Genomic DNA, 230,686 nt, shown 5'->3' with positions numbered 1-230,686 from the left:
ATGGGCAACGTCGCCGAGCGCACGCGCCGGCGCGTTGAGCTGGCGATGGAGGAGCTCGGCTACCGTCCGAATAACGCTGCTAGGGCGCTCCGAAGGGGCGAGTTCCGGTCGATCGCCGTGGTCGCGTTCGGGCTCGAGACCCTCGGCAACGTTCGAACGGTGAGCGCTATCGCCAACGAAGCCGCGCGGAGGAGTTACGCGGTCGAGCTGATCTCGGTGCAACACACCCCCGACGAACTCGGCACCGCAGACTTCTCCTGGGCCATGCGAAGACTCGGCCAAGACGCCGTCGACGGCATCATCCTCATCCTGGAGACAAGCAAGTCCGCTACGGCCGCCCTCCAGATACCCCCAGGGGTGCCGGCGGTCATCGTCGATGCGGGAGCCGCCTTCGAGCACCCCTCGGTCGACGCGAATCAAGAGCAGGGTGCCCGGCTCGCCGTGGATCATCTCCTGGCCCTCGGGCATCCGACCGTATGGCACATTGGCGGGCCGGCTGTGTCGAACGCCGCTGCTGCACGGGCGAAGGCATGGCGTTCTCGCCTCGAGGAGGCTGGTCGCATGATCCCCGACGTTGTGATCGGCGATTGGACACCGGAGTCTGGCTATAGCGCCGGCCTGGAGCTCGCTGCTCGCGGCGGTGTGACTGCGGTCTTCGCCGCCAATGATCAGATGGCACTTGGGGCGCTCCGCGCGTTTCACGAGAGCGGAGTCGCGGTGCCCGCCGCCGTCAGCGTGGTCGGGTTCGACGACATGGAGGAGTCCGCCCACTTCTGGCCCCCACTCACGACGGTGCGGCAGTATTTCGAGACTGCAGGTGCGACCGCTGTGTCGTTGCTCGTGGACCAGATCGAGCACCGTGAAGTTCCGGCTGGACGGCGTTTGATCGACACGAGCCTCGTGGTACGAGCCTCGACCGGCCCCTTCGGTGAGCACTCAGACTCCTGACGTGCGGCCGCCGAACCACTGATTTGTCGTTGACTTCCTCAGATCGACGCGTGTACTTTTCTTAGAGGTGTTTACGTAAACACTGCGGCGTATTGAGCTTCGGTCGAGCCGAACCATGACCTCACGGGCCGCTGACCGGAAACCGGTCGGTCGGAAGCCGGCGCCTCCTCCACCGCATTCACCGAGCGAAAGGCCGCTGAACGTGCCACGCATCCAGACCGATCACACCACGTTCTCGGCGGGTACGCTCCCCGCCGGTCGCGGACGGCAATCCTTCACCAGCACGAGCACTGCCAAGCAGTGGTTCGACGGCGTCGTCACAGGCAGCGGCCGCGTCGGAGCGATCGTCTGGGGCACCCCGGCGGAGCACGTCGTGTCGCTGGCGCACGAGCGCTTCTTCGTCCCGGCGAATGCCACCACGCCGCCTCCGGACATCGCGATGGGCATCGACGACATCCGGCGCGAACTCCTTTCCGCGAACGCCGCAGGAGCAGCTGCGGTGGTCGCGCAGATCGTCTCAGCGGCGGGCATGGACGATCTCATCTGGACCGATCCGCTCGGGCCGACCTCTGAGCTGCGCATCGATTGCGGGGCGATCGATCCGCGGACCTATCGGAGGTCGGTCGACTTCGTGACGGGAGAGGTCACCCTCGGTTGGGCGGACCACAATGGCGAGAACGAGCTTCGAGTATCTGCTCCCCGCGGCACCCAGCACGTCATCGTCCGACACCGGTCCGAAGGCCCCGGATCATTGACCGCGCGGCTCGTCATGCCGAGCAACCGCGCTGCGGTCCGAGGGGAATCGCCCGACTACGCCGATCGCGTCGTACCCCGAGTTTCGAGGAAAGACGAAAAGACGGCCGGTCTCGAACTCCGCGCGACCCACCCCGAGAGCGGGCGAGTGGTCTCAGCCACGACGAGCATCCAGGCACCCGGCGGCGCGGTCGTCAGCACCACAGATGACGAGATCTGCGTCCGCGTCGACACCCGCTCGGGCGGCTGGACTCGGATCGACATCACGGTCGTGGTCGACGACGGCATCGAGCATCCCGTGGCCGATCTGCATCGACACGATGCCTTGCAAGCGGCTTCGGCGCTTCGTCTGGGCTCCCACGTTCCGGATGACGTGACGACGGAGACGCTGCTGGGGCGCGCAGCAGGTGACGTCGACCATGATCTGGCTCTCATCGAGCTGGCCTACGCGGCGGGTCGGTACAACATCATCTCGTCCACGGGGCACCTCCCCGCTACCTTGCAGGGTGTCTGGCAGGGCACCTGGTCACCGGCGTGGTCGGCCGACTACACCCTGAACGGCAACATGCAGAACGGTGCGATCGCATCGCTCGTGTCGACGGGGACTCCCGAGCTCATGCGGTCGGTCTCCCGCTTGCTCGTCCCACATCTCGATGATTTCCGCACCAACGCGAAACGTATCTTCGGAGTCGAGGGAGCCTTGCTCCCGAGTCGTATGAGCAGTCACGGCCTGGCCAACCACTTCTCCCCGGCGTTTCCTCTTCAGTTCTGGATGGGGTCCGGCGGCTGGGTCCTCCGAATGCTCGCGGACGCCGTTCTGGCAACAGGAGACCGCAGCCTCGTCGACGACCACTCTTGGCACCTTGTTGAAGAGGTGTTGCGGTTCTACCAGGCGGTCGCTTCGCAGGAGCGACTCGCGCCTGCCTATTCACCCGAGAACACTCCGCTCGGATCCTCCACGGCGATCTCGGTGGACCCCGCGATGGATGTCGCGATTCTCCGCGACGTTGCACGATCAGCGCGCGTACTCGCCGAAGCCCGGGGAGTGCCGCCGGTGGAGATCCCCGCGGTCGGACCGCGGTATCGAGTCGAAGGCGGGCGCCTGGCCGAGTGGTCGTTCCCCGGGCAGGCCGATCAAGTCGCCCACCGACACACCAGCCAGCTCTACGCGCTCTGGTATGAAGCTGACGAGGCTTTCACGGATCCCGAGCTGCGCGCCGCGGCAGCGAAGTTGATCCACGACAAGATCGCCTGGCGAGCGGAGAACCCGGGCCCCCCGCCCGGGAACATGGAGATGGCGTTCGGGCTCACGCAGCTCGGTCTGGCGGCTGCCACTCTGGGTGATCATGTCGCGCTGGAGCAATGCGTCCAATGGCTCGCACGCCTGCATTTCACGCCGGCGATGACCACAACTCACGACGCAGGGCGGCTGTTCAACGTCGACGCCAGCGGTGGGTTGCCTGCTCTCATCGCTGCTGCACTCGTACAATCGACGCGCGACACGATCCGCTTGCTGCCGGCGCGCCCGAGTTCCTGGACGCGCGGCTCCGTCAGCGGGCTCACCACTCGGACAGGTCTCCGAGTCGTCACGCTGAACTGGGCTGACGATGGAGTTCGTCTTGTCCTCGCCGCCGATGCCGTATCCCGATGGGTCCGTCGAGAGGGAGTCACTGTGCTTCTCCCCCGCCCGGCGACCGTCAACGATGGGACCGAGCCTGTCGACAGTTTTCGCCTCGACGACTCCGACTCGCATACGCTGGAGCTCAGGTGGGCAGGCTAGAAGCCGTTCTCAGCGCCGAAGGGCCGATCATCCTTCGAAATACAGTCCCTTCTGCTTCACAGCTCCACGACGACTCTCAACGATGCCGGCGCACTCGATTGCGAGTCCCGGCGCTCGTCCTGCGCGACGGACTCGGTCGACTCCCAGATCAGCACGATCGTCGCGGTCGAAGCTCGCGGACAAGGTTCAGTAGCCGATCGTGACGACGACGGGCGCTTTTTCATCGACGACCCGAGCCCTCAACGCAGAAAGCCGACGTCAATGACCCGATCGCTCGCACCACTCGACCCGAAGACGCTGCCGGAACCCGTTGACGTGTCCAACAATGCGGCGGCGCTCTCAGCAGTCCGCGCTGTCATCGATGCGGGGCCGTACTCCGCGACGTGGGAGTCCCTTCGTGAAGACGAGCCGCCACGCCGGTAGATCGATGCCAAACTCGGCATCTTCATCCACTGGGGCGTCTACTCCGTTCCCGCTTTCCATAACGAGTGGTACTCGCGGAAAATGTACCTCGAAGCGTCCCCGGACCTCACACACCACCGTGAGACGTACGGCGAGCATCGTGACTTCGGATACAAGGACTTCATCCCTCATTTCACGATGCGCGACTTCGATCCGCGCGAATGGGCTGCCCTCTTCAAGCGCGCAGGTGCGCAGTTCGTCGTTCCCGTGGCCGAGCATCACGACGGCTTCGCGATGTATGAGACGCAGCGGTCGCGCTGGAACGCTGCCGTGATGGGTCCCTGCCGAGACGTCTTCGGCGAGCTGACCGCATCGGTCGACCAGGCGTGGATGGTGCCCGGTGCGTCCTCCCACAGAGCGGAGCACTGGTTCTTCATGGACGGAGGCTCACGATTCGACTCCGACGTACGCGATCCGGCGTATGCAGACTTCTACGGCCCCGCCCAGCGTGAAGAGTTGACGCCGCACGAACGATTCCTCGAGGACTGGGTGCTGCGTACCGTGGAGCTCATCGACAACTATCGACCGCAGGTGCTCTGGTTCGACTGGTGGATCGAGCAGCCCGCCTTCGAGCCGTACGTGCGCATGCTGGGTGCCTACTACTACAACAACCGCGCCGTCGAATGGGGTCGCGAAGTCGTGATCAACTACAAGTGGGAGGCGTTCGCCGACGGCAGCGCCGTGTACGACATCGAGCGCGGAACCATGGGCGGGATCCGCTCGTCCCTGTGGCAGAACGACACGGCCATTTCGAAGACGTCGTGGAGCTGGGTCGATGGCCACGAGTACAAGTCAGTGGACACGCTCGTCGCCGAGCTCGCGGACACCGTGTCGAAGAACGGCCTGCTCCTGCTCAACGTCCGCCCCAAGCCCGATGGGACGATCCCGGATGCCGAGCAGCGGATCCTCGACGGCCTCGGAGACTGGCTCACCCGCAACGGCGAGGCGATCTATGGCACGCGGCCATGGCGCATTGCACAGGAGGGGCCGACACAACCGGTTGTCGGCTCCTTCGTGGATTCTGACGCCCCGGCGTACGGCGCTGCAGACGTCCGCTTCACCAGTCGACACGACGTGACCGGTGACTATGTATACGCGATCCTGCTCGCCGAGCCGGAGGACGGAATCGCACGCGTCAGCGCCCTCGGCGCGGGTTCCGGCCTACTCGATCGCGGCATACGCGAGGTCAGCGTGCTCGGCGGCACCGCGCCCGTGACGTGGGAGCAGACAACTTCCGGCTTGCACGTGATGCTGCCGCCGCGCCTTCCTCTTGCCGGAGGGCCGGTCGTGAAGCTGTTCCTCAAGGACGTCGTCGTGCCCGCGCGGCAGGACTTCCTTCACAGCTGAGCCACTCCCACGGGCTTGCCAATGCAAGCAGCGTGAATCGGCCGCGGTTGGGGCGGATGAGCAGCGCGGTAGTCGGCTCCTCACCCGAACGCGGCGGCACCCGGGTAGCGGAACGGGACCGCCACCCGGGTTCAGATGCGCTATCTCACGCTGATCGTTGCGAACTCCGCCCGGCCGCGTGGAAGGCTCCAGCGCGGGTGAGCGAGATCGCGGTCCACGACACGGCAGGCAAACTCACCGTCAGCACGCCATCCTTCACGGATGCGCTGTCATTCACGTGCATCGCCACTCGGTCGGGGTCTTCGCGGGTGTTGGAGGCATCCTGATCCTCATCGGCAAGCGTGAGGCACTCGCTCACGACGACATCGCCGAGAGCGCCAAGATCAATGGTCACATCTGTCACGTCCGTCAGATGGCGGTTCGTGACGAACAGCGCCACACTGCCGTCGTCAGCTAGCGTCGCGACGCCGTCGATGACGGGGACGGCGCCGTATACCGACGTGGCAACGGTCCCGCACTCGATCTCGAGGCGGAGGACCGTACCCTGTGCCAGGCGTGCTGTGAGCGCGAAGGGGAAGAACGTGGTCTGGCGCCACGCGGCACCGTCCGGCTCGGTCATGATCGGCGCGATGACGTTCACCAGCTGGGCGAGGCTCGCCGCCTTCACGCGATCGGCGTGCTTGAGAAGAGAGATCAGCAGGCCGCCGAAGACGACGGCATCCGTCACCGTGTACACGTCTTCGAGCAGTCGCGGCGCGATCGGCCACGTCTCGATATCTGTGATGCGCTCGTCGTTCTCGAAACGCGCTGCGTACCAGATGTTCCACTCGTCGAACGAGATGTCGATCGTCTTCTCGCTGCGCAGCACTGACTTCACGTGGTCCGCGGTGGCCACGACCGTTTCGATGAAGCCGTCCATGTCGACGGCGGAGGCGAGGAAGCTCGCCCGATCCCCGTCTGTCTCGCGGTAGTACGCGTGACATGAGATGAAGTCGACGTCGTCATAAGTCTGCTCCAGCACCTCGCGCTCCCACGCCCCGAAGGTCGGCATGCCCGAATTCGAACTGCCGCACACCACAAGCTGAACCGAAGGATCGAGCTGACGCATCGCTTTGGCCGTCATGCCCGCGAGCTTGCCGTAGTCGGCGGCGCTGCGGTGCCCAAGCTGCCACGGACCGTCCATCTCGTTGCCGAGACACCACATTCGGACTGCGAACGGCTCGTCGGCGCCGTTCATGCGGCGCTGCTCGGACAGAGCGGACCCGCCACGAACGTTGCTGTACTCCAAGAGATCCAGCGCCTCCGCGACCCCGCGAGTGCCCAGGTTGACGGCGAGCATCAACTCGACTTCTGCCTTTCTGGCCCAGTCCGCGAACTCGTGCAATCCCACATCGTTCGTCTCTAGCGAATGCCACGCCAGGTCGAGTCGGTGCGGCCGAGCCTCCCGGGGACCGACACCGTCCTCCCATTTGTAGCCGGAGACGAAGTTCCCACCCGGGTATCGAACGATTGTCACCCCCAGCTCCTTCACGAGCGCGACCACATCGCGACGGAAGCCCTCCGCATCCGCCTCCGGATGCCCCGGCTCGTAGATCCCGTCGTAGACGCACCGCCCCAGATGCTCGACGAATGAGCCGAATATCCTCCGATCAATGGGCCCCACGGTGAAGCGGGGGTCAAGGGCGATTCGTGCGGCGGTCATTTATCCCTCTCGTTTGTGACGTCCTTCCCTGAGGGGACGTCACGAATAGATGTTTCTGGAAGTTGCGTCATCCGTATCGCGGCCGATCCCGCCCCGACTGAAAGGGCCAATGCGCTCTGAGCGACGCCAGTCGGGCAGAGCTGCATTCGACATCTCCGAGCGCGCCACACTGAATGGTGCACATCCGAAGGTGGGATGGTTCGCGTCCTCGGCAGAGATGCGGCGGCGGGGTGGATGCGGTGATCGCCAGATCCACCCCGCCGCTGCCTCCTCAGCCGCCGCAGGAAAGCGCGGGCTGGGAGGCGGTGAGGGTGCGGGTCGCGCCGCTGGTCTTGCCCGTGATGTCGATCTCGACGGTGCCCGCCGCGACGGTGGACGACCTCGTGGCGAAGGTGACAGAGGTCCCCTTACCCGCAGCGAGGGTCGAGATCGATTTGGAACCCCACGTCGAGGTCACTGTCGACGAGATGGATTCGTCCGAGTTGTTCCGGACGGTGACGGCGACGTAGACTGCGCCGGCCACGCAGCGGCTGGCCGCGGTGGCGGTCGCCGCCGGCTGGGTAGCGAACGTCAGCACGAGGTGAGGCTCCATGCCAGCGGCGTTCGCGTTGCGCGCAGCTCCTTCGCGCGAGACGAAGGTCAGGTCCTGCTTCTTCGTCTCGTTGACCGCGAGGGACAGCACTGAGGTGTCCGCCGGGATGTCGTTCAGCAGGGGAAGGATGTCCACGACGGCCTTCACCCCGATCGGGGTCTGGCTGTTGCTGTAAGACCCGTCAGTACCGACCTTGTTGGCGGCGGTCACGTCGAAGGGCGCCGAGGTGGCGGTGACCGACGTATCGATGGTCGGCTTGGTGAGCCAGGTCACGGCGTCGGGGATCGTGTTGACGCGCGTCGGGAGAGTCGTCTTGCCGTCTCCTTCGATCCATCCCGGCGTCGCTCGCGCCGCGACCAGCGCGTTCGCGCCAGAGAGGCCACTCTTAGCCGGCCCCGAATAGGTCATGACGAGTTCTGCCGAGAGCAGCTCATCGCTTCGGATGCGCTCCGCGAGCTCGCCCACGTCGAAGGAGAGCAACCCGAGCTTGGAGTCCCGGTTCGACTGGTTTCCCGCATACTTCTCGCCCATCACCCCGCCGACCACGGCATCGTTGAGGTTCATCAGGCGCAGATGCTCGTTGTCGCCGTAGTTCTGGCTCTGCTCGGTGTTCCAGGCCTGGACGTTGGCGTCGGCGGCGACCGGGATCTCGATCGTCTCGGCATTCGGGTCGATGACCTTGACTCGGACAGAGCCCACGGCCGTCGCGCCGCGCGAGTCGGTGGCCAGAAGGGGGATGACCACGTTGCCCGCCTGTGCACTCGTCGGCGTCCACCGCAGCACGTTGTCGGTAAGTGTGCTGCCGGCGGGGAGGGCATCCGATGTAACCACCACGGTATCGCCGTCTCCGTCGCTGACCGGGATCGGCAGGACGAGTTCGGTCTCCACCTGGACCTCTGCATCCGGGAGGGCGCCGAACACGGGTGCCACGTCCCGCACGAAGTCGAAGTCGACGTTGGTGACGTTGTTCAGCGAGAGCGTGATCTGTGTTGCCCGCGTGACGGGTGTTCCTGCAACTGTCAGATCGTTGACGTGCAGATCCGTCGTGTTCGACACGCTCGAGGGAAGGTTCTTCGAGAACCACACGTTATCGAGGATGAGCGACCCGAGGCGATCGGAGGTGGCGCTTCCCCGGCCAGAGAGGGCGAAGTTCGTCCCGACCTTTGAGGTGTCGAAGGAGCTGTTCTTGAACGTCAGGCTCGTGACCTCCGTGGAGTTCCCATGGGTGATCCCGAGGTTTGCGAAGCCGACGTAGTTGACGTTGTCGAAAGTGAAGTCGCGCTGCAGGTACCCGCCGCCGCCACCGATTCGGACGCCGTTGCCCGCGCCCACCGTCCAGCCGAGGTGGTCCTTCACCGAGATGCCGAACGTGTCTGCCGTGTCCCACGTCAGGCGGTCCGGGTCGGGCGTGAACTTGTCGTTCGGGTTGTAGTGGCCGCTGGCGAACGTGTCGTCGTTGCCGAGGGTCATCGCTCCGTTGACCGTGATGTTCTGACCGCTCGCGAGGTTGACGCCATCGACCCAGGGGTTGGCGTACGGCGAGAGCCCCTTGATGTTGTTGAACGTCACGTTCTTCGCGGTGTGGGTCTCCCAGTTCCATTGCTTAGCATCGCGTGCCAGCGTGTCGTTGAAGACGATGTTCTCCGAGCGCACGAGCATGACGCCCCCCTGGTGCTGCGACGTCGCTGCATCGTGGCGCCATCCGCCCATACCGGTGTCGTAGTTCGCGAACCCGTTCCCGTCGAACACTCCGCGACCCGAGAAGGTGATGTTCGAGGAGTCCCAGATGCCGATCGTCGGCTCCATCGCTTCCATGGTGGGCTGCATCCGGTTCTTCAGGAGAGCCCCTTCTTCGGTGTAGATCGTTACGGGCTTGGTGCGGTCGCGCAGATCGAGGCCGCGGTGGGTGTACCACCCATCCGGAAAGTACAGCGTGTCCTTGGCGCTGTTGGAGTAGAGTTCGTCGACCGCAGCAGCGATCTGGCTCGACTGATCCGTGGCACCGGTCGCGTCCGTGACGAAGTCCGCGACGTTGACGACGTTTGCTGCCGCCGGATCGGGGATGCTGACCGGATCCTCGTTCGGATCGTTGACGATGGCGAGGCCAGGCTGGGTGCCGTTGATCTCCACGATCGCGTAGCGCAGCGCATCCGACATCTCGAAGGTCAGGGTATTGCCTGAGACGGTGACAACCGAGCTGGGATAGTTGCGTTCCGGATGGATCTTCCACGAGGTGATCGGCTCATTCGCCGTCACGGTGAGCACCGGTGTCGTGTCATCGGAAGCGAACCTGGCGACGGCCATTCGGTTGTTGTACCGGTTTGCGTACTTCGTGACGAACACGTCGGTGCCGTTCGCCGAGAGCGTGAACCGATCGGAGCGGACATCCCCGGGGGTGTCCCGATAGGTGTGTATGGGCCCGTCGTCGGCGGCCACCGCCGACGGCGCCGCAGAGATCAACGGTGCGAGCAGAAGGGCAGCGGCCATCGCCGCGGCAAAGGCCCAGGGTGACTTCTTCGTCATAGCTTCCTCACTAGCGAGATTGTTGACGTCAACAGGACGATGTTAGGCCCCACGACTGTTCACGTCAACAACACGGTCGGACGACCCCATGCGTCACGACGAGGTCGGCGCGGGACGTGATCGACTCGCGACCGATGGTGTCCCGCGCGGTCAGCGCGAGGCGTTGCCCCAGCGCTGGGTGGACTCCCGAACAACGAGCTCGGTGTCTATTCTTCTGATTCCCGCTGCGACCTCGCGGCCCTCGATCTCATCAACGAGAAGCTCGACGGCGGTGGCGCCGGCAAGCGCGAACTGCTGGCGCACGGTCGTGAGCGGTGGCCAGAACTGGGCTGACTCGGCCATGTCATCGAAGCCCACGATGCTCACTCCGCCAGGGACCGCAAGGCCCTTCTCATGGAACGCACGCAGCACGCCCAGTGCCATCTGGTCGTTGGCGACGAAGACGGCGCTCGCCTCCGGATGGTCCGCCAGCGTCAGGCCGGCTCGGTATCCCGACTCCGGCGTCCAATCGCCGGGAAGGGCCGTGGGCACTTCTCGCCCTAGGACCTCGAGTCGCGACTGCCACGCGTGGCGTCGCGTTGCCGCCGCATTCGAGATTGGAGGACCAGCCACGTGCCACACCGTGGGGTGCCCGAGTTCAAGGAGGTGATCGACGGCGAGGATCGCGCCCTGCTCCTGGTGGGTGTCGACTGTAGGGTAACGGTGGTCGGGGCCTGCGTCGACGATGACGACAGGGACGTTGTCAGGCATCCTCAGGGCCGCTGCGGTGGCGTCAGTCGTCTCCAGGATGAGGATGATGCCATCCACGGCCTCTTGCCCGAGGCGCCGCATGGCCCAGGAGAAATCGGCGGCGCCGAATGCACCACCCGCTGACTGGATCTGAATCAGTTCGATGGCGTAATTGCGCCGAGCCGCCTCGTTCCCGATTGCGCTGATCGTGCGCACGTTCCCCAGGGAGTCAGCGTCGAAAGCGACGACCGCGATCGAGCGGAACTCGCCCGATCGCAAGGCTCGGGCGGCGATGTTCGGGCGGTAGCCGAGTTCTGCCATTGCCTGTTCGACGCGCTCCTGGGTCTTCTTCGCGACGTTTCCCATCCTGTTCGCCACCCGGGACACAGTCTGACCAGAGACGCCGGCCAGTTCCGCGACGTCGCGCATCGAGACCGATCGGACGCGTTCCGTCTGCGAAGACATCACACCTCACTTTCCCTGGGAACTTGACAAATGGTGACGTAAACAACCTAGTATGAGTGCGCGGATGATCACGTAAACATCCACGTCACTGCAAGATTGGACATCGATGTCGACCATGGCCCGGCCCGCGGCTGTCACCGCACGCCGACTGACACCAGGGCAATCACGCCGCCGACCACGTCACGGATGGGCCGGACTGGCCTTCCTGGCGCCCTTCCTCTGCGTGTTCGCGGTGACGGTCCTCGCGCCGGTCATCTACGCGATTGTCCTCAGCGTGTTCCGTCAGCGACTGGTCGGGGGCAACTCCTTCGTCGGGTTTGACAACTACATCGCTGCATTCACCGATCCCAAGTTCCTCGAGGGCCTCCTCCGCGTGTGTGTCTTCCTGGCGATTCAGGTGCCGATCATGCTGGCGCTGGCACTCCTCGCCGCGATGGCGATCGACTCCCGTCGCCTCGCGGGAGCAGGCTTCTATCGCGTCACACTTTTCCTGCCCTACGCGGTTCCAGGAGTGGTCGCCGTCCTCATGTGGGGGTTCCTCTACTCCGAGCGCTTGGGTCTGGCTGGAAACATCAACTCCTTCCTCGGCTTCGACCTGATCACGCCATTCACAGGCCAATGGATCCTGTTCGCCATCGGGAACATCGTGACGTGGGAGTTCGTCGGCTACAACATGCTCATCTTCTACGCAGCGTTGCGAACCATCCCTGAGGAACTGTACGAGGCGGCGGCAATCGACGGCGCGGGGCAGTGGCGCATCGTGGCGAGTGTCAAGATCCCAGCCCTTCGCGGCGCTATCGTCATCGCGACGATCTTCTCGATCATCGGAAGCTTCCAACTCTTCAACGAACCGAACATCCTCCGGTCGAGCGCGCCCGGGCTGATTCCGACCTACTTCACCCCCAACATGTACGCCTACAACCTGAGTTTCATTGGGCAGCAGGCCAATTACGCGGCGACGCTGGCCATCATCATGGGCGTTGTCACAGCCGTGATCGCCTACACCGTGCAGGTCCGCGGCAGCCGTCAGGAGAACCGATGAGTCAAACGCTGACGGTGCGCGGTCGCCGCTCCGCCGCCCCGCGCCGATCGATCATCCTGACCCTGGTGATGTTCGCCTTCGTGCTCTACTCGCTTGTCCCATTGGTCTGGCTCCTCATCAGCTCCACGAAGACTCAGGAGTCACTGCTCAATTCCTTCGGCTTGTGGTTCTCCGGCCCATTCGCGTTCTTCGACAACGTCTGGCAGACCCTCACCTATGACGATGGCATCTTTCTGCACTGGTTCGGCAACACCCTCTTGTACGTCGTTGTGGGAGCGGGCGGCGCGACGCTGCTAGCGACCCTCGGCGGCTACGGCTTGGCGAGGTTCACATTTCCCGGCAAGCGGTTCATCTTCACCCTCATCCTGGCTGCGATCGCCATCCCTGGTACAGCACTCGCCGTGCCGACGTTTCTCCTATTCAGCCAGATGGGCCTGACGAACACGGTGTGGTCCGTGATCATCCCCTCGCTCGTGTCGCCGTTCGGGCTCTATCTGGTCTGGGTCTACGCGAGTGAGGCGATTCCGACGGAGTTGCTCGAGGCGGCGCGTGTGGACGGGTCCGGAGAGCTCCGCACGTTCTTCACCATCTCCCTGCGATTGCTCGCGCCCGGCGTGGCGACCGTGGCGCTGTTCGCCATCGTCGCCTCGTGGAACAACTACTTCCTCCCGCTGATCATGCTCAGCAACCCAGACCTCTACCCCCTCCCGATCGGTCTCCAGCTCTGGAACTCACAGGGCGCGGGCATCGGAGCCGATCCGATCTTCAATCTCGTCATCACCGGAGCATTGCTCACGATCATCCCGATCGTCGGTGCATTCCTGCTCATGCAGCGCTACTGGCAGTCCGGCCTTGCCGCCGGAAGTGTCAAGCAGTGACCGCCTCAACTGATGACCACGATCCCCTGCCCGGGGCAAACATCACCACCACCGAAAGGAACAGCATGAACCGTCGTCTGATCGTGCGCAGCGTCGCCGCGAGCGTCGCCGCCGCCCTGGTCGGCCTGACCCTCGCAGCGTGCGCCAGCTCCAGCACACCCGACCCAGCAGGAGAGCAGGGTGCCGACGCCGTCGAAAACGCACTGAAAGAAGGGGGCGAGATCACATTCTGGAGCTGGAGTCCATCGGCCGAGGACCAGGTTGAAGCGTTCGAAAAGGCCTATCCGAAGGTCAACGTCAAGTTCGTCAACTCCGGAGGTTCGAACGACAGCAACCTGAAGCTGCAGAACGCGCTCGCCGCCGGCAACGGGGCACCCGACGTCGTTCAGCTGGAGTACATGTCCGTACCCCAGTTCGTTCTCGCCGACGGTCTCGTCGATCTCACCGACTACGGGTTCGACGATCTCGAGGACCTGTACACCGCCTCGGCCTGGGCGAACGTCAGCCAGGGCGGCATCTGGGGCCTCCCTCAGGACTCCGGTCCGATGGCTCTGTTCTACAACAAGGCCACCTTCGACAAGTTCGGTCTCACGGTCCCCACGACATGGGACGAGTACATCGATGCGGCCCGCAAGCTCCACGCCGCCGACCCTGAGTACTTCATCACCAATGACTCCGGATTGGACGGCGGCTTCGGTTCCGCGATGCTCTGGCAGGCCGGCTCCAAGTCGTTCCAGGTCGATGGCGACAAGGTAACCATCGACCTGCAGGACGAGGGTGCCCAGCGCTACGCCGAGACATGGGGGACCCTTGTGGATGAGGGGCTGCTGGGCGGCATCGGCGGCTGGAGCGAGGAGTGGTTCGCGAACCTCTCCAACGGTAAGATCGCGACGCTGCCGATCGGCGCCTGGATGCCCGGCGTCCTGGAGTCCGGGGCTGCCGACGGCGCCGGCAACTGGCGCGTCGCGCCGATGCCGACCTACGACGGCGGCGCGGCCGCCACGGCGGAGAATGGCGGCAGCACGGAAGCCGTCACGAAGCAGTCCAAGAACCCCGCGCTCGCTGCGGGCTTCTTGAAGTGGCTGAACGCCTCCGACGAGTCGATCGACATCTTCGTGGGCTCCGGGGGCTTCCCGGCCACGATCGCTCAGCTCGAGTCGCCCGACTTCCTGAACGCCGAGCCGGAGTACTTCGGCGGCCAGCAGATCAACAAAGTTCTGGTGGAGGCGGCAAAGTCGGTTGTTCCCGGTTGGCAGTACCTGCCGTGGCAGGCCTATGCGAACAGCATCTACGGTGACGCGATGGGTCCGATCTATGCAAGTGGAGGTGACCTCGCGGACGGTCTGACTGCGTGGCAGGACGCCAACATCACCTACGGCCAGGAGCAGGGCTTCAACGTCGGAGAGTAAGACCCCGATGGGGGTGCGGGTCGTTCACCCGAGGACGACCCGCACCCCCCATCGGCATAAAGGAGTACGCACATGACCGCCTCCCGTTTCGCCTATGACGACGAGACGTTCCTCCTCGATGGTGAGCCCCTGCGCATCCTCTCCGGGGCACTCCACTACTTCCGGATCCATCCGGATCAGTGGGCCGATCGGATCGCAAAGGGTCGTCTGATGGGATTGAATACCATCGAGACCTACATCCCGTGGAACGCGCACAGCCAGACGCGCGGGACCTTCGATACGCAGGGCGGCCTTGATCTTGGCCGATTCCTCGATCTCGTGGGCGAGGCCGGAATGCACGCGATCGTCCGGCCCGGGCCTTACATCTGCGCCGAGTGGGACGGAGGCGGCCTTCCGGCGTGGCTGTTGTCGACACCAGAGATCCGTCTGCGCTCGTCAGAGCCTCGCTATCTCGCAGCCGTCACCGAGTACCTGGAGGCGGCGCTCGCTGTAGTGGCCCCGCGGCAGATCGACAGCGGCGGCCCCGTGGTCCTGCTGCAGGTGGAGAACGAGTACGGCGCTTACGGCAACGACGCTGATTACCTCCGCTCCCTGACGGAGATCTATCGACGCAACGGCATCACCGTTCCCCTCACGACGGTGGACCAGCCCCGGGACGGCATGCTCGAGAGGGGCAGCCTTCCCGACCTGCTGGCGACCGGATCCTTCGGCTCCCGCGTGGGCGAACGCCTGGCCGCACTGCGGGCGCACCAGCCGCGCGGTCCGCTGATGTGCTCCGAGTTCTGGTGCGGGTGGTTCGATCACTGGGGCGGGTTTCACCACGTGACGGACGCAGAAGAATCCGCACGGAGTCTAGACGGACTCCTCGGTGCGGGGGCATCAGTGAACATCTACATGCTGCACGGCGGCACGAATTTCGGGCTCACCAACGGGGCGAACGACAAAGGCGTCTATCAGCCGACGGTGACATCGTACGACTACGACGCCCCGCTCGATGAAGCCGGCCGACCCACGGAGAAATTCTGGAGATTCCGCGACGTGATCGCCCGGCACGCGGCCGTTCCACCCCTTCCCGCGGATGCGCTCGTCGTCCGTGAGTTCGTGGTTCCCGAACCCGTACCGCTGCTCGGCGCGGGTCTTCTCGACGATGTCGTGCCCGGAGAGTGGACGGCGCACGAGAATGTCCCAACTTTGGATGACCTCGGCTTGGCGAACGGGTTCCTCCGCTACCGCGCCTCCCTCCCCGGCGGTGAGGAGCCGGCCGTGCTGGCGTTCACAGAGGTGCGCGATCGTGCCTGGGTGTTTCTCGACGGGGTCGCTGTGGGAGTGCTCTCCCGGGCCGCCGGCGACCATACGATCGCCCTCCCCCGTGGACGTGGTCGACTTGACGTGCTGGTCGAGGACGAGGGCCGGGTCAACTATGGTCCACGGATCGGCGAGCCGAAGGGCCTTATCGGACCGGCTACCCTCGACGGGGTGGAGGTCGTCGGATGGCAGGCGGCCCCGGTTCCGGTTCAGGAACTGTCTGCGATCGCGGAGTGCTCACCCTCTTCGGCGTTTCCGCTTCGCGCAGGCCTCATCCGCGCCGATTTCGAGTTGGACGAACCGACCGATCTGGCACTCGCGGCGAGCGACCTCGGATGGGGGATGGCCTGGGTCAACGGATTCAGCCTCGGCCGATTCCGGCCGCGGGGTCCGCAGCGCACGCTTTACGTGCCCCGACCCGCCACTCGCGCAGGCCGCAATACGGTCGTCCTGTTCACACAGGAGCCGCCGCGGTCGCGCCAACTGACCTTCCGCCCGGCTCTCGACCTTGGACCTGTCGATGAGTAGGACCACGCGTCGCATCAGGTATGGAGGCGACTACAACCCCGAGCAATGGCCGGTCCTCGTCTGGGACGAGGACGTCCGGCTCATGCAGCAGGCCCACGTCACGACGGTGACCGTCGCCGTTTTCGCGTGGGCACAGCTCGAGCCGGTGCCGGGACGATACGAGTTCGGTTGGCTCGACGACGTCCTCGACCGCATGAACCGCGGCGGTATCCGGGTGATCCTGGCGACCGCCACCGCCTCGCCACCGGCATGGCTTGCCCACCGGCATCCCGAATCGCTGCCCGTGTCGATCGACGGTGTCCGGCTCGCGTTCGGATCCCGTCAGCAGTTCAGCCCGAGTTCGACGGCGTACCGCCATCACGCGATGCGGCTAGTAAGTGAACTGGCTGCCCGGTATGCCGAGCACCCCGCCATCGAGGCCTGGCATGTGGGCAACGAGTACGGCAATCACGTGACACGCAGCTACGACCCGGAGTCGGAGGCAGCGTTTCGAATCTGGCTCCAGAACCGCTATGGCGACATTGACGCGCTGAACGCGGCATGGGGCACCGCCTTCTGGTCGCAGACGTACCAGACTTTCGCCGAGGTGGGGGTCCCCTCCGCCGCGCCGATGATCCGCAACCCGACGCAGGTGCTCGACTTCGATCGATTCAGTTCCGACGCTCTGCTCGAGCTGTATCGCGCAGAGGCGGACATCATCCGCTCCCACACCCCGGACATCCCGATCACGACCAACTTCATGAGCTTCTTCAAGGACGTCGACTACTGGTCGTGGGCACCTCACGTCGACGTCGTCTCCGATGATCTCTACCCTGACCCTGCCGACCCGCGCAGCCACGTAGTATCCGCAGCGACACGGGACCTGATGAGGTCGCTGGGTGCCGGCAAGTCCTGGCTGCTGATGGAGCAAGCGACTTCCGCTGTCAATTGGCGGCCACCCAATGTGCCGCTCACCGACGGTCGCCACCGTCTGAACTCGCTCCAAGCCGTCGCACGCGGCGCTGACGGCATCCTTCATTTCCAATGGCGTCAGTCCGCCGCGGGCGCCGAGAAGTTCCACTCCGCGATGCTCCCGCACGCGGGAGAGGACACCCGCATACATCGGGGTGTGCGTGCCCTCGGCGCAGAGCTGAGCCGACTCGGCGATTTGGTCGGCGCGGACGTCCCCGCGAGGGTCGCGCTCTGCTTCGACTGGGACTCGTGGCGGGCGGTCGAGCAGGACGGAACGCCGGCCGTCGTGGACTACCTGGACACCGTCCTGCGCTTCTACGAGGGGTTCCTGCGCCGCGGTGTGACCGTGGACTTCCTTCATCCGGAGGCGGACTCGACGGCATACTCGCTCGTCGTCGCTCCCGCGGCACACGTCCTCTCGGACGACGCGGTGTGCGCTCTCGCCTCTGTTCCCGCTCGCGGTGCCACGCTCGTGGTTACCTATCTCAGCGGAGTTGTGGACAAGCATCTCCGCATCCGACTCGGAGGATACCTCGGGGGCGAAGGCGCTCTACGTAGCGCTCTCGGCGTCAAAGTGGAGGAGTTCGCACCGGTTGCGGACAGCGCGCCTTTCGACGTCACGGGCGACTATGCGGGCGAGTCGGACTTCTGGCAGGAACTGATCCGAGTTGACGACGCGCAGGTCGTTTCATCGTTTGCGAGCGGTTTCGCAGCCAACTCCCCGGCTATCACCGTCAAGCGTGATCCCGGCGCCGGCGCAGCTTGGTATGTCGGCACCAGACCCTCGACAGCGCTGATGGACCAGCTCATCGGCGCTTGGCTCGCTGACAGCGGTGTCCCCGCAGCCTTCGATCATGCCGTCGCCCAGGTCGAGACGGTGGTCCGCGGTGGGCAGCGCCTCATTGCCAACCACTCGACCACCGCTGTAGATCTCGAAATCGGCGGTCGCCGGTTCGATCTGCCCGCCTACGGAGCAATCTGGACGGAGGCATAGCGCTCCCAGGCCGGTGCCATCAGGTAACTCGGCCGCATCTCCGATGGCGGTGGGTAGCGGGCTCACGGTCGCGGTCAGTACGGCTAGCTCTCCGTGAGGCGTCGTGCGGCGAGCTCGACCGGCGCGACCTCGTAGTCGAAGCGTGCCCTGTCCCGCGGACGGTCCGAGCTGAATAGCCCTGAGTTGTAGATCGCAGCAGCAACGACAGCCACGCCACGATCGGCTGCCACCGGAAGCAGATCTCGGGCGGCCGACTGGTCCAGGAGCGTGTATCGCCCCGCGACCATCACTATGTCCAGGTCACAGCGCCGGACGAGCTCCGCGAGCATCGCCGACTGGTTCATACCGTCGCCGATGGCAGACACGACCCTGATCGCGCAACTCGATGAGCGCGCCGATGCCGGTCGTTGATGCGGCATGCCAGTGCTCGTCAGGATCGTGCAGATAAGGGATGTCGACGCGGTCGGTCCGCAGCCGGCGGAGGCTGCTCTCGACGGAACGGAGGATGACGTCGCGTCTGAAGTCCCATCGACGGCGCAGGGTGGTCGTCACAGCGAGCCCGTCGTCGTCTTGCAGCTCCCGCCCGCTCGGGTCCTCGACGAGAAGCCGTCCCACCTTCGTCGAAACTCATCGACCTCTCGATAGAAGTTTCCCCGCTGCGCGGCGCCGAGACCGATCTCGGTCATGGCCCGGAGCCCGTCCCGATTGACGACGTTCCAGTCAGCGCCACCCTCCTCATCCAGAGAACGAGTCCAACCGGTGGCGTGATGTATGTTGTTCGACGCCGCGGAAGCAACAAGCGTGCCGTAGATCGGCTCGAAAATGGCTACTCGGTAAGCGATGCGTCGATCTAACATGTGATGTATGCTGTTTTGGAGCAGCCCTCCACGGATCAAGGACCACATGAAGATCACCGGCTACCGATGCGTACGCACGTTCCGAGACTGGGGCCGACCCATCGGCGACGTGAATGGCTATCTCAAGAACGGCGTGACCGACGTTCCCGTGGTCATCCTCGAGACCGACGAGGGCATCGAGGGTATCGGGACGGGGTCCGACCAGTACATCGAGCAGCTCTTCCCTGCGCTCGACGGCGAGGATCCCCGTGCCGTGACGGGGCTATACGACCGGATGCTCGCGCGCGTTTTCAAGGCCGGGCATAACGGCTCGATGTTCGGCGCGATCGGCACGCTGGATATGGCCATGTGGGACCTCAAGGCCAAGATCGCCGGCGAACCGCTCTGGCGCCTGCTCGGCGCCCGCGACCGCTTCATCGAGGGATACGCCTCCGGCCTCGACATCGCTCTCGACGACGAGAAGCTCGCCGACTTCTACACCACAATGGCCGAGCGCGGCTTCACCAGCGGAAAGCTCAAGGGCGGTCGCGATAGGGAGGCGGATCTGCGCCGGCTGCGCATCATCGAGGACGCCCTCGCGCGGAACACCCGCAGGCCCGCGCTCATGCTCGACGCCAACGAATCGTGGAACCTCAAACAGGCCGTGCGCTACGTCTCGGCCATCGAGCGTGAGGTCGACCTCACCTGGATCGAGGAACCGTTGCGCCGCTGGGATGCATCCGGCCACGCCCGGCTCTCGAACGCGGTTAGCGCGGCGGTCGCGACAGGCGAGAATCTCTCAGGACTGGAACAGTTCCGTCCACTTCTCGACGCTGGTGGCGTGGACGTCGTTCAAGTGGGGTGCACGTGGGGAGTCACTCACTTTCTTCGCGTGGCGACCGTCGCCCAGTCCCGCGATCTGCCCATAAGCCCCGTCGGACTGACGACGAACCAGGCCGTCGCCCATGCCGCGGCCTCCGTTCCGAACCACCTTTCGGCCGAGGTTCAAGATCTCGGGGCCCCATTCGGGCTGACGATCGATCAGCAGATTGTCGATGGTGGGATCGTTCTGGGTGACACCCCCGGTCACGGCGTGGCGGTCGACGAGTCGGCCATCCACCTCAATCAGACCTCAGCTAGCTGGCTGCTCGCAGAGGGCCCCCACGTCAGGCCGGCACGCGCGGGGCTGCGGCTGGTTCCGGGAGACGATCACTACGATGAAGCGTCGTGAGCGTCAATCCCTCAGACGGATGTTACGCGGCTAGGCTGATCGAATGAGCTCCTCCCCGACTCCCAGCGACCGGCCGGTGGTCTTCGCCAGCGAGGCGCGCCGAACCCCGTCCGCGCGCCTCGGCGTAGCGGTCGTTCACGACCTCGTCACGGCGATCGTCAACGGCGAGGTCTCTCCCGGCCAAACCCTCCCGCCCGAAGAGAGGCTCGCTCACCATTTCGGAGTGAGCCGTACAGTCGTTCGCGAGTCGGTGAAGCGGGTCGAGGAGAAGGGTCTGATTACCGTCGCGCCCGGTCGCGGTACAACCGTGGAGCCGACGACGTCGTGGAACATCCTGGACCCCGTAGTGCTTTCAGTCATGCTTGAGAACGACGACGCTCTGGGAGTGTTGGACGACCTTGCGATCATCCGAGGATCGCTCGAGGGCGAGATGTCTGCGCAGACCGCGCGCCGCCGATCCGAGGAGGAGCTCGCACTCATCCACGAGGCGCTGGCCACGATGGTGCAGAATGTGAGCGACCCCGATGTGTTCCCGCAGGCCGACGTCGACTTTCATTTCCTGGTGATGACTCTTTCCGGCAATCGGCTGGCGAGCAACATCACCAAGATCCTCTTCCAGCGCGCCCGGAGCAGCAGTCGCTTCATCGGCCACCAGTCGGATGATGCCTACGCCCTGACCATTGAAGAGCATCGACGAGTTTACGAGGCCATCGCCGCCGGCGATCCCGAGGCAGCACAGGCGGCGATGCGCGCGCACATCATCGACTCGTGGCAGCGCCGCCGTCTCCCGACGCACCGCAAGCCCTGACACCCGCCATCTCGTCGCTGTCAGAGGGGAACTCGCGCGCCGGGCAATGACACCCGCGGTGCTGGCATCCACGACCGCGGCGGCGTGGTGAGGCGGTGGCCGGACACCCATGAGGAGTCAGTCGAGGTGCCAGGCCTCGTCGAGAATCTGCCAGTTCGGGACGTCGGCGTCGTCTGTGAAAGGGGTCTGACACGGCGCCGTGCGCGACCACCACTCCTGCGTCACCGGATCCGCCGCCATCTTGCGCTGGTCGGCGTCGTAGTCGTCGCCCACGTACTCGTAGTAGCCGAACAGCACGTCGTCGATGACAAAGATGGTGAAGTTGCGGATACCGCACTGCGTGATCGTCTTCTCCACTCCTGGCCACACCGCACCGTGGAGAGCGAGGTACTCGGTTCGCTTCTCGGGCCTCATGCGGCAGACCATGCCGAAGCGGCGCGAGATCATCCCTTCGTCCCTCCGGCCGTCATCCCTTCGACGAGGAAACGCTGGGAGAAGAGGAAGATGATGAGGACCGGGGCAACCGAAATTATCGTGGCGAGCGCGAGTGTCGGAAGCTCGATCGTCACCGATCCCGCCGACGTCGGGTTGAACAGCGGCACGTTGGAGAGCAGCTCCGCAAGCCCCACCTGGATCGGCGAACGTCGCCCAGGCACCGTGACGAACGGCAGGAAGTAGTTGTTCCAGTTGCCGACGAAGTTGAAGAACCCGACGAGAGCGATGACAGGCGCCGCCAGGGGCATCGCGACACCCAAGAACACCCGGAACTCGCCTGCGCCGTCGATGCGCGCGGCATCCAGCAGGTCTCGGGACACACTCGTGGAGAAGTAGATGTACGCGAGATACACCCCGAACGGGAAGAACGAGAACGGCAGGATGACAGCCAGCGGGTTCCCGATAAGCCGCACGGCGCTCAACTCGAGGAAGATCGGGAGCACGAGGGCGGTGTTCGGGATCAACATCACGACGAGCGTGACGATGAGCAGCGCCCGACGCAGTTTGAAATCCACGAGGGCGAGTGCGTATCCGGCAGGGATGCTGACGACAAGGGTGAGAACGAGTGCCGCACCGGTGTAGAACGCCGCATTGCCGAGCCAGGTCCAGACGATGCCGTTCTGGAACTCGGAGAGGTACCGGAAGTTCTCCGCCAGCGTTGCCAACGATCCGAACGAGAAGGGGTTCTCTGTCAGGAGCGCGAGGGGGGACTTCGTCGGCGCAAGCAGCAGCCACGCGAGAGGCAATGCGAAAAACACGACGAAGAAGGCCAGTACGACGAAGGCGAGCACACGGCCGAGCCAGTTCCGTGGAGTCATGGCGGACGAGCGTCGTCGCGACAACACGACAAGACTATTCGCGTTCAAAGAGACCTCCACGGAAGACAAAGAATGCGGCCAGCCCGAGAGCGACGGCGAGCAGTACGAGCGATATGGCGGCGGAGCCGCTGAAGTCGTTCTGCCGGAACGCGTAGAGGTACGCAAGCTGGTTGAGCGAGTAGTCGGCGGGCACGACTCCCTTGCTAGCCTGCGACAGCACGCGCGGCTCGACGAAGAGCTGGGTGCCGGCGGCAAGCGTCATGATTCCCATATACGAGATCCACTTGCGCATGAGCGGCAGCTGTATGTGCCAGGCCGTTCGGACGGCATTGGCGCCGTCGACGCGCGCGGCCTCGATGACCTCGGGACTGATGTTGTTGAGCGCGCCGTACATGATGACGATCCACCCTCCCGCGCCAGTCCAGAACGCGATGACCGTGAAGATCACCGGCAGGTTCTCGATTGACATCGTCTGCACGAACGACTCGAACCCGAGCGCCCGCAGCAGGAACGAAACGGGGCTCACCGACGGGTCGAGCAGAAACAACCACAGCATGACGCTGGAGGCTCCTGCGAGAGCTCCAGGGATGTAGTAGACGAAGCGCGTGGACGACGACAGCCACCGCTGGCCAAGAGAATGGACAAAGAGCGCGAGTAGGACGACGAAGATCGTCTGCACCGTCAGCCAGATGACAAGGTAGATCCCGACGTGCTGTACGGCCGGCCAGAATCGATAGTCGTTGAAGACCTTGACGAAGTTGTCGATGCCTGCGAAGGCGCCGTTGCTGGTGAACGCGAGGAAGATCGCGTAGAGGGTCGGGATCAGTCCGAACGTGACGAGCAGCACGGCGTAACCGCTGCTGAACACGTACCCCATGGCGGCTTGTCCGCGGCGGGGATTGCGGGCGGGGGCGGCCCCCCGCCGCCGACCCGGAGCAGGGCCGGCGACGGAAGGCGCCATCGTGGGAGTAGCGATGAGAGGTTCCTTCTCTGAGCGGGGGGCCGATCAGCCGATCGTGTATCCCTGGACCTGTGCCTCGTTCTCCATCTCCTTCTGCCATTCCGGGACGACGGACGCCACGGTCTGGCCAGCGGCCAGCGCCGGCAGAACGAACTTGGAGTACGCCGTCTCGGCACTGAAGCTGGGGTATCCCCAACCACTCCACACCTGGCCTGCGGCGTCGACGATGGTCTGCGCGAAGTCGCCGACGAAGTAGCCGCCGCTCGCCTGGTTGGCGACCCACTTCTCCGCGGCCGCCTGGTAGGCGGGATACCCGGGTGCGAGTTCCACCTGATAGTCATCGGCGCTCGTGACGAACTCCATGAAGGTCTTCGTCGCATCGAGGTTCCGGGTGTGACTGGACGCGAGCCACGTCCCACCGCCCACGTTGCCCGTGCCGATCTCCTGGCCATCCCAGTGCAGGGGCGTGCCGGCGCCGAGCTGGCCTGCGGGGATGTTGAGACTATCGGGGTTCTGGAAGATCGCGCCGGTGAACCACACCGGGCCGGGCATACCGAGCACCTTGCCGCTGTACTTCTGGACGAAGTCGGCTCCGAAGACGCTGTCGGTCGCGAGAGTGCCGTTTGCGACCATGTGGTCGATGAGATCGGTCATCTGCTGGGAGTTCTCTGCATCGAAGTCGCTGCTGAAGGTGTCACCGTCTAGCTGGAACACCGGAGCCTGCGCACCCCAGTAGTAGACCATCATGCCGAGAAACGCGTCGCCGACAGAACCGAGGATGTATCCCGGGTGCTCAGCTGCGAGCTGATCGCTGAGATCCTGGTACTCCTCCCACGTCGTCGGGATCTCGTAGCCGAACTCGTTGAACAATGTCTGGTCGTACCAGAACACCGACTGCGCGAGATCGTTGCGGAGCCCGTACACGGTGCCGTCGATGGTCAACGGGTCGAGCGAACCGGGAGTGAAGCCGCCCAGGAAGTCGTCGTCGAACCATCCCTCGTTGACCGGGGCTGCGAACGGCTGTGCGCCCGCGTTCTCCTTCGCTGCCCATGACGCGTCGTTGTTCTGCGTCGAGAAGACGACGTCTGGCCAGCCCTCGCCGGCCTGGTCGAACAGGGCGATCCGGGTCTGCAGGCTTCCCGAACCGCTCGCGTTACCGTCGTAGGTCTCGACGTTGACCTCGACCTCGGGGTGAGCTGTGCGGAAGGCGTCGACGGCGGCCTCGCGAGAGGCGTCCACCCAGACGGTGATCGCACTGTCTGGATCCTGCTCTGCAGGAGTGAAACCGAGCGCGGAGTTATCGGTGCCGCCACCGGAACCGCCCGAGCACGCGGTGAGGGCGACCACGGCCGCCACTGACGTGGTGAGCGCGACTGATCGGGCGAGACGGGAGAGGCGGCGATGCTGTGATGCCATTTCGGGTCCTAACTTGTCGACATCCTTGGCGACTCGTCGCCGGCCGGCGACTGCCGAAGTCATTAGATCATACATGTGACCTATCCGCAATGACTCGCATGCCAGAAATGCGTGAGGATCTTTCCTTCGTATGACGTCATACCCATTGAAGACCCATGCGTACATTGCAGTACACCGCCCCGCGCAATCTGGTCGTTGCGGACACGGAACGGACCCCACCCGCAGCGGGTGAAGTTCAGATCGGCGTGGCCTTCGCAGGACTATGCGGTACTGACCTTCACATCTTCCACGGTGACATGGACTCGCGCGTCACGACGCCCCTTGTCTTCGGCCACGAAATGAGCGGAGTCGTCACTGCTATCGGGCCGCATGCGCGGGAGTGGGCCGTCGGCGATCGGGTCACCGTCATGCCGCTGCCTTGGGACGGCGTGTGCCCGGCCTGCCGAGCGGGACACGAACACATCTGCCAGAACCTCGACTTCATCGGCATCGACTCCCCGGACGCCCTGCAGGAGCGGTGGAACATGCCGGCGTCGACCGTGGTGCGACTTCCCGAGTCCATGCCTCTCGACGTCGCTGCGCTCGTGGAGCCGGTCGCGGTGACCGTTCATGACGTCCGCAGGTCTGAACTCACGATCGGCGACCGGGTCGTCGTCATCGGGGGCGGTCCGATCGGCGTCCTCATCGCGAGCGTTGCGCGCCATAAAGGCGCCGAGGTCGTCGTCATCGAAATGGACGAGCGTCGCAGGTCGCAGATCTCCGACCTCGGCTTCGCGACCATCGATCCCCGCGTGACCGATCAAGCCGGGTGGGTCGAGGAGTGGGCCCAAGGCGCGGGCGCGGACGTCGTGTTCGAGGTTCCAAGCCAGTTCGCGCTCACCCAAGCCGTCGGTACGACGATGGTGGAGAGAGGGCGAGGGAAAATCATCTTCACCGCCTCGCTTCTGAGCTTCCAGGGCGGCATCAACGTGCCCGGCTACACCGCAGCGAAGTCCGGTGTCGCGGGATTGACGAGGGCGCTCTCGAACGAGTGGGCGGCGCACGGCGTGAATGTCAACGCGATCGCACCGGGATACACCGCGACCGACAACACCGCGGCACTGCAGGCCGACGCGGACACGATCTTGGCATCACCGTATTGCCCGGCGTCGCGACTGCGACCGAGGTCCAGCAAGCCAGACGATTGGGAATTCGCACGGTGAAGTTCGTCCCGCCGATCGGCTCGGTGGGATCGCAGCGATCGCCGCACTCGCGGCGCCGTTCTCCGATATGTCGTTCGTGCCGTCGGGCGGCGTGTCGGCGGGAAACATGTCGGAGTACCTCGCGCACGGATCGGTTCCGGCCGTGAGCGGAAGTTGGATGGTGGCGCGCAAGCTCGTCGTCGACCGCAAGTTCGATAGGATCGAGGCCCTGTCCCGCGAGGCTATGAGCTTGTCCGGGGCCGACAGGAACGACGGATGAGCAGAGATCACGGCGGTCTGATCACCCTGGGCGAGACGATGGGCCTCTTCCGCCCTTTCGGAATCGGCCCCGGCGAACTCGTCGAGAGCTACCATCTGCCTTCGCGTGTCTCGCACCCGGAGACTGGGAAGGCTACCCGCGGCTCGAAGAATTGGCACTCCTCGACTCCTCCGAGCCTGTCAGCCGATAGCCTTCACGGCACCCGCAGAAAGGACGGAGCCGCGCGGTGTCCACCACGTCCCCACGGTCGGCCTACCCTTCCCGGCGGCGCGTCACCTCTCCGGCGCGGCGTTCATGCGCGACGCTGATCACGACGCCGGCCGCCCAGAGCGGGTCGACCATCTCACGCCGATCCGCTGGCGCGTATCTTGAATCCGAACGTACCTGCATGCGCGCTGTTGCCGGCCACGTCCTCCGCTCGGTACTTCAGGATGTATTGACCGTCAGGCAACGCGATATCCGCTTGATGCGTAGCACTTGTCTCCCCGTTGGCCGGCGTCTCGGTGCTGCTCACCAGCTTGCCGTCCTTGTAGATCTCTGCGATCACGCGCGCAAGTCCCCTGTCGTCTGTGGCGTCGATGTGGATCTGCGCGGTCGCGGACGGGCCGTGCGTCGCGGGTGACACCAGGGAGACGACGGGCCGCACCTTGTCGGAGGGCGCGTCCTGAAAGACGAGAGTGTCAATGAGACGGCTCCCGGATCGGAACTTCTCGTGGAGCACCCGTTCAACGGTGGTGAGATCATGCGAAGCCGGATGACCCGTGTAGTAGTTCGCAAGGATCTCGAAGAGGGGGGTGGACACCGTGCCGCGACCGCGGTCGGACACGAACGTTTCGGAGGCGACCGGCAGACCCGTGTTGCTGAGGTTGTACGTCCCGAAGTAGTTCGCGCCGTTCAGCAGGCGAGAGTCGTACGCACCGAAGATGTCAAGTCCCTGGTTCAGCGAGATCTCCGCCGAGTAACCGAGCCCTTCGAGACCCATGCCCCAGTGACCGACGTCTCGGCTGGACTCCTGGCTCTCGCCGGTCGGGTAGATGTAGTTCGCGAGCGACCCCATCGAAGCGGAACCGGGGACGACGTCACCCCGGTAGAACTGGCGCAGCGCTTCGTTGAAGATCTCGTGGTCGTCCAGGTATACGCCGAATGCCATGTTGGCACCGGTGATGAGAGCGTCCCAGTTTCCATTGGCCTGCGGATAGTAACCCGCGACGGTGCCCTCGTAGAAGACATTCCTCACGAGAGAGTCGAACCGTTCGATGTCGGCGGCCTGCCATCGGTCGGCGGCGGGGACCGTCGGATCGACGTTGTACACGTGCTTGAGAATCTCCGCACCCGAGACGAAATGCCGACCGCTCATGGCAACGAGTAGCTTGGCATCGTTGTTGACAACGGACTTGAGCGCGGCCGACCACCCGTTAAGCAACTCAATCGCCTTGCGCGCGTGCCTTGCGTCGCCGGTCAGATACCACTGCAGCGCGTTGTAGTGGACCGCTGTCGCATCGTTCGTGAACTGGCTCGCGCCGCGGTTCGGGTTGTTGTACGGTCCGCGCTCGACCACCTCGTAGTAGCCGTCCGGGCGCGAATAATTGAACGATGCGAGGTTCGATGAGGCCAACTGAGCATATCCGCCGGCCCACACCGACGCTTGCCAGCCGATAGCCGTCTTGAGAGCCGTCAGGTTGTCAGCCGTCTGGTAGATCCCCGGATGGGTGAACGCATCCTTCTTCACAGGCACGTCTTCCGAAACGGGATATCGATCATCGATCCACTCGACCTCGATGTAGTCCAGGTTGGGCCCGTCGTACACGCCCTGTCCGGGAGGGGCCTCGATCGACATCCGCAAGTCATTCTTGCCCTGCTGCAGCGGAGCGTTCATGTAATTGGTGTTCCATACAGTGTTCTGACCGATCGTGGCCGGTGTCTGCGTAGCCCCCGGCTCCGCGCTGGAGTTGTATCCCGAGACGGAGAAGATCATCCAACCGACCCAGCCTTCCGCACCCAGGTAGTCGGGGCCGTTGACGTTGATCCGCATGTTGCGTTCATCCCGCACGTTACGGCTGCCGGCCCACTTCGTACCGGGGTTGTTATAGACGAACTTCAAGCGGTAGTTGCCGGCTCGCGGGACGTCGATGACGTATTTGGCGCCCACCGTTCCGGCGGGAATCGATCCTTGCCATGCCGCCGAGGGCACGGGGTCGGCGAAGTCCAGGAATCCGCGGCCGGAATACCCGGTGAGCGGACTGGTCATCTCGGCGGGCTGATCGGCGATGCCATCGCTGCGGTGCACCTCACCTCGAAGTTCGATGGCGTCTTCCGCTTCGTATTTCGTGCTCCAGGCGAACTTCTCTTGTGAGGCGACCGCCGGGGTAGCAAAGGCGGGCGCCCCGATGAGGCTTGCGGCGAGGCCGACGCCGAGGATTCGTATGAGCTTCTGCATATCCCGCATCTCCTTTGAGGCAATCGCACCGCCACCACGGAACGCCGCGGCCAGTGACACCGGCCGAGCCTATCTACACGCCGGAACGGTCGGCAAGCGTTTACCAACAATCTCGATGACATAGTCAACGCGCGTAGGAAGGTTTTCTGTGTGTTTACCAGGCATTTTAATGCAGCCAGCAGCAGCGGATCGCCCGGATCAAGCTGGTGCCACTGTCGCTTTGGAACGCGCATTCCCCGGGTAGCCCGCGCGGCCGCAGGCCCCCGACACCGACGACGCTTGTCCGCTTCGGCACCCAGGGACGAGGCACCATTCCGTCTTGTGACGCCGCGGCGTTCCGCGAACCCTGTCGTTTCCGTTCGTCGCGCCATACCTCTCGAGTCAACAGATCCTGGCAAGAACGGAAAATCCGGAAAACGGTTGCCGTTGCGTGCGGATCTTCATATTGTTTTTTCGCAACCCTCGTGACAACGGCAGCGCTACTCGCTGCTAGGCCCCGAGGTCGGCCTCGTGCCGAGGGCAAACGCAAAGGAGCGCTCGTGTCCCCCATCGTCAGGCCTCATCTGTCGCATAACCCCGTGGCGACCGCCCCGGGCGCCGCCGCTCACGCCGCCCGGCGACTCATCGCAGTGGCAGCGACACTACTTCTGCTCGCCAGCGGGGTCGTCGTCGGGTCGGCCGAAACCAGCAATGCCGCGACGGTGACGAGTGTCGTCATCGACGAGGCTCTGGTGCGACAGTCGAACCCGACGACGACGTACGGCGACACCGAGACGTTGATCGTCCGCAACGACGTCGAGAGCTACATCCGACTCGACCTGACGAAGATCCAGGCGGAAGACCTCGCGTCCGTGCAACTGAACCTGCACAAGACGAACAGTGCCAACAAGATCGTCATCTCGCAGGCTAGCGAGTATGTCACCGAGGCCGGCGTGGAGACCTCGACGACGTGGAACGAGAGCAACCTCACGTGGGCTGGGAAGCCGCTGGATCTCGCGGGCACCCGATCCGTTACAGTCGACGCGCCCGCCGGAGTCGTTGGTCTCACGGTCACCGCCACCTCCCTGATCACCGAAGCGAAGGCTCGCGGCGCCGAAGCGCTCACGCTGCACTTGACGACCACGGGAACCGTCGGCACCGACGTCTACTCGACCCGTGCCGCTGATGCGACGCTGCGCCCCGTCGTCGACGTGGTCTACGGCATCGCTGAACAGATGATCAAAGACAACGCGTGGGTACGGATTACCGCGCCCGACACCAACTACGGCACTGCGCAGAACCTTGTCGTCGGCAAGGGCGGGCACACCTATATTCGGCTGGACATCTCCCAGCTCGACCCAGCGACTCTGAACTCGGTGGTCCTCAACTTCACCAAGTACAACAACGGGGCCAACATCATCGCCACCCGGGCGAGCGAGTTCACCAGCAGTGTCGGCATTGCCTCCACCACCCCGTGGGCGGAGACGAGCGTGACGTACAACGCGCGTCCGTTGGACGTGCCCAACTCGCCCGTCATCATCACGGCCGTGCCCAACGGCACCTCCGGCGTCGCGCTCGATATCGCGCCGCTGGTCCAGGCGGCCAAGGCTGAAGACGCCGACGCGGTCACCGTGCACCTGACTACGGACAGGGTGGAGGACCAGCTGATCTCCGGCACCGACATCTACTCCACGCGCGCAACCAACCCGATGTACACCCCCTGGGTCAAGGTGACCCGCACGACCGACGAGGCCCCGGTCGACTACCCCGTCGCACAACGCTTCGGCGACTACCCCGCCAATGGCCGTGCCGCCCAGGACGTGGTGCGCATCTCCAACGCAAACGGTCTCTACCTGCAGGCCGACGACCAAACCGGACGGGTGACACTCACCGCCGACAAGGCTGTGGCCACGTCGTTCGCGATCTACGGATACGACTACACAGCCTCGGAGTACCAGGGCACGGGCGGTGGCCAGCAGACCACCTACGCGCTCAGGAGCCTGTCCAACGGCAAGTTCCTGACCATCCAGAATTACAGCGGCGGCAAGGGCCGTCCGTACTACGCGAAGTCCGACTCGAACTACGTCGTCGCCGCGACCGCTGACGCCGTGAGGTGGAATGAGCGCTTCTCCATCAAGTCCTACCCGGAGTCCGGCAGGTACACGATCAGCAGCCACTTGAACGCATTGCGCGACGGCGCCGAGGCGTCGACCTTCCCGCTGCGAGTAACCGATGCCGGCGCGCACGTGAGGCCAGGAGACTTCGCCACCCACTACCTCGCCTTCGAATCCGTCGACGCCGCGAACCTCCTCGAGGTGCAGCAGCGCGTGACCGGAACGAGCGCTCAGCTCAGTTGGGTTCCCGTCAACGACGACCCCGATGCATCGCACTACATCGTGGAGGGCGCGACCGTGTCGCACGTCGACGGTTTGATGACGGCGACCGTCGGGAACCTGACGGCCGGGTCGCACGAGCTCACCGTCATCTACTCGGGCGGTGAGGAGCCGGTCGAGGACGTCATCGAGGTGCGGGTATTCAATCACCCGGGCGTCTCGCTCACCACGAAGCAGCTGGACTCGATGCGTGAGCATGTGGCTGCGAAGGAGGAGCCCTGGTACTCGGACTACCTGCGAATGAAGAACACCGTGCCGAACTCCATCGCGTCGCTGGACTTCAACGTCGTCGCACACGCAGGCGTCGGCCGGGGATCACCGGAGGGCTCCGGCAACATCCGCGACTACGAGTGGGCGAGTGCGGCCGCGTACTTCCATGCTCTGCAGTGGGTGATCACCGGTGACGTCCGTCACGCGGACAAGGTCGTCGAGATCCTCAACGCATGGTCGGGAACACTCACCCAGATCGATGGGCGCGATCAGATCCTCGGGGCGGGTCTGGGAACCCTGAAGCTGATCAACGCCGCCGAGATCGTGCGCTACTACGACGGCGGATACCCCGGCTACAGCGACGCCGACTTCGCGGCGTTCCAGTCACTGATGCTCGACGTGGTCTACCCGGTCATCCAGGACGCCGGCGCGCCGATGAACGCCAACGGCAATTGGGACGGAGCAGCGATGGTCACCGTTGAGGCGATCGGCGTGGTGACCGACAACGCGACCATCTACGACGAGGCCGTCGCGATGTACGAGAGCCCATTCATCAATGGCTCGATCGAGAACTACGTGACCGACTGGGGTCAGACCGCGGAGTCGGCGCGCGACCAGGCGCATGCCATGCTCGGGCTGGGTCTGCTGGGAGACTTCAGCGCGATCGCATACAACCAGGGGCTGAATCTCTGGGAACGGGACGACAACAAACTGGCTCGCGCGTTCAACTGGGTCGCCGAGTACAACCTGTTCCGTGGAGAAGGAACCCTCCGGGCGGAACCGGTCCCCAATGTGTTCGGCCGCACCGACGCCAACGCGTACTGGGACGAGATGGAAGAGCAGGCCATTCTGCGCGGGCAGTCGCGCCCGATCTTCGAAACCGCTCTGGCGTACTATTCCACCGTCGACGGCGTTGACGTGACCTGGATGAAGCGCGCGGCGGAGGCGATGCGTCCCGAAGGCTTCATCCACTTCGACAACCTCAACTTCAGCACGCTGACCTCGTACAACGGTGCACCGACCGAGGCCGCGGCGCCCTATTTCCAGCTGCGCACCATGCTCACTCCCTGGTACCAGCGCACCTGGAGCGAGGTGACGAGGTGGGGCTCCGTTCCACAGAGCTCCCGCGCACTCACGGACGGCGGTGTGCTGCCGGCGGAGTACACCACCGAGACTCTCGCGTCGTACTTCGCCGTGGGAGCGGATGGAACCGTCGCCGTTGGCAGCCGGCATGCCGAGGCGCCGTTCTTCCGGCTGGTGACCAACGATGACGGCACCAGCTCCATCCAGGAGGTCGCAACTGGACGCTTCCTCGGTGTGACGCCCACCGTCGTGAACGGCGAGAATGTGATCACCGCATCGGCTCTCGTCGTGGGCGACGCTGAGAAGTTCGTGCTACGCAGCACCGGGGTCGGACGGTCCTACCTGGTGCATGGCGGGAGGCTGGTGAAGATCGCCATCGACGGGTCGGTGGACGCCCCGCGAGACGCCACTCTCTCGCTGCGGCTGAGTACCAAGCCGGAGACGGTCAGCACCGCCACGACGCCCGAGAACGCGCTGCTGTTCTCGTACGACGTCCGCAACGAGGTCGATCGGGCCGGCGTGCAAGCCCACGACTCGATCCTGGTCGCGGGCGACTCCTGGAACCCCGTCGCCAACGTCGACAGCGCCACGAACTATCAAGGCACCCCGGTCGAGGACCTATCGACGGTCCAGACCACCGGCACCGTCGACCCCTCCACGGCCGGGCAGTACGCGGTGACCTACCACTCGGGCACCGCCACGAAGGCCGTCACCGTGACGGTTGTCGCTGCCACGACCCCCTCGGTTTCCATGATCTCTCGCGGCGGCACTGTCAGCCGCGCGGTGCCGGTGAAGGTCGCCGGCACCGCGGACGCGGGCAACAGCGGATGGAGCGCGGCAGGCGCCATCGTCCATGTCGAGCTGCGAGACGGCGCCGGCGCAGTCGTGGCGTCGCAGAATGCGGCCGTGACGGATGGCACATGGGCGACGGCCTTCTCTCTCGCCTCCACGCCGGGCGGGGCGTACGTGATCGCTGCAGTCGCCTCGTCGCGCAGCGGCGGGGATGCGACAGCGACCTCGGGTCTGAAGCTGAAGGTGCCAGGTCCGACCACTGCCCCCTGGCGCCACGCCGCTGTCCAGTGAGAACTGAATGGCGACGGCGCGTACGGCGTCACCCGGAACCTGTGGTGGGTCAGAACGCGTGCAGCAGCATCGACGGGTACGAGAGCGGTTGTCCCGGGCACATGGAGTGATCCTTAGGCGGTCGTCACGGCGCAGGCGGGAGTGCTCTCACGCACCACGACATGGCCGCGAACCATCACCGAGCGCGGGTCCTTCTGACGGGGCAGCATCGCCATTCCCAGCGCGTGCTCGGCGACTTCGTCCCACGGCAGATGCACGGTGGTCAGAGACGGGGTGACGTCGCGAAGCGCGACCATGTCGTCGAAACCAGCGACCGCGATCTTCCCCTGCTGATTCGCGTCCCGAAGAAACGTCATGGCTCCCAGCGCCATCGAGTCATTCCCAGCGAAGATCGCATCAACGGCAATTCCCCGCCGCAGCAATTCCCCTGTCATCGCGTATGCGCCATCGCGGGTGAAACCGCCGGTGAGCAGACGGTCGGGGCTGAGCTCGACACCGGATTCCTGAAGGCCGGCGATGAACCCCTGCACCCTGTCGCGTTGGGTCATGGCATGCATCTGCCCTGAGATCACCGCGAACCGGTCATATCCCAGCCCCCGCAACGCCACGGCCATGTCGTGACCGCCGCCGAAGTTGTCGTAGCTGACCGTGTCGAACGGGAGCCCAGGCTGCGACATCACCACGGCACGACCGCCTTCGGATTCGAAGCGCTTCAGCGCGTCAATGAGCGCCGGATTGGCGCGGTCGCTGGCGTGTCGCCCGCCGGCGAGGAGAAGGATCTCGGACCGCATCCCGCGCACCTGCTGGATCTGTGCCACCATCGAGTCGACGTCGTCGCCCGCGGGCGTGATCGTCACTGGGAGATTGCGCCGGCTGGTCGCGGCCATCACACCTGCCACGATCGGGTTGGCGTAGTCGTCGGGCACTGCTCCCACGATGAGGGACACCCCCCGCGTCCTGCCCTGCGCGAACGCACGAGCGGCGATGTTGGGGGCATAACCGAGCGACTGCGCCGCAGCGAGCACCTTCTGGCGGTTCTCTTCCCGCACATCCCGGTCCGTTCCGTGTAGAGCCCGGCTCGCCGTCGCCGGGGACACACCCGCCAATCGGGCGACGTCGGTAAGTCGGGGAGCGCGTTCCGCAGCGCGTGCCATCCGGGCCTCCTTCGTTGCGAGTTGCATTCGCCATTGGAAACTCTAACGGAAAGCGTTTCCAAGCGTCCATTGGATCTACCGTAGCGGTGAAGATTCGGTCCGTCGTCCCCATGCGCGGAAGGCGATCTCCGTGAGAGCCGCGCCGAGAAGGGCTAAGCCGACGGCGGGGAGTTGCGCGCTGAGGACCACCGCTGCTGCCGCCGCCGCGAGGGCGACGATGCTTCGCCAGGGCCTCAACGCCACGATCTGTGCCGCCTGGCGCGCCACCTCGCCCGCCCGCCCCACCCGAAGCCCCGCGGTCGGCGTCGCCAATCCGAGCAGCGAGACGACGACGGCCACCACCAACGTGACCGTCACCATGATGAGCCCGGCAGGGGCCGGAACTGTTAGCCAGAACGCCAGGGCGATCCATGCGCCGGCGCCGAGGGCCGCCAGCAGGGGCCCAAAGACCCAAAGCCGTCCGAAGTTGCGTCCCGTATCGGCGAAGAGGCCGCGCACCGACACGGGCGGGCCATCCACCGTCAGCCGCTCGCGTGCGGCCAGTGCCGCCGCGGAGCCCGGCGCGGCGGTGACCAGGCCCAGCCAGAGAATGGCCAGGCAGATCGAGAGAGTCAGGAGGTTCCCGGCGAAGGAGACCACCCCGAACAGGGTGTGCTTCGGCCGCGGTGCCTGCCCAGGCAGATTGGAACTCATCGACCCAGTCTGACAGCACCGTGCGAAGGTATCGGTTGACTTCGGGATGCGCTTTCCCTAATCTGGCAATCGCATTCCATCTTTTCCACGCAGTCACAAGGAGGTTCTCGTGGAGAATCGTAAGCACAGCAGGCTTCTCGGCTTCGCCATGGCTGGCGTTGCCGCACTCACTCTCACCGCCTGCTCGGGCGGCAGCGGTACGACACTCTCAGCCACCGAGAATCCTGAAGACGTCTCGGGAACGCTCCGCGTCCTCGTGCCTAGCTTTCCGGCAAGCAATGAAGGCACGGCCGCGTTCGACGCGATCGTGGAAGTCTTCCAGGAGACCTATCCGAACGTGGAGGTCGAACCCGACTTCGCCACGTTCGGCAACTTGAACGAGAAGATCTCGACCTCGATCGCCGGTGGCCAACCGTACGACGTCCTCGTCACCGGTGTCGGCTGGATCCCTCCGTTCGCGTCGCAGAAGGCGTTCCTCGACCTCGGTCAGTTCGGCGTCACACCCGACACACTCGCAGAGGAGGCGAACCCTGCTGTCGTGCCCGCCGTCGAGTACAACAACTCCGTCTACGCCTACCCGCTGGTGATGGGCCCCAAGCCTCTCGCCCTCAGCCGGTCGGCGTTCGAGGAGGCGGGCCTCGACCCCGACTCGCCGCCCACCAACCTTAATGAGCTGGCTGACGCTGCGGAGCGGCTGACCGTCCGCGAGGCCAGCGGCAAGATCACGCGCGCTGGATTCGATTTCTGGGCCGGGCCCGGCGAGTACCGGCAAGACTTCGTCGCGCTCCTCGGTGCGCTCGGCCACGACCTGTACGACGGCGGCCAGCCCAACTTCGACAACGCGCAGGGCGAAGAGGCGCTGGACTGGATCGGCGAGATGATCAATGACCGCAAGGTCGTCGACTTCGGCCAGAAGTCCGCGTCTGGTGCACCGCTGCTGTATACCAAGGAAGCGGCGATGGGCTTCGTCGGCGGGTACATCGACTGTGCGGCCGTCACCCAGGAGGTCTGCGACGATCTCGTCTTCTTCAACCTGGACGACGAGCGCGAAGCGATGTTCTCAGGTGGCCAGCTCGCGTCGATCGGCTCAACCACGAGGCTTCCCGAAGCCGCATGGGGCTTCATCGAGGCGATGTCGACGCCAGAGGCCGAGGCCAGCATCGCGAAGCTGAACTTCGCCGTGCCCGCCGCGGCGGATGCCGGCGACAGCGAGATCGTGCAGGGCAACCCCGCGAGCACGTTTGCGTACGAGAACCTCGACAACGTCGTGTTCGAGGGTGGCGCCGAAAACTGGCTGGACCTGCGGAACGTGTTCGCCACTGAACTGGACAAGGCGATCCTCGGCCAGGAGTCGTCCGCGGACGTGCTGGCCGGTCTGTCCGAGCAGTCCAAGTAACGACCGGTTGTAGTTCGGGGCGAGGAACCCGAACTCGCCCCGAACTCCAACCGCGCACTGAAAGGCTCCCACGATGGCGTCGAGCATCGAACAGAACGAGGCGATCGCGCTGAGCGCGGCGACGCTCGTCGAGCAGCAGCCGCAGCGCCGTCGCCCCCGGGCGAGCGGGCTGATCCGCTCGCAGCGGCGCGCAGGGTGGATCATGTTGGCCCCCGCCTTCCTCAATATCACCATCTTCCTCGGCGTCCCTCTGGTCGCGGCCGCCGTGCTGAGCTTCACCGACTACGGCCTCTTCTCGCCGCCCATCTTCATCGGGTTCCAGAACTACATCGATCTGATCCAGGACCCCGACTTCCTGGTCTCCGTCGTCAACACCATCGTCTACACGCTGCTGGTGGTGCCCCTCGGTATGGCGCTCGCGCTGGTGGGCGCGCTGGCCCTCAATATGGGCATCCGGGCGCGGTCGCTGTATCGCGTGCTGTTCTATATCCCGGTCGTGACCGCGACGGTCTCCGTCGCGACTGTCTGGCTGTGGATCCTCAACCCGAACGTCGGTCTCGCCAACGAGATCCTGGGCCTGTTCGGTCTGCCGCCGTCCAGGTGGCTCACCTCCCCCGACACCGCGCTGGCGTCGCTAGCCATGATCGGCATCTGGCAGGGCCTCGGAACGAAGATGGTGATCTACCTCGCCGCACTCCAAGGCGTCGACCCCGCCCTCCTGGAGGCGGCCCGCCTGGATGGTGCCAACAACTGGCAGACGTTCTGGAACGTGACCTGGCCGGCACTCGGCCCGTCGCACTTCTTCGTGCTCGTCACTTCGATCATCGCCTCGTTCCAGGTGTTCGACCTGGTCTACGTCACCACCAAGGGTGGTCCCGCGAACTCGACTCGCGTCCTGGTCTACGACATCTACGAGAACGCGTTCTCCGGTCTCCACTTCGGGCTGGCGTCGGCGGAGTCGGTGTTCATGTTTATCCTGATCGGCATCTTCATCCTCGCCGGCCTGCGTCTTCAGAAGGGCAGCTCCAGTGGTCACTGAAGTCATCCGCTACGCAAGCAGCCGCCGAAACGTCGGCTCTTACATTGGTCGCGCGCTGCTTTACATCACTCTCACACTCGGTGCCGTCGCGATGGTCGTGCCCTTCGTCTGGATGATCCTCACATCGCTGAAGTCCCCCGCCGAGGTGACCACATTCAGTTGGTTTCCCGCGGAGCTGCATTGGGACAACTATGCCGAGGCGATGAGCGCCGCACCGTTCATCGACTACTTCCGCAACAGCCTCATCCTCACCATCGGGCAGACGCTGCTGACCCTGGTCTTCGCCACGGCCGCCGGCTACGCGCTCGCCCAGCTGCCGATCCGCGGGCGCGGCATGCTGCTCGGCTACGTCATCGTACTGCTCATGGTGCCGTTCCAGGTGGTCATCGTGCCTCTCTTTCTCGTCGTCAAGCAGATCCCGCTGTTCGGGGGCAACGACATCTTCGGGCAGGGTGGCAACGGGTGGCTCGACAGCTGGTGGGGTCTCATCGTCCCGCTTGCTATGGGACCGCTCTACATCTTTCTCGCCCGGCAGTTCTTCGTCACGCTGCCACCCGAGCTCGGCGAGGCAGCCCGCATCGACGGCGTCAACGAGTTCGGCATCTTCGCACGCATCATGGTGCCGCTGGTTCGCCCTGCTCTGGTGACGATCGCCGTCTTTCAGATCGAGGCGGCCTGGAACAGCTTCATCTGGCCGCTGGTGTCCACCCGCTCGCAGGACCTCCGCCCGCTCCAGCTCGGCTTGGCGATCTTCGCCCAGGACCCGCTCAATATCCAATGGACCTACCTCATGGCCGGCGCCACCCTGGCCACTCTGCCGATGATCCTCCTGTTCATCCTCGCCCAGCGCTACTTCGTGCAGGGACTGGCCAACGCCGGGCTCAAAGGATGACCTGTCCACTCCGTCGCACCGCGGGCCGCTCGACCCGGCCGAACCTGCAGGACGGAGGAGACGCATCATGACCACGCCTCATGAGCTGCGCACGCCGGTCATTCCCGACGACGCCGGGCGCCCACGCGTCACCAACGAGGGGAAGCGGACACCGGTTTTGTCCGAACGTCGGCGCGTCAGGGCCGCGTTCGGAATGTCCCCGGAGCTCGCCCCCTTCGTGTTCGGGCCCGACGAGCGGACGCGATTGTCGGCTCTGCTTGACATCGACATCGACGACCCGCGAGGTGTCCAGGCTGCCGATGCTGCAGCCAGCGACGTGGAGCTGCTCATCACCGGGTGGGGAGCACCGATTCTCGACGAGCGGGCGCTGAACCGGTTCCCGAGCTTGCGGGCGATCGTGCACTGGGGCGGAGGCATTGACTTCCTCAACACCGCGGCCGCCGCCCGCCGCGAGCTCCAGGTGTCCTCGGGCCGCTGGGCCAACGCCATCCCCGTCGCCGAGTACACCGTCGCCATGATCACGCTGGCGGCGAAGGGCGCGTTCGGTGCTTCCGAGCTGTACCGACGCGAGCAGCGGTTCATCGACCGGGAGGCGGAGTTCCCGCACACGGGCCTCGCCGGAACCAATGTCGGCATCATCGGCGCATCGACCATCGGTGCCCTGGTCATCAAGAAGCTGCAGGATTATGACGTCCAGGTGCTGGTGTACGACCCCTTCCTCCCTGCGCCGCAGGCAGAGGAACTCGGAGTCGAGCTCATCGACGACCTCCGAGAACTCGCGCGGCGCAGCCGTATCCTGTCGATCCACGCCCCCGACATCCCGCAGACACGCCGCATGGTATCTCGCAGCGTTCTGGCATCGCTGCCCGACGACGCCACGCTCATCAACACGGCGCGAGGCGCGCTGGTTGACCAAGGGGCACTCGTGGATGAACTGTCCACCGGCCGGATCTCCGCGGTGCTGGATGTCACCGAGCCTGATGTACTTCCTGTCGGACACCCGCTGTACGCCTTGCCGAACGTGTTCCTTACGCCGCATCTGGCCGGCTCGATGGGCAACGAGCTGCGACGGCTCGGCGCGTCAGCCGTCCGCGAGGTCGAACGATTCGTGGCGGGGACACCCTTCGCACATGCCATCCCGACGCATGCCTTCCTTCCGCTGGCGTCTCACCCATCCAGCGAACCGTCCAGCGCCCGAGCGGAGTGAGCTGTTGCACGCCGTGCTCGCTGCGAACCTTGGAGGTACCAAGATCGTGGCCGCTCTCCTGTGAGGAAGCCCGGGTGCTGCTCAACACCTATCGACTTCGCCTCGGCCCGAATCATGCCGGTGAACATGCCCTATCCCACCGACGGGTTCCCGCTGCGGGGCGTGGGCTGTCCGCGCGGGACTATGGGGCACTGTTCGCGACGCCTGCCGAGTGCGCGCACTTCCGGCACGTGACGGCATCGGGACCGAGCTGTCCGCCCTCTCGGTGGGTATCCCCGCCATCCAGCTGCACACGTTGGTGCACGACGCCGGCATAGCGACGGCGACTCCCACGGGACGCACCGAGAGAAGGTTTGGGAAGGGCGGATCCGGCGACAGCCGGACCCACCCTTCCGAAGCCATGTCAGCTACCGCAGGAAAGCGCGGGATAGGTGGCTTTGATCGTGCGCGTCAGACCGTACGTGCTGCCCGTGACCTCGACGTCGACAGTGCCGGTCTCCACCGTGGACGACCTCGTGGCGAAGGTGGCCGAGGTCGCCTTGCCCGCGGCCAACGTCGACCCCGGCTTGGAACCCCATGCGGAGGTGGCCTTCCACGTGATGGCTTCGTCCGAATCGTTCCGCACGGTGACGGCGACATAGACGGCGCCTGCCACGCAGCGGCTGACGGCAGTGGCAACGCCCGGGGTCCACACGGTGTCGGGCGACGGCGGGAAGCTCCACTTCTGGGCGGGCGCCGTCGACGAACAGGTGGCGAGTTCCACGCGCGTCCCGTTGCCCGTGCCGGAGTTCACGGTCGCCAGGCACAGACTCGACGACGTTGCTTTGATCGTGCCGTCAGCGTTCACGAGCCACTTCTGCGTCGCGGCGCCGTTGCAGTCCCAGATGACGACGGCGGTTCCCGGAGTCGTTCCGCTGCTCGCGGCATCCAGGCACTTGTTGCCGTAGACGCTGATCTCCGATTGCGCGGTGAGGGTGAACAACTGATTCGGCGCGCCGCTGCATGTATACAGCGCGGGCCGGGCTCCGTTCAGAGTGGTGGCGCCGGGCAGGTCGAGGCACTTGCTCGCGGAGACCTGGGTGAGCGTCTGATTGACCGCGCGCGGTCCCGTGCGTACGACCGTCGCGTTCGAGGGGCCGGCGACGGTCCCGTCTGCGTCGACGACGTAGAGCTTGTAGCTGCCGTTCGTCGACGGCATCGGGATCTGTGTGGCGTCTCCGGCAGCCGAGGTCATCGTGGCCGATGTCGCGAACGATGTCGTCCCCGCGGGCGCCAGCCACATCGTCCGGGTCGCGTCGCCGACGCCGCGCACCGCCACCGACGGCATCCCCTCCGGTGCCAGGACGCTAGCCGGCAGAGCGAAGTCCGCGGTCGTCGCGACGGAGGAGAGGATGTCGCGGTACGGCGACTGTATACCTGCCCCGGCGGCGACGGCGTAGGCCTGGAGTGGCCACACCAAGTCGGGCACGACCCGGATGGCGTCGATGGTGCTGTTCGGGACGTTCCGGTCGAAGATCGAGTTAGTCGGCCCCCACGTGTTGTGGATCTGCAGATCGTGCTGGTAGCCCCAGGTGCCGGAGTTGATGACGTACCTGATGCCACGATCGGCTTCGATGACGTTGTCGTTGTATGTGATAAACGCCGATCCTTCGTCGGGGTGCAGGCCGTACGTGTGTCCTGGGCGGATGCCGCGGGCGTAGTTGTCGTCGATCACGCTGCCTGGCTGGCTGCCGAGGGTGTATATGGGACCGGAGTCACTCAGGAACTGCATCGTGTCGATGATCTCGTTGCGCTGGATGCTGTTGTTGCGCGCCACAGTCGTCGGGTTACCCGGGTTGACCGACTGGGTGCCTCCGTCGAAGTTGTGCCATCCCCAGCCCATCGAAATGCCCGCCCAGGAGGTCTTCTCAATACGGTTGTTCTCGAAGGCGACGGTGTCCAGGAAGTATCCCGAGATCGCAGCCGAGCCCCAGAACAGCACCGCACTGTCGTAGAAATAGTTGTTGCGCACCGAGATGTTCGTCGGGGCGCCCTCAACGTTCGGCGCGTAATGTTCGCCATTGCTCGACGTGCCGTCGCCGATGTACACGTGCTGTGGGTCGCCGACATTGAGTGCAGTGCCCCCGATGTCGTTCGTGACGTTGCCCTCGATGCGCGAGTCGACGACGTCGTTCACGAACTGGATGCCGTCGGCTCCCGTGTGCTCGACACGGTTGCGGATGAAGTCGATGTTCGACGCGCTGTTGACCTCGACCGCTCCGGGTTCCACCTGGATGTTGCGGTACGTGTAGACGTGGAAGTTCTTCCGAGTGAAGGCCAGGTTGACGGTGTTGCCCTGCTGGGTCTGCTTGAACGACGATCCGTCGATCTGGGTGAGGTTCCAGTCGGAGTGGCGCATCGTGATGCCGGTGAAGGTGACGTCATGGATGCGGTTAGCCCGGTCGGTCCCGGATATGTCGAGGACCGTCTCGACGTTGTTCGGTGCGTAGATCGAGGCCGTCGACGGGTCGGTACCCGCAGCGGCGTACAGGTACACCTTCTGGGCCTCGCGATCGAAGAAGAACTCGCCCGGCTGGTCAAGGAACTCGTAGGCGTTCGAGAGGACGTGCGTGCCGGTGGCCTGCAGCGGCGCGTAGGCGGCGGCCTGTGCGATCGCGGCCCCCGGCTGCTGGAACAGGGCGACTCGCTTCGTCCCGTCGGACGACGTCGTCACGCCGCGGATGCCGGTGATCGCCGTTGACCATGTCGTCGCGGTGGTCAGCTCCATATCCTGGGCATTCCGAGGGATTTCGGGGACGTCACCGAGGGCGTACGCCGCGCCGTCGCATTTCGAGCCGGACTCCCACGCCCACGGCGCCTGCCCCGCGGTCACCGTGTAGGTGCCGTAGCATCCGGCCGACTGTACCGTCTTGCTCGCCATGAACGCGCGGGATCCGTCGACGTACAGGGCACGCAGCTTGTCGGCACGCTCCAGCGGCGCCTCCCAGATGTTGCCGTCGTGCTGAGTCCAGCTCGTCACCGGCACCCCGGCCTCGAGCACGGGTACCTCGTCCGCGTACGCCGAATAGATCACGCGGTGGCCGTTCTGGCCCGAGTCCTGCGCTCCGAACTGCACGGTCTCGCGTACTGGATACGTCCCGCCACGCAGGTAGACCGTGATGTCGCCTGTCATGCCACTGTTCAGCGTGCGCACGATGTCGCGTGCGTGCTCGATCGTGCGAAACGGCGCGTCGATGGAACCGTCAGCCGAGTCATCGCCGTTCGGTGCGACGTATAGGGCGGTGTCCGCTGCGGAGGCAGCCTGTGCGGTGATGGGAGTGACCGCGACGCCGGAGCCGACAACCAACGCCGCCACCACGGCCCTCAGCCGCCACGCACGCCAGCCGGATTGGGAACGCTCGACATTGAGCATGAGGTGACCTTTCGGAGTTCGCGTCTCGTCTTGTCACTGAGACGGCAGTTGGCAATTTGTTAGACATCATATGTTTAGCGTCTTGGCTGAGACAAGACAGGAGCGCTGATTCTCAGTGGCGCGATGCCGACGGACACCGAGAAGCCCGGAACTTCGGGGAATTTCGCGTCGCGGATCGGCTTCCTTCATTCTCGTTGCGCACCCCAACACACCATCAGGAACTGCATGCATCGGATGAATGGGTCGCTTGTGTCGGCGATGCTTCACTGACTGATCCCGGCGCCTCGCGGATGCGGTCGGTTCCGTCAATGCGGCGAGCGCCACTCCGAATAGTGCGTGAGGTCGTCTTTCGCCCTGGGCATCATCTACTTCCACCCTCGGACGCCTCACGGCGCCCGGCCGCCCGGGCCTCCTCGATCAGCGAACTCACCCGGCGTCGCGAACGGACCCGACCCCACAGCAGCGCGCCGACGACGAGTCCCGCTCCCGACAGCAGCACAAGCTGGGGCCAGGGCACCGCCCAGACCACCACCTGAGCCGTCACCGGCTGAAACTCCGGCGTTGCCCCGTCGACGGTCAGCACCTCGGCATCCAGGGTGACAGTCGTCGGAATGAGGAATGTCGGCCACACATTGTCAACAGCGGCGGTGAGAGTGCGCTCGTCGCCGGGCAGGAGTTGTTGCTGAATCTCGCCGGCGGCTGGGTAGTCGGCGCTCTGCCCACCGGCCTCGACGGTGCCGCTGGCCACAAGGCGCGTGTTGCCGTCATTGACGACGTCGAACTCCACGGTCATCTGTCCTGGACGGAACGGATTCCACGAAGGGATGTACTCGGCGACGAACTCCTGCACCTCCGCCGCCGAGATGATCTGACCGGTCACGCGTGTGAGGACCTTGAGACCCACACGGCTCTCGACGCCGACCGCCGTGCCGTCGTCGGCTGATTGCACCGACAGGACGGATGCCGTGATGCCGGCGGCATGGTCGCCGGGTTCCGCCTGCTCGGGCACCTGCATGGTGAACGGCACCACGACCGTCTGCCCCGCAGGCACGGCCACCGAATCGGCGATCGTGATCCAGGTCCCGGCGGCCACCGAATCCCGGTCGCCTGGAAGGATGTCGAACCGCCCCGTTCTCGTGAAGAAGCCATCGGCGGCGGTGAGATCGAAGGTCACATTCTCCGTGCTCATGTTGCGCACTGCGATGAAGTCGTCGACCGATTCGCCCGGGTCCAGCGTGCGCTCGATGGAGGTGCGAGCATCCGGCCCGTCGGCGTCGGCGGGCGCCACCGACCATCGGATGTCCGGTTCCGCAGAATCGTCGTTGGCGGCGGCGAACGCTGGCGATGCGACGAAGAACATCGCCAGGATCGCGCCGACGATGGCGGCGAGACGCCATCGCGCCCGCACGTGAGGGATGTGTTGTGGCATGAGGGGATCCAAAGGGGAGAGCCGGGGCCACAACACGCGACCCCGGCCCGATCCAGACCGGATCACGCGGTCGGGCTCAGATCGCGTCTTCCCACAGCGTGAGGGTTATCGTGCCTGAGTAGGCTCCGGGCGCCTGGTCCGCTGGCGTCTTGAGCTTCAGTGCCGCATTGGCTGACCAGACACCGGGGGTGAGCTCTCCTTCGACGTTCGCTGCGATCGCGAGGAGCTCCTCGCCGACGAGACCGACGTTGTTCGCCGTCGCACCGGTGCCGATGGTCGGCTCGTCGAGAGAGGTGACGACTTCCTCGCCGGGCGCCACCTGTGCCGGATCGCCCGAAACGAGCGCGGGAACCCATCCAAGCTTGTCGGCGCCAATGCTCGCACCGGCGGGCCCCGCGAGCACCGACGACTGCCCGGTGACGTACCAGTAGTTCTCGGCGGGTGCTGCACCCCGGTCGTCCGACACGGTCACCGTCGGGAGGACGCCGTCGAACACCCGCGTGCCGTCCGTCTCCGCAGTGCCCTCCGTGAGGGCCGTGGAGTCGGCCGCGACGGTCAGGCTCAGCGCGCCGACAGGCTCCTGGGGCGCCACCTCGACGTTTACCGTCACGTCGTCATCGTCGATAGGAGCGGCGAAGGCCGCGCCGGCGACACCCGCAAGGAGGGCTCCACCCGCTGTGGCCACTGCGACGCGCGCGGCGAACGACTTGCTCATCTTCATTGATCTCTCCGATCTCTCCTGCGGCACCCATGCCGCCCTGGATGTCAGCGACGATTGTCCAATCGCCTGGTATTTCGTCCTCGAAGTACACGCCCGTCGGGTCCGGGCTCCGCAGCCGCAATGTTAGCGTCAACAGTCACACCATGTTAGCGTCAACAGTCCTTGAGAACAAGATGTCTCATCCGCAGCGGAGATCGGGGATCACAATCTTCGTCGCGGTCGTCCGCAGCGATGCGATTCCCGTGGCCTTCACATCCACGGACGCACCTTCGACCATCGGTGATCGCGTCGTGAAGCTCAGAGATGCCGACTGATCGGACGCCAGCGACGACACGGTCTTGGTGCCCCAGGGCGTCACCACCTCCACATTAACGCTCTCGGAGGCCTCGTTCCTCACCTTGATCACCGCGACCACGCTCCCCGCCACGCATCGCACGCCGGCCGCGGCGGACACCAGTGAAGCCGGGGGCACGTGCGTCTGCTCAGGGGAGATGTTCCCTGCATTGTCGCTGGCGCGGTAGACGATGCCCTCCGTCGTGGTGATCGGTCCCGAGTACTGCTGCCAGCTCGTGGATTCGCCGAGACGGTACTCGACACGTGCCACGCCGGACCCGCCGTCGGTCGCCTGCAAGGTCACAGCGCCGGCTTCGCCCTCGGAGAGAGAAGCCACGGGTGCGGTTGCGTCGCGCTTGACCGTCAGAGTCGAGCTCGCCGTGTTCCCTCCGCCGTCCACAGCCTGGAACTCGAACGCCGTCGTCCCCTCCGGTGCAGGAAGCGGCGACTCGTACGAGGTCCACGTGTCGGACGAGTCCGTGCGGTACTCGAGGCGAATGATTCCGGTCTGGGCATCGGAGGCCAGCGCCTTCGCGGACACTGCACCCACGTACCATCCGTTCTCGCCGTCCGGAGCGGCCGGGTCCAGCACCGTCGTCAAGGACGGTGCCGCGGCGTCGGCGAGCTCTCCCACTCGGCTCGCGTTGAGCGCGGAGCCGTATATCCGGAAGTCGTCGATGTCACCCCCGAAGAACGGATCGGCGAACTGTGAACGCCCGATCTGCCCTGTCTGAGCGGCCCCCGTCTGGAACAGCGCGGCTCCCGTCGCGCTGCTGTTGGTACCGGCGACGGCCACCCCGTCGCGGAAGATCGTCGTGGTGTTGTTCGCCGGGTTCACCACGACGGCGACATGCGTCCACTTGCCTGTGGGCAGCGCGCCATTGCTGTCCTGAGCGCGCGCCTCGGACGCGGTGTTGGTCGGCTTGAGACCCACGGCGTAGGACGATCCGGGACCGCGAGGGGTCATGTAGAGGTAGCGGTTGGATCCGCCGCCGGTTCCCGCGCCGCCGAGCCAGAACAGATTGGCGTACGACGTGGACGAGTCGGTCCACCGAACCCACGCGGACACGGTGAATCCTCCGACGCCATCGAGCACCCCGTTCGGCATGGTGATGTAGGGCGCGGCCGTGTTCGTGCGTGCGCCTCCAGAGAGGTTCACGGCGGTACCGTGGACACCGGGAACCAAGGCGACCGAAGATGGGGCGACATACGTTCCATCGAATCCGTTGCCCGAGGAGTCGGTGATCTTCGTACCAGCGTCGCCGTCGAACGAGTAGTTCAGGATCGGCGTCGGCACGGTGAGATCAACGGTCACGTCCGCGACGTAGGGTTGCCCCTGATACGCCACCGTGATCGTGGTCGTCCCGGACCTGGTGCCCGGGCGGATGACACCATTCGTCACGGTGGCGATGTCGGACGCCGCGGACGAGGCGGTCAGCTCGGTGTTCGAGACCCGCTGCGTCTGCCCGTTCGCGTCATGGCGGTAGAACTCGATCTCTGACGTCTGTCCTGCGTTCGTGAAGTACACCGATCCCCTCTTGAGGAAACCGGTCCCTTCGACCTTCGGGGCAGATGCCTCATAGCGGAAGAAGTCAACGTCCACCGACCCCGGCAGGGCTCCATCTGCATCGTTGCGGCTGTCGGAATTGCTGTCGACGTACGCGTCGTTGTAGCTGTAGATGCCGATCCGGTCGCCGCGGTATCCCCCGAAGGCTGTGAGCTTCTGAGTTCCGGCGAGCTGGAAGCTCGCGCCACCGTCCACACTGTAGTAATAGGCGACGTTCTGGTCGCGATCGGTGCGGGAGATCAGGTCCACCACGGTGACGCCTGCAGGCAGATCGGCGACGGCGGAGACGTTGTTGTTCGACTCCGTGATGATCCGGTTGGCGCCCGAGTTGCGCTGCACCGCAATGGCGTTGGACTGCGTTCCGCCGTTGAAGTGCACGAGCCCGGCGCGCTGCCCATCCGTCATCCGACTGATGTCGAGTCGAATGGCGCCCTGGGTCTGATCAGAGCCCAGATGGCGTTGATGGAGCGTGTCGCCCGCCAGGAAGAAGTTGCCGGCGCGGTTAGTGGTGTTGAACGCTTTCAGTCGCATCCAGCCGGGTCGCTCCGTGAGGCTCCAGTAGCCCGAACGCGGCTGGTGGTTCCACATCCATCGGATGTCGAGCGTACCGTCGGTGAAGTCATCGCCGCCCTGCGGGCTCGTGATCGGATAGGTCTTGGGTGAGCCGGTCGGGATACCCGGGTAGGTGTCGTTGCCGGAGGCGTCCTTCTCGACGTCACGAACGACCGGCTTCGGTGCCGTCCACACCATCGTGCCGAGCCCGTTGGCGTCCAGCTGGCGGCCGAGGACCGGCCAGCCGTCGATCGGCCAGTCGACCGGCAGAAGGTGCGCCTGACGTCCGCGCGCGCCACCCTGGGTCCCGTCGTTCTTCTGAGCGAAGAAGTACCATTCGCCGTCGGGGGTGTCGATGAAGCCGCCCTGCAGCGGAAGCGTGTCGTTCGCCAGGTACTTGACCTCATATGTCCCGACGTTACCCGGGCTGCCCGGCGTCCCGTCCGTCAGGGTGCCGTAGAGGTTCTTGGATCGCAGCATGTACGACCCCGCGCCGCTGAGGCCATCCTCGTTCAGGTTGTTCTTCCTGCCCTGGAAGTCGCAGTAGAAGAGATAGTAGTAATCCCCCCGCTTGTAGATCTTGTTGCACTCCGGGCCGGCACGCTTCCCACCGAAGAGGTCGCCGCCGATCAGGCCTTGCCCGGCAAGCGTCACCTGTGCGCCCGATGAGTTGGTGTATGTAAGGTCATACTTGCTCATGTCGGCGTTCGTGAGCGTCGTCACGTCGTCGTCCACGGTGAACAGCACGTTGCCGCGAACGTCCGGCTGCAGTGGGTCGCTCTTGTCAGAACCGCTCGTCCCCGCCACGTGGGCCGCCGCGAAGAACACGTCGACGTCGACGAGCTGGCCCTGTGCGTCGTACTTCTCGTCGAAGAAGAGCGTCGGGTCGGTCCAGGCCGACGTGACGAGGTCGCGCCCGAACTGGTCTTTCAGGATGCGCATATCCCAATGCCCGGCCGGGTCTTTCGTCGAGGCCACGAACATGCCGCCGGTCACTGTGTTGACGGCGATGTAGAACGTCTTGTTCAGGGGGTTGTACTTGATGGACGGCGCGTAGACCCCTCTGTTGTACTCGGACATCCCCGTCCAGTTGTAACGAGTGGCGCCGTAATTGCTGAAGCTGTTGAACGTCGTGGTTCCACCGAGTTTGGTGATGTCATCGAACCCGGCGCCGACGGTCTTCCAGTTGACCATGTCCTTGGAGTGGATGACTGAGACACCTGGAGCGTCGACGAACGTCGACGTCACCGCCCAATAGTCGTCCCCGACCCGGATCGCGTCCGGATCCGCATAGTCCGTCCCCAGGACCGGGTTGGTGTAGGTACCGTCCCCGTTGTCACCCCAGGGGTCGATGTAACCGCCTCCGGCAGGAGTGGCTGCGGCCATCTTCACCGCCGCCCCCGTCGCCTGGGCAGATGCCGCGGGCACCAGCGTTCCGAGAATCACTGCCACCGCCCCTGCGGCCGCGAGAGCTCGGAAGCTCATCGATTGGGACTTCTTCATGGATCTCCCTCGATACCAGGGCACCCGCCGTTGGTGCGCCCCCACATGAACGCGAAGATTCGCTTTCGTATGATGTATACCGTAACAGGGTCGGTCTGCACCTCGAAAGTCTGGAGCGATGTCATCCCTCTCTTGCCGCGCGAGCCACTCGCGCGGCACGAGCCAGCAGAACTCAAACGACCGAGCCCCTCTTCCGAACCGGCACGCCCTTGGGCACCTCGTCGGAACCATCAAGTGTTGCCACTTGCAGGGAGAACACGGAGTCACGAAAGGCTGCCGACACGTGCGTCGACGCCCGGCTGACTGAGCAACCGGGCGCCGACACTGAGCCATCAGCCGCAGGAGACCGCCTCGTATGTCGACGTGCGCGACGTGAGACTGCGATCGGCCGCGGTCGCAGTAGTCACGACTTCACCACCCGCGATGGATGCCTGACGAGTCGAGAAGGCCCCCGAGACCGAGGCTCCCGGAGCCACAGAGGCGAACGACTTCTCGCCGAACTCGGTGTGGATCACGATCGCGGCGGGCACCGTGTCGTTGTTCACCACGCGCGGTGTCACGACGACCTTGCCCGCCACACATCGGGTGGCCACAACGACGTCAACGTCCAACTCGCTCGGTTCCGGCTCGCCGAGGGCGAACGAGATCGTCTTGCTCTCGTCCGCGTCGAACGAGACCTTCAGGGGTGCTCCGGCATTGCGCACCGTCTCGCCGTCGATGTCGGCCGAGGCCCATGGGATTCCGCTGCTGACCTCGATCGTCTGCTCTCGCTGCGAGGTGATCGTCACGGTGGCCGAGCCGGCGTCGACGTCCCACTCGAGATTCGTGACCTCGGCCTGGGTTCGTGCCATCGAGCCCGAGATGGAGCCCGCGTTCATCCCGGCGGGGAGCGCAGGAAGAACGTCGACCTTGCCCTCGTCGGAGTACACGAGTGTCTCGAGCAGCAGCGTCGGGACGGTGTTGAGGATGTCGGACGCGTAGGCCGAGGCACCGTTCACGTTGTGGTTGGTTGTGAAGCTCGAGTAGTACGCGCTGCCGCCGAGGAGCGCCAGCAGCGATTCCGTCGTCCCCTCGGGGTTCTTCAGACGAGCATCGACCAGGCCCATGTGGAGCCAGCCGTGGCCGGACTGCTTGTCGCCAGCGGTGCTCTTGCGCAACTCCATTGCGATCTTCAGCCCCTTACTGATCTCGGGGGTCAGGTCGTGCGCCGGCCAGGCAAAGTACGCGTGGCTCACGTGACGGTGAGCGTGCTGCTCGGTGTACCGGCTGAGCGACCACTCCCGAAGCGCGCCCGTGGCGTCGGAGGTCGCGGGCGGAAGTTTGGCGCTGAGTGCCTCCCAGCCGGCGATGCGACTCGCGCTCGCAGAATCCCCTCCGTTCACGTACTTCTCAGCCTCAGCCGTCATCCGCAGACCATCACGCGCTGCCGCGATGTCCATCGTGCAGTTGATCGCGATGGAGGAGTTGCCGCCGAGAGGACGGTTCTCAGGCGAGTAACACGGGAGGAGGAGGTAATGCTCGCCGGTGGCGAGCTCTGTCTTGCCCTGCTGAAAGCGCGCCTCCTGCGTGGCGTCGCCATAATATTGAGGGTCGACGAACTGCTCCCAGAAGTTGGACTGCTTGCGCAGGAGCGGCAGCAGCAGGTCCTCGACGAGGCGGAGGTATCCACGATCCTCGATCACCGCGAGCTCGGCCGCGGTGAGGTCGGTCTCGTCAAGGCTCAGCACGGAAGCCAACGAGCTCACGTCGATGTCGTCGGCCAACGGGATCCGGGCGTCGCCGTGCGTCTTCCAGTGCTCGTAGAGAGGCAGGATGAGCCAGCTGGCACCGGCGTTCCAGTACTCGAACGGATACGCACCGCCATTGCCGGTGAAGTGGACGAGGCCGGCTCGGTCGGAGTCGGTGCGCGGCGGCGCCAACAAGGCGTCCGTCATGCCGTAGATCTTCTCGGCATTGGTCTCCCAATCCGGAGCTATGCGCAGGATGAAGTTGGCGTAGCCCTCGATCTGCGTCGGCAGGTTGCCGATGTTGGCACCGGCGATCTGCAGATTGACATTCGCGTCCGTCGTCCAGTCGGCCTGCCAGGCGGAGTTCCAGGCACCTGTCCACATGCCGCCGAGGCGAGGAGTGCTGAACCCGCTCGAGCTGATCGTCGCGTAGCGGCCAGCGTTGAACGCGCGCTCGACCATCGCAGGGTTGAGAGCCCCGGCGTTCTGCTGCTGCTTGGCGATGAGCGCTTCGTTGGTCAGGGCGGCATCGGCGTCCGCGCCGGGCAGGTCCAGCTTGACTGCATCGAACTCTTCGCCCTGGACGGCGGCGTGCGGCGCGAGCAGAGCGTCGTAGTCCAATGCGCCGCCGACGACATACTCCGGCTTGGAGATCACCGCCTGGATGTCTTCGCGCAACTTGTCGACCACGGCGAAGTCCTGCTGCGCGGCGAACTCCTCGATCGCGCCCAGGTTCTTGTCACGTGCGGACTTCGTGATGAGGAAGACCTCGTCGGCTTCGGTGATCGAGATGCCGTAGTACTTCGAGCCGGGCACTGCGCGGGCGCCGAGCGGCTTGGCGACCTCGTACGGTGCCTTCTCGCCACCCTTGATGACGACGTACGTCACACCGGCGAATCCACCATCCTTGAGCTCGCTGTTGGCGAACGACGGGTAGTGCGCGACCTGGCCGATGTAGTCGCCTTCGGGGTCGACGAACTGCTTGTAGCGCAGTTCCGTGTTGAGGGTGCCGTTTTCGACAGCCATCTCGTCGATGGGTGCGATATCGAAGTCGAGGTTGACCTTGGCTCCCGTGGATGAACTCGACAGTCGAGTGACGACGACATTGTCGGGTCGAGAGGCGAACGTCGTGCGCTCCCACTCCCCCTGGGCGTCGACGTAGTTCACGCCGACCTCACCTGTCTCGTAGTCGGTCCACCGCCAATTTCCTGCGAGCGCACCGGAAGCCTTGGGTCTGAGATTCAACTCGTGGGCGGGATGGTAGGTGTAGTCGAACTGGAGGGCCCACGACGAGTCGATCCGTGGGTCTTGACCGTTGAACAGCTGCTGCCGCACTCCCGGCAGGTACGACGCCAGGTCGGGCGTCTCGCGCTTGTCGTTGGTCGGCATATTGAGTGCCATGTTCTGGTAGATGATCGAGTCGGCGAGCGGGTTCCCCGCGATCACGGCACCGTTCTCTCCGTTTCCGGTGACCATCCCGGCTCGCCACCACGTGCGCGCGTTCAACGACTTCGTGGGGAAGGTGGTCGAGACGACTTTGCTGTTGGTGCTCGGCGGCGGCGGGGTCGATACCTGCTTGCGGACGATGACGTCGGTGACGGTGCCGGTGAAATAAGGGTCGGTGGCCCAGACCGGACGACCGAGATAGCCGAAGACCGCGGTGCCGTTGTTCAGCTGGGGCGCAGTGGTGCCCATGGTCGCGCTTCCGAGGAGAGCGCCGTTGACGTACGCGTCGTACGATCCGTCGTTCTTGAGCACGGCCGTCGATGTGGCGTAGGCACCGGACGCATATGTCACGGGGCCCTGAATCTTTGCCCAGCGGCTTCCGAATCTCGACTCCCACACCGCCTGTCCGGTGACGAGCGGATGGAAGCGGAGGTGGTTCTGCGAACTGCTCGTACCCGTCGAGAACAGGCCCTCGTTGTTTCGCGTGCCGACCTGGTAGCGCAGTTCGATGACGACCGCCTGTTCGCTGCCGATGAAGTTCGGGAGCTCGACATAACCCGTTCCATTAAACTTGAGCGCGTGATCGTCACCTTCCGTGACGAAGTCAGCCGCACTCAGTCCCACGAGGCGGGCATCGAGCCCGCGGCCCGACACGTCCTTGAGGACATCACCTTCGAACGACATGTCGTAGTGCACGAGCACTTCCGACCCAGCGCTATCCTCCGGTGCAGCAGTGGCGGCGGGGGTCATCGCAACCGTAGCCGCAACGAGCGCCACCGACGTGGCAAGCGCGATCGACGCCCGCCCTCGCGGGTCCCGCGGGCGCCGCTGTGGGCGCGAGGCAACCTCGCCGCCGGGGCTGTGCTTGAAGCGATTGAGCATGTCTACGTCCTCCGTTGGATAGGCATTGCGCGCAGCGTCGCACGGTGCGCATTCCCGCCAACAGTAATCGGATGAATAACGCAGGGTCCAGCAGCACCGGACCTAGTGCATTAGCATGTCGCCCAGGACTTCCGCGGATTCATCGTACAAATCTCCTCCATTCCGTGTGATCACTGCGGCCATGGCTGAGTGAGTCTGAGGGTCTTGGGAGGCCTCTTGAGGGTAGGGTGGAGGTGTGCGCCGCAGCGTTCCGCGCCGTGGTTAAGCATGGAATGAGCTACCAGCCACGGAGGGATTTCTTCATTCCCCCCGCCGCACGCGGTAGCCGAGGTACACGAACCCGTTCGCGAAGCGGCGCTCGCCGATGAGCTCCAGATCGAGTCGTAGGCCGGCGTCGAGGAAGCGGACTCCGCCGCCGATGTGCGCGGGCGCGATCATCACGTGCACCTCGTCGAGGACGCCGGCGCGCGCCGCCACGGATGCCAGCTGCCCGCCGCCGATCGCGATCGGGCCGGCGGCGGCATCCGCCATCTCTCTCACCGCCACGGGATCGAAGTCGGTGCGCAGCTCGGTGCGGCGCGTCGTCACCGCGTCGAGCGTCTTCGAGTAGACGATCTTGCCGGCGTCGCGCCACTGCAGCGCGAACTCGCGCTCGGCCGGCGACAGGTCCTCGAGCGGCAGGTCGTCCCACACCTTCATAACGTCGTAGACCTTGCGTCCGTAGAGGTGAGTTCGCGCGGGCGCAACGAGCTCGTTCACGAACGAGTGCACCTCGGCGTCGGGCGTCGCCCAGTCCCACCGCCCGTCGGGTCCGGCGATGTAGCCGTCGAGCGAGGCGGAGTTGAAGTACGTCACTAAGCCCACGCCCGCACGCTACTCGGCGCGCCTTCCGCGGGCCACCCCGCACCCGTTGCCAGTCGATCCTCAGGAATCCCTCTTGCGCGGAGCACGGATTCCGCAGCTATTGTTTTTCGATAGGTCCTTGCCGTTTATCGATAGGTTCGTGATGCGCCCCACAACGATCGTGGTCCTCAAAGCACTCATCGCGGTGCTGATCGCACTGCTGCTGCTGTGCCAGGTCGCGGTGCTGCCCGGCATGGCGCGATCGCTGGCCGGGATGTATCCGTACCTCGCGTATCTCGAGGTGCCCGGAATCGTCATCGGCGTCATCTTCACCCTCTGCGCCCAGGTGGTGCTCGTCTGCGTCTGGCAGCTGCTGACCCTCGTGCGCGCCGACAGCATCTTCACGCCGCGCGCGTTCGTGTGGGTGGACGTGAGCCTGGCCGCCGTCGTCTTCGCCACGGTGCTGGTCGTCACGACCCTCGCGTTCCTGATCACCGCGCCGGCCGGATCGCCGTCGATCGTGCTGCTGTGCCTGCTCGGCATCGTGGTCGGCGCCGGGCTGTCGCTGCTGCTGGTGGTGCTGCGCGGACTGCTGCGCAAGGCGTCGCAGCTCCAGCACGACCTCTCGGAGGTGGTCTGATGCCGATCATCATCAACCTCGACGTGCAGCTGGCGAAGAAGAAGATGTCGGTCACCGACTTCGCCGCCGCGATCGACATCACCCCGGCGAACGTCTCGGTGCTGAAGAACGGCCGCGCGAAGGCGGTGCGCTTCACGACGCTCGACGCGATCTGCCGGGTGCTCGACTGCCAGCCGGGCGACATCCTGGAGTGGGTGCCCGACGACCATCCGGCCGCCATCGCCGCACGGGAGGGCGACGCGTGAACGGTGCGAGCGTGAGCGGCGCGAGCGTCAGCGTCAGCGTCAGCGTCAGCGTCAGCGGCGCGAGCGTGAGCGACCGGCGCACGCTCGCCTGGAGCGACACCGCGATCGCCGAGCTGCTCGACGTCGTCCGCTGCCCGGTGTGCGCCGCGGGGATCGTCGCCGAGCAGCGGTGTCCCGCGTGCGGTGCGGACTTCGCCGGCGCCGTCGGCCGCGACCTCTGGCTCGCGTCGCGGAACGCCGCAGACGCGTTGCGCGCCCGCCAGGCGCTGCTCGCGCAGGTGCCGCTGAGCCCGGTCACGGCGGCGACGGGCAGCTTCGCCGCAGCGCGTGCGGAGACACCACCGGAAGCTGACGCGTCGACTGTGGCGCCCATTCCGGTGGTGGGCATCGACGCGACCGCCGGCGTCGACGCGACCGCCGGCGCCCCCCGGGCCTCCGCGACGGTGCAGTCCGTGCTCGCGGTCGCCGGTGCGGCGCTGGTCGCCGTCGCCGCCGTGGTGTTCACATTCTTCAATCCCGATCTCACCGACCCGTGGCCGCGCGCAGCGATCGTCGGTGCCATCGCGGCCGCTTTCCTCGGCGGATCCGCCTTCCTCGCCCGCCGGCACCTGCGCTTCTCCGCCGAGGCGATCGGAGCCCTCGGGATCGTGTTCCTGGCGCTCACGATCACCGCGGCGCTGCCCCTGCTCCCCCGGGATGCGAACGGCTGGGTCTTCACCGCGCTCGCGACGCTGCTCACGGGCGGCGCACTGGCAGTGCTCGGCCCACGCGCCGGCATCCATGCCTGGCTCTGGACCGGTCTGCTCGCTCTCGCATTCGTGCCGCTCTTGTTCGGCCTGGGTGCCGGCTCGGCGCTCGCGACGACGGCCGGATGTCTCGCCTCGGCGGCCGCCGCCGGCGCGCTGGTCGCCCTCGTCTCCCGCATCGGCTCGGGCGCACGAAGCTCGGGCCTGCGCCGCCCGCTCACCGCGGAGCGCGCGGCGCTGACGGTGGCGCAGTTCGGGTTCGCCGTCGCCGCGCTCTCGACGGTGTGGGGGACGGATGCCGCCACCGCCGTCCCGACCGCGTACCTCGCGAGTGCGACGCTCGTGGCCATCGCGGCGATCGCGGTCGCCTCGGCGCAGCACCCGGCGGGGCGCGTGTGGAGCGGCGTCGCGGGTGCGGCGATGGTCGGCACCGTGGCGGTGCTGCCGATCGCGATGCCCGCGCTCGGGATGGGCACCTGGTTCGCGGCGTTCCCGGTGGCCGCCGGCCTCGGGCTCGTCGCCGTCGGCGCGATCGCCCCGCTGCACCGCGTGGTCGCACGCGGCGCCCTCTTCACCGGCGCGGTCGGCGTGGTCGCCCTGATCGCCGTGATCCCGACGCTCACGGCGTTCCTGTCGATCGCCGGCGCTCTCGCCGGCCCGTCCGCCGACCGCTTGTTCCTGCTTCCCGGCAGCGCGACGGGGCTGACCGTAGGCATCGCCGCACTGTCGCTGTCGCTGGGCTCGTTCGCCGCGATCACCGCGTCCCGCGGCGTCGAAGCCGGCGCGGCGACGGGCGCGGCATCCGTCGACCCCCACGGGTTCGGGGCGCACGACACTCAGCCGGGGCGCGATGCGCACGCCCCGAACGCGCCGGGCACGCCCCGAACGCAGGGCGCACCCCGAATGCAGGGCGCACCCCGAACGGAGGCCGGCATGACGCCGCCGGGCGCCGTCGTGCTGCCGACAGGCGCCGGTGGCGAGCAGAGGCCGCAGCCGCTCGGCACGCGATGGCTCGGGTTTCTCGGCGCCTGGTACGCGGTGCTCGCGTTCCTCACGGTGCTGTCGCTACCCGGCCTCGAGGTGTGGGCGCGGCTCGCGATCGGACTCGTTGCAGCCGTCGGCGCGGGAGCCGTCGTCACCACCTCGCTGCGCGATGCCTCGGCCAGCGCCCGCATGCCGCTTGTGGCCGGCGCGCACGCGGCCGTCCTGTTCGCCGCGGTCCTGTCGTGGCGCGACGACGACCTCACGGTGTGGGCGGGGACCGCGGTCGTCGCATCGATCGGCGTGCTCGCGCTGACCGTACCGCGCGCGGGCCGCTTCGTGCATGTCGGCGTCGGCTTCGGGTACGCGCTCGTCGTGCTCGCGACCGCGCTCGCCCGCGGTGGCGCAGATCCGCTCGTCGTGGTGTGCCTCACCACCTGCGCTGCCGGTGCGGTCGCCATCGCGACGACGTTCGCGCGCCGCATCCCGTCTCGGGAATGGCACGCGGTGCTCGTCGTGACAGCGGTGCCCTTCGCGATCGGCGTGCTGCAGGTGGTGTTCGAGCGCAGCGGCTGGACCGCCCTCTCGACCGCCGTCATCTTCGGCCTCGCGCTGACGCTGGTCACCACCGCACGCGCGGGTCTCGGCGTCGTGGTGCGCACGCTGGCGTCAGCGACGCTCGTTCCCGCGGTCGCCGTCGTGGCGGTGTGCCTCGGCGCGCAGCTGCTGCCCGTGAGCGGGTCGCCGGTGATGCTCCCGGTGATCGCGGCGATCGTCGCGGGCGTCCTGGCGTCGGCCGACCTGATCGGCGACGCGCTCGGCCGGCGACTGCCGCAGGCGCAGGCGCGCGCCGCCGGACTCGCGGTCGAGGCATCCGCTCTCCTGACGGCCGCGATCGCCGTCGCGCTCGCGCTGGTGCGCACGTCGGCGGGCCTGCCCACCACCCTGCTGGTGCTCGTGATCCTCGGCACCGGGTTCGCCGTGACCGCGCTCACCGCGCCGCGCCGCTACGCGTGGCCGCTCGCCGGCGTGGCATTCACCGGCGCCCTCTGGAGTGCCTGGGGCATCGTCGGCGTCACCGGTCTCGAGCCCTATCTGCTCCCGCCCGCCCTCGGCGCCGCGGTCGTCGGCGCGCTGCTGACCGCGCGCGGTCGCCCTGCGGCCGGCCTGTACGCCGCCGGACTCGCGACAGCGGTCGTCCCCGTGGTCCTCGCACTCGCCCTCGATGGGACGGATGCCGCCCTGCCGGCGTTCGCTGCCGACGCCGTCGCTCCTGGCCGGGCCGTGGGACTCGTCAGCGCCGCGTGGGCGCTGGTGGCGGCATCCGTCATCGTCTCGCGAGCGTCCGCCCAACGGATTCGGCGCCTGCGCGTTCTGCGCGTTCCGACGCTCGCCGTCGCGATCGTCGCCGCCGCAGCGGGCGCCATCCAGGGGCTTCGCTGGGGCATCGGCCTCGATCCGGCCCCGACGGATCCAGCGATCCTCGCGGCCCTCGCGTTCGGGCTGCTCGGTGCCGGTGCTGCGGCGAGCGCCGCACGCGGTCTGCACCGGCACGCCGCTGAGGGGACGACTCTCGCCCGCACGCGGTGGCTCGGTGCGCCCGCGGTGCTGATCGTCGGCGTGGCGACCTGGCCGGCGATCGAGCGCGACTGGTTCGTCATCTGGACGATGTGGGGGCTGCTGCTCGGCTTCCTCGCCCTCATGGTCGCCGTCGCCGCGCGCGGGCTGCGCGGGCCGACGGGGCTGCCACCGGTGCCGTTCCTGTTCGCCGTGTCGTTCGTGACGGCCGTGGTCGCGTGGAGCCCGCGCGACCTCCGGGTCGAGTGGTTCTCGCTGCCCCTCGGCCTCTTCCTCCTCGCGGCGGGTGCGCTGGCCCTCCGTCGGCCGGCCGTCGACCCGCCAACGCGCAGGCTCGAGGCATGGCCGGCGGGCTGGACCGGGTCGTGGCCGCTGCTCGCGCCCGGGCTCGTCACGATGCTGAGCGCCTCGGTCGCCGCCACCTACACCGACCCGCGCACGTGGCGGGCGATCTTCGTCATGGCGATCGCCCTTGTCGCGATCCTCGTCGGCGCCACGCAGCGCCTCGCAGCGCCGTTCGTCATCGGGATCGTCGTGCTCCCGATCGAGAATGTGCTGGCGTTCATGGTGCAGATCGGCCGCGGCATCGACGCCATGCCCTGGTGGATCACGCTGTCAGTGGTCGGTGCGGTGCTGCTCATCATCGCCGTCGGCTATGAACGGCGGGCGGGCGACGACACCGGGCTCGCCGCGCGGCTGCGCGATCTGACCTGATCGAGGCGGCCAGACCTCCGACCGAGGAGCCGCACCGCGCTCGCGGCCCGATCGAGCCGCGGCTCACGGGCTGCTCGCCTGTCACGATTCGTGTCTCCGAGCCACCGTTCGTGACAGTTGAGCGGCCTCGACGGCGGGCTCAGGTGTCGAGGGTGACGTCGACCTGTATCTCGGTCGCCAGGCGCTCGAGCTCGCTTGTGAGGTCGTCGAGGTCGACGGATGCCGGAACCCGGGCGACGACCGTCGCCTCGAAGAGGCGCCCGCCGTACATCGCGGCATCGGCGGTGTGGGTGGTCAGCTTGTCGATGCTCACGCCGTGGGCGCCCAGCACCGACGAGATGTCGCGGACGATGCCCGGACGGTCGTTCCCGATCACCTGCATCGTGAGCGGCCGCGCCGTACCGAGCGGCGGCTCCACCGTTCCGGTGTGCACCGCGACCTTCAGCAGGCCGTCGAGCACGGTCAGCGCCGCGCGCAGCTCGTCGGCCCGCTCGGCCGGCACCGATACCTCGATGATGCCGGCGAAGGCGCCCGACAGCTCCGCCAGCTGGCTGTTCTCCCAGTTGCCGCCGTGGTTGCCGACGACGTCGGCGACCGCCGCCACGAGTCCGGACCGGTCGTCGCCGACCACGGTGAGCACGAGCGTCGTCATGCGGACACTGTACCCATGCGGCCCGGCTCGGCGGACCGGAATGCCTCAGCGCTGCCGGCGGCGGGCGGCTCCGGGTCGGAGCGGATCAGCGGGGGGGGAGAGCTCGTCGATCACTGGGAAGGACAGGCGGAACCGTTCCGGGTCGCCGCCGACGGCGGAGGCCGCGCCGAACTCGTCGGCGACGACGGTGACTCCCCGGGCGCTGGCCTCGGCGATGCGCACCGGGCGTTCGCTGCCGTCGGGGAAGTGCAGGGTCCACCGGTCGGCCAGGTAGCCGATGCCGAGCTCGTCGAGCAGCTCCTCGGCGGCGAGCCACTCGAGCGGGCCGGCGCCGTCGGGCGTCCGTTCGCGGCCCAGCAGGTCGAACACGCGGAAGCCGTCGCCCTCGGCGAGCATCCATCCCAGGATCTCGCTGTCGGAACGCCGGTACTCGATCCAGTCGGCAGGCAGCATGGGACCCGAGCGTAGCGAACGCGTCGCCGTCGTGGCACACGGTTCATCCACAACCCGCGCGCGGGTCGGGCGATCGGCGGCCGCATCCCGGTAGCATCCGAGCAGAGATCGCACGTGGGGATGCGCGGTCCGGACTCGGGGAGTCGCATGACCAGTTTCGGCACGGATCCCGCGCGGCCCTCCGCGCGGCGACGTCGGCGCCGCGTGTTCGCGGGCATCGCGGGCGCCGTCGTCGTGCTCGCCGTGATCGGCGGCACGGTGGCCGCGATCGGGTTCGCACGCGCGGCCGCCGGAGACCGGCAGGCGGATGCCACGCCCAGCGCCACCGCGGCGGCGACACCCACCCCCGTCCCGACCCCGCTCACTCCGGAGGAGCAGTTGCTGGCGAGCGCGCCGGACCCCGCGGCCTGCGCCGTCAGCTTCGCAGGCGAGGGGGTGGCCGACGCACCGATGCTCCAGATGCAGGGCGCGCTCTATGCCTCGTTGCCGATCCCCTCGCGGGAGGGACTCGTGTTCGCCGGCTGGTACGCGACGCCGGAGGATGCCGCGGCCCTCGCCGTTCCCGGACGCGTCAACGGCTCCGAGCCCGTCGTCTGCACCGATCGGCGGGTGACGCTGCACGGCGCGTGGGTGAGCCCCGAGCAGAACGCCGCCGAAGACGCACGCATCCCGATCCTCATGTACCACCAGTTCACCGCGAATCCCGAGGGTGAGAGCGGGTGGCTGCGGGGCAATTACGCGTACATCGGCGACTTCGATGCGCATATGAACCACATCGCGACCACGGGGTTCTACCTGCCGACCTGGGATGAGCTGTCGGCCTTCATCGACGGACGGCTGTTCCTGCCGAACCATTCGGTGATCGTGACCGACGACGACGCCGACCAGACGTGGTTCGACCTGGCGGTGCCCGTCATCGACACGTACAAGGTGCTCGCCACATCGTTCATGATCACGGCGTACCGCCAGGATCCCCCGCCGAACATGTATGTGCTGCGCCGGTCGCACACCCACGACATGCACCGCGCGGGCGCCAACGGCGATGGTCTCATCACCAACCTCGGCGTACCCGAGATCGTCGCCGACATGGAGGCGTCCGCCGGCGTGCTCGGTGTGAAGGAGATCGTGGCGTATCCCTTCGGTCACTACAACGACACCGCAAAGGAGGGGCTCCGGCAGGCCGGTTGGGAGATGGCGCGCACCATCGAGCCCGGCTACGTCACAATCGGAACCGACAAGCTCGCGCTGCCGACGGTGCGCATCAACTACGGCATGGGGCTCGACGCGCTGGTGAACCTGATCGGCTGAAGCGAAGCTGCGGCACACGGCGCATTACAGGTTTCGATTTGGTCTTGTCAAGTTTTTCGGGGGCAAAGTCTTCCGATCGACGGGCTGCCGCAGTACATTTACAGGGCGCAGGGGGAGTTCGAACCCGAATCGAACGACCCCACGACCCGACAACCCGGCCGGGTCTGCGCATTGGGGTTGTATGGCCTGTTCGGCGTGCCGTCGTGCGGGCTTCTGGGGAAGTACATGTCTGCTAGGGACGCGTCATCGTGCGCGCGGTGGACCGCGGTCTGAAGCCGACCGCGATCGAAGCGGCGCCGACGGGCGCCGGAGGAGTGACCCGAACGCTCCTCCGACGTCCAACTCCGACGCGCCCACTTCTGGATGTCCTCCCCGACGCGATCGCCCCTCGCGCGCAGCCGTCGCTGGAGCGCCGCCACCTCTGGGAGAGGCGCTACCGGCGACGGCTGATCGCGACCGATGCGGTCTGCATCACCGCGGCCGCCGCCGCGGCCATCGTCTTCGAGGCCGCAGCCGGCGTGCCCATCGCACAGCTCGCCGGGCCCGCCCGCATCGGACTCTTCGTCATCTGCGCGTGGATGACGCTCCTGGCGCTCGCCCGTACGCGGGAACCCTCCGTGCTCGGCGCGGGAGCCGCCGAGTACATGCGCCTCGGGCATGCGACGGGCTTCGCGTTCGGCATCCTGTCGGTTGTCTTCATCCTGGCGCAGCTGCCCGGACTGCGCGCGCAGCTCATCATCGCGCTGCCCGTCGGGCTCGTCGCCCTGGTGCTGAGCCGCTGGCTCTGGCGCAGGTGGCTCATCCACGAGCGCGAGCGCGGCGAATGCGTATCACGGGTCCTCGTCGCGGGCACGCGCGACGACGTCGAGTACGTCATCGAGAAGCTGGTGCACGACCCTCATCACGCCTTCCTCGTGATCGGAGCGACGACGACGGACGGCGTGTTCGAGCCGATCGACATCGAGGATCATCTCTACCCGGTGATCGGGTCGATCCGCTTCACGGCGGCCTACGGTCGCGAGGCCGGCGCCGACACCATCGTCGTCGCGAGCACGCCGGACGACGACCGCGACTTCGTGCGGCGGCTGGGGTGGGAGCTGGAGGGCAGTGCGGCCGAGCTCGTGCTGTGCAACCGGCTCACCGACGTGGCAGGACCCCGATTGTCGCTGCGGCCCCTCGACGGGCTGCCGCTCGTGCAGGTGAAGATCCCCGAGTTCGAGGGCGGCATCCACGCCATCAAGCGAGGGATGGATGTGGTGCTGTCACTCCTCGCCCTCCTGCCGATCGCGCTCATCGCGCCGTTCGTGGCCGTCGCCATCAAACTCGACTCGCGCGGCCCTGTGCTGTTCCACCAGCTGCGGGTGGGTCGCGACGGCCGTCAGTTCTCGATGCTCAAATTCCGCACCATGGTGGTCGACGCCGAGGAGCGGCGCGCTGAGCTGCTCGCCCAGAACGACGGCGCAGGGCCGCTGTTCAAGGTGAAGCGCGACCCGCGGGTGACGCGAGTGGGCGCGATCCTGCGCAGGTTCTCGATCGACGAGCTGCCGCAGTTCGTCAACGTGCTGCGCGGTGACATGAGCATCGTGGGCCCGCGCCCGCCGCTTCCGAACGAGGTGACGTCGTACGACGGCAGCGTGTACCGCCGGCTCTACATCAAGCCCGGTATCACGGGGCTCTGGCAGATCAGCGGTCGCAGCGACCTCACATGGGCCGACAGCGTTCGACTGGACCTGCGCTACGTCGAGAACTGGTCGATCGCCACGGACGTCATGATCATGTGGCGCACGGCGAAGGTCATGATGGCACCGAAGGGGGCTTACTGATGCTCCCTCAGAAGACTTGGCCGGCGACAATGGCGTCGCCGGCCGCCAACAGCTGGACCCGCGGTCGTCACCCGCCGCTGCCCGTCAGGTGCACACTGGCGCTGGCGTCACCGGTGGACGCCCGTTCCCCAAGCGGGCGTGACCGCGGGTCCTTGGGACCGACGCCCGGGCGGACGTAGACGGTGCGAGCCGTAAATTCCGATAATGGAATATGCGGGGCGGTCAGCTAGCTGGACACCACTCGCACCTGGGAGAACTCGACCGCCTCGTTCGACGCGTAATCCTTGAACAGGCGGATCCAGGGCCCCCTGCCGTCGGGCTCAGCGAGCTCGGCCTCTATCGGCTCACCACCGTCGGCGGTGGCGCGCACCCGGTCGTCGGACACGTCGATCCGAATCCGCACCGGGTCGCCTGCGGTCGGCGCGTCGACCGTGCCCGTCGCCAGGTCGGATCCGGTGACACCGCGCTCGCAGCGAGCGAGTGCGATCGTCCCGTCGGCGTGAAGCGAGAACTGATAGCCGTCGGCGTCGCCCCGCCCGCCCTGCCCTCCCGGCGCGTCGCCGGTCAAGGCGAACACCGCGCCGGCAGCGCCGCGCGGAGGGACGGCATCCGGCCAGACGATCGTCATGTCCAGACGGCTCAGTTGCGCTCCCGGAACGGCCAGTGAACCCATCAGATAGCTGGTCGGGTCCATCCGCTGGATGCGCAGAGCTGCCCGGTCCGGGACGAACGAGGGCTGAGAAGACCAGCCGAGGGTGGCGATCGCCGTAGGAAGGTCGCCGGGTGCTCGTCGGCCGGTCGCGAAAGCGTCCCGGTCGGCAGGCCTGCCGTCGACGAGGTAGCCCACGTTGGAGCACATCAGCCCGGCGACCCCGAGGCCCGCGAGCCGTTCCACGTCGTCGTGGAACCGCACCTCCCAGCACATCACCGGGACCCCCGTGACCACGACGCGCCTGATCACGTCGTCCGGCATCGTCACCGGCACGCCGAGGATGTCGAAAGTCGTCGCGAACTCGTCCAGGCGGTCGATCTGCTCCACGTCGAAGTATCCCCACGCGCAGTAGCCTCGTTCTTTCGCAGCGCGCACCTGTGAGGCCGGCGCCCACTGCTTCCAGACGAAGCGCTCCCTCGCCCGGGGTTGAGCATCGAGGAGGTCCAGGAGCGGACGTGTGTTCGTGCCCTGCTTGTCCTCGATGAACACCAGCGTGTCCGGGCCGATCTCACGCAGGACGTCCTCGAGCCTCGAGACAGGCTCGAGCGGAGTGTCGACGCCCAGCCAGCTCCGGGCGTCCACAGACAGGGCGCTCACCTCGCTCCAGGTCATGTCGGCGATCTTCCTGTCGACGCCCAGCACCCGTTCGCCTGACAGATCGTGGTGACAGATCAGCACGCCGTCCGACGTCGCGCACACCGAGATCTCGATCGCCTCGGCGCCCGCCTGCAGCGAGTTCCGATAGGCGGCGAGAGTGTGCTCCGGCCAGTTGTCGCCGCTGCCGCGATGACCGACGTAGAACCTCGGCCGACCGATGAGCTCGCGGACGTCGAACGGGATGGGTGCCCGCGAGGGCGAGGGAACGCCCGAAGGAGAGGGAGCGGCGGGGATCGTCTCGGACGGGTTCCCGTTCGCCGGGGGCGGCGCCGAGCAGCCGGCCAGGACCACGGTCGACAGCCCGCCGATGAGGAAGACACGACGCGATATCGGAGACGGGGCCATCGCGTCACCTCCCGTTGTTCGCGGGCGCCTCGGCCGCCGAGGCGCTCCTCTCGGCGATCTGGGTGCTCTACGGCACCGCTGTGTAGGTGAGCGTCAGCGTGGGGCGATATGACGCGTTGGTGGCCTCTCGCGACCAGATACGCACGTTGTCCGTCCCGGCCGTGCTCGACATCCGCATCGTGATCGTCTGACCCGACAGCCCCGCGAGGTCGGCTGCCTGGATGCTCACCGTGTAGGCGGTGTTGGTGGTGCCCGCGCTCGCCAGCTCCCCGATCACTCCGGACGAGGTCTGAGTGAGACGCGTGTTCCACGTCAGGGTCGCCTCGTCCCATGGCCCGGTCATCAGGTGGAAGACATGTGCATTCGCGGAGGCCGCTGTGGAGTCCGTGGACGTTCGCACCGACAGCGAGGCGGACGTCAGCTGCATCCCTGCCGGTGCGGCAGGGAGGGCGAACGACAGGAACGACTCGATCCCCGTGCTGAAGCGGGACGACAGCTGGTTGGTCGTGCCGTACGTCGCCGCAGCGTTGCTCGCCGCGGCCATCGTGTCGGCGCTGGTCACGATCGTCTGCACGACGGGCGGCACGACCGGCGGAGCGATGGTCGCCGAGACGGCGGACGAAGCCGCGCTCACGTTGCCGGCGGCATCGCGCGCGGTCACCCGGTAATACCAGGTGCCCGTCGGGCGCCCGTTGTCGGTATAGGAGGAAGCGGTGACATCGGACAGCCGCGACGACGGGTCGGCGGCGAAGTCCGTAGCGGTCCCGCGGTAGACCGTGTAGCCGGTCACACCGCTGTTGTCGGTGGATGCGCTCCATGCGAGCCCGACGTCGGCGTTGCCGGCGACGGACGCGACCAGACCCGTGGGCACCGAAGGCGCCTCCGTATCGGGGCCGGCGACGGGTGTGAAGGTGAGTCTCACAGACGGCCGATACGTCGCCGATGTCGCCTCCGCCGACCAGAGCCGGACGTTGTCGGCGCCCGCGCTCGACATCCGGAGCGTCACGGTCTGGCCGAGGGCCGATGCGAGCGGGCCCGTCGTCAGCGCGACCGTGTAGGGGGTGTTCGTGGCCGTCGCGCCGGTGAGCGTGCCCAGTGCCCCCGACGTCGCCGTCAGCGGCCTGTTGTTCCAGTTCACGGCGGCTTCGGTCCACGCTCCGGACATGAGACGGAAGTCATGCGCGTCCACGGAGGCCGCCGTGCCGTCGGTCGTCGTCCGCACCGAGAGGACGGCGCCCGTGAGCGCCGTGCCCGCGGGAGCGGCCGGAAGCGGGACGGCGAGGAACGACTCGATCGCACCCCCGGTCCCGCGCGACGACAGTTGATTCGACGTGCCGTAGAGCGTCGTCGGAGCCGACTGCGCCACCATGGCGTCGTCGGTGATCGGCACCGTGATCTCGACCGGTGTGCCGCCGTTGGCGAGGATGGTCGCGTTTACGCTCGCCGACGCACCGCTCACGTTGTTCTCCGCGTCCCGCGCGGTCACCTTGTAGTACCAGACGCCCGGCGTCCGGCCGTTGTCCGTGTACGACGGCGCGGTCACGTCGGCGATCTTCGAGGAGGCGTCCGGCGCGAAGCCCGCACTCGTCCCTCGATACACGGTGTACCCGGTGACCCCGACGTTGTCCGCCGCGGGCGACCAGGTGACGGTCACATCCGCGTTGCCGGCGACGGAGGTCGCCAGCCCCGTCGGCACAGTCGGCGCCTGCGTGTCAGGACCGGAGGCGGGCGTGAACGTCAGCCGCAGCGAGGGCCGGTAGGCCGCCACCGCCTCGGCGGACCACAGGCGTACGTTGTCGCTGTTGGCGCCCGACATCCGGAGGGTCACCGTCTGCCCGAGGAACGAGGACAGTCCGTCGGCGCCGAGGCTGACGGTGTAGGCGGCGTTGAGCGCTGTCGCGCCCGTGAGAGTGCCGAGCACGCCGGTCGCCGTCGTGGTCGGGCGGTTGTTCCACGTGACGGCGTCCTCGGTCCAGGCGCCTGTCACCAGCCGGAACTGAGGAGAGTCCGTCGTCGCGGCGGTGCTGTCGTTCGATGTGCGGACCGACAGCACGGCGCTCGTCAGCACTGTCCCGGCCGGCGCGGCCGGCAGCGGCAGTCGGATGAACGACTCGATCGTTCCGCTGGTTCCCCGCGCCGACAGCTGGTTCGACGAGCCGTACAGGGTCGTCGGAGCCGACTGCGCCACCATCGCGTCCTCGGTGGGCGAGAGTGTCACCTCGACCGCCTGCGACGGCGGCTGGATGGTCACCGAGGCGGACGCTGGGGCGCTGACGTTGCCCGCGGCATCCTGTGCGGTCACTCGGTAGTACCACGTGCCGGCGGCACGCCCCGTGTCCACGTGCCCCGGCGTCGTGACCTCCGCGATGCGGTTGCCCGCGCTCGGCGTGAAGTCCGCCACGAGGCTCCGGTACAGCACGTAGGAGCTGACGCCGCGGTCATCGGTCGAGGGGTTCCACGAGAGCGTCACGGTGGTTCCGCTGGACAGCGTCGCCGTGAAGCCGCCCGGTGAACTCGGGGCGGTCACATCCGGCGGGACGATCGTCAGCATCGCGGTGTCGGAGGGCTGACTGACGTTGCCCGCCGCATCTCGCGCGACGACGCGATAGTAGTGCGAGCCCGCGGAGAGCCCGCTCTCGCTGAACGACGTGCCGCTGACGGTGCCGACCAGCGTCCCGTCGGCGATCGAGAAGCCCGGGGCATCCCCCCGGTAGACCATGTAGTCGATCACATCGACGTTGTCCGCGGACGGCGCCCATGTGACGGTCGCGCCATTCGCCCCCGCCTGCGTCGCGGCCGGGCTGGCGGGTGCCGTGGGGGCGTCGATGTCGGTGACGAGGAGCTGCCTGGGCGCCGACGGCAGGCTCTCGTTCTCGGCGCCGTCGACCGCGGTCACCCGGTAGTAGTACGTGCCCAGCGCGGGGGCGTCCTCGTGGTACGAGGTCGTCGCCGTTGTCGCGAGGAACGAATCGGCGTCGGGCGTGAAGTCGGCCGACGTGCTCCGGTAGACGCGGTATTCCAGCACGCCGGTGCTGTCGGTGGATGCCGCCCACGACACGTCCACCCCGCCGGAGCCGTGGGTGGCGGTGAGGCCGGAGGGCGTGCTCGGGGATGCGGCGTCCTGCACCCCGAGCGCGTAGTGGCGGGCGATCTCGTTGGCACTCAGGCCGCCGTTGTACACGGCGAACTCGTCCAGCGCCCCGCGGAAGTACGAGTTCGAGGTCGCGCCGGGCCAGCTGCCGAGGTTGCCGCCGCCGATGCGCCAGTACCCGCTCGTCGTATCCGCGCCGGTGACGCTGCTCTGCGCGACGAGCACGCCGTCGACGTAGAGCTTCCGGCCGGAGGAGTCCAAGACTCCCACCGCGCTGTGCCAGTTGCCGTCGGCGTAGCCGAGCGGGCTGGTCACGACCGCCGCCGAGCCGACCCACGAGCCGAAGACGAGATTGCCGCCCGCGGTCATGTACAGATGCTTGTCGTAGTTCGTGCCGTTGCCGGTCTGTGCGTTCTCGAATCCGAACAGCTTGCCGCCGGCGGTCGTGGTGCTGAACCAGATCTCGCCGGTGAAGGCCGCCGAGGGCGTGAGCGTGGCCTGCGTGGCGACCGTGCCCTGCTGTGTGCCGGGGGTCGTCACCGCCGGATCGCCGGGGATGATGCCCGGCTGGCCCTTGGTGACGCCGTTCCGGTACACCCCCGGATAGGTGCCGAAGCGGGCGGCGTCGGCGGCAGTGGTGCCGGATGCGTCACCGAGGCGCCAGTAGAGCGTCGGGTCTGCGGCGAAGACGCGAGTGCCGTAGGCGTCGGCGGGAGCGTGGTTGAGATCGAGTTCTCGGCCCGCCGCCTCATAGTGGTCGGCCACGTCGCCGGCGCCGAGTGCCGACGAGTAGACGGCGGTCTCGTCGATCGTGCCCGCGAAGAAGTTGCTCGTCGGGCGGTTCGGCCAGCCGGAGAGGTTGTCTCCGCCGACGTGCCACACCCCGTGGTAGGACTGGGCGACCGCGTTGGAATTCTGCGCCACCCGGACCCCGTCGACGTACAGCGCCATCCCGCTCGCGCCCTGTGTGCCCACGACGTGATGCCACGACCCGTCGTTCAGCGCATTGAGCGAGGTCAGGGTCACGGTCGAGCCGGTGTAGGCCCCGAAGACGACGCGGCCCGCATTGGTCATGTAGAGGTGCCGGTCGTAACTGCCGCTGAGCACGGTCGCCCCGGTGTCGGTGCGGGGGCGCCCGCTTCCGAATCCGATGATCTTGCCGCCTCGAGTGGTCGTCGTTTTGATCCACGTCTCGACGCTGTAAGTCGTCGGCGCGGGGGCCAGTCCCTGGTGCCAGACGTAGTCGTCGCCTCCGTCGAAGACGAGTGATCCGCTGGGGTCGCCGGCGACGGGGGTATCGGCCGAGTTCGCCGCGCCGTTCTCGAGCACGCCCGGCTGGCGGCTGGTGTTCGTCGTCGCGGCGGAGCCGTCCTGCAGCCACGACCCTGTCGTGTTCCCCTGCCAATAGATCGCGGGCGCGTCGGAACGGACGGATGCCGCGTAATCGGCCGCCGGTGCGACCGCGGTGGCGGTCGCCACCTGCGAGAGCACCGAGGTGTTCGTGCCGTCGGTCGCTCGCACCCGATAGGTGTAGGTCTCCCCTGCAACCACATCCGTGTCGACGAACGTCACCTGCGGGCGGTTCCACCACACCGAGGACGAGGCGCCGCTCCAGATCGGGCTCGACGAGTTGTTGCGGAAGACCTGATACGTGAGGTTCGAGTCGTCGTCGTCGATCGAGGTGCGGATGCGGACGTCGATCGACCCGCTGCTCTGAGCGACCGCCGATACCGTCGGCGCCGGCGGACTGCCGGTGTCGGTGGTCCCGAACCGCGTCAGGTGGTCCTGCGGCGCACCGTTGATCGTGGTGAAGTCGCCGCCGCTCCACATGAACGGCTGCCCGGTCGACCTGCCGGTCGCGATGACGAGCGCGCGCGGGCCGATGCCCTCGCCGATGCCATCGTTGGACTTGGGATCCCACGCGAAGTGCGACCCGTCGACCGTGCTCTGCGCGAGGAAGTAGTGGCGCGTGCCGTCCTGCTGCGCATTCACCGAGTCGCAGTTGTGACCGTGGCTCACGGAGTAGAGGGTCGTCTGGTGCTGCAGCGTCATCTGAGTGGCGCCGAGACACGTGTCGCGCCAGAGCTGGTCGCCCGTCGCCCACGAGAACGCCGCGCGCCCGTCGAAGACACCGCCACCGGTGCCCTCGTTCGAAATGTAGAACCTGCCGTCGTCGGCGCTGAAGATGTGCTTGGTCACCGAGGTGTTCGCAATGAACCCGGCCGGATAGGTGCGGATGTTCGCACCCGTGACCGCGTCGACGATGGCGATCGAGTGCGAGTACGCGCCGTTGACCGAGAAGAAGTCTCCGCCGATCGCGACCTTGGAGCCGTCAGGCGAGACGCCGATCCCTCGGCCGATGTCGTCGACGTTTGCCGTCCACGGAAGCAGCGCCCCGGTCGTGACATCGACGGCGGCGAACCGCTGGCGTGCCTCGCCGCCCACCGTGAGGAACATGCCGCCGAAGTACATCGTCGTGCCCTTCACGGCGAGGGTGTGCACGATCGAGGAGATGCTGGGGGGCCGGAAGCCCGTGACGGTGCACGTGCGGACGTCGATCTGGGCGATACGCCCCGTGGACACACCACCGACGTTCGAGAAGTTCCCGCCGATGTAGACGGTGTTGCCGTCGGGCGCCGCGATGGCCGCATAGACCGCCGGTGTTCCCCCGGCCAGCGAGAGACTCAGCTGGCACGCGTCGGCGCTGCCCGTCTCGGCGTCGAGGATCGCGAGGGCGTTCACGGCGACCGGCGAACCCGAACCTCCTTCGGGCGGACGCAGCTCGCTGAACGTGCCCCCCGCCACGACCTTGCCGGCCGATTGCGCGAGCGCGTACACCGTTCCGTTCGTCTGCCATGTCGGCAGCTCGTCGGCGCTGAACTGAACGCCGGGCGAGAGGGCTGCAGCCGGTTCGGGCGGCGTGACCGCGACAAGGCCCACCACGAGTGCCGAGGCTACGACGACACCTGCCCAGACACGTGAGACCATCGGTCACACCCCCAACGCCCACAGACGTATCCGTGGGCCATCCCAGAAGCACCGCCGGGTTCCCAGTCGTCGAGCTCGGACGCTTCCCAGTGCGTCTCTCGGCTTTCGGGACGATGCAAGGCACACTGTACGCCTCCGTTCCGGCTTTGTCTCCAGGGATCTGCTGCGCGGGGGCTCTGGCGCGTGACGGGGCCCGCGCCTCCGACGGAACGCCGAGTGGATGCGTCGCGTTCGGACCGGCTATTCCGCGCGACGCGGTTGCGTTGTATGGTGTGCCCGAGAACGTCCCTCACCGGCAGGCGAGGGACGGTGACGGCCGTTGAACCCGAAACCGACGGCCGACGAGACGGTCGTCGAACCCGAAACCGACGGCCGAAGAGACCGCGTTCCGCGCCGGCAGGCGAGGGACGCTGACGGCCGTTGAACCCGAAACCGACGGCCGATGGACCGCGCTGGGGAGCGCTCTCCGAGATGCGTCGTGACGATGTCGTCGCGCGCCCGCTGGGGGGAAGTATGGCTGGGGAATGGCGCCTCGGCGCCCGATCGTCACGCGTATCGGCGTCGCCGGAGACGGCGAAGATGCCGCGACCGTCGACGACGGCTGCGAGCGCCGCCGCGTTGGGGGGTGCGACAAGACGTCGAACAGCGCCCGGAGTGCTCTTCGTCGGCATCAACTACGCGCCCGAACCGACGGGCATCGCGCCCTACACGGAGGGCATGGCGTGCGCCCTCGCGGCGCGAGGATGGCGCGTGCGGGTCATCACCACGCATCCGCACTATCCGTGGTGGAAGGTTCAGGACGGCTACGGCGGCTGGACCCGCACCGAGACGCGGGATCTGGTCGACGTCACGCGACTGCGCCACTACGTGCCTCGACGTCACACCATGCTCCATCGGGCGCTCTCGGAGCTGACCTTCGGGCTCAGGGCGACCTTCGCCGGTTGGCACCGCCCGGATGCCGTCGTCCTGGTCAGCCCCGCGATGATCTCCTCCCGGCTGGCCGCCGTCCGTGCTGCACTGACGGGCGTACCGACGATCGTGTGGGTACAGGACATCTACACGCTCGGCGCGCGGGAGACAGGTGCCGTGTCGCATGGCGCGGCGGGGATCGCCGCGCTCGAGCGCGGGCTGGTGAACTCCGCCGACCGGGTCGTGGCGATCCATGACCGATTCCGCCGCGTGCTCCAGGAGGACCTGTCGGTCGCCACGCCCGTCGACGTCGTGCGGAACTGGTCGCACGTGAGAACGGACGGCGCCGGACGGGACAGCATGCTCCGCCGGGAGCTCGGCTGGGCGGACGATGACGTGGTCGTGCTGCATGCCGGCAACATCGGGGCGAAGCAGGGACTCGACAACGTCGTCCATGCCTCCCTCGAGGCGGCTCGCCGCGGATCCCACGTGAAGTTCGTCCTACTGGGCGACGGGAACCAGCGCCACGCCCTCGAGGCGATGGCGTCATGCTCACGACTGCAGTTCCTCGATCCGCTGCCGGACGGCGCCTTCGAGCGTGCGCTGGCCTCAGCCGACTTCCTCCTGGTCAACGAGCGCCCGGGTGTCACCGAGATGGCCGTCCCCAGCAAGCTGACGACGTACTTCGCCACAGGGCTTCCGGTGATCGCCGCGGTCGACCCGTCGAGCATCACTCACGATGAGGTCTCTGCCGCCGGAGCCGGCCCGTGCGTCCCTGCGGGCGACCCGGGCGCACTGGTCGACGCCGCCGAGCGGCTCGCGGCTGACCCCGTCGCCGCACGGGCGTTCGGCCGCGCCGCGCAGAGCTATCGGGATGCGCATCTCGGCGTCGACGCCGCGGTCGCCTCTTTCGAGGCGACCATCCAGGCGGCGATGGTGTCGGGTCGGCGCGCGTCGGCCGGCGCACTCGCCGGCTCGCGGAGCCGCGGGCACCGCCCGGTCCTCCACCACTGACGGACGACGGACCCGGACGCGGCGTCCTTTCACCGGCCGGCGGCCCGCGAGCCGCCGATGGCCCGAGTGGCCCTCGAGTCGCCACGGCCGAGCCTGCGGCCCGCGGGTCGCCCACGGCCGAGCCGGCGGCGGAACGCTCGCTCCGCCGCCGCCTCTCCCCCGCTCAGGGTGTCGTGTACGTCAGCGTCAGCGTGGGTCGATAATCCGCTGACGTCGCCTCACGAGACCACAGCCGCACGTTGTCGCTGCCCGCCGGGCTGGACAGTCGCAGCGTGATCGATGTGCCGGCCAGCGGTCCGAGGTCGGCGGCGGACAGGTTGGCGATGTAGGGACTGTTCACCGCCGTCGCTCCCGTGAGCTGCCCGAGGACAGCCGCCCCCACACTCGTAGGACGGTTGTTCCAGGTGATCGTGCCCTCCTGCCACGTGCCGCTGACGAGCCGGAACTCGTGGATGTCGGTCGATCCGGCCGTCGAATCGTTGGACGTCCGCAGCGAGATCGTCGCCGAAGTGAGCACCTGCCCGGCCGGCGCTGCCGGCAGGTCGAACCGCAGGAAGGACTCGATCGTGGTGTTGAAGCGCGACGATATCTGGTTGGTGGCTCCATAGGCGAAGGCCGGGTTGATGGCCGCGGCCATCGAGTCGGCGGTCGTCACGATCGTCTGCGTCGTGGGTGGAGCCGGTGGATTGGTCACCGTGGCGCTCGCCGCGACCGAGGCCGCACTCACGTTCGATGATCCATCCCTCGCGGCCACCTTGTAGAACCACGTGCCCTGCGGCCGAGCGCTGTCGGTGAAGGTCGTCTCCGCCACGTCGCCGATCCGAGAAGCGTCGTTCGCGGTGAAGCCGGCCGTCGTGCCTCGGTAGACGAGGTATCCGGTGACCCCGACGTTGTCCGTCGAGGCACTCCAGTTCAGGGTGACGTTGTTGGCGCCTTCGACGGTCGCCGTCAGTCCCCCGGGCACGCTCGGCGGCGTGCTGTCGGGAGCCACGATGACGACGGATGCCGCGCTCGACGCACCGGAGACGTTCCCGGCGGCATCGCGTGCGGTCACCTTGTAGTACCACGTGCCCTCGGAGAGCGGCGTGTCGTGGTACGAGGTGCCGGCGATGTCCGGCTGGATGAGGGTCTCCATGCTCGGCACGAAGCCGGCATCCGAGCCCCGGTACAGCGCGTAGCCCGTCACCCCGGCGTTGTCCGTCGAGGCCGTCCAGGAGACGTCGGCCGCCTGCCCCGCCGCGACGGCGTTCACTCCCGTCGGGACGCTCGGCGCCACACCGTCGACGACAGTGACGGGAGCGGAGGCCGCGGAGGCCGCGCTCGCGTTGCCGGCGCCGTCGAAGGCGACGACCTTGTAGTAGAAGGTGCCAGGAGGCGGTGCGACGTCTTCGAACGTCGTGCCCGCGACCGTCCCGCGGAGCGTGTCGGCCGCGGGGGTGAACCCGGCGGTCGTGCCGCGATAGACCCGGTAACCCGCGACGCCGACGTTGTCGGTCGAGGCGGTCCAGGTCACGTCGACGTTCGCTCCGTCGAACGAGGCACCCACCCCTTGGGGCGTGCTCGGAACCACCGCGTCGACGAAGCCCGTCCCGACACTGAAGTGGTTCTGCACCTGCTGTGGCGACAGCGCCTGGTAGTACACCGCCGTCTCGTCCAGCTGGCCGTCGAAGTAGCGGTTCACCAGGGCGTTGCCCGCACTGGGGTAGCCGTTGAGGGTGTCACCGCCGACGTGCCACGTGCCGTTGTAGGTGCCGCTGCCCGTCGTGGCGTTCTGCGCCTGAAGGACTCCGTCGACATACAGCCGCATGCCGCCCGGCCCCTGGGTGCCGACCACGTGGTGCCACTGCCCGTCGTTGACCGCCGCGAGACTCCGCAGCGTCGTCGTTCCGAACCCGGCGCGCACGCCGAACCGCAGGAACCCGGTCCCGTTCTCCATGTACACCACACGGTCGACCGTGCCGCTGACGCGATCGACTCCGGTGTCCGAACGAGGGCGCCCCGTCGAGGATCCGTAGTTGGCGAGCGCCCCACCCGTGGTCGACGTCGTACGAAGCCACGTCTCCACCGAGTACACGGTGGGTCCGGGCGCGATGACGTCGTTCCAGATATACTGCGGCAACCCGTTCGGCTGCGTGTCGGTGAACGTCGCACTGCGGCTCGCGTCGTTGGGGATCGCCCCCGCGGCGGTGCGGTTCACGCCGTTCTGCGCGAGGCCGTTGAGCCCGACGACCGTCGGGCCGGCGCTGTCCACGACCCACTGCGCGTTCGCCGTGTCGTCGTAGCGATAGAAGAGCCGTGGCTGATCGGCGATGACCGTGGATGCGTAGACGGACCCTGTCGCCGATGCCGTGACCGTCGCCGTCCCCGACAGGGCGCTCTGGTTGTTCGCCCGGTCGATCGCGCGGACGCGATACGTGTAGCTCGTTCCGGGCGTCACATCCGTATCCACGAAGGTGGCCTGGAAGCGATACCAGTGCTTCGACTGGGCCACCCCGGTCCAGACGGGGGTCGTCGTGTTGTTCCCGCGATACACGGCGTAGGTGATGTCCGAGTCGTCCGGATCATAGACACCGCGGATGTTGACCTGGACCGCGTTCGGCGTGATGGCGCGTGCCGCGAGGGCCGGGACCGGTGGTGCGCCCGTATCGGTCGGGCTGAACCGCGTCAGCCCCTGCTGATTGGCGCCGTTGACGCGGGTGAACTCCCCGCCGACCCACAGGTACGGCGTGCCGTTCGTGCCCGGTCCGATCGCGATCGAGCGCGGGCCGATGCCTTCGCCGGTGCCGTCGTTCAGCTCCGGAAGCCAGCCGATCTGCAGCTGCGTCGGGTCAGTGGCGTGACTCACCGAGAGGAAGGTGCGCCGCCCGTCCGGGAACATCCCCATCGCCGAGCAGTCATGGCGATGGTGCGCCTCGAACAGCAGTCCCTGATACGGGACGATCGCCTGTGTGGCGCCGGCGCAGTTGTCGCGCCACGCCTGGCTGTAATCGGACCAGTTGTAGGCGAGGGCGCCGTCGAACCCGGCGAATCCCTCCTGCGCCACGTAGAACCGCGTCCCGTCGGAGCTGATCATCTTCGTCCGCGAAGTGTTGCCGACCGTGCTGGCCGGCCACGTGCGCAACACCGCTCCCGTCGTCGCGTCGATGACGGCGAAGCTGTGGGATGCCGATCCGTTGATGTCGAACCAGTCGCCCCCGATCGCGAGCCTGGTGCCGTCCGGGGAGAGCTGGAGCGCATCCCCTCGGGCATTCTTGTTGGGCACGACCGTGTTGCTGTACAGCTCCTCCGTCACACCGGACGCGTTGGCGACGAAAGCCGTCTGCAGAGTTCCTGCGCGGTTGACCTTCGCGAAGCTGCGCCTGCTCTGTCCTCCCACCGTCTGGAAGACGCCACCGAAGTAGACGAACTCGTTGGAGGGCTCGATGTCGAGCACATAGCTGGAGATGCCGCTCACCCGGAACGGCGTGACCGTGCAGGTGGCGACGTTGATCTCCGCGAGCCGGCTCACCGCGACGCCGCCCACGCTCGTGAACTGGCCGCCGATGAAGACCGTGTTGCCGTCAGGCGCCGCCTTCACCGCGTAGACCGCTGCCGTACCGCCGCTGAAGGCGACCGGCAGCTGACACGCGTCCGGCTCCCCTGTCGCGGCGTTCAGGATGGCCAGGCTCTGCAGACTTCTCGCAGCGCCTGACTGTCCTGCGCCCGGGCGGATCTGGCTGAAGGTCCCCCCGACGACTGCCCTGCCGCGGGATATACCCACTTGCCAGACCACGCCGTTGGTCTGCCAGGTCGGCAGCGCATCGGCGCTGAACGGCAGATCAGGCGAGAGGGCTTTCGCCTCTTCGGCAGGTGGTAGAGCGATCAATCCGATCGCGAGCGCCGCAACAGCGGCAAGGCTCGCGAAGATGCGAGTACGCACGTCAACCCCGATTCCCAGAATTCGAGACCGGTGTCGCACATCCCCAGTGGATCACCGGTCGCCCACAGGCTCCCGTCCGCGGGCACACGTGCTGTCGCTGCGATTTCGGCATCATCGTCGGGTGCAACTTGCCAGTACGCTTGACCGAGGAGTTTACACGACCATGCGTCAGGCGTCAGGGTAGAGTCCGATACTCGTACCGGAGAGTGCGGGGACAGTGGGGGACATGTCCGGCCTGACCTTTCGCGAAGCCATGGATTCGTTGTCGAGCTCGCAGAAGAGCCGCGTGGGCGTCTCACTGTATTCGCGCTACATCAACCGTCCCGTAGGGCGGGTTCTTGCGGCGGCTGCCGCCTCCACCGGGGTCTCCCCCAACGGCGTGACCGCCGTCTCGGCGTTCTGCACCGCCGCGGGCCTGATCGTGCTGGTGATCAGCCCCGCCGGCTGGGTCACGGGTCTGACTGTCGCGATCCTCCTGGTGCTCGGCTTCGCCCTGGACTCCGCGGACGGCCAGGTCGCCCGACTGACCGGGCGCGGCAGCCTCGCGGGCGAATGGCTCGACCACGTCGTCGATTCGGGCAAGATGGTCGCCGTCCATGCCGCGGTGCTCGTCGCGGCGGCGACGCAGGGGCTCCTGACGGGGGCATGGCTCTTGATCCCGCTGGCCTACATGCTCGTCGCGGTCGTGCTCTTTTCGGGAATGACGATCTTCGAGCTGCTCCGCCGGACGCGGCCGCACCCCGCCGATCCACCGAGATCCCCCTCGGCGATCCGCGCGTTCGGCCTGCTCCCGGCCGACTATGGGGTCCTCGCCCTCGCCTTCCTCCTGTGGGGGGCATCGCAGATCTTCTTCGTCGTCTATGCCGCCCTCGGAGGCCTGACCGCTCTCATCACGGCCGCTCTGCTGCTCAAGTGGTTCAGGGTTCTCAAGCGCACCAGCTGACCGACGAGACTACGGCGCCTCGCGTGTGTCCCGTCGGTAGTAGAACAGCGCCACGGGGACGAACAGGAGCGGAGCCGAGACCGCGTTCGCACCGAATCCGAGCACGAGGCTCCACTCGTCGCCTCCCAGCACGTAGCCGATGAGGAACCCGGCCGTGGTGGCCACGGCGATGCCGATGCGCACCAGCGTCACCGCCGATTGGTGATCGAGCACCCGCAGCACGATGCCGTGGATGCCCGCCCACCCCGTCAGGATCGTCGAGGCGCCGACCAGAACGAGGCCGAGCAGGAGGTCCGCGCGTTCCACACCCGCAGGGGCCCAGCCGCTGAACCAGACGACGCCGACGAGGAACGCGACGCCGGCGGTGGCGAGGAGCCCGAGCCGGATGCTGGCGCGCCAGCCGCGTGCGATGATCGCCGACGCCCGCCGGTAGTCGATATGCGTGGCGCCGTCGGCGACGATGTTCGTCGTCGTCGCCGCGAAGGCCAGATTCAGCGGTCCGAGCAGGGTCTGCGCGAGCCGGACTCCGCCGATGAGGTCGTTCGCGCCGGAGCCGGCGAGCACGAACAGTGGCACCGAGACGATGAACTGCCCGACGGCGAAGTCGAGCGTCTGCCAGGCAGCGGACGACCGGTAGCTGCGGTAGGGGTAGACCCCCACGCGCAACGGGACCTGAGGGAGCACCACGGCGGCCGCGATCGCGCACGATACGCCGATCGCGAGCATGAACGACAGCGGCGTGGCGGCGAGAACAGGCAGCGCCGTCGCCGAGACGAGCGTCACGCGCACGGCGTCGCCTGCTGCGACGGCCCAGCGCCGGCTCGAGCCGATGGCGCGATATCGGACCCAGTCGTAGAACACCGGGACGGCGCCGGCGACACCGATGATCGCCGCCTCGCCGGCAGCGACCCCGCCCGAGCTGATCGCGATCGCGCCCACCGCGAGAGCCGACAGCGACGAGACGACGAGCATGTACCGCGCGGGTACGAGCGCATGCGAGTCGGTTCGCTGGAAGATCAGTGCGGGTTGGAAGAGGGCGGCTCGGGATCCTCCGACCGCGAGCGCGCTGGCCAGCGTGATGATCGAGAACGAGGTGAACGCCGCGGGATCCATGCGGACCGCGGCGATCAGGATGGGGAGTGCTCCCGCGGCGCTCGAGAGGATCTGCGCGACCGTCAGCGGACGGGGGAGCCGAGAGCGGCGGCTCATCTCGCCGCCGCTCGAACCGCGGCTTCGAGGTTGGCGCCGACGGCCTCGACGCTGAATCGATCCGGGGGTGCGGCGGCGATCGCAAGCTGCTCCGCCAGGTGCGCGTCATCCCGCAGGAAGGCCGCGAGGGCGTCGGCCAGCGCTCGCGGCTCGACGGGATCGACGGCGACAGCGGCGGCCCCCGATGCGATGATCTCCTCGGCCGCCCCGTCCCGCGTCGACAGCACGACGGGACGCCGCGCGTTGACGGCCTCGAAGCCCGCGAGCGAGCGGTAGTCGCCCTGCGTCGGACAGATGACGACGTGCGCGCGAGCGTAGTCCGCAGTCACCTCGTCGTGCGGTCTTCGTCCGTGGAAGCGGACCTTCTCGACCAGCCCCAGGTCGCCGGCCTGCCGTTCCAGCGCTGCGCGCTCTGGTCCGTCCCCGACGACATCCAGCGTCCACTCGCGTACGTGCTCGGGGAGGGCGGCGAGCGCGGCCAGGAGGAGGTGAAGCCCCTTCCTGCGCTGAAGGCTGTTCAGGAACAGGAAGCGCACGGGACCGCCGTCGTCGAAGGCCGGCGGCGGATCCCCCGGCTGCGACGTGAGGTACGGCCCGACGCGCAGCCGCCCGGCTCGGATTCCGAGGCGCTCCCGCGCGTAGCGCGCGGTCCGCTCGTTGCTCACGAGCACGATGTGCGACCGACGGGCGAAGATCCGCTTCACCGTCGTCGCGAGCCGGCCCTCCGCCCCGCCGCGGAACGACGGCTCCGACTCGATCAGCTGCACCACGCGACGACGCCGGAGGTGTGCCGTGGCGGCCGAGACGAGTGCCGTGGGAGTGAACTCGACGACGATGACGACATCGGTCGGACGCCGCAGCATCCTCCAGATCGCCCGGGGCGTCGGCACGCGGAGGTTGCCCGTGTACGTGTACTCCCCCACCCGGCGGTCGCGTCGACGCACCCAGAAGCGCAGGTCCGCAGCGAGCGGAAGCTCCGGGTATCGCTCGAGCGGATAGCCCTCTCGAACGAGGACGGTGGCGTCGGGGAACCTGCTGGCGAACTGCCCGAGCACGTCACGGAAGTAGGCCAGATCGTCGCCGAACCCGAAGGCGCCGCTCACCCACACCGCTCGCAGTCGATCGGACCCTGTCACCCCGGCCCTCCCTCGACGGTGTGATGACCGCGACAGCAGTGAGCGGTCCGCGAGGTGCGTGCGTGTGATCATATCCGCTGACCCACGGAAATCACGCGTGGCTAGGATGTCGCCCATGGGGGGACGACGCAGTCTTGCCGGTTTCACGGGCGCCGGCTACGACAAAGGGCGCGGCATCGCCTGGCAGGCGGCCTGGCAGCTCGCCTCCAGCCTTCTCGTCATGCCCTGGTTCGTGCCGGCCAAGGTTCGCGTCAGGGTGCTGAGAGCATTCGGCGCCAGGATCGGCGAGGGCGTGAACCTCCGTTCCGGCGTTCGCGTCCACTGGCCGTGGAAGCTCGTGATCGGCGACGACTCATGGATCGGCGAGCGCGTGTGGATCCTCAATCTCGAGCCGGTGACGATCGGCAGCGACGTCTGCCTCTCGCAGGGCGTCTTCCTCTGCACCGGGAGCCACGACCGACGCTCCCCGACGTTCGAGTTCGACAACGCGCCGATCACGGTCGAGGACGGGGCGTGGATCGCGGCGCGGGCGACGGTCCTGCGCGGCGTGAGGGTGGGCCGGGATGCGGTCGTCGGCGCCACGGCGCTGGTCACATCGGACGTGCCGCCGGAATCCATCGTCCTCGCGCCCCGCGCATCCGTCCGCGACCCGGTGGAGCCGACCACGTGAAGATCCTCGGAGTGGTCACGCTGCTCAGCCCGTCGGGCGAGTACGGTGGACCGACTCGGGTTGCGGTCAATCAGCTCCGCGCACTCCAGGACCGTGGGCATCAGGTCGTGCTCACCGGGACGCACCGTGGGTTCGACGGGGAGGTCCCGACCGAGATCGACGGCGTGCCGGCCAAGCTCTTCCCGGCCCGGACCCTCCTGCCGCGGACCGGGTTCGCCGGACTCGGCTCCCCCGAGCTGTGGCGGGCCGTCCACCGCCATGCCCGGGAGTTCGACGTCGTCCACGTGCACGCGGCGCGCGACCTCGTGACGCTTCCTGCGGCGCTCATCGCGCTCCGACGCGCGGTGCCGATCGTCGTGCAGACGCACGGCATGATCGACGAGACGAGCAATCCGCTCGCCGTTCCCCTCGATCTGGCGCTGACCCGGCCCGTGCTGCGACGAGCGCGGATCGTCGCCTACCTGACCTCGCGCGAGCGCGCGTCGCTGGAGGTCGTCTCCCGCGGCGAGGCTCGACTGGAAGAGCTGCCCAACGGGGTTCCGCGGGAAGCGGCGGCGGCAGCAGCATCAGTCGGTCCGGCCAGGGTGCTCTATCTTGCTCGACTCGCGCCCCGCAAGCACCCGGTCGCGTTCGTCGAGGCCGCGGCGCGCGTCGCAGCCGAGTTCCCCGACGCCGCCTTCGCGCTCGTCGGACCGGATGAGGGCGAGCGTGCATCGGTGCTGAAGGCGATCGCCTCGTCGGGAGCGCCCGATCGCATCGCGTGGGAGGGTCCCGTCGGCATGAGCGGGGCGGCAGCGCGGATGCGGCAGGCCACGCTGTATGTCCTGCCGAGTGTCGACGAGCCCTACCCGATGTCGGTGCTGGAGGCGATGTCGGTCGGGCTGCCCGTCATCGTCACCGACACCTGCGGACTGGCTCCGTTCATCCGTGCGCACGATGCGGGCCTCGTCACTGAGGACACTGTCGAGAGCCTCGCCGACGCGCTGCGCACCCTGGTCGCGGATCCGGAGCGCGCCGCGGCCATGGGCACACGCGGTCGGGGTGCGGTGCGCGCGGAGCGCAGCATGGATGTGATCGCCGAACGTCTCGAGCGTTTCTACGGGTAGGAGCGCCTGCCCCTCACTCAGCGCCTGGCGCACGCTGACTCGGTGCGTGGGCCGATCCCGTGGCGGCGCCGTCGGGCGTGAGCTGCGGCGGCGGACCCGGGTCGGGGCCTGCCGCCGCCGGTTGCCGGCCGCCGATGACGAAGACGATGCACAGGACGGTGAGGAACAGTGCCCCGGTCGCCTGCAGCAGCGATCCGCGCAGGAGGATCGTCATGAACACGGGCAGGATGCCGCCGACGATCGCCCAGACGCCGCCGACTCGCAGGGCAGGCACGATCCGGCTGTCCATCGCACGAAGCACCAGTCCGAGGAGCAGGAAGCCGACCACGACGGCGATGATGCCGCCGTTCACCAGCGCCTCGGCCCAGGTCGGCGCCGACAGGTTGTCGAACGTGTACCCCCGGTACTCGGCCAGGAGGATGCCCGTGTCGGTGGGCTTGTTCGGCCAGAGGGCTCGAGGGACCCAGAAGAGGACGCTGCCGGCGAACTGGCTCATCGGTGCGACGAGACCGTCCACCCAGTAAGACAGCGCATTGGCGACCTGCCAGAACGCGTCGTAATCCGGATTGGACAGGTACTCGTCGAAGAAGCCCGACCGGGTGCCCGTCGCCGCACCCGAGCGGCGGAATGCGTCCGCGATCGGGAAGACGAACAGGAATCCGGCGATCGCTGCGAGCATCGTGATCCGCGCCCGCCTGCGCGTCCGCACGGCGCCGGCGTACACGGCCAGAGCGAACACGACGGTCCCGAAGGAGTACCTCGCACTCGTGATCGGATTGACGATGAGGAGGAGGATCACCGCTCCTGCGATGGCTCCGGTGAGCGCCAGCCGACGGCTCTGGGCGCTGCTCGCAGTGCGACGCAGCTGGGCCAGGGCGCCGACCGCGACCAGCAGCGGATAGATCCCGCTGGCGAAGACGGTGCTTCGGACCGCGGGGTCCGGCCACGCGGCGGCACGCGCCGCGGCCGCCGCATCCCGGCTTCCGAGCAGAGCGATCGCGCCGAGCCGCCACAGGACGTAGCCGCTCAGTGCGACGGAGATGACGAACAGCGCGACGGTGCGCCAGCTGCTGACCGGACGCACGACCAGTGACCTTCCCGCCGTCCGCCGGCGCCCCTCGCGCAGCATGAGCAGCAGGCGTCCCACCTCGTAGCAGAACACGCCGAGCAGGACCACCCCCGCCGTCGGCATGTCGAGCCCGGTGTCGACCCCGGGCGTCGTCGTCGACGTGAGCCCGGACAGGATCTGGGCGGTCGGAGCGATGCCCATGAAGATGTAGACGAACAGCCAGAAGAAGAAGTCGAACAGCCTCGGCGTTCCGCGCACCCAGAGCAGCGAGAGATGGATGCCGGCCCAGACGAGGAGTACGAGTGTGACGATCCAGGCGTCACTGCGTGGCAGATCCGCGACATCGGCGATCAGGAACGCCGGGACTCCGACCGACAGGACCGCCAGGGATGCGACGAGGAGAAGCATGCGCAAGCCTCGTCGCAGCTCGTCGTCCCCCGCTGCATCGGGTGCGCGGTAGGCGACTCGCCTGCCGTCGGATCCCTCGCGGCGCGGCCCGGAATGCGACAGCTGATCGGTTCGCGTCATCGGCGCCGTCCACGAGGATTTCGGAAGGAGCTGAGCGCCCAACCGAGAGATATAGCATTATAAGGGGATTGGGGAGAATTTCGGTTCGTTCTACCCCTCGGCGTGATCGGACGAGGGTATGGAAACCAGGAGTCTGCTGCGACTCATCCGCCACCACTGGGCGGTCGTCGTGTCGTGCATCCTGCTCGGCGTGCTCGCAGGCTGGACGCTGGTCGTCTCCACCCCCCGCGAGTACACCGCGAGCGCCGACGTTTTCGTCACCGTGACCGGCGGAGCGAGCACCGGCGAGCTCGCGCAATCGTCGAACTTCTCGCAGCTGCAGGCGCGGAATTTCAGCGCGATCGCCACCCGCGAGGTGGTGCTCGCCCCCGTCATCGAGTCCCTCGACCTCGATGTCACGATCTCGCAGCTGCGCCGGCAGGTGTCGACGTCGGTGCCCCTCAATACGAGCGTCATCACCATCTCGGCGACGGACGAGTCGCCGGCTCGAGCCGCCGCCATCGCCAACTCGGTGTCGAAGTTCCTCGCAGAGGTCGTCCCGTCGCTCACGCCGCGTGTAGACGGCCAGTCGCCCGTCCGGCTGCAGGTGATCGAGTCGGCGAAACCTCCGACAGCGCCGTCGTCGCCGAATGTCCCCCTCCTGCTGCTCACGGGCCTCCTCGCCGGCCTCGTCGCCGCGACGGTCTTCGTCGTGCTCCGGGGCGTCGTCGATGCTCGCGTCCGCGACAAGGAGCAGGTCACCGAGATCACCGGGCTGCCGGTGCTCGGGGTCATCTCCTTCGACCGCCGCGCGCAGCGGGATCCCATCGCCGTGATCAAGGCCGGCTCCCGGCGCGGCGAGGAGTATCGACAGCTGCGCGCCAACCTTCGCTTCCTGCAGCCCGGGGAAGTCCACAAGGTCTTCTCGGTCACGTCGTCGCGCCCCGGCGAGGGCAAGAGTGCGACAGCGGCCAACATCGCCGCCGCACTGGCCGCATCTGGTCTTGCGGTCTGCCTCGTGGAGGCCGATCTGCGCCGACCGACTCTGGGCGACCTGCTCGATCTTCCGGAGTACTCCGGGTTCACCGACGTGCTCACCGGAGACATCGCGTTGGAGGACGCCATCGTGAGCTGGGGCCCCGACGACCTCAAGGTCCTCCTCGCCGGTTCTCGGCCGCCCAACCCGAGCGAACTGCTCGAGTCGACTGCGGCGAGCGCGGCACTGCAGCGGCTGCGCGAACGCTTCGACGTGACCATCATCGACTGCCCGCCCATCAATCCCGTGCCGGACGGTGCAGTGGTGGCGCGCCTGCTCGGTGGCGTCATCCTGGTCATCGGGGCACGGGTGCTCCGCGTGCGGGAGCTGCGTCGGGCGCTGGACCGCTTGACCTCCCTGGGGACGTCGGTCGAGGGCGCTGTGTTCAACATGTCCCGATCGCGAGAAGACCACCGCTACGAGTACGCGCCGGCCAAGGCGCCGGTGCGCCCGACCGAGGACGACGACGCGAACGCTCCGTCGAAGGCGGCGCCGGATGCCGGGGCCGCGGACGACCGTTTCATCAGCACGACAACGGCCCCACCGCGGAAGTCGGATGATCTGGACGCCGGCGAGCACGAGCCGGCCGTCGAGGGCGACTGGCCCGCGGACAAAGGGTCCGCCCAGCGAGCGGGACGGCGCCGCTCGGCGTCGCCTGCCCACTTCCCCCCGCTCAGCGCGGTCGAGTCGCAGCGCGAGACCTGACGCCATGAGCGACGGACGGGGGTCGATCCTCTTCGTCTGCACGGGAAACGTGTGCCGGTCGCCGTACCTCGAGTGGGGACTGCGGGCAGCCCTCGCGTCCGCTCGTGGTCCCGTCATCCGGCTGACGTCGGCGGGTGTCGCACCGCTCCTCGGCCACCCGATGAGCAGCTACCTGCTCGAGCGCCTCCAGACCAGGGGAATCGACGCGTCGGAGTTCAGGGCGCGAGCGCTGACGGAGGGGATGGTGGCACGGGCAGACGTCGTGCTCACCGCTTCACGGGAGCATCGGGGACTCATCGTCCGGCAGATGCCGGCGGCGGCGACGCGGACGTTCACCGTCCTGCAGTTCGCACGCCTCCTGCGCGCCGGTCGCGCATCGCGGAGCGCGGGTGCCGACCTGCCCGCGCTGGTGACCCTCGCCCAGCAGGCGCGTGGCCCGGCGGGCGCGTCGACGGAGCATGACGACATCGAGGACCCGTGGCAGCATTCCCGCCGGGTCTATGCACGGAGCGCGGCGAAGATGGACGAGGTGCTCGAGGAGATCCTCGAGCACCTCGTCTCGCGATGAGCCGCCGGTGTTACCAGCTGCTGGCCGCGTAGTACTGCAGGTCCTGCACGTACGGCGTCGACACGACCTGGTGCGGGGAGGTGAGGGACTCCGCCGTCGCACCCGACCGGACGATCTTCGCCGACACGGTCCCCAGTTTCAGCGGCACCGTGTAGGCGGAGACTCCCGCCGGCGCCGAGAAGCTCGTGGTCGTGCCGCCGACGGTGATCTGCACCGTCGCTGCGGAGGGCAGCCACACGAGGGCCTCGACCGAGTCGCGAGCCGCAGTCGAGGTGCCGTCGAGCGCAGGGGCGCCCATCAGCGACTGCGAGTACGACGGCTTCGCGTCCACGAACTGCGTGCGGTGGGTGAGCACGATGGCATCCGACGTGATCGCCGGCTGCGAGCCCGTGTGGAACCACGAGGTGTAGTACCGCGTCAGATCCAGGAAGGCCGAGCCGTGGTCCTGGGACGGCGCGATCTGAGTCGACTCGCTGTAGTCGTTCCAGGTCACGAGCTGGACGTAGTCCGCCTTCTGGGAGATCGCCTTGCTCCACTGCGCGCGCACGGAGGCGGTGTTGTTCGCCTCAGCCCACGACAGCGACCGGTAGCGGACGTCCTGGACCGCGACCGGCGCCATCCACGTCTTGCCGAGGGCGTGGGCACGTGCCACGTTGTCCGCGCTGTTCAGCGTCGTGCGCTCCGTACGCGTGCCCCAGTTGCCGAAGCCGTCGGCGATGGGCGCGTAGGCCTTGAGGTTGGCGTCGCTCGCGTTGTTGAACACGGCCTGGAACGAGATGGGGAGCCCGTACTTGGTCTCCAGCAGGTTGATGACCTGCGTCCACCACGAGACCGATGCGCCTTCCGCCTTGAAGCTGGACAGCACGTACTCGCCGTCCTCCTTGTAGGCGGAGCCGACCTGGTAGAGCTGGCTGAGCAGTGAGGCTGCCGTCTCGGGAGTGTTCGAGGAGAAGCTCGAGGAGCCGTCGACCATGGGCACGACGGCGAACCCGCCGACCTGCGCGGCTGCCTTCATGACGTTGACGGAGGCATCCCAGTTCTGGCCGCTCGAACTCATGAGGTTGAGCGTGAAGCCGTCGATGCCTGCGGACTTGGCCTGCCGGACCTCCGTGGCGAAGTTGTCCACTCGCCAGGTCGTCGAGGTCGACACTCCGGGCGAGATCGGCCGGTCGCGCAGGAGGCCGCCGACGGAGGCGAACTTGCTGCTCTCACCATCCGGGCTGAGGTAGTTGCGGGTGTAGTAGTCGCTCGACTCCGTCTTGTTGTCGATCGACAGCGGGTACGGCACGAAGTAGTGCGCGAACACGAGCGGGCCATCGGCGGGGGTCTCGGCCGGAGTCGTCGGGGACGGCGCGGGCGTGGGTGTGGTGGACACCGGCGCCGTGCTCACCTCGATGCGGGGTGCGTCGCTGTTGAAGCGCTCCATACGAAGCTGAATGTAGCGCTGGCTGTAGTTCAGTGCCAGGGCGAAGTCACCGGTGGTGGCGACGGAGCGGACGTCGAGCGGGATGCGGAGCGTCTGACCCTTCACCGCGGTCGCGCTGGGCTGCGACGCCGCTGATCCGGTCGGTCCCGGCTGGTTGTCGTGCGTCAGCGAGGTGGACTTCCACGAGGCGGAGGTCGGGTACGCGACGACTCCGGGAGCGGTGGCCGTGGTGCTGTTCACCTTCACCACGAGCGTCGCCGCGGTGACCTGGCGTCCCGCGAGCGCGTCGCCGTCGAACTTGAGGTACGTGCGGTCGGAGGTCGCGGTCGCGCTCAGCAGACCGGACTGCGGCACCGTCGGCTGGCGAGTCGTCGTCCAGGCCGAGTCCGAGGCGGTGAGGACGACCTCATCGGCAGCGGTGGCGCTGTCCGCGCCCGTGGCGAGCGGGATGATGGCGCCCGCCACCATCGCGGCGATGACGAAGCCCCCCAGCGCCTTCGCACGGCGCGCGAGGCCGCGGGTCTGGCCGGTCGAAGGCTCTTTTCTGAGGCGGTGGCGTGGGGATGTTGGGAGGTTGTGAGTGTGGGGAGATGTCACGGGTGACTCTTTGTCCTTCGTGGTTGATCGGGGCGGGCTGCGCTGCGACCCCCATCGCGGCGCGATCCCCCAGACGAATACGTCACGTTAGCCGCGGAGCGCGTGTGGCTCCTAATCGAGAGCGCGTATATTAGGCGATTCTCAGAAACCGCCGCACCCGCGACACGGCAGATGCAGCGAGATCGTTACCGATTTTCGGTAGGATCTCCTCGTCGGCCGGTGCCCGAACCAGGCCGGGTCTGTCTCGGGGACGGCCATGCGAATGCTCGGTAGAGATGTCGGCGGCATGCCGCTGTGGGTGCTCACGCTCGTGGTCGTCGCGGGCATCGTCATCGCCGCGTTCCTGAGCAGTGGAGTCATCGTGCGCGGTGAGGCCCCTCGATACACGCCTCCCCGCGACGCCGCGTCGCCGACGATCCCCGCGCCCATGCCGCTGGCCGTCTTCATCGGCGACTCCTACACGCAAGGAGCAGGAGGCGGTGGCGTTCGCTGGCCGACCCTGGTCGGGGACGCGCACGGCTGGGACGTCGACAACCTGGGCCTCGGGGGAACGGGCTACATCAGAACCTCCGACGCCAACAGCTGCGGTCGCGCGTACTGCGGGACTTACGGCCAGACGATCGACGAGATCGTCGGCTCGCCGACGTACATCGTCGTCTCCGGGGGCCGCAACGATGTCGGCCTCCCGACGGCCGACGTCGCCGCTGCCGCCGATGCGTTCTTCGGCGAGCTCCGCGAACGTTACCCGTACGCCATGATCTTCGTGATGGCTCCCTGGTTCGACGACGATGCGCCGCCACCCTCCGCGGGGGAGTTCGCGCAGGCGATCCAAGCGGCGGCGCTCGAGAACGAGGTCGTCTATCTCGACTCCGGCCAGCCCTTGTTCGGCAGGACCGACCTCATCTCGGCGGACGGGGTGCACCCCAACGCGGCGGGCTATCAGGCTCTCGCGGCGGCGGTCACGGCGGTCCTCGATCCTCAGCTGGCGCCCTAGGCATCGATACCTGGGCCGCGATCGCCCCCATCCACACGGCGCGCACGACGGAGGCTCGGGCCTGTCGGTGCGGCCAGGTCTGCTGTAGGGTTCGGCGTACAGACCCGGCGTGTGGGACGTCGCGGGATTCACATGGGGGAATCATGGCTGTACGCATCGGCTATGCCGCCGGGGCATTCGACCTCTTTCACGTCGGACACCTCAACATCCTTCGGCACGCCAAGGAGAACTGCGACTTCCTCATCGCGGGCGTCGTCAGCGACGAGATGCTCCGGCTCGTGAAGAAGGTCGATCCGATCATCCCCACCGCCGAGCGCGTCGAGATCGTCCGGAGCATCACGTACGTCGACAGCGTCCACATCGAGGACGTGCCCGACAAGCTCGAGACGTGGCGACAGCTGCACTTCACTCACTTCTTCAAGGGCGACGACTGGCGCGGCACCGAGAAGGGGGCCCAGTTGGAACGGGAGTTCGCCGAAGTGGGCGTCGAGGTCGTCTACTTCCCCTACACGGTGCACACATCGAGCACCGCGCTGCGCCACGCCCTCGAGATCATGGCCGCATCGCTCGCCCATGACGAGGTGCTGCCCGGTGGGCTCGCCGTCTCGCATGGCTGAGCAACGGGCACGGCCGGCGGACGCGTGCCGCGGCATCCGTTCTCCTACAGCTCGCCGGGCTGCATGACCTCCTGGTCGATCTCCTCGACGAGACGGCGTGCACGCGAGGGCGCGACACCGGGCTTGCGGGGTGCGTAGACGACGAGCGAGTGGAACAGGAAGCGCACGAAGAACGCCAGCACGAGGGTGATCGCCGTCGCCACGACGGCGGAGATGTGGCCGGTCGACACCATCACCGCCACGATCGGGATGCGCACCAGCGCCTCGGCGTTGTTGAACGTGAAGGACTTCGCGAACCGCAGCCACACGCCTGACGCGTTGTCGCGCATGTCGTCGAAGACGAAGCGCTCCTGCAGCAGGAAGTTACCGACGATCGTCACCTCGGCGGCGACGATGGCGGCGAGGATGTAGTCGACGCCCAGCTGGGTGAGCGCCCACACGATCGCGACGTTCGCGATCGCACCCAGGCCGCCGATCACCGCGAACAGCGACATCTTTCCGAAGCGCAGGGCGGTCAGCTGGGTGAGGAAGTGCAGCCCCTGCCGCACCGATGCCTTCGACTCGCCGGCGTGACGGTCGGCGAAGTCGAACGGCACCTCGGCGATGCGCATCGGCCGGCGCGCGAGAATCTCGAGCAGGATCTTGAAGCCGCGCGGCCGCAGGAGCGCCTGATCGACGCTGCGCCGGTCGATGAGGAAGAAGCCGGTCATGGGGTCGGTGACATCGCGCAGCCGGATCGGGAACATCGCGCGGGTCACCGCCGTCGACGACTTCGACACCATCACGCGCGTGCGATCGGCGAGGCCGTGCGCAGTGCCGCCGCCGGCGTAGCGCGAGGCGATCACCACGTCCACGTCGCCGTGCGAGAACCGTCGCCACAGCTCGGGGATCTTCTCCGGCGGATGCTGCAAATCGCCGTCGATGACCAGACAGGCGTCGGACTCCGCTGACGCGAACCCCTCGAGCACCGCGCCGCCGAGCCCGCCGACAGCCTTGTCGCGATGGATCACGCGCACCGGGAGCGGGGCGTCGGCGGCCACATCGCGGATCACGTCGGAGGTGGCATCCGTGCTGTCGTCCACGAAGACGATCTCGGCGTCGATACCGCCCGGGACGGTGTCGAGCGCGGCGGCGACACGGCGAACGAGCTCCGCCACGTTGGGAGCCTCGTTGTACGTCGGGACGATGATCGACAGCTGCATTGCCGCATATCCTCCCATGCAGCGCTGAACGGGGAGCAAACGGGTGCCGAGAGGATGCCGCCGACCGGCGCGGGAGAACCGCGGTCGGGCGGTGGTGGGCACTGCCCGGCGTCCGGCGCCTGCCCAGGATCGCCGGGTGAGAATGGAAGGATGACCTCCCCCTCGACCATCACCATGTTCGGCGCGGACTGGTGCCGCGACTGCGTCCGCACCAAGAAGCAGCTCGACGAGCTCGGCATCTCGTACACCTACGTGGACCTCGTCGCCGACCCCTCCGCGGCGGACGTCGCCCGCGACATCTCGGGCCGCACCAACATCCCCGTCGTCGTGTACCCCGACGCCTCGCACCACGTCGAGCCGTCGAACGCCGACGTCGAGACGAAGCTGCGCGAGCTCTCCCTCATCTGACGCCGTCGCGGCGCGTTTCGTCTCGCTCGTTCCTCGCTCGCTCAACGACCGGGGCAGCGGTCGCACGCACACACCCGGTCGCGGCGCGTTTCGTCTCGCACGTTCCTCGCTCGCTCAACGACCGGGGCAGCGGTCGCACGCACACACCCGGTCGCTGAGCGAGCGCCAGCGAGACGAAGCGCGGCGCGCACACTCTGACGCGGCGGCATCCGTCCTCATTAGGCTGAGGCCGTGAGCGTCGAACGCAATACCCGGGCGATCGAGGGAACGGTCGTCACCGATTTCCAGGACCGCATGAGCTATGGCGGCTACCTCGATCTGCCCACCCTGCTGTCTGCCCAGCGACCGCTCAGTGACCCTGAGCATCACGACGAGCTGCTGTTCATCGTTCAGCACCAGACCACCGAGCTGTGGCTGAAGCTCGTGCTGCACGAGCTCGGCGCCGCCTGCCGGCTGCTGCGCGAGGACCAGCTCGCTCCCGCGCTGAAGTGCATCGCCCGCGTGAAGCACATCCAGAAGACGCTGACCGAGCAGTGGTCGGTGCTCGCGACGCTGACGCCCGCCGAGTACGGGCAGTTCCGCGGCGTGCTGGGCAACGCCAGCGGCTTCCAGTCCGCGCAGTACCGTGCGGTCGAGTTCACGCTCGGGAACAAGAACGCCGCGATGCTGCGGGTGTTCGAGTCGGATCCCGCCGCGCATGCGCTCATCCAGGCGGCGCTCGAGGCGCCGAGCCTCTACGACGAGTTCCTCGGACTGCTCGCACGGTCGGGCTATCCGATCCCCGCGGCCGTGCTCGAGCGCGACGTGACGACGGCGTGGACCTACGCCCCCGAGCTCGTCCCCGTGTTCACCGAGATCTACCGCGACCCGCAGACGCACTGGGCCGCATACGAGACCTGCGAGGAGCTCGTCGACCTGGAGGACAACTTCCAGCTCTGGCGCTTCCGTCATCTCAAGACCGTCGAGCGCATCATCGGGTTCAAGACCGGAACCGGGGGCTCCAGCGGTGTGCCGTTCCTGCAGCGCGCGCTCGATCTGACCTTCTTCCCCGAGCTGTACGCGGTGCGGACGGAGCTGTGATGGCCCACGACCCGGAGGCGCTGCGGGACCTGCTCGGCCCCGAGGCGGCGCTCTGCCGCCGTGCGATCACCGGTGAGCAGGGCGTGTCGCTGCCGCCCTTCACCGACCACCACGTGCACCTGCATCTCATCGACGAACGGGCCCTCGCCGCCGGTGGCATCGCGGGGGTCGTCGACCTGGGCGGCGACCCCGTCGCGCTCGCCCGCCGCGGCGACCACGGCATCCCGCGCGTGGCGTACGCCGGAGCCTTCCTCACCGCTGTCGGCGGCTATCCGGTCGGCCGCGGGTGGGCGCCGCCCGAGATCGCCCGAGAGATCGCGGACGCGTCGACCCACCCGGGGGTGCCCGGCGGCGCGGCAACGGCGGTCGACGAGCAGGCGTCGTTCGGGGCATCCGTCATCAAGGCCGCCCTCAACAGCGCGGCAGGGCCCGTGCTCGACCCCGGCACGCTGGCGGCGATCGTCGAGGTCGCCCGCGAGCGCGGTCTGCCGGTCGTCGCGCACGCGGAGGGCGACGGGATGCCGCAGCTCGCACTCGACGCAGGCGTCGACGTCCTCGCCCATACCCCGTTCACCGAGTTCGTCGGGCGTGCCTTCACGGCCCACGCCGTGAAGGCGGGGCAGGTGTGGATCTCGACGCTCGCGATCCACGGCGCGGACCCGCACGCGGCCGAGTTCGCACGCGTGAACCTCGCCGGCTTCGCCGCCGCGGGCGGCCGCGTGCTGTACGGCACCGACCTCGGAAACGGCGACCAGCGGGTCGGGGTGAATCCCGACGAGGTGGCAGCGCTCGACCGGGCGGGCATCCGTGGCGCGGCGCTCATCGCTGCGATGGCCGACCCATGGCCGTTCACCGATCCACCGCCGGGGGTGTGCACGTTCGTGCCCGGCACCCCGCCGACGGAGCTCGACGACATCGCCGAGTGGCTGCGCGGCGCGACCGTCGTCCCCACCGAGGAGCTCATTCATGACGACCACTGATCCCGCCGGGTCATCCGGCCCGGCCTCTTCCGGGTTTGGGGCGCACGACGTACGTTCGGGGCGCGTGCCGCACGCCCCGAACGTACGGGACGCGCCCCAAACCCGCGGTCAGGCCAGGACCGGCGCGGTGGCCCTCGACGCTGAGGCCGCGTCCCTCGACGCGGCCGACCCCCTGCGCACGCACCGCGACGCCTTCGTCGGAGCCGAGACGTCACTGGTCTACTTCGACGGCAACTCCCTCGGCCGGCCGCTGCGGGCGAGCGTGGAGCGACTGACGGCGTTCGCGCGCGACGAATGGGGCGGGCGCCTCATCCGCGGCTGGGACGAGTCCTGGATGCAGCTGCCCTTCGACATCGGCGACGCCGTCGGCCGCGCCGCGATCGGCGCGGCCCCGGGCCAGACCGTGATCGGCGACTCGACGACGGTGCTGCTGTACAAGCTCGTGCGAGCGGCCTTCGACGCCGCGGTCGCGGCGGACCCTGCCCGCGTCGAGATCGTCGTCGACCGCGACAACTTCCCCACCGACCGGTACCTCGTCGACGGCATCGCGGCCGAGCGCGGCGGCCGCGTCTGCTGGATCGACGTCGAACTGACGAGCGGCGTGTCCGAGGAGGCGCTTCGTGCGGCCGTCGGCCCCGAGACGGCGGTCGTGCTGCTCTCGCACGTGGCCTACCGATCGGGCTATCTCGCGGATGCCGCAGCCCTCACCCGCATCGCGCACGACGCCGGCGCGCTCGTCGTGTGGGACCTCTGCCATTCGGCCGGCTCGGTGCCCGTCGAGGCCGATGCCTGGGACTTCGACCTCGCGGTCGGCTGCACCTACAAGTACCTGAACGGCGGGCCCGGCTCGCCCGCGTTCGCCTACGTCGCGGCACGTCTGCAGGACCTGCTCGCCCAGCCCATCCAGGGCTGGATGGGCACCGCCGACGTGTTCGCGATGGGGCCGGAGTACCGGCCGGCGGAGGGGATGCGGCGCTTCCTGTCGGGCACGCCGCCGATCGTCGGCATGCTCGCCATGCAGGACACGCTCGCCCTCATCGACGACGTCGGCATCGCCCAGATCCGTGCCAAGTCGATCGCCCTGACGGAGTTCGCGGTGCGCGTGGCCGACGAACTGCTGGCACCGCTCGGGGTCGTGATCGCCTCGCCCCGCGACCCCGCCGCGCGCGGCGGCCACGTGACGCTGTCGCACCCCGCGATGCGTGAGGTCACCGCGCGGCTGTGGGCGCAGGACGTGATCCCCGACTACCGAGACCCCGGCGGCCTGCGCATCGGCCTGTCCCCGCTGTCGACGTCGTTCGCCGAGACCCTCGCCGGTCTCCGAGCGGTCGAGGCCGCCGTCCGCGCCGAGTCCTGAGCCGGCGCCCGAGGCCCCGGGCCCGGGATCCACAGGGTGGGCTTCGAGTCCCAGCGCCTGACCTACACTGGCGCGATGAGCAGTGACGCTCCACGGGCACCCGAAGCCGTGGCATCCGTCTCCCCTGTGCGTCTGACGCGCGGCACCATCGCGCGCTACGCGACCGGATCGCTCGGCACCGGCGGCTTCTCGACCCTGCCCGGCCTGGTGCTGACGTACTACCTGACCGACTCCCTCGGGGTCGCCGCACTCGCCGCCGGCGCGGTCATCACTGTCGCGAAGGTCTGGGACGTGATCATCGACCCCGTCATCGGCGCCCTCACCGACCGCGATCTCGCGCGTCACGGCAGCCGGCGACGGCTGATGCTGATCGGCGCCATCGCGCTGCCGCTGCTGTTCGCACTGACCTTCGCGGTGCCGCCATCGCTCGGACCCGTGGTCGCAGGCATCTGGGTGCTGCTCGCCTTCACCTTCACGGCGACGGCGTTCAGCCTGTTCCAGGTGCCGTACATCGCGCTCCCCGCCGAGCTGACGCCGAGCTACGACGAGCGCACGCGGCTGCTCACCTGGCGCGTCGTGGTGCTGACGTTCGCGATCCTGCTGTTCGGCGCGGGCGGCCCGGCGCTGCGTCGCGTCTCGGACGACCCGTTCATCCAGTACCTCGTGATGGGGGTCGTCTGCGGTCTCGTCATCGGGATCGGGATGCTGGTGGCCACCGGCGTCGCGCGACGCACCGCCGTCACCGCGGTCACCGCCGTCACCGCCGTCACATCCGGTGAGACGTCATCTGCCGGCCGAGACGGCGGTGTTCACCCGAGGTCTCGGCGGTCGGATGACGTCTCACGGGTAGAGGGACGCGGGAGCGCTGCGACCACGGGGATCCGCGAGCACTACGCGTCCGGCATCCGTGCTCTCCGACGCAGCGGGCCGTTCCGCATGCTGCTGTCGACGTTCGTGCTGCAGGCCCTCGCGACCGGCCTCATGCTGGCCGGGGCACAGTACGTCGCGACGTGGGTGCTGCACTCGCAGGCGGCCGTCGAGCTGCTGTTCGTCGCGCTCATCGCCCCGGCGCTGCTGGCCGCGCCGGCCTGGGGTGTCGTCGCGCGGCGCCTCGGCAAGGAGCGCACTTTCACGGTCGCGAGCATCGTCTTCGCGGTCGCCGCGCTGTCGATCCTCGGCATGCTGTGGGCTCCCGGCGACTGGATCTACGTGCCGGTCGGCATCGCGGGCGTCGCGTACGCGGGCATGCAGTCGCTGCCGATGGCGATGCTGCCCGACGTGATCTCGCACGACGAGCGCACCGTGCCCGACGCCGTGGCGGGAGGCGCCGGCCGGGCCGGGTCGTTCAGCGGCTTCTGGACGGCCGGCGAGACCGTCGGCTTCGCGCTCGGCGCAACGACCCTGGCGCTCATCCTCGCCATGACCGGCTACGTCTCGTCGACCGGCGGTCAGGTCGTGGAGCAGCCGGATGCCGCCATCACCGGCATCGTCGTCAGCTTCAGCCTCGCCCCCGCCGTGCTCATCGGGCTGAGCCTTCTCACGCTCGCGCGGTACCCGCTCCGCCGCGCCGACATCGAAGACCGCGAGACCGGGTCGCAGTCGTCGTGACACTGCGTGCCTCGGTGCTCACACCGTGACGTAGGATCCCCCTGACGGACTCACCGCGCGCGAGTTCCGCGGCGCGAGTTCGAAGGAGAACCCATGTCCCCCACGTCCTCGACCACTCCCGCGAAGCCTCGGAAGACCACGGCTACGCGTCCCTCGTCTCGCGCCGGAGCGTCCGATCCCGGGCTTCCCGACGACGAGCGGGCGGCGCTCGACGAGGCGATCACCCGGCTCGACGAGGGAGCGCGGGTGTGGGTCGCACTCACGCTCGACCAGCGGGCGCGGCTGCTCGGCCGGGTGCGCGACGCCGTGGGGGTGGTCGCCCAGGAGTGGGCCGACGCGGCGACGATGTCGAAGGGCCTCGAGCCCGGGCATCCGCTCTCCGGCGAGGAATGGCTCGGCGGACCCTATGCCGTCATCGGACTGCTCGATGCGCTGCGTGAGACCCTCGAGGCTCTCGCGAACGGCCGCAGCCCGCTCGAAGGTGTGACGATCGACGAGGCACCGGGCGGTCGCCTGCGCGCGCACACGTTCCCGCTGAACGGCACCGAGAAGCTTCTGCTCTCGGGCTTCACGGGCGAGGTCTGGTTCGAGCCCGGCGTCACCGCCGACCAGGCCCGTCGCGAGGCCGGGCTCGCCCAGCTGACGCCCACCGAGTCGGGCGGCGTCGGGCTGGTGCTCGGCGCCGGCAACGTCACCTCGATCCCGGTCGCCGACGTGCTGTACGAGCTCTTCGCACACAACCGCGTCGCGCTCCTCAAGGTCAATCCGACGCAGGACGCGATGGTGCCGGTGTTCGAGCGCGCACTGGCGCCGCTCATCGAGCCCGGCTTCGTGCGCATCGTGCGCGGCGGCGCCGCTACCGGCGCGTACCTCACCTCGCACCCGCGCATCGCCCACGTGCACATCACCGGCTCGGCCGTCACGTTCGACGCCATCGTGTGGGGTGCTTCGACGGGCTCGGCGACCGGGGGCGGCTCGGCGACCGGGGGCGGCGAAGTGCCCGACCGGGAGCCGAAGCTCACGGTGCCGATCACGGCCGAGCTGGGCGGCGTCTCGCCGATCATCGTGGTGCCGGGGCGCTGGTCGGCCGCAGACCTGAAGTACCAGGCCCAGCATGTTGCGACGATGCGGCTCGTGAACTCCGGGCACAACTGCATCGCGGGGCAGGTCGTCATCGTGAGCTCCGACTGGCCGCAGCGCGCCGAGTTCCTGCGCGAACTGCACACGGCGTACGCGGCCGCCCCCGAACGGCCGGTCTGGTACCCCCGCAGCGACGAGCGGCTCGAGGCCGCGGCATCCGCCTATCCGAATGCCGTCTGGGCCGCCGATCGCACGCGCGCGATCGTGGAGGTGCGCGGCGACGAAGACGGCGACCCGGTCGAGACCGTCGAGTACTTCGCTCCCATCCTGGGTGTGGTCGAGGTCGGCGGCACCGGCCAGGAGTTCCTGGACGCGGCGGTGGCGCACGCGAACGACAAGCTGACCGGCACGCTCGGCGCGAACGTGCTCATCGACCCCGTCACCGAAGAGGCGCTGGGCGCGGGGTTCGAGCGCGCGATCGCCGACCTCCGCTACGGCGACATCGCGATCAACACCTGGACAGCGTTCAACTTCCTCATCGCCCGCCTGACCTGGGGCGGCTTCCCCGGGGCGACGCTCGCCGACGTGTCGAGCGGCATCGGCGTCGTGCACAACGCGCTGCTGCTCGACCGCGTCGAGCGGTCGGTGGCGCGCGGGCCGTTCCGCCCGTTCCCGCGGTCGGTGGGCGACACGCTCCGGCGCCGCGGACGGGCGAAGGCCACCATCCTGCCGACGCCGCCGTGGTTCGTGAGCTCGCGCACCGGCGCGGAGGTGAGCGCGGGGCTCACGCGCTACCTCGTCGACGGCAAGGTGCCCGGTCTGGTCAAGACGCTGACCAGGGCGATGCAGGCGTGAGGCGGAGGCGACCGGTCGACCGCAGCGCCGGCTTCGGCGCCGACGGGCTGGAGGCCGACTACGTCGTCGTCGGCGCGGGGTCGTCGGGTGCCGCCGTGGCAGCGCGGCTCAGCGAGGATCCGGCCGTCTCGGTGCTGCTCCTCGAGGCCGGCGGACCCGACCGGGCGATCGAGCTGCACGTGCCGGCCGCGTTCTCGAAGCTCTTCCGCGGACCGTACGACTGGAACTACGACACCGTTCCCCAGCCCCAGCTCGAGGGTCGCACGGTGTACTGGCCGCGCGGCAAGACACTGGGCGGGTCGTCGTCGCTCAACGCCATGATGTGGGTGCGAGGCTTCGCCGCCGACTACGACGAGTGGGCGGATGCCGCCGGGCCGACGTGGTCGTGGGACGCCCTCGTCCCCTACTTCCAGCGCGTGGAGCGCACCGCGGACCCCGCCGACGGCTCCCAGGGCACCCACGGACCCCAGCCCGTCGAGCATCAGCGGGATCCGCGGGCCCACACGGCGGCGTTCCTGGCAGCGGCGCAAGAGGTGGGGCATCCCGTCACCGCGCCCAACCTGCCGGCGGGCCAGGGCTTCTCGCAGACGATGGTGAGCGAGAGCCGCGGCGCGCGCTCCTCGACCGCCGACGTGTACCTGCGCCCCGCGAAGCGGCGCTCGAACCTCCGCGTCGTGACCGGCGCGCACGTCCGGCGCGTGACCTTCGAGGCCCCCACCGGCGACGAGTCCGGCGCGCGCCGGCCGCGTGCGACCGGCGTGTACGTCGACATCGACGGGATCACCCGCCACGTGCGTGCGCGGCGCGAGGTCATCCTCTCGGGGGGAGCCGTCAACACGCCGCAGCTGCTCATGCTCAGCGGCGTCGGCCCGGCCGAGCACCTCGCCGAGCACGGCATCGACGTCCTCGTCGACGCCCCCGGCGTGGGCGGCAATCTGCAGGACCATCTCGTCGCCGGGCTCGCGCCCGCCGCGCCGAGCGGCGGCACCCTGTACGACGCCGACAAGCCGGCCGAGCTCGTGAGATACCTGGCGACGCGGAAGGGGATGCTGACCTCCAACGTCGCCGAGGCCTACGGGTTCGTGCGCACCGAGGTCGCCGACCGCGCAGGAGCACCCGAGGGGCTCCCCGACATCGAGATCATCTTCGCCCCGGTGCCCTACGTCGGCGAGGGGTTGATCCCGACTCCCGCGCACGGGCTCACCGTCGGCGCGATCCTGCTGCGCCCGCGCAGTCGCGGCACGATCCGGCTCGCGTCGGCGGATCCGACGGCGCCGCCGCTCATCGACCCCGCGTATCTGTCCGACCCCGACGGCGTCGACGCGGCGACCATGCTCGCCGGGCTCGCCGCGTGCGAGCGTCTCATCGACACCGAGGCGCTGCGCGCGATCACGACGGGTGACGGCGCAGAGCCGCTGAGGTGGGTGCAGCCCGAGGGCGGCGACCGCATGACGCCCGTGGAGCGGGCCGAGGTGTCGCTGCGCCGGTACTCGCACACGCTCTACCACCCCGTCGGCACGGCCCGGATGGGAACGGATGCCGCCTCGGTCGTCGACCCCGAGCTGCGCGTCCGCGGAGTCACGGGTCTCCGGGTGGCCGACGCCTCGGTCATGCCCACCGTGATCCGCGGCCACACGAACGCGCCCGCGATCGTGATCGGCGAGGTCGCCGCCGACCTCATCCTCGGCCGCCGGGTCTGACCAGGCTCACCCCGGCCCCTAGCATCCCCCTTCACTGCTCCGCTGTCACGAACGGTCCTCCCCGCACACGAATCGTGACAGCGGAGCAGAAGGTGCGGAGGGTCACCGCACCGGCACCGCGATCTCCGTCGCGCTCATCGCCGACCCGCGGTCCTCGACCGACTGACGGTGTCCCGAAACGCCGAACCCCTCCTGCTCGGAGAGCAGAAGGGGTTCGAGGGAGTGTCTCAGCGACCGCCGCGGCGGTTCGTTCCGTTCGGGCGGACGACGGAGCCGACCATCAGCTTGCCGGTGCCGGTCGACGACGCGCGACGACCCTGCGTGCGGGGGTTCCCTGCCGGCTGGGCCGACCGGGTGTGGCCGGCGCTCTGGTCACTGCGCTGGTGAGCGCCGCGGTCCTGCGCCGCGGCGGCATCGCGTCCCCGACCCGCGCCCTGGCCACGGCCTGCGCCCTGGGCGCCCTGACCGGAGCCACGGCGGCGGCCTCCGCCGGCACCCGAGCCGGAGCGACCCGAACCCTCGGCGCCCTGGCGACCGTCGCGCGCGGCGCGCTTGCGCTGCGCGTTCGCACCCTGGCTGGTGCCGCGCGGCGTCTCGGCCACCGGAACCGGCTTGACGTACGCGGCGACCTGGCCGACGAGCGCGGTGACCGCGGGCGAGGCATCCGTCACGGCGACCGGCTCGACCGAGATCGCGGCCTTGCGCAGCAACTGCGAAACGTCGCGCTTCTGCTCGGGCAGCACCAGCGTGACGACGGCGCCTTCCGCACCCGCGCGGGCCGTGCGACCCGAACGGTGCAGGTACGCCTTGTGCTCGGTCGGCGGGTCGACGTGGATGACGAGCTCGACATCGTCGACGTGCACACCGCGGGCCGCGACATCCGTCGCCACCAGCACCCGGACGGAGCCCGACGAGAACGCCGCGAGGTTGCGGTCGCGCGCGGCCTGCGACAGGTTGCCGTGCAGGTCGACGGCCGGGATGCCCTGGCCGGTGAGCTGCTTGGCGAGCTTCTTGGCCTGGTGCTTCGTGCGCATGAACAGGATGCGCCGGCCGGTGCCCGATGCGAGCGCCTTGACGACGTCCTTCTTGGCGTCGGCGTCGGCGAGCGTGAAGACGTGGTGCGTCATCGCGGCGACCGGCGAGTGCGCCTCGTCGACGGAGTGCAGCACCTCGTTCTGCAGGAAGCGGTTGACGAGCTTGTCGACCCCGTTGTCGAGGGTCGCGCTGAACAGCAGGCGCTGGCCGCCGGCCGGCGTCGCGTTCAGGATGCGCGTGACGCCCGGCAGGAAGCCGAGGTCGGCCATGTGGTCGGCCTCGTCGATGACGGTGATCTCGACGGCGTCGAGGTGCACGTAGCCCTGCTTCATGAGGTCTTCGAGACGGCCGGGGCACGCCACGACGATGTCGACGCCGGCGTTCAACGCCTGCACCTGACGGTTCTGGTTCACGCCGCCAAAGATGGTGGTGGTGGTGAGGCCGTATGCCTTGGCGAGCGGCGCGAGCACCGCATCGATCTGCGTGGCGAGCTCGCGGGTCGGCGCGAGCACGAGGCCGAGCGGACGGCCCTTGCGGCGGTTGCCGCCGGCGAGCTTGCCGCCGAGGCGGGCGGCCATCGGGATCGAGAACGCGAGGGTCTTGCCCGAGCCGGTCTTGCCGCGGCCGAGCACGTCGCGGCCCGCGAGCGTGTCGGGGAGCGTGTCGACCTGGATCGGGAACGCGGTGGTCTTGCCGTCCGCGGCGAGCGCGTCGACGAGGGGCTGCGGCACGCCGAGCGCGCCGAAAGTGGTTTCGGTCATGAGTGGGATTTCTCCGGGCACACGGGTGCCCTGTCGGTGGCCGGGGCGTATTTCGCCCACGGGTCGCCGTACGAAAGTCATCACCGGCATCGCGCGGCTGAGCCGGGCGGCGGCGGGAGGGGAAGCGTTCTACGACGCAAGAAGCGCAGGGAAGCGCTGCAAGATGATCCATCTTAGCAGGCCACGCCTGAGCGTTCTCCGCAGCCTCTCCCGGTCGTTGAGCGAGCGAGGGACGAGCGAGACGAAACGCCCCGCACCCGGCGCCGATGAGCGGCTCAACGCGTTTCGTCTCGGTCGCTGGCGCTCCCTCGCTCAACGACCGGAATCTGAGGACAACGGCACCCGCGCTCAGGGATGACGGGCGCGGCGCGGCGAGCGGTACGCCGTGCGCGGACCGCTGACGTCGGCTCCGGGCCCGTCCGCCGGGGGCACCGCCCCGTCCACTTGGGGCACCGACCCATCCACCTGGGGCACCGACCCGTCCGCCGGGGGCACCGACCCGTCCGCCTGGGACTCCTCCGCGCCGTCCGCCTCGGGCGCGGACTCTCCCGCCCCGTCCGCCTCGGGCTCCGACGCTCCCGACGGGGGCTCGGGCACCGAAGCTTCCCCGCCGTCGGACTCGCGCTCCGGCGCGACGTCGTCCTCCGCGCTCTCGCCCGGGCTGGCGTCCTCGTCCACGACGGCGTTCTCGACACCCTCGCCCGGGCCGGACTCGTCATCGGCAGCGGCGTCGCTCCCGGCGCTCACCGCGGCGAAGCGGTCGGTTGCGGCGCGGAGCGCGGCGGCGATGCCCGGCTCGGACGCCGCATGCGCGGCATCCGGAATCATCGTGAAGTCGGCCTCGGGCCACGCACGGTGCAGATCCCACGCGGTCATCGCGGGCGTGCACACGTCGTAGCGGCCCTGCACGATGGCGGCCGGGATGTGCCGGATGCGGTCGACGCCGGCGATCAGCTGATCCGGCGCGAACCAGCCGCCGTGCAGGAAGTAGTGGTTCTCGATGCGGGCGAAGGCCACGGCGGCGCGCGGCTCGGACATCGCGTCGACCAGTTCCGGATCGGGCAGCAGTGTGAGGTTCGCCGCCTCCCATCGCGACCAGGCGACGGCCGCCGGCACGTGCACGGCGGGGTCTGGGTCGGCGAGGCGCCGGTGATACGCCTGCATGAGCTGCGAGCGCTCGAGGATCGGGATGGGAGCGATGAAGTCCTCCCAGAGGTCGGGGACGACGGATGCCGCACCGCCCTCGTAGAACCACTCCAGCTCGTGGCGGCGCAGCGTGAAGACGCCGCGCAGCACGATCTCGGTCACCGCCTGCGGGTGCGCCTCGGCGTAGGCGAGCGCCAGGGCGCTCCCCCACGATCCGCCGAACACCTGCCATCGCTCGATGCCGAGGTTCTTGCGCAGCAGCTCGATGTCGGCGACGAGGTGCCACGTGGTGTTGTGGCGGAGGTCGGCGTCCGGGTCGCCCGCGTGCGGGGTGGAGCGCCCGCAGCCGCGCTGGTCCAGCAGGATGATGCGGTAGCGCTCGGGGTCGAAGAATCGCCGGTGCCAGGGCGACGTGCCCGCGCCCGGACCGCCGTGCAGGAACACCACCGGCTTGCCCTCGGGGTTGCCGCTCTGCTCGTAGGCGATGCGATTGCCCTCGCCGGCGATGAGCATGCCGGTGTCGTAGGGCTCGAGGGGCGGATAGAGGATGTCGTCGAGGTGTTCGTTCACAGGCTGCCCCCCGGCACGCTGAAGGTGTCGCAGGCGGACACGCCGCCCTGGTAACCGGCCTCGAACCAGCGCTGACGCTGCTCGCTGGAGCCGTGCGTCCAGGATTCGGGGTTCACGACGCCCCCGGATTCCTGCTGGATGTGGTCGTCGCCGACGGTGCCGGCCGCGTTGAGGGCATCGGTGATCTGCTGCGGGGTCGGCTCCTGCAGATACGGCACGCCGTTGTCGTCGACCTGCTCGGTCATGCCGCCGACCCAGGCGCCGGCGAAGCAGTCCGCCTGCAGCTCTCTGCGCACGCCGTTGGTGTCCGGCCCCGTGCCGTTGTCGGGGTACTGCTCCATGATCCCGACGAGATGCTGCACGTGATGCCCGTACTCGTGGGCGAGCACGTAGAGCTGGGCCAGATCCCCGGCCGACGCGTCGAACTGCTGGCGCAGGAGGCCGAAGAACGTCGGGTCGATGTAGACGGTCTCCTCGGGCGGGCAGTAGAACGGGCCGGTCTGGTTGGATGCCGTGCCGCACTGCGTCGGGGTCTGCACGTCGACGATCACGAGCTGGGGAGCACGGTACCCCTGCATCTGCGTCGTCCAGTACTCGTCGAGCACCACGCTGCCGGCGGCGAGACGGCACGCGTCGTTGCGATTCGCGTCGGCACCGGTCTCGCACTGCTCGATCTCGGACTCGCCGGCGGTGCCGGCCTGCGGGGTCCCGGGAAGGATGCTCGACAGATCCTGTCCGGTGAACAGCTGGAACAGCAGCACGGCGATCGCGCCGATGCCGGCGATACCACCGCCCGCCACGGCCGCGCCCGCTCCTCGACGCCGCGCCGTGTTCCCCCCGACGTTGGCGTTCTCATTGAACGTCATGCCTGTCACGGTACCCCGATCGCCTGATCGCACACAGGAACGCCACAGAATCGCGCGGAATGCGTACAATGCCGCGGGCATAGGCTCGTGGGATGGTGAGCGAACCCACGACCGTGACCATCACCGGCGGCGGCGGGCAGATCGGCTACGCGCTGATGTTCCGCATCGCGGCGGGCGACATGCTCGGGGCCGATCGTCCGGTTCGCCTGCGGCTGCTCGAGATCCCACAGGGCATGAGGGCCGCCGAGGGCGCGGCGCTGGAACTGCAGGACGGCGCATTCCCGCTGCTGGTCGACGTCGACGTGACCGACGATCCGCTGACCGCCTTCAACGGCACCCGCATCGCGCTGCTCGTCGGCGCGCGGCCCCGCACCGCCGGGATGGAGCGCGGCGACCTTCTGGCGGCGAACGCCGGCATCTTCGGCCCCCAGGGCCAGGCGATCGGCGCCGTGGCCGACGAGGACGTGCGCGTGGTCGTGGTGGGCAACCCCGCGAACACCAACGCGCTCATCGCCGCGGCATCCGCTGCTCCCGACGTGCCGGCCGACCGGTTCAGCGCCCTCACACGCCTCGACCACAACCGCGCCGTCGGCCAGCTCGCCGAGGCGCTCCAGGTGACGGCGGACGAGATCGCCGACGTCGTCGTGTGGGGCAACCACTCCGCGACGCAGTTCCCGGACGTCTCGCACGCGATCCTCGCAGACGGGATGCCGGTGTCCGATGCGCTGGCCGAGCGCCTGAGCGGACACGAGCAGGCGACGGCGTGGCTCGACGACGTCTTCATCCCGCGGGTCGCCAAGCGCGGCGCCGAGATCATCGCGGTGCGTGGCTCGTCCTCGGTGGCTTCGGCGGCGAACGCGGCGATCGACCACGTCCGCGATGAGCAGCTGGGGTCGGGGCGGGGGCTGACGTCGGCCGCGGTGCTCTCGCGCGGCGAGTACGGCGTGCCCGAGGGCCTCGTGTGCTCGTTCCCCGTGACCTCGCGCGGCGGCCGATCCGGCTACCGCATCGTCGAGGGGCTCGACCTCGACGATCGCGCTCGCGGCCGCATCGACGCCTCCGTGGCCGAGCTGGTCGCCGAGCGCGACGCCGTGCGCGACCTCGGGGTGCTCTGACCCTGGGCGCGCTTCGTCTCTGCGTTTCGACTCGCAAGCTCGCTCAACGACCGGCCAGAGGCACGGCAATAGGCTCTGAGTCGTGGAAGTGCTGATCGTCGTCATCGTCGCGATCGTCGTCATCGCGCTGGCGACGGCGGTCGCGCCGAAGCTCGGCATCGCGGGACCGCTGATCCTGCTGCTCATCGGCGGCGCGGTCAGCCTGCTGCCGTTCGTCGAGATCCCCGAGATCAACCCGGACTGGATCCTGGTCGGCGTGCTGCCGCCGCTGCTCTACTCGGCCGCGGTCGCGCTGCCGGCGATCGAGTTCCGCCGCGACTTCGGGCCGATCGCGGGGCTGTCGTTCCTCCTCGTCATCCTGAGCTCCATCGTGCTGGGCGTCTTCTTCATCGCCGTGATCCCCGGCATCCATCCCGCCATCGCCGTGGCGCTCGGCGCGATCCTGAGTCCCACGGATGCCGTGGCCACCTCCATCGTGAAGCGACTGGGCGTCTCCCGGCGGGTGGTGACGATGCTCGAGGGCGAGAGCCTGCTCAACGACGCCACGGCGCTCGTGCTGCTGCGCACGATGATCGCCTCGGTCGCGGTCGCCACGACGGTGGCCGGTGACACCAGCGTCGGCGTGGGGTTCCTCCCGGCCTTCGCGTGGGGCGTGCTCGTCGCCGTCGTGGTCGGTGCGGTCATCGGCTTCCTCAACCTGCGCCTGCGGGCGCTCATCAAGAACTCCGCCGCCAACACCGCGGTCGGCTTCGTGGTGCCTTTCATCGCCTACATCCCCACCGAGGAGCTCGGCGGCTCAGGACTCGTGGCCGCCGTCGTCGCCGGCATCGTCACCGGGCAGGGCGCGGCGCGGTGGTTCACCCCCGAGCAGCGCCGCTCGGACGAGCACAACTGGCGGACCATCGAGCTCGTGCTCGAGGGCGCCGTCTTCCTGGTGATGGGGCTCGAGCTGCGCGACATCGTCACGCAGAACGTGCAGGACCACAACGGCCTCGGCACGGGTCTCGGCATCGCGGCAGGCGCGCTCGCCATCATCATCGCGGTGAGAGCGGGCTACGTGTCGCTCCTCGTATGGCTGCAGAGCCGGCGCGCCCGAGGTCGCCAACGAAGCCGGCTCGAGGCGATGTCCGCCCGCATCGACGAGATCGCCGGCGGTGGCGCAGTGCGCTCCGGCGCCGACACCGAACGGGGAACGGATGCCGCCGCCTCGCGAGACACCGCGGCGCGGCCGACGGCATCCCGTCGTCGCCGTCGCAACCGGCGCGACGAGGCGAGTGTGGACAGCCCCCGCGCCCAGCGCCGCATCTCATCGATGCGCGAGCGGGTGTCGCGCGCGCTGAGCGACCTCGACTACTACCAGGCGTCGCCGCTCGGCTGGAAGCACGGCGCCATCATCGTGTGGGCCGGCATGCGCGGCGTCGTGACGCTGGCGGCCGCGCAGACGCTGCCGCGCGACGACACCTCCGATCGCGCGCTGCTGGTGTTCATCGCCTTCGCCGTCGCGGTGGGCAGCCTCATGCTCCAGGGCTTCACGCTTCCGTGGCTCGTCGGCGTGCTGCGGCTCGAGCGGTCGGGCGACGACAGTCTCGACAAGGCGGAGCAGTCCGCCCTCGACGACGAGCTGCGCGATGCGGCCGTGGCCGCGCTGTCGAACCCCGCCCTTCGCCGCCGCGACGGGACCGAGTTCACCGACGACCTCGTCGAGATCGTCGGCAGCCGTATGGTCGATCCGCCCGACGAGACCGACACCCTTCCCACGCGCGACTTGCTGGAGCTCCGACTCGCGATGATCGAGGCGATGCGCACGCGGCTCAACCAGCTCTCGTCCGGCGGCGGCTACAGCACGCCGGCCCTGCGCCACGCACTCGCCGAGCTCGACGCCGACCAGCTGAGCCTCGAGCTGCGGCTCGACGACGAGGACTGAGCGGCTGATCGTCCGGGCGAGGCGCGGCGTTGGCCTCGCCTGGTGAGACAATGGGCATCGAGCGAGGGGGCCTCACATGAGCGAGACGACGAAGACGCCGGACGCCGCGCATACGCACGCGGCTCCCGTCAGCGGGTCGGCCGGGGCCGACACCGCGCCCCTGCATCTGCCTCACCCGGCTGCGGAGTGCCCGAAGTGCTTCACCGAGCTGCAGCAGAACCGCGACTGGTGGCAGGCCCGGCCCGCGGGCTCACGCCTGGTCGGACTCGTGATCGCCCGCGACGACATGCCCTCGGTCGTCGAGCAGCGCAATGACCTGACGCGCTTCGGGGTGCCGATCGAAGGGTTCCGGCATCCGGCTCCCGAGACGCTCGAGTCGTGGGAGGAGCGGCTTGTGCGCCTCTACGGGACGCTGCGACGCGGCGATGTGCTCGTCGTCGCGAACGTGCACGCCCTCGGCCGCGACATCGACGAAGAGGCCCGCACCGTCGCCGAGCTGCACCGGCGGGGCGTCGTCGTGAAGGTCGTCAGCCACGGCGGCCGCCACCTCTACGACGCCGGACGCTGATCTCGCCGGCCGGCGGTCACCGGGGCCGGCCCGCTCACCCGGCGCTCAGGCGTCGTCGTCGGCGCGGGAGTCGCGTTCCCCGCTGAGGGCGTTCGCGCGCTCCTCGTCGAGGAGCGGCAGATCGTCGCGCGTGACCAGGCGCGCCGCGAGCGCGTGCTCGACGAGCCGGACGCGACGGTTGGTGGCGTAGGAGCGGACGCCGCCGCGCATGCCCGGAACCCCGATGCGGTCGAGCTTGTCGCACACGTTGTCGAGCTTGCGGTTGAAGCGGGTGAGCGTCCAGCCCAGCCGCTCGGCGGCCTGCGCCGAGGTCGGCAGCTCGCTCATGCCGGTTCCCTCGCGACGCAGCACCGGCTCGGCGAGCGCGAGGATCATGACGCGCTGGCTGTGGGTGAGCGGAACGTCGCCGATCGTGCTCAGCCCGTCGTCATCGGGCGGCGGCGGCGTGTCGCGGAACGTCGGCTCGGCGGCATGGATCGTGAGCTCGTACGTCGTCGGTCCCGCGCTGAAGATGACGGATGTCGCGGCGAAGACCAGCGGCAGGCGGGCGCCCGGTGCCAGCCAGGCCTGGACGCGGCCACCGGTGTCGGTGACGGTCGCCGACAGGCGCGAGCCGACATTGGAGAGCAGCCAGAGACCCTCGACGTTCTGGATCGTGAGGAAGTTCCGGTGCAGGAACAGGTTGTCGTCGATGGCGAGGTCGCCTTCGCGGCCCACCGTGAACACGGTGTCGGGTGCGACCGAGAACTCCTCGCCGGCGAACTCCACCTTCAGCGTGTCGGCTACGGCAGCGGTCATGGCGTGCACCCCCGGCTCGGTGTCTGCTGGGCTCGGCCGTTGTCACGCACGAGGGTGACGTCGATGCACGTCGGCCCCGACGCCACCGCGGGCACGACGACCTCGGCGGTGCCGACGGACTGGGACTCGGTGGTGGGGTCACTCGCCGAGACCGGCTCGACGATGTAGCTGTCGCCGTCCTGCGGGTCGGGATTCTTCCAGGTGAAGCGCACCCCACCGTCGACGACGGCCCCGGCCACGTCCTCCACCGGGGGCACGACCATCGAGATCGGATCCTGCGGCTTCGGCGTGGCGGAGGGTGTCGGCGGATCCTGGGACGTGCCCGACAGCAGACCGGGAAGCGACACTCCGATGATCACCGCGACGATCACGAGGGCACCCGCGCCGAGCCCGATCCACAGTCCGGTGCGCCGGCGCGGCGCGATCTGGTCGGCGTCGGATGCGACGACCGCATCGGTGCCGGGGGCGAACATCCCCGGGACGCTCGCCTCAGCGGCGTGCTTGTCGAGGGTGCTTCGCGACACGGTCGTGGCGCCGGTCGTGGCGAATCCGCTGGTCACCGGGGCGCGGAGAACCGTCTCGTCGAGCGACACCGGCAGGTCGGGCTGCCCGCGGAGCTGCGTCTGGTCGTACGCCGACGTCGGAGTCATCGACCGCGCGACCGTCTCGTCGACGGGCGCCGGCTCGAACCGCGACGCCGCCGGGGCGGTGACAGCCGACGGACGCGTCATGCCGGCCGCCGGTGTGGTCTCGGGGTTGATGCTGACGACGCCGCGCACGCGCGTGAGCCCGTCGTCCTCGTCCTCCTCGATGTCGTCAGGAAGCTGGTCGTCGAGGATGTCGATCGGCGTCACCGAGTGCGACAGCTCGATCTGCACGGTCTGCAGCGCACGCGCGAACGCCAGTGCGCTCTCGTAGCGATCGGCGGGTGACTTCGCCATCGCCCGCTCGAGCGCCCGCTGCAGCGACACCGGCACGTCGGCACGGCCGAGAGGCGGCAGCGCGAGCGTCTCGATGCGGTGGATGAGCTCGGCGGCCGTGTTGCGCTGACCGGGCAGCTCGAACGGCGACCGGCCGGCGAGGAGCGTGTAGACGGTCGCCCCGAGCGCCCACACATCGGAGCGCGGGTCGCTGCGCGGCACGTCGGCGAACGACTCCGGCGGCGACCAGGGAATCGACAGACCCGCCGACTCGGCGGCGGCATTCGTCGTCGACGCGATTCCGAAGTCGGTGAGCGCCGGACGGTTGTACTCGGTGACGAGGATGTTGGCGGGCTTGATGTCGCGGTGGAGCACTCCGGCGCGGTGGGCGGTCTCCACGGCTGCGGCGACCTGCACGCCGACGCGGAGCGACTCGGCGATCGAGAACGGCTCGCGCCGGTAGCGCACCTGCAGGTTCGGACGCGGGCAGTACTCCATCACGAGGTACGGGCGGCCGTCCTGCGCGACGCCGGCCTGGTAGATGGTGACGATCGCCGGGTGCGTCGAGAGCATGGCCATGACGTTGGCCTCGGCGGTGAACTCCTCGACCGAGCCGCTCGACATGCGCTCCGTGAGCAGCACCTTGACGGCCACGCGTCGCTTGGGAAGCTGCTGCTCGTACAGGTACACGTCGGCGAAGCCGCCGGACCCGAGCAGGTCGACATAGGTGAAGCCCGGCAGATCGGGCGGTGCCATCGGCGCGCGCTTGGGACTCACGACATCCCTTCGATCGCGACCGTGATGCCGTCGCCGAGATCCAGCACATCGCCCGGGACGACCACCGTGCCCTCACCGGGGTGCAGCCGCACGGGGTCCGTTCCCGGACGCAGCAGCGTGGTGCCGTTGGTGGTGCGCAGATCCGTGGCGACGATGCTCTCGCCTTCGGCCCGCAGCTCGACGTGGCTGCGCGAGATGTCCTGCTGCGGGCTGTCGACCGCGACCAGGTGCGGCAGGTCGGTGCCGCTCACGCGCGTGGAGCGCGGCCGGCGCCCGATCACGACAGTGCGGTCGAGCGGGATCACCTGCCCCGTCGACATCCGCACACGCCCGGGTGCGGGCGCGCGCGGCGGGGCGAGCGGGTCGAGAGGAGTGTCCGCAGCGGAGGGCGTCGCGTTCGAGCCTTCGACACCGGATGCCGCCGCACGCAGCGCGCGCGCCTGGGCGAGCGAGATCGTCGCGCCGTCATGATCGCCGGCGACGGCCGAGCCGGGCGCCTGAGCCGGTGCCGGCGCCTCCTGCGGCTCGACGTCGTCGGCGGAGCGGATCACGGTGGCGCCGATCAGCTCGTCGAAGCCGGCAGCGCCGACGGCGGCATCCTCGTCCTCGTCGTCGTCCTCGTCCATCAACCACGCATCGAGCCCGCTCCGCGCCGGCGCGACGTCCTCCGGCGAGAGCGCGGAATCGGACGGCAGGAGCGTCTCGGCATCGGCGAGCGACGGCACGGAGTCGATGAGCCCTCCGGCCGGCACGGCGATCACGGGCGCCGGGGACGCCGCGGAGCGCGGGGTCGCGGGAGCCGCCGAGGTCGGCTCCCCGCCGGGCCCTTCAGCGGAGGTCTCGGGGGCGGCCACAGCGGCATCCGCGAGGGCAGCAGCCGGAGGCTCCGGTGGCGGTGCGCCCGCAGGGGCGGAGGCGGGCTCCGGGCGCTTCGCCAGCGCCGGTGCCGCCGACGGGCGTGGGGGCGCGGCATCCCACACGATTCCCCCGGCCAGCACGATGCCGTCGGCGATCTCCCACTCGGCGGGCGACGAGGCGTCCGGTTCGGACGTCGTCAGCGCCACGCGCACGACCGCGGGGATCACCCGCTCGGTCCACGTCGTCACGCCCGTGCCCGTGACCCGCTCGGGCGTCGCCGCGTCGACCTCGAAGGCGAAGTCGCCGCGCACGGCGACGCGGATGCCGTCACCTTCGGGAAGCGCCACCGCGAAGGCCGGGATCGCCGTCAGGGACGCGCCGTAGGCGCCCGTGAGCGCCTCGATCACGCCGCCCAGACCGCGCCCCTCGGCGACGAGGGTGCGTATGCGCCCGAGGAGCGCTGCCGAGGTTCCCGGTTCGAGCACCGCGAAGCCGCGCGGCGTCACCGCGATCGGCGTGGTTCCCGGGGCGTACAGCGTCGGCATCAGAATCCTCCTGTGGCGACCACGCGCGGCAGCGTGTCGCCGTCGATGTCGGCGGCCGGATCCGCGGGGGCGCTCACCGGCACCGTATCGCGTTCCCACGTCCGGTTCGCCCGCGTGCGCACCGCGAGCGCATCGACGACCAGCGCCGTGATGTTGTCGCGGCCGCCGCGCACCATCGCCTCGTGCACCAGCCGCGTCGCCGCGGCCTGCGGATCGGTCTCGGTGAGCAGGATGGCATGCAGCGCGTCGCGATCCAGCTCTCCGGAGAGACCGTCCGAGCAGACAAGGATGCGGTCGCCCTCCTCTGCCGGGAGCAGCCAGTAGTCGGGTTCGGAGTCGCTTCCGGCACCGATGGCGCGGGTGATGACATTGCGTCGCGAGTCCCGCTCGGCCGCATCGGCGGCGAGCTGCCCGCTGTCGACGAGCTCCTGCACGACGGAGTGGTCGACGCTCACCTGCTCGAACCGCCCCTCGCTGAGGCGGTAGGTGCGCGAGTCGCCGAGGTTGATGGCCAGCCAGTAGCCCTCGCCGTCCACATCGGCGATCACGACACCGGCCAGAGTGGTGCCGGCTCCCGCCCCCGCGCCGGGCGGCAGCATCGCGACACGGCGGCGCGACGCCGTCACGGCGGTCTGCACCTCGTCGATGGTGAGGCTCTCACGTCCGGCGAGCGTCGCGAACTCTTCGATGACCGCCGCACTGGCGATCTCGCCCGCGTTGTGACCGCCCATGCCGTCGGCCACGAGGAACAGCGGTGAGGCGGCGATGTAGGAGTCCTCATTGATACGGCGCCGCAGGCCCGCATCGGTCGCCGCTCCGCACGCGACCGCGATCGGCGCCGTCGGGCCGATCATCACGCGGTGCTCACGGCGACGCGCCGGTCGCCGAACTCGAAGGCGTCTCCCGCGCGCACGTTGGTGCGCACGCCGGGCATCAGCGGGATCCGCGCGCCATCGCGCACGAGCGTGGTGCCGTTGGTCGAGTGGTGGTCGACGATCCAGGCGCCGGTGGAGTCGCCGCCGATCTCGAAATGCGTCTTCGAGAGCGAGAGCGTCTCGTCCCGCACGGGGATGGAGACGGCGCCGTGCTCGTTCGCCGGGTTGCGCCCGTAGAGCGTGCGCCCATACACGGCCATCCGCGTCCCGTCGTCCCAGGTGAGGACGGCGAGAATGGGAGCCTCGTCGTACAGCGCAGCGCGCTGCGCGGGTGGTGGCACGACCAGTCGCGTCTCGTCCAGGTCGTCCGTCGACGACGCGAAGGCGACGGATGCCGGGGCCACGACGGCCGCCAGGGGCCGTGCAGGTGCCGCGGGTGGAGCGACGACCGACGCGACGGCGGCGAACGGCCGGGCGGGCGCCGCGACCGGAGCCGGAGCCGGAGCCGGAGCCGGAGCAGCCGGCGTGCCCGCGCCGAACAGGGCGGGGAGAGGCTCGGTGGTCGTCGCCGCCGGGAACGGCATCGTCATGCTCGGGAAGTGATCGGTCTGCACCGCACGCGTGACCGGCGCGTCGCCGGTCACCCACGGCACGCCGTCGATCACCCCGGGACGGATGGGTGCGATGGGGCGTGTGGCCGGAGCCGGACCCGCCACCGCCGGTGGCGCTTCGGCGGGCGCCGGCGCCGATGCGGCCGCGACCGGGAGGTCGGCCATCGGCGCCGCGTACAGCGGCTGCGGGGCCGGCGGACGCACCGCCGCCAGGTACGGATTCTCGGCCAACGGTGCCGTCGCGACGACGCGAGGCGTCGCGTGACCGTCCCGGAGATCGAGGACCATCGATCGCGATGCCATGTCGTGCCACCCCTGGCGACGACCGCTGGAGTCGAACAGCGGCGAGAAGTAGCCGACGACGATCGACCCCGCGAGCCCGAACACGATGTTGCGCCAGAGCGCGCGGCAGAATCCGATGTGATCGCGCGAGTCGACGTCCTGCAGCTGGAGCCCGAGCGCGCGCTGTCCGATCGAACCGCGCCCGCCCTGCATGGCCGAGTACACCAGCCACCAGGCGAGCAGCGCACCGCCGACCACCAGGGAGGAGATGACGACGGCCACCTCGAGGCTCCCCGCGTCCCCGGTTGCGCCGACGCCGAACACGACGGGCACCGCGACCCCGACCAGCACGGCCGCGATGCCGTAGGCGACGCCGAGGTCGATCGCGAACGCCCCCACTCGGCGTCCGATAGTCGCCGCGGGGGCGGCGACGTGCGGGCTGGCGGTCATTCGGTCTCCTGCGGGGGATGGACGGGTTCTGCGGCGCGGCTCCCGCGCGTGCGCCGAGGCGCGAGCTTCGACGGCGCGGCGTCGGACGCGTCCGGCTCGGCGGCCGCGCCCTTCGTCGCAGGCTTCGCGGCGCGGGGCGGGGGCGTGTGACGTGCCGGCAGGGCGAAGCGGGTGCCTTCGAGCAGCGAGCGGATGCTGAGCCGCGCGCGCAGCCGCTGCCACAGCGACCGCTCCTTGCCCATCCCGCCGACGATCTCGTCGACCTGCGTCCAGAAGGCGTCGATGTCATCGGGCGTCGGCTCGGTCGGACCGAACACCTCGAGATCCGCACGGGACGCCAGCGTCGCGACGCGCGGCTCGGCGAGCGCTGCGGTGAGCACGCCCGCCTCCTCCTGGCGCGTCGCGCCGGGAGGGACCGGAGCCCCGTAGTCGGTGGCACGGTCGACCAGCTCATCCCAGCCGCCGCTGATGCGGTCGGACGCGCGCTCCGCGTCGCGACGCTGACGGCGGCGGGTGGCCTTGAGCGCCCCGATCACGATGAAGGGCGCGAGCAGGACCGCGAGGAGTCCCAGCACGCCGACGCCGATCGACACGATGGTCCACAGCAGGCCCAGGTCGAGGCCGTCCTCGTCCTCCGAGCCGCGGTCGTCCGCGACGGTCGGCGGCAGGTCGACGGGCTCGGCCGGCGGGGGCGGCGGCTGCAGCACCTGCGGCTTGGGGTCTGCCTTCGGCTTCGTCGTCTGGTCGCTCGGGACCTGGTCCTCGGGGGGCGTCGGATCGAACGGCACCCAGCCGGCGTCGTCGAAAGCGACTTCGACCCACGCGTGCAGGTTGTCGCCCGTCGCGGTGAAGACCGGCGCGTCCGCGGCATCCTCGTCGGGGTAGAACCCCATGACGACGCGGGCGGGGATGCCCACCTGCGACGCGAGCAGCGCCATCGCCGTGGCGTACTGCTCGTCGTCGCCCACCATCTGCTGCGAGCCGAGCAGCGTCGCGATCCGCTCGGCGCCGTGGCCGGCACGCGAGAGCGGCTGACCGGCGAGGCCGTGGCTGAAATAGCCGCCCTCCGAGAGCATCAGCTGCAGCGCGCGCACCTGCTCGACGGGGGTCGTCGCCTCGGCGACGGTCTTCGATGCGATCTCGGCGAGGCTCTCGGGCACGCCCTCCTGCTTCGGCATCTTCAGCGGCGCGAACGCCTGGTCGGCGAGCTGCTCGTCGCTCGGGACCTCGGGGATCACCGCGTCGATCGTGTAGGCGTCGCCCTTCTCGAGGCCGGCCGTCACCACGCCGGTCTCCGTCGCCTCGTTGTAGTGCGCGGTGCGTCGCAGGTCGTCCGCCCGGTCGCCGTCGAACGTGACGCTGCGGGCGGCGCCGGCATCCGGCATCCACACGCTCTCGAGGGCGCCGATCTCGACGTGCACCTGCGCCTCGGTGCCCTCGGCGCCGGCGGACATGTTGGTGCGGGCGGGCGAGAACGCGCTGGACGAGCCGCTGCCCTCGTCTGAGACGTTGTAGACGGTGCCGTTGTACGCGTCCATGGTTGCCAGGCGCACACGGGCGCCCTCGGGCAGTCCGCTGACCGTGAAGAGCGCGTCCTCCGGGTGGTCGCGCACGTAGGCGCGGAACGACTGCAGGGGGCTCGCGAACTCGCGGATGTCGAACGGCGGGATCACGACGTCACGCAGGACGTAGCGGGGGGATGTCGGTGCCGCGAACCCGCTCGTGGCGATGCCGATGACCGCGGCGATGGCGATGACCGCCGCACCCGACAGCACCCTGCGGATGCCCGCGCCCGAGCTGGCCGCGCCTTCGCCGACCGAGATCGCCGCCGCCTGCGGCTGCCAGGCCTGGCGCAGGGCCAGCCAGATCACGGCAACGAGCCCGAACACGACGCCCTGGACGACCGGCACGAACGGCTCGGAGGTGCCCAGCGCGATCTCGATCACGAGGAACGCGGCCGCGGGGATGAGCGACCACGCGGCGTTGCGCAGCCGCAGCGCGAGGGACGTCGTCAGCACGGCCGCGACCAGCGCGAGGATGAACGGCACGATCAGGTGGCCGTCGTCGGTCGCCACCGGAGCGATCGTGGTGAGCAGCTGCTTCCACGACATGAAGGTGCCGAGAGCGAGGAGGCGCAGCGTCTCGAGCGTCGGCACGACGCCGGCGACCGTGGCGTTCGGCAGCGCGAGAGCGCCGCCGAAGAGGAAGTAGGCGACGACCGTGGCACCCGTCAGAAGGAGGATGCCCCAGCGGAACAGCGTGCCCAGGACGCCCAGCGCCATGCCGAGCACGAGCCCGCCGAGGGCCGCGACCAGATAGCGTGCGCCGTCGAACGTCGGCCAGAACCCCACGACGGGGATGAGGAGCAGCAGCGACACGGCGCCGAGGTCGAGGATCCACCGGCGGAGCGCGAGGGACTCCCCCGCAGCACGCGGCGCGGGGACGCGCGGTGCGGCGGAACGCGTCGTCGGGGCGGATCCCGCGCGCGACAGAGGCGTGACGGGGGCGGTCATGCGAGGACCTTCCGCAGCGCGTTGGGCAGCTGCTCGAGCGCGCCGAGGGTCACGACATCCGCCTCACCGATGCGGCGCAGCGACGGGGCGGCCTCGCCGGGAGCAGCGACCACCGCGAGGACGCGCGCGCCGAACGGAAGGCGGCTGCAGGCGCTGCGCAGGTCGTTCGCGTCGACCCTGCTGCCGCACACGAGCACCACGACGCTCGCGAGCGGCAGGGTGGCCGCCACGACGCCGGCGAGGTCGACGACCGTGCCCGCGCGCGGCTTGGACTGACCCAGCGCCGAGAGGGAGTCGAGGAACTGCTTACCCGTGCCGGACGGCAGTGCGCGCTCCTGCACCCGCACCTCGACGCGGTGCGAGTCGCGGAGTGCCCGCAGCCCCAGCGAGCCGGCGGCGGAGATCGCGAGCTCGAACTCCGCGTCGTCCCGATAGTCGGCGGGGCTCGTCGAGAGGCCGATCACGAAGTGCGAGCGGCGCGTCTCCTCGTACTGACGCACCATCATGTGGCCGGTGCGCGCGGTCGACTTCCAGTGCACGTGGCGCAGGTCGTCGCCCGGCTGATACTCGCGCAGGGCGTGGAACGACACGTCGTCGGGTGAGAGATCGGTGGCGGGAAGGCCCTCGAGGTCGCGCAGGAACCCGAGGGACTGGCCGTCGAACAGCACGGTGCGCGGGTGGACGAACAGGTCGACCGGCTCGTCACGACGGTGCACGCGCTCGAACAGGCCGAGGGGATCGCCGCGCACGACGCTCACCGGCCCGACCTTGACGACGGCGCGGCGCGACGTGGGGATCGCGAAGAGCTCCTCCGCGGACTCGCCGGCCGCCAGCCGCTGCACGTCGAAGACGCCGCGCCCGCTGCCGACCGGCAGCAGCACGCGGGATGGCAGGATGGCGCGCGAGCCGGTGTTCGAGAGCGTCAGCGCGCCGATGGCGCGCTCGCCCACGACGACGCGCGTGCGGTTGAGGTCGAGGGAGACGTCGTAGGCGGTGCGTCCGATGAGGAACAGCAGGCACAGCAGCAGCACGACGGCGATGGAGACGGCCGCGACGGTCAGCTCCCACCAGCCGAGCGACCGCCCGGCGATCCACAGCGCGACGGCGCCGGCGAGAAGCACCCAGGCGGCGGGGCGCACGACCGCGAACACGCGTGCGAGTACGCCGCCGGCGCGGCGCAGCGCGTCCAGCGCCAGCTGCCCGTACCAGGCGCGACGGTCCTCCGTGGCCGCCGCCTGCCCGAGTGCCTCCGTCGTCATCAGGCCGCGGACCTCGCCTGCGGTGCGGCGATCGACTCGAGCACGCGCGCGACGACGGTCTCGGCCGACGTGCCCGCGAACTCCGCCTCGGGGTCGAGCACGATGCGGTGGGTCCACACCGGCGCGACGAGCGCCTTGATGTCGTCGGGCAGCACGAAGTGGCGCCCCTGTGCGGCGGCGTACACCTTGGCGATGCGGATCATCGCGAGCGATCCGCGCACCGAGACGCCGACGCGCGTGGCCTCGTCGTCACGCGTCGCCTCGGCCAGCTGCGCCGTGTAGCGCAGCACGGCGGGGTCGACGTGCACGGTGCCGGCGAGGTCGGCCATGTCGGCGACGGCGCCCGTCGTGATGATGGCGGGCAGGTGCGCCGACGGGTTGCGGTCGGCGGCTCCGGCGAGGATGCGCTCGGCCACCGCGAGGTCGGGATAGCCGATCGAGGTTTTGACCAGGAACCGGTCGAGCTGGGCCTCGGGCAGCTTGTACGTGCCCGCCTGCTCGATCGGGTTCTGGGTGGCGATCACGAGGAACGGACGGCCGACATCGTGCGTGACGCCGTCGACCGTGATCCTCGACTCCTCCATGACCTCCAGCAGCGCCGACTGCGTCTTCGGCGAGGCGCGGTTGATCTCGTCGGCGAGCACGATCGAGGCGAACACGGGGCCGCGGTGGAACTCGAAGCGGTGCGAGGCCTGGTCGTAGATCGTCACGCCGGTGACGTCGGACGGCAGCAGGTCGGGCGTGAACTGGATGCGGCTGCTGGTGCCCTGCACCGTCGCCGCGAGCGCCTTGGCCAGGCTCGTCTTGCCCGTGCCCGGAGCATCCTCCAGCAGCACGTGGCCCTCCGCGAGCATCGCCGACAGCACGAGCGCGACGACCTCGCGCTTGCCCATGAGGGCCTGGTCGACGTTGTCGACCAGTCGTGCGAAGGTGCCCTGGAACCAGGCCGCCTGTTCGGGGGTCATCGTCATCGTGATTCGTTCCTTTTCATGAGTCGTCTTCGCAGCTGTCGCTACTGCCAGGTTCGCCGCTCGCTGTTGCCCCAGCCGCCGATCGAGACCCACACCTGCTCGCCGTCGTCGCCGAAGTAGCAGCCCAGCTGCACCGTCCCGTTCGCGGGCAGGTGCCTCGTCGAGCCGCCGGCGAACGGCGTGCCGCCGTAAGGCCCCGTGGCGTTGCACGAGACGGCGTAGTCGCCCGCGGGGAAGTTCTCGGTGTGCACGAGGAAGTACGCGCACTGCGCAGTGCTGCAGTTGGGCTGCCCCTGTGCGGAGCTCCCCTTGGTGACCCATACCTTCGGCTGGGGTGCGGCCACCGTGGTCGCGGCATCCTGGGCGATGCCGCTCCACTGGCCGGCGGCATCCTGTGCGCGCGCCTCGATGGTGTGGCGTTCGCTGTAGCCGTAGTTGTTGGTCCGCGAGTTGTTCAGCGCCACGTCCTGCCACGAGCCGCCGTCGATGCGGATCTGCATCGCCGTGATGGCGCGGCCGTTCTCGGTCGGCGGGCTCCAGCTGAAGGTGATGCTCGTGCCGCTCGCTCTCGCGCTCACGTTCGGGTCGCGGACGGGCCCGTAGGGCTTCACGGCGTTGGAGGGCGCCGACTCCGCGCCCGGCTCGCTGACGCCGTTCACCGTGGCGACGGCCCGGACCCGCACCGTGTAGTTCGTCCCGTTCGTCAAGCCGCCGATTACGCCGTTGCCGGCCAGAGCCTGCCAGCCGCCGTTGTTGACGGATGCCTGGTAGCTCAGCTCCCCGGGGTTCGCGCCGTTGGACGCACCCGGTGTGTAGCTCACGGTGAGCGAGCGGTCGCCCTCGCGCGCCGTCACGTTCGTCGGAGCCCCGGGCGGCGTGAAGGCGCGCTGCGGCGCCGAGGTCGCGCTGAACTGACCCCATCCGGCCTTGTTCTGCGCACGGACCCGGAATGTGTAGTCGGTGGTCGAGGTGTCCACGACGACGGCCTGGCTCGTCTGCCCCGCCGCGACGGGGATGGAGTTGACCAGCGACGATCCGCGGAGGACGTCGAGCTGGTACCCCGAGACCGCATCGCCGTTGTCGGCGGGCGCGTTCCAGGTCACCTGCATCTGCGCCTGCGATCCCACGGGCTGGAGGCGCGCGGTCGTCGGCGCGGCGGGCGCGTCTGGCGCCCGGGCCGGGATCTCGCTGACCGACCACGGGCTCCAGCTCGACGGCTCGGGCGCGCGGTTGAGGGCCTGTACACGCACCTGGTACGCAACGCCGTTCTGCAGCCCGTCCCACACGGTCGAGTTGCCCGTGACGTCGGTCTTCTGGCTGATGCCCGACGGCGGCGCCGGCGAGATCTCGAGGTTGTACTTCTCGACCGGGGAGCCCGGGGTCGTCGGGGTGACCCACGACACGGAGAGGCTGCGATCGCCGAAGACCAGCGACGGTGCGGCCGGCGTGTCCGGACGCGCGTCGGGGCGCGCGGTCTCGGACGGCGCCGACGGGTCGGACGGGCCGACGCGGTTCTCGGCCACGACCGTGAAGTTGTACTCGACGTTGTTCGTCAGGCCGTCGAGCGTGCAGGTCGTCGCGAGGCACTCCTTCTCGTAGTTGCCCGCGGTCGACGAGACGAGGTAGCGCTCTATCTCGGCGCCGTTGTTCGCCGGCGGCGTCCACGACAGCACGACGGTGCGGTCCTGCACGCTCGAGACCGTCGGCGTGCCCGGTGCGTCGGGCTTGCCCTGCACCGTCAGCCGGATGCGGCCCTCGACCTCGCGGTCGGGGTCACCGGTCGCGTCCTGCACCCGATAGCGCACCACCATGGTGCCGAAGAACTTCGCGTCGGGCGTCACCTGCACCTGGTCGCCCGCCACGTCGACGTCTCCCTGACCGGTCTCGAGGACCGCGGTGGTCACCTTCAGCGGCTTGTCGGGGAACGGGTTCACGTCGTTGCTCAGCACGGGCACCGTGATCGTCTTGCCCTGGTGGGCCTCGTCGATCACGTCGTCGTTGGCCGTGGGCTGTTCCCGTGTCGACGCGATCACGCGGATCGTCACGGTGCCCTCGATGGGCTCGGTGGTGCCGTCGGTGATGCGCAGGCGGAGCGTCGCGGCGGTGCCCTTCTTCGTCTCCGCGGCGGCGCTGACGCGCAGCTCGTCGCCCTCGACCGACGCGGTCATCCCGTCGGGCGACCCGCCGACGATGTCGAACTCGAGGCGGTCCGCGTCCTCGGGGTCGGGATCGGTGGTGAGACCGCCGAGGTCGAGCGACGTGGCGTCCTCGCCGGGTGCGACATCCATCTGTCCGTTGACGAACGTCGGCTGCTGGTTCTCGGGCGGCAGCACGGTGATCGGCAGGGTCAGCGTCGCCTTGCGACCCTCCGGGTCGTCGGGGCCGGTGCCGTCGGTCACCTCGAAGGTGATCGCATCAGGGCCGAAGTACCCGCCGGCAGACGTGTAGACGAGCGTGGTCTGGTCCTTGATCAGCGACGACCCGTCGGCGTGCGCCGCCGTGACCTTGGCCGCCTCGGTGATGACGACCTTGCCCCCGTCGGCAGAGCGGACGTGCTCCGAGAGCGGCAGCTCCACGGTCTCGCCGCTCTTGACCTCGATCGGCTCGGCAGACACCAGCGTCGGCGGCAGCGACGAGAGCGCGGGAATGTGGATGAAGGCGGATGCCGAGTTCCCGTCGCGGTCGGTGATCGTGTAGGTGGCGAGGCGGTCGGCGTCGCCGAGCGTGATGCGCACGGTGCCGTCCGAAAGCACACGCGAGTCCGCGTTGGCGACCTCCAGCTCGAGGTCGTCGACGGTGCCGTCGGGGTCCTCGTCGTTGGCGAGCACCTCGAGATCGACGACCCCGTCCTCGACGTCGGCCGCGCGGACGTAGTCGTCGCGGGCGATCGGCTTCTGCAGCGGCACGTCCTCGGCCACCGTGATCTGCAGCACGGCCTTCGCCTCCGCACCGCGGGCGTCGCGGATCGTGTACTGCAGCGACGTCTCGACCGGCTCCGACGGCGACGTCACGACGACGCGGTTGCCTTCGACCTTCGCCTCGAGGCCCGCGACATCGGGCAGGATGAGCCCGTTCTTGACGATGCCGAACTCGTCGCCGTCGGGGTCGGAGTCGTTGGCGAGCACCGGCACGGCGACCGAGCGGTCTGGCCGCATGATGACGGAGTCCTTGACCGCATACGGAGCCTGGTTCACGCCTTCGGCCGGAGCGATCCCGACCCGGATCGTCGCCGTGGCCTCCGCACCGAGCCTGTCGCGCACGCGATATGTGAAGGTGTCGACACCGGCGGTGTCGTCCAACGCCTCGTAGACGAGGTAGTCGGAGCCGGTCTCGGTGATGCGGCCCTTGCTCGGCGAGGATGCGAGGCCGACGAGCTCGACCGAGTCGCCGTCCGCGTCGATGCCGTCCAGCGGCACCGCGATGCGGACCCGCGTGCCGCCGAGCACGCGAGTGGTGAGGTCGTGCGGGCGGGGAGCGGCATTGGTCTCTTCGTTCACCGGCAGCACCTGGATCGTGATGTAGCCGGCGTCCTTCTGGCCCGTGCTGTCGACCGCTTCATAGGTGGCGTAGACGGTGCCCGGCTTCTCGGAGGCGCGGAAGCGCACCGTGTCCTGCGAGACGAAGACTTCGCCGTCCTCGGGCTCGATCAGGGGCGGAATCAGATCCGGGGCGACATGGATCGCGTCCCCGTTGGGGTGGTAGTCGTTGTCGAGCACCGGGATCGTGACGACGTCGCCCGCGCGCACCACGACCTGGTCGTCGTTCGCGACGGGCGGGCGCAGCTGTGCCGGCGCAGGGATGGGGATGACGATGACGTCGCCCTCGGCCGACTGCGAGCCGTTCGAGATGCGGTACGAGATCCGCACCTGCTCCGAAAGAGCGGCCTGATCGCTGATGCGGAGCGTCTCGTGGTTCAGCACGGCGACGGCGATGCCGGAGTTCGGCTCGACCGTGACGGACTGCACCACCAGGATGCCGCCGGACGGATCGGAGTCGTTGGTCAGCACGTTGACCAGCACCTCGCCGCCGCTCGGCAGCAGCGCGACGTCGCGCACCGCCACCGGGGGCAGGTCGGTCTCGCCCTCGGGGATCACGTCGACCCGCACGATGCCCGGCACACCCGCGGTGCCGGCGGCCACCATGTACTGCACGTAGTACGTGCCGGGACTCGCGGAGCGGAAGGTGAAGGTCTTGTTGGCGTAGTCGGGCACGATGTCGGTGCCGGAGACGGGATCGACGCGGGCGAGACGCAGCGGTTCGCGACCGGCGCCCACATCGTTGACGAGCGGCGACACGGTCGCCGTCTGCCCGGTGCGGACGGCGATGTAGTCGGCGTTGGTCACCGGGTCGATGGAGCCGACCGGCCGCACGTCGAAGCGGATCGTGCCGACCGTGACGTCGGTACCGTCGGAGACTGAGATCTCGACGTCCTTCCGGCCCTGCGTGCCACCGACGGCGCGGTAGGTGATGCGCCCGTCCGACGTGTAATCGGCCTCGTCGCCCTCCGCGGGCGTCACCGTGCCGAGAAAGACGTCGTCGCCGTCCGGGTCGATCCAGTCCGGCAGCACGTTGTAGGTGATGGTGCCGCCGGCTTCGATGGCGACGGTCGTCACCCGTTTCTGGGTCGGCGGCGCGTTGACGTCCCAGCCGTGCACCGAAAGGGAGACTCGAGCTGTGTCGGTGCCGCCGCGGCCGTCGGAGACTTCATAACTGAAGGATGCCGACCCCGAGGCGTCCTCGGGGACCGCGATCTGCAGCGCCCGGCCGTTGTCGATCGACTGCACCTCGCCGACGGAGGGCCCCCCGTCGAGCACCCGCGTCGTCAGCACATCCCCATCGGGATCGCTGTCGTTGTCGAGCAGCGGGAGGATCGTGGTGCGGCCCGGACGGACACCGAGGTCGTCGTCGTTCGCGTCCGGCGGGGTGTTGATGTCGGAGCGCTCGGGGAGGACCGTCTCGGTCGTCTCCTCGGTGGTCTGCTCATCCTCTTCGGTCTCGCCCTCGGGCGGAGTCAGCTCGTCCCAGTTGTCGACGCGCTGCAGATCTTCGGCCGCCATCCACGTGGCCCCGCCGACGATGTCGTTGAGCACCACGACGTCGCGATTGACGCGGAACTGCAGCAGCGAGGTCGGCTCGACGCCGTCGATGTCGGCATCCAGATCGCCGGCGTCTCCCGCACAGTCGCGCACGAAGCGGCCGGAGCCGCTCCAGGCGGCGTAGGCGCAGCCGTCGAGCCACACCGGATACGCCGGCGCGCCATCGCCGCCGGCATCGGTGGAGGTCTCCGCGGAGCCGTCGAAGGGCACGCGCACCAGCGCGGCCGCCGTCGACACCGAGACGGCGTCGGAGGCGGCGGACGGCTGCTGCAGCACGGCATCTCGCCCGCCGTCGATCTCGGTCTCCCGGCCGTCGGCGATGACGGTGCCGTCGGAGGCGTCGAGCACCACGGCCTTGTCGCCGACCGCGGTGATCGACAGCTCGGAGTCCTCGTCCACGCCGGGCAGGGCGGCACGCGCCGGCTCTTCGGGGGCGTCGTCCGCGCCCATCCGTATCGTGACCAGTTCCGCGGTCTCGGCCGACGCGCCGTGGACGATGCCGTCGACGCCGATCGCGACATCCGCTCCCTCGCCGAGGTTCGTCGTCGGATCGGCGCCCTCGATCTGGAACGATCCGATGCTCTCGGCGGGCAGCACCCACAGATCGCCCGACGCGCGGTCGAGGATGGCGGCGGTCGTGCCGCCCAGCACCACCTTCGCGTCGCCCGGCAGGCTGGCGGCCCCCGACAGGGAGACCATCCCCGGATCGATGACGCTCACCGCGGAGCCGGCGTTGTCGACGAGGAGGACCGTGCCGCCGGACTGGAGGATGTCGTAGTCATCGCTCGTCGTCCGCAGCCCGCCGTCGAGCACCTGCGACTCGTGGTTGAAATGGCCGACCATGAGGCTCGACTGCTTCGTGACCCAGACGCCGCCGTCATGGAGGTCGACCTCGGTGGTCGGCACACCCTGGTACACGAAGGCCAGCGTCGTGAGGGTGACGGCCGCGGCCGTGACCGCACCCGCCGAAGCGAGCGCACGGGGACGAGCGCGCAGCCATGCGGAGGATCTCATCGAGCCTCGGCCTCCTGCGGGGTGTCGGGCGTCTCCACGTGGCGTCGAGACCGGACGTGGGGCATCCGGCGCTCACCGAAGACATCAGGGAACAGTCCACCCTAACCCGACTCACGGAACGCGATTGGACGGGAAGTGTCAACTGCCACGATGATAATCCGCCTGATCAGAGCCGATCGATGGGGACAAACACCCATCGATCGGCTCTCCGGGATTCCCGACCGCATCGTGCGCGCGCCGGCCGCTACCAGGCCGTGGATTCGGCGTTGCCGGATCCGCCCGGTCCGCTGTAGCTCACCCACTTCGCGCCGGAATAACCCGAGTAGCAGCTCAGTCGCACGCTGTCGTTCGCTCCCACCTGGTAGGAGTTGCTGCTCCATCTGCCCTCGGAGTCGTTGCAGCTCAAGGTGTAGGTACCGGGCACCCAGTTCTCGACGTTGAAGACGAAGTAGGAACAGGATGCCGAATCGCAGCCGGGCATTCCCGCGGCGCTGGAGCCACGGCTGGTCCAGGCACGCGGCTGCGGCGGCGCGACCGTGGTCGCCGACGCGCTGTCGATCGCCGACACCTGGCCCTCGACGTCGATGGCGCGCACCCGGATCGTGTGGGTCTCGCTGTACCCGTAGTTGATCGTCTGGCTGCCGTTCTGCGCCCCGCGGTTGACCCAGTTCCCACCGTCGATGCTCGTCTCGAGTCGATCGATCGCTCGCCCGTTCGTGGCGGGCAGGCTCCAGCCGAAGGTGATGCTCGTGCCGCTTCGGCTGGCGGACGCCGCCGGAGTCCTCACCGGACCGTACGGGATGGCCCCGTTCGACGCCGCCGACGGCTCGCCGGTGTAGCGCACGCCGTCCATCGAAGTGAAGGCGCGCACGCGGATCGTGTAGGTGGTCCCGTTCGACAGGCCGGCGATCGTCTTGTTCCCCGGCATCGCCGCCCAGTTGCCGCCGTTCAGCGAGTACTCGTACGCCAATTCCGCGGCACTCGCGCCATTGCCCGGGGCGTTGCCGTAGGCGACCACGACCGCGCTGTTGCCGCTGGGAGTCGACAGCGATACGCCCGTCGGCACGCCGGGCACGCCGAACGCGCGGCGCGGTGCAGAGGCCGCGCCCCACGCACTCCAGCCCGCCTTGTTCGAGGCGCGCACACGGAACGTGTAGTCGCTCGTCGACGTCGTCACGTTCAGCGCCTGCCGCAGCTGAGAGCCGGGGATGCCGGTGACCGTACGCACGACGGACGAGCCCTGCATCACCTGCAGCTCGTAGCCCGAGATCGCGTCGCCGTTGTCGACCGGGGCGCCCCACACCACTTCGAGCTGCGCCTGGTCGCCCACCGGGTCGAGGCGGTTCACCGACGGAGCCGCAGGCGCCTCGGGCGCCTTTGCGGGGATCTCCGTCACGGACCACGGGCTCCAGCTCGAGGGCTCGGGGGCCAGGTTGTGCGCCTGCACCCGCACCTGGTAGGCGACGCCGTTCTGCAGCCCGTCCCACGTGAGCGAGTTGCCGGTGACGTCGGTCTTCTGACCGATGCCCGACGGCGGCGCCGGCGAGATCTCCAGCGTGTAGTTCTGCACCGGCGAACCGGGCGTGGTCGGGGTGACCCACGAGACCGCGAGACTCTTGTCGCCGAAGGTCAGCGTGGGCGCTGCGGGAGTGTCGGGCCGCGCATCGGGACGCGCGGTCTCGGACGGCGCCGACGCGTCGGACGGGCCGACGCGGTTCTCGGCCACGACCGTGAAGTTGTACTCGACGTTGTTCGTCAGGCCGTCGAGCGTGCAGGTCGTCGCGAGGCACTCCTTCTCGTAGTTGCCCGCGGTCGACGAGACGAGGTAGCGCTCTATCTCGGCGCCGTTGTTCGCCGGCGGCGTCCACGACAGCACCACCGTGCGGTCCTGCACGCTCGAGACGGTCGGCGTGCCCGGTGCGTCGGGCTTGCCCTGCACCGTCAGCCGGATGCGGCCCTCGACCTCGCGGTCGGGGTCACCGGTCGCGTCCTGCACCCGATAGCGCACCACCATCGTGCCGAAGAACTTCGCGTCCGGCGTGACCCGCACCTCGTCGCCGGCGACGTCGACGTCGCCCTGACCGGTCTCGAGGATGGCCGTCGTGACCTTCAGCGGCTTGTCGGGGAACGGGCTCACATCGTTGCTCAGCACGGGCACCGTGACGGTCTTGCCCTGATGCGCCTCGGGGACGATGTCGTCGTTCGCTGTCGGCAGCTCGCGGGTCGAGGCGATGACGCGGACGTTGACCACGCCCTCGATCGGCTCGGTGGTGCCGTCGTCGATGCGCACGCGGATGGTGGCCGCGGTGCCCTTCTTGGTCTCGGCCGCCGCGCTCACGCGCAGCTCGTCGCCCTCGATCGACGCGGTCATGCCGTCGGGCGATCCGCCGACGATCTCGTACTCGAGGCGCTCGGCATCCTCGGGGTCGGGGTCCGTGGTGAGACCGCCCAGGTCGAGCGTTGTGGCGTCCTCGCCGGGTGCGACATCCATCTGCCCGTTGACGAAGACCGGCTGCTGGTTCTCGGGCGGCAGCACGGTGATCGGCAGGGTCAGAGTGGCCTTGCGTCCTTCGGGATCGTCGGGGCCGGTGCCGTCGGTGACCTCGAACGTGATCGCGTCGGGCCCGAAGTACCCGCCGGCAGACGTGTAGACCAGGGTGGTCTGGTCCTTGATCAGCGACGAACCGTCGGCGTGCGCCGCCGTGACCTTGGCCGCCTCGGTGATGACGACCTTGCCCCCGTCGGCAGAGCGGACGTGCTCCGAGAGCGGCAGCTCCACGGTCTCGCCGCTCTTGACCTCGATCGGCTCGGCAGACACCAGCGTCGGCGGCAGCGACGAGAGCGCGGGAATGTGGATGAAGGCGGATGCCGAGTTCCCGTCGCGGTCGGTGATCGTGTACGTGACGAGGCGGTCGGCGTCGCCGAGCGTGATGCGCACGGTGCCGTCCGAAAGCACACGCGAGTCCGCGTCGGCGACCTCCAGCTCGAGGTCGTCGACCGTGCCGTCGGGGTCCTCGTCGTTGGCGAGCACCTCGAGATCGACGACGCCGTCTTCCACGTCGGCGGCGCGCACGTAGTCGTCGCGGGCGATCGGCTTCTGCAGCGGCACGTCCTCGGCCACCGTGATCTGCAGCACGGCCTTCGCCTCCGCACCGCGCGCATCGCGGATCGTGTACTGCAGCGACGTCTCGATCGGCTCCGACGGAGAGGTCACGACGACGCGGTTGCCTTCGACCTTGGCCTTCACACCCGTCCCGCTGGGCAGGATGATGCCGTCCTCGACGATCCCGAATCTGTCCCCGTCGGGGTCGGAGTCGTTCGCGAGCACCGGCACGGCCACCGAGCGGCCGGGCCGCATCAGCACGGAGTCCTTGACGGCATACGGTGCCTGGTTGACGCCCTCGGGCGGCGCGATCCCGACCCGGATGCTCGCCGTGGCCTCGGCGCCCAGACGGTCCCGCACGCGGTACGTGAAGGTGTCCACGCCGGCGGTGTCATCGAACGCCTCGTAGACGAGGTAGTCCGGGCCCGTCTCCACGACGCGACCCTTGCCGGGCGACGACGCGAGGCCGACCAGCTCGACCGAGTCGCCGTCCGCGTCGATGCCGTCCAGCGGCACCGCGACACGGACACGACTGCCACCCAGCACGCGCGCCGTGAGGTCGTGCGGGCGCGGGGCGGCGTTCGTCTCTTCGTTGACCGGCAGCACCTGGATCGTGATGTAGCCGGCGTCCTTCTGGCCGGTGCTGTCCACCGCTTCATAGGTCGCGTAGACGGTCCCCGGCTTCTCGGACGCCCGGAAGCGCACGGTGTCCTGCGACACGAAGACCTCGCCGTCCTCGGGCTCGACCAGCGGCGGGACCAGGTCGGGGGCGACGTGGATGGCGTCGCCGTTGGGGTGGTAGTCGTTCTCCAGCACCGGGATCGTCACCACATCGCCGGCGCGCACCACGACCTGGTCGTCGTTCGCGACGGGCGGGCGCAGCTGCGCGGGAGCCGGGATCGGAATGACGATGACATCCCCCTCGGCCGACTGCGAGCCGTTCGAGATGCGGTACGAGATGCGCACCTGCTCCGAGAGGGCGGCCTGGTCGCTGATGCGGAGCGTCTCGTGGTTCAGCACGGCCACCGCGATGCCGGAGTTCGGCTCGACCGTGACGGACTGCACGACGAGGATGCCGCCGGAGGGATCGGAATCGTTGGTCAGCACGTTGACCAGCACCTCACCGCCGCTCGGCAGGAGCGCCACGTCGCGCACCGCGACCGGGGGCAGGTCGGTCTCGCCCTCGGGGATCACGTCGACCCGAACGATACCGGGGATGCCGGCGGCACCCGCGGCGACCAGGTACTGCACGTAGTACGTGCCGGGCGTGGCGGAGTGAAACGTGAAGGTCTTGTTCGCGTAGTCGGGCACGGTGTCCGCCCCTGCCACGGGATCGACCCGTGCCAGTCGCAGTGGTTCGCGACCCGCGCCGACATCGTTGGCCAGCGGCGAGACCGTGGCGGTCTGTCCCGCGCGCACCGCGACGTAGTCGGCGTTCGTGACCGGATCGATCGAACCGACCGGCCGCACGTCGAAGCGCACCGTGCCTGCGGTCGCATCGGAGCCGTCGGAGACCGAGATCTCGACATCCTTGCGGCCCTGCGTGCCACCCACCGCGCGGTAGGTGATGCGCCCGTCCGAGGTGAAGTCCGCCTCATCGCCCTGCGCCGGCACGACCGAGCTCAGGAACACGTCGTCACCGTCGGGGTCGATCCAGTCGGGCAGCACGTTGTAGGTGATGGTTCCGCCGGCCTCGACCGCGACGGTCGTGACGCGCTTCTGCGTCGGTGGCGCGTTGACGTCCCAGCCGTGCACCGCGAGCGACACCTTCGCGGTGTCGGTGCCGCCGCGGCCGTCGGACACCTCATAGCTGAAAGAGGTCGTGCCCGAGGCGTCCTCGGGCACCGCGATCTGCAGCGCACGGCCGTTGTCGATCGACTGCACGTCGCCGACCGACGGACCCCCGTCGAGCACCCGCGTCGTCAGCACGTCCCCATCGGGATCGCTGTCGTTGTCCAGGAGGGGAAGGATGGTGGTGCGGCCCGGACGGACGCCGAGGTCGTCGTCGTTGGCGTCGGGCGGCGTGTTGATCTCGGACCGCTCCGGCAGGACGGTCTCGGTGGTCTCCTCGGTGGTCTGCTCGTCGTCCTCGGTCTCGCCTTCGGGAGGGGTGATCTCGTCCCAGTTGTCGACGCGCTGCAGGTCTTCGACGGCCATCCACGTGGCGCCGCCGACGACGTCGTTGAGCACCACGACGTCGCGGTTGACGCGGAACTTCAAGAGCGACGTCGGCTCGATGCCGTCGATGTCGACCGCGAGGTCGTCGCCGTCGCCCGCGCAGTCGCGCACGAACCGGCCCGACCCGGTCCAGGCGGCGTAGCCGCAGCCGTCTAGCCAGACCGGCTCTGCGGGGGCACCCTCGCCCCCGGCCTCCACCGTCGTGGGCTCGGAGCCGTCGAACGGCACCCGCACGAACGTCGACGCTGTCGAGAGCGACACCGCGTCCGCCGACGCGGAGGGCTGCTGCAGGACCGCGTTGCGTCCGCCGTCGACGACCGTCGCGCGGCCGTCCACGATGACGGTGCCGGTGGCGGCGTCGAGCACGACCGGCTTGTCGCCCACCGCGGTGACCGACAGCTCGGCCTTGTCGTCGAGACCCGGCAGCGCGCTGCGGATCGGCTCCTCCGGCGTCTCGTCGGCCGCAAGCCGCACGGTGACGAGTTCGGAGCTGTCGGACGAGACCGCGTGGACCACGCCGTCGACGCCGACCGTGACATCCGCGCCCTTTCCGACGTTGACGACCGGGTCGGCGCCCTCGATCTGGAAGGTGCCGGCGCTTTCGGCGGGCAGCACCCACAGATCGCCCGACGCGCGGTCGAGGATCGCGACGGTCGAGGCACCGAGCGCGACTTCCGCGTCGCCCGGGACGCTCGCCGCGCCTGCGAGCGCGACCATGCCGGGGTCGACAACGCTGACCGCGGAGCCGGCGTTGTCGACGAGGAGGACCGTGCCGCCGGACTGGAGGATGTCGTAGTCATCGCTCGTCGTCCGCAGACCGCCGTCGAGCACCTGCGACTCGTGGTTGAAATGGCCGACCATGAGGCTCGACTGCTTCGTGACCCAGACGCCGCCGTCATGGAGGTCGACCTCGGTGGTCGGGACGCCCTGGTACACGAAGGCCAGCGTCGTGAGGGTGACGGCCGCGGCCGTGACCGCACCCGCCGATGCGAGCGCACGCGGACGAGCGCGCAACCATGCGGAGGACCTCATCGAGCCTCGGCCTCCTGCGGGGTGTCGTGTCTCTCCGTGGCGTCGAGACCGGACGTGGGGCATCCGGCGCTCACCGAAGACGTGGGGGATCAGTTCAGCCTAACCCGGCCCATCCCGTGCGATGAGACAGGTAGTGCCAACTCGGAATCGTATCCGCCCGGACGGTGCCGATCGATGGGGACAAAGACCCATCGATCGGCATGCGCTAACGGGGGCGCCTCGCCGCGTCAGGACGCGGCGACGCCCTCGCGAGCGCCGACATACTCGCGCAGGTGCTGCGCGGTGAGCGTGTCGGCACCCGCGACCAGGTCGGCCGGGGTGCCCTCGAACACGATCGCCCCGCCGTCGTGGCCGGCGCCGGGCCCGATGTCGATGATCCAGTCGGCGTGCGCCATGACCGCCTGGTGGTGCTCGATCACGATCACGCTGTTGCCGGCTTCGACCAGGCGATCGAGCATGCCGAGCATGTTCTGGACGTCGGCGAGGTGCAGTCCGGTCGTGGGCTCGTCGAGCACATAGATCGCACCCTTCTTGGCCATCGAGATCGCGAGCTTGAGGCGCTGCCGCTCACCGCCCGACAGCGTGTTGAGCGCCTGGCCGAGGGTCAGGTAGCCGAGGCCGACGTCGATCATGCGCACCAGGATGGTGTGCGCGGGGCCCTTGCCGAGGAACGCGGCCGCCTCGGTCGCCGACATCGCGAGCACCTCGGCGATGTTCTTGCCGTCGAGGGTGTACTCCAGCACCTCGTCGCTGAAGCCCGAGCCTTCGCACAGCTCGCACAGCGTCTCGACGGTCTGCGTGAAGCCGAGGTTGGTGATGATCACGCCGAGGCCGCGGCATGCGGGGCACGCCCCTTCGGAGTTGGCGCTGAACAGCGCCGGCTTCACCCCGTTGGCCTTGGCGAACGCCGAGCGGATCGTGTCGAGGATGCCGGTGTACGTGGCGGGACTCGAGCGCCGGTTGCCCTTGATCGGCGCCTGGTCGACCACGACGACATCGTCGAAGCCGGGCACGTTGCCGTGGATGAGCGACGACTTGCCGGAGCCGGCGACGCCGGTGACGACGGTCAGGATGCCGAGCGGCACGTCCACGTCGACCTCCTTGAGATTGTGCTGGGTCGCGCCGCGGATCTCGAGCGCGCCCTTCGCCGCCCGGGTCGACGCCTTCAGCCGCGCGCGGTCGTCGAGGTGACGGCCCGTGATGGTTCCGGACGCGCGCAGGCCCGCGACATCCCCCTCGTACTGCACCTCGCCACCCGCGCGACCGGCGCCCGGCCCCAGGTCGACCACGTGGTCGGCGATCTCGATCACCTCGGGCTTGTGCTCGACGACCAGCACGGTGTTGCCCTTGTCGCGCAGCAGCTTGAGCAGCCGGTTCATGCGCTCGATGTCGTGCGGGTGCAGCCCTGCCGTCGGTTCGTCGAACACGTAGCTGATGTCGGTCAGCGCCGAGCCGAGGTGCCGGATCATCTTGGTGCGCTGCGCTTCGCCGCCCGAGAGCGTGCCCGACGATCGGTCGAGCGACAGGTATCCGAGCCCGATGTCGATGAACGACGCGATCGTCTGACGCAGGCCCACCATCAGCGGCGCGACGGACGGGTCGTCCACCGTGTCGAGCCACGCCGCGAGATCCGTGATCTGCATGGCTGCGGCATCCGCGATGCTGGTCCCGTTGATCTTCGACGACCGCGCGCCCTCGTTGAGACGCGTGCCGCCGCAGTCAGGGCACGGCATGAACTTCACCGCTCGGTCGACGAAGGCGCGGACGTGCGGCTGCAGCGAGTCGCGGTCCTTCTGGAGGAACGACTTGGTGATCTTCGGCACGAGACCCTCGTAGGTCATGTTGATGCCGTTGATCTTGACCTTCGTCGGCTCCTTGTAGAGGAAGTCCGCGCGTTCCTGGTCGGTGTAGTCCTGGATGGGCTTGGCCGGATCGACGAAGCCCGACTCGGTGAACCCCTTCACCATCCAGCCGTCGACGTTGTAGCCCGGCACCGTCATCGCACCCTCGGCGAGCGACTTGGTCTTGTCGTACAGCTCGTCGAGGTCGACGTCGCTCACCTCGCCGAGGCCCTCGCAGCGCGGGCACATGCCGCCGGTGATCTCGAACGAGCGGCGCTCCTTGACCTTCTTGCCCGACTTCTCGAAAGTGACCGCACCGGCGCCCGAGACAGACGGGATGTTGAACGAGAACGCCTGCGGCGAGCCCACATGCGGCTGCCCGATGCGGCTGAACAGCAGCCGCAGCATCGCGTGCGCGTCGGTCGCCGTGCCCACCGTCGATCGCGCGTTCGAGCCCATGCGCTCCTGGTCGACGATGATCGCGGGGCTCACGTTCTCGAGCGCGTCGACCTCTGGGCGGCTGAGCTGCCCCATGAACTGCTGCACGAACGTCGGGTAGGTCTCGTTGATGAGCCGCTGCGACTCGTTCGCGATCGTGCCGAACACCAGCGACGACTTGCCCGACCCGCTCACCCCCGTGAAGACCGTGAGCCGGCGCTTCGGGATCTCGACCGACACGTTCTTGAGGTTGTTCTCGCGCGCACCCACGACCCGGATGACCTCGTGCGAATCCGCGACGTGCGAAGGGGAGTTCTCTGCCATGCCCACAGTCTGCCCGGCGATGCGGACACCGCGCTTCCTGAATCCTGCTCGATCCGTGTCCGGCCCCGGTCCCCTCCCCGGGTTTGGGGCGCACCGCGAACGTTTGGGCGCGCGGCGTGGCGGCGGCCGGGCTCCCTCCCGGGTTTGGGGCGCACCGCGAACGTTTGGGGCGCACGACGCACGCCCCAAACGCACGGCGTGCGCCCCAAACCCCGAGACCCCAGGACGGATGCCGCGGCTCAGGCCGCGTCGGACTCCGCCGCGTCGGACGGCGCGGCGCCGGCGGGGGAATCCGCGGCGTCGGCGACGGCGTCGGCCTCGCCGGCGTCGGCGGCGGGCTCGATCGCGAAGTTGTCGCGGAAGACGCAGGCCGGGTCGTACGCCGCCTTGATCGCCCGGAGGCGAGCGAGCGTCGCCGGCGGGAAGGCCTCGGCGATCCGCTCCGGCCGCTCGGACGAGTCGAAGCTCAGGTACATCCCGTCCACGTGCGCCGCGAGCGCGCGCCACCGGGCGTCGAGGCGGTCCGGGTGGGATCCGAGCGCCGCCACCGAGAAGTTCGCCGCCCGGTGCGCGTAGGCGGTCGCGTCCTCGGCGACATCGGCCACGGCCCCGCCGACCGCGCGCAGCTGGAAGAACGGCACGGCGCCGGATTCCAGCATCCGTGCCGCCGCCGCGGCGAAGGCCGGCGTGACGTGCTCGATCAGACCGGAGCGCGAGTGCGGCTCGCCGGCCCCGTGCTGCGGGCCGAGGTCGGCGTTCGCCATGATCTGCGCGTACGTCGTCAGCTGCACCGACTGCTGCACGAGCGGGGCGAGTTCGGCGAACGGCTGCAGGCGGGCGATGATCGTGTCGGGATCGTCGGAGTCGACCACGCCGTACAGCTGCACCACCTGCGGCTGCCCCGGTCGGGGGCCGCCGGTCAGCAGGAACAGCGTGAGATCGCGGGGCGACGACTCCACGATGCGGCCGTAGCCCTCGAGGAACGCCGCGATGTCGTCGACCTGGAACGCGAGCTGCGCGTATCCCAACTGACCGACCTCGTCGACCTCGAACTCGAAGGCGGTGACGACGCCCACGTTGGCGCCGGCGCCCCGGATGGCCCAGAGCAGCTCGGGGTGGGTCGAGGCGTCCGTCCGCACGATCGAGCCGTCGGCGAGCACCAGCTCGGCCGCCCGCAGGTGGTCGATGGTGAGACCGTGCTCGCGCGCGAGCAGGCCGATTCCGCCCGCGGTGGCGAGCCCGCCGACGCCCACACCGCCGTAGTCGCCCGAGCTCAGCGCCCAGCCGTGCTCCCCCAGCACAGCGGCGACCTGCGCCCAGCGCGCGCCGGGCCCGATCCGCACGAGACGCCGCGCGGAGTCGAGCACCTCGATCTCATCGAGCTGCCGGAGGTCGATCACGATGCCGCCGTCGTTCGTGCTCCGGCCGCTGATGCCGTGGCCGCCGCTGCGCACTGAGAGCGGCAGTTCGGGATGCCGCCGCGCGAAGCCGATCGCCTGCCCGACCTGCTGCGGCGAGGCCGGCTGCAGCACGAGGCCCGGTGCGCCGCCGCGCATGTAGGTCGCACGCACGTCGCCGTAGTCGAAGTCGCCGGGCTCGATCGCCGTCAGTCCTGCCGGAACGTCGTCGTACGCGATGCCGTCACGGCGGGCGGCGAGCGCAGCCGACGACCGCACCGGCGCCGCCGAGACGCCACGGGTGCCGCGTTCCACCGCTACGAGCTCGCGGACCGCCGGCGCCACGTCCTCCCCGAAGCGCTGCATCAGGTTCGGGTCGTCGCCCGCGAGGATGAAGGTGCCGATGCCGTCCTCGAGTGCGAGGCGCGCGAGGCGCTCGGCGAACTCCCGGGGGTCGGCGGCGAGCTGCCCGACGTTCAGCAGGCGCCGGATCTCGCGCGGATCACGGCCGACGGACTGCGCGGCTTCGTCGATGGCGGCGTTCCCCTTGGCGAGGTCGCCGGGCTGCATGTACCCGAGCGACGGCAGCCAGCCGTCGCCCTTGCGGCCGGTCAGAGCCAGCATGCGCGGCTTGTACGCCCCGATGTGGATCGGGATGTCGTGCGCGGGCCGCGGGCCGCGCTTCGCCCCGTGCACCCGGTGGTACCGGCCGTCGGTGAAGACGCCGCCCCTCTCGTCGGTGTGCCAGAGCGCCCGGATCACGTCGATCGCCTCTTCGAGGGCCGTCACCGCCTGACCGGGAGTGAGGCGCGTGCCTCCCATGGCCTCGATGGCGTCCCAGAAACCGCCGGCGCCGAGCGTGAGGTCGAAACGCCCGCCCGAGAGCAGGTCGATGCTCGCCGCCGCACGCGCCACGACGGCGGGCGGCCGCAGCGGCACGTTGAGCACGTTCGGCGCGATCCGGATGGAGTCGGTGCGCGCCGCGACGAACGACATGAGCGTCCACGTGTCGAGGAACGCCGGCTGATACGGGTGGTCCTGGAAGGTGACGAGATCGAGCCCCGATGCCTCGGCCACCTGCGACAGCAGCACCGGCGCTTCGGGGGTCGCGGCCGCGGGCGTGATGAAGGCGCCGAATTCGAGAGCATGTCCGTAGTCCATGGGGTCCTTTCAGCCGATGGCCGCGCTGCGACGGATCGGCGCGGCCGTGGTCGCGGCCGGTGAGTCGAGGGCTGCCGGGCGCATCCCCGAGAGCAGGATGTCGAGCAGCAGGTCGCGATCGGCAGGAGCGCCGAGACGCACGGCGTGCTCGACCCCGCAGATCAGGCGCTGAAGCTGGGCGACCGAGAGGTCGCGGCGCACCACGCCGTCCCGCTGCGCGCGCGAGAGCACCGCGTCGTACCCCGTGAAGACCTTGCCTCGCGCGACGGTGCATTCGTCGTGCAGGTCGGGGTCGGTGAGGGCGAGGTCCGTGAGCACGGTCTCGAGGCCGCTGTCCTGCAACTGCAGCGTGAGCGCGTCTTCGAGGAATCCCCGGAACGCCGCGTGCGCATCGGGCTCGGCGACGGCGCGGTCTGCGGCGGCGCCCAACCGCATCAGGGTTTCGACGCTGAGAGCCTCGATCAGAGCCCGGACGGTCGGGAAGTGGCGGTAGACGGTGCCGATCCCGACGCCGGCATCACGGGCGATGTCATTGAGGCGGAGGGTGCGGGCGTCGCGTCCGCGCGCGACCTCGAGGATGCGCTCACGACTGCGAACGGCGTCGGCTCGGGGGCTCATGCCTCCAGCGTACACCCGAAACGGATAGAGTATCCGTTTCTACGGGATCACCCGCCAGCAGCCGTCGACGTGGTCGTCGACCATGCCGGCGGACTGCATCAGCGCGTACATCGTCGTCGGTCCGACGAACCGGAAGCCGCGCTTGCGCAGGGCCTTACTCAGAGCGTCCGACGCGGGAGCGGTGGCGGGCACCTCGGCGAACGTCGCCGGGCGACGGTGGGATGCCGGCGCGAACGACCACATGAATGCGTCGAGCTCACCCGGTTCGAGGTCGAGCACGAGCCGTGCGTTGGAGATCGTGGCCTCGATCTTGGCGCGATTGCGAATGATGCCGGCATCCGTCATCAGTCGCGCGATGTCGTCGTCGCCGAACGCCGCCACGGTCTCGGGCTCGAAGCCGGCGAACACCTCACGGAAGCGCGGACGCTTGCGCAGGATCGTGATCCACGAGAGGCCGGCCTGGAAGCCTTCGAGGCTCATCTTCTCGAAGAGCGCCCGGTCGCCGTGCAGCGGCACGCCCCACTCCTCGTCGTGGTAGCGGGCGTACTCGAGGTCGTCGCCGACCCACGCGCAGCGCGCGCGGCCGTCGGCTCCGAGGCGGACGTCGATGCTCACCCGGTCAGACTATGCGCGGGCACCGACGCCCGGTCGGCAGCGAAGAGGCCGATGGACGGCATCCCCCAACCTTCATGTGGAGGTCGCACCTTCGGTCGCCGGATGCCGCCCCCGTCGCTTACCGTGGAATGTCGGGCCTCTGCCGGGCCCGCGCTGGGAGGAAACGCCATGAAGATCGTCGCTTCGTCGGACTGGCGGGACGCCATCCCCTTCGACACTCTCGTGCTGGTCGCCGACGTCGTGCCTGGCGAGCCGACGCGGTGCTTCACGTGCGGCGCGGACTCCGAACCGCGGGAGCGCACCGAGCTCTGGGCGTACAAGCACCGGCATCCGAAGAACCACGACGGCTACGTGCGGTTCTACTGCGCGGAGCACCGCCCGGTCATCCAGCGGCCGCCGGCTGCGGCATCCGTCGCCCCGACGCGCGGAACCGCGCGACCTGCATCGCGTCCTGCGGCCGAGCGCCGCGTCTCGAAGCCCACGATCCCCGATCGCGTGCGCGCGATGTGCCCGAACTGCTTCGTCGAGGTGTCGGCGACCGGCGAGTGCGGCATGTGCGGCTGGGCCGCCTGACCCGGACAGGGTCGCCGCATCCGTCCACTTCCGGGTTTGGGGCGCACCGCGCGCAGTTGGGGCGCACGGCGCACGCCCCGAACGTTCGCCGTGCGCCCCAAACCCGAGAGGAAACGCCGGATGCCGCGGACACAGCCGTCGACGACGGCGACGACTCGGAAGCCGCCTTCAGACGGGATGTGTCCGGAACCCCCGATTCCGGACACCCTTCCGCGCATCGTTACCGTTCCGTGACCTTCGCGGGCGGTGACCCCGCGGTCACTTCTTCTTGAGCGACTTCTCCGACACCGGCGCCTTGCCCGACGCGGCGAGCGCGCGGTAGTACTCGCGGGCCTCGTCCTGACGGGCGCGCTCGGCGCCCGACGCGATGGGCGCCCGCACGTGCTCGGGCGCGAAGCCGTAGGCGTCGACCAGGTCCTGCGCGTGGGGGCGGAGCCGCGCGCAGAGGCGGTCGATGTAACGGGAGACGGATGCGGCACGCTGCGCCGACAGACGCCCGCTGACGAGGTACCAGGCGAGGTGCTTCTCGATCAGGTGCATCCCGAACAGATCGCGCAGCCAGGTCAGCACCTGCGTGGTGCCTTCGTCGGAGACGCGGTTGACCCCGTCCGTGAACGCCTCCCACTGCAGCAGCTCGGCGTGGGCGCGAGCCGCCTCGATGAGCTCGGCCTGGTGGCTGTTGAACAGCGCCGCGGCCTCTGCCGGCGACAGCTTGGACGCCGGGCGCAGCGCCGCGGCGACATCGGCGACCATCCGCTGCACGCGACCGGCGAGCAGCTCGTGCTGCTGGTCCTCGCGCAGGCCCAGCTCCACCGAGCGTGCCGTCGAGCCGAAGTCGGCGACGGCCTGGCCGAGCTGACGCAGGCCCGCGCCGTGGAACAGCTTGCCGGCGGTCTGGCCGACGGCGAAGCGGGCCAGCTTCGCGGCATCCGCCCCCTTGAACTGCTTGGCGTAGTCCGACAGGAGGCGCTTGCCGACCAGCTGGAGCAGGACGTTGTTGTCGCCCTCGAAGGTGACGTAGACGTCGAGGTCCTGATGCAGGCCGACCAGGCGGTTCTCGGCGAGGAAGCCCGAGCCGCCGCACGCCTCGCGGGCCTCCTGGATGGTGCTGAGCGCATTCCACGTGCTGAGCGGCTTCAGTGCCGCCGCGAGGGTCTCGAGATCCTCGCGCTCCTCGGAGGTGTCGGTGCGCCCCGAGAAGACCGCGTCGAACTTCCGCAGCAGCTCGTCGTGGCTGAAGAACTGCGCGTAGTTCTGCGCGAGGAGGGGCAGCAGGCGCCGCTGGTGCTTGCCGTAGTCCAGCAGCACGACCTCTTCGGTACCGGCGCCCGAGTCGAACTGGCGGCGCTGGTTCGCGTACGTCAGCGCGATGTGCAGGGCGAGGGCGGTGCCGGTGGTCGCTGCGCCGTCGAGCGACACGCGCCCCTGCACCAGCGCCCCGAGCATGGTGAAGAAGCGGCGACCGGGGCTCGGGATGTCGGACGTGTACGAGCCGTCCGCGGCGACCTGGCCGTAGCGGTCGAGCAGGTTGAAGCGCGGGACGCGCACCTGGTCGAACGCGAGCCGGCCGTTGTCGATGCCGTTGAGGCCGCCCTTGACGCCGTCGTCCTCGCTGATGATGCCGGGCAGCATGCTGCCCTCGTCATCGCGGATCGGCACGAAGAAGCAGTGCACACCGTAGTTGACGCCGCCGGTGATGAGCTGCGCGAAGACGGTCGCCGCCTTGCCGTGCAGCGCGGCATTGCCGAGGTAGTCCTTGTACGCGCCGCGGAACGGCGTGTGGATCACGAACTCCTCGGTGTCGGCGTCGTAGGTCGCGGTCGTGCCGATGGCGGCGACATCCGATCCGTGCCCGGTCTCGGTCATCGCGAATGCACCCGGCAGGCTCACGTCGATGACGCCCGGCAGCCATGCCTCGTGGTGCTTCTGGGTGCCGAGCTGGAAGATCGCCGAGCCGAAGAGCCCCCACTGCACACCGGACTTGATCTGCAGGCTGGGATCGGCGAGCACGAGCTCCTGGAAGCCCGCGAGGTTCGCGCCGTTGTCGTTCAGGCCGCCGTACTCCTCGGGGAAGGCGCGGCGCGAGCCGCCGTGCTCGACCAGCAGGTGCAGCTGCGTCAGCACGCGCTCCCGGTGCTCGGGCATCGGCTGCCCGTCGATGCGCCAGAAGGCGGGGTCCTTGATCATCTCGCGGGCCTCACGGCGGGTGTCGCCCCATGTGCCGAGGAGGAGGTCGGTGACAGCGGCGATGTCTATGCGGGGATCGGATGCCTCAGCCGCCGTGTGCGGGGCGGTCGGGGCGCCACCGGCAGGCGTGCGCTTGCTGGTGGCGGGCTTCTTGGTGCGGACGGCGGCGTCGGCCATGTGCATCACCTCTCGGTGCGATGGACAGAAGGAAGGTCACCTCGACCGTAGGACTCCCACAAGCCCTGCTCAAAGCGACTGGTGGATGTCCACAACAGCTGTCCAAGACGGGGCGACGCCGCGTTGTGCGAGAGGCACAGGTGGGCGCGTTCACCGCCTGGTCGAGGGCGGTGGACGGTCGTAGGCTCATCGCCATGACGCCCCCGCCGACGGCCATCACGACCGCGTTCATCCCGGTCCACGACCCGCGCGCGGGAGCGCACTGGTATGCCGATGCCTTCGGCCTCGGCATCGGCGAGGAGACCGACGTCTCGAGTGTGCTCGCAGGCTCGCACGGCCAGGTGACGCTGATGGGCCCGAAGAGCGGCATCCACGTCGAGCCCGGTCTGCCGTGGGCGACGTGCAACTTCCGCGTCGACGACCTCGCGTCGGTGCACGAACGGCTCGCCCGGCTCGGCGCGCACCCGACCGACGTGCTGGGCGACCCGGGCCGCTGTCTGTTTTTCACCGCGACAGATCCCGACGGCAACACGATCCTCGTCACCGACCGCTAAGCCGAGGATGCCGGTGAGCCGGCGCCGCGGACACGCACGGGTGGTGCGGTGTCGGGGAGACGGCGCACAATGGGCGCGATGAACGCAGCCGTGACGCTCGCACCGTGGAGTCCCGCCGACCTGCCGCTGCTGGAGCGCGCCAACACGCCCGAGATGACGGCCCACCTGGGCGGGCCCGAGACGCCGGCGCAGCTCGAGGAGCGACAGCAGCGCTACCTGCGGCTCGGGGCCGCGGGCGAAGCCGCGATGTACCGGATCGAGCTCGACGGCACGCCCGTCGGCGGCATCGGGTACTGGCAGGTCGAGCACGAGGGCACGCCGGCGTCGGAGACGGGATGGCACGTCTTCCCCGAGTGGCAGGGGCGGGGCATCGCCCGCGCGGCGCTGCGGCTCGTCATCCGGCTGGTCGCCGCCCGGGGCGAGCGCGATCTGCTGGTCGCCTACCCGGGCGTCGACAATCCCCCGTCCAACGCACTGTGCCGCGCCGCCGGATTCTCGCATCACGGGTCGGGGAGCATGCCGTGGCGCGGCACGGAACTCACGTTCAACATCTGGGTGCTCGACATGGCGCCGCTCGACCTCGACGCCTGCGAGCCCGACCTCGACGAGCGGTTCGACGAAGGCGTGCTCGACGAGAAGGTGTGGTGGCCGTACTACCTCGCGCACTGGTCGGCGCGCGAGCGCGCGGCCGCGCGGTACTCGGTCGCTCCGGAGGGGCTCGAGCTGCGCATCGACGCGGACACGCCCGCGTGGTCGCCGGAGTTCGACGGCGGGAACCGCGTGTCGCACCTGCAGACCGGCCAGTTCTCGGGACCAGTGGGCGGTTCGATCGGGCAGCATCGCTTCCGCGACGGACTCGTCGTGCGCGAGGCGCAGCCGGAGCGCCGCCTGCATCTTCCGCGGTACGGCGTGATCGAGGTGCGGATGGCCGCGGTGCGGCATCCCGATGCGATGGTCGCCTTCTGGCCGATCGGGTTCGAGGAGCGGCCCGACGACTGCGGCGAGATCTGCGTCGCCGAGATCTTCGGATCCGAGATCGACGACACGGGGGGCTGGGTCGGCGTCGGCGTGAAGGCTCAGGACGATCCGCGTCTGCACACGGACTTCGAGAAGATCCGCGTCGACGGCGACCTCACCGGGTTCCACGACTACGCCGTGGAGTGGACACCGGACGGGCTGCGCTTCTTCATCGACCATCGGTGGGTGAAGACCGTGAACCAGACGATCGACTACCCGATGCAGCTCATGCTCGACGTCTACGAGTTCCCCCGCGCGGACGGCACACGCGACCTCGCCGCGCTCCCCCACGTGCTGCGGGTCGACCGCGTGCGGACGTTCCCGCCGGCGTGACGCCCGCCGCGTCGCACACAGGACGGGGTGGGCGTCGGGTCGCGCTGTCCTCAAATGAGGAACGGAGCCGAGATGAGGGGCGACACGCCGATGCCCGCTCCGCAGCTCGGCAGAGATCCTCAACTGAGGACCGCCCGCGCGGGCGGGCGCAAGGAGACGCGCGACACGCGTGTTCCTCAAATGAGGAGCAGAGCCGGGATGAGGGGCGACACGCCGCCGCGCGCTCCGCATTTCGGCACAGATCCTCAATTGAGGAAAGCTCGCGGCGGTCAGAAGAGCCCGACGATGCGTCCGTCGTCGTCGACGTCGATCGTGTTCGCGGCCGGAACCGCGGGCAGGCCGGGCATCGTCATGATGTCGCCGCAGACCATCACGACGAAGCGCGCGCCGGCGGCGAGGCGCACCTCGCGGACGTCGACGGCGTGCCCGGTCGGCGCACCGCGCAGCTTCGGGTCGGTCGAGAACGAGTACTGGGTCTTCGCGACGCACACCGGGTAGCCGCCGTACCCGTCGTCCTGCAGGCGCTTGATCTGGGCCCGCACCGCCGTCGAGGCCGTCACCTCCGAGGCTCCGTAGATGCGTGTCGCGATCGCGCTCATCTTGTGCCACAGCGTCGCGTCGTCGGGGTAGGTGAAGCGGAGGCCCCCGGCTTCCTGGGCCTTACCCACGCTCGGAGCCGCATCCGCGCCCCGAGCAGCATCAGCGCCCGAAGCCGCATCCGGTCCCTGCGCCGCATCCGGGGCACCGCAGAGCCGCACGACCTCGCGCGCGAGGCTCTCGGCGCCCGCACCGCCCTCGGCGAAGTGCTTCGCAACCACGGCCGTGACCCCGACGGCCTCCGACGCGGCGACGAGCGCCGCGATCTCGGCATCCGTGTCTTCCGCGCGATGGTTGATCGCGACGACCGCCGGGATCCCCCACGTCTCGCGGATGGTCCTCAGGTGCCGCACCAGGTTGGCCGTGCCGTGCTCGAGCGCCGCGACGTTCTCGTGCGGCAGGTCGGCGACCTCCACACCGCCGTGGTACTTCATCGCGCGCACGGTCGCGACGACGACGGCCACGTCGGGCCGGAGGCCGGTCGTGCGGCACAGGATGTCGACGAACTTCTCCGCGCCGAGATCGGCGCCGAACCCCGCCTCGGTGACGACGTAGTCGGCCATGCGCAGCGCGGAGTCCGTGGCGAGGTACGAGTTGCAGCCGTGCGCGATGTTGGCGAACGGTCCGCCGTGCACGAACGCCGGCGTGTGCTCGAGCGTTTGGACGAGGTTGGGGGCGAGCGCATCACGAAGGATCGCCGCCATCGCGCCGTGCGCGCTGAGGTCGCGAGCGCGCACCGGCGTACGGTCTCGGGTGTACGCGACGACGATCTCGCCGAGACGCTCCTTGAGGTCGGCGAGGTCGGTGGCGAGGCAGAAGATGGCCATCACCTCGCTCGCCACGACGATGTCGAAGCCGTCCTCTCGGGGGTAGCCGTTCGACGGCCCGCCGAGGCCGATCACGGCGTCGCGGAGGGCACGGTCGTTGACGTCCAGCACGCGCCGCCAGGTCACCCGGCGCACATCGATGCCCAGTGCGTTGCCGTGGTGCACGTGGTTGTCGATGAGCGCGGCGAGCAGGTTCGTCGCGATGCCGATCGCCGAGAAGTCTCCGGTGAAGTGGAGGTTGATGTCTTCCATGGGCACGACCTGCGCGTACCCGCCGCCGGCGGCACCGCCCTTCATTCCGAACACCGGCCCGAGCGCGGGCTCGCGCAGGCAGATCATGGCCCGTTCGCCGATACGTCTGAGCGCGTCGCCGAGCCCGACGGTGGTCGTGGTCTTGCCCTCACCGGCCGGCGTCGGCGACACCGCCGTCATCAGCACAAGCCGCCCGCGGGGTCTGTCGCGAAGAGTCCGCAGGTGCCGCAGCGACACCTTCGCCTTGTAGCGGCCGTACGGCTCCAACTCGTCGTCGGGGATGCCGAGATCCTCGGCGATCCTCCCGATCGGCCAGAGGTCCGCCTGCTGTGCGATCTCAATGTTGCTTGTGGCCACGCTCGCTCCCGGTGCGGGCGCCGTCGCCCATCGCGCCCAGCCTAAGTGCACGGGCTGTTCGTCGGCCGTCGCCGCGACCCGCGCCGTCGACTTCATGTGCACTCGCCGAGTGCACATGACACGCGCGCGAACGGCGTGTGCGCTCGGCGAGTGCACACGAAGCGCGCGACCGGCGCCTTGCGGATCGGGCGGCGCTGCCTGTGGCGCGGCTGCGGACCGCTGTCTACCCTGGAGCCATGGCGTCCGCAGAGGTGCGCAGGGCCACGGTCGACGACGCCGAGCGCGTCGCGAGGCTGCTGCATGACTTCAACACGGAGTTCGACACCGACTCCCCGGGTCTGGTCGTGCTGGCCGAGCGCCTGCGCTACCTGCTCGCCGGGCCGCAGACGTTCGCGCTGCTGGGCGGAGAGCCCGCGGCCGGCGTCGCGCTCGTGACGCTGCGCCCCAACGTCTGGTACCCGGGACCGGTGGCCCTGCTCGACGAGATGTACGTCGCGCCCGAGGCGCGCAGGGCGGGCATCGGCGGGGCGATCGTGGAGCGCCTGGTCGCCGACTGCCGCCGAGACGGGGTGTCGGCCATCGAGATCAACGTCGACGAGGGCGACGTCGATGCGCAACGCTTCTACGAACGCCACGGCTTTCACGGGTCCGACCCGCAGACCGATGAGCGGGCGTACTACTTCTTCCAGGAGCTGTGAGCCGACTGCCCGCGGTCGCGGGAGCGGAACGCCTGTAGATGGCCCACGGATGCCGCGCCGCGAGGTCGCGGCGCGGCATCCGTCTCAGCGGCTCAGAGCGACAGCCCGTGCCCGAAGCGGAACAGCGGCTCGGCGGTGTCGAACGGCACGTCGGGGCGCGAGGCCTCGACCGCCGCCATCGACGAGGGGATGTCGAACGGCAGCTTGCCCTGTGCGGGTGCGGCGCCGCTCAGCACGTCGAGCATCGCCGTGGCGCTCGCACCCCAGTTGCCGACGACCGCGTGCGCGGTCTCGACCACGGGGCCGAGGATCGCGGGGCGATCGAGGAACACGTCGACCACTGTCGGCACCGCCGCGGCGACCTCCGCGATGTGTGCGAGCAGCTCGGCGGGGAACTCGAGCGAACCGGCGTGGAAGAAGTTCTCGAACATCGTCTCGCGCTGCTCGAACGGCGCCTGCAGGCGCAGGATCGCGACATCCGCCTCGGCGGGCGACGCGACGACCTGCCCGTACGCCGCGGCCGCCTCGGGGGCGATGCCCTCGACGTACAGCTTCGCCCCGCGCGCGAACGGCAGCGCCGCGTCCCGGTTGGCCAGCACGGTGATCGACGCGCGCTGCGCGGCATCGCCCTCGGCACGGAACTCGGCCGAGCCCACGATCGCGTCGGCCGCTCCGGCGTCGACGTACGGGTTCTCGAACAGGCCGAGGAGGAACTTCTCGCGCAGCAGGCGGCGCGCCGAGACATCGAGGCGGTCCTCGGCGATGCGGCCCTCGCCCACCAGCTCGACCACGAGCTCGGGGCACGCTTCGCCGCCGAACTGGTCGGCGCCGGCATCCAGGATCCTCAGCACACGCTCGGCCGGAGTGAGGTGCTCGACACCCCACGCGCGGGCGGGGAACGGCTGCCCGAAGATCGCGGCGTCGTTGACGAGGCCCCAATCGGTGCACACGATGCCGTCGAAGCCGTAGCGCTCGCGCAGCAGGCCGGTGAGCACCGACTTGTTGAAGCCGAAGCCGACCTCTTCGTACTCGGTGCCGACCGGCATGCCGTAGTACGGCATGACCTGGCGCACGCCGGCCTCGAAGGCCGCCTCGAACGGCTTCAGGTGCAATTCGAACTGTCCGCCCGGGTAGACCTGCTCGCGCCCGTACGCGAAGTGCGGGTCTTCGCCGTCCTTCTGCGGACCGCCGCCGGGGAAGTGCTTGACCATGGCCGAGACCGCGCCCGGACCGAACGACTCGCCGTTCTGGAACCCGCGGATGTACGCGGCGCCGAGCTCGCCCGACAGCTCCGCGTCCTCGCCGAAGGTCTGGAGCGCACGCGCCCAGCGGGGCTCGGTCGCGAGGTCGACCTGCGGGTGCAGTGCGACGCGGATGCCGACCGCGGTGTACTCCTGGCGCGCGATGTCGCCGAACCGCTCGACGAGCGCCGCGTCGCGCGTCGCGGCGAGGCCCAGCGCGTCAGGCCACTGCGAGAACGGACCCGCGAGCATCGCCGCACCCGGGTTCTCGGTGAACGAGTGGCGCGGATCGGTGGAGATCGTCACGGGGATGCCGAGTCGAGTGGATGCCGCGAGCTCCTGCAGCTTGTTGTGCCAGCGGGCGATCGCACCCGCGGTAGGGGCGACGCCGAGCAGGTTGAAGTGCGTCATGCCCTTCTCGAGCACGTACTCGCGGTTCGACGGCAGACCGAACACCGGGTCGGCCTCGGCGAGCTCGCCGTCCTCGCCCATCGTGATCATGGTCTGGAAGAGGAGGCCCGCCTTCTCCTCCAGCGTCATCTCTGCCAGCAGCAGCTCGACGCGCTCGGCGACGGGCAGGCTCGCGTCGAGCCACGGGCGGTCGGCAACCGCCGAGGTCGCGGCATCCGTTGTGGTGGTGTCGGTCATCACTTCACTCCCTTGATGCGGTAGACGAGCACGGCGCCGGCGAGGGCGACGAGCGCGCCGAAGAGGTAATACGTGGTGTAGCCGCCGAGCGGCGTGGTGGCGCCGATCGCGATGATGCCGGGAGCGATGGCCGGTGCGATCGACTGCGGCAGCGCGTTGGCGATGTTGAGCACGCCGAGGTCCTTCGCGGTGTCATCGGGGTTCGGCAGCACCTCGGTCGCGAGGGCGAGGTCGACCGACATGAACGAGCCGGCGCCGAGGCCGATGATCGCCTGGGCGATGAGCACCACCGCGACGCTCGGCGCGAACGCGAGGGTCACGAGGCCGACGACCATGATGACCCCGGCGATGGCGACGAACGGGCGGCGCTTGCCGATCTTGTCGGACAGCACGCCGCCCAGCGGGCCCGAGATCGCCATGGCGAGCATGGAGGCGAGGTTGGCGATGAGGATCGTCGAGATCGCGGTCTGCTCGTCGAGACCGAACTTCTCGGTGAGGTAGAAGGGCAGGAACGTGGCGATGCCGGCGTAGCCGAACATGACGAGGAACTTGGTGAGCCAGGTCCAGCCGAAGTCGGGGTGCTTGCGCGGGTTGAAGACGAACGAGCCGAAGAACTGCCCGACCGTGAACTTCTGGGCGGGCTTCTCGTCGAGGCGGCGGTCCTTCAGGACGAGGACGAACAGCACCGAGAGCACGGTGGCGATGGCGGCCGGCACCACGAAGCGCGCGAAGTCGTCCGACAGGAAGTTCACCAGGAACGAGCCCGCGAGGATGCCGAGGGGCGTTGTGAGCCCGATGATGCCCGACACCTTGCCGCGGCCGCTGACCGGCACCTGGTCGGGCAGCGTCGCGTTCGCCGCCGCGAGGACCGCGTTCATCGAGGTCTGCACGAGACACCAGGCGATGAGGACGACCCACACCGAGTTCGCGACGCCGATGAGCGCGAACCCGCCGAGTCCGACGAGCGTGCCGCCGAGGATCCAGGGCCGGCGCATGCCGAAGCGCGACGTCGTGCGGTCGGAGAGGCGGCCTGCGAGCGGGTTCGCGATGAGGGCGAACAGCGCGCCGACACCCATGATCAGGCCGAGCTGCGCCGTGGCCTCTTCGGGCGTCGCGGTGATGTGCTGCACCTTGAAGGCCATGGACACGAGCACCGGCGTGAGGAGTGCGAGATAGACGCCGAAGTTGACGGCGGCAAGGCCGGGTGTGTAACCGCGCGGGGTCTTGTCGGGCGTGGTGCCGGGGGCCTTGAAGCCGGTCGTGCCGGCGGCCGCGATCGTCGCGGCGGGCGACAGCTCTGTCATCGGAGTCCTTTCTCGGGTGCGGCGCGCGTCGGCTCCGACGCGCGTCATTGCACGACGATACATGAATCCCGACCGATTGGTAACTGAAACCAGACCGATTGGTAAGGCCCCGGCGGTAGGATGGATGGGCATCGGACAGACGCGGAGAGGCGGTGCCACCACGTGACCACCACTGCGGCGCCGGGCGCCATCCGCACCGCGCGCACCGAGCGCACGCGAGCCGCCATCGTGGCCGCCGCGCACGATGCCTTCGTGACCCGCGGGTACCGCGCCACCTCGCTCCGCGATGTCGCTGCCGCCGCCGGCATCAGCCACCCGGGACTCCTCCGCCATTTCGCCACCAAGGACGAGGTGCTCGCCGCCGTCGTGGATCTCTTCGAGCGCGACACCGAGCTGGAGCTGCTCGAGCGGATGGCCTCCGAAGACCCGGGGACCCTCGCGTACAGCGAAGTGGCACGGCGCAACGAGACCGTGCCCGGCTATCTCGCGCTTTTCGCGGCGCTCACGGGCGAGGCCTCCACTCCCCGTCATCCCGCGCACCGGATCATGCGCGACCGCTACGCGCGCCTGCGAGACCAGTCGACCGACGTGATCGAGGAAGCCATCGCGCAGGACACGGTCGCCGCCGACCGCGACCCGGCGGGCGAGGCGGTGCGCGTCGCGGCCGCCTGGGACGGGTTGCAGCTACTGGCGCAGTACCTGCCCGATCGCGTCGACATCATCGAGGCCCTGGAGACCCACGAGGGGTCACTGGCACTGCCCGTCGGCTGGCGCGAGCCCGACGAGGCAGGGCCGACCGACACCCCCGCACCGGTGCCGTCGATGCCGTCGTTCATGCCGGCAGCCATGGAATCGCCGCTGGGTTACCGGGTCGGACGCGAGCGCCGTGGACTCATCCTCGACGGCGCGACCGCGCTCTTCGCCGAGGAAGGGTACGGCGACACCAGCCTCCGCGACATCGCGGAGCGAGTCGGCGTCTCGAAATCGACGCTGCTGCACTATTACGACTCGAAGGAGGAACTCCTCAGCGCCGTGCTCAGCCACCGCGATCGCCTCATCGAGTCGCGCGACTCGTACACGCCCGCCGACCGCGCGGCCGACGAGCTGCGAGCCCTCTCTCGCGGGGCGACGGAGAACGCCGCGAAGGCGCCGGGGCTCATCGAGGTGTACGCCGTGCTCTCGTGCGAGGCCGTCCCGGCTGATCACGCGGCGCATGCGTACTTCGAAGAACGCTTCCGCGGGGTCGTCGACCACTTCGCGGCGCTGTTCCGCGCGGCTCAGGAGGACGGCGATCTGCCGGCCCACCGCGATCCCGAGTTCGAGGCGGTCTGGCTCACCGCGCTGTGGGACGGGCTGCAGTACCAGTGGCTCTACGACCGCGACGCGGTGGATGTCGCCGTCCACCTCGACGCCCACCTCGACGACGTGCTGCCGCGGCGCTGAGCCGCGTCGGCCGGTCGCCGCAGACTGCGCGCCGAGACGGCCCCGTTCTCGCCACCGTCGCCTACTCGGACGGAATTCCCTGCGGGTACACGACGGCCTTGAGCGAGTCGGGCACGCGGGACGCGAGCGTGAGGGCGTCCTGGGTCTGCTCGAGCGGGAAGCGGTGGGTGACCAGCGTCGAGACGTCCACGCGCCCCGACGAGACGAGCGAGATCGCAATCGGCCACGTGTGCGCGTACCGGTTGACGAGCGCGATCGAGATCTCCTTCACGTTCAGACGCGACAGCGGGAGCGACACGTCCTGCTTCGGCATCCCGACCATCGCCGCCCGTCCCCCGTTTCGCAGCCGCCACAGTCCCTGCGCCAGCACGCTCGGCGCACCCGAGCACTCGAGAAGGACGTCGGCGTCCTCGTGCCCGGGGCCTTCGCCGATCGCTCCGCTGCGCTCGACATCGAAGCCGAGCTCGCGGGCCTTATCGAGGCGGAACTCGGCGACGTCGCTGACCACGACCGACGATGCTCCGAGCGCTCGTGCGACCTGCGCCGCGAGGATGCCGACCGGCCCCGCGCCCGACACCCGCACCCGTTCGCCGGCACGCAGGTCTGCGCGGCGACAGGCCCAGATGCCGACGGAGAGCGGCTCGCAGAGCGCGGCCTCTTCGTACGACATGGCGTCCGGCACCACGAAGAGGTTGCGCTCGTCGAGCGCGACCCGCTGGACCAGCGCGCCGTCGTACGGCGGTGTCGCCAGGAACTTCAGTCGCGGGCAGAGGTGGTAGCGCCCCGCGAGACAGTCCTCGCAGTCGCGGCACGGCGTGCCCGGCTCGATGGCGACGCGGTCGCCTACGGCGACCTGGGTCACGCCTTCGCCGATCGCCACCACCCGGCCCGACACCTCGTGGCCGAGGATGAGCGGACCGTCGACCACCCAGTCGCCGATCCGCCCGTGCGTGAAGTACGCCGTGTCAGACCCGCAGACTCCGACCGCCTCGATCGCGACGACGGCGTCGCGTGGCCCGGGCTGGGGCTCGGGGAGGTCGCGGATCTCGATGCGGCCCAGCTCCGGCATGACGGCTGCGAGATTGCTCATCACGTTCCTTCCTGCGGGACGATGGGCCCCGCTCACGATCTTCCCGTCCCGCGGCGTGATGCGCGCCGGACAGGACAGTCCGAGCGCGATCCTTCCCGATATGACCGCGTTTGTCACCGCCTCGACCGGGAACTTCCGAACTCACCAGCCGTTCGCTGCCGGCTGGATCGGCGCTGCCGGGCGGTCTTTCGCTCAGGCGGCGGCGACCCGGCTGCCCGACGCTACGCGGCGCGGCCGATGACCTCGAGCACGGCCTCGCCATAGGCCTCGCGCTTCTTGGCACCGATGCCCGAGACCCCGTCGAGGTCGGCGAGGCTGCCGGGGCGGCGCTCGGCGAGGGCGCGCAGGGTGGCATCGCCGAAGACGATATAGGCGGGCACGCCGAGCTCCTTCGCGACACCGGCGCGCCAGGCGCGCAGCGCCTCGAACACGCCGAGGTTCGCCGGGTCGAGGTTCGCGGGTGCCGTGGTCTTGCGCACGCGTGCGACACCACCGGAGCGGCCCATGACGTCGCGGCGCAGCGGCACCGGCGTCTCGCCGCGCAGGACGCCGGCGGCCGGCTCGCCCAGTGCGAGCGTGCCGTATTCACCGCGGGCGACCAGGATGCCGCGGGCCAGCAGCTGCCGGATGACACTGCGCCAGTCCTGCTCGCTGAGGTCGGCACCGAGGCCGTACGTCGAGAGCTTGTCGTGACCCTGCTGGCGGACGCGGTCGGTGGACCCGCCGCGCAGGATGTCGATGAGGTGGCCGGCTCCGAACGCCTGGCCGCGCTCGCGCTGCAGCCGCACGATCGTCGACAGCAGCTTCTGAGCGGGAACGAGACCGTCCCACGTCTCGGGCGCTTCGAGGCAGGTGTCGCAGTTGCCGCAGGGCGCGGAGGCCTCGCCGAAGTAGTCGAGCAGGTTCTGGCGGCGGCATCCGATCGTCTCGCAGAGAGCCAGCATCGCGTCGAGGTGCTGACCGAGACGGGTCTTGAAGGCGCGGTCTCCCGGCGACTGGTCGATCATGCGCCGCTGCTGCACCACGTCGCCGAGCCCGTAGGCCATCCACGCGACGGACGGCTCGCCGTCGCGGCCCGCGCGGCCGGTCTCCTGGTAGTAGCCCTCGACGGACTTCGGGAGGTCGATGTGCGCGACGAACCGGACGTCGGGCTTGTCGATGCCCATGCCGAAGGCGATCGTCGCCACCATGACGACGCCGTCCTCGCGGAGGAATCGCGACTGGTTGGCGGCGCGCGTCTCGGCGGGAAGACCCGCGTGATAGGGCAGCGCGTCGACGCCCTGCGCGGACAGGAACTCGGCGGTCTGCTCGACCGACTTGCGGCTCAATGCGTACACGATGCCGGCCGATCCCACGCCCTGCGACCGGATGAAGGAGACGAGCTGGCGCCGCGGGTCGGACTTCGCCTCGATGCGGTACTGGATGTTCGGCCGGTCGAAGCTCGACACGAAATGCCGGGCCTGCGGCAGATGCAGCCGCTCGGTCATCTCGCGGTGCGTGGCGGGCGTCGCGGTCGCGGTGAGCGCGAGGCGCGGCACGCCGGGGAATCGCTCGGCGAGGGCTCCGAGCGCCAGGTAGTCCGGCCGGAAGTCGTGGCCCCACTGCGACACGCAGTGCGCCTCGTCGATCGCGATGACACTGAGCTTTCCGCGCCCGAGGAACCGCAGGGTGGTCTCGGTGTTGAGCCGTTCGGGAGCGACGTACAGCAGGTCGAGCTCGCCGGCCAGGTACGCGCGCTCGACGGCGGCGCGCTCGGGCGGCGCCTGCGTCGAGTTGAGGTAGGCGGCGCGCACGCCGTTGGCGACGAGGGCGTCGACCTGGTCATGCATCAGAGCGATGAGGGGGCTCACGACGAGCCCGGTGCCGGGACGCACCAGCGCCGGCACCTGGTAGCAGACGCTCTTGCCACCGCCGGTGGGCATGAGCACGACGGCGTCACCGCCCGAGATCACCTGGTCGACGATCGCCGCCTGCTCGCCGCGGAACGCGTCGTACCCGTAGACCTCTCGCAGCACGGTGCGCGGGTCGGCGCCGGTGAAGTCGCGTCGCGGACCAGCACCGGCGAACGGGTCGAGGTCGGCCGAGCCCCCGGCGCCGAAGTCGGGCGGCGGCTGCCAGCCGTCCTCCGGCGGCGCCCATGCGTCGTCCGGCGGGGGCGCATCGCCGAACTCGGGAGGCAGAAGGTCGGGCTCCCACGCGAGATCGGCGTACGGGTCGCCCTGCGGGATGGTCACCCGTCCCAGCGTAGCCGCGGCATCCGACGCGGTCCCCTCTGCGAGCGAGCCGGCGGAGAACCCGAGGTGATCCGGCCGACAGGCCCTCTGGGGAGGAACCGGCAGACGATGACGAACGGACTCAGCGGTCCTCAACTGAGGAACTGAGCCCGGATGAGGGGCGACACGCCGTTCCTCGATCCGCATCTCGGCGCAGCTCCTCAGTTGAGGACGCCGATTGCGGGCAACCGGCATCCGCTCGGCGCAGCTCCTCAGTTGAGGACGCCGATTGCGGGCGACCGGCATCCGCTCGGCGCCGCTCCTGGCGCTCAGCACCACTTGGCGGCGATCGCGGTGATGACGGTGAGGTTGCGGCTGGTGGCGACGCCGAGCAGCTTCGCCGCACCCAGCGGATCGACCGTGCCGGCCTGGTAGCCGGGCCCGAGCAGGGCGTGCGCGACGCGTCCGCGCACCACCATGCCGCCGGCATCCGTTGCGAGCCCTTCCACTCGTGCCACGACGTCGGGCGGCAGCTCATCCTTGAGCAGATAGACGTAGTGCCGCTCGAGCCCGGGCCGCTCGGCGCTGAGCGACGCCGCCTCGCGGGCGATGTCGGCGACCTCGGCCGTCGTGAACACCATCGTCGGAACGTCGAACCCGCGGTCGGCGGCGAAGGCATCCTCGAGCGTCTTCTCGATCTTCACCCTCGAACGCATCGGGGTGGTGAACCGCACGTTGCCGGTGTTGATGTGCGTCTCGACATCGGTGAACCCGCTGCTCTCGACGACCTGCCGGATGTCGTCCTTCGCGAACTTCCGGTTGGCGCCGAGGTTGATCGCGCGCAGGAACGCCACATAGGTCGGCATGACGCCATCATCCCGGACGCGCCGGCCGGGCGCCTCACCCCCGAACCCCACGCGATCACGTGCACGCGAAAACGGGGCATCCGTTATCGTCGTCGTCATGCAATGCCTGTGACCCGCCTTCGTCACCCACCCGTACACAGCGATCCGCGCTGTCGCTGATTCCGGACCGTCTCGGGACGCTCGTCGCTCCGCGCCGGGCGCTCGGCCGGGTATGCCCCCGCCGACCCGGACGCCCTCGAAAGGCATCGCATGTTCTCCTCCTCGTCCCTGCCGCTGCGCGGCAAGACCGCCCTCGTCACCGGCGTCTCACGCCGGCGCGGCATCGGCTACGCCGTCGCGATCCAGTTCGCGCGACTCGGCGCCGACGTCTTCCTCCACCACTACCGCCCGCACGACACGCGCCTGCCGTGGGGCGGCGACGACCTCGACGCCGTGCGCGAGGGCCTGCGGGCAGAGCTCACCCCGGGTGCGCAGCTCGGTGACGTGAGCGCCGACCTGCGGGAGGCGGCATCCGTCTCCCTCATCGTCGACGCGGCGCGCGCGCTCACCGGCCGACTCGACATCCTGGTGTGCAACCACGCGCAGTCGGGCGATGACGGATCGATCCTCGATATGACGGCCGACCGGCTCGACGCGTTCTGGCAGACCAATGCCCGCTCGACGATTCTGCTCACGCGCGAGTTCGCCGCGCTGCACACAGGCGACGGGATCGCCGCCCGGCCCGGCGAGCGCGCGGAACGTCGCGGACCCTTCGCCGAGCCGGTCGGGCGGGTGTTCTGGATGACGTCGGGACAGATCCACGGTCCGATGCGCGGCGAGGTCGCGTACGCGGCCAGCAAGGCGGCCCTCGCCGGCGTCACGAAGACCGTGGCGGCGGAGCTGCTCGACCTCGGGATCATCCTCAACACGATCGACCCCGGCCCCGTCAACACCGGCTACCTCGACCCCGAGACGACCGATCGGCCACTGGAGGAGATCGAGGAGTGGATGCAGTCGACCCCGTTCGGCCGCTACGGCGAGCCCGCCGATCCCGCGCGGCTCATCGGCTGGCTCGCGACGCCCGAGGGCGCCTGGGTGGTCGGCCAGGTGCTGACCTCGGACGGCGGCTTCGGCCTGGGCTGAGCACCCCGGCCACCCGGACCACCCCGGGCCGCGGCATCCACGCCACGGCCACGGCTCAGAGCCGGACGACCTCGGTCACGCGCACCACGGCCGCGCCGGTCTCTTCGGATGCGGCCAGCTCGACGACGCCGCGGATGCGCCAGTCGTGGTCGCCAGCGGGGTCGTCGATCGTCTGCTCGATGCGCCAGACACCGGATGCCGCGGCATCCGTCTCGTCCACCGTCACGAGTCGCGGCGACCGTGCGGGTCCGCCGGTGAGGATCTCGTCGTGCTCGTCGAAGTACGCGTCCAGCGCGGCCGGCCAGTCCACGTCGGGGTCGAGCTCGGTGAGCTCGTCGTCGCGCTGCAGGGCGGCCAGCTGCACGCGGCGGAACAGCTCGTTGCGCACCAGCACGCCGAACGCGCGCCGGTTGGTCAACACCGACGGCGGGGCCGGCGGCACGACCGGGGCCGTGGGGTCGTCGACGGGGTTGATCAGCGCCTCCCACTCGTCGACGAGGCTCGAGTCGACCTGCCGCACCACTTCGCCGAGCCACGCGACGATGTCGTGCAGCTCGTCGGTCTGCGCCTCGGTCGGCACCGTCTGCCGGATCGCGCGGTACGCGTCCGACAGGTACCGCAGCACCAGGCCCTCGCTGCGCGACAGCTGGTACAGCGAGATGAGCTCGGAGAACGACAGCGCCCGCTCGAACATGTCGCGCACCACCGACTTGGGCGACAGCTCGAAGTCGCGGATCCACGGCTGGCTCGACGCGAACACCTCGTACGCCTGGCTCAGCAGCTCCTCGAGCGGCTTCGGGTACGTGACCTCCTCGAGCAGGGCCATGCGCTCGTCGTACTCGATGCCGTCCTGCTTCATCGCCGCCACGGCCTCGCCGCGCGCCCGGTACTCCTGCTGCGACAGGATCTGGCGCGGATCGTCGAGCGTCGCCTCGATGACGCTCACCACGTCGAGCGCGTAGTGGCCCGTGCCCGCCGCGCCGGGGGCGTCCTCGGGATCCAGCAGACCGATCGCGGCGAGCGCGAACGGGGAGAGCGGCTGGTTGAGGGCGAAGTTCGGCTGCAGGTCGACGGTGAGGCGGATCAGATTCCGGATGCCGTGGCCCGCGGCATCCGTCCCGCCCCGGTCGATCTCGACCACGCCGGCGGTGAGGAGTGTGCGGAAGATCGCGATCGCCCGGCGTGCGAGCTCGTAGCGTCGACCGCGCGGCTCGTGGTTGTCGAAGACGAGCGACCGCACGTTCTCGAACACGTCGCCGCCGCGGCCGATGACGTTGATGAGCATCGCGGCGGTCAGCGAGAGCTGCGGCACGAGCGGCTCGGGCTCGGCCTCGACGAGGCGCTCGAAGGATCCGAGCCCCCAGTTGACGACGCCCGTCGGCGCCTTCTTGCGCACGATCTTCTTGCGCTTCGCGGCGTCGTCGCCGGCCTTGCGCAGCGCGGCCTCGTTCTCGATCTCCCACTCGGGCGCCATCACGACGACCGTGCCCGAGGTGTCATAGCCGGCGCGGCCGGCGCGGCCCGAGATCTGGTGGAACTCGCGCGCCGACAGCTGGCGCATCTTCGTGCCGTCGTACTTCGACAGCGCCGTGATCATGACCGTGCGGATGGGCACGTTGATGCCGACGCCGAGCGTGTCGGTGCCGCAGATCACGCGGAGCAGACCCCGCTGCGCGAGCGTCTCGACGAGCCGGCGATAGCGCGGCAGCATGCCGGCGTGGTGCACGCCGATGCCGGCGCGCACGTACCGCGACAGGATGCGGCCGAACGCCGTCGTGAAGCGGAACCCGCCGATGGCGTCGGCGATGGCGTCCCGCTGCTCGCGCGACACGATGCGGATCGACGACAGCGCCTGCGCCCGCTCCATCGCGGCGGCCTGGGAGAAGTGCACGATGTACACGGGCGCTTCACCGGTCTGCAGCAGCTCCTCGACGGTCTCGTGCACGGGGGTGCGGGCGTAGGAGAAGTGCAGGGGCACCGGGCGCTCCACACCGGTGATCCGCGAGACCGTGCGGCCGGTGCGACGCTCGAGATCGTCGGCGATCGGCGTGACGTCGCCGAGCGTCGCCGACATCAGCACGAACTGGGCGCGCGGGAGGAGCAGAAGGGGCACCTGCCAGGCCCACCCGCGCTCAGGGTCGCCGTAGTAGTGGAACTCGTCCATCACGACCTGGTCGACCGCCGCATCGGACCCCTGGCGCAGCGCGAGGTTGGCGAGGATCTCGGCCGTGCAGCAGACGATCGGGGCATCGGGGTTCACCGACGAATCTCCGGTGACCATGCCCACGTTCGCGGCGCCGAAGATGTCGACGAGCGCGAAGAACTTCTCGCTCACGAGCGCCTTGATCGGCGCCGTGTAATAGGAGCGGCCGCCACGCGCCACGCACGCGGCGTGCGCCGCGACGGCCACCAGCGACTTGCCCGTGCCCGTCGGCGTCGACAGGATCACGTGCGAGCCCGACACGATCTCGATGACCGCTTCGTCCTGTGCGGGGTACAGGGCGAAGCCCTCGTCGGCCGCCCACTCGACGAACGCGTCGTAGAGCGCGTCGGCGTCGGGCGCAGCGGATCCGGATCCGGATGCGGCGGCCGCGGTCGCGATCGTCTCGAGAAGCGTCACCGTCCGAGTCTGTCAGGTCACGTCACCACCACGGACCGCCAGGTGGACGGCTGGGTGGGCGGATGCCGCGGCTCGCGGCATCCGTCCATCCCACGCCTGTGGTCCCCGCGCCATCACTGCTCACCTGTCGCATATTGTCACCTAACCCGACAAAACGTGACAGGCGAGCAGGACTCGTTCAGCGCCCCAGCTGCTCGAGGATGACGTCGGTGTAGGCGGCGTACCCCTCGTACGTCGGGTGGAGGTAGCCCGCCGGGTCGCCCACCGGGTCGAGTCCGAACCACGGATCGCTGGGAACGCCCGGCACGAGCTGCACGCCGTGGCCCGCGAAGGCCTCGACCACGTCCGCGTAACGGACGTCGGCACCACTCGCGGCAGCGGTGGCGACGGCGGCCTGGATGGCGGCGTTGAGCGCGTCGGTCGCTCCGTTCACCGCGGCGACGAGCGCGGCGAGCTGCGCGAACTGCGGAAGGTCAGGCGGCGACTCGAGCAGATACGGGTAGCCGGTGACGACGATCGTCGCATCCGGCGCGCGCTCGGCGATCGCGCCGATCAGAGACGTGAGGGGAGCGACGATCCCCGGTGCCGAGCTGACGGCGCTTTGGATCGCGGCGAGGCAGGGTGCGGGATCTCCGCCGGCAGCGGCGATCGAGCAGGCCGCGTAGACCTGATCCAGACCGAGGTCGTTCGCGCCCACGGTGAGCGTCACGACGGTCGTCCCGCGGTTCAGCTGCGACAGCTGAGACAGGGTGCCCGCGATGGTGGCGCCGCTGCACGCCGCATTGCGCAGCAGGTTGAACTTGGGCTCCCCATCGAGCTGCGCCGCGTAGCCGCCGTCGGTCCGGACGCAGTCGTCCAGCGGGGCGCCACCGCCTTGACCCGCGGCGATCGAGTCGCCGAGAGCGACGTGCTTGGCGACCATCAGCGGTGAGGCCGTGGCGGGCCCGGCCGCACCGGCCACGAGCATGCCCGCTCCGAGTGCGACGGCCGCGAGCGCGGCCAGTAGACGTCGTTTCATGATTCCCCTTCGAATCCCTGACAGGATCGATTCCCCCGAATCGAACCGCACACCGCGGTGATGCCGACGATAGACCTGCGGCATCCGTCCCGCCAGGGGTGCGCGTGCACCACCGCTGGCGGAATCACGCGGCGGAGACGTACGTTGAGAAGGACGACGGAAGGATTCCTGTGACCCACACCGATGCACAGACGCTCGTGACCCGCAACGACGAAGACCGCCGATACGAGGTGCACGTCGACGGGGTGCTCGCGGGGTTCACCGTGTTCCGCGCCGACGCGCGCGGTCGCCTGCACTTCCCACACACCGAGGTCGACCCGGCCTTCCGCGGGCGCGGCCTCGCGCAGACGGTCGTGGGCGAAGCGATGGCGGATGCCGCGCGCCGGGGCGAGACCGTCGTGCCGCACTGCCCTGTCGTGGCGAAGTACCTGCGCGAGCACGAGGTGCCCGGGCTCACCGTCGAGTGGCCCGACCAGCCGCACCCCGAGTGATCGGCGGCCTCGACGTGACCCGGCTGGACGCCGACGCGGCCATCGCCACCGAATCGGCGGTGGAGTGCGCAGGCCCGCGCACGCTGCTGCTCGAGACGCGCGAGGTGCCCCTCGGCGGGGTGCGGGCGATGTCGGTGCACCGCTCCCTGCCGCAGCGCGACCTGCCGCTGGTCGGAGCCTGGTGCTTCCTGGACCGCTTCGGGCCGCAGGAGACGCACATGCGGGTCGAACCGCACCCGCACATCGGTCTGCAGACCGTGACCTGGCCGTACCTCGGTGAGGTGCGGCATCGCGACTCGGCCGGCAGCGACGTCGTCGTGCGTCGTGGCGCACTCAACCTCATGACGAGCGGCGCGGGCATCTCGCACTCCGAGTACTCGGTGGGAACGGATGCCGCGCCCTTGGACGCCCTGCAGCTGTGGGTCGCCCTGCCCGAGGCCCGGCGCCACGGGGCTCCCGCCTTCGAGCAGCACGCGGTGCTCCCCGCGCTGGAGCTGACCGCCACCATCGGCGCACCCGGAACCGCGACCGTGGTGCTCGGCGAGCTCGGCGGCGTGACCTCTCCCGCGACCGTGTACACCCCGATCGTCGGAGCCGAGCTGCAGATCGCGGCCGGCTCCGCAGTGCGCGTGCCGTTGAACCCGGATTGGGAACACGCTCTCGTCGTCGTGTCCGGCGACGCCGAGGTCGCCGGCGAGGGCGACACCGGGGAGACGGTAGCCGTCGACGCGGCGCACCTGCTGTACCTCGGCATCCACCGCGACGAGGTGGTGGTCTCGAGCCCTGCCGGAGCGACCCTGTTCCTGCTCGGCGGCGAGCCGTTCGAGGACGACGTCGTCATGTGGTGGAACTTCGTCGGGCGCACCCACGAAGAGATCGTGGAGGCGCGCGAGGCGTGGGAGTCGGGAACGGAGCGCTTCGGCCACGTGATCGACCACGGCGACGAGCGCATCCCCGCCCCGCCGATGCCCGCCGTCCGGCTGACCCGCCGCCGGCGCCGGCTCTAGCCCGACAGCCCGCTCCGCAGGTACACCCCGCTCCGCAGGTACAGCCCGCTCCGCCGGCGGCAGCGCGCCCGCACGCGAAGAGGCGCCCGGGCCGGAGCCCGGGCGCCTCCTCTGTGCGGGACGGTTACGGCACGTCGACCGAGACGACCGTGCGCACCTGCGAGTCGCCGTAGCGCACGACACCCAGGTAGCTGCCGCTCTCGAGGCCCGACCACGACAACTGGTACTCCGTCGGCGTGGCCTCGGTCACGGGCAGCGGGTTCGGGGCCGCAGTGAGCGATCCGAGTCCGCCCGGCGTGACGAGAGCCGACGTGGCCTGCCAGGTGAACGGCTGCGTGTGCGAGTACACGTGCGCCTCGATGAGGTAGTAGCCCGCGGTCGGCGCGACCAGCTGCACGGCCTCGTCTGCCGAGGCCGAAGCCGACTGCCAGTTCTCGTAGTAGCGCAGGTCGGTCGGGCTCACCACGCGGTAGACCGTGAGGTCGAGGTCGGAGCCGGCGTCGTCGGACGAGTCGAGCGCGAAGCGCGCCAGCTCGGTTCCGGCGGCCACCTGGACCAGTTCGTACGAGTAGCCATCGTCCTCAGCGCCGGTCGCCTCGGTGCCGTCGATGAGCACGTCCTCGGCGGCGAGGCCCGCCACGCGCAGCGGCAGGTCGCCTGTCAGGCCGGGCGTGATCTCGATGTCGAGGCTGCCCTCGGCACCCTCGCCCTCGACCGATTCGGGAGCGGCGGCCGTGACCGGGAACACCGCGATGGGCGAGCGCACCTCGGTGGCCCCCGATGTCCAGGTGAGGAAGCCGCTGGTCCACTTCTCGACCGGGGCGTCCGCCTTGGTGAACGACACCGTGAACGACTTCGTCTCGCCGGCGGCGCCGAAGGTGAGCGTGCTCGGCTCGACCGTGACGTTCATGCCGGGCACCGACGCCGACGCGGTGAACGTGCCGGCCTGCGTCGAGGTGACCGAGCGGGTCACCGTCTGCGGCCCCGGGAACGTGCCGATGCCGATCGACGCGAGGTTAAGGTCGCTGGGATCCGTCGCCTCGATGCCGTCGAACAGGTCCTCGCCGAGCGCACCCTCGAGGTAGCCTGCCCAATCTTCCGCACCGTTGAGGTACAGCAGACCCGGGCTGAAGTACTTCGTCGGGTCGACGTGGCCGGCACCCTGCGCGAACGGGTCGGTGCTCTCGGTGCCGTCGGCCATGACCGTGTTGTACGCGGTCGTCATGAGCGCTGACTTGATCTCGGACGGCGTAGCGACGGGGCGCTCACCGAGGTAGAGCGCGCCGAGGCCGGCGACGTGCGGCGACGACATCGACGTGCCCGACTTGAAGCCGAACGTGGGCGCCTCGCCGGGGCCGTTGTGGGTCGCCGCCAGGATCGCGACGCCCGGGGCCGACACATCGGGCTTGATGACGTCTGCACCGTCGGCAAGCATCGGGCCACGGCTCGAGAAGCCTGCGACCTGGGGCGTCGGGGTCTCCTTGCCGGTGACGTTGTCACCCACGAGTGTCGTCGTCGCGCCCGCCGTCTTGCGCACGTAGTCGAGCAGCGCCGTGCGGTACTGCGCGTCGAGGTGCACGGTCGGAACAGAGTGGAAGTCGTTGTCGAGCGAACCCGGCGTGACGTTCACGAGGATCATCGCGGTGCCGCCGGCGGCGGCGACCTCCTGCGACTTCTCGACGCGAGCGTTCGTGCCGCGGTCGCAGACCACGGTCTTCCCGGCGACCTTGGCCGGGTCGAGCGTGCCGAGGAAGCACAGCGCCGCCTCGTTCGGAGCAGCGCCCGCCTTGGCGACGTCCGCCGAGTACACGACCGGACCTGTCAGGCTCTCGCCGAACGGCACCGTGATCGACGCTCCCGCGGCCTGGAAGCCGTTCGGCAGCTGGACAGTGCCCTCGTACGTCGGGATCGTGGATGCCGCGACCGTGGTGTACCAGGGCGAGGCGTGGTCAGCCGTCGCGGCGCCGGGGCCGCTGTTGCCCGCGCTCACCGCGACGAACACGCCGGCGGCCGCAGCGTTGAAGAACGAGATGTCCTCGGGCTGGAGCACGGTCGTGGCCGAGCCGCCGCCGATCGAGTAGTTGATGACGTCGACGCCGTCCGCCACTGCGGTGTCGATCGCCGCGAGAAGGTCGCTCAGGGCGCAGATGTCGTCGGTGGTGACGAGGTCATCCGGGCCGACGTAGCAGGCCTTGTACGACGCCACCTTGGCGGCCGGTGCGACGCCCGAGGTGTCGCCGAAGCCGATCCCCTCGACCGAGGCCTCGACGCCGAAATTGCCGGCGGCCGTGCTGGCCGTGTGCGACCCGTGGCCGTCGCCGTCACGCGGCGACAGGAAGTCGTAGCTGAAGTCGAAGCCGGTGGCCGCAGCGCCGTCGGCGAAGAACTGCGCGCCGATGAGCTTGGTGCTGTACAGCTGCTTCGTCCAACCCTGGTCCTCGGCGGCGACGCGACGGGCGCGGTACTCGTTGCCGTCGGACTTCCTGAAGACGACGTTGTCGCCGTTGATGTAGGGCGAATCCGTTCGGGGCTGTCCCGTGAGACTGTCGCCCGCGAACGAGGGGTTCTCCGGTGCGATGCCGGTGTCGACGACGCCGACGACGACGCCCTTGCCGGCCTCGCCGACGCCTCCGACGGCATCCCACACTCCGCCGGTGCCGGCGTCGCCGGACCCGAGGCCGATGAACTCGGTGGACGGGATCGCGTCGGGGTGACGGATCTCGTCGGGGTACACGCCCAGCACGTTCTTGTCGCCCTGCAGCTTTGCGACCTGCGCACCGTCGAGGTCGGCGGTGAAGCCGTTGAGCGTCACCTGGTAGGTGGTGGCGGGGGTCACGCCCGCCTCGGCTGCGACGTCCTGCTGCTCCTTCTTCAGGTGCGCGACGTACTTCTGCGAGTTGGCGGAGTGCGCGTCGAGCTGCATGCCCTTGTCAGGCTTGGTGCGCTGGATGCCGGCCTGGCCGCCCTGGTACGTGGCCAGCGGAGCGTCCTTCAGCATGACGATGTAGCGGCCGGAGGGGGCATCGATCGGTATGGGTGTTGTCACCTCCTCGGGTACGGCGCCGAAACTTGCGGTGGCTGTGCCCGTGAACAGGGCGGCGAGTGTGACGACCGCTGCTGCTCTGACGGAGGATCGACCCATATGTGGCCTCCATTAATTTGTGGGGAAGGGGCCGCGCCACATCGTTGGGGCGCAGCGACCTCAAACGTAACTGTCAGCGGAATCCCAGTAAATGAGAGGTCAGTGAGAAACGCAACGCCGAGTCCCAGTACCCTGGGCAGGTGGCTGACCGAACCCGGATTTCGACGAGCGTTCTGCTCACCTGTGCGGCGATCGGCGTCGCGACCGGTGTCCTCCAGGCAGGTGCGGGCGCGATCAGCGGCTTCGTCTCGGCGGGCGCGCCGATCCTCTACGGACTGGTTCTCGGGGTCCACGTGCTGCCCGGCGTCGTCGCGCAGGAGCTGCTGCGACGCCCGTGGGTCGCTCTCATCACGCACCTCGTCGCGGCGCTCGTCGCCAGCGCCGTCGTGCCGCTGTGGATCGGCCGCTACATCGGCACCGCCCTCCTGATCGGCGGACTGCAGGAGATCATCGCGGCGACGTCCCGGTACAAGCGATGGGAGCCCTGGCGCTTCTTCCTCTCGGCGGTGATCGTCGGCGCCGTGATCGCCGTCGCGATCTGGTTCGCCGCCGATGTGTCGCGCTTTCCGCTGTGGGGTCAGCTCGTGTACGTCGCGCTGTTCATCGTCGGCCCGGTGGCATGGACGGCCGTGGGCCTCGCGATCGGCAACGCGCTCCGCCGCGCCGGTGTCGCCCGTCGCAGCCGCCGCTGACGCGTTCATCCAGGTCTTCCGCACTGTTTCGCGGAGCAGGAGGGCACAGGTAAGTTAGGGAAGGCTAAGTTTCCCTCGACGATCGGATGCCCGTGTCCTCTGCCGTGCCGCTGCTGCGCGTGCGCGAGCTCGGCATCACCCACGAGGGCGAGACCACGCCTGCCCCGTCCGCCGTCTCATTCGAGATCGCCCCGGGCGAGGTGGTGCTGCTTCTCGGCCCCAGCGGATCCGGCAAGTCGACGCTGACCCTCGCGCTCAACGGTCTGCTGCCGCAGGCGGTGCCCGCCGACGTCACCGGGTCGATCGAGGTCGACGGACTCGACACCAGGACGACACCCGTCGCGGAGCTCAGCACGCGGGTCGGCATGGTCTTCCAGGACCCCGACGCGCAGCTGGTGACCGGCACGGTCTTCGACGAGGTGGCCTTCGGCCCCGAGAATCTGCGGATGCCGGTCGCCGACGTCCTCGCCCGCGCCGAAGACGCGCTGCGCCGCGTGGGCCTCTGGGAGCGCCGGTCGGAGAACCCCGACCGGCTGTCGGGCGGGGGGCGCCAGCGCCTCGCGATCGCGTGCGCCCTCGCGATGGGGTCGCCGCTCCTCGTGCTGGACGAGCCGACGGCGAACCTCGACCCGGCGGGGATCGAGGAGGTCTACGCAGCGCTGGCCGAGCTGGTCGCGGCGGGCGATCGCGCCATCCTGCTGGTGGAGCACAACCTCGACGCGGCGGCCGGCTTCGTCGATCGGGTCGTCGTGCTCGACCACGACGGTCGCCTGGCGGCCGACGGCACCGTCGACGAGGTGCTGCGCGGGCGGGCAGAAGACCTGCACGACATGGGCGTGTGGCTGCCGGTGTCGACACTCGCCGCGTTGCGGCTGCGCCGCGCAGGCTTCGCCCTCGACCCGCTCCCGCTGACCCCCGACGAGCTGCGCGCCGCGCTGGAGGCGGAGGATGCGTCGGCGGGATCGCGGTCGTTGAGCGAGCGAGGAACGAGCGAGACGCAACGCGCCGAGCCCCCGTCGCGCGTCGGTCCGGAGCGTTTCGACTCGCAAGCTCTCTCAACGACCGGTTCCGAGGCTCCCCTCATCACGGTTCGCAACCTCACGCTCCGCCGCGGCCGGAGCGAGGTGCTGCACGACATCGACCTCGATCTGCCGCGTGGCGCGTTCGTCGCGGTGGTCGGAGCCAACGGCGCGGGCAAGACGAGCCTCATCCAGGCACTCGCCGGCGTGGTCGCCCCGCCCAAGGGCACGGTGCACGTCGACGGACTCGACATCGGCCGCGCCGACGCGCGCACGCTGAGCACGCGCATCGGATTCGTGTTCCAGAACCCCGAGCACCAGTTCATCGCGCACACCGTCTTCGACGAGATCGCCCATGGCCTGCGCCGTCAGCACCTTCCCGACGACGAGGTGCGCAGGCTCACCCTCGAGCTGCTCGAGCGGTTCGGGCTCGCCGCCAAGGCCGACAGCCACCCGTTCCTGCTGTCGGGCGGGCAGAAGCGGAGACTCTCGGTCGGCACCGCGCTCGTGGCGGGCGCACCGGTGCTCGTGCTCGACGAGCCGACGTTCGGCCAGGATCGCGCCCGTGCGGACGAGCTGCTGTCGCTGCTGTCGGAGCTCAACGCCGAGGGCACCACGATCGTGGTGGTGACGCACGACATGCAGCTCGTGACGGACTACGCCGACCGCACCGTCGTGCTCGCCGACGGCCGCGTGCTGGCGCAGGGGGCGACCGCCGAGATCTTCGCGGACGATGCCCTCATCGCGCGCGCGGGGCTGCGCCCGCCGCCGCTGCGCCGCGCGCTGCGGGGCGTGCAGCGGCATCCCGAGCTGTCGCACATCACCCGCCTCGCCGACCTCACCGGCGCCGCGGGCGTGCGTTCCGAATTCAGGAAGGATGGGACGAACGCTGCCGATACCGCGCCTCCGGGGCCCATTCATCCTGAATACGGAACAGCACAGACGCGTGCCATCAGCGGCGGGAGCGGGACATGACCGACACCGGCCCGCTCACCGCCGCGACGGCCACGCATTCGTCGGTGGATCCGTACGCCCCGCGAGTCCCGGCATCCGCCGTCCGCTTCCTGTACGGGCTCAACCCGCTGGCGAAGCTGGCCGCGCCGCTGCCCGCCATGGCCGTCCTGGTCTTCGTCCGGGATGCCGCCACCCCCGCCGCCTTCCTTCTGCTGGCGTATGCGGTGCTGCTGGTCGGCGTCGGCTTCACGAGGCGGCTCGCGGCGGTGCTGTTCCTGGTGCTGCCCGTCAGCGCTCTCGTGATCGGCTTCGGGTTCGCGCTGTGGACCGACCCCTCGCGCGTGGACCAGTCCCTGGTGGTGTGGCAGATCGGCGGCTGGACGATGTACGGCGGCGCGTTCGCGGTGGGCGCCGCCACGGGCCTGCGCCTGTCGGCCATCGTCGCCCTGACCCTCATCGCCGGGCTGTCGACGACAGGCCCAGACCTCGTGCGGGCGACGGTGCAGCAGCTGCGCGTGCCGTACCGCATCGGGTACACGGCGCTCGCCGCGTTCCGGTTCGTGCCGCGGTTCGGCCATGAGCTCGACGTCATCCGCCAGGCGCACCGCGTGCGCGGCGCACACGGCGGCCGTGGCCCGATCGCGGCGGCCGCGCGCTGGTTCGGGTACGTCGTCCCGCTCATGGCCGGCGCGATCCGTCATGCCGAGCGCGTCGCCCTCGCGATGGACGCCCGCGCGTTCGGCGCGCACCCCGACCGCACCGAGCGCTACATCGTGCCGTGGCGCGTGCGCGACACCGGCTTCATCATCGCCTTCTGGGCGGTGTCGGCCGTCCTGTTCGCCGCCTTGTTCCCCTGGGGTCTGTGATGACTCCGGCCGTCCTCGACATCCCCGCCATCCTCGACAAGGAGCGCTGACATGGCACCGGTCCCCCGACTCGTCAAGCCCGACACCCAAGGCCTCGTGCACCTCCAGGTGCTGCGCACCGAACGCCTCGCGCCGCACTGGCTGCGCGTCACCCTCGGCGGTGCCGAGATCGACAAGTTCCGCCCCATGGGCTACGACCAGTGGTTCCGGCTCTTCCTCCCCCTCGGCGGCGACGAGGGACTGGACCGCCTCCCCGCGAAGGCGAACAAGATGTTCGGTTACCTCAAGTACCTCCGCATCCCCGACGGCGTGCGTCCGGTCATGCGCAACTACACGGTGCGGGCCTACCGCCCCGCGACGGCCGACACGGGCGCCGAGATCGATGTGGACTTCGTGCTGCACGGCTCCGCCGCCGAAGGCACGGCGGGGCCGGCATCGCGCTGGGCGGAATCGTGCCGCGCGGGCGAGAGCGTCGTGATCATCGACGAGGGCCTCACCTTCAACCCCGATCGCGGCACCGACAGGGTCGTGCTCGTCGCCGATGAGACCGGGCTGCCCGCCATCGCCGGCATCTGCGCCTCCCTGCCCTCGCACGCGACGGGGCTCGCGATCGTCGAGGTGCCCTCGGCCGACGACGCGCTGGAGTTCCACCGCCCCGCCGGGATCACGGTGCGCTGGATCGTGCGCGATCACGATGCGACGCCCGGCACCCTCGCGCTGCAGGCCCTCGGCGACGCCCCCCTTCCGGATGCCGCGTTCCACGCGTACGTCGTGGGCGAGCAGGCCCTCGCGACCGAGGGCCGCCGTCTCCTCGTCGGCGGGCGCGGCGTCGCGAAGGATCACGTGAGCTTCTGCGGCTACTGGCGCGTCGGCGTCGCGTCGCCCGCTCCGAAGTCTCAGCGCGTCACGACGGAGGCCCACTCGTGAGCGGCGCGGACGGGACGACCGATGCCCGCACGACGCCCGCCGCCACGCCGACCCGGACGAACCGGGGTCGCGTGACGACCGCGTACCTGCTGACCTGCGCGGCGATCGGCGTCGCCGGCGGTGTGATGCTCTGGGGTGCCGGCTGGATCTCGACGGTGCTCTTCGCCACCGTCCCGTTCATCTCGGTGGCGATCGCGGGCCTGTGGCTGCTGCCGGCGACCGTCGCGCTGCGCCTGCTCGAACGCCCTCTGGCCGGCATCCTCGTCGGCGTCATCTCGGGGCTCGTGGTCTTCCCGTTCCTCGGCGCGGCCGTGTGGTGGGCGTTCTTCGCCGAGCTCGCGTTCCTGGTCGGCCTCTACCGCTCCTGGCGCACGTGGCAGTACTACGCCGGCGCCGTCTTCGTCGGCGTGGTCTATCCGATCTTCGCCGCGGCGTCGTTCAATCTGGCGGCCATGCAGCCGTGGGCGCTGGTGACGTTCTTCGCGCTCACGATCGCCAGCTGCGTCGCCGGCGTCGCGCTCGGCATCCTCGTCGCCGACCGTCTGCGCAAGGCCGGCGTCGCGAAGCTCGCACGCCGCCGCCCGGCGCTCGTCTGAGACACCTGCCGCGCCCACGACGACGGATGCCGCGACCCGCGCCCTCGCAAGAGGGCCGGGCCGCGGCATCCGTCGTTCAGGAGTACGTCAGCGCTTGCCGACGATCTGGCGGCTCACGATGTCGCGCATGATCTCGTTCGTGCCGCCGTAGATGCGGTGCACGCGGGCGTCGAGGTAGGCGCGGGCGATCGGGTACTCGGTGATGTAGCCGTAACCGCCGTGCAGCTGCACGCCGATGTCGAGCAGCTCCGCCTCGCGGTCGGTGGTCCAGAACTTGACCTTCGCGGCCTCTTCGGCCGTGAGCTTCTGGTCCTTGTAGAGCATCATCGCGCGATCGACGTACGCCCACATCACGTCGACCGTGGTCGCCATGTCGGCGAGCTTGAAGCGGGAGTTCTGGAAGTCGGCGATGCGCTCTCCGAACGCCTCGCGGCTGAGGGTGTAGTCGCGGGTCCATACGAACGCGGCCTCGCCGGCGGCGGCCGCCGCGACGCCGATCGAGAGGCGCTCGAGGGGCAGGTTCATCATGAGCTGGATGAAGCCGAGGCCCTCCTTGCCGCCGATGAGGTTCGCTTCGGGCACGAAGACGTCGGTGAACGACAGCTCGGCGGTGTCCCAGCCGTGGAAGCCCATCTTCTCGAGCTTCTTGCCGTGGTCGAAGCCCTCCATGCCGTCCTCGAGGATCAGCAGGCTGAACGCATCGGGGCGGTTGCCCTCTCCCGTCTTGACGAAGGTCACGATGATGTCGGCGGTCTTGCCCGACGAGATGAACGTCTTGGCGCCGTTGACGATGTAGCCGCCGTCGACCTTCTTCGCGGTGGTCTTGATGCCGCGGAGGTCCGAGCCGGCACCCGGCTCGGTCATCGCGAGAGCGCCGAGGATCTCGCCGGTCGCCATGCCCGGCAGCCACTTCTCCTTCTGCTCCTGCGTGCCCATGTGCACGATGTACGGCACCGCCAGGTCGTCCTGGATCCCCAGGGCGCCCGCGAGCGAACCCTGACCGGCGCCGATGGTCTCCTCGAGCACGATCGAGCGGAAGCGGTAGTCCTGCAGCATGCCGGCGCCGCCGAACTCCTCGGGCACCGACAGGCCGATGACACCGGCCTCGCCGGCGGCGAGCATGGTGGCGCGGTCGATCTCGCCGTCGGCCTCCCACTGCTTGCGCTTCTCCTCGGACGCGTAGCGCTTGACGAACTCCTTGACGACGTCGCGGAACGCCTCGTGGTCCTCGTCGTAGATGTCGCGCTCCATGGTGCGCCTTCCTCTCGTCTGTCTTCTCGTCGCTGAGGTCGAGTCTGCGGAGATGGTTCCCCAGTTGGAATTGCATCTCACCGCATATGGTACTCAGTTTCAGCCGAGCGGATGCCGCAGCCGGGCGCCACATCGCGGCCGGACCGGCGACTGACCCCGTCGCGCGGCCATGGCGCTGCCGCGGTGGCTGGAGAGGCGGAGGCTGTCAGCCGAGGTAGGCGGGCGCGGGGTCGAGCGCGAAGAACTCCTCGAGCGAGGTCCATCCGCCGTCGTGGTAGGACTTCGCCAGCTCCGGTCCGATGTAGCGGAGGTGCCAGGGCTCAGGGAGGTAGCCGGTCACCGGCGTGGCGCCCTCGACGTACCGCACGATCCAGCCGTGCTCCCACGCGTGGTCGGCGATCCACTGGCCCTGGGCCGTCGCCGCGAGGTCGTCGAGCGTGCCGCAGGCGCCGGCACACGCGACGACGTCTGCGGCGAGCCCCAGCTGGTGCTCGCTGTAACCGGGGCGGGCGCTGACCTGGTCGGCCCGCTCGCCACGCTCGGCGAAGTGGCGTCCGTACGTCTGCTGCTGAGTCTGATACGACCGGAACCCGCTCTCGAGCGCGATCTCGCCGACTCCCGCCGAGCGCGCGCCGGTGACCAGCGACGCGAGAGCGGTTGCCGCATCCGAGCGCAGGGCGCCGCCCTCGACGTTGCGCACCCCGTCGGGCAGCACCAGTCCGCTCGGGCGGTAGTCGATCGGGCTCGTCGGCCGGATCTTGTCGACCACGGTCCACGTGCGCGCAGAGTCGCCCAGGTTCACGCAGGGGGCGCGGCCCTCCACGACAGCGGCTCGGAACGCTTCGCCTCCGCCTGCGGCGACGATCGCGGCCTCGTCATCGCCGGCCTGCACTGCCGCCACCACGTCGGGCAGCGCGCAGATGTCGGCGGCGGGCGGCGACTGCTCGACCTGCGGCACGGGAAGCTGGTCGACGTGCTGAGGCTGCACCGTCATCGACAGCGCAGCGTCGGCGCCACTCGGAGAGACCGAGGGCAGCATCATGGCGGTCATCGCTGCGGAGCCGAGCAGCAGCGCGGCGCCGGTTGCGAGACCGGCGACGACGGCGATCCGCCGGGTGACGCGGCGGGGACGCGCGTGCTGCATCGGCAGTGCGTCCTCGTGGACCGAGAGCAGCTCTGCAGCGCGGGCCGCCCGGCGCTCACTGGGGGCGGGACGGTGCTGCCGGGCGGCACGGGCGCGCGATCGCGGGGGCAGCGGCGGGACTTCGCTCGCTGCCGATGCGCCCCGCGGCGCGGTGCCCGCCGCGGCCGGCGCGGGTGCGACGGGGAGGAGGTCAGGCGGCAGTGCCGCCGGCGCGGCATCCGAGACCGACGCCGGCACGAACTCCTCGCTGGGCAGCTCGAAGGCCACGAACGCGTCGGTGGGGGGCTGGGTCTCGGCCGCGCGGGCGCGCCGTTCGGCCTCCTCGCGCATCGCTCGGGCGGCACGACGAGTCTCGGGGGCGGCTCGGGGGGTAGCGAGCCGGCCAGGCTCCGTCACGCCTGCCATTCTGGTCGCGACGGCGCGATTTGGCCAGCAAGGCGGCATCCCTCCGCCGATGTTCTACTCGAAGCTATCACTGCCTTGACTTAAGTTCGAAGCTTTGTTCTCATGGATTCATGCGATGGCAGGGACAGGAACTGGGTGTGGCGGATGCCGCGGCCCTGCCTGGCCTCGAGCAGCTGAACGGTCTGGTGCGCTCGGTGACCACTCCCGAGTTCGCCGGCGTCACCTTCCACGAGGTGCTCTGCAAGTCGGCGCTCAACCACGTGCCGAGCGCCTCGGCCATGCCCTTCGACTGGACCGTGAACCCCTACCGCGGCTGCAGTCATGCATGTGTCTACTGCCTGGATCCCGACACGCTGGTCCTCATGGGCGACGGCCTCAGCAAGCGCATCGGCGACGTGTGCGCCGGCGATGAGGTGATCGGCACGCGGCGGGAGGGCGCATATCGACGATATGTGCGCGCGACCGTCTCGGCGCAGTGGAGCACCCGCAAGCGTGCTTACCGCGTGACGCTCGCCGACGGCACCGAGCTGGTCGCGAGCGGTGACCACCGGTTCCTGACCGAGCGCGGTTGGAAGTACGTCCGTCCGGCACCTGCCGGCGCACCGCAGCGACCGTTCCTGACGACGAACAACAAGCTCATGGGCTTCGGCACCGGCGGGGTCGTCGCGGATTCCACTGAGACCGGCGCGTATCGCACGGGCTACCTCAGCGGAATGATCCGCGGCGACGCGATGATACTGAGAAGGTCGTACCCACGGTCGACCGGCAGAGGCTCCTACGTTGCGAGCCGGTTCCGCCTGGCCCTCGCCGACGGGGAGGCGCTGGATCGGTCGCGTGGCTTCCTGGAGGCTGCCGGAGTGAAGACCACGCTGCGGATGTTCACCGCTGCGACGGTTCACCGGCGGGAGGTGAACGCGATCTTCACCTCCCGAGCGGCCGACTTCGATGCCATCACCGAGTTGATCGGCTGGCCGGACTCACCGTCGTCAGAGTGGTCGCGCGGCTTTCTTGCGGGCATCTTCGACGCGGAAGGGAGCTGCAGTCGCGGCATACTGCGCATCTCCAATTCCGATGAGCGGATCCTCGCGGAGATCGCCGGCGCGTTGCGGCGGCACGATTTCGCGTTCGTGGAGGAACCTCTGCGGCCGAATGGCGTGCGCGACATCTGCCTCCTGGGCGGCCTCCCCGCTCGCCGACGCTTCCTCGAGCTCACGCGGCCTGCGATCACGCGCAAGCTGAACCTCGTCGGAGACACCGTGAAATCGGACGCCCCTCTTCGCGTCGTTTCGATCGAAGATCTCGGTGAAACCGTCGACATGGTCGACATCACCACGTCGACGGGGGACTTCGTCGCGAACGGCGTCATCAGTCACAACTGCTTCGCCCGGGGGACGCACGAGTACCTCGAGCTCGACGCGGGGCGGGACTTCGACACCCAGGTCGTGGTCAAGGTGAACGTCGCGGAGGTGCTGCAGAAAGAGCTGCGACGCGGCAACTGGCAGCGCGATCCCGTGATGCTCGGCACCAACACCGATCCGTATCAGCGTGCCGAGGGGCGGTACAAGCTGATGCCCGGGATCGTCTCGGCCCTCACGGAGTCGGGGACGCCGTTCTCGATCCTCACGAAGGGCACGCTGCTGCGGCGCGACCTCCCCATGCTGAAGGATGCCGCCGCCGACGTGCACGTCACCCTCGCGATGTCGATCGCGGTGTTCGACGATGAGCTGCAGCACCTCATCGAGCCCGGCACGCCGAACGCGACCGCCCGGCTGGAGACCGTGCGGGCGGCGACCGAGGCGGGCTTCCGCGTCACCGTGTTCCTGATGCCGATCATCCCGCACCTCACCGATTCCATAGCCGCGATCGATCACGCACTCACCCGCATCAAGGAGGCCGGCGCCGTCCGCGTCGTCTACGGCGCGCTGCACCTGCGCCCCGGCGCCAAGCAATGGTTCCTGCAGTGGCTCGCGGAGCGGCATCCCGAGCTCGTGTCGTCCTACCGAGGGCTGTATCCGGGCGCGACGAGCACGGCTCCGAAGGCCTATCGCACCTGGCTCGCCAAGCGCGTGCGCCCCCTGCTTCGGGTGCATGGTCTCGACGGGAGCGCCGAAGACGAGAGTCCGCGCGGCGCACCGGTCTCAGGCCTGGCCGATCGCGCGGACGCGCGCAGCGCCCCGCCGATCGTCACGACGTCGCGAGGACGCGCGGCGGCCGCCTCGCTGCGCGCGGCACCTGCGCGCGGCACTCCCGGCCCGGAGGCGTCGGCTCGCCTGTTCTGACCAGTCACAGAGCTTCGCGCGCTACGCGGCGACGGATGCCGTGATCAGTTCGTCGGGCGCGGCTGCCGGCATGACCGCGGCTGTACGCGCACCGGACGGAACGGGCGACGTGCGGGCGGCGGACGGCGCTTCGACGTGCTCGAGGACGGCGTCCAGCACGGCATCCGCCACGAGGATGCGATTGTGTCCGAGCCCGGTCGTCGCGAGCAGTCGGGCGCCGGCGTGCGCCGACATGATCCGACCGGCCTCGGCGTACGGCACCATGCGGTCGCCTTCGTCGTGGATGACGAGCAGCGGCACGTCAGCGGGGAGCGGGCGCCGCACGCTCGACAGCCACGCGAAAGGATCGGATTGTCCCGGGAAGTAGCGGCTCGCGAAGCGCGCGCTCATCCGTGTCGCTACCGCCTCGGGATAGCGGAGCATGCTCTGGAACTGGCTCAGCAGCAGGTCGGCATCGGCCGGCGCGGCGATCGTGACGACGCGCGCGGCATCCGTTCCTCCGGCAACCCCCACGAGGGTCGCGAGGCCGCCGAACGAGTGCCCGATCATCGCGTCGAAGGTGCCGTAGCGCTGCTGAAGTGCGGAGAAGACGTCGAGCCAATCGACGAGGTAGGTGCGGCGGCCGGCCGACGAGCCGTGAGCGGGAGCGTCGAACGCGACCACTCGGCAGCCCCCGGCGACGAGCTCGCGGACGAGCGGCGTGAACTGGCTCGCGCGACCGTTCCAGCCGTGCGACAGCAGCACGGTGCGCGTGCCAGCGCCCCACTCAAAGGTGTCGATGTCGACGCCGCGGCGATCCACGCCGGCGATCCGCACGGTGCGGCGGCGGGCGCGCCACATCGTCGCCTCGTCGTCGGGGCGGACGGGTCGTGGCTTCGCCACGGAGCCGAACAGCGGCATCGCGAGGCTGGCTCCCCACTCCGGCGAGACGGCCGCGACGCCTCGAATGGTCACCCCTGCGGCGGTCAGTGCGAGATTCATGATGCTCCGATCCGATGAATACGAACGATCGTACTTATGAATACGAACGATCGTACGGTAACCTGGCGCCATGGCACAAGCACCCGTCGATCGCCGTCGCCTCCGGGGCGATGAATCACGGCGCTCGGTGCTCGCGCACGCGGTCGACACCGCGACCGTCGACGGACTCGACGGCCTGACGATCGGGCGACTCGCGGATGCCTCGGGGCACAGCAAGAGCGGCATCGCGACACTGTTCGGCTCCAAGGAACAGCTGCAGCTCGCCGTCGTCGCCGCCGCGCGAGAGGTGTTCATCGATCGGGTGGTCGCGCCGGCTCGCGCGCGCACGCCTCGCGGTCTCGTTCGCGTGTGCGCGCTGATCTCGGACTGGCTGGCGTACTCGCGCGACCGCGTCTTCAGCGGTGGGTGCTTCTTCGCCGCGACCTCCGTCGAGTTCGATGCCAGACCCGGCGTCGTCCGCGACGCGATCGTCGCGGCGTCCGGCGACTGGGAGGACTACCTCACCGTGAGCATCGAGCACGCGATGGCAGCCGGCGAGCTCCCCCTCCTCGACGACGCACGGCAGCTCACGTTCGAGATGGTGTCGTTCCTCGAGGCCGCGAACACCCGCTCGCTGCTCTACTCGAGCGCCGAGCCGTACCGCCGCGCGGAGGTCGCGCTGCGCGCACGCCTCACCGCGCTCGGCGCCGATCCCGAACTCGTCTCGTCGATCGGCGCCGCTCCGGAGGCCTGAGCCCGGTCACCTCGACGACTCGTGTCCCCTCGCCGAGCGAGCCGCGCCGGGCGTCAGCGACCGGCGAGTTCCTCCAGCAGCTCGTCGCCGGGGCGAACGTCGTCGAACGGCGCCTCGATGTCGGCGCGCTCCAGCAGGTCGGCGAGGCGATCGCGTCGTGCCCGCGTCACGAGGGTGACGACCGTGCCCGCGCGGCCTGCCCGACCGGTGCGGCCGGAGCGGTGCAGGTACGTCTTGTACTCGTCGGGCGCGTCGGCCTGAACCACCAGATCGATGTCATCGACATGGATGCCGCGGGCAGCGACATCCGTCGCCACGAGCACGTCGATGCGGCCCGACGTGAGCTTCTCGAGGTTGCGGGTACGGCGGGCCTGGTCCAGGTCGCCGTGCAGCGCCAGCGCGCGGATACCGGCCTCGTCGAACTGCTCGGCGAGCATCTCGGCGAACGCACGCGTGCGCGTGAACACGAGCGTCTTGCCGTCGCGGTCCACGAGGGACCGCAGGATCTCGCGCTTGTCGCGGTGGTCGACCACCAGCACCCGGTGGTCGATGGTGCCCGACCGCTGGGTCTCGCCGGCGACCTCGTACACCGCGGGGTCGGTCAGGAACTCGCCGACCAGGGCCGAGACCTCTCCGTCGAGCGTCGCCGAGAAGAGCAGCCGCTGGGCGTCCCGGGGCGTCCGGCGCATGATGCGCTGCACCGGCTCGAGGAATCCCAGCTCGCACATGTGGTCGGCCTCGTCGAGTGCCGCGACGCGCACCTGCGACAGGTCGAGCGCGCGCGACTCGACGAGATCCTCGATGCGGCCCGGCGTGCCGATGACGATGTCGATCCCCTTCTTCAGCGCGCCGAGCTGCCGCGCCTTGGGCACGCCGCCGTAGATCTGCGTGGTGAAGAGGCCGACGCTGCGCGCGATCGGCTGGATCGTCGCGTCGATCTGCAGCGCGAGCTCCCGCGTCGGGGCGAGGATCAGCGCGCGCGGTGGCCGGCCGATCTCGCGCTTCTGCCCCGCCTGCGACCGCAGGACGCTCTCCACGAGCGGTGCGCCGAAGGCGATGGTCTTGCCCGAGCCGGTGCGCCCGCGTGCGAGCACATCGCGTCCGTCGAGGATCGCGGGGATCGTCGCGGCCTGGATGGGGAACGGATGCTGCGCCCCCAGGTCGGCGATGGCCTTGACGATGTTCTGGCCGAGCCCGAGATCACCGAACGTGGCGCCTCCGCCCTCGGTCGGCGCGATCGCATCGGCGTCGAGCTTCTCGTGCACGACATCGCGACGTGCGGGCGTCGCCCCTCCACGGGGCGCGGCATCCCGCCGTGGCGCGGCATCCCGGCGCGGACCGGAATCGCGGCGTGGACCGGAATCGGGGGCGGCAGCATCCCGACCACGGCGGCCGTCGCCGTCGCGATCGCGCCCCGGTGCCGAAGACCGCCCGCCCGTCGCCGGCCGCCCACGGTCGCCGTCCGAGCGAGCCGGGCGCCCGCGGTCATCGCGGGCGTGGGTGCGGATCGCCCGCGCCTCGTCGCGGCCGGCCCGCTCCTGGGCGGTCCAGCGCCCCTTGGGGCGACCGGCCCCCGCGTCCGTCGAGGGCTCCTCGGCACGGAATCCCCGGTGTCCGGCGCTGCGACTGCCGGGCTTGCCCGACGACGAGTCGCCCGGGCGGCGCTTCGCGTCCTGCCCGTCCCGCCCCTGGCTCGGGGCCCGATTCTTGGGGTTGTAGCGCGGGTCGTAGTTCTTCGCCGCGCGTCCGCCGCCGGGCTTCTTGTTCTTGGGCATCCGGCTCCTCCAGGATCGGCGGGGCGTCGCATCGACACCGCCGCGGCGCCGTGCGCACGCCGACCTCACCAGCGTACCCGCGCACCCACGTGACCGATCCGTATCAGAACCAGAGCCCGGCCAGCGCTTTCTCGGCCGATCGGGATACTGTTTGACTGAGCGGTTCGCCGCTGAACTGGGGATTTGTCGTCAAAGCCGGCGGGCCTCGGTGTCGGGGTCTATGGGGGATGTCCGACATCCGGGCGCGTCGAACAGAACCCGATCGTGAGTCGAATGTCTTCCACGACCCTTTCCGACGCAACCAGCGGGCCCGTCGTGCCGCTTCGTGCGACGGTGTCCACCGCCCCCTTGGCGCGCCCGCGCGCCACGAACTACCAGCCGGCCGCGTCTGCGCCGCGCGCCACGCCGGGGGTGATCACCGATGACGCCGACCCGCCGGGACCGGACGCCGCATCCATCACGGCGACCGCGGTCGAACATACCCTCATCGCGCACCGCATCGGTCGACTCGCGGTGCTCTCACTCCCCGTGGGCGTCCTCCTCTCGTTGCTCACCAGCCACGACCCGACGTGGTGGCACCACCACTTCTCGCAGCTCGGGACGCACTCCGACTTCTCGGGCCGCACATTCAACTCGATCGCGATCTTCTCGGGATTCTTCCTCGCCGCCTACGGCGTGTTCATCGTCGTCGCGCTGCCCAGCGGCATCCGTCGTCGCTCGGCGCGCGGCTTCCGCGGATCGATCGTCTCAGCCGGCCTGCACCTCACCGGCGTGGGCCTCGTGCCGATCCCGGTGAGTCCCGTGATGCACGACCTCATCGCGACCGGCCTGGGCCTGTCGTTCCTCGCGACCGTCGCCACCGGTCTCGCCATCCCCGGCCGCAGCCGCCGGTTCCGCCGCGCCACCGCGATCTGCGTCACGCTGCTCGCCGCCGGTATGGTCGTGCTGACCGCCGGACTCATCACACTGGCGCTGTTCGAGCTCGTGGCGTTCATCACCATGGGCGCCTGGCTGTTGACGCTCCCCCGCACTCTCTCTCAGGCGCCCGCATCCGCGGCCGTCCGGCGACGCGCCGCCGCGCGGACGCCCCGAGAATGGATGCCATGGCAGAACCCGTGGCCCACCCCATCACCGTCGCGATCGAACGACGCATCGACCCGTCCCGCACCGCCGAGGCCACGAGCTGGATGCAAGCCGGCACTGATCTCGCGACCGGCTTCGCGGGCTTCCTCGGCTCCGGCTGGGTCCGCGCGGGCGAGGGCAGCGACCTCTGGTACATGCTCTACCGCTTCCGCGACATCCCAACCCTCGAGGCATGGGAGGATTCGCCGCAGCGTTCGTGGTGGCTCGATTCCGGCCGCGCTTTCGCGAACGAGGTCAGGGTCGAGCGACGCACCGGCATCGAGGGCTGGTTCGACGCTCCGTTCGCGACCCACGTCGAGTCGCGGCACGCGGGTACCGCCACGTCACCGGCCACCGGACCTGTCCAGCAGCCCATCCCGTCCGCCCCGCCTCGCTGGAAGCAGGCCGTCACGATCTGGCTCGGCTTCTTCCCCACGAATCTCCTCGCGTCGTGGCTCCTCGGGTTCGTCCCGGGGTTCGCGGAGTGGCCGCTGATCGCCCGCGTGCTGCTCTCGACGGTGCTGCTCACCCCGGTGATGACGTATGCAGTTCTCCCGTGGGTGACGCGGATGCTGCGCCCCTGGCTGCAGCGCGGCGCCTGAGCGAGCCGAGCAGAGAGCGGGGGAACCGTCGCCAGATCGTGTCGCGGCGAACGCCCCGCACGCCCGGACGCGGTCGTATTCTGACCTCGTGAGCACCACGAACACCTCGCCGCCGGCTGAGACAGCCGCACCGACACCCGGGCGCCGTGCGGAGTCGCAGGCGGTCTACGCCGGTCTCGCCACCGGCGCGATCGGCGCGATCTACGGCCTCCTCGTCGGGCTGTTCGCACCGGACCTTCAGCTCGCCGGCCAGGCTGACTCGTTCGCGGTGTGGGCGGCGTGCGGGGCGGCGGTGGTCGCAGCGGCTGCATCGACGACCGAGTACTGGCGTGCGCGGAACCGGCCGGGGCAGGAGTGGCGGCAGACGCTGCCGTCGTGGAAGTACATCGTCAACACCGTCTCGGTGGTGATCGTCCACACGGCGCTCGCGTTCGTGGCGGTGTACGCGCTGTATCGCGTGCTCGCGATGGGCTTCATCGGGCTTCCGCTCGTGACGTTCTGGTCGGTCGTGCTGATGGCGGTCACCCTCGGCATCACCACGTGGATCGTGTTCCTGTCCGTCTCGGCGATGACGACGCAGCGCATGTCGTCGCTGCTGCTCGCGTTCATCGCGATCGGCACACTGACAGCCATGGTCACGACGCCCGACCCGAGGTGGTGGACGATCCACTTCAGTCATCTCGGCACCTTCGAGGACGACCTGTCGAGCTGGGTGTTCAACGGCACCCTCATCGCTGCGGGCCTGCTCGTGACGACCTTCGCGGTCTACATCGCCAACGACATGCGCGTGCTCGCCGCGGCCGGCGTGCTCGAAAATCCGCGCGGCACACGCATCGTCCCCGTGCTCTTCGTCGCGATGGGCATCATGCTCGCGTGCGTCGGGATCTTCCCCGTCGATGTGAATTTCGCGCTGCACAACATCTCGGCATCCGGCATGGCGGCGATGTTCCTCGTCCTGCTCATCGGCGGGCCGAACTTCCTTCGCGGGATGCCGCGCACCTACTTCGTCGCGTCGTGGGCGTTCCTCGCGGCGATGGTGGCCTCGGTGGTCCTCTTCATCCCCGCGGTCGGCTTCTTCTCGCTGACGGCGTTCGAGATCATCGTGTTCGCGCTGATCTTCGGCTGGATCGCGGTCTTCATCCGCTTCCTCGGCGTCGCCGGCCGTCAGGACTGACACGGGACCCGTCGCCGCGCTCGCGCGTGCGCCGGCGCAGTGCTCCGCCGTTTGTCAACCGGGATCCGTGCGCCCGCGGGTCGGCGTACGTTTCCGCTGACGAGCAAGGGAGCAACCGATGAATCGCAACGCAGAAGAGCCGAAGACCGACGACGAGGGCACCCGCAAGCCCGGCGGCCTCGGACGCGACGGGACGATCCCCGACGCGCCCGACGGGGTCGCGGCGGGGCACACGGGCGTGCCGTCGACGTTCGAGCCGGAAGAGGACGAGAAGGCGGGGCAGGGCGAGCCGTGACCCGCTGACCACGGGCTGTGGATCTTCTGACTGAACGATCACGATTCCGTCTCGGCGGGCCGTCCGACGTGCTGCACGCGCACACTGGGGAGCATGTGGTGGAGGTTTGTCAGGGCGGTCAAGCGCCGCGAGCACCGTGTCGCGCCGACGACATGGGTCGTCGCGATCGCCGCTGTCGTCTACACGTTCGCGCCGATCGATCTGATCCCCGAGCTGCTGCTGGGACCACTCGGCTTCGCCGACGACCTCGGCGTGTGGGGCATCTTCGCCGTGCTCTTCGCCCGCGAGCAGCACCGGTGGCAGTCCGCCCTCGCGTCGCACTAGATCGCACACGACCAGCCGATCACCTGTGGCGCCGGCCCGAGCGCGAAAGGCACGGCTCTCACGGTAGCGACACGACCCTCAGCCCGTGTGGGCCGTGCTGAGTAGCATGCAACGCATGGCCATCAAACTCGAGAATGTCGGCATCGCCGTGCGCGACCTCGATGCGACCATCGCGTTCTTCACCGACCTCGGTCTCACGGTGGTCGGCCGCGACACGGTCAGCGGGGAGTGGACCGACACCGCCGTCGGACTCGACGGGAACCACGCCAGAATCGCGATGCTGCAGACGCCCGACGGCCGTGGCCAGCTCGAGCTCTTCGAGTACATCCATCCCGAAGCGATCGAGACCGAGCCCACGCTCCCCAACGAGATCGGCATGCACCGGGTGGCCTTCTCCGTCGACGACATCGACGAAGCCCTCGAGATCGCCGCGAGACACGGCTGCCATCCGCTGCGCGGCGTGGCCACCTACCAGGACGTCTACAAGCTCACCTACCTCCGCGGTCCCAGCGGCATCCTGGTGATGCTCGCCGAGGAGCTGAAGAAGAACTGAGAAGGGACGGTCCCACGCCCGCTCCAGGCGGCGCGGGACCGTCCCCGTCAGACGCGTTCGAGACCGGCGTCAGGCGTCGTGGCGACGGTCGTCGCCGTCGCCATCGCGTTCGGAAGCGGGCTCCTCGCTCGTCTCGGAACCCTCGGCTGCGGGTTCCGCATCCTCGGACGGACGTGCCTCGTCCGCGACGGGCTCCGATTCGGGCACATGGACTCCAGCCGCGCTCTCGGCGTCGTCGACGGACTCCGGCTCGGACTCCAGCCCGGGCTCGTCGGTCGAACCGGCCGATCCATCGAGCGGCGGCTCGTCCGCCGCGGTCTCGGGATGCTCTGCCGGCTCGATCTCGGACTCACCGGAGGCGTCGCTCTCGCCCTCGGGGCCGGCCGGTGCGACGTCTGCCGCATCGGTGTCCGCCGCGCTCGTGTCCCCGATCGCCGCGTCGGACTCTTCCGGCTGCTCGGCGTCGGACCCGAACGCACCCACCGACGACTCGGATGCGAGCGCCTCCGGCTCGGTCACGGATGCCTGCCCGGCGGCATCCAACCCGCCGGCTTCCGCGTCCTCCTGCGGCTCAGCGATCCCGTCGGCCGAAGGCTCGGCCGTCGGCACGGCATCGATGACAGTCGCCTCGGTGTCGACCGGCGCGTCGGCGTCGGCGGACGCCTGAACGTGCTCCTCGGACGCCGCGGGCACGGCGTCGATGACCGCGGGTGCGGGCGCCGAGTCCGATACCTCGACGTCGGGCCCCTCCTCGATCACCGGCACGGCGACCTCTGACACCGCACCGCGTTCGCGCTGGCGACGCTCGCGTCGCGTCTCGAGTGCAGCCGCGCCTGCGACGCCAGCCGCGACGCCTGCCGCACCTGCGGCACCGGCACCCGCGCCGCCCGCTGCCTCGCCGGTCCCCGCCGCCACGAGTCCCGCGCCCGCGCCGGCGCCGACACCGGCGCCGACGAGCTCACGCTCGGCCTCGGCATCCGTGCCGTCGCCGGGACCCTCGCCGTCGGGAGCCGGACCGCCGTCGCCACCACCGTCGCCGTCGGTGCCGCGGCGACGCGCCGCGCGCCGCTCCTTCGCACCCTCGACGAGGTTGTACAGCGTCGGGAGCACGAGCAGCGTGAGCACCGTAGACGACACCAGGCCGCCGATCACGACGATCGCGAGCGGCTGCGAGATGAAGCCGCCCTGTCCGGTGATCCCGAGCGCCATCGGCGTGAGGGCGAAGATCGTGGCAAGGGCCGTCATGAGGATCGGGCGCAGACGGCGCGAGCCGCCGGCGACGGTCGCATCGTGGGCCGTGAGGCCCTTCTCGCGGTACTGGTTCACGAGGTCCACGAGCACGATGGCGTTCGTCACCACGATGCCGATGAGCATCAGCACGCCGATGAGCGATGCGACGCCGAGCGGCACGCCCGTGATGATCTGCAGCAGGATCGCCCCCGTCGCCGCGAACGGCACCGAGATGAGCAGCAGCAGCGGCTGGCGCAGCGACTTGAACGTCGCCACCATCACGATGTAGACGATGAGGATCGCGGCGAGCAGGGCGAGGCCGAGCTGTGAGAACGCGTCCTGCTGCTGCGTCACGACGCCGCCGAGCGTCGCGTCGGCCGACGCGGGCAGGTCGGCATCGGCGAGCGCGGTGGTCACCGAGGCAGAAGCGGTCGCGAGGTCGTCGGTCGACGGGGTCACCGTGACCGTCGACGTGCGCTGGCCCGCCTCGGTCGTGATCGACGTGGGGCCCTCGCTCTGTTCGACCGTCGCGACCTCTTCGAGCGCGATCGGGCCGGTGGCGCTCGGCACCTGGAGCTGACGCAGCTCGTCGAGCGACGCCGGCGTCTCGGACGCCGCGAGGTAGACCGTCAACGACGTGTCGTCGATCTCGACCGTGCCGATGGACCGCGGCTGCATCGTGTTCGACACCAGCGCGCCGACCGCGACCTCCGACAGACCGAGCTGGGCGGCCTTGTCGCGGTCGACGGTCACCGCGATGTACGGCAGGGATGCCGCGAGGTTGCTCGTGACCTGCCCCACGCCGTCGGTGCCGTCGACGGCTGCGATGACGGCATCCGTCGCGGTCTGCAGGGTCTCGGAGTCGGGAGCCGTCACGTCGATCGCGATGTCGGTCGAGCCGAAGCCGCCGCCGCCGGCTGCGACCGTGATCTCACCCGCGTCGTCGAGGTCGGCGACGGCCTCCTGCACCTCTTCGCGCAACGCCACCTGGTCGACATCCGGGTCGGTGGTGATCGAGTACGTGACGCCGCTGCCGCCGCCCGAGAAGGCGTCGCGCAGGGCGGAGCCGCTCGAGCCGATCGACACCTGCACCGTCTCGATGCCGTCGATGCCGAGCAGCACCTCCTCGACCTGCTCCGCCGCGGCGCTCTCGGCCTCGAGCGAGGGCGCCGGACCGATGTCCTGCGTCATCGTGAAGGTGTTCTGTCCCGAGTCGCCCAGGAAGTTCGTCTTCATGAACGGCGCGGCGGCGATCGTGCCGACCAGCACCAGCACGGCGAGCGCGAGCGTCACCCACGAGTGCTTGAGCGTCCAGCGCAGGATCGGCAGGTACGCCTTCTGCAGGCGGCTCGGAGGTGCGGCCGGGTCTTCGGGGTCGATCGCAGCACCCTCGGCATCCAGGATCTGCTTCCCCGGCTTGAGGAACCAGTAGGCGAGCACCGGCACGATCGTGAGCGCCACGAACAGCGACGCGGTCATCGCGATCGTGACCGTCATCGCGAACGGACGGAAGAGCTCCCCCGTGACGTCGCCGACGAACGCGATCGGCAGGAACACCGCGACCGTCACGATCGTCGACGCCGTGATGGCCGAGGCGACCTCGCGCACGCCGCGCAGGATCGCGGTCGTCTTGTTCGCGTCGCCGACGTAATGCCTCTTGATGTTCTCGATGACGACGATCGAGTCGTCGACAACTCGCCCGATCGCGATCGTGATCGCACCGAGCGTCAGGATGTTCAGCGAGTACCCGAACGCCTGGAGGCCGATGAACGTGATCAGCAGGCTGGTCGGGATCGAGATCGCCGCGACGAGCGTCGAGCGCACCGACACCAGGAAGACGAAGATCACCAGCACCGCGAAGACGAGGCCGAGCAGACCTTCCTTCGCGAGCGTGTCGATCGACTCCTGGATGTAGGGGGCCTGATCGAAGACGACGGTGAACTCGGCGCCGTCGAGGGAGTCCTCGAGGTCGGGAAGGATCGCGAGCACACCACGCGAAACGTCGACGGTGTTGGCCGCGGGCAGCTTCGTCACCGCGATCGTCAGGGCCGGCTCGCCGTTCACGCGCGAGACCGTGGTGACGGGGTCGGCCTCCTCGGCGACGGTCGCGACATCCGCGATGGTCTTCTCGCCGCCCTGGAACTGCTCGGCCGTCGAAGGCACGAGCGGCAGCGCCGCGATCTCGTCGACCGAGGTGATCTTCGAGCCGGTCTGCACGGTGAGTGTCTCGTCGTTCTCCGTGATCTCGCCGCCGGGGAACAGCACGCCGTTCTGATCAAGCGCGTCTGTGATCGCCTGCGGCGTGTACCCGGACGCGGCGAGCTCCGCCTGGTCGGGTGTGATCGTGACGCGCTGGCCGACGCCGCCGACGATCTGTGCCGCGTTGACGCCGGCCACATCCTCGAGATCGGGCACGACGGATGCCTCGAGCTGGGCCTGGATCGTCGCTTCGTCGTCGTAGCCGGTCACCGCCAGCTGGATCACCGGGAAGTCGTCGATGCTCGCCGAGATGACGTTCGGATCGACCCCCTCGGGCAGCTGGCTCTTGATGCGGTTGATCGCCTGCGTCATCTTCTGCTCGGCGGTCGCGAGGTCGGTGCCGTAGGTGAAGGACGCCTGCACGATCGAGGCGTTCGTGGTGCTCGTGGCGGTCGACGACTCGAGTCCCGGAACGCCCTGGATCGCTGTCTCGATGGGCACCGACACGTCGTTGCTCACGACCTCGGGCGACGCGCCCGGGTAGGTGGAGACGACGATGAGCGCGGGGAACTCGATCGAGGGGATGAGCTCTTGCTTGAGATTCGTGAGCGCGAGTCCACCGAAGATGGCGGCGACGATCGTGATCAGAGCGATCAGAGCGCGGTTCTTGAGACTCAGGACGGCGAGGTTCGACACACGGAGGCCTTCGCTGGTGTGGTGGTGCAGGGGGATGCGGGAGCCCGCACGATACGGAGATGTATCGGTTGTCAGTATTTCATGCGGTTCTCATATGAGATTCCTGAACCAGGCCGCGCTCAGAGCGCCGCGAGCCCGCCGCCGAGCAGGAGTCCGAGGCCCGCGGCGAGCACCGCGAGTGCCAGCGTGCCGAACAGGTTGAGCGCGGCATCCCGCCGGCGTCTCCGCTGGGCGATCAGCATCGTCTCGACGGAGACGGTGCTGAAGGTCGTGTAGCCCCCCAGAAGGCCGAGACCGAGCACCAGCGACAGTTCGGGAGCGATGACGGCACCGAGCCCGGTGATCACCCCGAGGGCGAAGGACCCCGAGACGTTCACCACGAGGATCCCCCACGGGAACCCCATCCCACCCGCCGGCGTGAGCAGCCGGTCGACGACGTAACGGAGTCCGGCGCCTACACCGCCGGCGAGCGCGGCGAGCAGCAGCCACGGGCTCACTCGGCGTCCTCGGGGAATTCGACGCTGCCCGGCCGGTCCGCGATCCGGCGTCCGAGGAAGAGTCCGGCGAGCGCGCCCGCCAGTCCTCCGGCGACGGATGCCGCGGCCAGCCCCGCGGCGAGCCACGGCGTGGTGACCCACAGCCCCGTCGCGACTGCGAACGCGCTGTAGGTCGTGAAGCCGCCCAGGATCCCAGTGCCGAGGAACGCCCGGGCGAGCGGGCGGCGGTCATCGAGCCAGCCAACCACGATCCCGAGGATCAGCGATCCGGCGACGTTGATGCCGAGCGTCACCCACGGCACCGCCGCCGGATCGTGGACAGGCGCGACGATGAGCGCGCGCGCGAATACGCCGATCATCCCTCCCGCCACAGTGGCCCCGAGCACGCGCGGATCGACGGGCTGCGGCATCCCTTCACGCTACTCCGGTGCCCGCGGAGCTCAACGTCGGGGAACCCGTTCACCGGTCGTTGAGCGAGCTTGCGAGTCGAAACGCAGAGAAGAAGCGCCCTGAGCCGACGAGTGACCACGGCTCCGAGCTGGCTCAGCGGCCGGGGCGGAGCAGGCTGCGGATGGCGGACTCGGGAGTGATCGACAGGTCGAGCAGATGCCCGTCGCGATACCGCGCGAACACGCGGGAGTCGATGTACGAGCCGCGCGCGACCGCCGGTGTGTTGCCGAGCGCCTCGGCCGTCGCCCGTACCGCGAGCGTCTCGGCCCGCTTGAGTTCGGTCTTCGTGTCGACCGTGCCGATGCGCGCCAGCGCGTCGGCCGCGAGGATCGTGCCGCGCAGGGTCCGGAAGTCCTTCGCCGTGAACCGTCCACCGGTGAGCGACCGCACGTACGCGTTGACCTCGGCCGGCGTGAGGGGCACCCGGCGTCCGCCGCGCTGCCACGCGAGCAGCGGCGAGCGCGAGCGCCCCGCGGCCAGCAGCTCGACCGCGGGGGCGAGGTCCGCGTCGTCGATCTCGAGCAGCTGCCGCTTGCCGCTCTTGCCGGGGAACGTCAGCGACACGACGGAGGCCTCCACCGAGGCGTCGCGCCGCTGCAGCGTCGTGAGACCGCGACTGCCGTGCGCGGCGAGGTAGCGCTCCGACCCGATGCGCGGCGCCGCGTCGTCCAGAAGCCGGAATGCGACCGCAAGCACCCGCTCGCGGTCGAGGGCGTCGCGTCGGAGGGACGTCGTGACCCGCGCTCGCGCGCGGGGCAGCGCCTCGGCGAGCGCGAGCGCCCGCGCGAACTTGCCGCGGTCGCGGCCCGCCGTCCAGTCCGGGTGGTACAGGTACTGCCGGCGGCCCGCGTCATCGACACCGACCGCTTGGATGTGTCCCTCCGCACGGGCGCTGATCCAGACGTCCTGCCAGGCGGGCGGGATCACCAGCGCCTGGATACGGGCGAGATGTCGAGGTCCCGGAGCGCGGCCCTTTGGATCGACATAGCGGAAGCCCGATCCCGCGCGCAGCCGGCCAAAGCCCGGATCCTCGTAGGGTCGGGAGCGGACGAGTTTCGCCATCCGCTCACGCTACCCGGGTCGCCGGTCCCGCCGGAGCGGCCTCCGACCGGCTCTGCGGCGGGACCGGCGACCACGTCGTCAGTGGTTGCGGATCATCGAGATGAGCTCGGACTTCTTCTTGCCCGAGTAGCCCTTGATGCCCAGCTCCTTGGCGCGCTTGCGCAGCTCGGGCACGGTGCGATCGTCGTAGTCCTTCGCGTTCGCGCCGCGCCGGCCTACCGTCTTGCGGCCTTGGCTCGCGGCGGCGTTCGAGATGCGGGCGGCCTTCTCCTTCGAGGCCCCCTCGTCGCGGAGCTCCTCGTACATCTCGCGGTCCTTGAGGCTGGACCCGCGTCGTCCTGGCATGGTTTCCTCCTTCGGTCACCGCCTCGTGGGCGGATGTCACAGGCCCTTGCCCCCGGTGACCGGCAGGATCGCGCCCGATGTGTACGTCGCGTCGTCGCTCGCCAGGTACACGTAGGCACCGGCGAGCTCGGCGGGCTGTCCCGCCCTGCCCAGGGGCGTGTCCTGGCCGAACGACCCGAGGCGCTCGGCATCCCACCCCGTCGCCGGGATGAGGGGTGTCCAGATGGGTCCCGGGGCGACGCCGTTCACACGGATGCCCTTCGGGCCCAGCTCCTGCGCGAGCGCCTTGATGAAGGCGACCTGCGCAGCTTTGGTCATCGCGTAGTCGATCAGTCCGGGCGAGGGGTTGAACGCCTGGATAGAGGTCGTCACGATGATCGACGACCCGGGCGCGAGGTGCGGCACCGCCGCGCGCGCGGTGAACATCTGCGCGTACAGGTTGGTGCGGAACACGCGGTCCCACTCCGCCGTCTCGAGAGTGTCGATGCGGTCGCGATCCTTCTGATACGCGGCGTTCAGCACGAGCACGTCGAGGCCGCCGAACTCGCCGACGGTACGGTCGACGATGTCGGCGCAGAAGTCCTCCTCGCGCAGGTCGCCACCGAGCGGCAGGGCACGCGTTCCGGCCTCGGTGATCCAGCGGGTGGTCTCGTCGGCGTCTTCCTGCTCCTCGGGGAGGTAGGTCAGTGCGACGTCGGCACCCTCCCGCGCGAAAGCGATCGCCACGGCGCGGCCGATCCCGGAATCGCCGCCCGTGATGAGGGCCCGGCGCTCGGCGAGGCGCAGCGAGCCCCGATACGAGCGCTCGCCGTGGTCCGGTCGGGGACGCGTCTCGTTCGTCAGGCCGGGCTGCTCCTGCTCCTGCGGAGGAAAGGCTCCGTCGTGGTGGGCGGTCGTCGGATCCGTGGACGGCGATGTGCTCATAACGGCGAAAATACGGGCGCGCGCGAATGCGTTCACGGGGCTTGACATCCTCGGCGCCCCGCCTTAGCCGCCGTCTCGGGGGCCCCACGTATCACCGGAAAAGCAACGTCGTCAACCCCCTGGGGGCGGCGACGCCGGAGTGCCACTGTCGGTTCATGCCCACGAGGCATGCGGTGCATTCCGTGCATCGACGAAGCAGAAGGAGAACCTCCCATGAACCTCGCCCTGATCATCATCATCGTCGTCGCGATCGTTCTCGCGATCGTCGGCGGCCTCAACTCCGCACTGAGCTGGCTGCTGTGGGTGGCCATCATCGTCGGAGTCATCGCGCTGATCGCATTCCTGTTCAGAGTGATCAGCGGGAACCGCAACACCTGATCTGCAACCACGGATGTGAAGACAGCGGATGCCGCGGCCGGAGTGGGCCGCGGCATCCGTCTGTCTTGCTGGGGGCTGTCCGCGGACTAGAGCTGCGCCTCCGCGTACACGCGGAGCGCGTCGCGGACGAACTCGGCGCCGTGGGTGCCGCCCTCGCTCGTCGCGTAGTTGGCGCCGAAGCGCGGATCGGCCACGTACATCTCGCCGAGACCCAGCACGTAGCCCTTGATGTCTCCACCGCCGGAGCCGGCCGCAGCGGCCGGCGTTCCCGGGATCCCGGTCAACCACTCGACGTGGCGCTTCGCGAGCGCCTGAGCCTCGTCGCTGTCGGGGGCGATCCCGGCCTCCGCGGCCGCGATCCATTCCCGGCCGAGGTCGGCGACGCGCTCTTGCCACGCGGCCTTCTCGTCGGCGCTCATCGAGCGCCACCAGCGGTCGCTGTCGGCGTACGCCTTCTTGCCCCAGCGGTCCTCGACCTCGTCCTTGTACTGCGTGTGGTCGAAGCCGTCGAACATGTTCTCTGCCATCAGTCCTTCACCTCCTCTCAGTGCTTCGATGGTGTTCTGCACCGACGCGATCTGCCGCGTCAGCCGGTCCTGCTCCTGGCGGAGCCACGCCAGGTGGGCCTCGAGAGCCGACTCCTCGGCGGTCTCGCGTTCGAGCACGTCGGCGATCTGGGGGAGCCCCAGCCCGAGCTCGCGCAGCAGCAGGATGCGCTGCAGCCGCACGAGTGCCGTCCGGTCGTAGTAGCGGTAGCCGTTGTGGCCGATGCTCGACGGCGGCAGCAACCCGATGTCGTCGTAGTGGCGGAGCGTCCGGCTGGTGGTGCCCGCCAGTTTCGCGATCTGCTGGATAGACCATTCCTGCTCGTCCATGTCGCCCTCCTCTCGTGGTTCGCTCACCACGGTAAAGGTTGACGTTGCGTCAAGGTCAACCACCGGCATCCACTCCTTTGCAGGTTTGGGGCGCGTCGCGAACACTTGGGGCGCACGGCGCGCGCCCCAAGTGTTCGCGGTGCGCCCCAAACCCGGAACAACCTGAAGATCTGGAACGCACCCTTGACAGATACGCGATATATCGTGTTACTCTGCACATACGCGATATATCGCGATACGCATCACCCCCAGAGATACGCAGGAGAAACAGTCATGACCCTGGAGAAGTGGATCATCCACCCGGGCGAGACGCGCGTCATCGACATCGAGACCGTGCGCACGCTCAAGATCGGACTCGTCGGCGGACAGATCGACGTGATCGCCCACGACGAGCCCGGCATCCGCATCGAAGTGCACGACGTCACCGTCAAGGACCTCCGCATCGAGGTCGCCGAGGACCACGTCGAGATCGACCACCCGCAGCTGCGCTGGGACAACTTCCTCGAGGTGTTCCGCAACTTCGGAGCCGGCGGCCCCAAGGCCGAGATCAGCGTCGCGGTCCCCCGCGATGTCGTTCTGACCCTCGGGGTCGTCAGCGCCAGCGCCCTCGTCTCGGGCCTGCGCGGCGACGCCTCGCTCAACACCGTCTCGGGCGACATCATCGTCGACGGCCTCACCGGCGACCTCTCGGTCAACGCGGTATCGGGCGACGTGCAGGTGCGCGAGCTCGTCGGCGCGCTCAACGCCAACAGCGTCTCGGGCGACGTCGCCGCGACGGGCACGCTGCGCAAGGCCACCATCGACACCGTGTCGGGCGCCGTGCTTGTCGACTCGACCGGCGACATCCTCTCGGTCGGTCTCAACACCGTCAGCGGCAGTTCGACCGTGCGCCTCGATGAGGGCTACCCGGCCAACTACGTCATCCGCAGCGTCAGCGGCCGCGTCCAGGTCGACGGCGTCGTGCGCCGCGGCAACGGCACCGGCCCGACCACCAACTACGCCGGCTCGGTCGGCGAGCTCAGTGGCAGCTTCGCCGACGTCCGCGCGCACAGCGTGTCGGGCGACATCACCGTGCTGCGCCGCGCTGCCGCTCCTGTGGCGGATTCCGCGCCCGCTCCAGGTGTGGCTGACGCGTCGCCCGGCGCCTCCGGGCGCATGGACCCGGCCGCGCCCGCAGAGCCCGAGCCGACGACCGCCCCTGCGCCGGACGCCGCCTCCGGCGAGGCCGCCGGCGACGAGTCGACCGCGCGCGAAGCGGCGGCCGGCTTCGACCGAGGAGAAGTGTGATGACTCCGGTCTTCTCGCACGGCGATCTGCGCCTGTATCTGCTGAACCTGCTCGATGAAGGGCCGCGCCACGGCTACGACATCATGCAGGCTCTGTCGGACCGCACCGGGGGCACCTACACTCCGAGCGCCGGCACCATCTATCCACGTCTGGCGAAGCTCGAAGAGGAGGGGCTCGTGACCAAGTCCGTCGAGGGCCGCAAGACCGTGTACGCGATCACCGAGGCGGGCCACGCCGAGGTCCAGTCGCGCGCGGGCGACCTCGAGGGCATCGAGGCCGGGCTGGCCGACTCGGTGCGTCTCATCGCCGACGAGGTGCGCGGAAGCGTCCGCGAGGCGATGAAGAGCCTGCGCGCCGACCTGGCTGCCGCCTCTCGCGAGGAGCGCAAGACGACGCCGCAGCCGTCCGGCGAGGACGACCCGCGCGTGCGCAGCCGCGAGCAGATGCAGCGGCTCGACGCCGTGGTCAACGAGTTCCGCGCGAACGTCCGCGGCGACGTCCGCGTGCACGTGGCGCGAGGCGGCGAGCTCGCCGCTTCCCTCGTCGACCAGGTCGCGAGCGAGCTCGACCGCGTCGCCCGCGACATCACACGCACCCTGCGCGGCTGAGCCGCGGCATCCGGCTCGCGCAGTCCCTCACGGAAGCACGAAGGGTGGTCCCGCCTCGGCGGGGCCACCCTTCTGCGTCGTGCAAAGACCCGCTCAGGCGGGCCAGATCTCCTCGTCGTCGGGCACGGGCTCCCCGAGCGGCACGATCAGGATCGAGCGGTGCTGCCGGTGCGCCAGGCGCACGCCGACCGAGCCGGTGAAGAACTCACGGACCGACTCGCCGAAACCGCGCTTGCGCGTGCCGACGACGATCAGCCGGGCGTCGATCTGGTCGGCGAAGTGCTTGATCGCCATCGCGGGGTCGCCGACCAGCTGGCGGACGGTCCACCGCGGCCCGGCATCACCGAGGACGGATGCCGCGGCATCCTGCACCTTCGCGAGCTCACCCTCGCCAGCCGCGATGTTGATGTCGATCGGCGCGGAGTGGATGTACCCGTCGGGGTCTTCGTACGTGACGAAGCGCGTCACGTCGACGTGGACCACGACCAGCGGCACCTGGAACAGCTTCGCGTAGCGAGCCCCCTCCTTCAGGACGCGCGTGGACTGGTCGGGGATCACTCCCACGATCACGGCGCCGTGGAGGCTCTCGTCACTCGTCGCATCGCCTTCGGGCTCGGATGCCTCATCGGTCATATGTCCGCACTCCTCCTACGCCGGTGGGGCCGCAGCCGCCGGGCTACCGGGGCTCCGTGTTATCCTGAATGCTACTCTTACCGGTTCGAAGCCGGATTCGTGAATGCCCGGGTTTGCGTGGCCCAGAGCCCGCAGATAGCCCGCGACCTTAAATGAGGGGGTCTCGCATGGGGCGTGGCCGTCAGAAGGCGAAGCACACCAAGATCGCCCGTGAGCTGAAGTACGACACGTACAACGTGAACTACTCGGCACTCGAGCGCGAGCTCGGTCACCATGAAGACGAGTTCGTCGACAAGTGGGCCGACCAGTACAACGACGAAGACGAGGACGAGACCTCGCCTGTCTCGTCGTCGCAGGCGTAACGACTCGCACAGCGGTCACCTTCCCGGTGAGCTGACCGGTCGAGGCCTGGTGCCGCGCGCAGCGCGGCTCTTGGGCGTGCGGTCATTCGGCGTGCGCAGAGCGCACCATCGACCGCTGGGCTCTCGGCGCGACCTCCAGCGGCGACCCGCTCGAGCGCGCGTGACGGCACACCGTGCGACGGCGCCGCGGCTTGGCCGACGGACGACGAATCCCTCACCAGGCGCCGTGTCGCCGCTCCCAGTCGTCCTCGACGTTGTGCGGCTGCGCCGCCACGACGCCGGCGGGGATCGCTGCGGCGACCACGGCGGCCAGCACGATGAGCGGGGCGGTCCACGAGTCGGTCGCGTCGTGGAGGAGCCCGATGCCGACGGGGAAGAGCGCCGCGATCGCGTAGCCGCCGCTCTGCACGAAGCCGCTGAGCGCCACCGCGCCCTCGTGGGTGCGGGTGCGCAGGCCCAGAAGCACCAGGATCATCGGGAACAGCAGCGGCGCGAGGCCGAACAGCGCGACCCACAGCCACGGCGCGGCGGTCGGCGCGAAGAGAAGGCCCGCGATGCCCGCCAGGCCCGTCCCGACGGCGACGCTGACGAGCGCGCGCGTCGCGCCGGCCCGCGTGACCAGCAGAGGCACGGCCAGTGACGCGGGCAGGCCCATGAAACCGAACAGCGCCAGCAGCACCCCGGCCACAGCGGGCGTGACGCCCGCGATGTCGACGAGCATCGTCGGCAGCCACGCGAACGCCGTGTAGGCGAGGGTGCTCGCCACGGCGAAGCCCACGAGCAGCGCCCATGCGATCGGCAACCGCCACATGCGTCCGAAGGCGCGGGGACTGGGCTGCTCGATGTCGTCGTCGGATGCCGCTGCTGCGCGGCTCTTCTCGGCGGCGGCGTGGCGTACGGCCAGTCCGACCCACGGCACGGTGGCCACCAGAGCGAAGACGGCCCAGAGCCCCAGCGAGACGTGCCAGTCCGAGGCATCCGCGACCGGCACGGCAACGAGGGGCGGTAGGAAGGTCGCGAGCGCCATCGTCGTCGAGTAGACGGTCGTCATCAGGCCGACGCGGTCGGGGAAGTACCGCTTCACGAGCGGCGGCAGCAGGATGTTGCCCACGCCGACCGCGGCGAAGATCAGAGCCGTGCCGGTCAGCAGCAGACCGGCGCCCGGTGCGAGGCTGCGGACGATCAGTCCGAGCCCCACGACGACCATCGCCACGACGGCCAGCCGTTCGAGCCCGAACCGCCGTTCCAGGGCCGGCGTGAGGAGGCCGAACACGGCGTAGCAGACCGGCGGTGCAGTGCCGATGAGGCCGATCACCGAGGCCGGCACGTCGAAGTCGACCGCGATGTGGTCGTACAGCGGCGACAGCGATGCGACTGCCGAGCGCAGTGAGAAGGCGAACAGCACGATGCCCACGAGGGCGAGCGCTCGCCCCTGCCAGAGGGGTCGGGACGAGGGGGAGCTCACCCATCAACCCTAGGTGGGCCGGGAAGCCACCGGCTCGGGCCCGCAGCCCCGCATCCTGCCGGTCGGCGCCTGCGAGCCATTGATCTTCTTACTGAATTTACTCATACTTGAGCGAACTCGCATCGATCTCGATGGCGCACCCGACCGTACCGGGGCGTCGGCGGCTCCACCGGCGAGGTGCCGGACAGCGTCGAAGCCATGGCCGATGACGCCTACGCATTCATCCAAGGGCTGGCTTTCGACAAGATCGCCAACGGCGACAACGACCGCATGGTGCCATCCGTGCTCACGGAAGACCTGCACCGCCGTATCAAGGGATCCGAACTGGTCATCTACTAGGACTCCGGACACGGCGGCAACTTCCCGTTCCACCAGCAGTTCGCGCCCGTCGCCGTCGGCTTCCTCGCCCGCTGACCGGCATCCCGAGTCATCGAGAGGAATGAGCACATGAGCGCCGCAGCCTTCAAGAGAAAGCCCCTCGCGTGATCGATCCTGCAGTGGGTCCGCACCGACCATCCGCGCCAGACCGGCATGGACTACTGGCGGGACCCACACTCGGGGATCATCTCGGCGACTCCCGGGCTCGCGGAGTATCGGCAGATCCACCTCGCCGAGCGCAACCCCGGACTCTGGCCGGCCACTCGGCCGGGGGCGCGCGCCCTCGTCTACCTGTGGCGGCGGGCGGACGTCGGCGGACGCGCCTTCCGGAAGTTCGTCACCGGAGACCTCGCGCCCGCGCTCGCCGGCACCGGCGCGCTCCGGGAGCTGCGTACCCAGATGTTCCTGCCCTGGAACGAGAAGCTCTGGGACACGCCGGACGTCGCCCACGACAACCCCGCGGATCAGCGCTGCCACGCCTCCGTCATGCTCGGCTTCGACGACCGGGGAGCGCGCGCAGCGTTCTTCGCGAGCCGCGGGGTCGAGAGGATCTCGAGCGCGCTCGCACCGCACGTCTCGGCGATCCACGCCTACGACGTCTCCGCAGCGCTGACGTACGTCAGCGCCGGCGTCATCCTTCCGCACTACCGGGAGTAGGCCGGTGATGCCGCCCGGGCAGCAGACACCGAAGTCCACCTATTTCTGACTATAATCAGAAAGTCAGCCGACGTCTGCACCCCGGAGGATCACGCCATGGCCATCGAGACCCAGCCGGTCGGTCGACGCGAGCGCAACAAGCAGGACAAGCTCCAGCGCATCACGGCCGCGGCCCGAGAGCTCTTCACCGAGCACGGCGTCGACGAGGTCACGACCCAGCAGATCGCCGACAAGGCCGACATCGGCACGGGGACGCTGTTCCTGTACGCCAAAAACAAGGGCGAGCTGCTCCTCCTGGTGCAGAACTCCAGCTACGTCGACGCACTGGCCGAAGGGCGCGCCGCCGCGGAGGCCGTGGCGGACCCGCTCGAGGCGGTGATCACGATCATCCGCCCGGTCGTCGAGTGCAACCGGGTGCAGATCGACAATGGGCGCACCTACCTGCGCGAGATCGTCTTCGGCGATCCCGAAGAGCCCTACCACCGCGAAGCTCTCGCCCTCACGGTTCAGACCGAGGAGGCGGTCGCGGCCGTCCTGCAGCGCGACCAGCGCACGGGCCAGGACGATGCGGCCACGCTCGCGCACGTGATCTCCGCCATCATGTTCGTCAGCATGGCGGCCACCGTGAACATCGCCCTCTCGGTCGACGAGATCGTGGACGACATCCGCCGTCAGGTGCGGGTCATCCTTCCCGCCTGATCCGCACCGCCGAGCCGCCGCAGCCGCCGCGCTCAGGGCGTTTCGTCTCGCTCGTTCCTCACTCGCTCAACGACCGGGACCGAACAGCCGAGCCCAGGGCGTGTCGTCTCGCTCGTTCCTCACTCGCTCAACGACCGGGACCGAACAGCCGAACCGGTCGTTGAGCGAGCGAAGCGAGACGAAACGCGTCGAGCCCAACGAAGTCGCCAACCCTGGACCCGAGCCGTCAGCTCTCCTGCGAGCCCTCCACCCAGGCGAGATACTCGTCGGTGACGGTGCCGGTGATGTAGCGGCCGTCGAAGCAACTCATGTCGAGGTCCTCGACGTCGGAGCCCTCGAGAATCGCCGCCTTGAGGTCGTCGACCTCCTGGTAGACGACGAAGTCGGCGCCGAGCTCATCCGCGATCTCCGGGATCGTGCGGCCGTGGGCGACGAGCTCGTGACGCGAGGGCATGTTGATGCCGTACACGTGCGGGTAGCGCACGGGCGGCGCCGCCGAGGCGAACGTGACGCTCTTGGCCCCGGCATCCCGCGCCATCTGGATGATCTCCTTCGACGTCGTGCCGCGCACGATGGAGTCGTCGATGAGGAGCACGTGCTTGCCCTTGAACTCGCTCGACATCGCGTTGAGCTTCTGGCGCACGCTCTTCTTGCGCACCGCCTGGCCGGGCATGATGAAGGTCCGGCCGACGTAGCGGTTCTTGTAGAAGCCCTCGCGGTACTCCACGCCCAGCTTGCGCGCCACCTGCATGGCCGCGGGGCGGGACGAGTCGGGGATGGGCATGACCACGTCGATCGCCTCGCGCGGGGTGTACTTCGCGATGGTGTCGGCGAGCCGGTCGCCCATGCGCAGGCGCGCCTCGTACACCGAGATGCCGTTCATGACCGAGTCGGGTCGCGCGAGATACACGTACTCGAACGAGCACGGTACGAGCTTCGGGTCGGTGGCGCACTGCTGCGTGTGGAGGTTGCCCTCGAGGTCGATGAACACTGCTTCGCCCGGATCGACGTCGCGCACGATCTCGAACTCGCCGTTCTCGAGCACCAGCGACTCGCTCGTGACGACCCACTCGTAATGTCCGTCGGCGTGCTTGCGCGTGCCGAGGATGAGCGGACGGATGCCGAACGGGTCGCGGAACGCCAGCAGACCGTAGCCCGCGATCAGGGCGATGGCCGCGTACGAGCCCTCGACGCGCTCGTGCACACGGTTGACGGCCTGGAACACCTGCGTCGGGTCGAGTTCGAGCCCCGAGATCGACGCCTGCAGCTCGTTCGCCAGCACGTTGACGAGCAGCTCGGTGTCGGACGACGTGTTGAGGTGGCGACGATCCTTGTGGAACAGCTCCTCGGTGAGCTCGCGCGTGTTGGTGAGGTTGCCGTTGTGTACGAGCACGATGCCGTAGGGCGCGTTCACGTAGAAGGGCTGGGCCTCTTCCTCATTGGACGCGGTGCCCTTCGTCGCGTAGCGCACGTGCCCGAGCCCGATCTCGCCGAGCAGCGCCCGCATGTCGCGGGTGCGGAACGACTCGCGCACCTGGCCGCGGGTCTTGTGCTGGTGCACGACCCCGCTGCGCTCGGCGGTCGCGATGCCGGTGGAATCCTGTCCGCGGTGCTGCAGGAGCAGAAGGGCGTCGTAGATCTCCTGGTTGGCGGACCCACGGCCCACCACTCCTACGATTCCGCACATGGGTGTCGCTTGCTCCGTTGTGTCGTTCTGCCGGCTCAGTGAGCCGAGTGGTCTGCATACGCGCCGACGAGGCGCACGGCGCCGCCGTCGACGCCCTTGGCGCCCTGCTCCCAGTGGCCGTCGGCGCGCTCGCCGCTCTGCACGACGCCCACCTGCCAGGTCGCGATGCCCTCGCGGGAGAGAGCGGATGCCGCGGCGGCCGCCTTGTCGGCGGACACGACCGCGAGGAACCCGACGCCCAGGTTCCAGGTTCCCTCGGTGGCCTCGAGCTCGAGGTGTCCGAGGTCGGCGAGCACGCGGAACACCGGCGAGGGGGACCACGTCGAGCGGTCGACCTCGACCCACGTGCCCTGCGGAAGCACGCGTGCGAGGTTGGCGGCGATGCCGCCGCCGGTGACATGGCTCAGGGAGTGCACCGCGTCGCCGGTCTCGGTGATGAGGCGCAGCAGCGGCAGCGTGTACAGCCGCGTGGGCTCGAGAAGGGCCTCGCCCCACGTCGTGCCGAACTCGGCGGCGTTGTCTCCGTATTGGATGCCGGAGCCGGCGACGATGTGCCGCACGAGGGAGTAGCCGTTGGAGTGCAGTCCCGAGCTCGCGAGGGCCAGCACCACGTCGCCGTCGCGCACGCGCTCGGCGCCCAGCACGCGCGAGGCCTCGACGACGCCGGTCGCGGCGCCCGCGACGTCGTAGTCGTTGACGCCCAGCAGACCCGGGTGCTCGGCGGTCTCGCCGCCGACGAGTGCGGTGCCGGTCGCCGCGCAGCCGGCGGCGATGCCGCGGACGATGTCGGCGATGCGCGCCGGGAAGACCTTGCCGCACGCGATGTAGTCGGTCATGAACAGCGGCTTCGCGCCGACCACGACGATGTCGTCGACGACCATGCCGACGAGGTCCTGGCCGATCGTGTCGTGCTTGTCGATGGCCTGGGCGATCGCGACCTTCGTGCCGACGCCGTCGGTGCTGGTGGCCAACAGCGGCTTGTCGTACGCCTTGAAGGCGGTCGCGTCGAAGAGTCCGGCGAACCCGCCGACTCCCCCGAGCACCTCGGGGCCGTGGGTGCGACGCACCGCGGACTTCATCAGCTCGACGGCGAGGTCGCCGGCCGCCGTGTCGACGCCGGCAGCCGTGTACGGGTTCACGGGCTGTGCGGGACGGGAGGGGGCATCGCGTTCGGATGAGGCCACGTCACCAGCCTACCGGCGGCGCGGCTGGGCGGACGCCGGGGGTTGCGGCCCTCCGGCGGCCCACTGGATCCGGTCACTTGTTTCCGAGGCGGAGCGGGGGGCCGCACTCGACGGCGGGACGGGGGCATCCTTCGTCTGCGGAGACGGCCTGTGAAGCGGGAGCCCGGATCTAGAATGGACCGTATGGGCGGCGCCGGTGCACCGGAGTGGCTGATCCGCGAAGACGCCGGTCAGCCGGTGCTTCTTGCGCTCTATCTGCGGCAGGTCCTCGGCATCCGCTCTCCGGAGGAGCTGCCGCACCTGCGCGGGATCCCGCCGCGGGCGAACGACCGGTCGGAAGAGGCCCAGGCGACGCTCGAACGGCAGTGGCGGCAGTACTGGGCGATGACGGTTGAGCCGCAGGCGCACCCGTCCACCGTCCCCCTCGATCTCGTGGACGGATTCGACACCGCGCTCGCGCTGCCGATCGAAGGCTGCGACGAGCTGCGGGCCGCCTTCGTCCCGCATGCCGCCGAGGCGCTGGCGTTCGCGCGGGCGGCGCATCAGCGGTACCGCAAGGAGGCCTCGCACAGCACGGGCACGGCGTACCGCGCGTACGCGGGCGCGATCGCGGAGCACGAGCGGCAGGTCGGGCGCCGCGCGCATTCGTTCGAGCTGAACGTGCAGGTGCTGCCGCTGAGTCAGCGCGGCGTGTGGTGGATCGGGTCGCTCACCGTCGCGGTCACCGACGGACTGCGGGGCGATGTCGCGGCCTTCGACACCGCCATCCACCCGATCATCGCCGAGCTCGCGTAGCGCGCGAGGTCAGTGCGCGGAGCCGTGGCCGTTGGTGCCGGGCTCCGGGTCGACGTGCACCGACGAGTGACCGACGGCGACCTCGTGGGTGTGACGGCGCGAACGGCGGTCGAAGATCAGCGCCACGATGCCGCCGAGCGCAAGTCCGATGGGCGCGCAGATCAGCACGAGGAACCCGAACACCTGACCCTGCGTGTACTCGACGCCGGTGTTGGGGCTGGCCTCGGCGGTGCCGTTGAAGGCGAAGGTAAGGATCATCGCGACCAGCACCCCGAGCGCCGCGCCGAGGACGAGGAACACCGAGATCTTCGGCGCACGACGTACGCTCACGGTCTCGATGTGGTCCTCGCTGTGCTCGGGCATGCGTCCATTGTCCCACTCGCCGCGCCCGTTCGCGCCGGGGGATGAGAAAGGGACGGCGCCCGCGGAAGCCGCGCGGACACCGTCCCCATGACGGCCGACCTCAAGCGGCCGTCTGGTCTCCACTGCCGCCGGCCGTCGCACGGCGGCGGATGACCACGATCCAGACCACGGCGCCGACGCCGAGCGCCAGGGCGATCCCCCCGACCGCCCACGGCCACACCGGCGCCGTCGTCTGGTCGGCGGAGATCGCCTCGACCTTGGTGGCCTCGGCGACCGGAGTCTCGTCCTCGACGGCGACCGGTGCGACGGCGCAGTCCGCCGCCACGGGGAGAACGGCCGACACGGGGTCGAGCTCCTCGCCGGCCGCGTACGTGCCGAAAGCGGCCGCGCCTGCCTCGGTGAGCGTCGCGGGGAGCGCGTCGAGCACGAGCCCGTCGTCGGTCAGCTCGAGGTCGGGGACGGCGAACTCGGCGAACCGGATGCCGGCCGCCGTGACCGGCTCGCCGGCCTGCGTCGTGCCGCTGACCTCGAACACGAGGTAGCCGGTGTCTCCCGCGAGCTCCACCCGTGCGTTCGCCAGCGTCGTGTCGAGCGCACCTTCGTGTCCCGTGAAGCGGATGCTGCCGCCGTAGGTCACCAATCCGGTGCGGTCCTCGGCATCCACCGTTCCGCTGCCGGCATTCCAGACGAACCCGGGGTACTGGTAGGCGACGTCGGCCAGCTCCCAGCCGCCCGCCGCGATGCCCTCGATGTAGGTGCGGAAGCTCTCTTTGAAGCCCCAGCCGAGGCTCGCCGCGTCGACGACGCAGCCGGCGGCCACCGCCGCACGCGCGAGGGTGAAGCGGATGCCGCGATCCACGGATCCCTGGAACGTGAGTGTGTGCTCGCCATCGGGCAGGGTCGTCGGCAGCGTTCCGGTCCAGGTGGCGGTGCCCGAGGCGTCCGCCGTGACCTCGCCGAGGAGGGTCGGCGTCGAGTACACGACGACCTGGATGCCGTCCTCGTTCGCGGCGAAGCCCGAGGCCGACACTGTGACCGGCTCGCCGTTCTGGAGCGCGGCGAGCATGTCGTCATCGAGGTCGATGCCCGTGACGGCGGGCGGCGTCGCAGGAAGCGACGTCGTACGCGCCGTCGTGGCCGAAGCGGTCGCGACGGTGCCGGTGGACCCCGCGGGCGCGGCCGCCGCGACGCCGATGGTGAACGTCAGCGGATCGAGCTCTGTCGTGTAGCCCTGGAACACCTGGCTGCGCCCCGACGCGGTGAGGGCGGCGGGCACACGCGAGTAGGTGACCGTGCTGTTCGCAGTGCTGCGCACGGCGGCCGAGAGGTCGAGCGTCGCGAACGCGACCTGCGAGCCGCCGCTCGTCACGTACAGCGTCGCCGAGTTCGCCGACGAGACGCGCACCTGCGGGTTCGCGATGGTGACGTCGAGGACTCCGGAGTGGCCGGTGAAGCGGACCGAGCCGTTGTACGAGACGGCGCCCGTGACGGTCGCCGCGTCGTACGTGCTGCCGGTCGCCTGACCGAACTGGAACAGGCCGCCGGCACGTGTCGCGCCGCCCGTGACGGCGATGCTGCCTTGCGCGATGTCACCCGTGATGTAGCTCGCGAAGCTCGACGAGATCGCCCACGAGAGCGAGCCCGCGCCCTGGGCCGCAGGCGGCGGGCTCACCGGCGTTCCGGGATCGACCGGTGGCTCAGGGTCGATCGGCGGCAGAGTGCCCGGGAACAGCTTCTCCCAGTCGCCGGCCGTGAACGGCACGTCGGCGCGGGCGTAGATCGTGTCGGCCGCCGGGTTCGAGTGCTGGCGCCAGACGAGCACCTCGTACTGCTTTGAGCGGTCGAGCTTGGCGGCGGGTGCGACGAGGTCGACCGTGAACGAGCCGTCGGTGATCGGGCGCACGTACTGCACGGCCACGAAGCCTGCGCCTGCCGTCACCGCCGACTCGGTGCCCTTCTCGATGATGGCGGCGTAGGCGCCGGTCATATCGCCGAGGTGGGAGGCGGCGACCTCGATGGTCGCGCCGACGGTGGCCGAGGCATCCGTCACCGTCACGTCGACGGCGGGAACAGACGCCGGGTCGGCGAAGGCGATGGGAACGGCGAGCTCATTGACCGCCTGTACGACGCCGCCGGCACCGACGGTGAACACGGCGAGGGACGCACCTTCGAGTCGCTTCGCCTCCAGCGTCGCCTCGTCCACGTCTACGGTCCACGTGAAGTCCGCCGTGCCGTCGCCGTTGTCGGTCCACTTCAGATACGGCGCCTGTGTCTGCACGCCCTGCGCCCAGACCGAGTAGGCGTTCGACCGGTCGCCCGACACCGCACCGGCGGACGGGCGCCACGTCTCCTTCAGCCAGCCGATCTGCGCGTACACACCAGCGGGCTGCCCCGCCGACGGCCCGTAGATCGCCTTGCCCGCCGTGCTGTAGTCCGTGCCCGTAATCGTGATCGTGTCGCCCTCGGGGTCGATACCGGTGGTCTTCGAGACCGCCAGCGACGGCACCGGAGCAGGCTCGGCGAACGTGATGGGCGTGTAGGTCTCGAACGCGGCGTACTTCGCCCCCGCGCCCGAGTAGGTGTAGATGCCGTAATTGCCGGCGAGCAGCTCGGATGCTTCACTGCGTGAGACGGCCAGCGTCGTCTCGAACGTGCCGTCGGCAGCGATCGCTATCCCCCCGCGCGCGGCGCCGCCGATGGTCGCGACATCAGCCGCGTGCACACCCCACTTCGTGTCGATGCCTGGTCGTGCCGAGGCCGGCGCACCGGAAGACGGCGTCCACTCCTCGAGGAACTTGCCGAAGACGATGTACGAGCCGCCGAACTTCCCCGCGAGCGGCTGCCGGGTGCCGTCGGTCGCCGGCGCGTTCGGCACAAACCCCGAACCCGACACCGTGACGGTCTCGCCGTCGGCGTTCAGGCCGGTCGTCTTCGACACCGTCACGGTCGGCGTCGGCGTCTCGGGCTCGGGCTCCACCGGCGGCGCAGTGATCTCGTACGAGACGACCGCAGAAGTGGAGCCGGTGAACGCGGCCGCGTCGGCCGGCGTGAACACGGCCTTGAGCTGCGCGGTGCCGGCGGTCGCGATGCTCGCGGTGATCGTCGAGCCGACGGCGGCGGAGCCCAGCTGCGTGTCGCCGTTGAAGTAGGCGACGATTCCGGATGCTGCGGGCTCGACCGTCGCGCCGAGCGTGAAGTCCGCGCCGGCCAGGCTCGAAGCGGCCGGATCGACCGTCAGGGTCGTGGTGGTCGCGACGGCAGGGGCAGGAATGTACTCGAGCGGTTGGGTCAGGTTCTGACTCGGGTCGGGCACGCCGTGGGCCTTGCGCGAGAACAGCGTGTAGCTCGTGCCCTCCGTGTACGCCGGCACCGGGATGTCGACGGAGAACGAGCCGTCGCCGTTCATCGGCGCCGTGGCGCCGAGACCGGGAAGCGCGCCCACCGTGTTGGCCGTGTCGATCCAGACCGTGAAGGTGTCGCTGCTCGCGCCGGTCGCGCGAAGTCCCAGGTAGAGGCCGGGGCTCGTGGTGCTGTAGCCGGTTCCCGTGACGGTGATCGTGCCTCCGGCTCGAGGAAGCTGCGGCGCCGACAGGGCGGGTCCGGCGGCGAAGGCCGGGACGGCGGTCAGTGCTCCTGCCACGACGAGCAGGAAGGTGAGGAGGGCGGCCAGGGGCGCCCGGCTGCGCTCGAGGAACGGCTGCATGTTCACGTGTTCTCCGGCGCCGGCAACGTCGAGGCGCACCGGCGCATCAGTGCGATTCGGGTTGGTCACTTAGGTTTGGCTAACCTAATATCGACTCGAACGTAGGGCACTCTCCCAGCCGACGTCAAGCCGAAGGTAAGGCTCACCTAATGTTTCGCATCTCCCCCGCTCGACGGTCTTCGACGCGCCTGGCGAGCGGCGTCGGCCTGCTCGTCGCCGCCGTCATCCTGTCGGGCTGTGCCGCGATCGCCACCGCGGCCGACGCCACCGATACGGACTGCCCTGCGGCCGCCGAGCCCTTGGCATCGCTCACCCTCGTCGACGATCCGCGCGCCGCGACCGGTCCCTCGACGGCGTGCCTGGCCTCGCACGCGATCGAGGCGGTCGCCGCCGACGGGGCGCCCCAACTGCCGGTGACGGTGACGGATGCCGAGGGCCGAGACGTCGAGATCACCGATGTCAGCCGCATCCTGCCCGTCGACATCTCGGGCACGATCGCGGCGACGGTGTTCGGGCTCGGACTCGGAGATGCCGTAGTCGGGCGCGACTCGTCGACGTCGTTCGACGGCACCGAGGACCTTCCGGTGGTGACGAAGTCGGGGCACACCCTCAACGCGGAGGCCATCCTCGAGCTGGCTCCGACCGTGATGCTGACCGACACGTCCATCGGTCCGAAGGAGGTGCGCCAGCAGCTCCGCGATGCCGGCATCGCCGTCGTGGTGGTCTCGAGCGAGCGGCGCGCCGACACCGTGTCCGACCTCGTTTCGGAGATCGCTGGTGCGCTGGGCGTCCCCGAGCGGGGCGACGCGCTCGCGGATCGGCTCGACGCTGACGTCGAAGCCGCGGTGGCGGAGGTCGGCGCAGTCGCGCCGGTGGCGGCATCCGATCGTGCGCGCATGCTGTTCCTCTACGTGCGGGGCAGCGCGAACGTGTACTACATCTTCGGCCGGGACTCCGGGGCGGACTCCCTCATCGAGGCGGTCGGCGGCGTCGACGTCGCAGGCGAGATCGGCTGGGAGGGCATGAAGCCGATGACCGCCGAGGCGCTCGTCGCGGCGCAGCCGGACGTGCTGGTGATGATGACCGACGGTCTCGCCTCGGTCGGCGGGGTCGACGGTCTGCTCGAGCGCATCCCTGCGCTGCAGCAGACGCCTGCCGGAGCGAACCGCCGAGTGGTCGACATGGCGGATGCCGAGATCCTGAGCTTCGGGCCGCGCACCGCCGACGTCATCCGCGCCCTGGCGCGAGCGGTCTACGCCCCGGCCTCGGCGCCCGCCGCGACGCCGACCGAAGAACCCGCGTCGTGACGGCCGACATCGCAACGGCCGAAGTCGTCACCAGGGTGCCCACGACGCATCGGGGCCGCAGGTTCGCCGTCGTGGTCGCGGGGCTCTCGGCGGCGATCGCGATCGTCGTGATCGTGTCGCTCGGCCTCGGCCAGTACTGGCTGACACCGGCCCAGGTGGCGGGCGTGCTGCTGCAAGCCCTCGGCCTCGACACGCCCTGGGCGCCCGACGCACCGATGGCGGCGGGCGTGATCCTCGACATCCGGCTCCCCCGCATCGTGCTGGGGCTGCTCGTCGGCGCCGCCCTCGCGGTGTCGGGTGTGCTGATGCAGGCCATCTTCGGCAACCCGCTCGCCGACGCGGCCGTCGTCGGCGTCTCATCGGGCGCCGCGTTCGGCGCGGCCGCGAGCCTCACCTTCGGGCTCGCTGTGTTCGGCATGTGGACGACCCCGGCCTTCGCCTTCGCCGGCGGGCTCGTCGCGGTGTTCTCGGTCTATCTGATCAGTCGGTCCGGCGGACGTACCGAGGTCGTCACGCTGCTGCTCACCGGCATCGCGATCAACGCGATCGCGGGCGCCGGCCTCGCGTTCCTCACACTCCTCGGCACGACCGCGACCCGCGAGCAGATCGTGTTCTGGCAGCTCGGCAGCCTCAACGGCGCGCTGTGGCAGAACATCGCGCTCGTCGCACCGCTGGTCGCGATCGGCGTCGCGGCCGCCGTCGCCGTCGCGCGCCGCCTGGACCTCTTCGCCCTCGGCGAGCGCACCGCCCGCCATCTCGGTGTGCGGGTCGAACTGCTGCGCGTCGCGGTGATCGTGATGGTCGCGCTGCTGGTCTGCGCGGCCGTTGCTTTCGCCGGGATCATCGGCTTCGTGGGGCTCGTCGTGCCGCACCTGATGCGCATGGCGATCGGCCCGGCGCACCTGCCGCTCGTGATCTCGAGCGCGCTCGGCGGAGCGCTCCTCATCGCCGTGGCCGATCTCATCGCCCGCACCGCCGTGCCTCTCGCCGACCTGCCGATCGGCATGATCACGTCGCTGGTGGGCGGCCCGTTCTTCCTGTGGCTGCTGCTGCGGACTCGTCGACGGGCGGGAGGCTGGGGATGACCGGGACGGGTGATCTCGCTGCACCGACAAGGCACGCTCTCGAGCCGATGCCCGAGAGTCGAGAGGGCGGATCGGACTCGCGGGCGGCAATCGTGCCCGGCGCCGTGCGACTCGCCGCCCGAGGAGTGACCGTGACCCCGGCGGGAGCGCCGGGACCGGTGCTGGCGGACGCCGCGATCGACGTCCGCGCGGGCGAGCTCCACGCTCTGGTCGGGCCGAACGGCGCGGGCAAGTCGACGCTGTTCGGCGTGCTCGCCGGCGACATCACGCCGGATGCCGGCGGCGTGAGCCTCGATGGTGCGCCGCTCGGCGGCATCCCTCCCCGCGTGCTGGCGCGGCGGCGCGCGGTGCTGCTGCAGCAGAACGCGGTGTCGTTCCCCTTCACGGTGGAGCAGGCGGTGCGGATGGGACGGGCGCCGTGGGCGCGCACGCCCGCCGAGGATGACGATGACGCCGCTGTCGCCCGGGCGCTCGAGGCCACCGATCTCGTCGGTCTCGCCGGTCGCGGCATCACGTCGCTGTCGGGCGGCGAGCGCGCACGCGCCGCGCTCGCGCGGGTGCTCGCGCAGGCCTGCGACGTGCTGCTGCTCGACGAGCCGACCGCGGCCCTCGACCTCAAGCATCAGGAGGACGTGCTGCGGATCGCCCGCGGTCGCGCGGACGAGGGCGCGGCGGTCGCCGTGGTGCTGCACGACCTCAACGCCGCGCTCGGCGTGGCCGATCGCGTGACGCTGCTGTCTCGGGGGCGGGTCGTCGCCTCGGGAACCCCTGCCGACGTGCTGACCGCCGCAGCCATCGAGGAGGTGTACGGGCAGCCCGTCGACGTCTTCGCCCACCCCCGCACCGGCACGCCGGTGGTGACGCCCCGCCGCTGAGCCCCGCCCGACGCTCCCCCGGCGCCTTCCCGGCGCTCCCTCTCCGCGAGACCCCAGCGGACGGACGAGACCGTGGGGTTCACCCAGGGTCTCGTCCGTCCACTGGGGTCTCGGCGATCGCGGCGCCGCGACGGCCGGCGAGCGGCGGGGCGCGACGGCCGGCGAGCGGCGGGGCGCGACGGCCGGCGCGATCGGCGCGCCGCGAAGGCCGGCCGTCGGGAGCGCGGCGCCGGTCGGCAACGTCAGGGGCGCAGCGGCAGGAGGTCGGAGATGTCGGCGCGCGTGCCCGAGGCGCTGATGCGGCCGGCGGTCGCGGCATCCGTCCATTGCTCGGCACCCGTGGCGAGCGCGATCCAGGTCGCGGGGTCGGTCTCGACGACGTTCGGCGGCGTGCCGCGGGTATGCCGTGGCCCCTCGATGACCTGCACCGCGCCGAACGGCGGCACCCGCACCTCGACCGAGTTGCCCGGCGCCTTCTCGGCGAGCAGCTGCAGCAAGTAGCGCACGGCGGTCGCGTTGTCGGTGCGGGCGGGCGGGACGGATGCCGCGGCCGCCGCCGCGACCGCGCTCAGGGCGGTGCGGCCGTCGTCGGTCGAGATCTTGCGGGCCACGCCTCCACCGTACGCCGCCGGGTACACGGAGCCGTCAGCGACGACCGCGATGACCGCGATGACCGCGATGACCGCGATGACCGCGATGACGAACCGTCCCACGCCCACGGCCCGCCCGAAACCCGACGAGGCGCGTCGGTAGGCTGGAGCGCGTGAAGATCCTGGTTCTCGGCTCGGGCGCGCGGGAGCACGCCATCATCCTGGCGCTGCGGTCGGAGGAGACCGAGCACGAGATCTTCGCCGCTCCCGGCAACGCCGGCATCGGACAGGACGCACAGCTCGTCGCGCTCGACGTGAACGATCCCGCAGCCGTCACCGTCTTCGCCAACGAGAACGACATCGACCTCGTCGTGATCGGCCCCGAGGCGCCGCTGGTCGCGGGCGTCGCCGATGCGGTGCGTGAGCACGGCATCCCGGTCTTCGGGCCGGGCAAGGCGGCCGCGCAGCTGGAGGGATCGAAGGCGTTCGCCAAGCGCATCATGGATGCCGCCGGCGTGCCCACCGGCCGGGCGAAGCGCGCCGCCAGCCGCGCCGAGGTCGAGGCCGCGTTCGACGAGCTCGGCGCCCCGCACGTCGTCAAGGCCGACGGGCTCGCCGCCGGCAAGGGCGTCGTCGTCACGTCCGACCGGGCTGCGGCCCTGGCCCACGCCGACGAGTACCTGCCGTCCGGCCCGGTCCTCATCGAGGAGTTCCTGTCCGGCCCCGAGGTGTCGCTCTTCTTTCTCAGCGACGGCGACCACGTGCTGCCGCTCAGCCCCGCCCAGGACTACAAGCGCCTGCTCGACGGCGATGAAGGCCCCAACACCGGCGGCATGGGCGCGTACTCGCCGTTGCCGTGGCTCGACGGCCGATTCGGCAGTGAGCGCGAGTTCGTCGAACTCGTCACGCGCGACGTCGCCGAGCCCGTCATCCGTCAGCTGGATGCCGAGGGCACGCCGTTCATCGGACTGCTCTACGCCGGCCTCATCCTGACCGACGACGGGGTGAAGGTCATCGAGTTCAACGCCCGCTTCGGCGACCCCGAGACGCAGGTCGTGCTGCCCCGGCTCGTGGATCCGCTGTCGGAGCTGCTGCTGGCCGCGGCATCCGGTCATCTGGAAGACCTTCCCGTCCCCGCGTTCGCCACCGACGTCGCCGTCACCGTGGTGCTCGCGAGCGAGGGATACCCGACCGCGCCGGTGACGGGGCGGGCCCTGTCGGGCCTGCGCGACGCGGAGGCGGTGCCCGGAGTGCACCTCGCCCACGCGGCCACGGCCGAGACCGACAGCGGGCTCGTCGCCACCGGCGGCCGCGTGCTCAACGTCGTCGGCGTCGGCACGACCTTCGCCGAGGCCCGCGAGCGCGTCTACCGCGCGCTCGGCGAGATCCGGCTCGACGGCGGCCAGCACCGCACCGACATCGCCGCCCGGGTCGCCGAAGGGCTCTGACCCGCGACGACACCTGGACGCTCGGGTCACCGCACCGGATCGGCGGAGAGTGCGTCGGCCGCACCACGTGTCGCGTCGACGCGACCGCGGATGAAGATGATCGCGAGCAGGCCGACGAGGATGACGGGGATGTTGCCGAACCCGGCGATCGTCGCGAGTGGACCGTCGGCCGGATGCGCGGCCTGCAGGAAGATGCTCGGGTCGGTGCTGGCGTGCAGCAGGATCGGCCAGATCAGGTTGCCCGTCACGCGGAGTGCGAGGTACATGCAGATGCCGAACGCGAACGTGTAGAGCAGCTGTAGCAGCGTGGCGAAGGGCGACTGCCCCAAGAGCAGGTTGCTGGCGTGCAGCGCGGAGAACAGGGCCGCCGACACCAGGGCGACCGCGATCTCGGAGTGCCCGGCCTTGCGCATCAGATTGACGACGTAGCCGCGGGTCAGGACCTCCTCCGCGAAGCCGATGCACAGACCCGCCAGGAGCCACGCCGCAACGTAGCCGAAGTCGAGCTCGGCGTAGTCGACGGTCGCAAAAGCGGAGGACGTTGAAAATCAGCACGACCGCGGCCCCGGCCGTCACCGTGAGGCTCGGCGGCGACCTCGAGAGCGTGCCGCCGACGGTCGCGGCCTCGGTGTTCCGGATCGCGCAGGAGGCGGTCACGAACGCCCGCCGTCACGCGCGGGATGTGACCCGCATCGACGTGGGTGTCGAGGTCGACGCCGATGGAGTGCGACTCGAGGTCCGTGACGACGGTGCGGGCGCAGCATCCGCTCCGTCTCCCGGCTACGGGATCATCGGGATGCGCGAGCGCGCAGCGCTGCTCGGCGGGACGTGCGACTCCGGGCCGGCACCCGGTGGCGGGTGGATCGTCGCGGCGACGCTCCCCGGGCAGGGTGGACGGCATGAGCGTGCGAGTGCTGGTCGCCGACGACCAGGATCTCGTGCGGACGGGCCTGCGCATGATCCTCGACGCGCAGCCCGACATCGAGGTGGTCGGCGAGGCCCCGGACGGCGCCGCGGCGGTCGCGCTGGCGGGGACACTCCGGCCCGACGTGTGCCTGCTCGACATCCGCATGCCGGTGATGGACGGGCTCGCGGCGACCCACGCCATTGCCGGACCGGACGTCGCGGACCCGATCCCCGTCGTCGTCATCACGACCTTCGACCTCGACGAGTACGTCTACGAGGCGCTGCGGTCGGGTGCGCGCGGATTCCTCCTCAAGGATGCGGGCGGACGCTGACCCGGTCTCGCGACTCACAGGCGCGCGGGAAGACCCGCCGTCCGCGACCTGCCCCCCAGGACAGGTCGCGGACGACCCCCGACCTCACGCCTTCCCCCGGCGTCAGACCGCCTGCCGTTGCTGCAGCAGGGGGCATTCGAACGGGTCGCGCTCGCCGAGCCCGACCCGGTTGATGTAGCGCGTGACGATCCGGTACGACTCCCAGAGCCCCGTTTCGGTGTACCGCACGTCATGGGCGACGCAGTAGTCCCTGATGGCGCCGGAGGCCTTCCTCAGGTGAGGGCGCGGCATCGACGGGAACAGGTGGTGCTCGATCTGGTAGTTCAGCCCGCCCATCGCGACGTCGAGGAATCGGCTGCCCCGGACGTTGCGGCTCATCAGCACCTGCCGGCGCAGGAAGTCGACCTTCACCTCGGCCGGCACGAGCGGCATCCCCTTGTGGTTCGGGGCGAAGGCCATGCCCATGTAGACGCCGAAGAGGCCGAGCTGCACCGCGAGGAAGACGGCGGCGATGCCGGGCGACAGCACGAGGAACACCAGCGCGAGATAGCCGCCGATGCGCAGGGCGAGGAAGACGATCTCGACGCTGCGTCGGCGCAGCGGCTCACGCGCGACGACACGGCGCACGCTCGAGGCATGCAGCGACAGCCCTTCGAGCAGGAGGATCGGGAAGAAGAACATCCCCTGGTGGGCCATGACCCACGCCAGTGCGGGGCCGTACTGCTTTGCGCGCTGCTCCACCTGATCGGGGGTGAACGACACGACGGGCAGTTCGATGTCAGGATCGGAGCCGATCTTGTTCGGGTTCGCATGATGGCGCGTGTGCTTGTGTTGCCACCAGCCGTAGCTCATTCCGACCAGGAGGTTGCCCAGCACCATCGACGTCCAGTCGTTCCAACGGCCCGATACGAAGATCTGCCGATGCGCGGCGTCGTGCCCGAGCATGGCGATCTGCGTGAACAGAATCGCGAAACCTGCGGCCGTGAAGAGCTGCCACCAGGTGTCGCCGATCAGGAAGAAGGCGACTAGGGCTGCGGCGAGCACCACCACCGCACCGATGAGCTTGGTCCAGTAGTACCCGTAGCGACGGCGCATCAGACCGCTGGTGCCGATGATCTTCGCGAGGTCGGTGAAGTCGTTGCCCGCTCGTGGCGTTCGGGCCACCGTGGCGCGGACTCCGCCGGTGAGCTGGTCGGCCATGTGCTCGTCCCCGATCCTCCGGCCGCACAGGTGTGCGGTCCGCGGGTGTCGGGGTCCGGGACGTCCGTATCGGCCAGGCTACGCCGATGTCAGGCGTTGCGGCAGAGCCCGGGCGAGTTCACAGGCGGGGTCACGTCTGGCGGCGGATGAAGCGCATCAGCCAGGCGATCACCGCGATGATGATGATCACGAGGCCGATCCACAGCAGGAACTTCGCCGCCTCGATGAACACGCCCAGCAGCAGCAGGACGATTCCGACGATGAGCAGGATCACTGCGAGTCCGGTCATGGTCTGATCCTGGCCCCCGGCCGCGCGCTCACCAATGGGTTGACAAAGCCGACGCGGCTGCGCAAGGCGGAGTTCCGTGCTCCGCAGCGACGCGATCTGCGCCCACCCCGCCCGTCACGTGGTTGGCTGGGACGGCGGACCTCGACCGCCACCGTGAGGAGACCGATATGACGGATGCCCCGATCCCGACGCCGTCGGCAGGGACCGCGGCGAGCACGCCGGGCGCCGTGCCGGCCTCCCCCTTCTTCCGCGCCGGCGGCCGCAACCGCTTCACCGCCCGCCGTGCGCACGCCGTCTCGGTCGAGCAGGTCGCCCCGGTGCTGCTGCGCGTGCGGGTCACCGGCCCCGACTTCACGGACTTCACCAGCGGCGGTCCAGCGGACCATGTGCGCGTGTTCTTCCCCGACCCCGAGACCGGCGACGTGGTCGCACCGACCGCGGTCGGCCCGGGCGAGGACGGCATCGTGCGACCGGACGCACCCACCCACGCACGTGACTTCACTCCGCTGCGCGTGACCACGATCGACGGCGAGGTCGCCGTCGATCTGGACTTCTACCTGCACCCCTCGCCCGGGCCGGCCTCCCGCTTCGCGAGCGGCGCCCGCCTCGGCGACGAGCTCGTCATCGTCGGCCCGCGCGGCTCGAAGGCGGCTCCCCAGGGCGCGGCGCGCCTCGTGCTCGTCGTGGATGAGACCGCGCTCCCGTCCGCCACGCGCTGGGCGGCCGAGGTGCCCGCCGACACATCGGTCGATCTCATCGCGCTCACCGCCGACGACGGGTCGTGGGTCGCCGGGTACGTCTCCGAGACGTCGGGCCGCACCGACGTCCGGGTGCATCACCTCGACGCGGGCGGTGACCCCGACGCCGTCGTCGCCGCCGTCGACGCGGTGGGCGTGGATGCTTCGACCTTCGTGTTCGCGGCGGGTGAGGCATCCGCCCTCGTCCCTCTTCGCCGCCACCTGCGCCGCACGCTCGCGCTGCCGGCGGAACAGGTCGCGCTGAGCGGCTACTGGAAGCGCGGAACGGCCGGATTCGACCACCACGCGCCGATCGACCCCTCCGACCCGGATTGACGCGAGGGCCGCTCGCCTCGCGAGCGGTCCCCTCGTCTCTTCGCCCCGCGAGTCAGTCGGCGGCGACCGCCGCGTTCGCGGCCTGCCAGTCCTCGGTCGACGTCGCCTTCGGCCGGCGCAGGAACAGCACGGCGACCACGCCGATCAGCATCACCGCTGCGGACAGCAGCACGGACTGCGCCATCGCCGTCGCGAACGGCTCTGCGACGACCTCCGGCAGCGCCCCCGAGCCGAAGCTGCCGCCGGGCGCGTCGGCGGCGCCGGGGAGGTTCGCCTCGATGCGGCTCTGCATGAACACCGCGATCGCGGCCGAACCGAGGACCGAGCCGATGGTGCGCATCGTGTTGTAGATGCCGGCACCGGCGCCCGCCTGCCGCGGAGCGAGGTTGCGCGTGGCGGTGGTCGCGAGCGGCCCCCACATGCCGGCGTTTCCGACGCCCATCAGCAACGACGGGATGAGGAACACCCAGATGGGGGTGTCGAGGTTCATGAGCACGGAGTACAGCACGAGCGAGCCCGCGACGAGCAGCAGCCCCGGCACCAGGAGGACGCGCGGATCGGTGCGGTCGAGCCATCTGCCCGCGAGCGGCGACAGCACGCCGGCCGCGACCGCCATCGGCACGAGCAGCAGTGCCGACTCGGTCGGCGTGAGGCCGCGCGCCAGCTGCAGGAAGAACATCAGCGGCAGGGACATGCTCGTGACGGTGAAGCCGACCGTCGAGATGCCGATGTTCGCGACGGAGAAGTTGCGGTCGCGGAAGAGCTCCAGCGGTACCAGCGCCTCGCTCTTGGTCTTCGCCTGCTGCCAGATGAACAGTCCCATCACCAGCACGCCGGTGATGATGAGGCCCCACACGGTGATCGGGCCCCAGATGACGCCCCAGTCGTAGGTCTCGCCCTCCTGCAGACCGAACACGATGAGGAAGAGCCCGATCGCACTGAGGAAGACGCCGACGAGGTCGAACTTGTGGGGGTGCGTCTCGAGCTTGGGCACGAGGATCCACGCGAGCACGAAGCCGACGACACCGACCGGAAGGTTGATGAAGAAGATCCACTCCCAGCCGAGCCCGTCGACCAGCAGGCCGCCGGCGAGGGGGCCGACGAGCATCGCGACGCCCGAGGTCGCACCCCACAGTCCCATCGCCGCACCGCGCTGGTTCGGCGGGAAGGTGCGCGTGATGATGGCCATCGTCTGCGGCGTCATGAGAGCCGCGCCCAGACCCTGCACGGCCCGGAAGGCGATGAGCGCGCCGAGCGTCGGCGACAGTCCGCAGGCGAGCGAGGCCAGGGTGAAGACGGCCAGGCCGCCGAGGTACATGTACTTCGGGCCGAACCTGTCGCCGAGGCGCCCCGTGATGAGCAGCGGCACCGCGTAGGCCAGCAGGTACGCCGAGGTGACCCACACGACGTTGTCGAGGTTGTTGGTGTCGGGGTCGAGGGCAGCCTTGATGGCCGGGTTCGCGACCGAGACGATCGTCGTGTCGACGAGGATCATGAAGAACCCGATGACGAGGGCCCAGAGGGCGGGCCACGGGCTGCGGGGCTTGTGTCCGGCGGCGTAGGCGCCGGTGGGCGGGTGGGCCGCCGAGGCGGTTGCAGAGGACGCACCCGCCGCGCGGGGGCCGTCCGGGGTGTTCGGGGTGGTCACTGGCGTGCTGCCTTTCGTTGGGCGAGATAGCGTTCCGACGGGGTCGCGTCGGGGCCCCAGGCGAAGTCGGGATCGGCGATCCGCGGGAGGGTCGCGTCCATCCAGGCGAGCTCCGCCTGGAGGAGGGCCTCTTCTCGCGCGATCTCGAGGAGGTACTGCTCCGGCACGCCCTTGTCGAGCGCCTGCCGGCGGCCGGCGCTGAGGGAGTCGAGGGCGCCGGCGAGCGCCGCGCGGCGGTCTCCCAGCAGCGCGAGCGCCTCCTCGCGCTCGAGGTCGTGGACCTCGGCGAGCGCGACGCGGAACTCCGCCGGCCGATCCACGCGAGGCAGTTCCCGCCGCACCCATTCGAGGACCGCGGCGGCTCCGGCATCCGTCTGCGTGTAGGTGGTGCGCTCGGGCCGATTGCCCTCGCGGTCGACGCCGACCTCGGCGACGAGTCCTGCCCGCTCCAAGCGGGCGACCGTGTGGTAGACCGTGCCGTTGGTGATGGTGACCAGGCGGTCGTCGCGGCGGAGGTGCATGAGCCGGATCATCTCGTACGGGTGCATGTCACCCTCGCCGAGGAGCGCCAGCACGGCCACCCCGAGCGGGGTGAGGCGGGCGACGGCATTTGTCACGATCATTCCTCCATGTCGATTAGTCCACATGGACTATACGCCTCCTCGCGCGCGATCGCCTCCGCGGGAAGTGAAGACGAGCACCACCCGGATGCCGCTTCCCTGGCGCGGTGTCGGCGGCGGGTCGTACGGTGAGGGCATGGCAGACAAGGCCGTCGTGCGCCGTGAGAAGTTCCCCGAGGCCTACGCGATCTTCGACCCGATCGTGGCGGAGTGGACATCGCGGCCCGATGTCGCCCTCGGAGCGATGTTCGGCTCGGAGGGCTTGAACGTCCGCGGCAAGGTGTTCGCCTTCGTGACGTTCGCGGGCGAGCTGATGGTCAAGCTGCCCGAGAGGCGGATCGGCGAGCTGGCGGAGGCGAACGAGGCGCAGCCCGCGGTCATGCGCGGTCGGCCCATGCGCGAGTGGGCGACGGTGGGGACGGATGCCGCGGAGCGCTGGGGTCCGCTCGTCGGCGAGGCGTTCGCGCACGTCGACGCGATCACCCCCTGACCCTGTTTGCCGGCGTTCACGACGCCGACCTGAGATCCGCGGGACCTACCCGGATAATGGACGGGTGACGGCTACCCCCACCCCCACGACCGAGCTCCCCGGCTGGCGCCACGCGTACTCGGGCAAGGTGCGCGACCTCTACGTTCCGGAAGACACGGCAGAAGGGGCGCAGCCCGAGCGCCTGCTCGTCGTGGCCAGCGACCGCGTCAGCGCGTTCGACCACGTGCTCTCGCCCGGCATCCCGGGCAAGGGGGAGCTTCTCACCACCCTCAGCCTGTGGTGGTTCGACCAGCTCGCGGGTGCCGACGGCGGGCGCGGCATCCCGAACCACCTCGCCGCGTCGCACACCCTCACGCGCGGCGCGGACGGTGAGGCGAACACCGCCGACGACCTGAAGAGCCTGATCCCGGATGCCGTCACCGGTCGTTCGATGGTCGTGAAGAGCCTCGACATGCAGCCGATCGAGTGCGTGGTCCGGGGCTACCTCACCGGCTCGGGCTGGGCGGAGTACCGCGAGAGCGGCACCGTGTGCGGCATCGAGCTGCCCGGCGGGCTGTCGAACGGCGACCGGCTGCCCGAGCCCATCTACACCCCGGCGTTCAAGGCGCCGATGGGCGAGCACGACGAGAACATCTCGTTCGAGCGCACCGTCGAGCTCGTCGGCGCCGAGCGCGCGGCCGAGCTGCGCGACCTGTCGCTCGAGATCTACTCCCGCGCTGCCGCGACGGCCGAGGCGCACGGCGTGATCCTGGCCGACACCAAGTTCGAGTTCGGGCTCGACGAGAACGGCGTGATGACCCTCGCCGACGAGGTGCTCACCAGCGACTCGTCACGGTACTGGGATGCCGCGGCCTGGGCCTCGGGCACGACTCCCGAGGAGCGCATGGCGAGCTTCGACAAGCAGATCGTGCGCAACTGGCTCGCGGCGAACTGGCCCGCGCCGCGTGAGGGCGAGCCTCCGGCGCTTCCGGCCGACATCGTGGCACGCACCACCGCCCGCTACCGCGAGCTGCTGGAGCGCCTCACCGCCGCCTGATTCCGCCTCGCCGTGCCGGGTCCGTTCGCTCACCCGAGCAGCATCCGCTCGATGTTCTCGATCGGGCCGTACCACCCCTGCTCGAGCACCCACGCCTGCACCACGCGATCCCAGCCGAGAGCCACGGCGACCCCCACCACCACCAGCAGGCCGCCGATCACGCGACGGAACACGCCATGGGGATCGGCGAGCCAGCCCAGCCGGCGAACGAGCGCCGTCCCGGCCAGAGCGATCCCCAGCAGCGCCAGGGCGAGGCCGGCGGCGTAGGCCGAGACATAGAGGACGCCGGCGGCGAAGCTGGCCGGCAGCACCGCGGCGACGATCAGGGCGTAGGTGGGGCTGCAGCTGCTGAAAGCCGGACCGAGGGCCGCGCCCAGGGCGATGTCGCCGCCGAGACCAGCCCGGCGGTAGCCCCGATCGAGCAGTCGCCCGCCGCCCGCCTGCCAGCCGGCGGCGACGGTCAGCCGCTCCCAGAGGGTGGGGAACACCATCGTGATCCCGAAGGCGGCGACGATGACGCCCGACGCCGCCTGCCATACCCAGGCCGGGATCCCCAGAAGGGCCGTGGTCGCCTTCAGAAGCAGGGTGAACACCACGACGGATATGGCGAGGGATGCCGCGATCACGAGCGGGCGGTACCACTCGCGCTCCGCGGTCTGCGCTGTCGCACCGGTCCGGACGGCGGTGCCCCCGACGATCACCGGAAGCAGCGGGAGCACGCACGGGGCGAGAACCGTCAGCACTCCGGCCGCGAACGAGACGACCGTCAGCGCGAGCATCAGCCGCCGAGCCCGAGCCCCGACAGAGCCGCTGCCAGGGTCGGCTCGTCGTAGGCGACGAATGCGGCGGTGCCGTTGCCCTCCTCATCGAGCGCCACCACCGTCGTCTGGATTCTGACGCCGTACTGCTGGCGCAGATCCTGTCGTGAGTCGTAGTCGACCTTCAGCACCGTGACGCCCGCAGGCACCCCGGCAGCGAGGATGTCGGACTCGAGGGCGCGGCACTGCGGACACCAGGGCGCATGGAAGAACAGGACCCTCGTGCCGCCCGCTGCAGCCAGTGCATCCTCGCTGTAGTCGACGTAGGCGCCCGGTGCCGGCTGGTCCGTCTCAGCCGCTTGCGGCTCGACGGTCGACTCCGGGCTCGTGCGGTCCGGTGACGGAGAAGCGCTGGGCTCTGCCATCACGGAGGAGGTCGGCGAGGGGCCGCCGACGCCGGCGAGTCCCGCGACACCGCCGTCCGCCGCGAAGGCGATCGCCGCAGCGACGCCCGCCACCACGACGGCACCGACCACTGTCCCGATCACCGTTGCCCGCTTCATGACACCATCCTGATCCGTGCCGCGGCGCGGGGAGGCATCGCAGTCATTACGGTTCCCATACGGACCGCGGAACGTGGAGCTGATCGTGACGTCGGACCGGCGACCCGGACGCGTCGCCACCGCGGCGCCGACGCCACGGGATCACGCGTTCTTCATCGCCTTGAGTCGCGACAGCAGGACAGGTGCCGTGCGGTCCAGCGCGCGACCGCCGACGAGGATGCCGCCGATGAGCACGGCGGCACCGAGCACGATTCCGATGGCGCACGCCACCCAGCTGAGCGTCGCGTCGCCCGTGAAGTAGCCGATCAGCCCGACGATCACGACGGGTGCCGACAGCACCAGCGCGACGAGCCAGATGCCGAAGAACGCCATGCCCTGGAGGAAGGTGGTGCCCGGAACCCGTTTGAACGGGTTGTCGCCGGAGGCGGCCACGGGAACCACCAGCTGTGCCGAGGTGACCGCGCACACGCCGTAGCAGGTGAGCAGGATGCCGACCGACATGCCGAGGATGCCGGGGAACTGCCGCCAATCGCCCCCGAGGGCGAAGGGCACGATCACGGCGAGCACCACCAGGGGCAGCGCCACCGCGGCCGCGGCGAGGCTGCGGCCGACCCGGTCGGCGCGTCCGGAGGCTCCCGTGATGAGTTCGGTGCCGAAAGCCGTGCCGTCGTACGAGATGTCGGCGTACACGACGATGCCGATCACCATCGCGATGATCGGACCCGAGAACGTCAGCGCGGTCAGGGGATCGCCGCCGCGGGCGTAGAACCACAGCAGCACGGGCACGAGCGGCGCCCCGATGAGCTGGCGCAGGTAGCGCGGGTCGCGCGTCCAATACGTCAGCGCCCGCGCGAAGATGGCGCCTGCCGCGCCGGTGGGCACGCGCCCGAACCAGCCGACGGAGCCCGCCCGCACCGGCGCGGCCGACGTCTGCGGGGGACGCACCAGGGAACGGCCGAGCGATGCGCGCCACAGCAGCCAGAGGACCGCGAGCGTCACGAGCGCGATCAGCAGCTTCGCTGCCGCCGCTGGCAGATCCCCCGCCGCGGCATCGGCCGGCACCGCCCAGGCGGCGCCGAGCGGGGTCCATCCCAGCACCGGAACCGTCGATGCCAGCGTGTCGGCGTTCACGGCGAAGCCGGTCGCCACGCCCGCGATGATCGGGCCGGCCAGGATCAGCGGGATGAAGATGACGATCCCCGAGACCTCGCGGAAGCGCCGCCCGCTGCCCAGTCCCGACGCCAGCGACGCGACGGCGCGCGAGGCGACGACCGCCGTCAGCACGGCCAGGGGCGTGCTGACGATCCAGGCGACGATCGCAGCCGGCCAGTGGGCCCAGGTCGCGATCGTCGCGATCGCCGCCGCGGAGGTGATGATCCCGGGGATGCCGCAGACCCCCGCGAGCGTCAGTGCGACCATCATGCGCGGCAGCGACATGGGGAACACGACGAGACGGGCGGGGTCCAGCGTGGTGTCGACGCCGAAGGCGACGAGGGGGACGAGGGCCCAGCCCAGGGTCACGACCGAACCGACGCCGACGATGACGTTGCTCGCCAGCCGCAGATCGCCGAAGCCGAGCAGCACGAGCCCCACCACGATGCCGGCCAGCAGGCCGAGCCCGTACACGGCGCCGAAGATGAAGCCGACCAGCTGCCACGGGCTGCGGGCGAGCTGATTGCCCAGAACCCGGAACCGCAGCCTCAGGAGCGTCGCAACCATTCCGGCCCCTCAGTGTGGCGACGGCCTCCGACGAGCTCGACGAAGCGATCCTGCAGCGGCTGGCCCGCGCGCACGTCAACGACGGTCCCGGCGACGAGCAGGCGGCCGGCGGCGACGATCGCGACGTGGTCGCACATGCGCTGCACCAGGTCCATCGAGTGACTGGAGACGATCACCGTGCCGCCGCCCGCGACGTAGCCGGTGAGGATGTCCTGGATGTTCGCGGCCGACACCGGATCCACCGACTCGAACGGCTCGTCGAGCACGAGCAGCCGCGGCGCGTGGACGAGGGCGCACGCCAACGCGATCTTCTTGGTCATGCCGGCCGAGTAGTCCACGACCATCGTGCCCGCGGCATCCGTCATGTCCATGAGTGCCAGGAGATCCGCCGTGCGACGGGCGATCTCGTCGTGCGGGATGCCGAAGAGCAGGCCGTTGTACGTGACGAGCTGCTCGCCGGTGAGTCGATCGAACAGCTTGACGCCGTCGGCCAGGTTGCCGAGCATCGCCTTCGCCGTGACGGGGTCACGCCAGACGTCGACCCCGTGCACGAGCGCCTGGCCCGCGTCGGGTGCGAGCAGGCCCGTCGCCATCGACAGCGTCGTGGTCTTGCCGGCGCCGTTCGGTCCGACCAGGCCGTAGAACGACCCGGCGGGCACCCGCAGGCTCAGATTCTCGACCGCCACCTTCTGCCCGAACCGCTTGTGCAGGCCGCGCAGCTCGAGCGCCGCATGATCGCCGCGTATCGAGTACCCGCTCCGGGCGGCATCGGCCGTCACCGCCGGGCCAGGGGGCAGGGAAGGAATCGCTGAGTCGGTCACATCTCTCCGTCACATCGGTTTCGCGAACGAGGCGCCGCGGCCCCGCACCAGCCTCTCGGATGCCGCATCGCCGGGGCAACTCACCGAGCCGCCGGTCGTCGCTAGGGTGATGCTCGCACCATCCCCCGAGCGCAAGGAGCGCACATGCCTACGTGGACCCTTCACGGCAACGGCCGGACCGTCGAACCGGGCAAGGTGGTGAAGCCCGACGAGCGACTGAACTGGCCCGCCACGGTCGCGATCGGCGCGCAGCACGTCATCGCGATGTTCGGCGCCACATTCCTCGTGCCGGTGCTCACCGGCTTCCCCGTCTCGACGACCCTGCTCTTCTCGGGCATCGGGACGCTGCTGTTCCTGCTCATCACGAAGAACCGCCTGCCCAGCTACCTGGGCTCCTCATTCGCATTCATCGCCCCGGTGACGGCGGCAACCGCCTCGCAGGGCATCGGCTCGGCGCTCGCCGGCATCGTCGCCGTGGGCGTGCTGCTGGCGGCCGTCGGCTTCATCGTGCAGTTCGCGGGCCTCGGCTGGATCGAGAAGCTCATGCCTCCGGTCGTCGCCGGCGCCATCGTCGCGCTGATCGGATTCAACCTTGCGCCGGTCGCCTGGACGAACTTCCAGCAGGCGCCGATCACCGCGACCATCACGCTGTCCGCCGTGATCCTGTTCAGCGTGCTGTTCCGCGGGTTCCTCGGCCGCATCTCGATCTTCCTCGGCGTGATCGTCGGCTACATCGTCGCGCTGCTGCGCGGCGAGGTCGACTTCAGCGCCGTCGACGAGCTCGTGGCGAACGGGCAGTGGGTGGGCCTGCCGACCTTCGCGTTCCCGACCTTCGGCGACCCAGGAACCTGGAGCGTCATCGCGATGTTCCTGCCGGTCGTGCTCGTGCTCATCGCCGAGAACGTCGGCCACGTTCGCGGCGTCGCGACGATGACCGAGTCGTCGGTCAACCAGTACACGGGTCGCGCCCTGATCGCCGACGGCGCCGCCACCGTGCTCGCCGGCACCTTCGGCGGCTCGGGCACGACGACGTACGGCGAGAACATCGGCGTCATGGCCGCGACCCGCGTGTACTCGACGGCCGCCTACTGGGTCGCGGGACTGTTCGCCATCCTGCTGTCGCTGTCGCCGGTGGTGGGCGCGGTGTTCAACTCGATCCCCGCCGGCGTGCTCGGCGGTGTGACGACCGCGCTGTACGGCCTGATCGGCATCATCGGCATCAAGATCTGGGTCGACAACCGCGTCGACTTCTCGCGCCCGGTGAACCAGTACACCGGCGCCGTCGCGCTCGTCATCGCGATCGCCGGGTTCACGATGCAGTGGGGCGACTTCCAGCTCGGCGCGATCGTGATCGGCGCAGCGGCGGCGCTGCTGATCTACCACCTCGGCAACGCCATCGCCCGCTGGCGCAAGACCGGCGCGGACGATGGCGGCCCGATCCCGGCAGTCGGCCAGCTCGGCGGCGACCCGCAGTAGTCGAACAGCGGATGCCGCCACCCGAGGCCCTTGAGTCCACCTGGGTGGCGACATCCACCGTCCTTCTCGGGTTTGGGGCGCGCCGCGGTCGTTCGGGGCGTGTCGCGCGCGCCCCAAACGGTCGCGGTGCGCCCCAAACCCAGCTGACTCCGGGTCTCCGGGCGACCTCGACCCGTCGTGCAGGGGAATGAAGGGCGGATGCCGGCGGTTCTCATTCGTGTGAATACACAACTCGCGGCGGCCGACCGTCTCTCCGCCGACACGTCGATGGGAGCCGTGACGCTCCTCGTGGGCGACCTGGACGGCATGACGGCGTTCTACCGCGACGTCATCACGCTGCAGGTGCTCGCCGCCGACGGCGACGAGGTCGTGCTCGGACGAGCCGGTCGCGCCGTGGTCGTGCTGCGGCACGAGCCGGCGCTGCGCCACGCGGCGCCCGGCGCGGCGGGCTTGTTCCACACCGCCATCCTCTTCGAGACGCAGGAGGCCCTCGCGGCCGCGCTGTACAGCGTCGCCCAGCACGCCCCGCACACGTTCAGCGGATCGGCCGATCACCTGGTCAGCCAGGCGTTCTACCTGACCGACCCCGAGGGCAACGGCATCGAGCTCTACTGGGACCGCGCCCGCACCGAGTGGTCGTGGACGCACGGCAGCATCGAGATGGCGACCCTTCACCTCGACCCGAACGCCTTCCTGCGCGAGCACCTCACCGAGCGGGCCGCGAGCGGTGCGACGGGTCAGGACGCGGCATCCGTGGGACACGTGCACCTGTCGGTCGGCGACGTCGCGAGTGCCCATGCGTTCTACGTCGACGCGCTGGGGTTCGACCAGACCGCCGCGATGGGCGACCAGGCGCTGTTCGTGAGCGCCGGCGGCTACCACCACCACATGGCGATGAACGTGTGGAACTCGCGCGGTGCCGGACCACGGATGCCGGCGCTCGGCCTCGGCCGCGTCGACCTCGCCCTGCCCGACGCCGACGCCCTCGGCGCCCTCGCCGAGCGCCTGCGGCACCACGGCCTCGAGGCGCGCGACGACGGTCGCACCGTGTCGTTCGACGACCCCTGGCGCAACCTCCTGCAGGCCACCGTCCCGGGCCGCGGCTGACCCAGGATTCCCGGAACCCGCGGTCAGACCGATTCGCGGACGACCAGCTCGGTCTCGAGGATCGTGACGTGCCGCGGATGCCGCCCCGCGAGGAGGTCGAGCAGCACCGTCGCCATGCGCTCCCCCTGCGCGAAGGAGGGCTGGCGCACCGTCGTCAGCTGCGGGATGACGGAGGTCGCCACCGGCGAGTCGTCGAAGCCGATGATCGCGATGTCCTCCGGAACACGAAGGCCCTCCGCCGCGATCACGGTCAGCACGCCGCGCGCCATGAGGTCGCTCGCGACGAAGACCGCGTCGGGCTTCGCACCGGTGGCGAGCACGCGGCGCATCGCGTCTGCACCGCCGTCGGCGGTGAAGTTGCCGTCCTCGATGGCGATCTCGTCGAGGTCCCATGCCGCCAGCGCGTCGCGGTAGCCCTGCAGCCGGTCGACGCCGGCGGGCATGTCGCGGGGACCCGTGATCGTCGCGATGCGCTTGCGGCCGCTCTCGATCAGGTAGACGGTCGCGTCGTAGGCCCCGCGCACGTTGTCGACGTCGACGTAGTAGTCGCGTTCGCGCTCGCGCACCGGGCGGCCGCCGTAGACCACCGGGACGACGCTCGCGATGCGGTCGATGAACGTGTCGCTGGTGTGGTGCGAGACGACGATGGCGCCGTCGACGGCGCCGCTGCGGACGTAGCTCGTAGTCTTGTCGCCCGGGTCATCGCTCGCGATGAAGAGGTTGAGCACGTAGTCCGAGCGGCTCAGGCGGGAGTTGATCCCCGACACGATGGCCGCGAAGAAGGGGTCACCGAAGAACCGTGTGGTGTCTTCGGGGACGATCAGCGCGACCGCGTGGGTCTTCTGGCTCGCCAGCGACCGCGCGGCGCGGTTCGGAACGTAGTTGAGCTCGGCGATCGCTCGCGTCACCGACTGCAGAGCCTCGGGGCTCACCGCCGTCGAGCCGTTCACCACGCGCGACACCGTGGACCGCGAGACCCCCGCCGCTGCGGCGACCTCTTCGATCGTGACTGCCGAACGCATCGCCTCGACGCTCATTCTCTTCCTCCTCCCGGATGCTATGTCCGGGACGCTATGACGTGACGGCCGCCGCGCGCGCGGGCGCCAGGTCGAGGGCGCGGGCGCCGATGATCCGGCGGTACTCGAGAGCGCTGTCCTTCGGCGTGCGCTCCTGCGTGTCGTAGTCGACGCGCACGATGCCGAACCGCTTCTCGTACCCCCACGCCCACTCGAAGTTGTCGAGGAGCGACCAATAGAAGTATCCCCGCACATCGACGCCCGCGTCTGCGGCATCGAGGATCGCGCCGAGGTGACCGCGCAGGAACTCCACGCGGTCGGCGTCGTGCACGCGCTTCTCGGCACCCTCGACGACCAGCTCGTCGTCGTAGGCCGCACCGTTCTCGGTGACATAGAGAACCGTGCAGGCCGACTGCGCGTACTCGTCCCACACCCGGTGCAGCAGCGTGGTGAGGCCCTCGGGCTGCACCTCCCACTGCATGGGGGTGCGGGCAAGGCCGCGCTCGTGCCAGAAGATGCCTTCGTGCGAGGGGTACGGCGAGCGGCCCGGGCGGTCGGTCGGCGCGTCGCCGCCGATCGGCGGGTTCACCGGCTCGTGGCCGCCCACGTACTCGCCGTGGTAGTAGTTGACGCCGAGGGTGTCGATCGGCGTCGCGATCGTCTCGAGGTCGCCCGGACGCACGGCGGACTCCCATGCGGCGACCGCCGCGGCATCCACCTTCCGGATGTCCTCGACGACGTCGGCCGGGTATTCGGCGCGGAAGATCGGGTCGAGGAACCAGCGGTTGAACTGGCCGTCGATGCGGCGCGCGGCGTCGGCGTCGGCCGGGTCGTTCGCGTCGACCGGCTCGGCGACCGTCAGGTTCAGCGTGATGCCGAGCTTGAGCGACGCGTCGCGCGCCCGCAGCTCGCGCACGGCCTGCCCGTGACCGAGCAGCAGGTGGTGCGCGGCCAGGACGCCCTCTTCGACGCTGTAGTGACCCGGCGCGTGCAGGCCGGCGGTGTAGCTCAGGAACGACGAGCACCACGGCTCGTTGAGCGTCGTCCACACGTTCACCCGGTCGCCCAGCGCGTCGTGCATCGTCAGCGCGTACTCGGTGAACAGGTCGGCCGTGTCGCGGTTGGCCCAGCCGCCCTGCTCCTGCAGCGCCTGCGGCAGGTCCCAGTGGTAGAGCGTCAGCCACGGCAGGATGCCGGCATCCAGCAGCTCGTCGGTCAGCCGCTTGTAGAAGTCGACGCCCTGCGGGTTGACCGCGCCGCCGTCGGGCCGCACGCGCGACCACGACGTCGAGAAGCGGTACGTCTGCAGGCCCAGGTGCTTCATGAGCGCCACGTCGCCGGCGTAGCGGTGATAGTGGTCGCACGCCACGTCGCCGTTGTCGCCGTTGATGACCGCGCCCGGCACACGGCAGAAGGCGTCCCAGATGGAGTCACGGCGGCCGTCCTCGTGGGCGGCGCCCTCGATCTGGAAGGCGGCGGTCGCGGCGCCGAACAGGAAGTCCGACGGGAAGGCGCGCGGGATCGCGGTCGTCATGAGGGGGGAGGTCCTCTCTGGATGCATTGAGTTCAGGATGACTGAGGCCGAGCGGAGGCGGAAGGCCTAGCCCTTGACGGCACCGGCCATGATTCCACTCACCAGCTGCTTGCCCGCGAGGGCGAACAGGATGAGCAGCGGGATCGTGGCGAGCAGCACGCCGGCCAGCACGATGGAGTAGTCCACGAAGTAGTTGGACTGCAGCAGCGAGAGCGCGACCGGCAGGGTAGGGCTCTGGCGGTCGAGCACGATGAACGGCCAGAAGAACTGGTTCCACGCGCCGACGAAGGTGAAGAGGAACAGCATCGCGGCCGCGGGACGGGCCGCGGTGACGCCGACCGTCCAGAACGTGCGGATCATGGAGGCCCCGTCCACGCGCGCCGCCTCGATGAGCTCGTCCGGCACGGTCTGCGACAGGTACTGCGTCATCCAGAACACCCCGAACGCGCTGGTGAGCGCGGGGATGATGATGGCGCCGATCTGGCCGGTCCAGCCGAGGTCCGAGAACAGGAGGTACAGCGGCACCACGCCGAGCTGCATGGGCACGGCCATCGTGGCAACCACGAAGGCCAGCAGCCACTTGCCGCCCGGAAAGCGCAGCTTCGCGAACGCCCAGCCGGCGAGCGTCGAGAAGATGACGACGGATGCCGCGATCACGGTCGAGCTGAAGATGGAGTTCCACAGCGCCAGCCAGAAGTTGACGGCCGGGTCGTTGACGACCGCCAGCGCGTTGGCGATGAAGTTGCCGCCCGGCAGCCACGACATGTTCGGGTCGTTGATCGTGGTGGCGTCGCCCGAGCCGATCAGGAACGACCAGTAGTAGGGGAAGATCGCCGAGACGATGACGACTCCGAGGCCGAGGTACACCCAGAACCCGGCGCGGACGCCGCGGATCTTGGTGGTGCGCCGGTTGCGACGCGCGTTGGGGAGGTTCTCCTCGACGACGGCGAGAGGCGGGGTGCTGATGGCGCTCACTGCTGGGCTCCCTTCCGGCGACGGCGGCGCTGGATGACGCCGCGACCGCCCTCGTCGCGCACGAGGCGACGGGTGATGCCGAGGTTGATCAGGCCGATGGCGAGGATGATGATGAACAGGATCCACGCCAGGGCTGCGGCGCGGCCGAAGTTGAACTCGCCCCAGCCGATGTTGTAGAGGTACAGCGTGATCGTCAGCCACTGGTTGGCGGCGCCGCCGCGGCCGAAGGTGTCGAACATGCGCGGCTCGTCGAAGATCTGCAGGCCGCCGATCGTCGAGGTGATGACCACGAAGATGAGCGTCGGCTTCAGCGACGGGAGCGTGATGCTCCAGAACTGGCGGAACGCGTTGGCGCCGTCGACGGTGGCGGCCTCGTAGTACTCGCGCGGCACGGCCTGCATGGCGGCGAGCAGGATCAGGGCGTTGTAGCCCGTCCAGCGGAAGTTGACCATCGTCGCGATGGCGATGTGGCTCCAGAACGGATCCTTGTGCCACGCGATCGGGTCCAGTCCGACGCTGGTGAGGATGTTGTTCACCAGACCGTGGTTGTCGCCGAACATGTTGCTGAAGATCAACGCGACGGCGACCGGGGCCATGACGTACGGGAGCAGGACGCTCATCCGCCAGAAGGTCTTGGCCCGGATGTTGCGGTCGAGCATCGCCGCGATGAACAGGGCGAGCACGATCTGCGGCACCGACGACAGCAGGAAGATGCTGAACGTGTTGCGCAGCGCGACCCAGAAGTCGGCCTGCGACAGGATCCAGATGTACTGGTCGAAGCCGACGAACGTGCCGGAGTTGCGGACGAGGTCCCACTCCTGGAACGAGATGACCGCCGTGTAGACGATCGGGAAGAGTCCCACGATCGCGAACAGGATGAAGAACGGCGAGATGTAGAGGTAGGGCGAGACCTTCAGGTCCCAGCGGCTCATGCGATGGGAGAAGGACAGCACGCGCGGCGCGCGTTCGGGCTTGGGCCGATCGTCCGGCCCCGATGCCGTGGGGCGGGTTGCGGTCGAGGTCACCGGGGGGCTCCGATCCGGGTGGAGAGTGGGCGCTGGAGGCGGAGTGCGTGCGGGCCGCGGGGACCCGCACGCACTCCACTGGTGATGTCAGATCACGTCCGGCGAGCGGACACGATCGTCATCGTCGACCGATCAGAATGCTTCGACTTCGGCGACGTAGGTGTCCCACGAGGTCTGCGCGTCCTCGACACCGTCGAAGACTCGCGTGATGGCGTCCTGCAGCGCGGTGTTGTACTTGAAGTAGTCCGCGCTCTTGTACGGCGTGACCGTGATCGCCTCGGAGCGGTCGGCGAAGATCGAGCCGGTCGGGGCGTCGGCGTAGTACTCGTTGGTCGAGTCCGTGATCGACGGAGCGGCCTGCGCGTCGACCGCGCTCGGGAACGCGCCGACGTTGACGAAGGTCTTCTCCTGCTGCTCCGGAGCGGTCAGCCAGTCGGCGAGGGCGAGAGCCGCCTCGACGTTCTTGCCGTTCGCCGGGACGGTCAGGTACGAGCCACCCCAGTTGCCGCCGCCGTTGGGGAACGCGTTCGCGATCTCCCAGCCGGTGACCTCGGGTGCGTTGCCCGAGATGATGCCGAGCATCCACGGCGGGCACAGCATGGCAGCGAACTCACCGTTGGCCATCGAGGCGTTCCAGTCGTCCGACCACTGGCCCGAGTAGGCCGAGTTCGGGATGCCGCGCTCGACGACGAGGTTGTAGGCCGCCTCGATCTCCGGGTTGGAGGTCGCGACCACGGTGCCGTCGGGCTCGTCGTACGGGAACTCGACCTGGTTGACGATGCCCTGGAACGCCGAGTTGGCGGAGTCGAGCATCGGCTTGCCGGTCGCAGCCTTGTACTGGTCGGCCAGGTCGAAGAAGGTGTCCCAGTCGCCGTCGATCGCCGAGGCGACCTCGTCCGGCGTCGAGGGCAGGCCGGCGGCGGCGAACAGGTCGGCGCGGTAGCAGACCGCCTGCGGTCCGATGTCGGTGCCGAAGCCCACGAGACGCCCATCGGCATCCGTCGCGGCCTCTTCCTTCCATTCGACCCAGCGGCCCTTGGCGCTGTCGGGCACCTCGGCGAGCAGGTCGGAGTACTGCATGGCCTCGGCGAACCAGTCGACCTCGACGGCCTCGATGTCGGCGAGGCCTTCCTTGCCGAGCTTCGCGAAGAAGTTCGTACGGGCGTCGTCGGTGATGGCCGCCTTGTTGTGGACGATCTTCACGTTCGGGTTCTCGTCCATGTACTCCTGGAGGAGTTCATCGTCGTAGCCGAAGTCGTTGAAGGTCGCCAGGGTCAGCGTGATCTCGCCGTCTTCGCTGCCGGCGTCGTCGTTGCCGCCGGCGCAGCCGGCGAGGACGATGGCGGAAGCTGAGAATGCGGCGATTGCCACAGCGCTTCTGCGGAAGGCGCGTGCGTTCACTGTCACTCCTTTGTGTTGTCAGGGTCGTGTGTGTTGCAGGATCGGCTCGGAGGGATCCTCGCCGGTTGGTGTGTTCGTGGGAGCGTTCCCATCGATCGAGACGCCACGCTACGGGAGCGCTCCCACGAAGTCAAGGGAGCGCTCCCACGGTTTGATCACGGTTGCGTCACGAGCTCTGCGGCAGGCGGTCGATACGACGGATGCCGGGGCCCGTAGACTGGAGGGGACCCCTGCCCGCGACATCCGGCGTTTCGACTCCTCGCTGCGCTCGTCGCTCAACGACTGATATCTGCGGCCCGCGGCCGCCAGGAGGATTCGGATGCCCACCATCGTCGTCGACGTCATGCCCAAGGCCGAGCTTCTGGACCCGCAGGGGAAGGCCGTCTCGGGCGCATTCGCCCGGCTCGGGGTCTCCGACTTCAGCGCGGTGCGCATCGGCAAGCGGTTCGAGCTCACCGTCGAGGGCGAGGTCACCGACGAGGTGCTCGCCGAGGCGCAGCGCATCGCCGACGAGATCCTGTCGAACGCGGTGATCGAGGACGTCGTCGGCATCGAGGTCGTGGAATGACCGCCCGCATCGGGGTCATCACCTTCCCCGGCTCGCTCGACGACCGTGACGCCCAGCGCGCGATCGAGATCGCCGGCGGCGAGCCCGTCGCCCTCTGGCACGGCTCTCACGACCTCGACGGTGTCGACGGACTCGTGCTGCCGGGCGGCTTCAGCTACGGCGACTACCTGCGCGCGGGAGCGATAGCGGCCCTCGCGCCGGTCATGTCGGAAGTGAAGGATGCCGCGGCGCAGGGCATGCCCATCCTCGGCATCTGCAACGGCTTCCAGATGCTCGTCGAGGCGCACCTGCTCCCGGGCGGCCTGATCCGCAACGCGCACCAGCAGTTCATCCGCCGCGACCAGCGCCTCCGCGTCGAGAACAACGACACGGCATGGACGCATGAATTCGCCTCCGGCCAGGAGATCGTGATCCCGCTGAAGAACGCCGACGGCGGTTACATCGCCTCCGAGAGCGAGCTCGATCGCCTCGAGGGCGAGGGTCTCGTGGTGTTCCGGTACGTCGGAGTGAACCCCAACGGATCGCTCCGCGACATCGCCGGCATCGCCAACGAGCGCGGCAATGTGGTCGGCCTCATGCCCCACCCCGAGCACGCAGTCGAGCCGGGCTTCGGTCCCGACACCGCGGCCGCCATGCGGTCGGGCGTCGACGGCCTGTCGTTCTTCACCTCGGCCATCGCGGCCGTGGTGGCACAGGCCGCCTGACCACCGGCATCCGCCGGCGAGCGACCGGAAGCGCGCGCGTCAGACGGTGCCCGCCGGCGGCCACACGCCGATGATGAGCGCCATCACGACGATCGTCACGAGCTCGTGCGCGATGTTCAGCACCGTCAGCGAGGACGGCCGGCCCTCGAAGGCGTCGTGCGTTATGAACCTCGCCGCGGTGAAGCCGGCCCATAGGATGACGCCGGTCGCCAGCGCCGACCAGACGTAGCTGCCGCCGTAGAAGTGCCACGCGATCGAGGAGGCGCCGGCGAGCACCCAGGCGGTCACGAAGCTGACGATGACGGTCACGACGATCGGTACGACGGCGGTCGCTCCGGGCCGGTCCATGTCGACGTTCGCGAGCTTCGCCCATCGGGTGCCGAACACCTTCGGGGTGTACCAGATGGAGCCGACGACCATGCTCGACGCCGTCGCGATGAGCACCGCCCAGTAGTTGATCTCGGGAACCA

General features: G+C 69.4%; 163 protein-coding genes and 5 pseudogenes (2 of these 168 only partly in view). 80 read left to right on the top strand and 88 right to left on the bottom strand.

Features of this window, described 5'->3' with window-relative positions; translation table 11 throughout:
• From MRBLWS13_RS14070 to MRBLWS13_RS14060, 3 genes are all read left to right on the top strand, one after another.
• On the top strand, positions 1-948 hold the 3' portion of the coding sequence (locus MRBLWS13_RS14070) for a LacI family DNA-binding transcriptional regulator (protein WP_349425962.1). The gene continues 63 nt to the left of window position 1, outside the view; the window shows 948 of its 1,011 coding nt (coding positions 64-1,011); its start codon lies beyond the left edge, outside the window; the stop codon is at positions 946-948.
• Positions 949-1,972: 1,024 nt separating this feature from the next.
• Complete coding sequence (locus MRBLWS13_RS14065) at positions 1,973-3,481, top strand: glycoside hydrolase family 95-like protein (RefSeq protein ID WP_349425961.1); 1,509 nt, start codon at positions 1,973-1,975, stop codon at positions 3,479-3,481.
• 423 nt (positions 3,482-3,904) lie between these two features.
• Complete coding sequence (locus MRBLWS13_RS14060) at positions 3,905-5,290, top strand: alpha-L-fucosidase (RefSeq protein ID WP_349429072.1); 1,386 nt, start codon at positions 3,905-3,907, stop codon at positions 5,288-5,290.
• 145 nt (positions 5,291-5,435) lie between these two features.
• Here MRBLWS13_RS14060 and MRBLWS13_RS14055 read toward each other — a convergent pair whose 3' ends face one another.
• From MRBLWS13_RS14055 to MRBLWS13_RS14045, 3 genes are all read right to left on the bottom strand, one after another.
• Positions 5,436-6,992 carry an alpha-N-arabinofuranosidase gene (locus MRBLWS13_RS14055; protein WP_349425960.1) on the bottom strand — a complete coding sequence of 519 codons (1,557 nt, stop codon included), beginning with the start codon at positions 6,990-6,992 and terminating at the stop codon, positions 5,436-5,438.
• Between the two features lie 271 nt (positions 6,993-7,263).
• Complete coding sequence (locus MRBLWS13_RS14050; protein ID WP_349425958.1) at positions 7,264-10,107, bottom strand: putative Ig domain-containing protein; 2,844 nt, start codon at positions 10,105-10,107, stop codon at positions 7,264-7,266.
• 150 nt (positions 10,108-10,257) lie between these two features.
• Complete coding sequence (locus tag MRBLWS13_RS14045) at positions 10,258-11,265, bottom strand: LacI family DNA-binding transcriptional regulator (RefSeq protein WP_349425957.1); 1,008 nt, start codon at positions 11,263-11,265, stop codon at positions 10,258-10,260.
• A gap of 151 nt (positions 11,266-11,416) precedes the next feature.
• Between MRBLWS13_RS14045 and MRBLWS13_RS14040 the strand changes: the two genes are divergently transcribed.
• The 5 genes from MRBLWS13_RS14040 to MRBLWS13_RS14020 all read left to right on the top strand — a co-directional run bounded on the left by MRBLWS13_RS14040 (position 11,417) and on the right by MRBLWS13_RS14020 (position 18,408).
• Complete coding sequence (locus tag MRBLWS13_RS14040; RefSeq protein ID WP_349429071.1) at positions 11,417-12,343, top strand: sugar ABC transporter permease; 927 nt, start codon at positions 11,417-11,419, stop codon at positions 12,341-12,343.
• Positions 12,340-13,221, top strand: a complete 882-nt coding sequence (locus MRBLWS13_RS14035; RefSeq protein WP_349425956.1) for a carbohydrate ABC transporter permease — start codon at positions 12,340-12,342, stop codon at positions 13,219-13,221. Before MRBLWS13_RS14040 ends, MRBLWS13_RS14035 begins: the two co-directional genes overlap by 4 nt.
• A 65-nt stretch (positions 13,222-13,286) precedes the next feature.
• Positions 13,287-14,630, top strand: a complete 1,344-nt coding sequence (locus MRBLWS13_RS14030) for a sugar ABC transporter substrate-binding protein (RefSeq protein WP_349425955.1) — start codon at positions 13,287-13,289, stop codon at positions 14,628-14,630.
• Positions 14,631-14,702: 72 nt separating this feature from the next.
• On the top strand, positions 14,703-16,463 hold the full coding sequence (locus MRBLWS13_RS14025; RefSeq protein ID WP_349425954.1) for a beta-galactosidase family protein: 1,761 nt from the start codon (positions 14,703-14,705) through the stop codon (positions 16,461-16,463).
• A complete protein-coding gene (locus tag MRBLWS13_RS14020) occupies positions 16,456-18,408 on the top strand; it encodes a beta-galactosidase (protein ID WP_349425953.1) in 1,953 nt (650 codons plus the stop codon). Before MRBLWS13_RS14025 ends, MRBLWS13_RS14020 begins: the two co-directional genes overlap by 8 nt.
• A gap of 83 nt (positions 18,409-18,491) precedes the next feature.
• On the opposite strand, the gene MRBLWS13_RS14015 is transcribed toward MRBLWS13_RS14020, so the two are convergent.
• The gene (locus MRBLWS13_RS14015; protein ID WP_349429123.1) at positions 18,492-18,773 is read right to left on the bottom strand and encodes an aldo/keto reductase; all 282 of its coding nucleotides are present in this window, start codon (positions 18,771-18,773) and stop codon (positions 18,492-18,494) included.
• The gene (locus MRBLWS13_RS14010; RefSeq protein WP_349429070.1) at positions 18,709-18,960 is read right to left on the bottom strand and encodes an aldo/keto reductase; all 252 of its coding nucleotides are present in this window, start codon (positions 18,958-18,960) and stop codon (positions 18,709-18,711) included. Before MRBLWS13_RS14010 ends, MRBLWS13_RS14015 begins: the two co-directional genes overlap by 65 nt.
• Before the next feature lie 351 nt (positions 18,961-19,311).
• On the opposite strand from MRBLWS13_RS14010, the gene MRBLWS13_RS14005 reads away from it, so the two are divergent.
• Both MRBLWS13_RS14005 and MRBLWS13_RS14000 read left to right on the top strand, forming a co-directional pair.
• Complete coding sequence (locus MRBLWS13_RS14005; RefSeq protein ID WP_349425952.1) at positions 19,312-20,475, top strand: mandelate racemase/muconate lactonizing enzyme family protein; 1,164 nt, start codon at positions 19,312-19,314, stop codon at positions 20,473-20,475.
• Between the two features lie 76 nt (positions 20,476-20,551).
• The gene (locus tag MRBLWS13_RS14000) at positions 20,552-21,283 is read left to right on the top strand and encodes a FadR/GntR family transcriptional regulator (protein WP_349425951.1); all 732 of its coding nucleotides are present in this window, start codon (positions 20,552-20,554) and stop codon (positions 21,281-21,283) included.
• Between the two features lie 117 nt (positions 21,284-21,400).
• On the opposite strand, the gene MRBLWS13_RS13995 is transcribed toward MRBLWS13_RS14000, so the two are convergent.
• From MRBLWS13_RS13995 to MRBLWS13_RS13980, 4 genes are all read right to left on the bottom strand, one after another.
• On the bottom strand, positions 21,401-21,730 hold the full coding sequence (locus MRBLWS13_RS13995) for an L-rhamnose mutarotase (RefSeq protein ID WP_349425950.1): 330 nt from the start codon (positions 21,728-21,730) through the stop codon (positions 21,401-21,403).
• The gene (locus MRBLWS13_RS13990) at positions 21,727-22,596 is read right to left on the bottom strand and encodes a carbohydrate ABC transporter permease (RefSeq protein WP_349425949.1); all 870 of its coding nucleotides are present in this window, start codon (positions 22,594-22,596) and stop codon (positions 21,727-21,729) included. The genes MRBLWS13_RS13995 and MRBLWS13_RS13990 overlap by 4 nt, the downstream gene beginning before the upstream one ends.
• A gap of 34 nt (positions 22,597-22,630) precedes the next feature.
• Complete coding sequence (locus MRBLWS13_RS13985; protein ID WP_349425948.1) at positions 22,631-23,473, bottom strand: sugar ABC transporter permease; 843 nt, start codon at positions 23,471-23,473, stop codon at positions 22,631-22,633.
• Between the two features lie 129 nt (positions 23,474-23,602).
• Complete coding sequence (locus tag MRBLWS13_RS13980) at positions 23,603-24,973, bottom strand: carbohydrate ABC transporter substrate-binding protein (protein ID WP_349425947.1); 1,371 nt, start codon at positions 24,971-24,973, stop codon at positions 23,603-23,605.
• A gap of 155 nt (positions 24,974-25,128) precedes the next feature.
• On the opposite strand from MRBLWS13_RS13980, the gene MRBLWS13_RS13975 reads away from it, so the two are divergent.
• Positions 25,129-26,175, top strand: coding sequence for an SDR family NAD(P)-dependent oxidoreductase (locus MRBLWS13_RS13975; RefSeq protein ID WP_349425946.1), 1,047 nt, complete (start codon positions 25,129-25,131; stop codon positions 26,173-26,175).
• Positions 26,111-26,434 carry a hypothetical protein gene (locus tag MRBLWS13_RS13970; RefSeq protein WP_349429069.1) on the top strand — a complete coding sequence of 108 codons (324 nt, stop codon included), beginning with the start codon at positions 26,111-26,113 and terminating at the stop codon, positions 26,432-26,434. Before MRBLWS13_RS13975 ends, MRBLWS13_RS13970 begins: the two co-directional genes overlap by 65 nt.
• 343 nt (positions 26,435-26,777) lie before the next feature.
• Here the strand turns inward: MRBLWS13_RS13970 and MRBLWS13_RS13965 are convergent, their stop codons facing one another.
• Positions 26,778-28,931, bottom strand: a complete 2,154-nt coding sequence (locus MRBLWS13_RS13965) for an alginate lyase family protein (protein WP_349425945.1) — start codon at positions 28,929-28,931, stop codon at positions 26,778-26,780.
• A 518-nt stretch (positions 28,932-29,449) separates the two neighbouring features.
• Between MRBLWS13_RS13965 and MRBLWS13_RS13960 the strand changes: the two genes are divergently transcribed.
• The gene (locus MRBLWS13_RS13960) at positions 29,450-33,619 is read left to right on the top strand and encodes a DNRLRE domain-containing protein (RefSeq protein WP_349425944.1); all 4,170 of its coding nucleotides are present in this window, start codon (positions 29,450-29,452) and stop codon (positions 33,617-33,619) included.
• A gap of 113 nt (positions 33,620-33,732) precedes the next feature.
• Here MRBLWS13_RS13960 and MRBLWS13_RS13955 read toward each other — a convergent pair whose 3' ends face one another.
• Together MRBLWS13_RS13955 and MRBLWS13_RS13950 are read right to left on the bottom strand one after the other, a co-directional pair.
• Positions 33,733-34,773 (bottom strand): LacI family DNA-binding transcriptional regulator, encoded by a 1,041-nt coding sequence (locus MRBLWS13_RS13955; protein ID WP_349425943.1) that lies wholly within the window; start codon positions 34,771-34,773, stop codon positions 33,733-33,735.
• Positions 34,774-34,848: 75 nt separating this feature from the next.
• Positions 34,849-35,466 (bottom strand): hypothetical protein, encoded by a 618-nt coding sequence (locus tag MRBLWS13_RS13950; protein WP_349425942.1) that lies wholly within the window; start codon positions 35,464-35,466, stop codon positions 34,849-34,851.
• A gap of 109 nt (positions 35,467-35,575) precedes the next feature.
• On the opposite strand from MRBLWS13_RS13950, the gene MRBLWS13_RS13945 reads away from it, so the two are divergent.
• The 4 genes from MRBLWS13_RS13945 to MRBLWS13_RS13930 all read left to right on the top strand — a co-directional run bounded on the left by MRBLWS13_RS13945 (position 35,576) and on the right by MRBLWS13_RS13930 (position 40,000).
• Positions 35,576-36,862 (top strand): extracellular solute-binding protein, encoded by a 1,287-nt coding sequence (locus MRBLWS13_RS13945; protein ID WP_349425941.1) that lies wholly within the window; start codon positions 35,576-35,578, stop codon positions 36,860-36,862.
• Between the two features lie 73 nt (positions 36,863-36,935).
• Positions 36,936-37,901, top strand: a complete 966-nt coding sequence (locus MRBLWS13_RS13940; RefSeq protein ID WP_349425940.1) for a sugar ABC transporter permease — start codon at positions 36,936-36,938, stop codon at positions 37,899-37,901.
• The gene (locus MRBLWS13_RS13935; RefSeq protein ID WP_349425939.1) at positions 37,891-38,793 is read left to right on the top strand and encodes a carbohydrate ABC transporter permease; all 903 of its coding nucleotides are present in this window, start codon (positions 37,891-37,893) and stop codon (positions 38,791-38,793) included. The genes MRBLWS13_RS13940 and MRBLWS13_RS13935 overlap by 11 nt, the downstream gene beginning before the upstream one ends.
• A 67-nt stretch (positions 38,794-38,860) precedes the next feature.
• Positions 38,861-40,000, top strand: a complete 1,140-nt coding sequence (locus tag MRBLWS13_RS13930; protein ID WP_349425938.1) for a hydroxyacid dehydrogenase — start codon at positions 38,861-38,863, stop codon at positions 39,998-40,000.
• A gap of 403 nt (positions 40,001-40,403) precedes the next feature.
• Here the strand turns inward: MRBLWS13_RS13930 and MRBLWS13_RS13925 are convergent, their stop codons facing one another.
• The 6 genes from MRBLWS13_RS13925 to MRBLWS13_RS13900 form a co-directional block, all read right to left on the bottom strand.
• Positions 40,404-43,412 carry a ricin-type beta-trefoil lectin domain protein gene (locus MRBLWS13_RS13925; RefSeq protein ID WP_349425937.1) on the bottom strand — a complete coding sequence of 1,003 codons (3,009 nt, stop codon included), beginning with the start codon at positions 43,410-43,412 and terminating at the stop codon, positions 40,404-40,406.
• A 361-nt stretch (positions 43,413-43,773) separates the two neighbouring features.
• Positions 43,774-44,841, bottom strand: coding sequence for a hypothetical protein (locus MRBLWS13_RS13920; RefSeq protein ID WP_349425936.1), 1,068 nt, complete (start codon positions 44,839-44,841; stop codon positions 43,774-43,776).
• Between the two features lie 76 nt (positions 44,842-44,917).
• Positions 44,918-45,562 (bottom strand): hypothetical protein, encoded by a 645-nt coding sequence (locus MRBLWS13_RS13915; protein WP_349425935.1) that lies wholly within the window; start codon positions 45,560-45,562, stop codon positions 44,918-44,920.
• Positions 45,563-45,740: 178 nt separating this feature from the next.
• Entirely contained in the window at positions 45,741-49,850 is a 4,110-nt protein-coding gene (locus MRBLWS13_RS13910; RefSeq protein ID WP_349425934.1) for a family 43 glycosylhydrolase, read from the bottom strand.
• A complete protein-coding gene (locus tag MRBLWS13_RS13905) occupies positions 49,850-53,440 on the bottom strand; it encodes a glycoside hydrolase N-terminal domain-containing protein (protein ID WP_349425932.1) in 3,591 nt (1,196 codons plus the stop codon). The genes MRBLWS13_RS13910 and MRBLWS13_RS13905 overlap by 1 nt, the downstream gene beginning before the upstream one ends.
• A gap of 432 nt (positions 53,441-53,872) precedes the next feature.
• Complete coding sequence (locus tag MRBLWS13_RS13900; RefSeq protein WP_349425931.1) at positions 53,873-54,436, bottom strand: dihydrofolate reductase family protein; 564 nt, start codon at positions 54,434-54,436, stop codon at positions 53,873-53,875.
• A gap of 142 nt (positions 54,437-54,578) precedes the next feature.
• On the opposite strand from MRBLWS13_RS13900, the gene MRBLWS13_RS13895 reads away from it, so the two are divergent.
• The 3 genes from MRBLWS13_RS13895 to MRBLWS13_RS13885 are packed head-to-tail and all read left to right on the top strand — an operon-like array spanning position 54,579 to position 59,319.
• Positions 54,579-55,055: a DUF2975 domain-containing protein gene (locus MRBLWS13_RS13895; RefSeq protein ID WP_349425930.1), complete on the top strand. Its 477-nt coding sequence runs from the start codon at positions 54,579-54,581 to the stop codon at positions 55,053-55,055.
• Positions 55,055-55,300, top strand: coding sequence for a helix-turn-helix transcriptional regulator (locus MRBLWS13_RS13890; protein WP_349425929.1), 246 nt, complete (start codon positions 55,055-55,057; stop codon positions 55,298-55,300). The genes MRBLWS13_RS13895 and MRBLWS13_RS13890 overlap by 1 nt, the downstream gene beginning before the upstream one ends.
• Before the next feature lie 11 nt (positions 55,301-55,311).
• Complete coding sequence (locus tag MRBLWS13_RS13885; protein ID WP_349425928.1) at positions 55,312-59,319, top strand: hypothetical protein; 4,008 nt, start codon at positions 55,312-55,314, stop codon at positions 59,317-59,319.
• Between the two features lie 139 nt (positions 59,320-59,458).
• Here the strand turns inward: MRBLWS13_RS13885 and MRBLWS13_RS13880 are convergent, their stop codons facing one another.
• Together MRBLWS13_RS13880 and MRBLWS13_RS13875 are read right to left on the bottom strand one after the other, a co-directional pair.
• On the bottom strand, positions 59,459-59,971 hold the full coding sequence (locus tag MRBLWS13_RS13880) for an ACT domain-containing protein (protein ID WP_349425927.1): 513 nt from the start codon (positions 59,969-59,971) through the stop codon (positions 59,459-59,461).
• 45 nt (positions 59,972-60,016) lie between these two features.
• Entirely contained in the window at positions 60,017-60,424 is a 408-nt protein-coding gene (locus MRBLWS13_RS13875) for a hypothetical protein (RefSeq protein WP_349425926.1), read from the bottom strand.
• 147 nt (positions 60,425-60,571) lie between these two features.
• Between MRBLWS13_RS13875 and MRBLWS13_RS13870 the strand changes: the two genes are divergently transcribed.
• Together MRBLWS13_RS13870 and MRBLWS13_RS13865 are read left to right on the top strand one after the other, a co-directional pair.
• Positions 60,572-61,732, top strand: a complete 1,161-nt coding sequence (locus MRBLWS13_RS13870) for a polysaccharide deacetylase family protein (protein ID WP_349425925.1) — start codon at positions 60,572-60,574, stop codon at positions 61,730-61,732.
• A gap of 257 nt (positions 61,733-61,989) precedes the next feature.
• On the top strand, positions 61,990-63,555 hold the full coding sequence (locus MRBLWS13_RS13865; protein ID WP_349425923.1) for a sugar transferase: 1,566 nt from the start codon (positions 61,990-61,992) through the stop codon (positions 63,553-63,555).
• Positions 63,556-63,781: 226 nt separating this feature from the next.
• Here MRBLWS13_RS13865 and MRBLWS13_RS13860 read toward each other — a convergent pair whose 3' ends face one another.
• Both MRBLWS13_RS13860 and MRBLWS13_RS13855 read right to left on the bottom strand, forming a co-directional pair.
• Entirely contained in the window at positions 63,782-65,269 is a 1,488-nt protein-coding gene (locus tag MRBLWS13_RS13860; protein ID WP_349425922.1) for a glycerophosphodiester phosphodiesterase, read from the bottom strand.
• Between the two features lie 67 nt (positions 65,270-65,336).
• Positions 65,337-71,348, bottom strand: coding sequence for a DNRLRE domain-containing protein (locus MRBLWS13_RS13855; RefSeq protein WP_349425921.1), 6,012 nt, complete (start codon positions 71,346-71,348; stop codon positions 65,337-65,339).
• 654 nt (positions 71,349-72,002) lie between these two features.
• On the opposite strand from MRBLWS13_RS13855, the gene MRBLWS13_RS13850 reads away from it, so the two are divergent.
• Positions 72,003-73,271, top strand: coding sequence for a glycosyltransferase (locus MRBLWS13_RS13850; protein WP_349425920.1), 1,269 nt, complete (start codon positions 72,003-72,005; stop codon positions 73,269-73,271).
• Positions 73,272-73,434: 163 nt separating this feature from the next.
• Here the strand turns inward: MRBLWS13_RS13850 and MRBLWS13_RS13845 are convergent, their stop codons facing one another.
• Positions 73,435-77,190 carry a LamG-like jellyroll fold domain-containing protein gene (locus MRBLWS13_RS13845; protein WP_349425919.1) on the bottom strand — a complete coding sequence of 1,252 codons (3,756 nt, stop codon included), beginning with the start codon at positions 77,188-77,190 and terminating at the stop codon, positions 73,435-73,437.
• Positions 77,191-77,476: 286 nt separating this feature from the next.
• Here MRBLWS13_RS13845 and MRBLWS13_RS13840 point away from each other — a divergent pair, with 286 nt between their 5' ends.
• Complete coding sequence (locus MRBLWS13_RS13840) at positions 77,477-78,133, top strand: CDP-alcohol phosphatidyltransferase family protein (protein ID WP_349425918.1); 657 nt, start codon at positions 77,477-77,479, stop codon at positions 78,131-78,133.
• A gap of 9 nt (positions 78,134-78,142) precedes the next feature.
• On the opposite strand, the gene MRBLWS13_RS13835 is transcribed toward MRBLWS13_RS13840, so the two are convergent.
• On the bottom strand, positions 78,143-79,342 hold the full coding sequence (locus tag MRBLWS13_RS13835; RefSeq protein WP_349425917.1) for a hypothetical protein: 1,200 nt from the start codon (positions 79,340-79,342) through the stop codon (positions 78,143-78,145).
• The gene (locus MRBLWS13_RS13830; protein WP_349425916.1) at positions 79,339-80,478 is read right to left on the bottom strand and encodes a glycosyltransferase family 4 protein; all 1,140 of its coding nucleotides are present in this window, start codon (positions 80,476-80,478) and stop codon (positions 79,339-79,341) included. The genes MRBLWS13_RS13835 and MRBLWS13_RS13830 overlap by 4 nt, the downstream gene beginning before the upstream one ends.
• A 115-nt stretch (positions 80,479-80,593) precedes the next feature.
• Here MRBLWS13_RS13830 and MRBLWS13_RS13825 point away from each other — a divergent pair, with 115 nt between their 5' ends.
• Entirely contained in the window at positions 80,594-81,148 is a 555-nt protein-coding gene (locus MRBLWS13_RS13825; RefSeq protein WP_349425915.1) for a DapH/DapD/GlmU-related protein, read from the top strand.
• Entirely contained in the window at positions 81,145-82,254 is a 1,110-nt protein-coding gene (locus MRBLWS13_RS13820) for a glycosyltransferase (RefSeq protein ID WP_349425914.1), read from the top strand. Before MRBLWS13_RS13825 ends, MRBLWS13_RS13820 begins: the two co-directional genes overlap by 4 nt.
• 13 nt (positions 82,255-82,267) lie before the next feature.
• Here the strand turns inward: MRBLWS13_RS13820 and MRBLWS13_RS13815 are convergent, their stop codons facing one another.
• Positions 82,268-83,731 carry a hypothetical protein gene (locus tag MRBLWS13_RS13815; RefSeq protein ID WP_349425913.1) on the bottom strand — a complete coding sequence of 488 codons (1,464 nt, stop codon included), beginning with the start codon at positions 83,729-83,731 and terminating at the stop codon, positions 82,268-82,270.
• A 238-nt stretch (positions 83,732-83,969) separates the two neighbouring features.
• On the opposite strand from MRBLWS13_RS13815, the gene MRBLWS13_RS13810 reads away from it, so the two are divergent.
• Complete coding sequence (locus MRBLWS13_RS13810) at positions 83,970-85,571, top strand: polysaccharide biosynthesis tyrosine autokinase (RefSeq protein ID WP_349425912.1); 1,602 nt, start codon at positions 83,970-83,972, stop codon at positions 85,569-85,571.
• 4 nt (positions 85,572-85,575) lie between these two features.
• Complete coding sequence (locus MRBLWS13_RS13805; RefSeq protein WP_349425911.1) at positions 85,576-86,139, top strand: low molecular weight phosphatase family protein; 564 nt, start codon at positions 85,576-85,578, stop codon at positions 86,137-86,139.
• A gap of 10 nt (positions 86,140-86,149) precedes the next feature.
• Here MRBLWS13_RS13805 and MRBLWS13_RS13800 read toward each other — a convergent pair whose 3' ends face one another.
• A complete protein-coding gene (locus MRBLWS13_RS13800) occupies positions 86,150-88,162 on the bottom strand; it encodes an endo-1,3-alpha-glucanase family glycosylhydrolase (protein ID WP_349425910.1) in 2,013 nt (670 codons plus the stop codon).
• Positions 88,163-88,418: 256 nt separating this feature from the next.
• Here MRBLWS13_RS13800 and MRBLWS13_RS13795 point away from each other — a divergent pair, with 256 nt between their 5' ends.
• Complete coding sequence (locus MRBLWS13_RS13795) at positions 88,419-89,156, top strand: SGNH/GDSL hydrolase family protein (protein ID WP_349425909.1); 738 nt, start codon at positions 88,419-88,421, stop codon at positions 89,154-89,156.
• Positions 89,157-89,299: 143 nt separating this feature from the next.
• Entirely contained in the window at positions 89,300-89,773 is a 474-nt protein-coding gene (locus MRBLWS13_RS13790; protein WP_349425908.1) for an adenylyltransferase/cytidyltransferase family protein, read from the top strand.
• Between the two features lie 44 nt (positions 89,774-89,817).
• Here MRBLWS13_RS13790 and MRBLWS13_RS13785 read toward each other — a convergent pair whose 3' ends face one another.
• Positions 89,818-90,975, bottom strand: coding sequence for a glycosyltransferase family 2 protein (locus MRBLWS13_RS13785; protein WP_349425907.1), 1,158 nt, complete (start codon positions 90,973-90,975; stop codon positions 89,818-89,820).
• A gap of 150 nt (positions 90,976-91,125) precedes the next feature.
• Between MRBLWS13_RS13785 and MRBLWS13_RS13780 the strand changes: the two genes are divergently transcribed.
• The 7 genes from MRBLWS13_RS13780 (at position 91,126) to MRBLWS13_RS13750 (ending at position 100,043) form a co-directional block, all read left to right on the top strand.
• Positions 91,126-91,383: a glutaredoxin domain-containing protein gene (locus tag MRBLWS13_RS13780; protein ID WP_349425906.1), complete on the top strand. Its 258-nt coding sequence runs from the start codon at positions 91,126-91,128 to the stop codon at positions 91,381-91,383.
• Between the two features lie 231 nt (positions 91,384-91,614).
• Positions 91,615-92,463, top strand: a complete 849-nt coding sequence (gene kynA, locus MRBLWS13_RS13775) for a tryptophan 2,3-dioxygenase (protein ID WP_349425905.1) — start codon at positions 91,615-91,617, stop codon at positions 92,461-92,463.
• Positions 92,463-93,443, top strand: a complete 981-nt coding sequence (locus MRBLWS13_RS13770; RefSeq protein ID WP_349425904.1) for a hypothetical protein — start codon at positions 92,463-92,465, stop codon at positions 93,441-93,443. Before kynA ends, MRBLWS13_RS13770 begins: the two co-directional genes overlap by 1 nt.
• Before the next feature lie 127 nt (positions 93,444-93,570).
• Entirely contained in the window at positions 93,571-94,800 is a 1,230-nt protein-coding gene (locus MRBLWS13_RS13765; protein ID WP_349425903.1) for an aminotransferase class V-fold PLP-dependent enzyme, read from the top strand.
• A 75-nt stretch (positions 94,801-94,875) separates the two neighbouring features.
• Positions 94,876-96,408 carry an MFS transporter gene (locus MRBLWS13_RS13760; RefSeq protein WP_349425902.1) on the top strand — a complete coding sequence of 511 codons (1,533 nt, stop codon included), beginning with the start codon at positions 94,876-94,878 and terminating at the stop codon, positions 96,406-96,408.
• 93 nt (positions 96,409-96,501) lie between these two features.
• On the top strand, positions 96,502-98,343 hold the full coding sequence (locus MRBLWS13_RS13755) for an aldehyde dehydrogenase family protein (RefSeq protein WP_349425901.1): 1,842 nt from the start codon (positions 96,502-96,504) through the stop codon (positions 98,341-98,343).
• Positions 98,340-100,043 (top strand): GMC family oxidoreductase N-terminal domain-containing protein, encoded by a 1,704-nt coding sequence (locus tag MRBLWS13_RS13750; RefSeq protein ID WP_349425900.1) that lies wholly within the window; start codon positions 98,340-98,342, stop codon positions 100,041-100,043. Before MRBLWS13_RS13755 ends, MRBLWS13_RS13750 begins: the two co-directional genes overlap by 4 nt.
• Positions 100,044-100,270: 227 nt before the next feature.
• Here the strand turns inward: MRBLWS13_RS13750 and MRBLWS13_RS13745 are convergent, their stop codons facing one another.
• The 3 genes and pseudogenes from MRBLWS13_RS13745 to MRBLWS13_RS13735 form a co-directional block, all read right to left on the bottom strand.
• Entirely contained in the window at positions 100,271-101,839 is a 1,569-nt protein-coding gene (locus tag MRBLWS13_RS13745) for a DEAD/DEAH box helicase (protein WP_349425899.1), read from the bottom strand.
• A 750-nt stretch (positions 101,840-102,589) separates the two neighbouring features.
• A pseudogene (pip, locus tag MRBLWS13_RS13740) lies at positions 102,590-103,498 on the bottom strand (prolyl aminopeptidase); the annotation flags it as partial.
• A gap of 53 nt (positions 103,499-103,551) precedes the next feature.
• Positions 103,552-104,421 (bottom strand): neutral zinc metallopeptidase, encoded by an 870-nt coding sequence (locus MRBLWS13_RS13735; protein ID WP_349425898.1) that lies wholly within the window; start codon positions 104,419-104,421, stop codon positions 103,552-103,554.
• A gap of 92 nt (positions 104,422-104,513) precedes the next feature.
• Between MRBLWS13_RS13735 and MRBLWS13_RS13730 the strand changes: the two genes are divergently transcribed.
• The 3 genes from MRBLWS13_RS13730 to MRBLWS13_RS13720 all read left to right on the top strand — a co-directional run bounded on the left by MRBLWS13_RS13730 (position 104,514) and on the right by MRBLWS13_RS13720 (position 108,028).
• Positions 104,514-105,536 (top strand): malate dehydrogenase, encoded by a 1,023-nt coding sequence (locus MRBLWS13_RS13730; RefSeq protein ID WP_349425897.1) that lies wholly within the window; start codon positions 104,514-104,516, stop codon positions 105,534-105,536.
• An 82-nt stretch (positions 105,537-105,618) separates the two neighbouring features.
• Positions 105,619-107,460 carry a sodium:proton antiporter gene (locus MRBLWS13_RS13725; protein WP_349425896.1) on the top strand — a complete coding sequence of 614 codons (1,842 nt, stop codon included), beginning with the start codon at positions 105,619-105,621 and terminating at the stop codon, positions 107,458-107,460.
• A gap of 76 nt (positions 107,461-107,536) precedes the next feature.
• Positions 107,537-108,028 carry a recombinase family protein gene (locus MRBLWS13_RS13720; protein WP_349425895.1) on the top strand — a complete coding sequence of 164 codons (492 nt, stop codon included), beginning with the start codon at positions 107,537-107,539 and terminating at the stop codon, positions 108,026-108,028.
• Between the two features lie 45 nt (positions 108,029-108,073).
• Here the strand turns inward: MRBLWS13_RS13720 and MRBLWS13_RS13715 are convergent, their stop codons facing one another.
• The 14 genes from MRBLWS13_RS13715 to MRBLWS13_RS13650 all read right to left on the bottom strand — a co-directional run bounded on the left by MRBLWS13_RS13715 (position 108,074) and on the right by MRBLWS13_RS13650 (position 137,698).
• Positions 108,074-108,826 carry a hypothetical protein gene (locus tag MRBLWS13_RS13715; protein ID WP_349425894.1) on the bottom strand — a complete coding sequence of 251 codons (753 nt, stop codon included), beginning with the start codon at positions 108,824-108,826 and terminating at the stop codon, positions 108,074-108,076.
• A complete protein-coding gene (locus MRBLWS13_RS13710; RefSeq protein ID WP_349425893.1) occupies positions 108,823-110,523 on the bottom strand; it encodes a serine/threonine-protein kinase in 1,701 nt (566 codons plus the stop codon). Before MRBLWS13_RS13710 ends, MRBLWS13_RS13715 begins: the two co-directional genes overlap by 4 nt.
• Entirely contained in the window at positions 110,520-111,926 is a 1,407-nt protein-coding gene (locus MRBLWS13_RS13705) for an FHA domain-containing protein (protein ID WP_349425892.1), read from the bottom strand. Before MRBLWS13_RS13705 ends, MRBLWS13_RS13710 begins: the two co-directional genes overlap by 4 nt.
• Positions 111,926-112,780, bottom strand: a complete 855-nt coding sequence (locus MRBLWS13_RS13700) for a protein phosphatase 2C domain-containing protein (RefSeq protein WP_349425891.1) — start codon at positions 112,778-112,780, stop codon at positions 111,926-111,928. Before MRBLWS13_RS13700 ends, MRBLWS13_RS13705 begins: the two co-directional genes overlap by 1 nt.
• Positions 112,780-114,144: an RDD family protein gene (locus MRBLWS13_RS13695; protein ID WP_349425890.1), complete on the bottom strand. Its 1,365-nt coding sequence runs from the start codon at positions 114,142-114,144 to the stop codon at positions 112,780-112,782. Before MRBLWS13_RS13695 ends, MRBLWS13_RS13700 begins: the two co-directional genes overlap by 1 nt.
• Complete coding sequence (locus MRBLWS13_RS13690; protein ID WP_349425889.1) at positions 114,141-116,657, bottom strand: transglutaminase domain-containing protein; 2,517 nt, start codon at positions 116,655-116,657, stop codon at positions 114,141-114,143. Before MRBLWS13_RS13690 ends, MRBLWS13_RS13695 begins: the two co-directional genes overlap by 4 nt.
• On the bottom strand, positions 116,654-117,916 hold the full coding sequence (locus MRBLWS13_RS13685) for a DUF58 domain-containing protein (RefSeq protein ID WP_349425888.1): 1,263 nt from the start codon (positions 117,914-117,916) through the stop codon (positions 116,654-116,656). The genes MRBLWS13_RS13690 and MRBLWS13_RS13685 overlap by 4 nt, the downstream gene beginning before the upstream one ends.
• The gene (locus tag MRBLWS13_RS13680; RefSeq protein ID WP_349425887.1) at positions 117,916-118,887 is read right to left on the bottom strand and encodes a MoxR family ATPase; all 972 of its coding nucleotides are present in this window, start codon (positions 118,885-118,887) and stop codon (positions 117,916-117,918) included. The genes MRBLWS13_RS13685 and MRBLWS13_RS13680 overlap by 1 nt, the downstream gene beginning before the upstream one ends.
• Positions 118,888-118,928: 41 nt before the next feature.
• Positions 118,929-124,997, bottom strand: coding sequence for an Ig-like domain-containing protein (locus tag MRBLWS13_RS13675; RefSeq protein WP_349425886.1), 6,069 nt, complete (start codon positions 124,995-124,997; stop codon positions 118,929-118,931).
• A gap of 244 nt (positions 124,998-125,241) precedes the next feature.
• Positions 125,242-131,310 carry an Ig-like domain-containing protein gene (locus tag MRBLWS13_RS13670; RefSeq protein ID WP_349425885.1) on the bottom strand — a complete coding sequence of 2,023 codons (6,069 nt, stop codon included), beginning with the start codon at positions 131,308-131,310 and terminating at the stop codon, positions 125,242-125,244.
• A gap of 227 nt (positions 131,311-131,537) precedes the next feature.
• Positions 131,538-133,913 carry an excinuclease ABC subunit UvrA gene (locus MRBLWS13_RS13665; RefSeq protein WP_349425884.1) on the bottom strand — a complete coding sequence of 792 codons (2,376 nt, stop codon included), beginning with the start codon at positions 133,911-133,913 and terminating at the stop codon, positions 131,538-131,540.
• A 239-nt stretch (positions 133,914-134,152) separates the two neighbouring features.
• On the bottom strand, positions 134,153-136,471 hold the full coding sequence (locus MRBLWS13_RS13660; RefSeq protein ID WP_349425883.1) for an LLM class flavin-dependent oxidoreductase: 2,319 nt from the start codon (positions 136,469-136,471) through the stop codon (positions 134,153-134,155).
• Positions 136,472-136,480: 9 nt separating this feature from the next.
• Positions 136,481-137,089: a helix-turn-helix domain-containing protein gene (locus MRBLWS13_RS13655; protein WP_349425882.1), complete on the bottom strand. Its 609-nt coding sequence runs from the start codon at positions 137,087-137,089 to the stop codon at positions 136,481-136,483.
• 39 nt (positions 137,090-137,128) lie between these two features.
• Entirely contained in the window at positions 137,129-137,698 is a 570-nt protein-coding gene (locus MRBLWS13_RS13650; protein WP_349429068.1) for a DNA-3-methyladenine glycosylase I, read from the bottom strand.
• Between the two features lie 174 nt (positions 137,699-137,872).
• On the opposite strand from MRBLWS13_RS13650, the gene MRBLWS13_RS13645 reads away from it, so the two are divergent.
• Positions 137,873-138,277, top strand: coding sequence for a glucose-6-phosphate dehydrogenase (locus tag MRBLWS13_RS13645; protein ID WP_349425881.1), 405 nt, complete (start codon positions 137,873-137,875; stop codon positions 138,275-138,277).
• Between the two features lie 258 nt (positions 138,278-138,535).
• Here the strand turns inward: MRBLWS13_RS13645 and MRBLWS13_RS13640 are convergent, their stop codons facing one another.
• Positions 138,536-140,641, bottom strand: coding sequence for an acyl-CoA dehydrogenase (locus MRBLWS13_RS13640; protein WP_349425880.1), 2,106 nt, complete (start codon positions 140,639-140,641; stop codon positions 138,536-138,538).
• Positions 140,642-140,835: 194 nt separating this feature from the next.
• Between MRBLWS13_RS13640 and MRBLWS13_RS13635 the strand changes: the two genes are divergently transcribed.
• Entirely contained in the window at positions 140,836-141,195 is a 360-nt protein-coding gene (locus tag MRBLWS13_RS13635; protein WP_349425879.1) for a VOC family protein, read from the top strand.
• A gap of 78 nt (positions 141,196-141,273) precedes the next feature.
• Positions 141,274-142,545: a GNAT family N-acetyltransferase gene (locus tag MRBLWS13_RS13630; RefSeq protein ID WP_349425878.1), complete on the top strand. Its 1,272-nt coding sequence runs from the start codon at positions 141,274-141,276 to the stop codon at positions 142,543-142,545.
• Between the two features lie 269 nt (positions 142,546-142,814).
• Here the strand turns inward: MRBLWS13_RS13630 and MRBLWS13_RS13625 are convergent, their stop codons facing one another.
• A complete protein-coding gene (locus tag MRBLWS13_RS13625; protein WP_349425877.1) occupies positions 142,815-144,674 on the bottom strand; it encodes a formate--tetrahydrofolate ligase in 1,860 nt (619 codons plus the stop codon).
• 140 nt (positions 144,675-144,814) lie between these two features.
• Here MRBLWS13_RS13625 and MRBLWS13_RS13620 point away from each other — a divergent pair, with 140 nt between their 5' ends.
• Entirely contained in the window at positions 144,815-145,276 is a 462-nt protein-coding gene (locus MRBLWS13_RS13620) for a GNAT family N-acetyltransferase (RefSeq protein WP_349425876.1), read from the top strand.
• Between the two features lie 92 nt (positions 145,277-145,368).
• On the opposite strand, the gene MRBLWS13_RS13615 is transcribed toward MRBLWS13_RS13620, so the two are convergent.
• Together MRBLWS13_RS13615 and MRBLWS13_RS13610 are read right to left on the bottom strand one after the other, a co-directional pair.
• Positions 145,369-147,165, bottom strand: coding sequence for a glycoside hydrolase family 3 N-terminal domain-containing protein (locus tag MRBLWS13_RS13615; RefSeq protein ID WP_349425875.1), 1,797 nt, complete (start codon positions 147,163-147,165; stop codon positions 145,369-145,371).
• A complete protein-coding gene (locus MRBLWS13_RS13610) occupies positions 147,165-148,517 on the bottom strand; it encodes an MFS transporter (protein WP_349425874.1) in 1,353 nt (450 codons plus the stop codon). The genes MRBLWS13_RS13615 and MRBLWS13_RS13610 overlap by 1 nt, the downstream gene beginning before the upstream one ends.
• Before the next feature lie 114 nt (positions 148,518-148,631).
• Here MRBLWS13_RS13610 and MRBLWS13_RS13605 point away from each other — a divergent pair, with 114 nt between their 5' ends.
• Entirely contained in the window at positions 148,632-149,912 is a 1,281-nt protein-coding gene (locus MRBLWS13_RS13605; protein WP_349425873.1) for a helix-turn-helix domain-containing protein, read from the top strand.
• A gap of 61 nt (positions 149,913-149,973) precedes the next feature.
• Here MRBLWS13_RS13605 and MRBLWS13_RS13600 read toward each other — a convergent pair whose 3' ends face one another.
• From MRBLWS13_RS13600 to MRBLWS13_RS13590, 3 genes are all read right to left on the bottom strand, one after another.
• Positions 149,974-151,002, bottom strand: a complete 1,029-nt coding sequence (locus MRBLWS13_RS13600) for an NAD(P)-dependent alcohol dehydrogenase (RefSeq protein ID WP_349425872.1) — start codon at positions 151,000-151,002, stop codon at positions 149,974-149,976.
• Positions 151,003-151,223: 221 nt separating this feature from the next.
• Positions 151,224-153,236, bottom strand: coding sequence for a DNA helicase RecQ (recQ, locus tag MRBLWS13_RS13595; protein ID WP_349425871.1), 2,013 nt, complete (start codon positions 153,234-153,236; stop codon positions 151,224-151,226).
• Positions 153,237-153,544: 308 nt separating this feature from the next.
• Positions 153,545-154,081 carry a DUF1697 domain-containing protein gene (locus tag MRBLWS13_RS13590; RefSeq protein WP_349425870.1) on the bottom strand — a complete coding sequence of 179 codons (537 nt, stop codon included), beginning with the start codon at positions 154,079-154,081 and terminating at the stop codon, positions 153,545-153,547.
• 249 nt (positions 154,082-154,330) lie between these two features.
• On the opposite strand from MRBLWS13_RS13590, the gene MRBLWS13_RS13585 reads away from it, so the two are divergent.
• A complete protein-coding gene (locus MRBLWS13_RS13585) occupies positions 154,331-155,203 on the top strand; it encodes an SDR family oxidoreductase (RefSeq protein ID WP_349425869.1) in 873 nt (290 codons plus the stop codon).
• A gap of 55 nt (positions 155,204-155,258) precedes the next feature.
• On the opposite strand, the gene MRBLWS13_RS13580 is transcribed toward MRBLWS13_RS13585, so the two are convergent.
• The gene (locus MRBLWS13_RS13580) at positions 155,259-157,805 is read right to left on the bottom strand and encodes a DUF3516 domain-containing protein (protein WP_349429067.1); all 2,547 of its coding nucleotides are present in this window, start codon (positions 157,803-157,805) and stop codon (positions 155,259-155,261) included.
• A gap of 196 nt (positions 157,806-158,001) precedes the next feature.
• Complete coding sequence (locus MRBLWS13_RS13575; protein ID WP_349425868.1) at positions 158,002-158,841, bottom strand: SGNH/GDSL hydrolase family protein; 840 nt, start codon at positions 158,839-158,841, stop codon at positions 158,002-158,004.
• 170 nt (positions 158,842-159,011) lie between these two features.
• Between MRBLWS13_RS13575 and MRBLWS13_RS13570 the strand changes: the two genes are divergently transcribed.
• Positions 159,012-159,332 carry a GNAT family N-acetyltransferase gene (locus tag MRBLWS13_RS13570; protein ID WP_349425867.1) on the top strand — a complete coding sequence of 107 codons (321 nt, stop codon included), beginning with the start codon at positions 159,012-159,014 and terminating at the stop codon, positions 159,330-159,332.
• Positions 159,333-159,346: 14 nt separating this feature from the next.
• On the top strand, positions 159,347-160,339 hold the full coding sequence (locus MRBLWS13_RS13565; protein WP_349425866.1) for a pirin family protein: 993 nt from the start codon (positions 159,347-159,349) through the stop codon (positions 160,337-160,339).
• 124 nt (positions 160,340-160,463) lie between these two features.
• Here the strand turns inward: MRBLWS13_RS13565 and MRBLWS13_RS13560 are convergent, their stop codons facing one another.
• Positions 160,464-163,481 (bottom strand): S8 family serine peptidase, encoded by a 3,018-nt coding sequence (locus MRBLWS13_RS13560; RefSeq protein ID WP_349425865.1) that lies wholly within the window; start codon positions 163,479-163,481, stop codon positions 160,464-160,466.
• Positions 163,482-163,621: 140 nt separating this feature from the next.
• Between MRBLWS13_RS13560 and MRBLWS13_RS13555 the strand changes: the two genes are divergently transcribed.
• The 5 genes from MRBLWS13_RS13555 (at position 163,622) to MRBLWS13_RS13535 (ending at position 168,535) form a co-directional block, all read left to right on the top strand.
• Entirely contained in the window at positions 163,622-164,173 is a 552-nt protein-coding gene (locus MRBLWS13_RS13555) for an ECF transporter S component (protein WP_349425864.1), read from the top strand.
• Between the two features lie 86 nt (positions 164,174-164,259).
• Complete coding sequence (locus tag MRBLWS13_RS13550; RefSeq protein WP_349425863.1) at positions 164,260-166,167, top strand: energy-coupling factor transporter ATPase; 1,908 nt, start codon at positions 164,260-164,262, stop codon at positions 166,165-166,167.
• On the top strand, positions 166,164-167,012 hold the full coding sequence (locus tag MRBLWS13_RS13545) for an energy-coupling factor transporter transmembrane component T (RefSeq protein WP_349425862.1): 849 nt from the start codon (positions 166,164-166,166) through the stop codon (positions 167,010-167,012). Before MRBLWS13_RS13550 ends, MRBLWS13_RS13545 begins: the two co-directional genes overlap by 4 nt.
• A gap of 51 nt (positions 167,013-167,063) precedes the next feature.
• Complete coding sequence (locus tag MRBLWS13_RS13540; protein WP_349425861.1) at positions 167,064-167,939, top strand: siderophore-interacting protein; 876 nt, start codon at positions 167,064-167,066, stop codon at positions 167,937-167,939.
• Entirely contained in the window at positions 167,936-168,535 is a 600-nt protein-coding gene (locus MRBLWS13_RS13535; protein WP_349425860.1) for an ECF transporter S component, read from the top strand. The genes MRBLWS13_RS13540 and MRBLWS13_RS13535 overlap by 4 nt, the downstream gene beginning before the upstream one ends.
• 87 nt (positions 168,536-168,622) lie before the next feature.
• Here the strand turns inward: MRBLWS13_RS13535 and MRBLWS13_RS13530 are convergent, their stop codons facing one another.
• Both MRBLWS13_RS13530 and MRBLWS13_RS13525 read right to left on the bottom strand, forming a co-directional pair.
• A complete protein-coding gene (locus MRBLWS13_RS13530; RefSeq protein WP_349425859.1) occupies positions 168,623-169,786 on the bottom strand; it encodes an acyl-CoA dehydrogenase family protein in 1,164 nt (387 codons plus the stop codon).
• 205 nt (positions 169,787-169,991) lie between these two features.
• Complete coding sequence (locus tag MRBLWS13_RS13525) at positions 169,992-171,326, bottom strand: M15 family metallopeptidase (protein WP_349425858.1); 1,335 nt, start codon at positions 171,324-171,326, stop codon at positions 169,992-169,994.
• A 119-nt stretch (positions 171,327-171,445) separates the two neighbouring features.
• Between MRBLWS13_RS13525 and MRBLWS13_RS13520 the strand changes: the two genes are divergently transcribed.
• Entirely contained in the window at positions 171,446-173,614 is a 2,169-nt protein-coding gene (locus tag MRBLWS13_RS13520) for an intein-containing Rv2578c family radical SAM protein (protein ID WP_349429066.1), read from the top strand.
• 21 nt (positions 173,615-173,635) lie between these two features.
• On the opposite strand, the gene MRBLWS13_RS13515 is transcribed toward MRBLWS13_RS13520, so the two are convergent.
• Positions 173,636-174,595: an alpha/beta fold hydrolase gene (locus tag MRBLWS13_RS13515; protein WP_349425857.1), complete on the bottom strand. Its 960-nt coding sequence runs from the start codon at positions 174,593-174,595 to the stop codon at positions 173,636-173,638.
• A 70-nt stretch (positions 174,596-174,665) separates the two neighbouring features.
• On the opposite strand from MRBLWS13_RS13515, the gene MRBLWS13_RS13510 reads away from it, so the two are divergent.
• Positions 174,666-175,328 carry a TetR/AcrR family transcriptional regulator gene (locus MRBLWS13_RS13510; protein ID WP_349425856.1) on the top strand — a complete coding sequence of 221 codons (663 nt, stop codon included), beginning with the start codon at positions 174,666-174,668 and terminating at the stop codon, positions 175,326-175,328.
• 53 nt (positions 175,329-175,381) lie between these two features.
• Here the strand turns inward: MRBLWS13_RS13510 and MRBLWS13_RS13505 are convergent, their stop codons facing one another.
• Positions 175,382-177,103, bottom strand: a complete 1,722-nt coding sequence (locus MRBLWS13_RS13505) for a DEAD/DEAH box helicase (protein WP_349425855.1) — start codon at positions 177,101-177,103, stop codon at positions 175,382-175,384.
• Positions 177,104-178,206: 1,103 nt separating this feature from the next.
• On the opposite strand from MRBLWS13_RS13505, the gene MRBLWS13_RS13500 reads away from it, so the two are divergent.
• The 5 genes from MRBLWS13_RS13500 to MRBLWS13_RS13480 all read left to right on the top strand — a co-directional run bounded on the left by MRBLWS13_RS13500 (position 178,207) and on the right by MRBLWS13_RS13480 (position 181,173).
• Entirely contained in the window at positions 178,207-178,827 is a 621-nt protein-coding gene (locus MRBLWS13_RS13500) for an antibiotic biosynthesis monooxygenase (protein WP_349425854.1), read from the top strand.
• An 88-nt stretch (positions 178,828-178,915) separates the two neighbouring features.
• Positions 178,916-180,001, top strand: a complete 1,086-nt coding sequence (locus tag MRBLWS13_RS13495; protein ID WP_349425853.1) for a DUF998 domain-containing protein — start codon at positions 178,916-178,918, stop codon at positions 179,999-180,001.
• A 118-nt stretch (positions 180,002-180,119) separates the two neighbouring features.
• On the top strand, positions 180,120-180,296 hold the full coding sequence (locus MRBLWS13_RS13490; RefSeq protein WP_349425852.1) for a hypothetical protein: 177 nt from the start codon (positions 180,120-180,122) through the stop codon (positions 180,294-180,296).
• A 93-nt stretch (positions 180,297-180,389) separates the two neighbouring features.
• Positions 180,390-180,620, top strand: coding sequence for a YkvA family protein (locus MRBLWS13_RS13485; protein ID WP_349425851.1), 231 nt, complete (start codon positions 180,390-180,392; stop codon positions 180,618-180,620).
• A 115-nt stretch (positions 180,621-180,735) separates the two neighbouring features.
• The gene (locus MRBLWS13_RS13480) at positions 180,736-181,173 is read left to right on the top strand and encodes a VOC family protein (RefSeq protein ID WP_349425850.1); all 438 of its coding nucleotides are present in this window, start codon (positions 180,736-180,738) and stop codon (positions 181,171-181,173) included.
• A 1,050-nt stretch (positions 181,174-182,223) separates the two neighbouring features.
• On the opposite strand, the pseudogene MRBLWS13_RS13475 reads toward MRBLWS13_RS13480, so the two are convergent.
• From MRBLWS13_RS13475 to MRBLWS13_RS13450, 6 genes and pseudogenes are all read right to left on the bottom strand, one after another.
• Positions 182,224-185,298, bottom strand: a pseudogene (locus tag MRBLWS13_RS13475) (efflux RND transporter permease subunit); the annotation flags it as partial.
• Between the two features lie 119 nt (positions 185,299-185,417).
• A complete protein-coding gene (locus MRBLWS13_RS13470) occupies positions 185,418-185,795 on the bottom strand; it encodes a CrcB family protein (protein WP_349425849.1) in 378 nt (125 codons plus the stop codon).
• On the bottom strand, positions 185,792-186,205 hold the full coding sequence (locus MRBLWS13_RS13465; RefSeq protein WP_349425848.1) for a CrcB family protein: 414 nt from the start codon (positions 186,203-186,205) through the stop codon (positions 185,792-185,794). The genes MRBLWS13_RS13470 and MRBLWS13_RS13465 overlap by 4 nt, the downstream gene beginning before the upstream one ends.
• A gap of 133 nt (positions 186,206-186,338) precedes the next feature.
• Positions 186,339-187,307, bottom strand: a complete 969-nt coding sequence (locus MRBLWS13_RS13460; RefSeq protein ID WP_349425847.1) for a DNA topoisomerase IB — start codon at positions 187,305-187,307, stop codon at positions 186,339-186,341.
• Between the two features lie 78 nt (positions 187,308-187,385).
• Positions 187,386-187,652 (bottom strand): Rho termination factor N-terminal domain-containing protein, encoded by a 267-nt coding sequence (locus tag MRBLWS13_RS13455; RefSeq protein ID WP_349425846.1) that lies wholly within the window; start codon positions 187,650-187,652, stop codon positions 187,386-187,388.
• A 36-nt stretch (positions 187,653-187,688) separates the two neighbouring features.
• Entirely contained in the window at positions 187,689-188,576 is an 888-nt protein-coding gene (locus tag MRBLWS13_RS13450) for an SDR family oxidoreductase (RefSeq protein ID WP_349425845.1), read from the bottom strand.
• A 213-nt stretch (positions 188,577-188,789) separates the two neighbouring features.
• Between MRBLWS13_RS13450 and MRBLWS13_RS13445 the strand changes: the two genes are divergently transcribed.
• On the top strand, positions 188,790-188,954 hold the full coding sequence (locus MRBLWS13_RS13445; protein ID WP_194412039.1) for a hypothetical protein: 165 nt from the start codon (positions 188,790-188,792) through the stop codon (positions 188,952-188,954).
• A gap of 86 nt (positions 188,955-189,040) precedes the next feature.
• Here the strand turns inward: MRBLWS13_RS13445 and MRBLWS13_RS13440 are convergent, their stop codons facing one another.
• Entirely contained in the window at positions 189,041-189,829 is a 789-nt protein-coding gene (locus MRBLWS13_RS13440; protein WP_349425844.1) for a MerR family transcriptional regulator, read from the bottom strand.
• A gap of 273 nt (positions 189,830-190,102) precedes the next feature.
• On the opposite strand from MRBLWS13_RS13440, the pseudogene MRBLWS13_RS13435 reads away from it, so the two are divergent.
• Together MRBLWS13_RS13435 and MRBLWS13_RS13430 are read left to right on the top strand one after the other, a co-directional pair.
• Positions 190,103-190,930 (top strand): annotated as a pseudogene (locus MRBLWS13_RS13435) (DUF4097 family beta strand repeat-containing protein); the annotation flags it as partial.
• 185 nt (positions 190,931-191,115) lie between these two features.
• Positions 191,116-191,724 carry a PadR family transcriptional regulator gene (locus tag MRBLWS13_RS13430; RefSeq protein ID WP_349425843.1) on the top strand — a complete coding sequence of 203 codons (609 nt, stop codon included), beginning with the start codon at positions 191,116-191,118 and terminating at the stop codon, positions 191,722-191,724.
• A 93-nt stretch (positions 191,725-191,817) separates the two neighbouring features.
• On the opposite strand, the gene MRBLWS13_RS13425 is transcribed toward MRBLWS13_RS13430, so the two are convergent.
• Complete coding sequence (locus MRBLWS13_RS13425) at positions 191,818-192,357, bottom strand: universal stress protein (protein WP_349425842.1); 540 nt, start codon at positions 192,355-192,357, stop codon at positions 191,818-191,820.
• A 167-nt stretch (positions 192,358-192,524) separates the two neighbouring features.
• On the opposite strand from MRBLWS13_RS13425, the gene MRBLWS13_RS13420 reads away from it, so the two are divergent.
• A complete protein-coding gene (locus MRBLWS13_RS13420) occupies positions 192,525-192,719 on the top strand; it encodes a DUF3073 domain-containing protein (protein ID WP_308866161.1) in 195 nt (64 codons plus the stop codon).
• A gap of 214 nt (positions 192,720-192,933) precedes the next feature.
• Here the strand turns inward: MRBLWS13_RS13420 and MRBLWS13_RS13415 are convergent, their stop codons facing one another.
• On the bottom strand, positions 192,934-194,184 hold the full coding sequence (locus tag MRBLWS13_RS13415) for an MFS transporter (RefSeq protein WP_349425841.1): 1,251 nt from the start codon (positions 194,182-194,184) through the stop codon (positions 192,934-192,936).
• Positions 194,185-194,430: 246 nt separating this feature from the next.
• Here MRBLWS13_RS13415 and MRBLWS13_RS13410 point away from each other — a divergent pair.
• The 3 genes and pseudogenes from MRBLWS13_RS13410 to MRBLWS13_RS13400 all read left to right on the top strand — a co-directional run.
• Positions 194,431-194,598 (top strand): annotated as a pseudogene (locus MRBLWS13_RS13410) (alpha/beta hydrolase); the annotation flags it as partial.
• A 117-nt stretch (positions 194,599-194,715) separates the two neighbouring features.
• Positions 194,716-195,219, top strand: a complete 504-nt coding sequence (locus tag MRBLWS13_RS13405; RefSeq protein ID WP_349425840.1) for a hypothetical protein — start codon at positions 194,716-194,718, stop codon at positions 195,217-195,219.
• Between the two features lie 96 nt (positions 195,220-195,315).
• Positions 195,316-195,918, top strand: coding sequence for a TetR/AcrR family transcriptional regulator (locus MRBLWS13_RS13400; protein WP_349425839.1), 603 nt, complete (start codon positions 195,316-195,318; stop codon positions 195,916-195,918).
• 226 nt (positions 195,919-196,144) lie between these two features.
• On the opposite strand, the gene purF is transcribed toward MRBLWS13_RS13400, so the two are convergent.
• Together purF and purM are read right to left on the bottom strand one after the other, a co-directional pair.
• Positions 196,145-197,605 (bottom strand): amidophosphoribosyltransferase, encoded by a 1,461-nt coding sequence (gene purF / locus MRBLWS13_RS13395; protein WP_349425838.1) that lies wholly within the window; start codon positions 197,603-197,605, stop codon positions 196,145-196,147.
• 35 nt (positions 197,606-197,640) lie between these two features.
• Positions 197,641-198,684 carry a phosphoribosylformylglycinamidine cyclo-ligase gene (gene purM / locus MRBLWS13_RS13390; RefSeq protein ID WP_349429065.1) on the bottom strand — a complete coding sequence of 348 codons (1,044 nt, stop codon included), beginning with the start codon at positions 198,682-198,684 and terminating at the stop codon, positions 197,641-197,643.
• Between the two features lie 288 nt (positions 198,685-198,972).
• Between purM and MRBLWS13_RS13385 the strand changes: the two genes are divergently transcribed.
• Positions 198,973-199,584: a zinc-binding alcohol dehydrogenase gene (locus MRBLWS13_RS13385; protein WP_349425837.1), complete on the top strand. Its 612-nt coding sequence runs from the start codon at positions 198,973-198,975 to the stop codon at positions 199,582-199,584.
• 9 nt (positions 199,585-199,593) lie between these two features.
• Here MRBLWS13_RS13385 and MRBLWS13_RS13380 read toward each other — a convergent pair whose 3' ends face one another.
• Positions 199,594-199,947, bottom strand: coding sequence for a potassium transporter Trk (locus MRBLWS13_RS13380; protein WP_349425836.1), 354 nt, complete (start codon positions 199,945-199,947; stop codon positions 199,594-199,596).
• A gap of 100 nt (positions 199,948-200,047) precedes the next feature.
• The gene (locus MRBLWS13_RS13375; protein WP_349425835.1) at positions 200,048-203,719 is read right to left on the bottom strand and encodes an HtaA domain-containing protein; all 3,672 of its coding nucleotides are present in this window, start codon (positions 203,717-203,719) and stop codon (positions 200,048-200,050) included.
• Between the two features lie 80 nt (positions 203,720-203,799).
• Here MRBLWS13_RS13375 and MRBLWS13_RS13370 point away from each other — a divergent pair, with 80 nt between their 5' ends.
• The 3 genes from MRBLWS13_RS13370 to MRBLWS13_RS13360 are packed head-to-tail and all read left to right on the top strand — an operon-like array spanning position 203,800 to position 206,917.
• Positions 203,800-204,957, top strand: a complete 1,158-nt coding sequence (locus MRBLWS13_RS13370) for an ABC transporter substrate-binding protein (protein WP_349425834.1) — start codon at positions 203,800-203,802, stop codon at positions 204,955-204,957.
• A gap of 35 nt (positions 204,958-204,992) precedes the next feature.
• Positions 204,993-206,042 (top strand): iron ABC transporter permease, encoded by a 1,050-nt coding sequence (locus MRBLWS13_RS13365; protein ID WP_349429064.1) that lies wholly within the window; start codon positions 204,993-204,995, stop codon positions 206,040-206,042.
• A gap of 47 nt (positions 206,043-206,089) precedes the next feature.
• Positions 206,090-206,917, top strand: coding sequence for a heme ABC transporter ATP-binding protein (locus MRBLWS13_RS13360; RefSeq protein ID WP_349425833.1), 828 nt, complete (start codon positions 206,090-206,092; stop codon positions 206,915-206,917).
• A gap of 242 nt (positions 206,918-207,159) precedes the next feature.
• Here the strand turns inward: MRBLWS13_RS13360 and MRBLWS13_RS13355 are convergent, their stop codons facing one another.
• Complete coding sequence (locus MRBLWS13_RS13355; protein WP_349429063.1) at positions 207,160-207,528, bottom strand: sterol carrier family protein; 369 nt, start codon at positions 207,526-207,528, stop codon at positions 207,160-207,162.
• Positions 207,529-207,680: 152 nt separating this feature from the next.
• Between MRBLWS13_RS13355 and purD the strand changes: the two genes are divergently transcribed.
• Positions 207,681-208,955: a phosphoribosylamine--glycine ligase gene (gene purD / locus MRBLWS13_RS13350; RefSeq protein WP_349425832.1), complete on the top strand. Its 1,275-nt coding sequence runs from the start codon at positions 207,681-207,683 to the stop codon at positions 208,953-208,955.
• Between the two features lie 26 nt (positions 208,956-208,981).
• Here purD and MRBLWS13_RS13345 read toward each other — a convergent pair whose 3' ends face one another.
• A complete protein-coding gene (locus MRBLWS13_RS13345; protein ID WP_349429062.1) occupies positions 208,982-209,395 on the bottom strand; it encodes a CPBP family intramembrane glutamic endopeptidase in 414 nt (137 codons plus the stop codon).
• A 459-nt stretch (positions 209,396-209,854) separates the two neighbouring features.
• On the opposite strand from MRBLWS13_RS13345, the pseudogene MRBLWS13_RS13340 reads away from it, so the two are divergent.
• A pseudogene (locus MRBLWS13_RS13340) lies at positions 209,855-210,184 on the top strand (response regulator transcription factor); the annotation flags it as partial.
• 111 nt (positions 210,185-210,295) lie between these two features.
• On the opposite strand, the gene MRBLWS13_RS13335 reads toward MRBLWS13_RS13340, so the two are convergent.
• Positions 210,296-211,393 (bottom strand): acyl-CoA desaturase, encoded by a 1,098-nt coding sequence (locus MRBLWS13_RS13335; RefSeq protein WP_349425831.1) that lies wholly within the window; start codon positions 211,391-211,393, stop codon positions 210,296-210,298.
• Between the two features lie 130 nt (positions 211,394-211,523).
• Positions 211,524-211,682 carry a hypothetical protein gene (locus tag MRBLWS13_RS13330; protein ID WP_308866175.1) on the bottom strand — a complete coding sequence of 53 codons (159 nt, stop codon included), beginning with the start codon at positions 211,680-211,682 and terminating at the stop codon, positions 211,524-211,526.
• Between the two features lie 167 nt (positions 211,683-211,849).
• Here MRBLWS13_RS13330 and MRBLWS13_RS13325 point away from each other — a divergent pair, with 167 nt between their 5' ends.
• A complete protein-coding gene (locus MRBLWS13_RS13325) occupies positions 211,850-212,755 on the top strand; it encodes a siderophore-interacting protein (RefSeq protein WP_349425830.1) in 906 nt (301 codons plus the stop codon).
• Between the two features lie 52 nt (positions 212,756-212,807).
• Here MRBLWS13_RS13325 and MRBLWS13_RS13320 read toward each other — a convergent pair whose 3' ends face one another.
• Together MRBLWS13_RS13320 and MRBLWS13_RS13315 are read right to left on the bottom strand one after the other, a co-directional pair.
• Positions 212,808-214,250 carry a DHA2 family efflux MFS transporter permease subunit gene (locus tag MRBLWS13_RS13320; protein WP_349429061.1) on the bottom strand — a complete coding sequence of 481 codons (1,443 nt, stop codon included), beginning with the start codon at positions 214,248-214,250 and terminating at the stop codon, positions 212,808-212,810.
• Positions 214,251-214,399: 149 nt separating this feature from the next.
• Entirely contained in the window at positions 214,400-215,026 is a 627-nt protein-coding gene (locus MRBLWS13_RS13315) for a PadR family transcriptional regulator (RefSeq protein WP_349425829.1), read from the bottom strand.
• A 64-nt stretch (positions 215,027-215,090) separates the two neighbouring features.
• Between MRBLWS13_RS13315 and MRBLWS13_RS13310 the strand changes: the two genes are divergently transcribed.
• Both MRBLWS13_RS13310 and MRBLWS13_RS13305 read left to right on the top strand, forming a co-directional pair.
• Complete coding sequence (locus MRBLWS13_RS13310) at positions 215,091-215,513, top strand: hypothetical protein (RefSeq protein WP_349425828.1); 423 nt, start codon at positions 215,091-215,093, stop codon at positions 215,511-215,513.
• 64 nt (positions 215,514-215,577) lie between these two features.
• On the top strand, positions 215,578-216,549 hold the full coding sequence (locus MRBLWS13_RS13305) for a phosphoribosylaminoimidazolesuccinocarboxamide synthase (protein ID WP_349425827.1): 972 nt from the start codon (positions 215,578-215,580) through the stop codon (positions 216,547-216,549).
• A 29-nt stretch (positions 216,550-216,578) separates the two neighbouring features.
• On the opposite strand, the gene MRBLWS13_RS13300 is transcribed toward MRBLWS13_RS13305, so the two are convergent.
• From MRBLWS13_RS13300 to MRBLWS13_RS13285, 4 genes are all read right to left on the bottom strand, one after another.
• Positions 216,579-217,328, bottom strand: coding sequence for a cytochrome c biogenesis protein CcdA (locus MRBLWS13_RS13300; protein WP_349425826.1), 750 nt, complete (start codon positions 217,326-217,328; stop codon positions 216,579-216,581).
• Positions 217,328-217,870, bottom strand: a complete 543-nt coding sequence (locus tag MRBLWS13_RS13295; RefSeq protein WP_349425825.1) for a thioredoxin family protein — start codon at positions 217,868-217,870, stop codon at positions 217,328-217,330. The genes MRBLWS13_RS13300 and MRBLWS13_RS13295 overlap by 1 nt, the downstream gene beginning before the upstream one ends.
• Positions 217,871-218,011: 141 nt before the next feature.
• Positions 218,012-219,589 carry a hypothetical protein gene (locus MRBLWS13_RS13290; protein WP_349425824.1) on the bottom strand — a complete coding sequence of 526 codons (1,578 nt, stop codon included), beginning with the start codon at positions 219,587-219,589 and terminating at the stop codon, positions 218,012-218,014.
• The gene (locus tag MRBLWS13_RS13285) at positions 219,571-220,335 is read right to left on the bottom strand and encodes an ABC transporter ATP-binding protein (RefSeq protein ID WP_349429060.1); all 765 of its coding nucleotides are present in this window, start codon (positions 220,333-220,335) and stop codon (positions 219,571-219,573) included. The genes MRBLWS13_RS13290 and MRBLWS13_RS13285 overlap by 19 nt, the downstream gene beginning before the upstream one ends.
• A gap of 219 nt (positions 220,336-220,554) precedes the next feature.
• Between MRBLWS13_RS13285 and MRBLWS13_RS13280 the strand changes: the two genes are divergently transcribed.
• Together MRBLWS13_RS13280 and MRBLWS13_RS13275 are read left to right on the top strand one after the other, a co-directional pair.
• Positions 220,555-221,886 (top strand): solute carrier family 23 protein, encoded by a 1,332-nt coding sequence (locus MRBLWS13_RS13280; protein ID WP_349425823.1) that lies wholly within the window; start codon positions 220,555-220,557, stop codon positions 221,884-221,886.
• Between the two features lie 267 nt (positions 221,887-222,153).
• Positions 222,154-222,993 (top strand): VOC family protein, encoded by an 840-nt coding sequence (locus tag MRBLWS13_RS13275; protein ID WP_349429059.1) that lies wholly within the window; start codon positions 222,154-222,156, stop codon positions 222,991-222,993.
• A 23-nt stretch (positions 222,994-223,016) separates the two neighbouring features.
• On the opposite strand, the gene MRBLWS13_RS13270 is transcribed toward MRBLWS13_RS13275, so the two are convergent.
• The 5 genes from MRBLWS13_RS13270 to MRBLWS13_RS13250 form a co-directional block, all read right to left on the bottom strand.
• Positions 223,017-224,030 (bottom strand): LacI family DNA-binding transcriptional regulator, encoded by a 1,014-nt coding sequence (locus MRBLWS13_RS13270; RefSeq protein ID WP_349425822.1) that lies wholly within the window; start codon positions 224,028-224,030, stop codon positions 223,017-223,019.
• 34 nt (positions 224,031-224,064) lie between these two features.
• Entirely contained in the window at positions 224,065-225,543 is a 1,479-nt protein-coding gene (locus MRBLWS13_RS13265; protein ID WP_349425821.1) for a family 1 glycosylhydrolase, read from the bottom strand.
• A 66-nt stretch (positions 225,544-225,609) separates the two neighbouring features.
• Complete coding sequence (locus tag MRBLWS13_RS13260) at positions 225,610-226,518, bottom strand: carbohydrate ABC transporter permease (RefSeq protein WP_349425820.1); 909 nt, start codon at positions 226,516-226,518, stop codon at positions 225,610-225,612.
• On the bottom strand, positions 226,515-227,543 hold the full coding sequence (locus MRBLWS13_RS13255) for a sugar ABC transporter permease (RefSeq protein WP_349425819.1): 1,029 nt from the start codon (positions 227,541-227,543) through the stop codon (positions 226,515-226,517). The genes MRBLWS13_RS13260 and MRBLWS13_RS13255 overlap by 4 nt, the downstream gene beginning before the upstream one ends.
• Positions 227,544-227,675: 132 nt before the next feature.
• On the bottom strand, positions 227,676-228,914 hold the full coding sequence (locus MRBLWS13_RS13250; RefSeq protein WP_349425818.1) for an ABC transporter substrate-binding protein: 1,239 nt from the start codon (positions 228,912-228,914) through the stop codon (positions 227,676-227,678).
• A gap of 349 nt (positions 228,915-229,263) precedes the next feature.
• Between MRBLWS13_RS13250 and purS the strand changes: the two genes are divergently transcribed.
• A complete protein-coding gene (gene purS, locus MRBLWS13_RS13245) occupies positions 229,264-229,512 on the top strand; it encodes a phosphoribosylformylglycinamidine synthase subunit PurS (RefSeq protein WP_194412072.1) in 249 nt (82 codons plus the stop codon).
• Entirely contained in the window at positions 229,509-230,216 is a 708-nt protein-coding gene (gene purQ, locus MRBLWS13_RS13240) for a phosphoribosylformylglycinamidine synthase subunit PurQ (RefSeq protein WP_349425817.1), read from the top strand. Before purS ends, purQ begins: the two co-directional genes overlap by 4 nt.
• Positions 230,217-230,255: 39 nt before the next feature.
• On the opposite strand, the gene MRBLWS13_RS13235 is transcribed toward purQ, so the two are convergent.
• A protein-coding gene (locus MRBLWS13_RS13235; protein WP_349425816.1) for a DUF1761 domain-containing protein crosses the window boundary here: on the bottom strand, positions 230,256-230,686 show its 3' portion. 1 nt of this gene lie beyond the right edge of the window; only the last 431 of its 432 coding nucleotides appear in the window; the start codon is cut by the window's right edge — 2 of its three bases fall inside, at positions 230,685-230,686; its stop codon occupies positions 230,256-230,258.

Source organism: Microbacterium sp. LWS13-1.2 (genome assembly GCF_040144835.1).
GTDB lineage: Bacteria > Actinomycetota > Actinomycetes > Actinomycetales > Microbacteriaceae > Microbacterium.
The sequence above is the reverse complement of the archived record's forward strand: the minus strand, read 5'-3'. Positions and strand labels throughout refer to the sequence as shown.

Coding starts and splice junctions, on each gene's coding strand:
- MRBLWS13_RS14055 (WP_349425960.1), bottom strand. CDS start 6,992: ATGACCGCCGCACGAATCGCCCTTGACCCCCGCTTCACCGTGGGGCCC.
- MRBLWS13_RS14050 (WP_349425958.1), bottom strand. CDS start 10,107: ATGACGAAGAAGTCACCCTGGGCCTTTGCCGCGGCGATGGCCGCTGCC.
- MRBLWS13_RS14045 (WP_349425957.1), bottom strand. CDS start 11,265: ATGCGCGACGTCGCGGAACTGGCCGGCGTCTCTGGTCAGACTGTGTCC.
- MRBLWS13_RS14040 (WP_349429071.1), top strand. CDS start 11,417: ATGGCCCGGCCCGCGGCTGTCACCGCACGCCGACTGACACCAGGGCAA.
- MRBLWS13_RS14035 (WP_349425956.1), top strand. CDS start 12,340: ATGAGTCAAACGCTGACGGTGCGCGGTCGCCGCTCCGCCGCCCCGCGC.
- MRBLWS13_RS14030 (WP_349425955.1), top strand. CDS start 13,287: ATGAACCGTCGTCTGATCGTGCGCAGCGTCGCCGCGAGCGTCGCCGCC.
- MRBLWS13_RS14025 (WP_349425954.1), top strand. CDS start 14,703: ATGACCGCCTCCCGTTTCGCCTATGACGACGAGACGTTCCTCCTCGAT.
- MRBLWS13_RS14020 (WP_349425953.1), top strand. CDS start 16,456: ATGAGTAGGACCACGCGTCGCATCAGGTATGGAGGCGACTACAACCCC.
- MRBLWS13_RS14005 (WP_349425952.1), top strand. CDS start 19,312: ATGAAGATCACCGGCTACCGATGCGTACGCACGTTCCGAGACTGGGGC.
- MRBLWS13_RS13995 (WP_349425950.1), bottom strand. CDS start 21,730: ATGATCTCGCGCCGCTTCGGCATGGTCTGCCGCATGAGGCCCGAGAAG.
- MRBLWS13_RS13990 (WP_349425949.1), bottom strand. CDS start 22,596: ATGACTCCACGGAACTGGCTCGGCCGTGTGCTCGCCTTCGTCGTACTG.
- MRBLWS13_RS13985 (WP_349425948.1), bottom strand. CDS start 23,473: ATGGGGTACGTGTTCAGCAGCGGTTACGCCGTGCTGCTCGTCACGTTC.
- MRBLWS13_RS13980 (WP_349425947.1), bottom strand. CDS start 24,973: ATGGCATCACAGCATCGCCGCCTCTCCCGTCTCGCCCGATCAGTCGCG.
- MRBLWS13_RS13975 (WP_349425946.1), top strand. CDS start 25,129: ATGCGTACATTGCAGTACACCGCCCCGCGCAATCTGGTCGTTGCGGAC.
- MRBLWS13_RS13955 (WP_349425943.1), bottom strand. CDS start 34,773: ATGGCACGCGCTGCGGAACGCGCTCCCCGACTTACCGACGTCGCCCGA.
- MRBLWS13_RS13950 (WP_349425942.1), bottom strand. CDS start 35,466: ATGAGTTCCAATCTGCCTGGGCAGGCACCGCGGCCGAAGCACACCCTG.
- MRBLWS13_RS13940 (WP_349425940.1), top strand. CDS start 36,936: ATGGCGTCGAGCATCGAACAGAACGAGGCGATCGCGCTGAGCGCGGCG.
- MRBLWS13_RS13930 (WP_349425938.1), top strand. CDS start 38,861: ATGACCACGCCTCATGAGCTGCGCACGCCGGTCATTCCCGACGACGCC.
- MRBLWS13_RS13925 (WP_349425937.1), bottom strand. CDS start 43,412: ATGCTCAATGTCGAGCGTTCCCAATCCGGCTGGCGTGCGTGGCGGCTG.
- MRBLWS13_RS13920 (WP_349425936.1), bottom strand. CDS start 44,841: ATGCCACAACACATCCCTCACGTGCGGGCGCGATGGCGTCTCGCCGCC.
- MRBLWS13_RS13915 (WP_349425935.1), bottom strand. CDS start 45,562: ATGAAGATGAGCAAGTCGTTCGCCGCGCGCGTCGCAGTGGCCACAGCG.
- MRBLWS13_RS13910 (WP_349425934.1), bottom strand. CDS start 49,850: ATGGCTCAGTGTCGGCGCCCGGTTGCTCAGTCAGCCGGGCGTCGACGC.
- MRBLWS13_RS13905 (WP_349425932.1), bottom strand. CDS start 53,440: ATGACCCCCGCCGCCACTGCTGCACCGGAGGATAGCGCTGGGTCGGAA.
- MRBLWS13_RS13895 (WP_349425930.1), top strand. CDS start 54,579: ATGCGCCCCACAACGATCGTGGTCCTCAAAGCACTCATCGCGGTGCTG.
- MRBLWS13_RS13890 (WP_349425929.1), top strand. CDS start 55,055: ATGCCGATCATCATCAACCTCGACGTGCAGCTGGCGAAGAAGAAGATG.
- MRBLWS13_RS13880 (WP_349425927.1), bottom strand. CDS start 59,971: ATGACGACGCTCGTGCTCACCGTGGTCGGCGACGACCGGTCCGGACTC.
- MRBLWS13_RS13875 (WP_349425926.1), bottom strand. CDS start 60,424: ATGCTGCCTGCCGACTGGATCGAGTACCGGCGTTCCGACAGCGAGATC.
- MRBLWS13_RS13870 (WP_349425925.1), top strand. CDS start 60,572: ATGACCAGTTTCGGCACGGATCCCGCGCGGCCCTCCGCGCGGCGACGT.
- MRBLWS13_RS13860 (WP_349425922.1), bottom strand. CDS start 65,269: ATGGCCCCGTCTCCGATATCGCGTCGTGTCTTCCTCATCGGCGGGCTG.
- MRBLWS13_RS13855 (WP_349425921.1), bottom strand. CDS start 71,348: ATGGTCTCACGTGTCTGGGCAGGTGTCGTCGTAGCCTCGGCACTCGTG.
- MRBLWS13_RS13835 (WP_349425917.1), bottom strand. CDS start 79,342: ATGAGCCGCCGCTCTCGGCTCCCCCGTCCGCTGACGGTCGCGCAGATC.
- MRBLWS13_RS13825 (WP_349425915.1), top strand. CDS start 80,594: ATGGGGGGACGACGCAGTCTTGCCGGTTTCACGGGCGCCGGCTACGAC.
- MRBLWS13_RS13815 (WP_349425913.1), bottom strand. CDS start 83,731: ATGCTTCTCCTCGTCGCATCCCTGGCGGTCCTGTCGGTCGGAGTCCCG.
- MRBLWS13_RS13810 (WP_349425912.1), top strand. CDS start 83,970: ATGGAAACCAGGAGTCTGCTGCGACTCATCCGCCACCACTGGGCGGTC.
- MRBLWS13_RS13805 (WP_349425911.1), top strand. CDS start 85,576: ATGAGCGACGGACGGGGGTCGATCCTCTTCGTCTGCACGGGAAACGTG.
- MRBLWS13_RS13795 (WP_349425909.1), top strand. CDS start 88,419: ATGCGAATGCTCGGTAGAGATGTCGGCGGCATGCCGCTGTGGGTGCTC.
- MRBLWS13_RS13790 (WP_349425908.1), top strand. CDS start 89,300: ATGGCTGTACGCATCGGCTATGCCGCCGGGGCATTCGACCTCTTTCAC.
- MRBLWS13_RS13785 (WP_349425907.1), bottom strand. CDS start 90,975: ATGCAGCTGTCGATCATCGTCCCGACGTACAACGAGGCTCCCAACGTG.
- MRBLWS13_RS13780 (WP_349425906.1), top strand. CDS start 91,126: ATGACCTCCCCCTCGACCATCACCATGTTCGGCGCGGACTGGTGCCGC.
- MRBLWS13_RS13770 (WP_349425904.1), top strand. CDS start 92,463: ATGGCCCACGACCCGGAGGCGCTGCGGGACCTGCTCGGCCCCGAGGCG.
- MRBLWS13_RS13760 (WP_349425902.1), top strand. CDS start 94,876: ATGAGCAGTGACGCTCCACGGGCACCCGAAGCCGTGGCATCCGTCTCC.
- MRBLWS13_RS13755 (WP_349425901.1), top strand. CDS start 96,502: ATGTCCCCCACGTCCTCGACCACTCCCGCGAAGCCTCGGAAGACCACG.
- MRBLWS13_RS13745 (WP_349425899.1), bottom strand. CDS start 101,839: ATGACCGAAACCACTTTCGGCGCGCTCGGCGTGCCGCAGCCCCTCGTC.
- MRBLWS13_RS13735 (WP_349425898.1), bottom strand. CDS start 104,421: ATGACGTTCAATGAGAACGCCAACGTCGGGGGGAACACGGCGCGGCGT.
- MRBLWS13_RS13730 (WP_349425897.1), top strand. CDS start 104,514: ATGGTGAGCGAACCCACGACCGTGACCATCACCGGCGGCGGCGGGCAG.
- MRBLWS13_RS13720 (WP_349425895.1), top strand. CDS start 107,537: ATGAGCGAGACGACGAAGACGCCGGACGCCGCGCATACGCACGCGGCT.
- MRBLWS13_RS13715 (WP_349425894.1), bottom strand. CDS start 108,826: ATGACCGCTGCCGTAGCCGACACGCTGAAGGTGGAGTTCGCCGGCGAG.
- MRBLWS13_RS13705 (WP_349425892.1), bottom strand. CDS start 111,926: ATGCCGACGCTGTACGCCCCGGGAACCACGCCGATCGCGGTGACGCCG.
- MRBLWS13_RS13700 (WP_349425891.1), bottom strand. CDS start 112,780: ATGATCGGCCCGACGGCGCCGATCGCGGTCGCGTGCGGAGCGGCGACC.
- MRBLWS13_RS13695 (WP_349425890.1), bottom strand. CDS start 114,144: ATGACCGCCAGCCCGCACGTCGCCGCCCCCGCGGCGACTATCGGACGC.
- MRBLWS13_RS13690 (WP_349425889.1), bottom strand. CDS start 116,657: ATGACCGCCCCCGTCACGCCTCTGTCGCGCGCGGGATCCGCCCCGACG.
- MRBLWS13_RS13685 (WP_349425888.1), bottom strand. CDS start 117,916: ATGACGACGGAGGCACTCGGGCAGGCGGCGGCCACGGAGGACCGTCGC.
- MRBLWS13_RS13680 (WP_349425887.1), bottom strand. CDS start 118,887: ATGACGATGACCCCCGAACAGGCGGCCTGGTTCCAGGGCACCTTCGCA.
- MRBLWS13_RS13675 (WP_349425886.1), bottom strand. CDS start 124,997: ATGAGATCCTCCGCATGGCTGCGCGCTCGTCCCCGTGCGCTCGCTTCG.
- MRBLWS13_RS13670 (WP_349425885.1), bottom strand. CDS start 131,310: ATGAGGTCCTCCGCATGGTTGCGCGCTCGTCCGCGTGCGCTCGCATCG.
- MRBLWS13_RS13665 (WP_349425884.1), bottom strand. CDS start 133,913: ATGGCAGAGAACTCCCCTTCGCACGTCGCGGATTCGCACGAGGTCATC.
- MRBLWS13_RS13660 (WP_349425883.1), bottom strand. CDS start 136,471: ATGGACTACGGACATGCTCTCGAATTCGGCGCCTTCATCACGCCCGCG.
- MRBLWS13_RS13655 (WP_349425882.1), bottom strand. CDS start 137,089: ATGAGCCCCCGAGCCGACGCCGTTCGCAGTCGTGAGCGCATCCTCGAG.
- MRBLWS13_RS13645 (WP_349425881.1), top strand. CDS start 137,873: ATGAAGATCGTCGCTTCGTCGGACTGGCGGGACGCCATCCCCTTCGAC.
- MRBLWS13_RS13640 (WP_349425880.1), bottom strand. CDS start 140,641: ATGGCCGACGCCGCCGTCCGCACCAAGAAGCCCGCCACCAGCAAGCGC.
- MRBLWS13_RS13635 (WP_349425879.1), top strand. CDS start 140,836: ATGACGCCCCCGCCGACGGCCATCACGACCGCGTTCATCCCGGTCCAC.
- MRBLWS13_RS13630 (WP_349425878.1), top strand. CDS start 141,274: ATGAACGCAGCCGTGACGCTCGCACCGTGGAGTCCCGCCGACCTGCCG.
- MRBLWS13_RS13625 (WP_349425877.1), bottom strand. CDS start 144,674: ATGAAGTCGACGGCGCGGGTCGCGGCGACGGCCGACGAACAGCCCGTG.
- MRBLWS13_RS13620 (WP_349425876.1), top strand. CDS start 144,815: ATGGCGTCCGCAGAGGTGCGCAGGGCCACGGTCGACGACGCCGAGCGC.
- MRBLWS13_RS13615 (WP_349425875.1), bottom strand. CDS start 147,165: ATGACCGACACCACCACAACGGATGCCGCGACCTCGGCGGTTGCCGAC.
- MRBLWS13_RS13610 (WP_349425874.1), bottom strand. CDS start 148,517: ATGACGCGCGTCGGAGCCGACGCGCGCCGCACCCGAGAAAGGACTCCG.
- MRBLWS13_RS13600 (WP_349425872.1), bottom strand. CDS start 151,002: ATGAGCAATCTCGCAGCCGTCATGCCGGAGCTGGGCCGCATCGAGATC.
- MRBLWS13_RS13590 (WP_349425870.1), bottom strand. CDS start 154,081: ATGCCGACCTATGTGGCGTTCCTGCGCGCGATCAACCTCGGCGCCAAC.
- MRBLWS13_RS13585 (WP_349425869.1), top strand. CDS start 154,331: ATGTTCTCCTCCTCGTCCCTGCCGCTGCGCGGCAAGACCGCCCTCGTC.
- MRBLWS13_RS13575 (WP_349425868.1), bottom strand. CDS start 158,841: ATGAAACGACGTCTACTGGCCGCGCTCGCGGCCGTCGCACTCGGAGCG.
- MRBLWS13_RS13560 (WP_349425865.1), bottom strand. CDS start 163,481: ATGGGTCGATCCTCCGTCAGAGCAGCAGCGGTCGTCACACTCGCCGCC.
- MRBLWS13_RS13550 (WP_349425863.1), top strand. CDS start 164,260: ATGCCCGTGTCCTCTGCCGTGCCGCTGCTGCGCGTGCGCGAGCTCGGC.
- MRBLWS13_RS13545 (WP_349425862.1), top strand. CDS start 166,164: ATGACCGACACCGGCCCGCTCACCGCCGCGACGGCCACGCATTCGTCG.
- MRBLWS13_RS13540 (WP_349425861.1), top strand. CDS start 167,064: ATGGCACCGGTCCCCCGACTCGTCAAGCCCGACACCCAAGGCCTCGTG.
- MRBLWS13_RS13530 (WP_349425859.1), bottom strand. CDS start 169,786: ATGGAGCGCGACATCTACGACGAGGACCACGAGGCGTTCCGCGACGTC.
- MRBLWS13_RS13520 (WP_349429066.1), top strand. CDS start 171,446: ATGCGATGGCAGGGACAGGAACTGGGTGTGGCGGATGCCGCGGCCCTG.
- MRBLWS13_RS13515 (WP_349425857.1), bottom strand. CDS start 174,595: ATGAATCTCGCACTGACCGCCGCAGGGGTGACCATTCGAGGCGTCGCG.
- MRBLWS13_RS13510 (WP_349425856.1), top strand. CDS start 174,666: ATGGCACAAGCACCCGTCGATCGCCGTCGCCTCCGGGGCGATGAATCA.
- MRBLWS13_RS13505 (WP_349425855.1), bottom strand. CDS start 177,103: ATGCCCAAGAACAAGAAGCCCGGCGGCGGACGCGCGGCGAAGAACTAC.
- MRBLWS13_RS13500 (WP_349425854.1), top strand. CDS start 178,207: ATGGCAGAACCCGTGGCCCACCCCATCACCGTCGCGATCGAACGACGC.
- MRBLWS13_RS13490 (WP_349425852.1), top strand. CDS start 180,120: ATGAATCGCAACGCAGAAGAGCCGAAGACCGACGACGAGGGCACCCGC.
- MRBLWS13_RS13485 (WP_349425851.1), top strand. CDS start 180,390: ATGTGGTGGAGGTTTGTCAGGGCGGTCAAGCGCCGCGAGCACCGTGTC.
- MRBLWS13_RS13480 (WP_349425850.1), top strand. CDS start 180,736: ATGGCCATCAAACTCGAGAATGTCGGCATCGCCGTGCGCGACCTCGAT.
- MRBLWS13_RS13465 (WP_349425848.1), bottom strand. CDS start 186,205: ATGCCGCAGCCCGTCGATCCGCGCGTGCTCGGGGCCACTGTGGCGGGA.
- MRBLWS13_RS13460 (WP_349425847.1), bottom strand. CDS start 187,307: ATGGCGAAACTCGTCCGCTCCCGACCCTACGAGGATCCGGGCTTTGGC.
- MRBLWS13_RS13455 (WP_349425846.1), bottom strand. CDS start 187,652: ATGCCAGGACGACGCGGGTCCAGCCTCAAGGACCGCGAGATGTACGAG.
- MRBLWS13_RS13450 (WP_349425845.1), bottom strand. CDS start 188,576: ATGAGCACATCGCCGTCCACGGATCCGACGACCGCCCACCACGACGGA.
- MRBLWS13_RS13445 (WP_194412039.1), top strand. CDS start 188,790: ATGAACCTCGCCCTGATCATCATCATCGTCGTCGCGATCGTTCTCGCG.
- MRBLWS13_RS13440 (WP_349425844.1), bottom strand. CDS start 189,829: ATGGACGAGCAGGAATGGTCTATCCAGCAGATCGCGAAACTGGCGGGC.
- MRBLWS13_RS13430 (WP_349425843.1), top strand. CDS start 191,116: ATGACTCCGGTCTTCTCGCACGGCGATCTGCGCCTGTATCTGCTGAAC.
- MRBLWS13_RS13425 (WP_349425842.1), bottom strand. CDS start 192,357: ATGACCGATGAGGCATCCGAGCCCGAAGGCGATGCGACGAGTGACGAG.
- MRBLWS13_RS13420 (WP_308866161.1), top strand. CDS start 192,525: ATGGGGCGTGGCCGTCAGAAGGCGAAGCACACCAAGATCGCCCGTGAG.
- MRBLWS13_RS13405 (WP_349425840.1), top strand. CDS start 194,716: ATGGACTACTGGCGGGACCCACACTCGGGGATCATCTCGGCGACTCCC.
- MRBLWS13_RS13400 (WP_349425839.1), top strand. CDS start 195,316: ATGGCCATCGAGACCCAGCCGGTCGGTCGACGCGAGCGCAACAAGCAG.
- purF (WP_349425838.1), bottom strand. CDS start 197,605: ATGTGCGGAATCGTAGGAGTGGTGGGCCGTGGGTCCGCCAACCAGGAG.
- purM (WP_349429065.1), bottom strand. CDS start 198,684: ATGAAGTCCGCGGTGCGTCGCACCCACGGCCCCGAGGTGCTCGGGGGA.
- MRBLWS13_RS13385 (WP_349425837.1), top strand. CDS start 198,973: ATGGGCGGCGCCGGTGCACCGGAGTGGCTGATCCGCGAAGACGCCGGT.
- MRBLWS13_RS13380 (WP_349425836.1), bottom strand. CDS start 199,947: ATGCCCGAGCACAGCGAGGACCACATCGAGACCGTGAGCGTACGTCGT.
- MRBLWS13_RS13370 (WP_349425834.1), top strand. CDS start 203,800: ATGTTTCGCATCTCCCCCGCTCGACGGTCTTCGACGCGCCTGGCGAGC.
- MRBLWS13_RS13360 (WP_349425833.1), top strand. CDS start 206,090: ATGCCCGAGAGTCGAGAGGGCGGATCGGACTCGCGGGCGGCAATCGTG.
- MRBLWS13_RS13335 (WP_349425831.1), bottom strand. CDS start 211,393: ATGGCCGACCAGCTCACCGGCGGAGTCCGCGCCACGGTGGCCCGAACG.
- MRBLWS13_RS13330 (WP_308866175.1), bottom strand. CDS start 211,682: ATGACCGGACTCGCAGTGATCCTGCTCATCGTCGGAATCGTCCTGCTG.
- MRBLWS13_RS13325 (WP_349425830.1), top strand. CDS start 211,850: ATGACGGATGCCCCGATCCCGACGCCGTCGGCAGGGACCGCGGCGAGC.
- MRBLWS13_RS13320 (WP_349429061.1), bottom strand. CDS start 214,250: ATGATCCTCGTCGACACGACGATCGTCTCGGTCGCGAACCCGGCCATC.
- MRBLWS13_RS13315 (WP_349425829.1), bottom strand. CDS start 215,026: ATGATCGTGACAAATGCCGTCGCCCGCCTCACCCCGCTCGGGGTGGCC.
- MRBLWS13_RS13300 (WP_349425826.1), bottom strand. CDS start 217,328: ATGCTCGCGCTGACGGTCGTCTCGTTCGCGGCCGGAGTGCTGACGGTT.
- MRBLWS13_RS13295 (WP_349425825.1), bottom strand. CDS start 217,870: ATGAAGCGGGCAACGGTGATCGGGACAGTGGTCGGTGCCGTCGTGGTG.
- MRBLWS13_RS13290 (WP_349425824.1), bottom strand. CDS start 219,589: ATGGTTGCGACGCTCCTGAGGCTGCGGTTCCGGGTTCTGGGCAATCAG.
- MRBLWS13_RS13280 (WP_349425823.1), top strand. CDS start 220,555: ATGCCTACGTGGACCCTTCACGGCAACGGCCGGACCGTCGAACCGGGC.
- MRBLWS13_RS13275 (WP_349429059.1), top strand. CDS start 222,154: ATGGGAGCCGTGACGCTCCTCGTGGGCGACCTGGACGGCATGACGGCG.
- MRBLWS13_RS13270 (WP_349425822.1), bottom strand. CDS start 224,030: ATGAGCGTCGAGGCGATGCGTTCGGCAGTCACGATCGAAGAGGTCGCC.
- MRBLWS13_RS13265 (WP_349425821.1), bottom strand. CDS start 225,543: ATGACGACCGCGATCCCGCGCGCCTTCCCGTCGGACTTCCTGTTCGGC.
- purS (WP_194412072.1), top strand. CDS start 229,264: ATGCCCACCATCGTCGTCGACGTCATGCCCAAGGCCGAGCTTCTGGAC.
- purQ (WP_349425817.1), top strand. CDS start 229,509: ATGACCGCCCGCATCGGGGTCATCACCTTCCCCGGCTCGCTCGACGAC.